The sequence below is a fragment of the Streptomyces sp. NPDC053079 genome (genome assembly GCF_044546695.1).
Classification (GTDB): domain Bacteria; phylum Actinomycetota; class Actinomycetes; order Streptomycetales; family Streptomycetaceae; genus Streptomyces.
Window position 1 is genome coordinate 1 of sequence record NZ_JBITZJ010000008.1, and the last position, 225702, is coordinate 225702.

Annotated in this window: 205 protein-coding genes, 8 tRNA genes, 4 pseudogenes and 1 riboswitch (1 of these 218 only partly in view); of the genes and pseudogenes, 82 read left to right on the top strand and 135 right to left on the bottom strand. The window is 72.5% G+C overall.

Annotated features, from left to right (window positions below; all coding sequences use genetic code 11):
• The first annotated feature begins 446 nt into the window (after positions 1-446).
• Both ACIGXW_RS27675 and ptsP read left to right on the top strand, forming a co-directional pair.
• A complete protein-coding gene (locus tag ACIGXW_RS27675; protein ID WP_071964746.1) occupies positions 447-896 on the top strand; it encodes a PTS glucose transporter subunit IIA in 450 nt (149 codons plus the stop codon).
• A 98-nt stretch (positions 897-994) separates the two neighbouring features.
• Positions 995-2665 carry a phosphoenolpyruvate--protein phosphotransferase gene (ptsP, locus tag ACIGXW_RS27680; RefSeq protein WP_071964745.1) on the top strand — a complete coding sequence of 557 codons (1671 nt, stop codon included), beginning with the start codon at positions 995-997 and terminating at the stop codon, positions 2663-2665.
• Positions 2666-2743: 78 nt separating this feature from the next.
• On the opposite strand, the gene ACIGXW_RS27685 is transcribed toward ptsP, so the two are convergent.
• Positions 2744-3634, bottom strand: coding sequence for a hypothetical protein (locus ACIGXW_RS27685; RefSeq protein ID WP_399575441.1), 891 nt, complete (start codon positions 3632-3634; stop codon positions 2744-2746).
• An 88-nt stretch (positions 3635-3722) separates the two neighbouring features.
• The gene (locus ACIGXW_RS27690; RefSeq protein ID WP_399575442.1) at positions 3723-5729 is read right to left on the bottom strand and encodes an acetoacetate--CoA ligase; all 2007 of its coding nucleotides are present in this window, start codon (positions 5727-5729) and stop codon (positions 3723-3725) included.
• 206 nt (positions 5730-5935) lie between these two features.
• On the opposite strand from ACIGXW_RS27690, the gene ACIGXW_RS27695 reads away from it, so the two are divergent.
• From ACIGXW_RS27695 to glpK, 3 genes are all read left to right on the top strand, one after another.
• Positions 5936-8296 carry a glycoside hydrolase family 31 protein gene (locus tag ACIGXW_RS27695; protein ID WP_399575912.1) on the top strand — a complete coding sequence of 787 codons (2361 nt, stop codon included), beginning with the start codon at positions 5936-5938 and terminating at the stop codon, positions 8294-8296.
• Between the two features lie 51 nt (positions 8297-8347).
• On the top strand, positions 8348-9145 hold the full coding sequence (locus tag ACIGXW_RS27700) for a M15 family metallopeptidase (protein ID WP_399575443.1): 798 nt from the start codon (positions 8348-8350) through the stop codon (positions 9143-9145).
• A 102-nt stretch (positions 9146-9247) separates the two neighbouring features.
• Positions 9248-10756 carry a glycerol kinase GlpK gene (glpK, locus tag ACIGXW_RS27705; protein ID WP_399575444.1) on the top strand — a complete coding sequence of 503 codons (1509 nt, stop codon included), beginning with the start codon at positions 9248-9250 and terminating at the stop codon, positions 10754-10756.
• A 33-nt stretch (positions 10757-10789) separates the two neighbouring features.
• Here the strand turns inward: glpK and ACIGXW_RS27710 are convergent, their stop codons facing one another.
• The 4 genes from ACIGXW_RS27710 to ACIGXW_RS27725 form a co-directional block, all read right to left on the bottom strand.
• The gene (locus ACIGXW_RS27710) at positions 10790-11398 is read right to left on the bottom strand and encodes a GTP-binding protein (RefSeq protein WP_399575445.1); all 609 of its coding nucleotides are present in this window, start codon (positions 11396-11398) and stop codon (positions 10790-10792) included.
• Positions 11399-11549: 151 nt separating this feature from the next.
• Positions 11550-11963, bottom strand: a complete 414-nt coding sequence (locus ACIGXW_RS27715; RefSeq protein WP_399575446.1) for a DUF742 domain-containing protein — start codon at positions 11961-11963, stop codon at positions 11550-11552.
• An 8-nt stretch (positions 11964-11971) separates the two neighbouring features.
• Positions 11972-12433, bottom strand: a complete 462-nt coding sequence (locus ACIGXW_RS27720) for a roadblock/LC7 domain-containing protein (protein ID WP_399575447.1) — start codon at positions 12431-12433, stop codon at positions 11972-11974.
• Positions 12430-14754: a nitrate- and nitrite sensing domain-containing protein gene (locus ACIGXW_RS27725; RefSeq protein WP_399575448.1), complete on the bottom strand. Its 2325-nt coding sequence runs from the start codon at positions 14752-14754 to the stop codon at positions 12430-12432. The genes ACIGXW_RS27720 and ACIGXW_RS27725 overlap by 4 nt, the downstream gene beginning before the upstream one ends.
• A gap of 217 nt (positions 14755-14971) precedes the next feature.
• Between ACIGXW_RS27725 and ACIGXW_RS27730 the strand changes: the two are divergent.
• Positions 14972-15307, top strand: a pseudogene (locus tag ACIGXW_RS27730) (hypothetical protein); the annotation flags it as partial.
• 49 nt (positions 15308-15356) lie between these two features.
• Here the strand turns inward: ACIGXW_RS27730 and ACIGXW_RS27735 are convergent.
• The 5 genes from ACIGXW_RS27735 to ACIGXW_RS27755 form a co-directional block, all read right to left on the bottom strand.
• The gene (locus ACIGXW_RS27735; protein ID WP_399575449.1) at positions 15357-20105 is read right to left on the bottom strand and encodes a hypothetical protein; all 4749 of its coding nucleotides are present in this window, start codon (positions 20103-20105) and stop codon (positions 15357-15359) included.
• 33 nt (positions 20106-20138) lie between these two features.
• Complete coding sequence (locus tag ACIGXW_RS27740) at positions 20139-21047, bottom strand: hypothetical protein (protein WP_399575450.1); 909 nt, start codon at positions 21045-21047, stop codon at positions 20139-20141.
• A gap of 103 nt (positions 21048-21150) precedes the next feature.
• Complete coding sequence (locus ACIGXW_RS27745; protein WP_399575451.1) at positions 21151-22713, bottom strand: hypothetical protein; 1563 nt, start codon at positions 22711-22713, stop codon at positions 21151-21153.
• 115 nt (positions 22714-22828) lie between these two features.
• The gene (locus tag ACIGXW_RS27750) at positions 22829-23797 is read right to left on the bottom strand and encodes a DUF979 domain-containing protein (RefSeq protein ID WP_399575452.1); all 969 of its coding nucleotides are present in this window, start codon (positions 23795-23797) and stop codon (positions 22829-22831) included.
• The gene (locus ACIGXW_RS27755; protein WP_399575454.1) at positions 23794-24483 is read right to left on the bottom strand and encodes a DUF969 domain-containing protein; all 690 of its coding nucleotides are present in this window, start codon (positions 24481-24483) and stop codon (positions 23794-23796) included. Before ACIGXW_RS27755 ends, ACIGXW_RS27750 begins: the two co-directional genes overlap by 4 nt.
• 147 nt (positions 24484-24630) lie before the next feature.
• Here ACIGXW_RS27755 and ACIGXW_RS27760 point away from each other — a divergent pair, with 147 nt between their 5' ends.
• The 4 genes from ACIGXW_RS27760 to ACIGXW_RS27775 are packed head-to-tail and all read left to right on the top strand — an operon-like array spanning position 24631 to position 27558.
• Positions 24631-25275: a GntR family transcriptional regulator gene (locus ACIGXW_RS27760; protein ID WP_399575455.1), complete on the top strand. Its 645-nt coding sequence runs from the start codon at positions 24631-24633 to the stop codon at positions 25273-25275.
• Complete coding sequence (locus ACIGXW_RS27765; RefSeq protein WP_399575456.1) at positions 25272-26051, top strand: LamB/YcsF family protein; 780 nt, start codon at positions 25272-25274, stop codon at positions 26049-26051. The genes ACIGXW_RS27760 and ACIGXW_RS27765 overlap by 4 nt, the downstream gene beginning before the upstream one ends.
• Positions 26048-26698 (top strand): 5-oxoprolinase subunit PxpB, encoded by a 651-nt coding sequence (gene pxpB, locus ACIGXW_RS27770; RefSeq protein ID WP_399575458.1) that lies wholly within the window; start codon positions 26048-26050, stop codon positions 26696-26698. Before ACIGXW_RS27765 ends, pxpB begins: the two co-directional genes overlap by 4 nt.
• Entirely contained in the window at positions 26695-27558 is an 864-nt protein-coding gene (locus tag ACIGXW_RS27775) for a biotin-dependent carboxyltransferase family protein (RefSeq protein WP_399575459.1), read from the top strand. The genes pxpB and ACIGXW_RS27775 overlap by 4 nt, the downstream gene beginning before the upstream one ends.
• 28 nt (positions 27559-27586) lie before the next feature.
• Here ACIGXW_RS27775 and ACIGXW_RS27780 read toward each other — a convergent pair whose 3' ends face one another.
• Positions 27587-28723, bottom strand: a complete 1137-nt coding sequence (locus ACIGXW_RS27780; RefSeq protein WP_399575460.1) for a glycosyltransferase family 4 protein — start codon at positions 28721-28723, stop codon at positions 27587-27589.
• Between the two features lie 73 nt (positions 28724-28796).
• Positions 28797-28958: a hypothetical protein gene (locus tag ACIGXW_RS27785; RefSeq protein WP_399575461.1), complete on the bottom strand. Its 162-nt coding sequence runs from the start codon at positions 28956-28958 to the stop codon at positions 28797-28799.
• A gap of 176 nt (positions 28959-29134) precedes the next feature.
• Here ACIGXW_RS27785 and ACIGXW_RS27790 point away from each other — a divergent pair, with 176 nt between their 5' ends.
• Positions 29135-29572: an SPW repeat protein gene (locus tag ACIGXW_RS27790; RefSeq protein ID WP_399575462.1), complete on the top strand. Its 438-nt coding sequence runs from the start codon at positions 29135-29137 to the stop codon at positions 29570-29572.
• A gap of 69 nt (positions 29573-29641) precedes the next feature.
• Here ACIGXW_RS27790 and ACIGXW_RS27795 read toward each other — a convergent pair whose 3' ends face one another.
• Entirely contained in the window at positions 29642-29839 is a 198-nt protein-coding gene (locus ACIGXW_RS27795) for a hypothetical protein (protein WP_399575463.1), read from the bottom strand.
• 167 nt (positions 29840-30006) lie between these two features.
• Between ACIGXW_RS27795 and mdlC the strand changes: the two genes are divergently transcribed.
• The 6 genes from mdlC to ACIGXW_RS27825 all read left to right on the top strand — a co-directional run bounded on the left by mdlC (position 30007) and on the right by ACIGXW_RS27825 (position 38009).
• The gene (mdlC, locus tag ACIGXW_RS27800; RefSeq protein ID WP_399575465.1) at positions 30007-31620 is read left to right on the top strand and encodes a benzoylformate decarboxylase; all 1614 of its coding nucleotides are present in this window, start codon (positions 30007-30009) and stop codon (positions 31618-31620) included.
• A 92-nt stretch (positions 31621-31712) separates the two neighbouring features.
• Positions 31713-33125 carry an FAD-binding oxidoreductase gene (locus ACIGXW_RS27805; protein WP_399575466.1) on the top strand — a complete coding sequence of 471 codons (1413 nt, stop codon included), beginning with the start codon at positions 31713-31715 and terminating at the stop codon, positions 33123-33125.
• Entirely contained in the window at positions 33122-34552 is a 1431-nt protein-coding gene (locus tag ACIGXW_RS27810; protein ID WP_399575467.1) for a cytochrome P450, read from the top strand. Before ACIGXW_RS27805 ends, ACIGXW_RS27810 begins: the two co-directional genes overlap by 4 nt.
• Positions 34549-35922, top strand: coding sequence for a hypothetical protein (locus tag ACIGXW_RS27815; RefSeq protein WP_399575468.1), 1374 nt, complete (start codon positions 34549-34551; stop codon positions 35920-35922). The genes ACIGXW_RS27810 and ACIGXW_RS27815 overlap by 4 nt, the downstream gene beginning before the upstream one ends.
• 33 nt (positions 35923-35955) lie before the next feature.
• Positions 35956-37719, top strand: coding sequence for a peroxidase family protein (locus ACIGXW_RS27820; RefSeq protein WP_399575470.1), 1764 nt, complete (start codon positions 35956-35958; stop codon positions 37717-37719).
• Positions 37716-38009, top strand: coding sequence for a hypothetical protein (locus ACIGXW_RS27825; protein WP_177338459.1), 294 nt, complete (start codon positions 37716-37718; stop codon positions 38007-38009). Before ACIGXW_RS27820 ends, ACIGXW_RS27825 begins: the two co-directional genes overlap by 4 nt.
• A gap of 50 nt (positions 38010-38059) precedes the next feature.
• Here ACIGXW_RS27825 and ACIGXW_RS27830 read toward each other — a convergent pair whose 3' ends face one another.
• Positions 38060-38395 (bottom strand): helix-turn-helix transcriptional regulator, encoded by a 336-nt coding sequence (locus ACIGXW_RS27830; RefSeq protein ID WP_071965864.1) that lies wholly within the window; start codon positions 38393-38395, stop codon positions 38060-38062.
• 242 nt (positions 38396-38637) lie between these two features.
• Between ACIGXW_RS27830 and ACIGXW_RS27835 the strand changes: the two genes are divergently transcribed.
• Together ACIGXW_RS27835 and ACIGXW_RS27840 are read left to right on the top strand one after the other, a co-directional pair.
• Positions 38638-40254 carry a carboxylesterase/lipase family protein gene (locus tag ACIGXW_RS27835; protein WP_399575471.1) on the top strand — a complete coding sequence of 539 codons (1617 nt, stop codon included), beginning with the start codon at positions 38638-38640 and terminating at the stop codon, positions 40252-40254.
• Positions 40255-40295: 41 nt separating this feature from the next.
• Positions 40296-41855: an ATP-dependent DNA ligase gene (locus ACIGXW_RS27840; RefSeq protein ID WP_399575472.1), complete on the top strand. Its 1560-nt coding sequence runs from the start codon at positions 40296-40298 to the stop codon at positions 41853-41855.
• A gap of 2 nt (positions 41856-41857) precedes the next feature.
• On the opposite strand, the gene ACIGXW_RS27845 is transcribed toward ACIGXW_RS27840, so the two are convergent.
• Together ACIGXW_RS27845 and ACIGXW_RS27850 are read right to left on the bottom strand one after the other, a co-directional pair.
• Positions 41858-43852 (bottom strand): glycoside hydrolase, encoded by a 1995-nt coding sequence (locus ACIGXW_RS27845; protein ID WP_399575474.1) that lies wholly within the window; start codon positions 43850-43852, stop codon positions 41858-41860.
• A gap of 118 nt (positions 43853-43970) precedes the next feature.
• Complete coding sequence (locus ACIGXW_RS27850) at positions 43971-44387, bottom strand: ankyrin repeat domain-containing protein (protein WP_071965314.1); 417 nt, start codon at positions 44385-44387, stop codon at positions 43971-43973.
• 104 nt (positions 44388-44491) lie between these two features.
• Between ACIGXW_RS27850 and ACIGXW_RS27855 the strand changes: the two genes are divergently transcribed.
• Together ACIGXW_RS27855 and ACIGXW_RS27860 are read left to right on the top strand one after the other, a co-directional pair.
• Positions 44492-44686: a hypothetical protein gene (locus tag ACIGXW_RS27855; protein ID WP_071965316.1), complete on the top strand. Its 195-nt coding sequence runs from the start codon at positions 44492-44494 to the stop codon at positions 44684-44686.
• 57 nt (positions 44687-44743) lie between these two features.
• Positions 44744-46300 (top strand): hypothetical protein, encoded by a 1557-nt coding sequence (locus ACIGXW_RS27860; RefSeq protein ID WP_399575476.1) that lies wholly within the window; start codon positions 44744-44746, stop codon positions 46298-46300.
• Here the strand turns inward: ACIGXW_RS27860 and ACIGXW_RS27865 are convergent.
• Positions 46288-47793, bottom strand: a complete 1506-nt coding sequence (locus tag ACIGXW_RS27865) for a PLP-dependent aminotransferase family protein (protein ID WP_360912679.1) — start codon at positions 47791-47793, stop codon at positions 46288-46290. The two genes, ACIGXW_RS27860 and ACIGXW_RS27865, sit on opposite strands and share 13 nt — an antisense overlap.
• 71 nt (positions 47794-47864) lie before the next feature.
• Here ACIGXW_RS27865 and ACIGXW_RS27870 point away from each other — a divergent pair, with 71 nt between their 5' ends.
• Complete coding sequence (locus ACIGXW_RS27870; protein WP_399575477.1) at positions 47865-48599, top strand: YitT family protein; 735 nt, start codon at positions 47865-47867, stop codon at positions 48597-48599.
• 256 nt (positions 48600-48855) lie between these two features.
• Entirely contained in the window at positions 48856-49230 is a 375-nt protein-coding gene (locus ACIGXW_RS27875) for an RNA polymerase-binding protein RbpA (protein ID WP_004948858.1), read from the top strand.
• A gap of 91 nt (positions 49231-49321) precedes the next feature.
• On the opposite strand, the gene fxsA is transcribed toward ACIGXW_RS27875, so the two are convergent.
• The 5 genes from fxsA to ACIGXW_RS27900 all read right to left on the bottom strand — a co-directional run bounded on the left by fxsA (position 49322) and on the right by ACIGXW_RS27900 (position 55044).
• The gene (gene fxsA / locus ACIGXW_RS27880; RefSeq protein WP_399575478.1) at positions 49322-49885 is read right to left on the bottom strand and encodes an FxsA family membrane protein; all 564 of its coding nucleotides are present in this window, start codon (positions 49883-49885) and stop codon (positions 49322-49324) included.
• Between the two features lie 54 nt (positions 49886-49939).
• Positions 49940-50707, bottom strand: coding sequence for a polyprenol monophosphomannose synthase (locus tag ACIGXW_RS27885; RefSeq protein ID WP_071962839.1), 768 nt, complete (start codon positions 50705-50707; stop codon positions 49940-49942).
• On the bottom strand, positions 50704-52329 hold the full coding sequence (lnt, locus tag ACIGXW_RS27890; RefSeq protein ID WP_399575479.1) for an apolipoprotein N-acyltransferase: 1626 nt from the start codon (positions 52327-52329) through the stop codon (positions 50704-50706). Before lnt ends, ACIGXW_RS27885 begins: the two co-directional genes overlap by 4 nt.
• Positions 52330-52868: 539 nt before the next feature.
• Complete coding sequence (locus ACIGXW_RS27895; protein ID WP_399575480.1) at positions 52869-54515, bottom strand: amidohydrolase; 1647 nt, start codon at positions 54513-54515, stop codon at positions 52869-52871.
• Between the two features lie 85 nt (positions 54516-54600).
• Complete coding sequence (locus ACIGXW_RS27900) at positions 54601-55044, bottom strand: Lrp/AsnC family transcriptional regulator (protein WP_030365423.1); 444 nt, start codon at positions 55042-55044, stop codon at positions 54601-54603.
• Between the two features lie 195 nt (positions 55045-55239).
• On the opposite strand from ACIGXW_RS27900, the gene ACIGXW_RS27905 reads away from it, so the two are divergent.
• Complete coding sequence (locus ACIGXW_RS27905) at positions 55240-55611, top strand: hypothetical protein (RefSeq protein WP_071962833.1); 372 nt, start codon at positions 55240-55242, stop codon at positions 55609-55611.
• Between the two features lie 57 nt (positions 55612-55668).
• Here ACIGXW_RS27905 and ACIGXW_RS27910 read toward each other — a convergent pair whose 3' ends face one another.
• Positions 55669-56847 carry an acyl-CoA dehydrogenase family protein gene (locus ACIGXW_RS27910; RefSeq protein WP_399575482.1) on the bottom strand — a complete coding sequence of 393 codons (1179 nt, stop codon included), beginning with the start codon at positions 56845-56847 and terminating at the stop codon, positions 55669-55671.
• 322 nt (positions 56848-57169) lie between these two features.
• Between ACIGXW_RS27910 and ACIGXW_RS27915 the strand changes: the two genes are divergently transcribed.
• The 4 genes and pseudogenes from ACIGXW_RS27915 (at position 57170) to ACIGXW_RS27930 (ending at position 60942) form a co-directional block, all read left to right on the top strand.
• The gene (locus ACIGXW_RS27915) at positions 57170-58405 is read left to right on the top strand and encodes a glycoside hydrolase family 18 protein (RefSeq protein WP_399575484.1); all 1236 of its coding nucleotides are present in this window, start codon (positions 57170-57172) and stop codon (positions 58403-58405) included.
• An 85-nt stretch (positions 58406-58490) separates the two neighbouring features.
• Positions 58491-59126, top strand: a pseudogene (gene dhaL / locus ACIGXW_RS27920) (dihydroxyacetone kinase subunit DhaL); the annotation flags it as partial.
• A gap of 78 nt (positions 59127-59204) precedes the next feature.
• Positions 59205-59582, top strand: a complete 378-nt coding sequence (locus ACIGXW_RS27925; RefSeq protein WP_399575914.1) for a PTS-dependent dihydroxyacetone kinase phosphotransferase subunit DhaM — start codon at positions 59205-59207, stop codon at positions 59580-59582.
• 184 nt (positions 59583-59766) lie between these two features.
• The gene (locus tag ACIGXW_RS27930) at positions 59767-60942 is read left to right on the top strand and encodes a PP2C family protein-serine/threonine phosphatase (RefSeq protein WP_399575485.1); all 1176 of its coding nucleotides are present in this window, start codon (positions 59767-59769) and stop codon (positions 60940-60942) included.
• A gap of 12 nt (positions 60943-60954) precedes the next feature.
• Here ACIGXW_RS27930 and ACIGXW_RS27935 read toward each other — a convergent pair whose 3' ends face one another.
• Positions 60955-61695, bottom strand: a complete 741-nt coding sequence (locus ACIGXW_RS27935) for a PIG-L deacetylase family protein (RefSeq protein ID WP_399575487.1) — start codon at positions 61693-61695, stop codon at positions 60955-60957.
• A 182-nt stretch (positions 61696-61877) separates the two neighbouring features.
• Here ACIGXW_RS27935 and ACIGXW_RS27940 point away from each other — a divergent pair, with 182 nt between their 5' ends.
• Genes ACIGXW_RS27940 through ACIGXW_RS27950 form a run of 3 tightly spaced genes read left to right on the top strand, consistent with a single transcriptional unit; the run spans position 61878 to position 64816 of the window.
• Positions 61878-62939 (top strand): ABC transporter substrate-binding protein, encoded by a 1062-nt coding sequence (locus ACIGXW_RS27940; RefSeq protein ID WP_360912656.1) that lies wholly within the window; start codon positions 61878-61880, stop codon positions 62937-62939.
• Positions 62940-64016: a FecCD family ABC transporter permease gene (locus ACIGXW_RS27945; RefSeq protein ID WP_399575488.1), complete on the top strand. Its 1077-nt coding sequence runs from the start codon at positions 62940-62942 to the stop codon at positions 64014-64016. It abuts the gene before it with no gap.
• Positions 64013-64816 carry an ABC transporter ATP-binding protein gene (locus ACIGXW_RS27950; protein WP_399575490.1) on the top strand — a complete coding sequence of 268 codons (804 nt, stop codon included), beginning with the start codon at positions 64013-64015 and terminating at the stop codon, positions 64814-64816. The genes ACIGXW_RS27945 and ACIGXW_RS27950 overlap by 4 nt, the downstream gene beginning before the upstream one ends.
• 73 nt (positions 64817-64889) lie before the next feature.
• On the opposite strand, the gene ACIGXW_RS27955 is transcribed toward ACIGXW_RS27950, so the two are convergent.
• Positions 64890-65852 (bottom strand): L-tyrosine/L-tryptophan isonitrile synthase family protein, encoded by a 963-nt coding sequence (locus tag ACIGXW_RS27955; protein WP_399575491.1) that lies wholly within the window; start codon positions 65850-65852, stop codon positions 64890-64892.
• The gene (locus ACIGXW_RS27960) at positions 65849-67192 is read right to left on the bottom strand and encodes a cytochrome P450 (RefSeq protein WP_399575493.1); all 1344 of its coding nucleotides are present in this window, start codon (positions 67190-67192) and stop codon (positions 65849-65851) included. The genes ACIGXW_RS27955 and ACIGXW_RS27960 overlap by 4 nt, the downstream gene beginning before the upstream one ends.
• A 228-nt stretch (positions 67193-67420) precedes the next feature.
• On the opposite strand from ACIGXW_RS27960, the gene ACIGXW_RS27965 reads away from it, so the two are divergent.
• Genes ACIGXW_RS27965 through ACIGXW_RS27975 form a run of 3 tightly spaced genes read left to right on the top strand, consistent with a single transcriptional unit; the run spans position 67421 to position 70445 of the window.
• Positions 67421-67654 carry a hypothetical protein gene (locus tag ACIGXW_RS27965; protein ID WP_399575495.1) on the top strand — a complete coding sequence of 78 codons (234 nt, stop codon included), beginning with the start codon at positions 67421-67423 and terminating at the stop codon, positions 67652-67654.
• Positions 67654-69972 (top strand): heavy metal translocating P-type ATPase, encoded by a 2319-nt coding sequence (locus tag ACIGXW_RS27970; RefSeq protein WP_399575496.1) that lies wholly within the window; start codon positions 67654-67656, stop codon positions 69970-69972. Before ACIGXW_RS27965 ends, ACIGXW_RS27970 begins: the two co-directional genes overlap by 1 nt.
• Positions 69969-70445, top strand: a complete 477-nt coding sequence (locus tag ACIGXW_RS27975; RefSeq protein ID WP_071962820.1) for a copper chaperone PCu(A)C — start codon at positions 69969-69971, stop codon at positions 70443-70445. Before ACIGXW_RS27970 ends, ACIGXW_RS27975 begins: the two co-directional genes overlap by 4 nt.
• A gap of 65 nt (positions 70446-70510) precedes the next feature.
• Here ACIGXW_RS27975 and ACIGXW_RS27980 read toward each other — a convergent pair whose 3' ends face one another.
• The 3 genes from ACIGXW_RS27980 to ACIGXW_RS27990 all read right to left on the bottom strand — a co-directional run bounded on the left by ACIGXW_RS27980 (position 70511) and on the right by ACIGXW_RS27990 (position 72625).
• Positions 70511-71257, bottom strand: a complete 747-nt coding sequence (locus ACIGXW_RS27980; protein ID WP_399575498.1) for a 3-oxoacyl-ACP reductase family protein — start codon at positions 71255-71257, stop codon at positions 70511-70513.
• A 43-nt stretch (positions 71258-71300) separates the two neighbouring features.
• Positions 71301-71747, bottom strand: a complete 447-nt coding sequence (locus ACIGXW_RS27985; RefSeq protein ID WP_399575500.1) for a MarR family winged helix-turn-helix transcriptional regulator — start codon at positions 71745-71747, stop codon at positions 71301-71303.
• 269 nt (positions 71748-72016) lie between these two features.
• Positions 72017-72625, bottom strand: a complete 609-nt coding sequence (locus ACIGXW_RS27990; RefSeq protein WP_399575501.1) for a sigma-70 family RNA polymerase sigma factor — start codon at positions 72623-72625, stop codon at positions 72017-72019.
• Positions 72626-72674: 49 nt separating this feature from the next.
• On the opposite strand from ACIGXW_RS27990, the gene ACIGXW_RS27995 reads away from it, so the two are divergent.
• The gene (locus tag ACIGXW_RS27995) at positions 72675-72851 is read left to right on the top strand and encodes a zf-HC2 domain-containing protein (RefSeq protein ID WP_107423015.1); all 177 of its coding nucleotides are present in this window, start codon (positions 72675-72677) and stop codon (positions 72849-72851) included.
• Positions 72852-72995: 144 nt separating this feature from the next.
• On the opposite strand, the gene ACIGXW_RS28000 is transcribed toward ACIGXW_RS27995, so the two are convergent.
• The 3 genes from ACIGXW_RS28000 to ACIGXW_RS28010 all read right to left on the bottom strand — a co-directional run bounded on the left by ACIGXW_RS28000 (position 72996) and on the right by ACIGXW_RS28010 (position 74910).
• Entirely contained in the window at positions 72996-73742 is a 747-nt protein-coding gene (locus tag ACIGXW_RS28000; protein WP_399575502.1) for a hypothetical protein, read from the bottom strand.
• Positions 73743-74077: 335 nt separating this feature from the next.
• On the bottom strand, positions 74078-74659 hold the full coding sequence (locus ACIGXW_RS28005; RefSeq protein ID WP_399575504.1) for a hypothetical protein: 582 nt from the start codon (positions 74657-74659) through the stop codon (positions 74078-74080).
• 14 nt (positions 74660-74673) lie between these two features.
• On the bottom strand, positions 74674-74910 hold the full coding sequence (locus ACIGXW_RS28010; RefSeq protein ID WP_071962813.1) for a holin: 237 nt from the start codon (positions 74908-74910) through the stop codon (positions 74674-74676).
• 267 nt (positions 74911-75177) lie between these two features.
• Here ACIGXW_RS28010 and ACIGXW_RS28015 point away from each other — a divergent pair, with 267 nt between their 5' ends.
• The 3 genes from ACIGXW_RS28015 to ACIGXW_RS28025 all read left to right on the top strand — a co-directional run bounded on the left by ACIGXW_RS28015 (position 75178) and on the right by ACIGXW_RS28025 (position 78588).
• Positions 75178-76446, top strand: a complete 1269-nt coding sequence (locus ACIGXW_RS28015) for a GAF domain-containing protein (protein WP_399575506.1) — start codon at positions 75178-75180, stop codon at positions 76444-76446.
• A 61-nt stretch (positions 76447-76507) separates the two neighbouring features.
• Entirely contained in the window at positions 76508-78031 is a 1524-nt protein-coding gene (locus ACIGXW_RS28020; RefSeq protein ID WP_399575507.1) for an aldehyde dehydrogenase family protein, read from the top strand.
• A gap of 152 nt (positions 78032-78183) precedes the next feature.
• On the top strand, positions 78184-78588 hold the full coding sequence (locus ACIGXW_RS28025) for an FKBP-type peptidyl-prolyl cis-trans isomerase (protein WP_399575508.1): 405 nt from the start codon (positions 78184-78186) through the stop codon (positions 78586-78588).
• On the opposite strand, the gene ACIGXW_RS28030 is transcribed toward ACIGXW_RS28025, so the two are convergent.
• Entirely contained in the window at positions 78585-78929 is a 345-nt protein-coding gene (locus ACIGXW_RS28030; protein ID WP_399575510.1) for an STAS domain-containing protein, read from the bottom strand. The two genes, ACIGXW_RS28025 and ACIGXW_RS28030, sit on opposite strands and share 4 nt — an antisense overlap.
• Positions 78930-79110: 181 nt before the next feature.
• Here ACIGXW_RS28030 and ACIGXW_RS28035 point away from each other — a divergent pair.
• A pseudogene (locus ACIGXW_RS28035) lies at positions 79111-79236 on the top strand (YjbQ family protein); the annotation flags it as partial.
• An 8-nt stretch (positions 79237-79244) separates the two neighbouring features.
• Here ACIGXW_RS28035 and ACIGXW_RS28040 read toward each other — a convergent pair.
• Complete coding sequence (locus tag ACIGXW_RS28040; RefSeq protein ID WP_360912622.1) at positions 79245-79721, bottom strand: DUF5994 family protein; 477 nt, start codon at positions 79719-79721, stop codon at positions 79245-79247.
• A 325-nt stretch (positions 79722-80046) separates the two neighbouring features.
• On the opposite strand from ACIGXW_RS28040, the gene ACIGXW_RS28045 reads away from it, so the two are divergent.
• The 3 genes from ACIGXW_RS28045 to ACIGXW_RS28055 all read left to right on the top strand — a co-directional run bounded on the left by ACIGXW_RS28045 (position 80047) and on the right by ACIGXW_RS28055 (position 81330).
• The gene (locus tag ACIGXW_RS28045; protein WP_399575512.1) at positions 80047-80661 is read left to right on the top strand and encodes a DUF5994 family protein; all 615 of its coding nucleotides are present in this window, start codon (positions 80047-80049) and stop codon (positions 80659-80661) included.
• Between the two features lie 2 nt (positions 80662-80663).
• Positions 80664-80954, top strand: coding sequence for a hypothetical protein (locus ACIGXW_RS28050; protein ID WP_071962806.1), 291 nt, complete (start codon positions 80664-80666; stop codon positions 80952-80954).
• Between the two features lie 94 nt (positions 80955-81048).
• Positions 81049-81330 (top strand): hypothetical protein, encoded by a 282-nt coding sequence (locus ACIGXW_RS28055; RefSeq protein ID WP_399575513.1) that lies wholly within the window; start codon positions 81049-81051, stop codon positions 81328-81330.
• Positions 81331-81363: 33 nt separating this feature from the next.
• On the opposite strand, the gene ACIGXW_RS28060 is transcribed toward ACIGXW_RS28055, so the two are convergent.
• From ACIGXW_RS28060 to ACIGXW_RS28085, 6 genes are all read right to left on the bottom strand, one after another.
• Positions 81364-81981, bottom strand: coding sequence for a pyridoxamine 5'-phosphate oxidase family protein (locus ACIGXW_RS28060; protein WP_399575515.1), 618 nt, complete (start codon positions 81979-81981; stop codon positions 81364-81366).
• 41 nt (positions 81982-82022) lie between these two features.
• Positions 82023-83303, bottom strand: coding sequence for a globin domain-containing protein (locus ACIGXW_RS28065; RefSeq protein WP_399575516.1), 1281 nt, complete (start codon positions 83301-83303; stop codon positions 82023-82025).
• A 266-nt stretch (positions 83304-83569) separates the two neighbouring features.
• Positions 83570-85489: an SNF2-related protein gene (locus tag ACIGXW_RS28070; protein WP_399575517.1), complete on the bottom strand. Its 1920-nt coding sequence runs from the start codon at positions 85487-85489 to the stop codon at positions 83570-83572.
• Positions 85486-87888 (bottom strand): hypothetical protein, encoded by a 2403-nt coding sequence (locus ACIGXW_RS28075; RefSeq protein WP_399575519.1) that lies wholly within the window; start codon positions 87886-87888, stop codon positions 85486-85488. The genes ACIGXW_RS28070 and ACIGXW_RS28075 overlap by 4 nt, the downstream gene beginning before the upstream one ends.
• Positions 87889-88302: 414 nt before the next feature.
• A complete protein-coding gene (locus ACIGXW_RS28080; RefSeq protein ID WP_399575520.1) occupies positions 88303-89199 on the bottom strand; it encodes a helix-turn-helix domain-containing protein in 897 nt (298 codons plus the stop codon).
• A gap of 171 nt (positions 89200-89370) precedes the next feature.
• Positions 89371-90132, bottom strand: coding sequence for an SDR family oxidoreductase (locus tag ACIGXW_RS28085; RefSeq protein WP_399575521.1), 762 nt, complete (start codon positions 90130-90132; stop codon positions 89371-89373).
• 736 nt (positions 90133-90868) lie between these two features.
• On the opposite strand from ACIGXW_RS28085, the gene ACIGXW_RS28090 reads away from it, so the two are divergent.
• On the top strand, positions 90869-91579 hold the full coding sequence (locus ACIGXW_RS28090; protein ID WP_399575523.1) for a hypothetical protein: 711 nt from the start codon (positions 90869-90871) through the stop codon (positions 91577-91579).
• Positions 91580-91763: 184 nt separating this feature from the next.
• Here the strand turns inward: ACIGXW_RS28090 and ACIGXW_RS28095 are convergent, their stop codons facing one another.
• The gene (locus tag ACIGXW_RS28095) at positions 91764-92768 is read right to left on the bottom strand and encodes a helix-turn-helix domain-containing protein (protein WP_399575524.1); all 1005 of its coding nucleotides are present in this window, start codon (positions 92766-92768) and stop codon (positions 91764-91766) included.
• Between the two features lie 262 nt (positions 92769-93030).
• Here ACIGXW_RS28095 and ACIGXW_RS28100 point away from each other — a divergent pair, with 262 nt between their 5' ends.
• The 3 genes from ACIGXW_RS28100 to ACIGXW_RS28110 all read left to right on the top strand — a co-directional run bounded on the left by ACIGXW_RS28100 (position 93031) and on the right by ACIGXW_RS28110 (position 95035).
• Positions 93031-93474: a hypothetical protein gene (locus ACIGXW_RS28100; protein WP_399575525.1), complete on the top strand. Its 444-nt coding sequence runs from the start codon at positions 93031-93033 to the stop codon at positions 93472-93474.
• Positions 93475-93605: 131 nt separating this feature from the next.
• Positions 93606-94199, top strand: a complete 594-nt coding sequence (locus ACIGXW_RS28105; RefSeq protein ID WP_399575526.1) for a TetR/AcrR family transcriptional regulator — start codon at positions 93606-93608, stop codon at positions 94197-94199.
• The gene (locus tag ACIGXW_RS28110; protein ID WP_399575528.1) at positions 94196-95035 is read left to right on the top strand and encodes an alpha/beta fold hydrolase; all 840 of its coding nucleotides are present in this window, start codon (positions 94196-94198) and stop codon (positions 95033-95035) included. Before ACIGXW_RS28105 ends, ACIGXW_RS28110 begins: the two co-directional genes overlap by 4 nt.
• Before the next feature lie 22 nt (positions 95036-95057).
• On the opposite strand, the gene ACIGXW_RS28115 is transcribed toward ACIGXW_RS28110, so the two are convergent.
• Positions 95058-95630, bottom strand: coding sequence for an FABP family protein (locus tag ACIGXW_RS28115; RefSeq protein ID WP_399575529.1), 573 nt, complete (start codon positions 95628-95630; stop codon positions 95058-95060).
• Positions 95631-95912: 282 nt separating this feature from the next.
• On the opposite strand from ACIGXW_RS28115, the gene ACIGXW_RS28120 reads away from it, so the two are divergent.
• The 7 genes from ACIGXW_RS28120 to ACIGXW_RS28150 all read left to right on the top strand — a co-directional run bounded on the left by ACIGXW_RS28120 (position 95913) and on the right by ACIGXW_RS28150 (position 103739).
• On the top strand, positions 95913-96308 hold the full coding sequence (locus ACIGXW_RS28120) for a hypothetical protein (protein WP_399575530.1): 396 nt from the start codon (positions 95913-95915) through the stop codon (positions 96306-96308).
• 136 nt (positions 96309-96444) lie between these two features.
• Complete coding sequence (locus ACIGXW_RS28125) at positions 96445-98760, top strand: hypothetical protein (RefSeq protein WP_399575532.1); 2316 nt, start codon at positions 96445-96447, stop codon at positions 98758-98760.
• Positions 98761-98784: 24 nt separating this feature from the next.
• The gene (locus ACIGXW_RS28130; protein ID WP_399575534.1) at positions 98785-100152 is read left to right on the top strand and encodes a hypothetical protein; all 1368 of its coding nucleotides are present in this window, start codon (positions 98785-98787) and stop codon (positions 100150-100152) included.
• Between the two features lie 290 nt (positions 100153-100442).
• On the top strand, positions 100443-101408 hold the full coding sequence (locus ACIGXW_RS28135; RefSeq protein WP_399575536.1) for a serine/threonine protein phosphatase: 966 nt from the start codon (positions 100443-100445) through the stop codon (positions 101406-101408).
• A gap of 11 nt (positions 101409-101419) precedes the next feature.
• Entirely contained in the window at positions 101420-102577 is a 1158-nt protein-coding gene (locus tag ACIGXW_RS28140; RefSeq protein ID WP_399575537.1) for a lipopolysaccharide kinase InaA family protein, read from the top strand.
• 20 nt (positions 102578-102597) lie between these two features.
• Entirely contained in the window at positions 102598-103308 is a 711-nt protein-coding gene (locus ACIGXW_RS28145; protein ID WP_360912584.1) for a vWA domain-containing protein, read from the top strand.
• A 2-nt stretch (positions 103309-103310) separates the two neighbouring features.
• Positions 103311-103739 (top strand): hypothetical protein, encoded by a 429-nt coding sequence (locus ACIGXW_RS28150; protein ID WP_399575539.1) that lies wholly within the window; start codon positions 103311-103313, stop codon positions 103737-103739.
• A gap of 1 nt (position 103740) precedes the next feature.
• Here ACIGXW_RS28150 and ACIGXW_RS28155 read toward each other — a convergent pair whose 3' ends face one another.
• Positions 103741-104283 carry a hypothetical protein gene (locus ACIGXW_RS28155; protein WP_399575541.1) on the bottom strand — a complete coding sequence of 181 codons (543 nt, stop codon included), beginning with the start codon at positions 104281-104283 and terminating at the stop codon, positions 103741-103743.
• A gap of 259 nt (positions 104284-104542) precedes the next feature.
• Here ACIGXW_RS28155 and ACIGXW_RS28160 point away from each other — a divergent pair, with 259 nt between their 5' ends.
• Positions 104543-104947 (top strand): hypothetical protein, encoded by a 405-nt coding sequence (locus tag ACIGXW_RS28160; protein ID WP_399575542.1) that lies wholly within the window; start codon positions 104543-104545, stop codon positions 104945-104947.
• Positions 104948-104972: 25 nt separating this feature from the next.
• Here ACIGXW_RS28160 and ACIGXW_RS28165 read toward each other — a convergent pair whose 3' ends face one another.
• Positions 104973-105467 (bottom strand): hypothetical protein, encoded by a 495-nt coding sequence (locus ACIGXW_RS28165; protein ID WP_399575543.1) that lies wholly within the window; start codon positions 105465-105467, stop codon positions 104973-104975.
• A gap of 458 nt (positions 105468-105925) precedes the next feature.
• On the opposite strand from ACIGXW_RS28165, the gene ACIGXW_RS28170 reads away from it, so the two are divergent.
• From ACIGXW_RS28170 to ACIGXW_RS28180, 3 genes are all read left to right on the top strand, one after another.
• Complete coding sequence (locus ACIGXW_RS28170) at positions 105926-106927, top strand: alpha/beta hydrolase (RefSeq protein WP_399575545.1); 1002 nt, start codon at positions 105926-105928, stop codon at positions 106925-106927.
• 221 nt (positions 106928-107148) lie between these two features.
• Complete coding sequence (locus ACIGXW_RS28175; RefSeq protein WP_399575546.1) at positions 107149-107856, top strand: hypothetical protein; 708 nt, start codon at positions 107149-107151, stop codon at positions 107854-107856.
• A gap of 19 nt (positions 107857-107875) precedes the next feature.
• Complete coding sequence (locus tag ACIGXW_RS28180; protein ID WP_399575548.1) at positions 107876-108676, top strand: class F sortase; 801 nt, start codon at positions 107876-107878, stop codon at positions 108674-108676.
• Positions 108677-108695: 19 nt separating this feature from the next.
• Here ACIGXW_RS28180 and ACIGXW_RS28185 read toward each other — a convergent pair whose 3' ends face one another.
• Positions 108696-109346 carry a DUF4291 domain-containing protein gene (locus tag ACIGXW_RS28185; RefSeq protein WP_399575549.1) on the bottom strand — a complete coding sequence of 217 codons (651 nt, stop codon included), beginning with the start codon at positions 109344-109346 and terminating at the stop codon, positions 108696-108698.
• Positions 109347-109513: 167 nt separating this feature from the next.
• Here ACIGXW_RS28185 and ACIGXW_RS28190 point away from each other — a divergent pair, with 167 nt between their 5' ends.
• Positions 109514-109963 (top strand): DUF779 domain-containing protein, encoded by a 450-nt coding sequence (locus ACIGXW_RS28190; RefSeq protein ID WP_071962783.1) that lies wholly within the window; start codon positions 109514-109516, stop codon positions 109961-109963.
• Between the two features lie 33 nt (positions 109964-109996).
• On the opposite strand, the gene ACIGXW_RS28195 is transcribed toward ACIGXW_RS28190, so the two are convergent.
• Entirely contained in the window at positions 109997-112186 is a 2190-nt protein-coding gene (locus ACIGXW_RS28195) for a putative bifunctional diguanylate cyclase/phosphodiesterase (protein ID WP_399575916.1), read from the bottom strand.
• 472 nt (positions 112187-112658) lie between these two features.
• A complete protein-coding gene (locus tag ACIGXW_RS28200) occupies positions 112659-114032 on the bottom strand; it encodes a C39 family peptidase (RefSeq protein ID WP_399575551.1) in 1374 nt (457 codons plus the stop codon).
• Between the two features lie 160 nt (positions 114033-114192).
• On the opposite strand from ACIGXW_RS28200, the gene ACIGXW_RS28205 reads away from it, so the two are divergent.
• Positions 114193-114819 (top strand): uridine kinase, encoded by a 627-nt coding sequence (locus ACIGXW_RS28205; RefSeq protein ID WP_399575553.1) that lies wholly within the window; start codon positions 114193-114195, stop codon positions 114817-114819.
• Between the two features lie 533 nt (positions 114820-115352).
• Positions 115353-117287, top strand: a complete 1935-nt coding sequence (locus ACIGXW_RS28210) for an AAA family ATPase (protein WP_399575555.1) — start codon at positions 115353-115355, stop codon at positions 117285-117287.
• A 115-nt stretch (positions 117288-117402) separates the two neighbouring features.
• Here the strand turns inward: ACIGXW_RS28210 and ACIGXW_RS28215 are convergent, their stop codons facing one another.
• The 10 genes from ACIGXW_RS28215 to ribD all read right to left on the bottom strand — a co-directional run bounded on the left by ACIGXW_RS28215 (position 117403) and on the right by ribD (position 125998).
• Positions 117403-118512, bottom strand: coding sequence for a hemolysin family protein (locus ACIGXW_RS28215; RefSeq protein WP_399575557.1), 1110 nt, complete (start codon positions 118510-118512; stop codon positions 117403-117405).
• A complete protein-coding gene (locus tag ACIGXW_RS28220) occupies positions 118509-119876 on the bottom strand; it encodes a hemolysin family protein (protein ID WP_071963656.1) in 1368 nt (455 codons plus the stop codon). The genes ACIGXW_RS28215 and ACIGXW_RS28220 overlap by 4 nt, the downstream gene beginning before the upstream one ends.
• Positions 119877-120039: 163 nt before the next feature.
• Positions 120040-120483, bottom strand: a complete 444-nt coding sequence (locus ACIGXW_RS28225) for a PH domain-containing protein (RefSeq protein WP_399575559.1) — start codon at positions 120481-120483, stop codon at positions 120040-120042.
• A gap of 50 nt (positions 120484-120533) precedes the next feature.
• Entirely contained in the window at positions 120534-121382 is an 849-nt protein-coding gene (hisG, locus tag ACIGXW_RS28230; protein WP_071963643.1) for an ATP phosphoribosyltransferase, read from the bottom strand.
• A gap of 62 nt (positions 121383-121444) precedes the next feature.
• Positions 121445-121714 (bottom strand): phosphoribosyl-ATP diphosphatase, encoded by a 270-nt coding sequence (locus ACIGXW_RS28235; protein WP_071963644.1) that lies wholly within the window; start codon positions 121712-121714, stop codon positions 121445-121447.
• Between the two features lie 33 nt (positions 121715-121747).
• On the bottom strand, positions 121748-122233 hold the full coding sequence (gene ribH, locus ACIGXW_RS28240) for a 6,7-dimethyl-8-ribityllumazine synthase (RefSeq protein WP_071963645.1): 486 nt from the start codon (positions 122231-122233) through the stop codon (positions 121748-121750).
• Between the two features lie 70 nt (positions 122234-122303).
• The gene (locus ACIGXW_RS28245; protein ID WP_071963646.1) at positions 122304-123599 is read right to left on the bottom strand and encodes a bifunctional 3,4-dihydroxy-2-butanone-4-phosphate synthase/GTP cyclohydrolase II; all 1296 of its coding nucleotides are present in this window, start codon (positions 123597-123599) and stop codon (positions 122304-122306) included.
• Entirely contained in the window at positions 123596-124255 is a 660-nt protein-coding gene (locus ACIGXW_RS28250; protein ID WP_399575560.1) for a nicotinamide riboside transporter PnuC, read from the bottom strand. Before ACIGXW_RS28250 ends, ACIGXW_RS28245 begins: the two co-directional genes overlap by 4 nt.
• Positions 124252-124863: a riboflavin synthase gene (locus ACIGXW_RS28255; RefSeq protein ID WP_071963648.1), complete on the bottom strand. Its 612-nt coding sequence runs from the start codon at positions 124861-124863 to the stop codon at positions 124252-124254. The genes ACIGXW_RS28250 and ACIGXW_RS28255 overlap by 4 nt, the downstream gene beginning before the upstream one ends.
• Position 124864: 1 nt before the next feature.
• A complete protein-coding gene (gene ribD / locus ACIGXW_RS28260; protein ID WP_399575561.1) occupies positions 124865-125998 on the bottom strand; it encodes a bifunctional diaminohydroxyphosphoribosylaminopyrimidine deaminase/5-amino-6-(5-phosphoribosylamino)uracil reductase RibD in 1134 nt (377 codons plus the stop codon).
• A gap of 205 nt (positions 125999-126203) precedes the next feature.
• A riboswitch (FMN riboswitch) is annotated at positions 126204-126334 on the bottom strand.
• Positions 126335-126677: 343 nt separating this feature from the next.
• Here ribD and ACIGXW_RS28265 point away from each other — a divergent pair.
• Positions 126678-129038 (top strand): chitinase C-terminal domain-containing protein, encoded by a 2361-nt coding sequence (locus ACIGXW_RS28265; protein ID WP_399575917.1) that lies wholly within the window; start codon positions 126678-126680, stop codon positions 129036-129038.
• Positions 129039-129083: 45 nt separating this feature from the next.
• Positions 129084-130304, top strand: a complete 1221-nt coding sequence (locus ACIGXW_RS28270; RefSeq protein WP_399575563.1) for an MFS transporter — start codon at positions 129084-129086, stop codon at positions 130302-130304.
• An 87-nt stretch (positions 130305-130391) separates the two neighbouring features.
• Here the strand turns inward: ACIGXW_RS28270 and ACIGXW_RS28275 are convergent, their stop codons facing one another.
• Positions 130392-131174, bottom strand: a complete 783-nt coding sequence (locus ACIGXW_RS28275) for a hypothetical protein (RefSeq protein ID WP_399575564.1) — start codon at positions 131172-131174, stop codon at positions 130392-130394.
• Positions 131175-131353: 179 nt separating this feature from the next.
• The gene (locus tag ACIGXW_RS28280; protein WP_399575565.1) at positions 131354-132739 is read right to left on the bottom strand and encodes a uracil-xanthine permease family protein; all 1386 of its coding nucleotides are present in this window, start codon (positions 132737-132739) and stop codon (positions 131354-131356) included.
• Positions 132740-132949: 210 nt separating this feature from the next.
• On the opposite strand from ACIGXW_RS28280, the gene ACIGXW_RS28285 reads away from it, so the two are divergent.
• On the top strand, positions 132950-133642 hold the full coding sequence (locus ACIGXW_RS28285) for a DUF5995 family protein (RefSeq protein WP_399575567.1): 693 nt from the start codon (positions 132950-132952) through the stop codon (positions 133640-133642).
• A gap of 31 nt (positions 133643-133673) precedes the next feature.
• Here ACIGXW_RS28285 and ACIGXW_RS28290 read toward each other — a convergent pair whose 3' ends face one another.
• The 10 genes and pseudogenes from ACIGXW_RS28290 to fmt all read right to left on the bottom strand — a co-directional run bounded on the left by ACIGXW_RS28290 (position 133674) and on the right by fmt (position 146002).
• Positions 133674-135395, bottom strand: coding sequence for a flavin monoamine oxidase family protein (locus tag ACIGXW_RS28290; protein WP_399575569.1), 1722 nt, complete (start codon positions 135393-135395; stop codon positions 133674-133676).
• Between the two features lie 56 nt (positions 135396-135451).
• On the bottom strand, positions 135452-136252 hold the full coding sequence (locus ACIGXW_RS28295; protein WP_399575919.1) for a carbon-nitrogen hydrolase family protein: 801 nt from the start codon (positions 136250-136252) through the stop codon (positions 135452-135454).
• 244 nt (positions 136253-136496) lie between these two features.
• Positions 136497-136952, bottom strand: coding sequence for an Lrp/AsnC family transcriptional regulator (locus ACIGXW_RS28300; protein WP_086572781.1), 456 nt, complete (start codon positions 136950-136952; stop codon positions 136497-136499).
• A 99-nt stretch (positions 136953-137051) separates the two neighbouring features.
• Positions 137052-137618, bottom strand: a complete 567-nt coding sequence (locus ACIGXW_RS28305; RefSeq protein WP_399575571.1) for a GNAT family N-acetyltransferase — start codon at positions 137616-137618, stop codon at positions 137052-137054.
• A 497-nt stretch (positions 137619-138115) separates the two neighbouring features.
• Positions 138116-139618: pseudogene (locus ACIGXW_RS28310) on the bottom strand (amino acid permease); the annotation flags it as partial.
• A 319-nt stretch (positions 139619-139937) separates the two neighbouring features.
• Positions 139938-141380, bottom strand: a complete 1443-nt coding sequence (locus ACIGXW_RS28315) for a GuaB1 family IMP dehydrogenase-related protein (protein WP_399575572.1) — start codon at positions 141378-141380, stop codon at positions 139938-139940.
• Between the two features lie 270 nt (positions 141381-141650).
• Positions 141651-142640: a sugar-binding domain-containing protein gene (locus ACIGXW_RS28320; protein WP_360912525.1), complete on the bottom strand. Its 990-nt coding sequence runs from the start codon at positions 142638-142640 to the stop codon at positions 141651-141653.
• Between the two features lie 167 nt (positions 142641-142807).
• The gene (gene rpe / locus ACIGXW_RS28325; RefSeq protein ID WP_071966175.1) at positions 142808-143494 is read right to left on the bottom strand and encodes a ribulose-phosphate 3-epimerase; all 687 of its coding nucleotides are present in this window, start codon (positions 143492-143494) and stop codon (positions 142808-142810) included.
• A 69-nt stretch (positions 143495-143563) separates the two neighbouring features.
• Complete coding sequence (locus tag ACIGXW_RS28330; protein ID WP_399575574.1) at positions 143564-145018, bottom strand: RsmB/NOP family class I SAM-dependent RNA methyltransferase; 1455 nt, start codon at positions 145016-145018, stop codon at positions 143564-143566.
• 48 nt (positions 145019-145066) lie between these two features.
• Positions 145067-146002 carry a methionyl-tRNA formyltransferase gene (gene fmt, locus ACIGXW_RS28335; protein WP_399575576.1) on the bottom strand — a complete coding sequence of 312 codons (936 nt, stop codon included), beginning with the start codon at positions 146000-146002 and terminating at the stop codon, positions 145067-145069.
• Positions 146003-146296: 294 nt separating this feature from the next.
• Here fmt and ACIGXW_RS28340 point away from each other — a divergent pair, with 294 nt between their 5' ends.
• Positions 146297-146800 carry a hypothetical protein gene (locus ACIGXW_RS28340; RefSeq protein WP_071966178.1) on the top strand — a complete coding sequence of 168 codons (504 nt, stop codon included), beginning with the start codon at positions 146297-146299 and terminating at the stop codon, positions 146798-146800.
• 203 nt (positions 146801-147003) lie between these two features.
• Here ACIGXW_RS28340 and ACIGXW_RS28345 read toward each other — a convergent pair whose 3' ends face one another.
• The 14 genes from ACIGXW_RS28345 to pyrR all read right to left on the bottom strand — a co-directional run bounded on the left by ACIGXW_RS28345 (position 147004) and on the right by pyrR (position 163617).
• Complete coding sequence (locus tag ACIGXW_RS28345) at positions 147004-149154, bottom strand: primosomal protein N' (RefSeq protein WP_399575578.1); 2151 nt, start codon at positions 149152-149154, stop codon at positions 147004-147006.
• Positions 149155-149254: 100 nt separating this feature from the next.
• Entirely contained in the window at positions 149255-150463 is a 1209-nt protein-coding gene (gene metK / locus ACIGXW_RS28350; RefSeq protein WP_071966180.1) for a methionine adenosyltransferase, read from the bottom strand.
• Positions 150464-150651: 188 nt separating this feature from the next.
• Complete coding sequence (coaBC, locus tag ACIGXW_RS28355) at positions 150652-151860, bottom strand: bifunctional phosphopantothenoylcysteine decarboxylase/phosphopantothenate--cysteine ligase CoaBC (RefSeq protein WP_399575580.1); 1209 nt, start codon at positions 151858-151860, stop codon at positions 150652-150654.
• Positions 151861-152006: 146 nt separating this feature from the next.
• Positions 152007-152279: a DNA-directed RNA polymerase subunit omega gene (gene rpoZ, locus ACIGXW_RS28360; RefSeq protein WP_030360466.1), complete on the bottom strand. Its 273-nt coding sequence runs from the start codon at positions 152277-152279 to the stop codon at positions 152007-152009.
• 34 nt (positions 152280-152313) lie between these two features.
• Positions 152314-152904 (bottom strand): guanylate kinase, encoded by a 591-nt coding sequence (gene gmk / locus ACIGXW_RS28365; RefSeq protein WP_360912509.1) that lies wholly within the window; start codon positions 152902-152904, stop codon positions 152314-152316.
• Positions 152905-152965: 61 nt separating this feature from the next.
• Positions 152966-153289, bottom strand: a complete 324-nt coding sequence (locus ACIGXW_RS28370) for an integration host factor (RefSeq protein ID WP_071966183.1) — start codon at positions 153287-153289, stop codon at positions 152966-152968.
• A 276-nt stretch (positions 153290-153565) separates the two neighbouring features.
• Positions 153566-154432 carry an orotidine-5'-phosphate decarboxylase gene (gene pyrF / locus ACIGXW_RS28375; RefSeq protein WP_399575581.1) on the bottom strand — a complete coding sequence of 289 codons (867 nt, stop codon included), beginning with the start codon at positions 154430-154432 and terminating at the stop codon, positions 153566-153568.
• Positions 154429-155556 (bottom strand): quinone-dependent dihydroorotate dehydrogenase, encoded by a 1128-nt coding sequence (locus ACIGXW_RS28380; protein WP_399575583.1) that lies wholly within the window; start codon positions 155554-155556, stop codon positions 154429-154431. The genes pyrF and ACIGXW_RS28380 overlap by 4 nt, the downstream gene beginning before the upstream one ends.
• A gap of 80 nt (positions 155557-155636) precedes the next feature.
• A complete protein-coding gene (gene carB / locus ACIGXW_RS28385) occupies positions 155637-158948 on the bottom strand; it encodes a carbamoyl-phosphate synthase large subunit (RefSeq protein WP_399575585.1) in 3312 nt (1103 codons plus the stop codon).
• Positions 158941-160083 (bottom strand): glutamine-hydrolyzing carbamoyl-phosphate synthase small subunit, encoded by a 1143-nt coding sequence (gene carA, locus ACIGXW_RS28390; protein WP_399575586.1) that lies wholly within the window; start codon positions 160081-160083, stop codon positions 158941-158943. Before carA ends, carB begins: the two co-directional genes overlap by 8 nt.
• Positions 160080-160652: a hypothetical protein gene (locus tag ACIGXW_RS28395; protein ID WP_071966187.1), complete on the bottom strand. Its 573-nt coding sequence runs from the start codon at positions 160650-160652 to the stop codon at positions 160080-160082. Before ACIGXW_RS28395 ends, carA begins: the two co-directional genes overlap by 4 nt.
• Positions 160649-161962, bottom strand: a complete 1314-nt coding sequence (locus tag ACIGXW_RS28400; protein WP_399575588.1) for a dihydroorotase — start codon at positions 161960-161962, stop codon at positions 160649-160651. Before ACIGXW_RS28400 ends, ACIGXW_RS28395 begins: the two co-directional genes overlap by 4 nt.
• Before the next feature lie 2 nt (positions 161963-161964).
• Positions 161965-162948 carry an aspartate carbamoyltransferase catalytic subunit gene (locus ACIGXW_RS28405; RefSeq protein WP_399575589.1) on the bottom strand — a complete coding sequence of 328 codons (984 nt, stop codon included), beginning with the start codon at positions 162946-162948 and terminating at the stop codon, positions 161965-161967.
• A 99-nt stretch (positions 162949-163047) separates the two neighbouring features.
• Positions 163048-163617, bottom strand: a complete 570-nt coding sequence (pyrR, locus tag ACIGXW_RS28410; protein ID WP_071966190.1) for a bifunctional pyr operon transcriptional regulator/uracil phosphoribosyltransferase PyrR — start codon at positions 163615-163617, stop codon at positions 163048-163050.
• 197 nt (positions 163618-163814) lie between these two features.
• On the opposite strand from pyrR, the gene bldD reads away from it, so the two are divergent.
• On the top strand, positions 163815-164315 hold the full coding sequence (bldD, locus tag ACIGXW_RS28415) for a transcriptional regulator BldD (RefSeq protein WP_004948690.1): 501 nt from the start codon (positions 163815-163817) through the stop codon (positions 164313-164315).
• An 82-nt stretch (positions 164316-164397) separates the two neighbouring features.
• On the opposite strand, the gene nusB is transcribed toward bldD, so the two are convergent.
• The 15 genes from nusB to rpsD all read right to left on the bottom strand — a co-directional run bounded on the left by nusB (position 164398) and on the right by rpsD (position 178418).
• Positions 164398-164832, bottom strand: a complete 435-nt coding sequence (gene nusB, locus ACIGXW_RS28420) for a transcription antitermination factor NusB (RefSeq protein WP_071966191.1) — start codon at positions 164830-164832, stop codon at positions 164398-164400.
• A gap of 2 nt (positions 164833-164834) precedes the next feature.
• Positions 164835-165401 (bottom strand): elongation factor P, encoded by a 567-nt coding sequence (gene efp / locus ACIGXW_RS28425; protein ID WP_399575591.1) that lies wholly within the window; start codon positions 165399-165401, stop codon positions 164835-164837.
• A gap of 56 nt (positions 165402-165457) precedes the next feature.
• Positions 165458-166567: an aminopeptidase P family protein gene (locus ACIGXW_RS28430; protein ID WP_399575592.1), complete on the bottom strand. Its 1110-nt coding sequence runs from the start codon at positions 166565-166567 to the stop codon at positions 165458-165460.
• A 69-nt stretch (positions 166568-166636) separates the two neighbouring features.
• Positions 166637-167302: an AAA family ATPase gene (locus ACIGXW_RS28435; protein WP_360911868.1), complete on the bottom strand. Its 666-nt coding sequence runs from the start codon at positions 167300-167302 to the stop codon at positions 166637-166639.
• Between the two features lie 181 nt (positions 167303-167483).
• Positions 167484-167936 (bottom strand): type II 3-dehydroquinate dehydratase, encoded by a 453-nt coding sequence (aroQ, locus tag ACIGXW_RS28440; RefSeq protein WP_071966195.1) that lies wholly within the window; start codon positions 167934-167936, stop codon positions 167484-167486.
• Positions 167933-169024, bottom strand: coding sequence for a 3-dehydroquinate synthase (aroB, locus tag ACIGXW_RS28445; RefSeq protein WP_071966196.1), 1092 nt, complete (start codon positions 169022-169024; stop codon positions 167933-167935). Before aroB ends, aroQ begins: the two co-directional genes overlap by 4 nt.
• A gap of 7 nt (positions 169025-169031) precedes the next feature.
• A complete protein-coding gene (locus ACIGXW_RS28450) occupies positions 169032-169568 on the bottom strand; it encodes a shikimate kinase (RefSeq protein WP_399575594.1) in 537 nt (178 codons plus the stop codon).
• Complete coding sequence (gene aroC / locus ACIGXW_RS28455; protein ID WP_399575596.1) at positions 169565-170749, bottom strand: chorismate synthase; 1185 nt, start codon at positions 170747-170749, stop codon at positions 169565-169567. Before aroC ends, ACIGXW_RS28450 begins: the two co-directional genes overlap by 4 nt.
• 257 nt (positions 170750-171006) lie before the next feature.
• Positions 171007-171852: a shikimate dehydrogenase gene (locus tag ACIGXW_RS28460; RefSeq protein ID WP_399575598.1), complete on the bottom strand. Its 846-nt coding sequence runs from the start codon at positions 171850-171852 to the stop codon at positions 171007-171009.
• Positions 171849-173534: an endolytic transglycosylase MltG gene (gene mltG, locus ACIGXW_RS28465; RefSeq protein ID WP_399575600.1), complete on the bottom strand. Its 1686-nt coding sequence runs from the start codon at positions 173532-173534 to the stop codon at positions 171849-171851. Before mltG ends, ACIGXW_RS28460 begins: the two co-directional genes overlap by 4 nt.
• A 124-nt stretch (positions 173535-173658) precedes the next feature.
• Positions 173659-174129 carry a Holliday junction resolvase RuvX gene (ruvX, locus tag ACIGXW_RS28470; protein WP_071966250.1) on the bottom strand — a complete coding sequence of 157 codons (471 nt, stop codon included), beginning with the start codon at positions 174127-174129 and terminating at the stop codon, positions 173659-173661.
• On the bottom strand, positions 174126-176795 hold the full coding sequence (gene alaS, locus ACIGXW_RS28475; RefSeq protein ID WP_071966201.1) for an alanine--tRNA ligase: 2670 nt from the start codon (positions 176793-176795) through the stop codon (positions 174126-174128). The genes ruvX and alaS overlap by 4 nt, the downstream gene beginning before the upstream one ends.
• Positions 176795-177124 carry a DUF6167 family protein gene (locus tag ACIGXW_RS28480; RefSeq protein WP_071966202.1) on the bottom strand — a complete coding sequence of 110 codons (330 nt, stop codon included), beginning with the start codon at positions 177122-177124 and terminating at the stop codon, positions 176795-176797. The genes alaS and ACIGXW_RS28480 overlap by 1 nt, the downstream gene beginning before the upstream one ends.
• An 8-nt stretch (positions 177125-177132) precedes the next feature.
• Positions 177133-177582, bottom strand: a complete 450-nt coding sequence (locus tag ACIGXW_RS28485; protein ID WP_071966203.1) for a DUF948 domain-containing protein — start codon at positions 177580-177582, stop codon at positions 177133-177135.
• Between the two features lie 221 nt (positions 177583-177803).
• Positions 177804-178418 carry a 30S ribosomal protein S4 gene (gene rpsD / locus ACIGXW_RS28490; protein WP_071966204.1) on the bottom strand — a complete coding sequence of 205 codons (615 nt, stop codon included), beginning with the start codon at positions 178416-178418 and terminating at the stop codon, positions 177804-177806.
• A 200-nt stretch (positions 178419-178618) separates the two neighbouring features.
• On the opposite strand from rpsD, the gene ACIGXW_RS28495 reads away from it, so the two are divergent.
• Entirely contained in the window at positions 178619-179335 is a 717-nt protein-coding gene (locus ACIGXW_RS28495; protein WP_071966207.1) for a DUF2470 domain-containing protein, read from the top strand.
• Positions 179336-179387: 52 nt separating this feature from the next.
• On the opposite strand, the gene ACIGXW_RS28500 is transcribed toward ACIGXW_RS28495, so the two are convergent.
• From ACIGXW_RS28500 to ACIGXW_RS28515, 4 genes are all read right to left on the bottom strand, one after another.
• Entirely contained in the window at positions 179388-180749 is a 1362-nt protein-coding gene (locus ACIGXW_RS28500) for a replication-associated recombination protein A (RefSeq protein ID WP_399575602.1), read from the bottom strand.
• A gap of 82 nt (positions 180750-180831) precedes the next feature.
• Complete coding sequence (locus ACIGXW_RS28505) at positions 180832-181482, bottom strand: vitamin K epoxide reductase family protein (RefSeq protein ID WP_399575603.1); 651 nt, start codon at positions 181480-181482, stop codon at positions 180832-180834.
• Between the two features lie 59 nt (positions 181483-181541).
• A complete protein-coding gene (gene hisS / locus ACIGXW_RS28510) occupies positions 181542-182804 on the bottom strand; it encodes a histidine--tRNA ligase (RefSeq protein WP_071966251.1) in 1263 nt (420 codons plus the stop codon).
• A gap of 8 nt (positions 182805-182812) precedes the next feature.
• On the bottom strand, positions 182813-183523 hold the full coding sequence (locus ACIGXW_RS28515) for an MBL fold metallo-hydrolase (protein WP_071966205.1): 711 nt from the start codon (positions 183521-183523) through the stop codon (positions 182813-182815).
• A gap of 186 nt (positions 183524-183709) precedes the next feature.
• Here ACIGXW_RS28515 and ACIGXW_RS28520 point away from each other — a divergent pair, with 186 nt between their 5' ends.
• Complete coding sequence (locus ACIGXW_RS28520; RefSeq protein ID WP_071966206.1) at positions 183710-184522, top strand: peptidylprolyl isomerase; 813 nt, start codon at positions 183710-183712, stop codon at positions 184520-184522.
• A 207-nt stretch (positions 184523-184729) separates the two neighbouring features.
• The gene (locus ACIGXW_RS28525; RefSeq protein ID WP_399575604.1) at positions 184730-185959 is read left to right on the top strand and encodes a DUF349 domain-containing protein; all 1230 of its coding nucleotides are present in this window, start codon (positions 184730-184732) and stop codon (positions 185957-185959) included.
• Between the two features lie 63 nt (positions 185960-186022).
• Here ACIGXW_RS28525 and ACIGXW_RS28530 read toward each other — a convergent pair whose 3' ends face one another.
• The 12 genes from ACIGXW_RS28530 to ACIGXW_RS28585 all read right to left on the bottom strand — a co-directional run bounded on the left by ACIGXW_RS28530 (position 186023) and on the right by ACIGXW_RS28585 (position 198630).
• A complete protein-coding gene (locus tag ACIGXW_RS28530; RefSeq protein WP_399575606.1) occupies positions 186023-188557 on the bottom strand; it encodes a RelA/SpoT family protein in 2535 nt (844 codons plus the stop codon).
• Between the two features lie 169 nt (positions 188558-188726).
• The gene (locus ACIGXW_RS28535) at positions 188727-189293 is read right to left on the bottom strand and encodes an adenine phosphoribosyltransferase (RefSeq protein WP_399575607.1); all 567 of its coding nucleotides are present in this window, start codon (positions 189291-189293) and stop codon (positions 188727-188729) included.
• On the bottom strand, positions 189290-190414 hold the full coding sequence (secF, locus tag ACIGXW_RS28540) for a protein translocase subunit SecF (RefSeq protein ID WP_399575608.1): 1125 nt from the start codon (positions 190412-190414) through the stop codon (positions 189290-189292). Before secF ends, ACIGXW_RS28535 begins: the two co-directional genes overlap by 4 nt.
• A 1-nt stretch (position 190415) precedes the next feature.
• The gene (gene secD, locus ACIGXW_RS28545; protein ID WP_399575610.1) at positions 190416-192194 is read right to left on the bottom strand and encodes a protein translocase subunit SecD; all 1779 of its coding nucleotides are present in this window, start codon (positions 192192-192194) and stop codon (positions 190416-190418) included.
• A 150-nt stretch (positions 192195-192344) separates the two neighbouring features.
• On the bottom strand, positions 192345-192827 hold the full coding sequence (gene yajC, locus ACIGXW_RS28550) for a preprotein translocase subunit YajC (protein ID WP_071966216.1): 483 nt from the start codon (positions 192825-192827) through the stop codon (positions 192345-192347).
• Positions 192828-192991: 164 nt separating this feature from the next.
• Positions 192992-194053, bottom strand: a complete 1062-nt coding sequence (ruvB, locus tag ACIGXW_RS28555; RefSeq protein WP_399575921.1) for a Holliday junction branch migration DNA helicase RuvB — start codon at positions 194051-194053, stop codon at positions 192992-192994.
• A 191-nt stretch (positions 194054-194244) separates the two neighbouring features.
• Entirely contained in the window at positions 194245-194865 is a 621-nt protein-coding gene (ruvA, locus tag ACIGXW_RS28560; protein WP_071966219.1) for a Holliday junction branch migration protein RuvA, read from the bottom strand.
• On the bottom strand, positions 194862-195413 hold the full coding sequence (ruvC, locus tag ACIGXW_RS28565) for a crossover junction endodeoxyribonuclease RuvC (RefSeq protein ID WP_360911896.1): 552 nt from the start codon (positions 195411-195413) through the stop codon (positions 194862-194864). The genes ruvA and ruvC overlap by 4 nt, the downstream gene beginning before the upstream one ends.
• 124 nt (positions 195414-195537) lie before the next feature.
• Positions 195538-196290, bottom strand: coding sequence for a YebC/PmpR family DNA-binding transcriptional regulator (locus ACIGXW_RS28570; protein ID WP_071966221.1), 753 nt, complete (start codon positions 196288-196290; stop codon positions 195538-195540).
• A gap of 62 nt (positions 196291-196352) precedes the next feature.
• Complete coding sequence (gene pdxT, locus ACIGXW_RS28575) at positions 196353-196958, bottom strand: pyridoxal 5'-phosphate synthase glutaminase subunit PdxT (RefSeq protein ID WP_399575612.1); 606 nt, start codon at positions 196956-196958, stop codon at positions 196353-196355.
• An 81-nt stretch (positions 196959-197039) separates the two neighbouring features.
• Positions 197040-197948, bottom strand: a complete 909-nt coding sequence (gene pdxS, locus ACIGXW_RS28580; protein ID WP_177338532.1) for a pyridoxal 5'-phosphate synthase lyase subunit PdxS — start codon at positions 197946-197948, stop codon at positions 197040-197042.
• A gap of 139 nt (positions 197949-198087) precedes the next feature.
• Positions 198088-198630, bottom strand: coding sequence for a hypothetical protein (locus tag ACIGXW_RS28585; RefSeq protein ID WP_071966224.1), 543 nt, complete (start codon positions 198628-198630; stop codon positions 198088-198090).
• A 185-nt stretch (positions 198631-198815) separates the two neighbouring features.
• On the opposite strand from ACIGXW_RS28585, the gene ACIGXW_RS28590 reads away from it, so the two are divergent.
• A complete protein-coding gene (locus tag ACIGXW_RS28590) occupies positions 198816-199517 on the top strand; it encodes a VC0807 family protein (RefSeq protein WP_399575614.1) in 702 nt (233 codons plus the stop codon).
• A gap of 56 nt (positions 199518-199573) precedes the next feature.
• Here ACIGXW_RS28590 and ACIGXW_RS28595 read toward each other — a convergent pair whose 3' ends face one another.
• Genes ACIGXW_RS28595 through pgsA form a run of 3 tightly spaced genes read right to left on the bottom strand, consistent with a single transcriptional unit; the run spans position 199574 to position 202325 of the window.
• Positions 199574-200734, bottom strand: coding sequence for a glycosyltransferase family 4 protein (locus ACIGXW_RS28595; protein WP_399575616.1), 1161 nt, complete (start codon positions 200732-200734; stop codon positions 199574-199576).
• On the bottom strand, positions 200731-201666 hold the full coding sequence (locus tag ACIGXW_RS28600) for a phosphatidylinositol mannoside acyltransferase (RefSeq protein WP_399575618.1): 936 nt from the start codon (positions 201664-201666) through the stop codon (positions 200731-200733). The genes ACIGXW_RS28595 and ACIGXW_RS28600 overlap by 4 nt, the downstream gene beginning before the upstream one ends.
• Positions 201663-202325, bottom strand: coding sequence for a phosphatidylinositol phosphate synthase (gene pgsA / locus ACIGXW_RS28605; RefSeq protein WP_071966253.1), 663 nt, complete (start codon positions 202323-202325; stop codon positions 201663-201665). The genes ACIGXW_RS28600 and pgsA overlap by 4 nt, the downstream gene beginning before the upstream one ends.
• 255 nt (positions 202326-202580) lie before the next feature.
• Between pgsA and ACIGXW_RS28610 the strand changes: the two genes are divergently transcribed.
• Together ACIGXW_RS28610 and ACIGXW_RS28615 are read left to right on the top strand one after the other, a co-directional pair.
• Positions 202581-204788, top strand: a complete 2208-nt coding sequence (locus tag ACIGXW_RS28610) for an elongation factor G-like protein EF-G2 (protein WP_399575619.1) — start codon at positions 202581-202583, stop codon at positions 204786-204788.
• A 165-nt stretch (positions 204789-204953) separates the two neighbouring features.
• Complete coding sequence (locus tag ACIGXW_RS28615) at positions 204954-206612, top strand: hypothetical protein (protein WP_399575621.1); 1659 nt, start codon at positions 204954-204956, stop codon at positions 206610-206612.
• A 21-nt stretch (positions 206613-206633) separates the two neighbouring features.
• Here the strand turns inward: ACIGXW_RS28615 and ACIGXW_RS28620 are convergent, their stop codons facing one another.
• The 6 genes from ACIGXW_RS28620 to ACIGXW_RS28645 all read right to left on the bottom strand — a co-directional run bounded on the left by ACIGXW_RS28620 (position 206634) and on the right by ACIGXW_RS28645 (position 213352).
• Positions 206634-207857, bottom strand: a complete 1224-nt coding sequence (locus ACIGXW_RS28620) for a hypothetical protein (RefSeq protein WP_399575623.1) — start codon at positions 207855-207857, stop codon at positions 206634-206636.
• Positions 207854-208672 carry a polysaccharide deacetylase family protein gene (locus ACIGXW_RS28625; RefSeq protein ID WP_399575626.1) on the bottom strand — a complete coding sequence of 273 codons (819 nt, stop codon included), beginning with the start codon at positions 208670-208672 and terminating at the stop codon, positions 207854-207856. Before ACIGXW_RS28625 ends, ACIGXW_RS28620 begins: the two co-directional genes overlap by 4 nt.
• Before the next feature lie 110 nt (positions 208673-208782).
• Entirely contained in the window at positions 208783-209343 is a 561-nt protein-coding gene (locus ACIGXW_RS28630) for an HIT domain-containing protein (RefSeq protein WP_071966232.1), read from the bottom strand.
• A 73-nt stretch (positions 209344-209416) separates the two neighbouring features.
• Entirely contained in the window at positions 209417-211393 is a 1977-nt protein-coding gene (thrS, locus tag ACIGXW_RS28635) for a threonine--tRNA ligase (protein ID WP_399575628.1), read from the bottom strand.
• A gap of 97 nt (positions 211394-211490) precedes the next feature.
• On the bottom strand, positions 211491-212669 hold the full coding sequence (locus ACIGXW_RS28640; protein ID WP_399575630.1) for a hypothetical protein: 1179 nt from the start codon (positions 212667-212669) through the stop codon (positions 211491-211493).
• Positions 212669-213352 carry a DUF4365 domain-containing protein gene (locus tag ACIGXW_RS28645; RefSeq protein ID WP_399575631.1) on the bottom strand — a complete coding sequence of 228 codons (684 nt, stop codon included), beginning with the start codon at positions 213350-213352 and terminating at the stop codon, positions 212669-212671. Before ACIGXW_RS28645 ends, ACIGXW_RS28640 begins: the two co-directional genes overlap by 1 nt.
• A 166-nt stretch (positions 213353-213518) precedes the next feature.
• Here ACIGXW_RS28645 and ACIGXW_RS28650 point away from each other — a divergent pair, with 166 nt between their 5' ends.
• The gene (locus ACIGXW_RS28650) at positions 213519-214244 is read left to right on the top strand and encodes a 3'-5' exonuclease (protein WP_071966236.1); all 726 of its coding nucleotides are present in this window, start codon (positions 213519-213521) and stop codon (positions 214242-214244) included.
• Positions 214245-214322: 78 nt separating this feature from the next.
• On the opposite strand, the gene ACIGXW_RS28655 is transcribed toward ACIGXW_RS28650, so the two are convergent.
• The 3 genes from ACIGXW_RS28655 to ACIGXW_RS28665 all read right to left on the bottom strand — a co-directional run bounded on the left by ACIGXW_RS28655 (position 214323) and on the right by ACIGXW_RS28665 (position 215166).
• Positions 214323-214394: transfer RNA gene (locus ACIGXW_RS28655), tRNA-Val, on the bottom strand.
• A 193-nt stretch (positions 214395-214587) separates the two neighbouring features.
• Positions 214588-214659 (bottom strand) — tRNA-Val (locus tag ACIGXW_RS28660).
• A gap of 75 nt (positions 214660-214734) precedes the next feature.
• On the bottom strand, positions 214735-215166 hold the full coding sequence (locus tag ACIGXW_RS28665; protein ID WP_399575633.1) for a TIGR02611 family protein: 432 nt from the start codon (positions 215164-215166) through the stop codon (positions 214735-214737).
• A gap of 191 nt (positions 215167-215357) precedes the next feature.
• Here ACIGXW_RS28665 and ACIGXW_RS28670 point away from each other — a divergent pair, with 191 nt between their 5' ends.
• Positions 215358-215771, top strand: a complete 414-nt coding sequence (locus ACIGXW_RS28670) for an SsgA family sporulation/cell division regulator (RefSeq protein ID WP_003959770.1) — start codon at positions 215358-215360, stop codon at positions 215769-215771.
• Positions 215772-215981: 210 nt separating this feature from the next.
• Positions 215982-216515 carry a CGNR zinc finger domain-containing protein gene (locus ACIGXW_RS28675; RefSeq protein WP_071966238.1) on the top strand — a complete coding sequence of 178 codons (534 nt, stop codon included), beginning with the start codon at positions 215982-215984 and terminating at the stop codon, positions 216513-216515.
• A 24-nt stretch (positions 216516-216539) separates the two neighbouring features.
• Here the strand turns inward: ACIGXW_RS28675 and ACIGXW_RS28680 are convergent, their stop codons facing one another.
• Both ACIGXW_RS28680 and ACIGXW_RS28685 read right to left on the bottom strand, forming a co-directional pair.
• Positions 216540-216680 (bottom strand): hypothetical protein, encoded by a 141-nt coding sequence (locus ACIGXW_RS28680; protein WP_177338528.1) that lies wholly within the window; start codon positions 216678-216680, stop codon positions 216540-216542.
• Between the two features lie 68 nt (positions 216681-216748).
• On the bottom strand, positions 216749-217198 hold the full coding sequence (locus ACIGXW_RS28685; protein ID WP_399575634.1) for a hypothetical protein: 450 nt from the start codon (positions 217196-217198) through the stop codon (positions 216749-216751).
• A gap of 164 nt (positions 217199-217362) precedes the next feature.
• Between ACIGXW_RS28685 and ACIGXW_RS28690 the strand changes: the two genes are divergently transcribed.
• Positions 217363-217899: a DsbA family protein gene (locus tag ACIGXW_RS28690; protein WP_071966240.1), complete on the top strand. Its 537-nt coding sequence runs from the start codon at positions 217363-217365 to the stop codon at positions 217897-217899.
• Between the two features lie 4 nt (positions 217900-217903).
• Here the strand turns inward: ACIGXW_RS28690 and ACIGXW_RS28695 are convergent, their stop codons facing one another.
• From ACIGXW_RS28695 to ACIGXW_RS28705, 3 genes are read right to left on the bottom strand one after another with little or no spacing between them, the layout of a single operon-like run.
• Complete coding sequence (locus tag ACIGXW_RS28695; RefSeq protein WP_399575636.1) at positions 217904-218728, bottom strand: GNAT family N-acetyltransferase; 825 nt, start codon at positions 218726-218728, stop codon at positions 217904-217906.
• 40 nt (positions 218729-218768) lie between these two features.
• The gene (locus ACIGXW_RS28700) at positions 218769-219590 is read right to left on the bottom strand and encodes an aminotransferase class IV (protein ID WP_399575637.1); all 822 of its coding nucleotides are present in this window, start codon (positions 219588-219590) and stop codon (positions 218769-218771) included.
• Positions 219587-220627: a chorismate-binding protein gene (locus ACIGXW_RS28705; RefSeq protein WP_399575923.1), complete on the bottom strand. Its 1041-nt coding sequence runs from the start codon at positions 220625-220627 to the stop codon at positions 219587-219589. The genes ACIGXW_RS28700 and ACIGXW_RS28705 overlap by 4 nt, the downstream gene beginning before the upstream one ends.
• Before the next feature lie 231 nt (positions 220628-220858).
• On the opposite strand from ACIGXW_RS28705, the gene ACIGXW_RS28710 reads away from it, so the two are divergent.
• From ACIGXW_RS28710 to ACIGXW_RS28735, 6 genes are all read left to right on the top strand, one after another.
• Positions 220859-220931 (top strand) — tRNA-Gly (locus ACIGXW_RS28710).
• 35 nt (positions 220932-220966) lie between these two features.
• A tRNA-Cys gene (locus ACIGXW_RS28715) sits at positions 220967-221040 on the top strand.
• A 1-nt stretch (position 221041) separates the two neighbouring features.
• Positions 221042-221116: transfer RNA gene (locus tag ACIGXW_RS28720), tRNA-Val, on the top strand.
• 20 nt (positions 221117-221136) lie between these two features.
• Positions 221137-221208, top strand: a tRNA-Val gene (locus ACIGXW_RS28725).
• An 11-nt stretch (positions 221209-221219) separates the two neighbouring features.
• Positions 221220-221291: transfer RNA gene (locus ACIGXW_RS28730), tRNA-Val, on the top strand.
• A 23-nt stretch (positions 221292-221314) separates the two neighbouring features.
• Positions 221315-221386 (top strand) — tRNA-Val (locus ACIGXW_RS28735).
• Between the two features lie 213 nt (positions 221387-221599).
• On the opposite strand, the gene ACIGXW_RS28740 is transcribed toward ACIGXW_RS28735, so the two are convergent.
• Positions 221600-221806, bottom strand: coding sequence for a hypothetical protein (locus tag ACIGXW_RS28740; RefSeq protein WP_071966244.1), 207 nt, complete (start codon positions 221804-221806; stop codon positions 221600-221602).
• 583 nt (positions 221807-222389) lie between these two features.
• On the opposite strand from ACIGXW_RS28740, the gene ACIGXW_RS28745 reads away from it, so the two are divergent.
• A complete protein-coding gene (locus ACIGXW_RS28745) occupies positions 222390-223745 on the top strand; it encodes a serine/threonine-protein kinase (protein WP_399575639.1) in 1356 nt (451 codons plus the stop codon).
• A gap of 11 nt (positions 223746-223756) precedes the next feature.
• Here ACIGXW_RS28745 and ACIGXW_RS28750 read toward each other — a convergent pair whose 3' ends face one another.
• Both ACIGXW_RS28750 and cobA read right to left on the bottom strand, forming a co-directional pair.
• On the bottom strand, positions 223757-224575 hold the full coding sequence (locus ACIGXW_RS28750; protein ID WP_071966246.1) for an RNA methyltransferase: 819 nt from the start codon (positions 224573-224575) through the stop codon (positions 223757-223759).
• Between the two features lie 67 nt (positions 224576-224642).
• Positions 224643-225702, bottom strand: partial view of a uroporphyrinogen-III C-methyltransferase gene (gene cobA / locus ACIGXW_RS28755; RefSeq protein ID WP_399575641.1) — the 3' portion only. The gene runs 173 nt beyond the window's last position; only the last 1060 of its 1233 coding nucleotides appear in the window; its start codon lies off the right edge, out of view — the gene reads right to left on this strand; its stop codon occupies positions 224643-224645.

The following is a 225702-nucleotide window of genomic DNA, read 5'->3' on the forward strand; positions in this document are numbered from 1 at the left end:
GTCAACATATCTGGCGTTGACTTTTGGCACGCTGTTGAGTTCTCAAGGAACGGACGCTTCCTTTGTACTCACCCTCTCGGGCTTTCCTCCGGGCGTTCCCTTCGGTGTTCCACCACTCTATCAGGAGTTTTCCGGCCCCCTTACCGCTCGTTTTCTGCATACGAATGCACGCAGACATACAGAAGCGGATCCGGGAATTGGATCTTATCCGATGGAGTGCCGCCCTCCGCCTTGCCAGCAGTTGACTGCGGGCCTCGGTCGTGGGCAGGAATCTGACAGTACATGCCTCGCCGATCCGAGGCAAATCGATTACGCAGCGCACACGCGGTCCCGCGCGCACGCTCGTGCGGAATCCTCAGTTCCTATGACTTAGGCTTCCGACCAGTGCGCCGTCCAGGACAGGTAGTGACGGCGCGTGATGAATCTCCACCTCTGGGAGGCTTCCCATGACCACCGTGACGTCCCCGATCGCCGGACGCGCCATCGGACTCGCGGCAGTGCCCGATCCGGTTTTCTCCGGCGCGATGGTGGGACCCGGTACCGCCATTGACCCCGTGCGTGAGCCCGCCGCCGCGGTCTCGCCCGTCGACGGTGTCATCGTCTCGCTGCACCCGCACGCGTTCGTCGTCGTCGACGGCGAGGGCCACGGTGTGCTGACGCACCTCGGCATCGACACCGTCCAGCTCAACGGCGAGGGCTTCGAGCTGCTCGTCAACAAGGGCGACACCGTGACGCGCGGGCAGGAAGTCGTGCGCTGGAACCCGGTCGCCGTCGAAGAGGCCGGCAAGTCGCCGATCTGCCCGATCGTCGCGCTCGAGGCCACGGCCGACGCGCTGGCCGACGTCCGCGAAGAGGGCGACCTCAAGGCGGGCGACACCCTCTTCACCTGGCAGTGACGTTTCACCTGCGGTGACCTTGAGCCGTCCGTGGGACGGCGCGTACGACATCCACTGCGGCGGACACGACCCGCCGCATCCAACCGGAGACGGGTGAAATGGAGACAACGCTGCGAGGCGTCGGCGTGAGCCACGGTGTGGCGATCGGCGAGGTGCGGCACATGGGCACGGCGGTTCTCGAACCGCCGGCCAAGCAGATCCCGGCGGACGAGGCGCCGCGCGAGCAGGGGCGTGCGCGCCAGGCCGTCGAGGCCGTCGCCGCCGACCTCATCGCGCGCGGCAACCTGGCCGGTGGCGAGGCCCAGCACGTGCTCGAGGCCCAGGCCATGATGGCGCAGGACCCGGAGCTGATGGCCGACGTCGAACGGCGCATCACCGTCGGCAGCACCGCCGAGCGTGCGGTGTACGACGCCTTCGCCGCCTACCGCGCGCTGCTCGCCAACGCGGGCGAGTACCTGGCCGGCCGCGTGGCCGACCTGGACGACGTGCGCAACCGCATCGTCGCGCGCCTGCTGGGCGTGCCGATGCCGGGTGTGCCGGACAGCGACGAGCCGTACGTGCTCATCGCGCGGGACCTGGCGCCGGCCGACACCGCGCTGCTGGACCCGACGCTGGTGCTGGGCTTCGTGACCGAGGAGGGCGGGCCGACCAGCCACAGCGCCATCCTGGCGCGGGCGCTGGGGGTTCCGGCCGTGGTGGCGCTGCCGGGTGCCGGGGAGCTTGCCGAGGGCACGGTGGTGGCCGTGGACGGCAGCACGGGCGACATCTTCGTCGACCCGAGCCCGGAGAAGCGTGCGGAGCTGACGAAGGCCGCGGAGGAGCGCAAGGCCGCGCTGTCCGCGTCGTCGGGTCCGGGTGCGACGTCGGACGGGCACAAGGTGCCGCTGCTGGCGAACGTCGGCGGTCCGGCGGACGTGCCGGCCGCGGTCGAGGCGGGTGCGGAGGGCGTGGGCCTGTTCCGTACCGAGTTCCTCTTCCTTGACGACAGTGCGAAGGCGCCGTCGGAGGCCAAGCAGGTCGAGGCGTACCGCAAGGTGCTGGAGGCGTTCCCCGAGGGCCGTGTGGTCGTGCGGGTGCTGGACGCGGGCGCGGACAAGCCGCTGGACTTCCTGACCCCGGCCGACGAGCCCAACCCGGCGCTGGGCGTGCGGGGTCTGCGCACGCTGCTGGACCACCCGGAGGTGCTGCGCACGCAGCTGACCGCGCTGGCCAAGGCCGCGCAGGGGCTGCCGGTCTACCTCGAGGTCATGGCTCCGATGGTGGCGGACCGGACCGACGCCAAGGCGTTCGCCGACGCGTGCCGTGAGGCCGGGCTGCAGGCGAAGTTCGGTGCGATGGTGGAGATTCCCTCCGCCGCGCTGCGGGCGCGTTCGATCCTGCAGGAGGTCGAGTTCCTGTCGCTGGGGACGAACGACCTGGCGCAGTACACGTTCGCGGCCGACCGTCAGGTCGGTGCGGTCTCGCGTCTGCAGGACCCCTGGCAGCCCGCGCTGCTCGACCTGATCGCCCTGTCGGCCGAGGCCGCCAAGGCGGAGGGCAAGAGCTGCGGCGTGTGCGGCGAGGCCGCCTCGGACCCGCTGCTGGCCTGTGTGCTGACGGGTCTGGGTGTGACGAGCCTGTCCATGGGCGCTGCCTCGATTCCTTACGTGCGTGCCACGCTGGCCAAGCACACGCTCGCGCAGTGCGAGCGTGCGGCGGCCGCCGCCCGTGCCACGGACTCGGCGGAGGAGGCCCGTCGGGCCGCGCAGGCGGTGCTGTCCGGCGAGTGAGCCGGGGCGGCACGCGTGATGTGCGTGTGAAGTGAGAAGAGAAGGGGTGTCCCGCCGGCCGGCGGGACACCCCTTCTTTCAGTCGGCCTCCTCCATGCCGAGGTCGATGCCGGCGCTGTATTCGACGCCGGGCTCGGGTGGTACGGGTTCGCCGGTGCGTGCGTCGGTGCAGTAGGCGGCGAAGACCTCGGCCTCACTCAGGGGGCGCAGCCCGCCGTCCTTCAGTCCCCATCCCCGTACGGTGTCCGGCCGGCCGGGCAATGTGGTGCGCAGGACGACGCCGCCGGGGCGGTCGGTGGCGAGGCCGGCCGCCAGGACGGTGCAGAAGACGAGGGCCGCCGCCTCGCCCAGCTGCAGTCGGCCGTCGTCGCACTCGGTGGGGAGCACGGCGACGAGTGGGGTGTCCCCTTCGGCCTGGACGCTGCAGACGAGGTGGTGTCTGCCCTCCCCCACGGCCTCGACGATCCGGCGCAGTGCCTGGGAGGCGCGGGCGAAGGCGGCCCGGCCGATGTCCTCTCCGCAGGCGGCGCAGTCGCCGCCGGTGGCCAGCAGGGCTGAGGCGTACTCCCAGGTGGCCTGCTGCTCGGCCTCGTGGACGAGGTGGGGCAGCAGGCGGGTGAGGGGCCGGCCGTCGTAGGTGACCTTGGTGCCGGCCGCGGCGACCTCGGCCGTGTAGCGGGTGCGGCTGAGGGCGGTGTCGGGATCGAGGTGCAGGTCGGTGCAGTACTCCTCGTAGTCCACGGGGTCGAACAGGGCGATGCTGGTGTAGGTGCCCTGGGCGGCGAGTGCGCGCAGGTGCCCTTCCATCTGCCGCAGGTATGCGGTGTGGTCGTCGAAGTGGAAGCTGTCGTACCGCCGCATGGCGGCGAAGTCCCTCTCGTCGGCCAGGACGGCCACGGTGCTCGGCGTCTCGTCGCGCAGCCTGCGTCGCGCGGTCGGCCGCCGCCGGTCGTTGTCGGTGTGCGCCATGTGCTTCTCCCCCTCAGCGCGAGTGATCGATGCTCACTCACAGTAACCGGGGGGTCTGACAACGGGCCGGCCGGCGGCGGTCGGCCGGTCAGCGGCGTTCGCGTCCCAGGCGTTCGTAGAAGGCGAGGAGTCCGGGGGCGTCGACGGATCCGAGGTTGACCGCCTTCTCCAGCGGGGTGCCCTGGAGCAGGCGTTTGACGGGGACCTCGATGCGCTTGCCGGTGAGGGTGTGCGGGATGCCCGGGACCTCGATGACCTCGTCGGGGACGTGGCGCGGGGAGAGTTGTTCGCGGATGGTGCGCTTGATGCGGTCGAGAAGGTCGTCGTCGAGCGTGGCGCCGGGGGCGAGATGGACGAAGAGGGGCATCCAGTAGCCGCCGTCGGGCTGTTCGACGCCGATGACGAGGGATTCGCGGATCTCGGGGAGGCGTTCGACGGCCTCGTAGATGTCGGCGGAGCCCATGCGGACGCCCTGCCGGTTGAGGGTGGAGTCGGAGCGTCCGTGGATGACGACGGTGCCGCGGGAGGTGAGGGTGATCCAGTCGCCGTGCCGCCAGACGCCCGGGAACATCTCGAAGTAGCTGTCGCGGTAGCGGCTGCCGTCCGGGTCGTTCCAGAAGTGGATCGGCATCGAGGGCAGGGGGGCTGCGACGACGAGCTCGCCGACCTCGTCGACGACGGGCTTGCCGTGGGCGTCCCAGGCCTGGAGGTCCGTGGCGAGGCACGGGGCCTGCAGCTCGCCGATGTAGACCGGGAGGGTGGGCACCGCGCCCGCGAAGCAGCTGCAGACGTCCGTGCCGCCGCTCACCGAGGCGATCCACATGTCCTCGGCCACCTCGTCGTGGATCCACCGGAAGCCGTCCGGCGGCAGCGGCGAGCCCGTGGTGGCGACGCACTGGACGCGGGAGAGGTCGAAGTCGCGGCCCGGGTGGACACCGGCCTTGCGGCAGGCCATGACGTACGCGGCGGAGGTGCCGAAGAGCGTGGCGCCGGTGCGCTCGGCGATGCGCCACTGGGCGGCGGTGTCGGGGTGGCCGGGGCTGCCGTCGTACAGGACGACGGTGGAGCCCACCAGGAGGCCGGAGACGAGGAAGTTCCACATCATCCAGCCGGTGGAGGTGTACCAGAAGAAGCGGTCGCCGGGGCCGAGGTCGCAGTGGAGGGCGAGCTGCTTGAGGTGTTCGACGAGGATGCCGCCCTGGGACTGGACGATGGCCTTGGGCAGGCCGGTGGTGCCCGAGGAGTAGAGCACCCACAGGGGGTGGTCGAAGGGGACCTGTTCGAAGACCGGTTCGGTGTCGGCCGACACCAGCGCGTCCCACTCCAGGGCGCCTTCCGGGGCCGGTGTGCCCAGTAGGGGGATGTGGACGACGGCGCGCAGGGTGGGCAGTTCGGCGCGCAGCTCGGCGACGACGTCGGTGCGCTCGTGGCGCTTGCCGCCGTAGTGGTAGCCGTCGACGGTGAACAGGACGACGGGTTCGACCTGCTGGAAGCGGTCCAGGACGCTGCGGGCGCCGAAGTCGGGGGCGCAGGAGGTCCACACGCCGCCGACGGCGGCGGTGGCCAGGAGGGCGACGACGGCCTGCGGGACGTTGGGCAGGTAGCCGCTGACGCGGTCGCCGGGGCGTACGCCGATGCGGCGCAGCTCGGCGGCCAGGGAGCCGACCTGGCGGCGGAGCTCGGCCCAGGTGACGGGGCACGGTTCGTGGGTCTCGTCGACGTGCAGGAGGGCGGGTTCGCCGGCTCTGGCTGGGTCCTGGGCGGCGCGCAGGGCGTGCTCGGCGTAGTTGAGGGTGGCGCCGGGGAACCAGCGGGCGCCGGGCATGGCGCGGTCGGCGAGGACGCGCTCGTAGGGGGTGGAGAAGCGGACGTCGCACCACTCGGTGAGGGCCTGCCAGAACGGCTCGGGTTCCTCCACCGACCAGCGGTGCAGGGCCGCGTAGCTCGCGACGGGGTCGCCGGCGACGGGTGCGGGGGCGCCGTGCCGCTCGGCCGCCCGGCGGTGGAAGCGGGTGACCTGGGCGCGGGCGATGCGGTCCTCGCCCGGGCTCCACAGGGGCTGCGGCGAGTCGGCGGGCTGCGGTGCGGTGGTCATCTGGCTGCTCCCGGGCGGTACGCGTCGTGGGCGGCGCCGTGGCACGGCGGGATCGGCGCGTGACACGGCTGACCAGGACGATGCCATGTGATCGACTCCCGCACCAGGGGTGGTGTCACACCGCCATGTGGGGGGCACGCCCTGCTGGGGTGAACGCCGGTTGAACGCTGCGCGAGGCGGATGGGGACGGTGGCAGGGTGAGCGACATGGACGCGGGTGACCTTGTGCGAACGGTGAAGTGGATGGCCTCGTTGCGGACGGTGGGGAGCGCACAGGGCCTGCGGTCCGTGCGCTCGGCGTGGCGGCGGCGCCGGGTGGACGCGGCCGGGCTGCCGCGGCCGGGGGCGCAGCGGGCGCGGGTGCCGGGGCCGGCGGAGGGTGCGGATCCGGAGCCGGGGGGCGGGGTGGTCCGGTTCGCCCGGTCGTCGCTGCGGGTGCGGGTGGCGGCGGGCGGTGCGGTGTTCTGCGGGTGGGACGGGGCGGCTCCGGAGCCGTCGTACGCGCTGGCGGGGCCGGTGCCGGAGGTGGACGAGCGGGCGGTGCTGGAGCCGGACACGGACGGTGGCTGGCGGGTGGTGTCGGAGCGGGTGCTGGTGGTGGTGTCCCGGCACGGGGCGGTGGAGGTGCGCACGCCGGGTGGGGTGATGCTGCGCCGTGATCTGCCGCCGCGCTGGTGGGAGCCGGTGGCGGGGGCGCCGGGCGGTGCGCGCTGGGTGCAGCGTTCGGAGGTGGCGGCGGACGCGCGGTTCTTCGGGCTGGGCGGGCGGGCGGCGGGGCCGCGGCTGCGGGACGGGGTGTACCGGCTGTGGAACACCGATCCGGGGGGTGCGTTCGAGCCGGGGGACGATCCGCTGTACATCACGATGCCGGTGCAGCTGGTGGTGGCGGACGCGGGCACGCATCTGGCGTTCTGCGACAACACCTGGGACGGCCGGGTGACGTTGTGGGAGGGCGAGGAGGGGGCGGGGTCGGGGCACGACCGGCCGGGGCGCTGCGATATGCGGATGGAGGGCGGTCCGCTGCGCTCGTGGGTGATGGTGGGCACGCCGGCGCGGGTGCTGCACGGCTGGGCGGCGTTGACGGGCAGGGCCGCGCTGCCGCCGGCGTGGGCGCTGGGGTATCAGCACGCGCGTTGGGGGTTCGGCAGTGAGGGCGAGGTGCGGCGGGTGGTGGCCGGTTACCGGGAGCGGGGGCTTCCGCTGTCGGCGGTGCATCTGGACATCGACCACTACCGGGGGCACCGGGTGTTCACCGTGGACCGGGAGAGGTTCCCGGATCTGCCGGGGCTGGCGGCCGATCTGCGCGGTGAGGGCGTGCGGCTGGTGTCGATCGTGGATCCGGCGGTGAAGGTGGAGCCGGGGCTGGAGGTGTACGACAGCGGGCGGGAGGCGGGGGCGTTCGTGCGGGACGCCCGGGGCGAGGACGTGCGGGGCGAGGTGTGGCCGGGTGAGTCGGTCTTTCCCGATTTCACCGATCCCGGGGTGCGCCGGTGGTGGGGCGAGCTGTACGCGGAGCGGCTGGTGCAGGGCTTCTCCGGGGTGTGGCACGACATGAACGAGCCGGTGTCGTTCGCGGCGTTCGGTGATCCTTCGCTGCCGCTCTCGGCCCGGCACGCGCTGGAGGGGCGCGGTGGCGACCATCGCGAGGCGCACAACGTGTACGGGCTGTCGATGGCGCGGGCGGGCTACGAGGGCCTGTGCGCGCTGCGGCCGCAGGAGCGGCCGTTCCTCTTCTCGCGGTCGGGCTGGGCGGGCATGCAGCGCTACGGCGGGACGTGGTCGGGGGACGTGGCGACGGGCTGGCCGGGGCTGCGGGCGTCGTTGGCGCTGGTGCTGGGGCTGGGGCTGTGCGGGGTGCCGTACTCGGGGCCGGACGTCGGGGGGTTCACCGGCTTTCCGTCGCCCGAGCTGTTCGTGCGGTGGTTCCAGCTGGGTGCGTACATGCCGCTGTTCCGTACGCATGCGGCGATCACGGCGGGGCGGCGGGAGCCGTGGGAGTTCGGGGCGGAGGCGCTGGAGCACACGGGGGCGGCGCTGCGGGAGCGGATGCGGCTGTTGCCGTACTACGTGACGCTGGCGCACCTGGCGCAGCGGACGGGGGCCCCGTACGTGCGGCCGGTGTGGTGGCGCTCGCCGGAGGACCGGGCGCTGCGGGACTGCGAGGACGCGTTCCTGCTGGGTGATTCGCTGCTGGTGGCGCCGGTGCTGGAGGCGGGGGCGGACCGGCGGGCGGTGCGGTTGCCGCGCGGGCGGTGGTACGACACGGCGACGGGGCGGGCGCACGAGGGGCCGGGGCAGGTGCTGCTGGACGCTCCGCTGTCGCGTGTTCCGGTGCTGGCGCGGGCGGGTTCGGTGGTGCCGGTGGCGGGTGCGGACGGGGCGGTGGAGCTGGAGGTGTGGCCGCCGGCGGCGGGGCGCACGGGGGGCGGGGTGCTGATCACGGACGCGGGTGAGGGGTGGGAGCGGCCGGAGGTGGTGCGGTTCACGACCCGGTCGCGGAACGGGCTGGTGGCGGTCGAGCAGGAGGGGGCGTCGGAGGTGGCGTACCCGGTGCGGTTGCGCGGCTGAGGCGCCGTACCCCCTTCCCCGGGGCCGCGGCGCCTGGTAGTTGAGGGGGTCATGTCGAGACTCTCCGTTGTGCTGCGCGCCGTGGTGGCGGCGCTCGTCCTTCCCGTCGCCGCCGTGTCCGCTCCCGCGGTGGCCGCTCCGGCCGTGCCGGGAGGTCCGCAGCGGCAGGCGCCGCCGGGCTTCGTCGCCCTCGCCGAGGTGGATCCCACGATCGTGCAGGAGATGCGGTACGCCGGGGTGCACAACTTCACCGGCCACCGTGTCGAGGGCTACGAGCGTCCGCGCTGTCTGCTCACGCGCCCGGCCGCCGAGGCGCTGCGCCGGGCGCAGCGCGGGCTGCTGCGGCAGGGGTACACCCTCAAGGTCTACGACTGCTACCGGCCGCAGCGTGCGGTGAACGACTTCGTGGCGTGGGCGAAGGATCTCGGGGACGTGCGGATGAAGGGGGAGTTCTATCCGCGGGTGGAGAAGTCGCGCTTGTTCGAGGACGGCTACATCGCGGCGAAGTCGGGTCACAGCAGGGGCAGCACGCTGGATCTGACGGTGGTGCGGTTGCCGGCGTGGCCGACGCGGCCGTATGTGCCCGGTGAGCCGCTCGTGCCGTGCTTCGCGCCGAGGGCGGAGCGGTTTCCCGACAACTCCGTCGACATGGGCACCGGCTTCGACTGTTTCGACACGCTCTCCCACACCCTCGATCCGCGGGTGCAGGGCAGGCAGCGGGCCAACCGGCTGCTGCTGAAGTCGGCCATGGAGCGGGCGGGTTTCGGCAATCTCCCGGAGGAGTGGTGGCACTACACGCTGAAGGACGAGCCCTATCCGTCGACGTATTTCGACTTCCCCGTGCGCTGACGCGACGGCCCTTGACGCTCCTGCGGGGCCGCAGAACACTGCCCGTTGCCGCGCGGCCTTCCGCGCGGTCCTCGCCGACCGGCTTCCGACTGGGGAGACGCCATGACGGGCTCGTACGTAGCCGCGATCGATCAGGGCACCACCTCGAGCCGCTGCATGATCTTCGACCGGGACGGGGCGGTCGTCGCCGTCGACCAGCGGGAGCACCGGCAGATCTTCCCCCGGCCCGGCTGGGTGGAGCACGACGCGAGCGAGATCTGGGCGAAGGTGCAGGCGGTGGTGGCCGGTGCGCTGTCCCGGGCGGGGCTGCGGGCGGACGAGCTGAGCGCGCTGGGCATCACCAATCAGCGCGAGACGACGGTGCTGTGGGACCGCGCCACGGGCCGGCCCGTGCACAACGCCGTCGTCTGGCAGGACACCCGCACCGCGGCGCTCTGCCGGGAGCTGGGCGGCGCGGAGGGGCAGGACCGGTTCCGGCGGGCGACGGGTCTGCCGCTGGCCAGTTACTTCTCCGGTCCCAAGTGCGCCTGGCTGCTGGATGAGGTGCCGGGGCTGCGCCGGCGGGCGGAGAACGGGGAGATCGCGTTCGGGACCGTCGACTCCTGGCTGATCTGGAATCTGACGGGCGGTACGGACGGGGGCGTGCACGTCACGGACGTCACCAACGCCTCCCGCACCCTGCTGATGGACCTGCAGAGGCTGGAGTGGGACCCGCGGATCCTGGCGGCGATGCGGATCCCCGAGGCGGTGCTGCCGGAGATCCGCTCGTCGGCGGAGGTGTACGGGCGGGCCACCGGCCGGCTGGCCGGGGTGCCGGTGGCGGCCGCGCTCGGCGATCAGCAGGCGGCGGTCTTCGGGCAGACCTGCTACGGGGTGGGCGAGGCCAAGAACACCTATGGCACCGGAAGCTTCCTGCTGCTGAACACCGGGACCAGGCCCGTGCCGTCCAAGAGCGGTCTGCTGACGACGGTGGGGTACCGGCTCGGTGGTGAGGACCCGGTGTACTGCCTGGAGGGCTCGATCGCGGTGACGGGCTCGCTGGTGCAGTGGGTCCGCGACCAGCTGGGTCTGATCCGTTCGGCCGACGAGATCGAGGCGCTGGCGGCGAGCGTCCCCGACAACGGGGGCGCGTATGTGGTGCCCGCGTTCTCCGGGCTGTACGCCCCGTACTGGCGCTCCGACGCCCGTGGCGTGATCACGGGGCTGACGCGCTACGTCACCAGGGCGCACCTGGCGCGGGCGGTGCTGGAGGCGACCGCCTGGCAGACGCGCGAGGTGGTGGACGCGATGGCCGGGGACTCGGGCGTGCGGATCACCGAGCTGAAGGTGGACGGCGGGATGACCGTCAACGGCCTGCTGATGCAGCACCAGGCCGATGTGCTGGGGGTGCCGGTGATCCGTCCGGTGGTCGCCGAGACGACCTCGCTGGGGGCGGCCTACGCCGCCGGGCTCGCCACGGGGGTGTGGCGGGATCTGGACGAGCTGCGGTCGCACTGGCGGCGGGACGCGCGGTGGGAGCCGCGGATGGACGGGGCGGAGCGGGAGCGCGAGTACCGCCAGTGGCGCAAGGCGGTGGAGCGTACGCTCGGCTGGCTCGACGAGGACGTTTAGGCGCGCCGCGTCGTCAGACGGCTGGAGGGTTCGTCAGACGGCGGCGGCCCGGCGGTCGGTGATGCCTGCGGCGAGCGCGTGTTCGACGACGGAGACCAGGACGTGCTTGACGGACTCGCGCTCGCGGGCGTCGCACATGATGACGGGCACCTCGGGGTCGAGGTCGAGGGCGTCGCGGACGGCTTCCTCGGGGTAGCGGACCGCGCCGTCGAAGCAGTTGACGGCGAGGGTGAAGGCGATGCCGCGCCGCTCGAAGTAGTCGACGGCGGCGAAGCAGTCCTCCAGGCGCCGGGTGTCGGCCAGGACGACCGCGCCGAGCGCGCCCTGCGCCAGTTCGTCCCACAGGAACCAGAAGCGGTCCTGGCCGGGGGTGCCGAAGAGGTAGAGGACGAGGTCCTCGCGCAGGGTGATGCGGCCGAAGTCCATGGCGACGGTGGTGGTGGTCTTGGCCTCGACGCCGGAGGTGTCGTCCACCGGACGGCCAGCCTCGGTCAGCAGTTCCTCGGTGCGCAGCGGCTTGATCTCGCTGATGGCACCGACGAGGGTGGTCTTGCCCACGCCGAAGCCGCCGGCGACCAGGACCTTGAGGGCCACCGGGGTGACCGAGGGTCGTATCCGGCGGTCAGAGCGCCCGAACACCATGGGTTTTTCCTCCGATTCAGGGTCAGTGCGGCATCGCGCTCCCCCGTGGTAGTGATCGTTCCGTAAGGACCACCGCCTCGACAACCCCCGTCCGGTCCGCTCCGGGCCGGCACCGGACCGCCCGGGTCCGGTGCCGGCCCGGGGCGGCCGGTCACAGCGCCCGCAGGCCCGCGATCACCTCGCGCAGGATGCCCGCGTCGGGCAGCTCCGCCGGCGGGACCGGGCGCGAGGCCCGGACGTAGCCGGCGTCGATCAGGTCGGCGACGAGGACGCGGACCACGCCGACCGGGAGGTCGAGCCCGGCGGCGAGTTCCGCGATGGACCGGGGTTCCTCCAGGGCGAGCTCGGCGATGTCGAGGTGCTCCGGGGAGAGGGTCCGGTCGGCGATGGCGTGTGCCCCGCCGGGGTGGGCCACCAGGAAGTCCTCGGCGACGACGAGCGCGATCAGGTCGAGCCGCTCCTCGGCCGGGCCCCGTGTGCGGCCGCGGGTCATGGCGTACGGACGGACCACGGGGCCCGCCGCGTCGTCGTACCAGCGGGCCTCGTGCGCGGGGTCTCCGGTCATGCCGCCGGTCACTCGTCGGCGACGCCGGCGCGCGGAGCGGTGGCCAGGTGCGTGCCCACCCGCTTGACGAGCAGCGTCATCTCGTAGGCGACCTGGCCGATGTCGGAGTCGGCGTCGGCCAGGACGGCCAGACAGCTGCCGTCGCCGGCGGCGGTGACGAACAGGAACGCCTCGTCCAGTTCGACCATGGTCTGGCGGACCTGGCCGGCCGCGAAGTGGCGGCCCACGCCCTTGGCGAGGCTGTGGAAGCCGGACGCGACGGCTGCCAGGTGCTCCGCGTCCTCGCGGCTGAGCCCCTTGGAGCTGCCGGTGGCCAGCCCGTCGCTGGAGAGCACGAGTGCCTTGCTGATGCTGCTGACGCGCTCGACGAGTTCGTCGAGGAGCCAGCTGAGCTCACCGGTGCCGGTGGTCTGCCGGGCCGGGTCCGTCTGCGACGGAGCGTTGCGTATGGCGGCCTTCGGTGCGGTCATCGACCGTCCCCCTCAATTGTCGTTCCTGGTGCTGTGGTGCTCGGTGGGTTCGTCGTCCCCCGGTGCCCCGGCCCGTCATTGTGCTCCCGCCCGCGTTCCCAGCCGCGCTGCAGGGCCGCCATGCGGGCCCGTACCTCCTCGGCGTCGCGGTCGGCGCCGGCGTCGGCGGGGTCCGGTTCGGGACGGGTGCGGGCGGCCGGGGCCTCCTTCAGCTGCGGCACGAGGCTGGCCTGGCGCACGCGCCGGGGGAGGCCGCCGGTCGGGGTCCGTTCGGCGTCGGGGCCGTCGGGGGCCTGGTGGTGCTGCTCTCCCGGCCCGCCGTCGAGCGGGCGGAGCGCGGGCTCCGCCCCGGCCGGGCCGGGGGCGGGCCGCTTGCGCGGGAGCGGGCGGCCGCCGGTGTCCTCGGTGCGCCGGGCGCCGCCGAGGGGCAGTGTGTCGGTGAGCAGCGTGGAGGGGATGAGCACGACGGCCGTGGTGCCGCCGTACGGGGAAGTCTGCAGGCTGACGCGGATGCCCTGGCGCTGGGCGAGCCGGCTGACCACGAAGAGGCCGAGGCGGTCGGTGTCGGAGAGCTCGAACTCGGGGGTCTCGGCGAGGCGCAGGTTGGCCTCGAGCATCGCGTCGGGGGTCAGGCCCAGGCCGCGGTCGTGGATCTCCAGGGTGAAGCCGTTGGAGACGCGTTCGCCGAGGACCTGGACGGTGGTGTGCGGCGGCGAGAAGACGGTGGCGTTCTCGAGCAGTTCGGCGAGGAGGTGGGTGAGGTCGGCGACGGCGGGGCCGTTGAGGGCCAGGCGCGGCAGCCGGCGCACCTCGATGCGTTCGTACGCCTCGACCTCGCCGACGGCCGCCCGGACGACGTCCATCAGCTGGATGGGCTTGCGCCACTGCCGGGAGGGGGCGGCGCCGGAGAGGATGACCAGGCCCTCCGCGTGGCGGCGCATGCGGGTGGTGAGGTGGTCGAGGCGGAAGAGGTCGGCGAGTTCGTCGGTGTCCTCGGTGCGCCGCTCCATGGTGTCCAGGAGGGTCAGCTGACGGTGCAGCAGCACCTGGCTGCGGCGGGCGAGGTTGACGAAGACGTCGGAGACCCCGCGGCGCATGTCGGCCTGCTTGACGGCGGCCTCGACGGCGGCGCGCTGGAGAGTGTCGAGGGCCTGGCCGACCTGGCCGAACTCGTCGGAGCCGTGGGCACGGCGGGGGGCCTCCGCGTCGACGTCGACCCGTTCGCCGGCCGCGAGGCGGCGCATCACGGCGGGCAGCCGGACGCCCGAGATCTCGTGGGCCTCCTTGCGCAGCCGGCGCAGGTCCCTGACCAGGCCGCGGCCGACGCGCAGGGAGATGACGAGCGAGGTGACGAGGGCGGCGAGGCCGAGGACGGCGGCGATGGCGGCCTTGATCAGGACGCCGATGGCGACGGGCCGTACGCGGGCGCCGAAGCGCTCGGCGGATTCGACGCCCATCCGGCCGAGGTCGTCCAGGACGGGGCCGGAGGCGGCCTGCCAGCGCTGGGCGTCGGTGACGTGGGCGGCCCGGGCGGCGCCGGCGAGGATCACGGTGTCCTCGGCGGAGCGCAGCGCCTGGGCGTGGGCTCCGCGCCAGTAGTCGTCGAAGATCTTCTGCTCGGAGTCGGGCAGGGCGGCCAGGTGGGTGCTGTAGAGCACGCGGCGCTCGGCGACGCGGTCGGAGAAGGACCGCAGGTCCTGTCTGCTCATGCTGCCGGCGGCGAGGGCGGCGGCGAGCAGCGCGTCCTGACGGGAAAGGGCCTCGCGGGCGCGGGCGATGCCGACCAGGGCGCGGCCCTGGCGGTCCATGCCGGCGTCCTGGAGGGCGCTGAGGCTGCCGAGGAAGTCGTAGTAGGGCTCGACGAGTTCGTTGTAGGCCTGGAGCGCGGTGTAGCGGGTGAGGGTGTTGTCCTCGACCTTGCGGCGCAGGCCCTCGATGCCGTCGAGGCTCTTCTCGATGATGTGGAAACGATTCGCCGCCTCGGCGGCGATCTCGTCGCGCACACCGTCGTGGAACCGGGCGCGGAAGTCTGCGACCGTCCTGTCGGTCAGGCGCTGCCGTTCGCGCAGCTCTGCCAGGGCGTCGCCGCGCCGGGGGTCGGCGAGGTAGACCAGCGTCTGGCGGCGTTCCTTCTGCAGCGACCGGACCATGTCGTCGGCGGGGTAGCCGACCTTGCGCATGATGTCGGCGACGGACAGCAGGCGAACGGCCTCGTTGCCGGTGATGACGGTGGCGAACGCCCATAGGCCGGTCAGGGACACCAACGGCACCATCAGCAGCGCCACGATCTTCCGGCGGATCGACTTCCCGCGCAGGCGCATGGCCTCCCCTCCGTCAACCCCGGCGCACGGGGATGGTGTTCCGACAGTAATGCGGCGTGAGCCTACTACTGCGGGGTACGCGCCTCGAAGACCAGTACGGCCGACGGATGGGGGTCTGGCCGGAATCCCCCTCCCCGGGGGAACCTTTGGGGGTCATTGTGCGCTCTTCTCCTAGGGAGACGGAGCCCGGGGCAGCCACTGGGGGAGGTGAGCCGCCATGGACCACGACCACGACATCCCGTCGTACGCCCGCAGGCCGTTGTGGGTCGAGGAGCCGGCCCAAAGGCCGCGCATGCCCGATCCCGTCCGCACGTCCGCGGTGCGGGCGTTCCTCATCGTCGCGGTGACGCTGGTTCAGACCGTCGTGACGATACTGCTGGCGCTGTCCGGCTCCTGGTTCGCCTTTCCGGCGGTGCTGTGCGCGGTGGCCTGCACGGTTGCGGCGACGTGGGGGGTGCTCGACGTGTACGTGACCCGGCAGGTGTGGCTGCAGCGGCACGGCGTGGTGTCCGTGCCGAGCAGCACGGCGCGCCCGGTACGCCGGGTGCGGCGCCCGCACCTCCCCTGACCGGCGGTGGGCCGGGGGCGTGCGGGCGCGGGCGTCAGCGTCCGGCCGGCACCGGCTCGGCGCTCTCCTCCTCCACGGGGCGGCGGAACATCCGCGTGGCCGTGATCTCGCCGTGCACCTTCTCGGCCGCCGCGTCCTCACCGGACCGCGTCTGCGGAAGTCCGGGCCGCAGGTGCTCCTCGACGCTGATGTACTTCAGCCCCGCCCGCAGGTCCGCGTCGTTGCGCAACCGGATGACCAGCGGGAACTCCGCCAGCGCCGTGGTGTCGAACAGGCCGGTCGTATAGAGCAGCTGCACGCCCAGGGCGTCGGCGACGGCCCGCTGGAGCTCCAGCAGGTACGTGGCGTTGGCGCGGCCGATGGGGTTGTCCAGGAACAGCGTGCCGGCGTGCCGCTGCTTGTCGCGGCCCCGGTCGTTGCTGCGCAGCGCCGCCATGGTGCAGTACAGCGCGATGGCGGCGGTCAGCAGCTGGCCGCCGGAGAAGACGTCGCCCATCTGCCGGACCGGGACCCGCTCGGCGCGCAGCACCGCGTCGGGCTTGAGGATCTCCACGGCCACGCCGCGCGGCAGCAGCGCCGCGTGGACGCCGCGCAGCAGCAGGGACATGCCGTCGCGGCGCAGGTCGGAGTTCTTCTTGACGGCGGAGCGGGTCGCCTCGTCGATGACCTCGCCCAGGCGCTCGGTGAGCGTGGACTGGTCGGGGTCCTCGAAGCGGATGCGCAGGAACTCCTGGCCGGACCACTCCCCCAGGCCCTCGGGCAGCCGGGACAGGCGCTGGGCGGAGCGCAGGGTGGTCAGCGAGGACTCCACCAGGCCGCGCAGCCGGTCGACGATGCTGTCGCGGTTGCGCTCCAGCTGCTCCAGCTCGTCGGTCAGCACCCGCAGCCGGGGCGCGAAGGCCTCGGCCCAGGCGGCGGCGTGCTCCGGCAGGGCGGCGGCGGGCAGTTCGCGGATCTGCTGGCGGGCGGGGGTGCGCACCTGCTCGTAGCGGGTGGAGTTGGCGTGGCGTACGAGGACGTCGCTCGCCTCACGGACGGAGGCCTCGGCGGCCGACAGGTCACCCGCGCAGCCGCGCAGGGAGCGCCGGGCCTCGGCGGCCGTCTGCCGGGCCTCCTCGAGTGTGCCGGCGTACGGCTCGGGCTGCTCGGCGTCCTCCTCGGGGGAGTTGTCGCGCATCAGGTCGCGCAGGAGCGCGCAGGTGTCGTCGAAGCCGGTGGCGGCGTCCTCGGCGGCGCGGTGGGCGCGCACCAGGTCGGCGTGGGCGCGGCGGGCGCCGTCGAGGGCGTCCGTGCGGGCGGCGAGCTCGGAGGTGGCGGTGCGCAGCAGCTCCTTGGCCCGTTCGGCGTCCGCGGGCACGAGCTCCTCGGGGAGCTCGGTGTGGGCGTCGCCGTCGGCGGGGGCGAGGCGCTCGGCCTCGCCACGCAGGCGGCCCAGCTGCTCGCTGGCGGTGGACGCGCGGGTCTCCAGCATCGCCACGAGGGCCTCGGCGCGGGCGACCGCGGCCTGGCGGGAGGGTCCGTCGGCGCCGTCGGTGCCCTCGAGGAGCTGGGCGGCGCGGGTGCGGACCTTGTTGGTGAGGCGGTCGAGCTCGGCGCGGGCGGCGCTCTCGTCGCTCTCGGCGCGGGCCTGCTCGGCGCGCAGGTCGGCGCCGACGCCGACCTTCTCGTAGAGCTGGGAGGCGGCGCGGTAGGCCTCGCGCAGGGCGGGCAGGGACGCGACGGGCGGCTCGGTGCCCTCCGGCGCCGCTTCTTGGGTGTCCGGGGCTCCGGCGATCTCGGCGCGCTCGGCGCGCAGGGCGCGGGCGGTGCGGCGGGCGTCGTCGGCGGCGCGCTGGGCGGCGCGGCGGTCCTCGTCGGCGGCGCGGGCGCGGTCCACGCAGACCGCCGCCTGCTCCTCGGCCTCGGCGGCCTCCTCGGCGAGTTCGCGCTGCCGGCTCTGCCAGTTGGCGCGCTCGCGCAGCCGGTAGGCGAGGCCGGCGAGCGCGTCGGCGACCCGGCGGGCGCGCTGGGCGGCCTCCTGCCGTTCGTCGCGGACGCGGGCCGTCTCGGCGGCGACCTCGTCGGCCTCGGCGCGGGCGGTGCGCAGCTCGGCCAGTTCGCGCTGGGCGGTGTCGGCGGCGGTGCGGGCGTGCTCGGCCTCGGCGGCCAGCTCGGCGAGGCGGCCGGCGGGGCAGCCGGCGCGCCAGGAGGCCAGGCGGGCGGCGAGCGTGCGGTCGCCGGCGAGGCGGGCCGCCACGGTGCGGATCTCCTCGTCGCGGGCCATGGCGCGCTCGCGCAGGGCGTGCCGCTCCTCGTCGGCGGCGCGCTCGTCGTGCATGGCTGGGTTCGGGGGTACCAAAAAGACGCCCGAGTCCGCCGCGCCGGAATCCGGGGCGGGGGCGAGGAGGGCCTCGGCGGTGCCGACGGCCACGGCGGAGCGCGGCAGCAGCGAGGCGGCGCCGAGCACCTCGCGGGCGCGGGTGTGGGAGTCGGCGTCGGTGATGACGACGCCGTCGACGAGCTCGGGGCGGGCGGCGAGGACCGCGGCGTGCCGGGCGGGGTCGACGGCCTGGGCGAGGTAGCGCCAGCCGGGCAGGGCGGGGATGCCGTGCTCGCCGAGGAACTCGACGGCGGCGAGGACGTCGGGGCTGGGGGGCAGCAGCCCGCCGTCGCCGAGGGCGCCCAGGATGCGGGAGTCGTCGGCGGCCGCGGTGCGCAGGTCGAACAGCTTGCGCTCGGCGCCGGCGACGCTCTCGTCGAGCATCTCGCGCAGCGCGTCGGCGTTGCGGTCGAGTTCCTCGGCGGTCAGCGGACCGTTGTCCGCACGCTCGCTGCGGGCGGCGGACGCGGCCGCCCAGACGGCGCCGGGGTAGCCGCTGCCTACGGGCTCGTCCTGGCCGGTGCGCTGGCCGGGCAGCCGGCCCGCGGCGGGCGACTCGGGCAGTCCGAGCAGGTCGAGCAGGCGCTGGTCGGCGCCGATCGACTCGGCCGCGCGGCGCTCGGAGGCGTACGCCGACTCGGCGGCCGTGGCGGCGTCGGCGGCGCGGGCCGCGGCCAGCTCGGCACGGCTCTCGGCGGCGGCCGTCTCCTTGGCCTGCTCGGCGGCCTGGCGGGCGGCCTCGCGGGCGCTGTCGTAGGCGGCGACGGCCGGCTTCTCGGCGTCGCTGGCGGCGAGCGCTGCGCGGGCGGGGTCGGCGTCGGGTGCGCTGTCGTCGAGCCAGCCGGCGCGCACCGCTTCGGCGGTCTCCTGCTCGACCTCGGCCAGGCGCTGGCGCAGGTGGCCGGACTCGCTGCGGGCGCGCTGCGCCTCGGTGGCGGCGGCGGTGGCGTCGCGGTGGGCGGCCTCGCCGGTCTCCTGCAGGACGGCGGAGCGCTCCTCGTGCTCGTTGGCCAGGCGCTCGCCCTCCTCCGCGGCGGCGTTCAGGGCGCGTACGAGCTCGGTGGCCGCCTGGGAGCGGGCGGCCAGCGCCGGGGCGGCGTCCCGCTCGGCCTCGTGGATGGCGGCGGCCACGCGGGCGGAGCGGTCGGCGGCGGCGCGGTGGCGCAGCACGGTCTCGGCGGCCTGCCAGGCGGAGTGCAGGGTGCGGGCGTCGTTGAGCTCGCGGCGCTGGGCGGCGGCGGCCTTCTCGGCGGCGGCCAGGGCCAGCGAGGCGTGCCGGTAGGCGAGTTCGGCGGCGATCAGCGAGCGGCGGCCGCGCTCGGTCTCGGCCGCGGTGACGGCGTCCGCGGCGGCGTCGACCTGGCCGGCCAGCTCGGCGGCGCGGCCGCGCTCCTGGTCGCCGCGTGCGGACAGGCGGTGGGCCAGGACGCGGGTGCGGCGCTCGGCCGCGGCGTGCACGCCGCGGGCCGCGTCGCGCTGCACGGCGGCCTCGGCGATGCGGGAGAGCAGGTCGAGGGAGCCGGCGGTGAAGTCCCGCTCGGCGGTGAGCTCGGCGCGGCGGCCCAGCTTGTGGGCGAAGCCGTGCACGAGGTCGGCGAGGCCGTCGGTGTCACGGGTGTCGGTGACCGCGCGCAGCAGCAGGTCGGTGAAGTCGGAGTCGTTCTTGACGGCGAAGAGGCCGGCCGCCTCGCCCTCGTCGGCGTTCATCTCGCGCTGGTAGCGGAAGAGTTCGGGGTCCAGGCCCAGCTCGCCCAGGTGTTCGTTCCAGCGCTCGTGGATCTCCTCCCACACCACGTCCAGGTTGGGGTAGGCCTTGCCGGCCTCGGTGAGGACGTCCCGGAAGCCCTTCATGGTGCGGCGGCGTCCCCGGGCGCCGGAGGCGCCGGAGAGCACAGCGCCGGAGGCGCCGTCGGCGGCCGGGCGCATCGCGGTGGACTCGGCGACAGGCAGCGAGTCCAGGCTCATGCCGGGGCCGGGGCGGAAGGAGTACCAGGCCTCGGCGAACTTGCGGGGGTCGTTGGAGACCTGCCGGCCGCGCCACTCGCTGACCTTGCCGACGACGATGGACTCGCCGGTCAGGACGTGCTGCCACTCCAGGGCGACGTGGCCGCAGTCGTCGGCGAGGAGGAACTTGCGCAGCACGCCGGAGCTGGCGCCGCCCAGGGTGTTGCGGTGGCCCGGCAGCATCACCGAGAAGATCAGCTTGAGGAGTACGGACTTGCCGCCGCCGTTCTCCAGGAAGAGCACGCCGGCCGGTGCGGGGCGGCGCGGCGGGCCCGTGGGCTCGTCCTCGAAGAACTCCGCCTGCGCGGGCGCGGGAGAGGGCACCGGGGCGCCCACCCCGCGCAGGTCCAGCACGGTGTCGGCGTAGCGCGCACCGGCGGGCCCGATGGAGTAGAGGCGGACCCGGGACAGCTCGTACATGGCGGACTCTCGTTGTCGTTTACGGGCGGTGGATCAGGACGAGTGGAAGGGCAGGCCGGCGTCGGCCACCAGGTCGAGGTCGTCGGCGTGGTCCGGCGGCAGGAGGCTGGCGCCGCCGTCGGCGACGGGCACGACGCCGAGCTCCAGGAGCTCGCTCATGGCGGCGTTGCCGGCCATGTCGCGGACCTGCAGCTGGTAGCGGGCGGTGGTGCGGAAGGCGCCGCCCGCGTCGTCGCCGGTGCGCTGCAGGAAGCCGGAGTCGACGAGGAAGGCGACGGCCTTGGCGATGATGCCGGTGGTGGAGCCGGCCAGGCGGCGGGCGTCCTTGGTGGCGCCGGTGGCGCTGCGGCGCGCGTAGACCCGCCAGGCGGCCTCGAGGCCGGGGGCGTCGGTGGTGGGGTCGGTGTTCTCGCCCTGTTCGGCGGCCTTCTCCTCCAGGCGGCGGCAGGCCTGGCGGACGAAGGCGTCGACGCCGTTGACGGTGATGCGGCCGATGTAGCCGTCGTCGGCGAGGTCCTCGGGGCGCGGGAAGGCCAGGGCGGCGACGGCGAGGTGGGCGAGGCCGTGCAGGAAGCGGTCGGCGGAGTCGGCGGTGGCGCGGCGGGCGTAGTCGCCCATGCGGACGGCGAAGACGGAGTCCTCGGCGGCGGTGACGGCCATGCCGGCCCGGGTGGAGACCTCCAGGACGATCAGCCCGAGCCCCGCGGCGACGGCGTCGGCCAGGCGCGCGAAGGCGGGCTCGTCGCGGTGGCGGCGCAGCAGCTCGGTGTACTCGGCGTCCCGGGCGGGCTGCAGCTTGGGCTGGAGGCCGAACGCGATGAGGCGCGCGGCGTCGGCGGCGTCGGCGGGCGTGACCTGTGCGGTCCCGCTCGCGGCGGGGGCCTCCTCGCCGCCGGCCGCGGCGTCCGGCTCCGCCGGTTCGTAGGCGTCGTACTCAGTCACGGTCGGTGCTCCTGCTGGGGGTGTGCGTGGTGTTGCGGTCGGTTCGGCAGCGCCGGGGACGTGGCCGGGGGCTGATCGCCGTCGTGGCGGAGGGGGAACCCGCTCACACCGCCTCCTGGCGGTCCGCGGCCATGCCGGCCGCGTCCAGCAGGGCCGTGCCGACGATGAGGTCGGCGCCGCCGAACTCGGGGTCGTCGAGGACGGTGCCGTCGTCGACGGCGAAGAGCAGGGACTGCTCGCCCTGGCGGTAGGCGGTGCCGACCGAGGGGCTGGCGGCGTGGACGGCCAGCAGGGCGAGGAGGTAGGGCAGTTCGGGGTCGCGGCGGCGGGCCTCGGCGAGGAGGCCGGACAGGCGGCGGGGCGCGTCCGGCGGCAGGGCCAGCAGCTCCATGGCGCTCGCGAGCTGTTCCTCGCTGAAGCGGCTGTCGTCGGGGGTGGCGATCAGGTCCGGCTCGGGCATCTCCGCGCCCAGGTGCTCGCGCTCGGTGGGCGGCGTCAGCAGCATCTCGACGAGGTCGCCGACGCGCACCGAGGACGGTGTGCGCAGGCCCGTTCCCCGGGCGAAGAACGCGTCGGTGACGCGTCCGGCCTGTTCCAGGGGCAGCGGCAGCAGGGGGGCCAGGAGCTGCCCGTACAGGTCGAGGCCGGACTGGGCGGCCGGGGTCGCGAAGGCCTGGCGGTCCTGCTCGGCGCGGAAGAGGGGGCCGGCCTCCAGCAGCCGGGACTGCAGCTGGGTGTGGCGGCGGATGCAGTCCTTGACGATGTCGACGAGCTCGGCGGCGCGCCGCTTGTGCTCGGGCTCCTCGGCCTCGTCGCGGGCCTTGCGGATGTTGGTGAGGATCGCGTTCTCGTGGCGGTAGCGGTCGGCCACGTGGTCGAGGGCCTCGGCGATCATGTCGGGGACGGCGCGCAGCCAGTCGACGGCGCGGACGTTGCGGCGCGTGGCGTCGAGGGTCTTGCGGAGGGTCTCGGCGTACTGCACCGTGCGGTAGCGGGCCTGCTCTGCGGCGAGCTGGGCGTCGGCGAGGCGGCCGCGGCTGATGAGGACCTCGAGCTTGACCTCGGCGGCGATCTGGGCGCTGGTGACGTCCGTGTCGAGGGCGCCGACCAGGACGTTGACGGCCTCGTCGGTGGTGCGCAGGAAGACCGTGCCGCCGGGACCCGGGACCTCCTCGACGAGCTTGAAGTCGTAGTCGCGCCGGACGTAGACGCCGTCCGCCCCGAACGTGCCGTAGACGGCGCGGAAGCCCCGGTCGACGCTGCCGACGTTGATGAGGTTCTCCAGCACCCAGCGGGCGACGCGCTCGTGCTCGGAGTGGGGCCGCTCGGGCGCCTGGGCGGCGACGCGGGGCTGGAGGCGGGCGACTATCTGCTCGTGGTCGGCCCCGGTGTCGAAGTCCATGTTGAGCGTGACCAGGTCGATGGCGGCGAGCGCCACCTCCGCCATCGCGTAGACGCCGTACTCGCCCGCGAGGTTGGCCTTGCGGGCGTCGAGGTCGTGCAGGGGCGCGGTGCAGGCCAGCGCGCGCAGCCTACGGGCCAGGCCCTCGTCGGCGGCCGGGCCCGGGGCGATGGGGGTACCCCCTGCTCGGGCGGAGCCGGGAGCTCGGGGGAGCGAGGGCCCGTTGAGCTGGGGCGGAACGGCCGCCGGGGCTGCAGAAGTCACGTCGCACAGAGTAGGCGGTCGCACCGACAACGGACGAAACGGCGCGGGCTCGCCGCGGCGGGGCGGCCCACCAGTCTAGAGCGGGGGCCGCCGCGGTCCGGTGGTGGGCGGCCCCTCAGACCGCAAATGCGTACATGATGGCGATATTGCACCCAAGAAGGATGAACGCGGTCGGAAGTTGCGCCTTGATGGGCCCGTACTGGTCCTTGAGCTCCAGGAGCGCGGCGGGCACGACGTTGTAGTTGGCCGCCATGGGCGTCACCAGCGTGCCGCAGAAGCCGGCGAGCATGCCGACGGCGAGGACGGCGGCGGGGTTGCCGTGCGCCTGCTCCACCAGCACCGGCCAGCCGACGGCGGCGGTCATCACGGGGAAGGCGGCGAAGCCGTTGCCCATGACGACGGTGAAGAGGAACATTCCGACGCAATAGGCGACGACCGCGAGGAAGACGGACCCCTCCGGCAGCACGGAGGTGGTGATCCGGCGGACCTGCTCGCCGACCCCGGCCGCCGAGAAGATCGCGCCGAGCGTCGCGAGCAGCTGTGGCAGCAGCATGGCCCAGCCCATCGACTCCAGGATCGACCGCCCGGCGTGCACGGGCGTCGACAGGCGCCGCTCCCGCAGCATCACCATGCCGACGGCGAGCGCGACCACGGAGCCGATGCCCAGGCCCAGCACCGTCTCGCTGCCCTTCTGCAGGATCGGTTCGCCGCCGATGGAGAGCCGCTTGACGCCGACCGCGCAGACCAGCGCGACGAAGGGGATGGTCAGGGCGGGCACGAAGAGCCGGAACCCGAACCGCCGGGCGCCCGCCCCCCGCTCCCGGAGCGTGGCGGTACGGGCCGTGCCGCGCCCGGTGAAGCCGAAGCCCGCGAGGCAGATCATGGCGAGGACGGCGGCGCCCAGCGGTTCGGGGGGCGCGCTCTTGTCCACCACCCAGGTGCTGTAGACGAAGCCCACGCCGAGCAGGCCCCAGAACGCCGCCGTGCCCAGGCGCTTGGGGTTGGTGCGGTCGGCGGCCATCTGGGCGGCCATGACCACGAAGATGCCGCCGACGAGCCAGAAGAACCACTCCGCCTTGATCACTTGACGGCCCCCGCGGTGTCGGCCGCCGCGTGCTCCAGCGTGCGGTCCAGGCGCAGCAGCCGCCACCCGTGGACGGCCAGCGCGCACAGGGCGGTGGGTATCGCCCAGAGCGCGAGCTCCAGCGGTTCCAGGTGAGTGTGGTACGTCGTGTTGACGAAACCGGTGATCAGGAGGATCGATCCGACGGCCAGGAAGACGTCCTCCCCGAAGAACAGTCCGACGTTGTCGGCGCTGGCGGCGAAGGAGCGCAGCTTCTCCCGCGCCGTCTCACCCAGCGGGCCGTGGCGGCGTTCGGCCGCGCCCTCGGCCATGGGGGCGGCGAGCGGGCGTACGGTCTGGGCGTGCCCGAACACGCTCATGAGCCCGAGGGCCGCCGTGGCCTGGCGCAGCAGGAGGTACAGGGCGAGGAAGCGGCCGGGGGTGAGCCTGCCGAAGCGGGCGACGACGGCGCGGGCCTGTTCCTGGAGGCCGTAGCGCTCCAGGAGGCCGATGACCGGGAGGGTGATGGCGAAGATGGTCACCGCGCGGCTGGAGGCGAAGCCGGTGCCGAAGGCCGCCAGCACCTCCCGGGGCGACAGGCCGCCCAGCAGGCCGGTGACGATGCCCGCCGCGCCCACCACCAGCAGGGGGTTGCGCCTGGTGGCGAAGCCGGCCACCACGACGAGGACGCCCAGCAGTACGAGCATGCGTCCGCCTTCCGCATTCCCGGACCCCACTCGACGAGGTGAGGCGACTGGCGAGGAGGCTAAGATATTGTTCAACAATCCTCAATAGCCCATGCTGAAACAGTGATTTCCGGCAGCAGTGCCGCCACCGCCCGCAAGGGAGACGCCATGGCCCGATCCACCGCGCAGCGCGTCGCCGCCACCCTGCGCGACCGCATCGAGGACGGCGGTCTGCCGCCCGGCACACAGCTGTCGGAGGAGGCCCTGGGCCGGGAGCTCGGGGTGTCCCGCAACACGCTCCGCGAAGCCTTCCGGCTGCTGGTGCACGAGAGCCTGGTGGTGCACCTGCTGAACCGCGGGGTGTTCGTACGGGTCCTGGAGCCCGCCGACGTCATCGACATCTACCGGGTCCGCGAGGCGCTGGAGACCGCGGGCGTACGGGCCGCGGCCACCGCCGCGGCCGCGCTGCGCGAGGCCGTGGAGGCAGCGGTGACCCAGGCCGAGCGCGCCGCGGCCGCCGGCGACTGGCGGGAGGTGGGCTCCGCCGACCTGCGCTTCCACCGGGCGCTGGCCGCACTGGCGGGCAGCGAGCGCATCGACGCGGCCATGGACCGGCTGATGGCCGAACTGCGCCTCGCCTTCCACGAGATGCCCTCGCCGCGCCGCTTCCACGAGCCGTTCGTGGCCCGCAACCGGGCCCTCGCCCAGCTCCTGGCGAGGGGCGAGCACGGGCGCGCCGAGGCGGAGTTGAGCGGATATCTGGATGACGCCCGCCGGCTCATCCTCGACACGATGCGGGAGGCCGACCGATGACGGACGACGCTGTGACCACGGGCGCGCTCGACCTCAACGCCGACCTCGGCGAGGGCTTCGGCCGCTGGCACCTGACGGACGACGACGCGCTGCTGTCGGTCGTCACCAGCGCGAACGTCGCCTGCGGCTTCCACGCGGGCGACCCCTCCACCATGCGGTGGGTGTGCGAGCGCGCCGCCGAGCGCGGTGTACGCATCGGCGCGCAGGTCTCCTACCGGGACCTCGCCGGCTTCGGCCGGCGCGCCATGGACGTGCCGCCCGACGAGCTCGCCGACGAGATCACCTACCAGATCGGCGCGTTGCGCGCCTTCGCGCGGGCCGCCGGCTCGGACGTGACGTACGTGAAGCCGCACGGCGCGCTGTACAACCGCGTGGTCGCCGACGCCGAACAGGCCGCGGCCGTGGTCTCCGGCATCCTGCGCGCCGGCGGGCCGCTGCCCGTCCTGGGCCTGCCCGGCTCGCGGCTGCACGAGGCGGCCGGGCGGGCCGGACTGCCGGTCGTGACCGAGGCGTTCGCGGACCGCGCGTACACCGCGCTCGGCACGCTGGTGCCGCGCCGGCAGCCGGGCGCCGTGGTCCTCGACCCGGACGCCGTCATCGCCCGGTCCGTACGGCTGGCCCGCGAGGGCGCCGTCACCGCGCTCACCGGCGAGGAGGTCGCCGTCCGCGCCCGGTCGCTGTGCGTGCACGGCGACACCCCCGGGGCCGCGCTGCTCGCCCGGCGCGTGCGCGAGGGGCTGGAGGCGGCGGGCGTCCGCCTCGAGGCGTTCGCATGACCGCCCCCGGCCCGACGCCGCCCGCCGCCCCGCCGAAGGCGCTCGTCGTGGGCCGGCACGCCCTGCTCGTGGAGGTCGCCACGGCGCACGAGGCCCAGGCCCTGCACGCCGAGCTGCTGCGGCGGCGCGCCGCGGACGCCCTGCCGACGGTCGGCGAGATCGTGCCGGCCGCCCGGACCGTGCTCCTGGACGGCCTGGCCGACCCGCGCGCGCTGGCCGCCGAGCTCGTCCACTGGACGGTTCCGCCGCTGCCGGCCGCCGAGGCCGAGCCCGTCGTGCTGCCCGTGCGCTACGACGGCGCCGACCTCGCGGAGGTCGCGGCGCTGTGGGGCGTGGCCGAGGGCGAGGTCGCCCGCATCCACTCCGGCATCGAATTCCGCGTGGCCTTCTGCGGTTTCGCGCCCGGCTTCGGCTATCTCACCGGCCTGCCGGAACGGCTGCACGTACCGCGCCGGGCCACGCCGCGCACCTCGGTCCCCGCCGGTTCGGTCGGCCTGGCCGGCCCGTACACCGGCGTCTATCCGCGCTCCTCCCCCGGCGGCTGGCAGCTCATCGGCCGTACCGAGGCGGTGCTGTGGGACGTGGAGCGCGACCCGGCGGCCCTGCTCGCGCCCGGTACGCGCGTGCGCTTCGAGGAGTGCGCATGAGCACCGTCACGGTCGTGCGGGCCGGGGCGCTGACGACCGTTCAGGATCTGGGCCGGCCCGGCCACGCTCATCTGGGGGTGCCGCGTTCGGGCGCCCTGGACCAGCCGGCGCACCGGCTCGCCAACCGCCTGGCCGGCAATCCCGAGGACTGCGCCACGCTGGAGACCACGCTCAACGGCTGCGCCGTGCGCACCGGCGCGGCCGTGACCGTCGCCGTGACGGGCGCGCCCTGCCCGGTGCGGGTCGACGGCCGCCCCGTGGCGTGGGGCGCGGCGGTGCGGGTCCCGGCGGGGGCGGTGCTGGACGTGGGCCCGCCGAGTGCGGGGGTGCGCAGCTACGTCGCGTTCGCGGGCGGCGTCGCGGTGCCGCCGGTGCTGGGCAGCCGCTCCCGGGACCTGCTGTCCGGCCTCGGCCCGGAGCCGCTGGCCGACGGCGTGCCGCTGCCGCTGGGCACCCCGTACGGGCCGTCCACGGGTGCCGACGCCGTGCCGTGGCCGGCGCCGCCGGCCGGTGAGCTGGTCCTGCCGCTGGTGCCCGGGCCGCGCGACGACTGGTTCGCACAGGAGGCGCCGGCCGTCCTGGCGGGCGGCGGCTTCCGCGTCTCCCCGGCGAGCAACCGCATCGGCCTGCGCACCGAGGGCCCCGCGCTGGTCCGCTCCCGTGCCGGGGAACTGCCCAGCGAGGGCATGGTCCTGGGCGCCGTCCAGGTGCCCCCGGACGGCCACCCGGTCGTCTTCCTCGCCGACCACCCCACGACCGGCGGCTACCCCGTCATCGGCGTCGTCCCCGAACCCGCCCTGGCCGCCGCGGCCCAGGCCCTGCCGGGCACGCCGGTGCGGTTCGTTCCGGTACGGGCGTAAGCGGTACGGGCGCGGGCCGGGGTCCGGCTCAGGCGGCTGTCGCGTGCCGTGCCCTGTCCTGGAGCACTTCGCGGTAGTGGCCCAGGAGGCTGTCGCCGACCGCCGCCCAGGTGCGGGCCAGGACGGAGGCGCGGCCCGCCCGGCCGTACTCGGTGCGGGTGCGGCGGGCGTCCTCCAGGGTGAGGACCGCGTCGCGCAGCGCCTGCGCGTCGTGGGGGCGCACCAGGAGGCCGGTGCGGGCGTGGTCGACGAGGTCGAGGGGGCCGCCGACGGCGGGGGCGATGACGGGCACGCCGCTGGCCTGGGCCTCCTGGAGGGTCTGGCAGAAGGTCTCCTGGGTGCCGGGGTGGACGAAGACGTCCAGCGAGGCGAAGATCCGGGCGAGTTCGTCGCCCGTGCGGGTGCCGAGGAAGCGGGCGCCGGGCAGGGCGGTGCGCAGGCGTGCCGCGTGCGGGCCGTCGCCGGCGATGACGACGCGCACGCCGGGCAGGGCGCACAGGGGCGCCAGTAATTCGACGCGTTTCTCGGGGGCGAGGCGGCCGACGTAGCCGACGATCAGCTCGCCGCCGGGTGCGAGCGCACGGCGCAGCTCCAGGTCGCGCCGGGCCGGGTGGAAGCGTTCGGAGTCCACGCCGCGCGGCCACAGCCGTACCCGGGGCACCCCGTGGAGGGCCAGGTCGCGGACGGCCGCGGCGGAGGGGGCGAGCGTGCGGTCGGCGGCGCGGTGGACGGTGCGGATGCGGCGCCAGGCGACGTTCTCGCCCATGCCGAGGTAGGTGCGGGCGTAGCCGCCGAGGTCGGTCTGGTAGACGGCGACGGCGGGCACGCCGAGGCGGGCGGCGGCCGTCATGCCGCGGGCCCCGAGGACGAAGGGGCTCGCGAGGTGGACGACGTCGGGGCGGTGGCCGGTGAGCGCGGCGGTCAGCCGGCGGCTGGGCAGCGCCAGGCGGATCTGGGGATAGCCGGGCAGCGGTACCGACGGCACGCGCACGATGGGGAACGGGGCCGTCCCGTGCTCCCCGTCGTCCGGGCGCGGGCGGCCGGCCGGCGCCACGACGACGGTGTCGTGGCCGCTCAGCGCGAGGTGCCGGGCGGTCTGCCAGGCGCAGTGCGCGACGCCGTTGACGTCGGGCGGAAACGATTCGGTGACGATGACGACACGCATACGCCTGTTGTCGGCGACCGGCGCGTTGCGCGGGCCACGTGGATCTTTCCGCCCGGGGAACGTCCCGTGAGCGTCAGTCCACGCCGCGGACGATGTGGGACTCCGACTCGTCCTCCTCACCGGTGTGATGACGGCCGGGCCGGTCGTCCGGCGGCACGTGGCGCGCCTGCACGGCGCCCTCGGGCGGTCCGGCGGGGCCGCGCTCGGGGCTCTGGTGTCTCCTGGGTTCTTCCATCGCGCGTTCCTCCCCCAGAGGAGCGGTTGGCTGACGGAAGAGTCTTCCCCGTTCGACGGGTCGATATGCCACGAGTTCGGACCAGGTGTCACTTCCTACCGCCAACAGGGTGAATTAACGGGCAATTGGGATAAACTACAACCAGGTCCGAACCCCACGGAAAGAAGGTGGCTGACGTGACCGTCCCTACGTCGCCCCGGATCGACACACACCCGGACATCGTGGCGCTCCGCGCCCACTCCGAGGAGACGACAGCGACCCCCGTCGCCCAGGCCGTCGAGGCCCTCGCCATCCTCTGCGGCGTCTATCTGGCCGCCTCGCCATGGATAGCGGGCTTCAGTGGCTCCACCACCCTGGCAATCAACAATCTGATCTGCGGTGTCGCCTTTGCTTGCCTGGTCGGCGGCTTTGGGCCCGCATACGAGCGGACACACTCCATGAGCTGGGCCGCACTGGCCCTGGCCGCATGGACGATCATGGCCCCCTGGATCGTCGCGGGCCACGTATGGGTCACGCGGGCCGGCGTGAGCAACGTCGTCGTCGGCATCCTGGCGTGCCTGACCGCCCTGTCCCTCGCGGGGCTGGGCGTCAGCAGGGAACGACGGCGCGTCTGACGCGATGCGCCCGCCCCGGCCCCGTCGCCCGCTGCTCCGGGCGGCGGGGTCACCCGCGCACGGCGGCGGCTATTCGGGCGTCGGCAACGGGGCCCCCGCGGCGGGATCGCGGGCGGTGCCGGGTGGCTGGGCGGGGACCCGGGCGGGGACGGGGGCCTCCTGCCGGGCCCCGGTGCCGGTCGTGGTGAGCGCCCGTCGCGCCCGCTTGCGCAGCTCCGTGTCCATGTCCCGGCGGATTCGTCGGATCATCTCATCCATGTCAGGCATGCGGGCGACGGTAGGACCCGGCCGACGGCAACACGGCGCAGGCCAGGGGGTATTCACCCGCTCGGATGAATACTCAGGTGATCTTCCGGTGTCATGGCTTCGCCGGACGGGAAGTGGCAATGCTCCCCTCCCCCATCCGGCCCACATGACCCCAAGAGGTGCCAGGCATGACGACCGTACGCACAGCCGCGCGTGAGCTGTTGCGGTCCCGCGGAGTGACGACGGTGTTCGGCAACCCCGGCTCCACCGAACTCCCCTTCCTCCAGGACTTCCCCGCCGACTTCCGGTACGTGCTCGGCCTGCAGGAGGCCGTCGTCGTGGGGATGGCCGACGGATACGCCCAGGCCACCGGCACCACGGCCCTGGTCAATCTGCACACCGCGCCCGGCGTGGGCAACGCCATGGGAGCCCTGGTCACGGCAGCGGCCAACCACACCCCGATGGTGGTGACGGCGGGGCAGCAGGTGCGGGCCATGATGACCATGGAGGCGATGCTGACGAACGCGGACGCCACCCTCCTGCCGCGGCCGGCGGTGAAGTGGGCGTACGAGCCGCCCCGCCCCCAGGACGTGCCGGCCGCCCTCGCCCGCGCCTTCCACATCGCCGAGTCCGCGCCGCGCGGGCCGGTGTTCCTCTCGCTGCCGATGGACGACTTCGACGTGGAGCTCGACGAGGCCGGGCAGCGGGCCGCCCGGCACGCCGCGGACCGCCGGGTCGCCGATCTGACGGCCGCCGACGCGCCCGCCGTCGAGGCGCTCGCCCGGCGGCTGGAGGCGGCCCGCGATCCGGTGCTGATCACCGGCGGTTCGGTGGACGCGGAGGGCGCCTGGGACGCGGCCGTGGCGCTCGCCGAGCGGCGGGGGCTGCCGGTGTGGGCGTCCCCCATCGAGGGGCGGGTGGGCTTCCCCGAGAACCACCCCCTCTACCAGGGCGTGCTCCCCCCGGCCATCGCACCGCTGGCCCAGACCCTGGCCGGGCACGACCTGGTGCTGGTGGTGGGCGCCCCCGTCTTCCGCTACTACCCCTACGTCCCGGGCCCCTTGCTGCCCGAGGGCACCGAACTGGTGCTGCTCACCAGCGACCCCGGCGAGGCCGCCCGCGCGCCCATCGGGGACGCCCTGGTGGCGGGGTTGCGACCCACGCTGGAGCTGCTCACCGAGCTCGTGGACAAGCGCGGCGACCAGCCGGCGGCCACCCCGCGCGAGAGCACGGCCGAAGTGCCGGAGGCCGACGGCGAGCCGATGTCGGCGGCCATCGCGCTGGCCGCCGTCGCCGGCGGGGCCCCCGCCGACACCGTGTGGGTCAACGAATCGCCCTCCAACATCCAGGCGTTCCGCGACCACGTGCGCGTCGACCGGCCCGGCTCCTTCCTGATGACCACCGGCGGCGGTCTGGGCTTCGGCCTCGCGGCGGCCGTCGGGGCCCAGCTGGGCCGCCCCGAACGGCCGGTGGTGGCGGTGGTGGGCGACGGCTCGGCCCAGTACGCGATCACCGCGCTGTGGACGGCCGCCGCCTACCGGGTGCCGGTGACCTTCGTCGTCCCGGCCAACCGCGAGTACGCCATCCTCAAGTGGTTCGGCCGCTTCGAGAACACCCCCGGCGTGCCCGGCCTGGACCTGCCCGGCCTCGACCTGTGCGCGCTCGCCCGGGGCTACGGCGTGCCCGCGCACCGCGCCACGGACCCGGCGCACCTGGCCGAGCTGGTGGCCGCCGCCACGACCAGCCCGGACGGTCCGGTGCTGATCGAGGCCCCGGTCACGACCGTGCCGCCCACGCTCTGACCCCCTTGACGCTCCTTCGGCGCACGACGGCCCCCGCCGTGCGCCCGCTCCCCCACGCCCTCTTTCCGGACCCCCACCGCATGGAGCTGCCCATGACCGACTCCCCCCGGAGCCCGCTGCTCGCGGCGCTGGCCGCAGGCCTGCCCGACGACGCGCTCCTGACCGGCGAGGACGACCTCGCCCTGCACCGCCACGACTCCGCCCCCTTCAGCGAGGCCGGCCTGCCCGCCGTGGTCGTCCGGCCCGAGAGCGTGGAGCAGGTGCAGCACGTGCTGCGCACCGCCCGCGCGCACGGCGTGCCCGTGGTGCCGCAGGGCGCCCGCACGGGCCTGGCCGGCGCCGCGAACGCGGTGGACGGCTGCGTGGTGCTGTCCATGGTGCGGATGAACCGCATCCTGGAGATCGACGCCGCGAACCGCCTGGTGCGCTGCGAGCCCGGCGTGATCACCGCCGACCTGGCGGCGGCCGTCGCCGGGGAGGGGCTGTGCTACCCGCCCGACCCGGCCTCCTGGGAGAGCTGCACGATCGGCGGGAACATCGCCACCGGCGCGGGCGGGCTGTGCTGTGTGAAGTACGGGGTCACCGCCGACTACGTCCTCGGGCTGACGGTCGTCCTGGCCGACGGCGAGGTGCTGCGCACCGGGCGGGACACGGTCAAGGGCGTGGCGGGCTACGACCTGACCCGCCTGTTCGTCGGGTCCGAGGGGACCTTGGGCGTCGTGGTCGAGGCGACGCTGGCGCTGCGGCCGCCGCGGGCGCCGGAGCTGGCGCTGCTGGCCCGGTTCGCGTCCACCGCGGACGCCGGCGCGGCCGTCGGGGCGATCATCCGGGCGGGCCATGTGCCGTCCGCGCTGGAGCTGATGGACCGCACGACGACCGAGGCCGTCGCGGCCCTGGGACACCCGCTGCTGGCCCGGGACCCGGACGCCACCGCGGCCACCCTGATCGTGGCGAGCGACGCCCCCGACGCGGCCGAGCGGGTGCGGGCCGTGGCGGAGCTGTGCCGGGAGGCGAAGGCGCTGTCCGTGACGGCGGCCGCGGATGCCGGGCAGAGCCGGCAGGTGCTGGACGCGCGCCGGATGGTGATGCCGGCGCTGAGCGCCCGGGCCGGGCGGATGCCGGGCGAGGTGACGGCGTTCATCGAGGACGTGGCGGTGCCCCGCGACCGGCTGGCCCTCCTGGTCGACCGGATCGAGGAGATCGCCGAGGAGTACGGGCTGTTCATCGCCACCGTCGGGCACGCGGGCGACGGCAACCTCCACCCGACGGTGGTCTTCGACCGCTCCGACGCCGAGGCGGTGCGGCGGGCGAAGGAGGCCTACGACGCCATCATGGCGGCCGGCCTGGAACTGGGCGGCACCATCACCGGCGAGCACGGCGTGGGCACCCTCAAGCGCGACTGGCTGGTGCGGGAGCTGCCGCCGCGCAACCTGCGGCTGCAACGGGAGATCAAACGGCTGCTGGACCCGGAGGGGCTGCTCAACCCGGGGAAGGTGCTGGCATGACCTCGACCAGCGAGACGTTCGGCGGCGGCACGGGGACGATCACCGGTCCCGAGGACGGTACCGCCCTGCCCACCGCGTCCAGGAGCGAGAACCTGCGGCTGACGCTGGGCTACTTCCTGCCCAACTACCTCCGGGGCGTCTTCCGTTCCCGCCCCGGCATGGCCCGGCTGGTGGCGGCGGTGGACCCCAACCGGCGCGGCATGGAGCTGATGCGCGAGCTGCGCCGGCGGCACGGCCGGGGGCCGGTCGTGGTGCGCGGAACGTCCGGGCCCACGCTGCTCGTCCTCGACGCCGAGGACGCCCGGCAGGTGCTGGCCGGCCCGGTCGAGACGTACGCCGTCGACACCTGGGAGAAGGTGAGCGGCTTCGCGGCCGTGCAGCCCGAGGCGCTGGTCGCCTCGCACGGCCGGCAGCGCACCGCGCGCCGGGCGTTCAACGACGCGGTGCTCGACGCGGGCTGTCCCGCGCACCGGCTCGCGGGCCACTTCCTGCGGGTCGTGGGCGAGGAGTCACGGGCGCTGCTGGGCCTGCGGGCGGAGGCCGGCCTGTCGGCGCAGGAGCTCCGCGGGCGCCTCGAACGCGTCGGGCGGCGCTGCTTCCTGGGCGAGGCGGCGGCCGGCGACGAGGAGTTCTCGCGGCTGCTGGGCGAGCTGCTGGCCGAGGCCAACTGGATGGGAGCACGGCGCTGGCGCAAGGCCCGCACCCGCCGGGTCCGGCGCAAGATGATGCAGCGTCAGGCGCGCTATCTGTGCGACGCCGATCCGCGCAGCCTCACCGGGCTGTTCCGCACGGCGCCCCGGGGCCCGGAGACCGCTCCCGAGGGGCAGGTCGCCCACTGGTTCATGGCGCTGGGGGTGGTGCACGCCGCCGTGGTGCAGACGCTGGCGCTGCTGGCCACCCATCCGCTGCCCTACCGGCAGGCCGTCGAGGAGGTGCGGGCGGCGGACAAGCGGCACGGCGCCCATACGGTGGCGGGGTTCGGGGACATGCCGTACCTGCGCGCCTGCGTCCAGGACGCCGCGCGGCTGTGGCCGCCGGTGCCGAGCCTGATGCGGCGCACCACGGCGGAGACCCGCTGGCGCTCGGCGGTGGCGCCGGGCGGGATGAACGTGCTGGTGCCGGCCGGCTTCCACGCCCGCGACGAGGAGCGCATCGACTACGCCCACCGCTTCGCGCCCGAGAGGTGGCTGGACGGCACGGCGGACGCGGACTGGGCCGTCAGCCCGTTCAGCCGGGGCGAGGCGCAGTGCAGCGGCATGGAGCTGGGGCTGCTGCTGGCCACCTCTTTCGTCGCGGAGTTCCTGCGCGGTGGGGAGCTGGCGGTGGCCGGTGTGCGGCTGAGCCCCCAGCGGCCGCTGCCGCACACCTTCGACGTGACGCGGCTGCGCATCGGCTACCGCCCCCACCGCATCCCGGAGGGCACGTGAGCACCGGCAGCGTCACCCGCGTCGAGGCGGGCCCGGACGTGGCCGCCCTCGCGGCGGTGGCCCGCACGCTGGGCGAGGTGGCGGGGGAGATCCGCGAGGCGGGCCGGGCACTGACCGCCGTGGCCACCGACCCGGCGCTGACCGCCTCGCTGGGCCGCTCCCCGCGCAGCGGGCTGCGGGCCGTCAGGGCCCTGGCGCGGGCCCTGACGTCCCCCGCGGGGCTGGGCTACGCGCCGGACGGCGGGACGCTGGGCCGGGCCGCGTGGCTGGGCGGGGTCCTCGCCGGCCGGGAGTCCCTGGCCGTCGCGGTGGCGGTGACCTCGCTGAAGCTGCGGATCCGGCTGTGCTCGGTGCGGCATCCGGAGTTCGCCGGGGAGGGGCCCGTACGGCGGCTGCTGGACGCCATCGAGGCGGACCGGCAGGTGCGGGCGCTGCGGATCCTGCGGGAGAGCATGCGCGCCGAGGGCGCGGAACGGGCCCTGGCCCGCCTCGCGCCCTCGCTGACCGAGGTGCTGGCGTGGAACGCGCTGGTGGACGAGAACCCGTTCAACGACGCGGCGGCCTGGCACATCGTCACGGGCACCCGGCCCGACGGCGATCCGCTGCTGGGCACGGCCATCGGCGCCTGGGCCCGCTGGGACCGGGGTCCGGGCCGGGCGGAGGCGGAGCCTGCGGACGCGGGGCTGCTGGCCCGTCTGGACCCCGGCGGTGGCATCGCCGCGCACCTGCGGAACGTGGCGGCCCTGGGCAACGACGGGCGGATGCTCATCCAGCGCGTGACGGGCCCGGACGGCGTCACCCGGCATGTGGTGCTGCTGCCCGGCATGGCCTTCGGGCGGCCCCGCAACGCCACTCCGCAGGACCTCGTCGGCGCGGTCACCGCCGTGGGCCGCAACGACACGCCCTACACCCGGGCCGTCCGCAAGGGCCTGGCCCGGGCCGTGCCCGAGGGGGCGCAGATCGCGCTGGTCGGGCACAGCCTGGGCGGGCTGACGGCCATGAACCTCGCCGAGCTGCCCGAGGTCAACCGGCGGTGGCGGCTCACCCACGTGGTGGCCGTGGGCTCGCCGATCGACTTCAAGCGCCCCCTCGACCCGGCCACCCGCGTCGTCAGCCTCGTCAACGAGCACGACGTGGTGCCCAATCTGGAGGGGCGCAGCCCGGTCTCGGTCTTCCCGGTGCCCGCGGACTGGCTGGAGATCACCTGGGTGGACCCCACGCACGACTTCCCGCAGTGCCACTCCGCGGGCGTGTACGCCCAGAGTCTCGACGAGGTGGCACCCACGGCCCGCGACCGGGTCGACGCCCTGCTGGAGCCGTACCGGGGCCGGGTGGAGGAGACCGTCGTCCTCCGGCTCCACGACCGCTGAACCTCCCCTTCCCCGCCCCCTGGAGAGCGATAGATGACGCCGGTACCACGGCCCCGACGCGAGTGGCACTCGCTGCCCTTCCCCCTGGCGCTGTGGGAGCTCAGACGGCAGCGGGAGCTGCTGCGCGCCCACAACCTGCACGACACCTACGGCGCGGGCGGCGAGCGGCCCCGCAGGCCGAGCCCCGGCCTGTTGCCCCACCGCAGCTACGACGGCTCGGGCTACGACCCGCGCGATGTGGACATGGGCCGGGCGGGCACCCGCTTCGACCGCAACTGCGCGCTGCCGCAGACCTTCCCCGAGGCCGAGGAGCAGGGCCTGTTCGCGCCAAGCCCGCGCGAGGTCTCCCGGCGGCTGCTGGCCCGCACCTCGGGCTTCCGCCCGGCGCCGACCCTCAACATGCTGGCGGCGGCCTGGATCCAGTTCCAGAACCACGGCTGGTTCAGCCACGGCGACAACACCACCGACCGGCCGCTGGACGTGCCGCTCGCCGCGGACGACGACTGGCCGCAGTGCCCCATGCTCGTACGCCGCTCCCGCCCCGACCCCGTCGCCCACACCGGCCCCGGCCGGCCGCCGACGTACGAGAACACCGTCACCCACTGGTGGGACGGCTCGCAGATCTACGGCTCGAGCGAGGAGCGGTGCCGGGCGCTGCGCACGGGCGAGGGCGGCAAGCTGGCGCTGACGGACGGCCGGCTGCCGGACGAGCCGCGGGCGGGGCTGTCGGGCATCGACGCCACCGGCTTCAACGACAACTACTGGGTGGGGCTGTCGCTGCTGCACACGCTCTTCGCCAAGGAGCACAACGCGATCTGCGACCGCATCGCCTCCGTCCACCCCACCTGGGGCGACGAGCGGCTCTTCCAGACGGCGCGGCTGGTCAACGCCGCCGTCATGGCGAAGATCCATACGGTGGAGTGGACACCGGCCGTCATCGACCAGCCCGTGACGCGGGCGGCGATGCACCTCAACTGGTACGGCGTGCTGCCCGCGCGGCTGCGCCGGCGGGTGGGGCGCTTCGGCAAGGGCGAGGCCCTGTTCGGCATCCTGGGCTCCCCCACCGGGCACCATGCGGCGCCGTACTCGATGACGGAGGAGTTCGTCACCTCCTACCGGCTGCATCCGCTGATCCGCGACGAGTACGAGATCCGCTCGCACCGCACGGGCGAGCTGATCGAGGTCACGGGCTTCGAGCCGTTGCAGGCGCTGGCCACCCGCAAGGCGGTGGACCACTGGGGCCTGGCCGACCTGCTGTACTCCTTCGGCACCATGCATCCCGGCGCCATCACCCTGCACAACCATCCCGACTGCCTGCGCGACCTGGCCCGGGTGTCCGGGGAGCGCGTCGACGTGGGCACGGTGGACGTCCTGCGCGACCGGGAGCGCGGGGTGCCCCGCTACACCGCGTTCCGGGCGGCGCTGCACCGGCCGCCGGTGAGCGGCTTCGAGGAGCTGACCGGCGGCGACGCCAAGCTGGCCGCGGAGCTGAAGGAGGTCTACGACGGGCGCCTGGAGCGCGTGGACACCATGGTCGGCATGTACGCCGAACCCAGGCCGCGGGGCTTCGCGTTCAGCGACACGGCGTTCCGGGTGTTCGTGCTGATGGCATCCCGGCGGCTGAAGAGCGACCGCTTCTTCACCACCGACTACCGGCCGGAGGTCTATACGGCGGAGGGCCTGGAGTGGGTCGACCGCACGAGCATGCGGGACGTGCTGCTGCGCCACCACCCGGAACTCGCCCCTGCCCTGGAGGGCGTGCGCAACGCGTTCGCGCCCTGGCGGGGGCCGCGGTGAGGGGCCGGGCCGGGGCCGCCGGCGAAGCGCCCTGGTCGGGGCCGGTGCGGGAGAGGGCGGGCCGGCTGCGCGAGCAGGCCGGGCGGCTGCGGGCGGGGGCCGAGGCGGTGACGCTGCCGGGCCCGGAGGGGGCGGCCCTGCGGGAGCGGATCCTCACGCACGCCGAGCGGGCGGAGAACGCCGCCCGCTCGCTGGAACGAGCGGCCGACGCCCTCTTCGGCCACGAGGCCGTGCTCGGGGTCCTCGCGCGCAGGCGGCGCGAGCACGGGGGCGCGACGCACATCGGCTGACGGCCACAGGGCCGGGGGCGTATGCGCCCCCGGCCCTGTGCGCCGGTGCGTCAGCGGCTCGCGGGCTGGCCCTCGGTGGCGTACCAGCGCTCGCCGCGCAGCTCGGCCAGGCCGTGCTCGGCGAGGCCGTTGACGTGCTTGAGAATCGTGCGCGCCTGGTAGCCCACCGCCGCGCACAGCTCGTCGACGGAGGCTCCCCCGGCGCCGAGGGCCCGCAGCCCGTCGAAGGTGCGGGCCTCGTGGCGGCCGAGGCCGGTCAGCGGCCTCGGCTCGGGCCGGGAATCCGGGCGCGGCTCGTGCCGCACCGCGGACGGGCGGGTCGAACCCACCGGGCGTGGGGTGCGGTTGACCCTGCGGTGTCGGCGGCCCTTCTGGCGCTTGCTCATGGCTGAACCACTGCTCCGTCCTGCGTCGTCGATCCTGCGGTGCCGGTGCGTCAACCCGCCGCGACACCGGCCGGTTACGACACTTCCACTAAGTGTGCGCGACATCACCCACCGTGACTCCGGATGGCCGCGTCGGAGGAGGAAGCGACCGGATATGCAAGCTCCCGGCCGCCCACGCCCTCCCCGCGGCGGGCGGCGGGCGGCCGGCGGATGCGGGCGGAGCCCCTGGGTAGCCATCGGCCATGGTGCTCACCCGTCTCCTGCGCCGCGGTGGTGTGCTCGGCACGCTCCTGCTGGCCCTGGGCCCGCTCGTCACCTGCCCCGCCGCCTCCGCCGCGGACGTGGCGCCCGTCGTCACCACCGACCGCGGCCCCGTCCGCGGCACGGCCCACGGTTCCTACGCCACCTACGAGGGCATCCCCTACGCCCAGCCGCCGACCGGGCCCCTGCGCTGGCGGGCGCCCGTGCCGGCCCGCCGCTGGACGGAGGTCCGGGACGCCACCCGCCCCGGCCCCCGCTGCGTCCAGCTGCCCTTCCTCGGCGCGGGCGGCGCCGGTTCCGAGGACTGCCTCTACCTCAACGTCACCGCACCCACCGGCCCCGCGCCCGCCCGGGGCCGCCCCGTCATGGTCTGGCTGCACGGCGGCGCCTTCATCGCCGGCGCGGGCGACCCCTATGACGCACGGCGGCTGGTGGCGCGCGGCGACGTCGTGGTCGTGACCCTCAACTACCGGCTGGGCGTCTTCGGTCTGTTCGGCCACCCGGAGCTGGGCGGGGCGCCCGACTTCACGCTCGCCGACCAGCGGGCGGCGCTGCGCTGGGTACGGGCCAACGCGGCCCGGTTCGGCGGCGACCCGCGCGACGTGACCGTCTTCGGGGAGTCGGCGGGCGCCCTGAGCATCTGCGCCCTGCTCACCTCGCCGAGCGCTGCGGGCCTCTTCCACAAGGCGGCCCTGCAGAGCGGTTCGTGCATGACCTCCTTCCCGCGGGGCAGCACCGCCCCCGGCTCGCCGCAGCAGGCGTCCTGGCCCTCGCAGCAGGAGACGAGCGCGGCGGGCGCGGCCGCGGCCCGGCGGCTGGGGTGCACGGACGCGGGGTCGGCGCTGCGCTGTCTGCGCGCGCTGCCGGCGGAGAGGCTGGCGACGACCGAGCTGATGCCGGCCTTCTCCCACCTCTCCTACGGCGGCGAGCTGCTGCCCCGTAGGCCCGACCGGGCCCTGGAGGAGGGGCGTTTCCACCGGATGCCGGTGCTGCAGGGCACGAACCACGACGAGATGCGGTTCTTCGTGGGCCTGTCCCTCGCGGCGCACCCCGTCCGCGACGAGCGGGACTACCGGGCCCGGCTCGCCGATTCCTTCGGCGACGCGGCGGGCGCGGTGGAGGCGCGCTATCCGGCGGCGGCGTTCCCGACGCCGGCGCTCGCCTGGGCGACCGTCCTCACCGACCGTACGTTCACGTGCACCACCTTCCGGGCCGGCCGCGCGCTGGCCGCGCACGTGCCGGTGTACGGCTTCGAGTTCAGCGACCCGGACGCCCCTCGCTACCCCGGCCTGCCCCCCGTGGAGGGCTTCCCCTACGGCGCGGCGCACGGCTCCGAACTCCCCTACCTCTTCCCCTCCGACGCCTGGCCGCCCCTCTCCGCGGCGCAGCTCGAACTGGCGGCGACGATGGCCGGCTACTGGACGGGCTTCGCCCGCACCGGCGTCCCGGCCACGGGCGACGGGCCGCCCTGGCCGCTCGTCAGCGCCGGGGACACGGCGCCGGTGGCCCTGGACCTGCGCCCCGGCCCGGGCGGGATCCGGCCGGTGGACACCGGCGCCGTGCACCACTGCGGCTTCTGGGCGGCCCATGGCGCCTGACCCGCGCTGCGGGGCGCCCCGTCCCGTTGCACGATGGGGGCATGCTGCTCGCCGAGGTCGCGCAGGTGTCCGCGGAGGTCGCGGCCACGAGCGCGCGGTCGGGGAAGATCGCGCTGCTGGCCGGGCTGTTCCGCGACGCCGAGCCGGACGACGCGCCGGTCGTCATCCCCTACCTGGCGGGCCGGCTGCCGCAGCGCAGGATCGGCGTCGGCTGGAGCACGCTGCGGGACGCGCCCGCCCCGGCCGCCGAGCCGTCCCTGACCGTACGGGAGGTGGACCGGGCCCTCGATGAGATCGCCGCCGTGTCGGGCAAGGGCGCGCAGGGCGAACGCAGACGGCTGGTCGGTGCGTTGCTGGCGGCGGCCACGGCCGGTGAGCAGCACTTCCTGCTCCGGCTGATCGGGGGCGAGCTACGGCAGGGCGCCCTGGACGCGCTGGCCGTCGAGGGGCTGGCGGCGGCCGCGGGGGCGGCGCCGGAGGAGGTGCGGCGGGCGGTGATGCTGGGCGGTTCGCTGGGGGCGGTGGCGCGGACGCTGCTGGCCGAGGGGCCGGGGGCACTGGCGCGGTACCGGCTCGAGGTGGGGCGGCCGGTGCTGCCGATGCTGGCGCAGAGCGCCAAGGACGTCGACGAGGCGCTGGACCGGCTGGGCCCGTGCGCGGTGGAGGAGAAGCTGGACGGCATCCGTGTGCAGGTGCACCGGGACGGCCCCGACGTGCGGGTCTACACCCGGACGCTGGACGAGATCACCGGCCGGCTGCCGGAACTGGCCTCGGCGGCGCTGGCGTTGCCGGTGACCTCGGCCGTGTTGGACGGCGAGGTCATCGCCCTGGACGCGGCGGGCCGGCCGCACCCCTTCCAGGACGTCGCGGGCCGGGTCGGCTCCCGGCTCGACGTACCGGCCGCCGGAGCGGCGCTCCCCCTGTCGCCGGTCTTCTTCGACGTGCTGGCCGTGGACGGCCGCGAGCTGCTGGCGCTGTCCACGGCCGAGCGCCACGCGGTGCTGGACGAGGTGGTGCCCGGGCCGCTGCGGGTGCGGCGGCGGGTGGTGGCGGACCCGGGGGACGACCGGGCCCGGGCGGCGGCGCGGGAGTTCGCGGCCGAGGTGCTGCGGCGGGGCCACGAGGGGGTGATGGTCAAGGCGCTGGACGCGGGATACAGCGCGGGCAGGCGGGGCGCGTCGTGGCTGAAGGTGAAGCCGGTGCACACCCTGGACCTGGTGGTGCTGGCCGTCGAGTGGGGGCACGGGCGCCGGCGGGGGAAGCTGTCGAACCTGCACCTGGGGGCGCGGCGGGCGGACGGCTCGTTCGCGATGCTCGGCAAGACGTTCAAGGGCATGACGGACGTGATGCTGGCGTGGCAGACCGAGCGGCTGCGGTCGCTGGCGGTGAGCGACGACGGCTTCGTGGTGACGGTACGGCCGGAGCTGGTGGTGGAGATCGCCTTCGACGGTCTCCAGCGGTCCACCCGGTACCCGGCGGGGGTGACGCTGCGGTTCGCGCGCGTGGTGCGGTACCGGGAGGACAAGCGGGCCGATGAGGCGGACACGGTGGAGACGGTGCTGGCGCTGGGCCGGGGCTCCGCCCCGGACCCCGGCGAGTGAACCTACCGGTTGACGTCCGAGGGGCAGAGTCGGCGCGGCTCCTTGTCGCCCTTCAGCCTCGCGTCGACGCAGCCGCCCGGCAGCCCGTCGTACGCCTTCGTGCCGAAGTTCGCCGTCACGGTCAGCGTCCCGTCGCCGAAGACGGTGCGCTGGACCGTGCGGTCACCGGTGAGCGTGCGGAAGTCCGTCATCGCCTCGGTGCCCGCCGCCTTGTGCAGCGGGGAGAAGTACTTCTGCAGGGCGGCCAGTTCGCTGCCCTGCTTCTCCAGGGAGTCGCCTCCGATGACGAAGTTGAGCGGGGTGTTGTAGAGCATCGCCAGCAGGGCGCGGTCCGTCTTCTGCCGCGGCAGCTTGTCGTAGGAGAGCTCCCAGCGCTCGGCGTTGACGAGGGAGTCGTGCAGGGCCGTCTCGTACAGCGGAACGCGGTACGTGGGGTCGTACATGGCCTTCGCGACGGGGGCCGGCAGCTCGGCGGGCTTGAAGAAGACGCCGGGCGCCTTGGCGGGGGTGTAGCCGCCCCACTTCTCCTTGTCCCGCTGGGCCTTCCACAGGCCGTCGTGGACGGGGGTGCCGGATCCGTGGTCGTAGGCGAGGACCTGGTTGGACCAGGCGCCCGCGGACTCGGAGCCGAGCACGAGCTTGTCGCCGTCGGCCAGGCGCTTCATGCGGGCGAGGCGGTTGGCGCGGTCCTGGGCCTTGGTCATGGGGTGGGCGGCGCTGTGGTCGCGGAAGAGCTCGCCGGCCGCGTCGACGTCGAGGAAGTAGCTGTCGGCGCCGTTGGCGGTCATCTTGCGTGTGCGGTCGGCGAGGTAGTGGCGGGTGGGCTCGGCCTTCTCGAACGCCTGGGTGCTGAGGTAGCAGCCGCGGTCGTGGAAGCCGGGCTCGGGCGAGCCGTCGGCCCGCCCGACGCAGAAGTCGGGGTAGACCTTGTCCGGCCAGACGGAGGTGGGCGCGTCGGACTTCTGCGGGTCCTGGCCGTTGGCGAAGGAGTCGTAGGGGCCGACGAGGTAGCCGGCCTCCTTGGCGGCCTTGACGGCGGCCGCGGTCATGGGCTGGTCGTCGGCGTCGTAGCCGAGCCACATGCGGTCCACGCCGAGCGCGCGCAGCTTGCGGACGCCCTCGGCCGTGCGGGCCTCGCCCCAGGTGTAGGCGTGGAAGGCGCCGAGCAGCTTCTCGTTGGCCGGAACGGCCTGGATCTTGCGCTTGAGGCTGCCGAGCTGCCCGTGCTCGCGGAGCCAGGCGCGGTAGTCGGCCGCGGGTGCGACGGGCGAGCCGTCGGTGAGGGAGAGGGCGACGGTGTACTCGGTGGTGTCCTCGGCGCGGGAGAAGGCGTGCACGGCGGTGGTGCGCAGCCGGCCCTGTTCGGAGGTGACCTTCAGGGTGGTCCCGATGTCGGTGGGGACGAGGTAGCTGACGCCCACGCCGCCGGCGCTGTAGCCCCACAGCGGCAGGGACAGCTGGGAGTCCATGGCGATGTCGCTGCCGGCGAGCCCGGCGTCGGGCCCGTTCCAGAAGGCGTCGGCCACCGGTAGGGACAGGCCCTCGCCGCGCGGCAGCTGGAGGGCGGAGGCGGTGGAGCCGGTTCCGGTGACGGGCCACTTCAGGGTGCGGTCGGCGGTGCCGGTGGAGCGTACGGAGACCAGGAGGCGGCCCCGGTCGGCGCGGGCCGTGACGGTCAGGCCGGTGTCGCCGTACGTCCAGCGGGCGCCGTCCGCGGTGGTGGTGACCGCGCCGGGGGTGCCGGGGGCGTTCGCGGCGGGGGCGGAGAGCTCGACGGTTCCGCGGGCCGTACGGGCGCTCACGCGCAGGGTGGCGGTGTCGACGGTGGCGGTGCCGCCCTTGAGCGGGATGTCGACGAGCCGGTCGTGCACGCGGACGGCCTGGGCGGGCTTCCGGTCGGCGGCGTGGACGGGTGTGGCGAGCGTGACGCACGGGATGGTCACCGCGAGCGCCACGGCGGCGGCGCGGGCGGTGCGGCTGGGGTTGTTGAAGTGCATGAGGAGTTGATAACGGTCCGCCTTAAGAGAGTTCTAAGGAGGACCGGCGAAATCCGGCCGGGGCCAAGGGCGCTGAGGAAACGTCACCGCAGAGGTCAGCGCCCCCGGCCGGCTCGCGTCAGCGGCCCTGGAGGATCTCGAGCAGGTCCTGGCGGGCGAACATGGCCGCGGTGTCGACCGCGGACGGCTCCCCGGCGGCCGGGTCGGCACCGTGGGCGACGAGGATGCGCACGACCTCGGCCTCGCCCTTGAAGACGGCGCCCGCCAGCGGCGTCTGGCCGCGGTCGTTGGGCCGGTTCGGGTCGGCGCCGCGCTCCAGCAGGGAGGTGACGGTCGCCGGATGGCCGTGGTAGGCGGCCAGCATGACGAGGGAGTCTCCCCGGTCGTTGGTGAGGTTCACCGGAACCCCTGCGTCCACATAGGCGGCGAGGGTATCGGTGTCGCCGTGTCGCGCCAGGTCGAAGACCTTGGCCGCGAGCTGGAGCATCTCGGGGTCGTGGGCGGGCTCTTCGAACTCGGGCGTCGGTCCGGTCATGGTCTGCCATCCTCCGTACGGGGGTATCCCCAGTTGCCGGAAAAGTACTTTCTGTGAAGCTGGAGGGGCTCATGGTGACCGCCCCCCAGTTCCAGGAGATTCCCATGATCCTCTCCATCTCGGGCGTCGTGCTCCTCGGTGTCGTCGTCTTTCTCTTCTTCCGCAAGGACAACCTGAAGGCCTCGCACGGGCTCGTGTGCGCCCTGTTCGGCTTCTACCTGGCGGGAACGGGCATCGCCCCCAGCATCAAGGCGGGCGGTGCGAGCCTCGCCAGCCTGCTGGGCGGCATCAAGTTCTAGCCCGTTCGCACTCGTCGCACCTGTCGCACCTGTCGCACCGACACCAGGGAGGCCCGCATGGGCCGGCGATCGCTCCCCCGCACCCTGCCCGCCCGCACCTCGCTCGCCCAGGGCCGGGAGCTCGCGCACAGCGTCGCCGACAACACCCGGGACATGCTCCATCCGCTGCTGGTCGTGGCGCGCGGGCTGCGCGCCCTGGCGGCCGGGGCGTGGCACCGATGGCAGGCGATGCCCGGCGACCGGCGCGGCCCCACGCTGCTCCTGCTGGCCTCGTGCACGGTCATCGTGGCCCTGCTCCCGTACGGGCCGACCCTCGCCGCGGCGGCCCTGATGGCGGCGGGCGCCTGGGCGGGGCGCGAGCGCGAACCCGAGGAGGCCGAGGCGGGCGAGGCACAGGAGGCGCGGTTGCAGGCGGTCTACGAGGCCCTGGTGCCGTACTTCTCCGACCCGCAGGACCCGGCGCCGCTCTATGAGCACGGCGGCGACCGGGAGACGGCCTTCGAGGGGCACGCCTTCGACGAGCACGGCCGGCTGGCCGCCCTGACCTTGCGCTATCCGGGCTACTTCACCGACGGCGAGCCGGAGGCCCGGGCCAGGATCGAGCAGTTGCTGTACCTGAAGGCGGGGCGGGGCCGGGAGTACCGGTTCGACTGGGACGAGGCCACCAACCGGCTGTACCTGAGCGCGCTGCCGCCGCTGCCCACCGACATCGGGGCGCAGCGCTTCGTGACCGCGCCCGGCGAGACGGTCCTGGGCTTCACCGATCCGTCCACCGTGCAGCGGACGCTGCCGGTCACCGTCGGCGGCGGTACCCGCGACGCGCCCCCGGTCGTCTGGCGCACGGGCCGGCGCTCGACCGAGCCGCACCTGCTCGTCCTCGGCCGGCCCGGCGGCGGCACCACGACCCTGCTGCGCTCGGTCGCCGTCCAGGCCCTGCACCACGGCGACGTCCTGGTCGTGGACGGCGGCGGCACGGGCGAGTACGCCTGTCTGGCGGGGCGCGAGGGCGTGCTGGCCGTCGAGTCGGCGCCTTGCGGCGTGCTGGCCGCCCTGGAGTGGGCGTCGTACGAGACGGAGCGGCGGCTGGCGGCCGCGCACCACGCGCGCCGGCTGGGGCGTCCGCCGGCCGACGACGTCCGCCGGCCGCTGTGGATCGTCGTGGACCGGCCCGTGGCGCTGAGCCGGCTCGCGGCCGAGCAGGGCCGCCGGGACCCGCAGGCGCTGCTCGGGACGGCGCTGCGGCACGGGCACATGGCCCATGTGACCGTGGTGGCGGGCGAGCAGCTCGACGGCGCGGGGCTGCTCGGCGAGCAGCTGCTCGCCCGGACGGCCGCCCGGGTGGTGCTGGGCGCGCTCGCGCCCGAGGACGTGGCGGCCGTGCTGGGCGTGCCCCCGCGCACCACGCCGGCCGAGGACGTGCCGCCCGGCCGGGGGTACGCGCGGCTGGGCGCGGGGCCGGTGCACCGGCTGCAGGTGCCGGCCACCCCGGACCCGTACGACCAGGACGCCTGTGAGGCGCAGCGGCAGGCGGTGCTGGACCTGCTGCCGGAGCGCATCCTTGCGGTGACGGGCCGGGCGGTGGGCGAGGGGGTGCTGCCGGTTCAGGCCACGTAGGTGCGCGGCATCTCCACGGCGGCGGTCGCGCCGCTCGCCACGAGGCGGGCCGCCTCGGCCAGCCGCGTCGCGGCCTCCTCCGCGACCGCCTCGCCGACGGTGAACGGCAGCCGGACGTAGCCCTCGAAGGCGCCGTCGACGCCGAAGCGCGGGCCGGAGGGCACCCGCACCCCCAGCCGCTCCCCCGCCTCGGCGATCCGCGAGCCGGACAGCCCGCCGGTGCGCGCCCACAGGGTGAGGCCGCCGCGGGGGACGGTGAACTCCCAGTCGGGTACGTGGCGGCGGAGCGCGGCGACGACGGCGTCGCGGTTCTCGCGGGTCTGGGCGCGCCGCAGGGCCAGGGCGGAGTCCCAGCCTCCGGTGTTCAGCAGCCAGGAGACGGCGAGCTGGTCGACGACGGGGGTGCCGAGGTCGGCGTAGGCGCGGGCGGCGACGAGGTTGCGGATGACGTCCGGGGCGGCGCGCACCCAGCCGATGCGCAGCCCGGCCCAGAAGGACTTGCTGGCCGAGCCGACGGTGATGACGGCGTTGCCGGCGGGGTCGAAGGCGCAGACGGGCCGGGGCAGTTCGAGGCCGTCCTCCAGCACGAGCTCGGACATGGTCTCGTCGGCGACCAGCAGGGTGCCGGCCGCCCGGGCCGCCTCGACGAGCTCCCGGCGCTGTTCCTCGGGGGCGAGGGCGCCGGTGGGGTTGTGGAAGTCGGCGATGACGTAGGCCATGCGGGGTGCGGCGTCGCGCAGCACCTGGCGCCAGGCGGGCAGATCCCAGCCGGCGAGCCGGTCGGCCATCGCGACGGGCACGAGCCGGGCGCCGGCCTCGCGCATGAGCTGCAGGACGTTGGCGTAGGAGGGCGACTCGACGGCGACGCGCTCACCGCGGCCGGCCATGAGCCGGCAGATGGCGGCGACGGCGCCCATGGCGCCGGTGGTGACCATGATCTGTTCGGGCATGGTGGGGATGCCGCGGGCGGTGTAGCGGTCGGCGAGGGCCTCGCGCAGGGCGGGCAGGCCGGCGGGGTAGTCGCCGTGGGTGTGGGCGTAGGGCGGCAGCTCCTCCAGGGCGCCCTGGAAGGCGCGGGTCAGCCAGGGTTCGGGGGCCGTCAGGGCGGCGCAGCCGAGGTCGATGACCGAGCCGGCGGCCTCCGGGGGCAGCGGGTCGAGCGCGCGGGTGGGCAGCGGGCTGCCGGCGGGCATGGCGGTCCAGCTGCCCGCGCCGCGGCGGGACTCCAGGAAGCCTTCGCCGCGCAGCGCCTCGTAGGCGGCGGCGACGGTGGTGCGGCTGACGGAGAGGGCGGCGGCCAGCTCCCGTTCGGCGGGCAGCCGGGCGGCCACGGGGACGCGGCCCTCCAGGACGAGCAGCCGGACGCCGTCCGCGAGGGAGCGGTAGGCGGGCGTCCGGCGGGAGCCGAGCGACGTCACCAGGGCGCGCTCGTGCTGCGAACCGAGGAGGCGCGCCAGCTGGGGCGCCCCCACCGAAGAGGTCCACTGAGTCATCGCTTGCAGTCCACCTTCCCGGGATTGGCCATGGATCTTCGCCAGGCCCAGTCCACAGACTGTCACGCGACATGCCACTCGCACCACCACTGCACCATCGCAAGGGGAGGATTTCTTTGTCCGCGTCCCGGGAATCAGGTCTCACCCGCCGTCTCGTCCAGCTGTACGGCGGGGTCGTGCTGTACGGGGTGAGTTCCGCCCTGCAGCTGCGGGCGGGCCTCGGCCTGGCGCCGTGGGACGTGCTCAATCAGGGCATCTCCCGCCACACCGGCATGTCGATCGGCACCGCCACGATCGTGGTGGGCGCGGCGGTGCTGCTGCTGTGGATCCCGCTGCGACAGCGCCCCGGGCTCGGCACGCTCTCGAACGTGCTGCTGATCGGGCTGGTGATCGACGCGACACTGGGCCTGACGCCCGCCCCCACCTCACTGTGGGCGCGGATCCCGCTGCTGCTGTTCTCCATAGTGCTCTGCGGGGTGGCGACCGGCCTCTACATCTCGCCCCGCTTCGGGCCGGGGCCGCGCGACGGCCTGATGACCGGGCTGCACCGCCGTACGGGGCGCTCGGTGCGGCTGGTGCGGACCTGCATCGAGGTCGTGGTGCTGGCGACCGGCTTCGCGCTGGGCGGCTCGGTGGGCGTCGGCACGGTGCTCTACGCGGTGGGCATAGGCCCGCTGGCGCAGTTCTTCCTGCGGGTCTTCGCCCTGCCCGGGAAGGAGCTCCCGCAGGCGCCGGAGGAGCGCCCGAAGGTACCGGAAGTGGCGCTTCCGACCACGCCTGTCCGCGAATGCCCGGACCCGGTTTAGGCGTGAACCAAGCGGGCCGGTAGTGTACGCCTCTGACCCACCGGACGGACCGTTACTGCGCGCTCAAGCAGCAGAAACACAGGGTGACATCTGTTGTCAGATGTGACAAAACGGGCGCTGGTGGGTACAACAAGGGGCGGCACGACGGGCGACGCATGTCCCTCAACGGGGAATCTTCACCGCCGACCGGACGTTGACCGGATGACGACGACAGCGACACCTGTCCTGTGGGCGACAAGCCCGGGAGGCACGATTCATGAGTGAGCGAGCTCTCCGCGGCACGCGACTTGTGGTTACCAGCTACGAGACCGACCGCGGCATCGATCTGGCACCGCGCCAGGCGGTGGAGTACGCATGCCCGAACGGCCATCGATTCGAGATGCCGTTCTCGGTAGAGGCGGAGATTCCGCCGGAGTGGGAGTGCAAGGCGTGCGGCGCCGTGGCACTCCTTGTGGACGGCGATGGGCCGGAGGAGAAGAAGGGCAAGCCCGCGCGTACGCACTGGGACATGCTCATGGAGCGGCGTACCCGCGAGGAGCTCGAGGAGGTGCTGGCCGAGAGGCTGGCGGTCCTGCGCTCCGGTGCCATGAACATTGCCGTGCACCCGCGGGACACGCGCAAGTCCGCCTGACGGCGGAAGCACCACCAGCACGACAAAGGGCCCGGGCCACTGCTCACGCAGTGGCCCGGGCCCTTTGTCGCATCCGTGCGGGGACCGCCGGCTACCTCGGCAGCTGGGGTCCGCCGGGGCGCGGCGCGGGCGGCTCGTCGTCGCGGACGACCTCGCCCTGGACCACCTTGCCGCCGCCCTGAGCGGCACGCGCCTGGCGGAACGCCTCGCCCAGGCTCCCCGGGCCGGCGCCGCCCGCGCGCTCCAGCCGGCGCCCCACCGTCCTGCGCAGCAGCGCCCGGGTCGGCGGGAAGAGGCACAGCAGCCCGGCCACGTCGGAGAGCAGGCCCGGCACCATCAGCAGCAGGCCGCCCAGCATCGTCAGGGCGTTGCCGCCGCCCGTCTCCGGCGCGGGGGCCGCTCCGGGCGTCTGCAGGGACTGGGTCAGGCGCTGCCAGGCCCGCCGGCCCGCCCGCTTGATCACATACGATCCGGCGACCACGCCGCCGGCCAGCAGGGAGAAGACCGTCCAGCCGCCCGCCGCACCGGCCACCAGGGTCAGGAGCCAGATCTCCAGGACCGCCCAGGCGGCCACGGCCAGGGGGATGAGCCGGCGGGCACGGCCGCGCTTCGGCGGCCGGCTGTTCAACGTCTGCTGCTGCGCTCCGAACGTCATGCCTCAAGTGTGCCCGGAGGGTGGCGGAACGGCCGGAGCGGGCTTATGGGGACCTTACTGGTCCCGGCCCAGCGCCTTGGAGGCCCGGGAGCCCAGCCCCCAGGACGTGACCCGCCACAGAGCCTCGGCGACGATGTCACGGCTCATCTTGCTGTCGCCCAGCTCGCGCTCGACGAAGGTGATGGGGACCTCCACGACGTGGAAGCCCGCCTTGACCGCCCGCCAGGCCAGGTCGACCTGGAAGCAGTAGCCCTGGGAGGCCACCTCCTCCATGCCCAGCCCCTCCAGCGTCTCGCGCCGGAAGGCGCGGTAGCCGCCGGTCACGTCACGGATCGGCACGTCGAGCATCAGACGCGAGTAGGTGGAGCCGCCGCGGGAGAGGAACTCGCGGTAGCGCGGCCAGTTCACCACCCGGCCGCCCGGCACCCAGCGGGAGCCGAGCACCAGATCGGCGCTCTTGAGCGCGGTGAGCAGCCGGGGCAGCTCCTCGGGCTGGTGGGATCCGTCGGCGTCCATCTCCACCAGCACGCCGTAGCCGTGGTCCAGGCCCCAGCGGAAGCCCGCCAGATAGGCGGCGCCGAGCCCTTCCTTGCCCTTGCGGTGCAGCACCTTGACGTGCTCGTCCTCGGCCGCCATCTCGTCGGCGAGCTTTCCGGTGCCGTCGGGGCTGTTGTCGTCGGCGACGAGGACGTGCGCCTCCGGTACCGCCTCGCGCACCCGGGCGACGATGGACTTGATGTTCTCCGCCTCGTTGTAGGTCGGGATGATCACCAAGGTCGTGCCGAGCGGACCGTATCTCCGCTGACCATCGTCGTCGTTCACTTCTGCCCCTCCTTGTCAGGACGTCCCCGGCGGCCGATCAGGACTGCGGCCGCGCAGGACAGAAGGCCCACCATAGCGAGCACCCATTCGGGAGCCGCACCGGCGCGGTCCGCGACGGTCGTCCCGTCCCGCAGCGGGATGCTCGCGGTGATCACGTCCCGGGTGAACTCCTCGCTGCGCTGCAGCACCCTGCCGTCGGGGGAGACCACCGCGCTGATGCCGCTCGTCGCCGCGGTCACCACGGCCCGGCCGTGCTCCACGGCCCTCAGCCGGGACATCGCCAGCTGCTGCTCGGGCTGGCCGGTGCGGCCGTAGGTGGCGTTGTTGGTCTGGACGACCAGGGCCCGGGCGCCGGCCTTGACGGTGTCGCGGACGATCTCGTCGTAGGCGACCTCGAAGCAGATGACGTCACCGAGGCGGGCCGGGCCGAGCTGCAGCACACCGGTGTGGTCGCCGGGGTAGAAGTCGCGGGGGACGCGCTGGAGCCGGGTGATGACCTTGCTCAGCTGGTCCCGGAAGGGCACGTACTCGCCGAAGGGCACCGGGTGCTGCTTGGCGTACGAGGCGCCCGGACCGGTCTTCGGGTCCCAGACGATGCCCTTGTTGTCGATGTAGCCCTGCTTGCCCGGATGGTCTATGAGGGCGCCGACCAGGACCGGCACGCCGACGGCCCGTACCGCCTCCTCGATCCGGTCGCGGGCCTGGGGGTACTGGAACGGGTCGAGGTCGGAGGAGTTCTCCGGCCAGATGACCAGGTCGGGCCGCTTCTTCTTGCCCGCCTGGATGTCCCGGGCCAGCTGGAGGGTGGCGTCCACGTGGTTGTTGAGGACCATCAGCGGACGGCCGAGGAAGTCCATGCCGGGCTTCTCGACGTTGCCCTGCACGATGGCGATGTCCACCGTGTCGTCGCCCTTGGTGGGCACCGGGACGGCGTACCCGGCCACGAGCACGGCCGCGGCCAGTCCCAGGGCCCCCACGCCCGGCAGCGCCGCCCGCGGGCTCCACGGGCCCGTCCGCAGCCGGTACGCGGCGACCGTCCCGTAGGCCAGCAGGGAGCCGGCCAGGGCCACCCCGAAGGTCACCAGCGGCGCCCCGCCGAGGGCGGCGAGGGGGGTGAAGGGGGAGCCGGTGTTGGCGAAGGCGAGGCGTCCCCAGGGGAAGCCGCCGAACGGCACCCGGTCGCGCGCCCACTCCTGCGCGATCCACAGGCAGGCGCCCCACAGCGGCCACCCGGGCAGCCGCGAGCTCACCGCCAGGCACGCGCCGAGCGCGGCCACGAACAGCGCCTCGACGACGGACAGGCCCAGCACCGCGTCGTATCCGACCACGTGCAGCCAGCGCAGCAGGACGAAGAAGAACGGCAGCGCGAAGGCGAAGCCGCTCCAGGCGCCCTGTCGCGCGGTGCGCCCGCGGGTCAGCAGGGCGAGCACGGCCACGGCGACGACCGACAGCGGCCACAGGCCGTACGGCGGGAAGGCCGCGGCCAGGGCGAGGCCGCCGGCGGCGGCCAGGGCGGTGCGGGGCGCCTCGCGGCGGGCCAGCCGGGCCAGGCGCACGGCCCGTCCGGGGCGCGCCGCACCGGCCGGTCGGGAGGGCACGCTGTCGGCCGCCGACGGGCTCACTGCGGCTTCTGGGGTGGTTTCGGGACCCGGGGGCACGGTCGCGCCTTCCTGGAGCTTTCGGGGTATCAGCTGACCGTACCTCGCTCCGGGCGCGCCGCGGCCCGGCGGGTGGCCGGGCGGTCTCGCGAGGGGGCGGAAAGGGCGGAATGGGGGCCCGGTGTCCTTCGTACCGACCTGGGATCCGCTGGCTGCGGGTCGACCGAGAGCCGTTGTCTACTGAACGTCCGGGCCCCACCCGGGTCGCACCTGCCGGCCCGGCGGAACCTTCCCTCGCCCCCGTGCGCTGGACCTGGCTCCCAGTGGCGGCGCGCCTGCTCGGCACCCCGCCCCATGGCCCAGCGGCGCTCGACGACTGCGTGGAGATTCACCGGTCGGACGTCCTGTGGTGGACAGCGGAGAACCTACCCGCCGCCGCCCGGACCGTGTCAACACCCTCGCGACCTGCGTGCCTCTTTCAAATCAGCAGGTCAGTACGGCAGATGACGCAGGGCGGCGACAGGCCGCGGCACGTCGTTCGGCGGTACGCCGATCTTGACGCGTCACTCGTTCGGGCCCGCATGCACCGTGCGGCCGCCCACGACGGTCCGCAGACAGACCGGCAGCGGGCCACCCGGAGTGAGCTCGGGCAGGCCCGGCGTGCCCGAGCGGGGGTCGGTGGACCAGTTGGCGACCCGGGTGTCGGGGACCTGGACGACGAGGTCACCGGTGCGCCACAGGGCGTAGTCGGCGGGCGCGCCCGGCACCAGGATGCCCGCATCGTCCCGGCCGATGGCCCGCCAGCCGCCGCGGGTGTGCGCGGTGAACGCGGCCCGGACCGAGATGCGGTGCTCGGGCGTGCGGTGGAAGGCGGCGGCGCGGACCGTGCCCCAGGGGTCCAGGGGCGTGACGGGGCTGTCGGAGCCGAGGGCGAGCGGGACGCCGGCGCGCAGCAGCGCCGCGTACGGGTTGAGCGTGCGGGCGCGCTCTGGGCCCAGGCGCCGGGCGTACATGGCCTCCTCGCCGCCCCAGGCCGCGTCGAAGGCGGGCTGGACGGAGGCGGTCAGGGCGAGTTCGGCGAAGGCGGCGATGAGCTCGGGGCTGAGCATCTCGGCGTGCTCGACGCGGTGCCGCGCGGCGCGGACGCGGGCGAGGCCGAGCTTGTCGGCGGCGGTACGCACGCCCTCGACGACGGCCGAGAGCGCGGCGTCGCCGATGGCGTGGAAGCCGGCCTGGATGCCGGCCTCGGTGCAGGCGATGACGTGGGCGCCGATGGCCCCGGCGTCGAGGTGGGCGACACCGTGCTGCCCGGCGGCATCCGCGTACGGCTCGTGGAGGCAGGCCGTGTGGGAGCCGAGCGAGCCGTCGACGAACAGGTCGCCGGCCGCGCCGATCGCGCCGAGTTCGCGGACCCGTCCGGCGCCCTCGACGGAGGTGAGCGCCTCGGCCCAGTAGCCGGTCACGCGGGGGCCGGCCTCCGCGGCGGCCAGGCTCAGCAGCCCGGTGAGGTCGTCGGCGCTGGAGATCTCGGGCCCGGCGCACTCGTGGACGGAGCCGATGCCGAGCGAGGCCGCACGGGCGAGCGCGGCGCGCTGCGCCTCGGTGCGCTGCGCGGGGGTGACGCTGTCGTACGCGGCGGCGCGCACGGCGTGGTGGGCCGGGCCGGTCAGGGGCGCGTCGGCGGCGTATCCGCTGATCTCGCGGGCGCGGGGCACGAGGTCGAGCAGGGCGGTGGTGACGACGGCGGAGTGGACGTCGGCGCGGGTGAGGTAGAGCGCCCGGCCGCCGGTGGCCTCGTCGAGCTCCCGGCGGGAGGGGGGCCGCCGCTCGGGCCAGGCGCTGGCGTCCCAGCCATGCCCGAGGAGGACCCGGTCGGCGGGGCGGGAGGCGGCGTGGGCGCGGATGCGCTCGAGGGCGTCGGCGAGCGTGGCGACGCCGGTGAGGTCGAGGCCGGTCAGCGCGAGGCCGGTGGCGGTGGTGTGCACGTGCGCGTCGGTGAACGCGGGGGTGACGAGCGCCCCTTCGAGGTTGACGACGTCGTCGACGCCGTCGGCGAAGGAGTCCGCGGCGCCCTCGGAACCGACCCAGGCGATGTGGCCGTTCTCGACCACCATGGCGGTGGCGAAGGGGTCCGCGGGGCTGTGCACGGTGCCGTTCCGCAGCAGAACGGTGCGGTGCGGCTGGTCCTGGAAGGCGGTGCGCTCGCTCATGGGGATCAGTGTGGCCCCCGTGCCGCCACTTCCCGAAACCGGGCCCGCTCCCCCGCGCGGGGCAGGAGCCGGCGAACGGCCCGTGTCAGCCGACTCTCGGCGGCCGCGCCTCGTAGGGGGTGGACAGCACGATCGTGGTGCGGGTCGAGACGCCCGCCAGCGAGCGGATGCGGGCCAGCAGGTGTTCCAGCTCCAGGGGCGTGGCGACGCGGACCTTGAGGATGTAGTTCTCGTCGCCGGCGACGCTGTGGCAGGCCTCGATCTCCGGGATCTCGGCGAGCCGGTCGGCGATGTCGTCGGGGGCGCTGGGGTCGAAGGGCTTGACCGAGATGAACGCGGTCAGGGGCAGCCCGACGGCCTCGGGGTCGACGACCGCCGCGTACCCGCGGATGACGCCCCGCTGTTCGAGCCGGCGCACGCGCTGGTGCACCGCCGAGGTGGACAGGCCCGTGGCCTTGCCCAGGTCGGTGTAGCTCATCCGCCCGTCCTTGACGAGCAGTTCCACGATTTCTCTGTCCAACTCCTCCACACGGGTCAACCTACTGCGTCCCGGCGTGTCCAGGACAGCCGACGGCGCCGCAGGCGCACTGCGTATGTGACAAACACCACAGGTATGCACCCGTGTCCTCCCGTACGCGGCGATTACCCGACTCTCCACGAGGGAAGTGCTTGCTGTGGCCGAGGCCGAGGTGCCTGGCCGGCCCATCCGAGGGGGAAAAACACTATGCCCAGCCTGGAACGCCTGGAGAACGACGGCGACGGCAGCCCGTACGACTTCGAGACCTACGAGATGTTCCGGGTGACGTGCCCGGACTGCGCACGGCCCATCGCGTTGCTCGCCGACGAGGACGTACTGCCGGAGCACGCGCTCTGCCCGTCGCCGTGGAACCCCTTCGGGCTCACGGTGTGCCCGGGCTCGGGGCGCGGCATGGAGGACGCCTCCGCGGCCGACGAGTCGCTGAGCGCGCAGGGTCTGGACGCGGCGATGCTGCTCACCCTGCCCGAGAGCCTGGACTGGCGCACGCAGCCGTTCTCGCACATCGGCGGGCCCGGCTCGCGCCCGCTGCGCGTGCCGGAGATGCGCCGCCGGCCCTGAGCGCGCACCGCCTGGGGCGGCCGCGCCCCGGGCGGAGTCGTCGCCGGCGGTCCCGGGTCAGCCGCCGTGGGTCTCGGGGCCCGCGAGGTGGCGGGCGATGACCATCCGCTGGATCTGGTTGGTGCCCTCGACGATCTGCAGGACCTTCGCCTCGCGCATGTAGCGCTCGGCGGGGAAGTCGGCGGTGTAGCCGTAGCCGCCCATGAGCTGGACGGCGTCGGTGGTCACCCGCATCGCGGCGTCGGTGCAGAAGAGCTTGGCCATGGCGGCCTGGCGGGAGAAGGGCCTGCCCCCGTCACGCAGGCGGGCGGCGGCGAGGTAGAGCGAGCGGCCGGCCTCTATCTGGGTGGCCATGTCCGCGAGCATGAAGCGCAGCCCCTGGAAGTCGGACAGCGGGCGCCCGAACTGCCGGCGCTCGGTGACGAAGGCCAGGGCTTGGTCGAGCGCGGCCTGGGCGACGCCGACGGCGCAGGCGGCGATGCCGAGGCGGCCGGAGTCGAGGGCGTCCAGGGCGATGGCGAAGCCCTGGCCCTCGGCGCCGAGGCGGCGGGAGTCGCCGATCTCGACGCCGTCGAAGTGCAGTTGCGCGGTGGGCGAGCCCTTCATGCCCATCTTGCGCTCGGGCGGCGCGGCCGACAGGCCCGGGGCGTCGCCGGGCACGAGGAAGGCCGTGATCCCGTGGGGCCCTTGGCCGCCCGTGCGGGCCAGGACGGTGTAGAAGTCGGCGACCCCGCCGTGGGTGATCCACGCCTTGGTGCCCTCGAGGGTCCAGGTGTCGCCGGTGCGGGTGGCGCGGGTGCGCAGGGAGGCGGCGTCGGAGCCGGAGGACGGCTCGGAGAGGCAGTAGGCGCCGAGCAGGCCGCCGCCGAGCATGGCGGGCAGGTGCTCCTGGCGCTGCTCCTTGGTGCCGTATCCGGCGAGCGCGTGGCAGGCGAGGGTGTGCACGCTGACGCCCAGGCCCACCGTGAGCCGGGCCGCGGCGAGCTCCTCCAGCACCTGCAGGTAGACCTCGTAGGGCTGGTCGCCGCCGCCGAACTCCTCGGAGTAGGGCAGGGCGAGCAGGCCGGACGCGGAGAGCAGGCCGAAGACCTCGCGCGGGAAGTGCCCGGCGTCCTCCTCCTCGGCCGCGTGGGGCTCGATCTCCCGCCGGATCAGATCGCGGACGAGCGAGATCAGGTCGTGGGCCTCCTCGGTGGGCAGCTGACGCTCCACCGGCTGCGGGCCGTGCTCGGTCATGACGGCGGCTCTCCTCCCTGTCGGGCGCGGCGGCGGCGGGCGCGCAAAGGGTGTCGGCGGCGCCACCGTGGTCGCCCAGCCGATGGTCCCGTGCCGGGTTGCGGACCGTGGGTGACCTGCGGCTGTGGCGCTTGGAGTATGCCCGATCGGGGGCCTGACGTCACGGGTCTGCGGATCTTGAACAGTTCTCCGCGAGGTTTGGTCCGAACCATTGACCCATTGGTCTAGTCCTTCTACGGTTTCCCCACCGTTCAACGCGTCCATGCCAACACCCGGGACGCCGGTCACCCCCCGCCGCTCTCCCCACCCACCGAGGAGAACCATGCCCCGACCGCACGGAACCCGCCGCCCCCACGCCCTGCTCGCCTCGGCGGCGGCCGCCGCCACGCTCCTGACCACCGCCCTCGCCGCGGCCCCGGCCACCGCCGACACCCCGGACGACGACACCGCCGCCGGCAAGCGGGTGGTCGGCTACTTCACCAACTGGGGCGTGTACGAGCGCAATTACCACGTCAAGAACATCGAGACCTCCGGCTCGGCCGCCAAGCTCACCCACATCAACTACGCCTTCGGCAACGTCACCGGCGGCAAGTGCGCCATCGGGGACGCCTACGCCGACTACGACAAGGCCTACGACGCGGCCGGCAGCGTCGACGGCAAGGCCGACACCTGGGACAACGGCGCCCTGCGCGGCAACTTCAACCAGCTGCGCAAGCTCAAGAAGCTGCACCCGGGCCTCAAGGTCGTCTGGTCCTTCGGCGGCTGGACCTGGTCCGGCGGCTTCGGCGAGGCCGCGAAGAACCCCGCCGCCTTCGCCGAGTCCTGTTACGGCCTGGTCAAGGACCCCCGCTGGGCCGACGTCTTCGACGGCATCGACCTCGACTGGGAGTACCCCAACGCCTGCGGCCTGACCTGCGACACCAGCGGCCGCACCGCCTTCCGCGACGTGATGGCGGCCCTGCGGGCGAAGTTCGGGGGCAAGAACCTGGTCACGGCCGCCATCACCGCCGACGCCTCCGCCGGCGGCAAGATCGACGCCGTCGACTACGCGGGCGCTGCACGCTACGTCGACTGGTACAACCCCATGACGTACGACTACTTCGGCGCCTGGGAGGCCAAGGGCCCCACCGCCCCGCACTCCCCCCTGAGCCCCTACAACGGCATCCCGAAGGCCGGCTTCAACACCGACGCCACCATCACCAAGCTCAGGTCCCTGGGCATCCCCTCCTCCAAGCTCCTGCTGGGCCTGGGCTTCTACGGCCGCGGCTGGACGGGCGTCACCCAGTCCGCCCCCGGCGGCACGGCCACCGGTCCCGCGAAGGGCACCTACGAGGCGGGCTTCGAGGACTACAAGGTCCTCAGGTCGAAGTGCCCCGCGAACGGCACGGTCGGTGGCACGGCCTACGCCAAGTGCGGCAACGACTGGTGGAGTTACGACACCCCGTCGACCATCGCGGGCAAGATGGCGTACAAGAACCGGCAGAACCTGGGCGGAACGTTCTTCTGGGAGCTCAGCGGTGATACCGCGAACGGCGAGCTGATCAAGGCGATCAACTGATCCACGGTCGTGGGCGGCTGATCCACGGTCATGGGCGGCCGAACTACCCTGAGCGGAACCGAGTCCGCACAAGGAGCCGCCGCCCATGACCGTCACGCTCGACCTGGACTTCTTCCGCCGCTTCCTGGACCGCGCCACGCGCGTCCTCGTCGCCGAGGCCGCACACCTGACCGAGCTCGACGCGGCCATCGGCGACGCCGACCACGGCGCCAACCTCAAGCGCGGCTTCACCTCCGCCGCCGAGGCGGTCGCCACCGAGCCGCCCGCCACCCCGGGGGCGCTGCTGACCGCCGTCGGGGTGCACCTGACCAACACGGTCGGCGGCGCCTCCGGCCCGCTGTACGGGACCGTGCTGCGCCGCATGGGCAAGATCCTGGGCGAGGACCCCGTCGTCGAACCGGCCACGCTGGGCAGGGCGCTGGCCGCGGCCGTGGCGAGCGTACGGCGGCTCGGGGACTCCGCCCCCGGCGACAAGACCATGGTCGACGCCCTGCAGCCGGCCGCCGACGCCTACGCCGAGGCCCTGGAGCAGGGCGAAGTGACGGCCGCTCTCGACGCGGCGGCCCGCGCGGCCCGCGCGGGCGCGAAGGCCACGATTCCGCTGCAGGCGCGGCGCGGGCGCGCCAGCTATCTGGGCGAGCGCAGCATCGGCCACCAGGACCCGGGCGCCACCTCCTCGGCGCTGCTGCTGACCGCGCTGTGGGAGGCCACGGACCCGGCGCTGTGCGCCCGGGCACCCCAGGCGGAGGAGCGGGAGGCGGCGCCCCTGCCGGAGCGGAAGCCCGGGCGGGTCGGCGTCGTGCTGGTCTCGCACAGCCGCGAGGTCGCCGGCTCGGCCGCGGCGCTGGCCCGGGCCCTGGTCGGCACGGGTGACGCGGCGCCGGTCGCACCGGCGGGCGGCCTGCCCGACGGTGCGATCGGCACCAGCGCCGAGCTGGTGCGCCGGGCGGTCCAGGACGCCGACGAGGGCGCCGGCGTGGTCGTCCTGTGCGACATGGGCAGCGCGGTCCTGACCGTCAAGACGCTGCTGACGGAGAAGGGGTTCGAGGAGGTGCGCATCGCGGACGCGCCCTTCGTGGAGGGTGCGGTGGCGGCCGTGGTGACAGCGTCGGCGGGCGGCGACCGGGCGGCGGTCCTCACGGCGACGGACGACGCGCGGACGTACCGCAAGCTCTGACGGCCCCGGCCTTCGAGGGTCGTGCCACGGGCTCCGACGGCCTGCGGCAACCGAACAGATGTGGCCGACACGAGGGCGACCGCGGGACATTCGACGGGAAAGTCTGGAACTGTCTACGTGTTCCCTTTTCCCTTCCCTTGTCGTCCCGGTGTTCCGGCGTCCCCGGCTCGGAGGTCCTGCCACGGTGTCGCGCACCCTGTCGATGTCGCGGTCGAGGCCGGGCGGCCTGCCCTTCGCTCTGGCCCTGACCTACCTCATGGCCGTGGTGATCATCGATCTGGTGACCCCCGCCGACCTCCGCCTGGACATGTACGCCGCACTGGCGCCCATGACCGCGGCCGCCCTGTGCACCTACCGCCAGACGGTGTTCGTCGGCGTCCTGGACTTCGGGCTGATGGTGGCGCACCACGGGGTGCTGCCCGCGGGGATGCCGGCCGTCAACCGCGTCGGCTCCGTGCTGGGCAACGCCCTCATGGCCGGCGCGAGCATCGCCGTGGCCCGGCTGCGGCGCGACGAGGTCGACCTGCTGGAGCGGGTGCGCGCCACCGGCGAGGCCGCCCAGCGGGCGCTGCTGAGGCCGCTGCCGCTGCGCACCCGCCGCGTGGTCGTGGACGGCTTCTACGTGTCCTCGCAGCGGGAGGCGCTGATCGGCGGCGACATCTACGAGGTCGTCGACACCCCGTACGGGACACGGGTGCTGATCGGTGACGTGCGGGGCAAGGGGCTCGGCACGCTCGGTGCGGGGGCGGCGGTGCTGACGGCGTTCCGGGAGGCCGCGTACCACCGGCAGGACCTGGAGAGCGGGGTGGTGGCGATGGAGCAGGGGCTGTACCGCTACCACCGCTCGGTGGAGTACGAGGCGAGCTCGGGGGGTGCGCAGGCGGCGGAGGAGTTCGTCACCGCGCTGGTCTTCGGCACGGAGGAGGATCCGGAGGACGCCTCGGAGCGGCCGGATCCCGCCGGCCGGGTGCGGGTGGTCTTCCTCGACTGCGGGCACGTGGCCCCGTTCCTGATCGGTTCGGACGGCGGCGTCCACGAGCTGGAGCAGGACCCGGGGCTGCCCCTGGGGCTCGGCAGTCTGGTGCCGCAGCCGCGCTCGCCCCGGCGGATCGCGCTGCCGGCGGACTGCCGGGTGCTGGCCTGCACCGACGGGGTCACGGAGGCGCGCGGCCCGGACGGCGGTTTCTATCCGCTGGCCGAGCGGCTGAACGACTGGGCGGGCCTGCCGACGCCCGAGCTGCTGGCCCGGCTGCGCGCCGACCTCGACGCGCACACCGGCGGCCGGCTGCAGGACGACGTGGCGGTCCTGGTGATGGAGCGCGCGGCCGACGCGCCCGCCGGGCCGCGGGGGGCCGGCTGACATGCGGGCCCGTCAGCGCGTGAACAGCTCGAAGGCCACGCCGGGCCGGCCGCCGAAGCGGTCGGCGACGGCGGCCATGCCGCCCTCGAGGAACCGGCGGCAGTACGTCCGCGGGTCCTCGTCCGTGAGCGCCTCGATGTACGTGCGATGACAGAGCAGCGACTGAACGGCACGCTCGAAGCCGGCGCGCGCGTCCACGGCGTGGGTGGGCTGCGGGGAGCCGGCGACGGCCACGTACCGCACGCCGTTCCAGGGCATCAGGCCGTCCTCGACGAGCTCGGGGAAGATCCAGCGGTTGCCGGCGTCGGCGGCGGCGTCCAGGACGGCCCGGCCCACGGCCCGGTGGTCGGGGGTGTTCCAGAAGCCACCGCTGCCCGGGTTCCAGGTGTCGCGGTGGTTGAGGGTCAGCACCAGCTCGGGGCGGTGGCGGCGGATGGCGGCGGCGAACTCGCGGCGCAGGGCGGTGCCGTACTCGAGGGTGCCGTCGGTGTGGCCGAGGAACTCCACGCTCCCCACCCCCACGGCGGCGGCGCTGGCCCGCTGCTCGCTCTCGCGCAGGGGCGCGGCCTCGGCGGGGGTGACGGTGTCGATGCCCGCCTCGCCGAAGGTGGCCAGCAGGTAGGCGCACTCACGGCCGTCGTCGGTCCAGGCGGCGACGGCCGCGGAGGCGCCGTACTCGAGGTCGTCGGGGTGGGCGACGACGGCGAGGGCGCGCCGCCAGTCGGTGGGCATCTCGGCGAGCTGGTCGGACATGGCGTCTCCTTCGCGTCCGGTCTTCCACGGTCGATGCGCCCCGGGGCAGCGTATGCGGGGCGTCGCCGCCGCTTTTCGCTCTTCTTCGCGACACGCGGGAACTGGGGGGACGCGCGGTCCGACTATCTGATCCGGGCCCGTATCGGCGGGCCCGGGAACGTCGAGCTTCTGGAGAGTTACTGATGCGCCCTCGTGCGTGGTGCGGTGTGCTGGCCGCTGTGGCCCTGTCGGCGACGGCTTGTGGCGGCGGTGGCGGTGAGGCGAAGAAGGCCGACGACGCGGCCGCCGGCGCGAAGGCCGGGTTCCCGGTGAGCGTCAGCGACTGCATGGGCGCGAAGACGGCGTTCGACGCGCCGCCGCAGCGGATCGTCACCAGCAACTCCGCGGGCCTGGAGCTGCTGATGTGGCTGGGCGCGGGCGACAAGGTCGTCGGTACGGGCTTCCCGCCCGGCAAGGGCGTCCTGCCCGAGCAGTACGGCGAGCAGGCGGCGAAGGTGCCGGTGCTGGGCAGGACGGTGATCCCGAAGGAGAAGCTGCTGGGCTCGGGCGCACAGCTGTACGTCGACTCGTTCTCCTCGATGAAGAACATGGGCAAGATGGGCGACGCCCCCACGCCCAAGGAGTTCGAGGCGGCGGGCATCAAGCACGTCTTCTTGAAGTCGACGGCCTGTGCGGCGATGAACAAGTCCGCCCGCACGGACCTGTCGGGCGTCGAGGCCGACATCGAGGAGCTCGGCAAGGTCACCGGCACCTCGAAGCGTGCCGCCGAGCTCGTCGAGGGCATGCGCAAGAAGACGGGCGAGGTGCGGGGCGCCCTCAAGGACGTGCCCGAGGACAAGCGGCCGACCTACTTCCTGTTCGACTTCGACGCCGGCACCAAGCAGCCGATGGCGGTCTGCAACCGCCAGGTCGCCAACGCCGTGATCACCATGGCGGGCGGCCGGAACGTCTTCGCGGGCTGCGACGGCGACTTCAAGCCCGTGGGCTGGGAGGACGTCGTCGCCAAGAACCCGGACTACATCCAGCTGGCCGTGCGCAACCGCGGCAGTCAGGAGGCGAACGACAAGGCCTTCGACGAGGCCGCGGCGTTCCTGAAGTCCTTCCCCGCCACCGCCGAGCTCGAGGCCGTCAAGGCGGGCCGCTTCCTGCGCATCGGCTCCGAGCGCACCACGATCGGCGGGGTGCGCAGCGCCGACACGGTGCGCGAGATCGCGCACGTACTCCACCCGGACCGGGTCAAGTAGATGACGACGCTCGCCGACGCCGGCAAGGCGCGGGAGGATCGTGAAGGGGCCGCCCGCACGGTGGGCGCCGGCTGGGCGTGCGCCGCGCTGGGGGCCGGCCTGCTGGCGGCGCTGGTCGCCTCCGTCTGTCTGGGCTCGGCCTCGGTGCCGCCGGCGGACGTGTGGTCGGCGGTGGTGCGCGGCATCGGCGGGCAGGGGCCGGTGCCCGGCACCCAGGACCTGATCGTGTGGCAGCTGCGGGTGCCGCGCGCCCTGCTGGCGGCCGTGGTGGGCGCGGGCCTGGGCCTGGTCGGCACGGCCGTCCAGGCCCTGGTGCGCAACCCGCTGGCCGACCCCTATCTGCTGGGCATCTCCAGCGGGGCGTCGCTGGGCGCGGTCTCGGCGATCGTGCTGGGGGCGAGCACGGGCGGGGCGCTGGGGCTGGGACTGTCCTCGGCGGCGTTCGCCGGGGCGCTCGCCTCCTTCGCGCTGGTGTGGACCTTCGCCCGGCGCGGGGGCGGCTTCCGGCCGCTGCGCCTGGTGCTGGCGGGGGTGGGCATCGGGCAGTTCCTGTCGGGCTTCACGCATTACCTGGTGCTGCAGGCCGGGGACGAACAGCAGACGCACGGCGCGCTGTTCTGGCTGATGGGTTCCCTGGGCGGGGCCCAGTGGGCCACGCTCGCCCTGCCCACGGCCGCCGTGGTGCTCGCCACGGCGGCGCTGCTGGCCCGGGCCCGGGGGCTCAACGCCATGCTGATGGGCGACGAGACCGCCGCCAGCCTGGGCGTGGACGTGACGCGGCTGCGGCGCGAGCTGTTCGTGGTGACGAGCCTGCTGACCGGCGTGCTGGTGTCGGTGTCGGGGGCGATCGGCTTCGTGGGGCTGATGGTGCCGCACGCGTGCCGGATGCTGGTGGGCGGCGATCACCGCAGGCTGCTGCCGGTGGCCGGGCTGTTCGGCGCCCTGCTGCTGGTCGTCGTCGACCTGCTGGCCCGTACCGTTCTTCCCGACCAGGAGCTGCCGGTGGGCGTGGTGACCGCGCTGATCGGCGCGCCGACGCTGCTGTACCTGCTGGACCGACGGATGGAGCGGCTGTGAGGATCGCCATCGAGGGCCTGGAGGTGGCACTGTCGGGGCGGACGGTGGTCTCCGGGGTCGACCTGCTCGCCGACGACGGTGAGATCGCCGGGCTCGTGGGTCCCAACGGAAGTGGCAAGTCCACGGTGCTGCGGACCGTCTACCGGCATCTGGCGCCGCAGGCCGGCCGGGTGCTCGTCGGCGGCACCGACATCCGGCAGCTGACGCCCCTGCAGTCCGCCCGGCAGGTCGCGGCGCTGCCGCAGGAGCGGGGCACCGACTTCGAGCTGTCGGTCCGTGAGGTCGTCGCCATGGGCCGTACGCCCTACAAGCGGGCGTTCGCGGGCGAGGACGCGGCCGACCGGGACGCGGTGACCGAGGCGCTGGCCCAGGCGGGCATGGCGGGCGCGGCCAGGCGCCGGTTCTCGGCGCTGTCGGGCGGCGAGCGGCAGCGGGTGCTGCTCGCCCGGGCGCTGGCCCAGGACCCGAAGGTGCTGGTGCTGGACGAGCCGACCAACCATCTGGACGTGCGCCACCAGGTGGAGTTGCTGGCCCTGCTGCGGGCCCAGCGCCGTACGACGCTGCTGGCGCTGCACGACCTGAACGCGGCCGCGTCCGTGTGCGACCGGCTGCACGTCCTGCATGAGGGGGCGGTGGTGGCATCGGGTGCGCCGCGCGAGGTGCTGACCCCCGGGCTGCTGGCGGAGGTGTTCGGGGTGCGGGCCGCGGTGGTCGAGCACCCGCTGACCGGGGATCCGCTGATCGCCTTCGACCACCGGTCGCCGGCGGAGGCGGAGGCCGTGGTCGTACCGGTCAGCTGACCTGCCGTCCGGCGCGTGAGACGAGGGGAGGGGCTGATGCGGACGCATCAGCCCCTCCCCTCGTCTGCGCGTGTCAGCGCGGGGCTTCGAAGTGGCTCGGCCGCCCGTCGCGCAGGACGAGGCGCCCCAGCTTCTCGGCGTCCGCGCGGTGCACCAGCCGCGCCGCTCCCCCGGCCTCGCGCAGCACGGCCGTGTGCCAGGGCGTGGCCCAGGCGTCGGCGGACTCCAGGAGCCGGATGCCGAACTTGGCGGCGCCCGGGCGCTGCGGGTGGATCGACAGCCGTACGGAGTGGGGGTGGCAGTCGGCGATGAGGTCGCCCCAGGCGCGGCTGCGGGCGATGACGCCGTACGCCCGGCTGCGGCACTCGCGCTGCAGGGCGGAGCGGGTGCCGGTGAAGCCCGCGGTGTCCTCGACGAGGAAGCGCGTGATGCCGCGGTAGAGCCGGGCGGTCTCCTCGTCGCCGCGGACGAGGGCGCGCAGGGAGTCGAGGGAGGGGGCGTAGGCCTCGGTGACCAGGGCGCGCTTGGTGTCGTAGTCGGCGTCGCCGTGCACGTGGCGCATGTCGAAGGTCTCGAGGTGGCGCAGGCCCTCGTCGCGGATCAGGGCGCGCAGGCCGTCGCCGTAGGCGTCGATGTGCGCGTCGGGGACGTCGATGAGGTCGCCGAAGATGTGGCCGTCGGAGCAGATGAGCATGCGGGCGCCCGGCGCGTATATCTCGCCGATGCGCGCGCACAGCCGGTCGAGGAAGGCGAGCGAGAGGCGTTCGCCCTCGTCGGGGAGGTGGCCGAGGACCTTGGCGGGGTTGGGGGACTTGCAGGGGAAGCCGGGGAGGGTGAAGAGCACCGGCAGGCCCGCGTCCGTGAACCGCCGTATCTGACGCAGCTGTTCCGGGTGGGCGCCGGGTTCGCACGGCCCCGGCTCGGTGGTGCGGTGGTAGGGCAGCAGGAGCCCCAGGATGCGGGGCGCGACGTCCGCGGCGTCTGCGGCGGTGGTGCCGGGCGCGGGCGCGGTGAGGGTGTCGCTGCAGGTCGTCATGCGGTCGTTCCACGGGAGTACGGGCACGCGGGCCGGTCGAAGGCGACGGGCAGCTCGGCCGTGCCGCGGCCGAGGACGGCCGGGATCCAGGAGAGCTCCTCGTCGGGGACGGCCAGGCGCAGGCCCGGCAGCCGGGTGATCAGGGTGGCGAGGGCGACCTGGAGTTCGATGCGGGCGAGGGCCGCACCGGGGCAGAAGTGGATGCCGTGCCCGAAGGCCAGGTGCGGGCCCTGTGCCCGGTCGAGGTCGAGGGTGTCGGGGTCGGGGAAGCGCCCGGGGTCCCGGTTGGCGGCGCACAGGGAGACGATCACGGAGTCGCCGGCGGGCACGCGGGTGCCGTGCAGCTCGGCGTCCTCGGCGAGGAAGCGCCAGGTGGTCAGCTCGAAGGCGCCGTCGAGGCGCATCAGCTCCTCGACGGCCGCGGGCATGAGCTCCGGTTCGTCCCGCAGCCGGGCCAGCGCGTCGGGGTGGCGCAGCAGGGCCACCAGGGCGGTGGTGATCTGGTTGGTGACCGGCTCCTGGCCGGCGACGAGCAGCTGGAAGATCATGGAGTCCAGCTCCTCCGCCGTCAGTTCGCCCGTGTCGCGGGCGGTGACCAGGCGGCTGAGGAGCCCGTCGCCGGGGTGCTCGCGGCGGTCGGCGACGACCTCGGCGATGTAGCCCTGCAGTTCGCGCAGCAGCGCCTCGTACGCGGGCCGGCCGGGGTCGGTGGGGCCCACGGGCGCCACGACCTTGCCCCACTCGCGACGGAAGCGGGCGGCCAGGTGCGGGGGCAGGCCGATGACTTCGGCGAGGACCTGGAAGGGGAAGCGGGCGGCGAAGCAGCGGACCAGATCGACCGTGCCGCCGCCGGTGGTCCCGGTTCCGGCGGGCGCGGCGTCTACGGGCGCCTCCACCGTCCCGACGACCCCGGCGTACGCCGTCGTCCGGGCCGGCGCGTCCGTCATCGCGTCCACGAGCGCCTCGGCCATCTCCTGGAACCGCGGCCGCAACTCCTCCACGCGGCGCGGGGCGAAGGCGTCGGTGACGAGCCGGCGCATGGCGGTGTGCTTCGGCGGGTCCTGGTGCAGGAGGTGGACCTGGAGCTGGGAGTGCTGCGGCTCGGGCATGATCGAGGCGCGTTCGCGCCAGCGGTCGTTGCCGCGCGCGTGGTTCTTGCCGAGCCGGGGGTCGGCGAGGGTCTGCTGGGCGGCGGCGTGGCCGGTGACCAGCCAGGCGGTGACCCCGCTGGGGAAGAGGACCCGGTGGATCGGCCCCGCCTCGCGCATCCGCGCGTACAGCGGATAGGGATCGCGCTTGTACTCGGGGCCGTAGAGGGGTACGGGGTCGGGCAGCGACACGGTGGGCTCTCCTCGCGAAGTCGTGGACCCCTGAGAAGTCGGATGGAACGCCCCGTGGGTTCCCGGCCGTTCACTCGCGTTCGCACGGGTCTTCGACGAGGTCCCGCGATCTAGGGGTAGTCGGCTGCGCGGCCCCTCTGGTTCCCGGGCGCGAAAGGGATAATCCTCACGCGCCGAGGAAGCGGCAGGCGCGACTCCGGGCGGCTCGGACCGTGTCACGATGCGGCGATGACCGCACGTCGAGCACGCCCCCCACTCCGCCCGTACGCCACCCTCACCGGTTTCGTCCTGCTGCTGGCCGCCGTCTTCGGCGTCGCCTACGCGGCCGGGTCGGCGGCCGGCCCGGTGGCACCCGGAATGCACCGCACCGGCGGTGGCGAGGTCTCCGGCGGTGAGCCGGCGGGCGGCTCCGGCGGAGGCATGGACGGCATGGGCGGCGGCATGCACGGGATGGGCCACTGATGAGCACGACGACGAGTACCGATACGCATGCCGCTGCCGGGGCCACGGTCGAGACCGAGCTGATCGTCGGCGGGATGACCTGCGCGGCGTGCGTGGCCCGCATCGAGAAGAAGGTCGGCCGGCTGGAGGGGGTCAGCGCGAGCGTCAACCTCGCCACCGGCCGGGCGCGCGTCAGCCACCCCGCCGAGGTGGCCGTCGCCGAGGTGGTGGCGGTCATCGAGGGCCTGGGCTTCACCGCCCAGCTCCCCGAACCGCCGGCGCCCGACGAGAGCGCGTCCGCGGACGACGCGGGCAAGCCGGAGGCCGCGGCCCTGAACCGGCTGCTGATCACCGCCGTCCTGTCGGTACCGGTGCTGGTGCTGTCCATGGTGCCGGCGTGGCAGTTCCGCAACTGGCAGTGGCTGTGCTTCGTCCTGGCCACGCCCGTCGCCGTGTGGGGCTCGTGGCCGTTCCACCAGCGCGCGCTGCGCGGGCTGCGGCACTCGGACGCGACCATGGACACCCTCGTCTCCCTCGGCGTGCTGGCCTCCTACCTCTGGTCGGCGTACGCGCTGTTCTTCGGCGGCGCCGGTGAGCCGGGGATGACGATGCCGTTCACGCTCGTGCCGCAGGCCATGGGCGACACGGCCGACGTGTACCTGGAAGCGGTGGTCGGCGTCCCGCTGTTCGTCCTGACGGGTCGGCTGCTGGAGGCGCGCGCCCGGCGCGGCACGGGCTCCGCGCTGCGGGCGCTCGCCTCGCTCGCGGCCAAGGACGTGGTCGTCCGGACCGCGGACGGCACGGAACGCACGGTCCCCATCGCGCGGTTGCGCGTCGGCGACCACTTCGTCGTACGGCCCGGCGAGCGCGTGGCCACCGACGGCGTCGTCGTCTCGGGCGGCTCGGCGCTCGACCTGTCGCTGGTCACGGGCGAGAGCGCGCCGGTCGAGGCGGGCCCCGGCTCGGCCGTGGTCGGTGGCGCGGTCAACTCCGGCGGCGTGCTGGAGGTACGCGCCGAAGCGGTCGGCGCCGACACGCAGCTGGCCCGCATCGCCCGCCTGGTGGAGGACGCGCAGGCGGGCAAGGCACGCGTGCAGCGCGTCGCCGACGCGGTCGCGGGCGTCTTCGTCCCGGCGGTCCTGACCGTCGCCGTCACCGTCCTCGGCTTCTGGCTGGGCGCGGGCGCCTCCCCGCAGGCCGCGATCACCGCGGCGGTCGCGGTGCTCGTGGTCGCCTGCCCCTGCGCCCTGGGCCTGGCCACCCCCACGGCCCTGCTGGCGGCCACGGGCCGGGGCGCGGGACTGGGCATCCTGGTCAGCGGCCCGCAGGCGCTCGAGGGACTGCGCCGGGTCGACACGGTGGTGCTGGACAAGACCGGCACGCTGACGACCGGTTCCATGACGGTGACCGAGGTGACCGTCCGTACCGGCGGCCCGGGCCGCGAGAAGGCCCTGCGGCTGGCCGGGGCGGCGGAGGCCGGCTCGGAGCACCCGGTGGGCCGGGCGATCCACGCGTACGTCCTGGAGTCGGTGGACGGCCCGCTGCCGACGGCGGAGGACTTCGCCGCAACGGCGGGCGTGGGCGTATGCGCGAAGGTGGACGGGCACGTGGTGGAGGTGGTCCGGGCGGAGACCGCGGACCTCTCCCCCGCCTCCCGCGGCAAGGACAAGGCGCTGCCCGAGGCGGTCCGGCGGGCCGGGCAGCACGGCCACACGGCCGTCCTCGTCCGCGTGGACGGCACGGCCGAGGCCGTCGTCGCCCTCGGCGACACCGTACGGGCCGGCAGCTACCGCGCCGTCGACCACCTCAAGCGACTCGGCCTGCGGCCCGTACTGGCCACGGGCGACAGCGAGGCCGCCGCCAAGGCCGTGGCCGGCGAACTCGGCATCACCGAGGTCCACGCCCGGGCCACCCCCGAGGACAAGGCGGAACTCGTCCGCACGCTGCGCGAACGCGGCCACCGCGTCGCCGTCATCGGCGACGGCGTCAACGACACCGCCGCCCTCGCGGGCGCCGACCTCGGCATCGCCATGGGCAGCGGCACGGACGCGGCCATCGGCGCGGCGGACGTCACCCTCGTGCGCGAGGACATGAGCGCCCTGGCCGACGCGGTCCGCCTGGCCCGCCGCACCTCGGTGACCGTCCGCTCCAACCTGGCCTGGGCCTTCGGCTACAACCTCATCACCGTGCCGCTCGCCGCGGTCGGCCTGCTGAGCCCGATGGTCGCCGCCGCGGCGATGTCCGCCAGCTCACTGCTGGTCGTCGGCAACAGCCTGCGCCTGCGCGGCTGGCAGCCGCGCCCCACCGGAACCCGGCCCACACGAGGTGCGAACCGATGAAGGACTCCCTGCTCCCCACCGCCCGTGCGGCCCTCGTCCCCGTCGTGGCCTGCGCGGTGGCCCTGGGCGGCCTCACCGCCTGGACCGCCTCCGGCGCCGCGGGCCGCCCGGCGTCGGTGACCGCCGAGGACGGCCGCATCCTGCTGCCGTTCGGCATCGACGACACGGCCGCGATGTTCACCCTCCGCAACACCGGCGACGCCGACGACGAACTCCTCTCCGTCGACGTCCCCTCCGCGGGCGGCGCCATGCTGAGCCGCACGGTCGTCAAGAACGGCGCGGGCTCCATGCGCATGATCCCGACAGCGACCGTCCCCGCCCGCAGCACGGTGAGGATGACCCCCCACACCCTGGACATCATGGTCTACCGCCCACCCCAGGTCCGCGTGGGCGACACCGTCCCGGTCGTCCTCCGCTTCCGCGAGAGCGGCACGATGAGGGTGGAGGCGAGGGTGGTACGGCCGGGGAACTGAACGGCGGGACCTGTCGGGGGCCGCGAGGAAGCCGCGGCGAGGCTGCGAGGACGCGGGATCCGGCCTCAGGTCGTGTAACCGCCGTCGGCGTTGATCGTGGCGCCGGTGATGTAGGCGGCCTCTTCGCCGGCAAGGTAGGCGACGAGTCCGGCGATCTCTTCCGGGGTGCCGAAACGCCGCAGGGCTGTGGCCGCGGTCATGACGTCGTGCGTGTGGGTGTCGGAGGACGAGGTCAGGTCGGTGCTGATGGGGCCGGGCTGAATGTTGTTGACGGTGATGCCGCGGGCGCCGAGGTCACGGGCCAGGGCGCGGGTCAGGCCGGCGAGGGCGGCCTTGCTGGTGACGTACGCCGACATGCCGCCGAACGGGGTCCGGTCGGCGAACACGCTGCCGATGTTGATGATCCGCCCGTTCTCGGGCATGTGCGGGAGCACGGCCTGGGCGGCGACGAACGGGCCGCGCACGTTGACCGCCATGGTGCGGTCGAAGTGTTCGAGTGACATCTCGTCGAACGGTGCGGCCTCGCCGATGCCGGCGTTGTTGACCAGGATGTGGATCTTGCCGTAGGCCCTGCTCGTCTCCTCGGCGGCGGCGCGGAGCTGGTCCGGGTCGGCGCTGTCGGCACAAAGCGCCAGTGCGTGGCCGCCGGCCGCGGTGATGCTCTTGACGACGTCGTCGGCCGCGGCGGAAGACGAGTTGTAGGTGATCGCGACGCGCACGCCGTCCGCGGCCAGTCGCGTGGCGATCGCGGCACCGATGCCGCGTGAACCTCCCGTGATCAACGCGGCCCTGCGCCCGGAGGGTGATGACATGGCGGTATGCCTTCCAGTCGGTTCGGAGGTGGGTGGTGCGGTGTCAGCCGTCGATGTTGGCCTCGATGGCGCGGGCAGTCGCCACGAACCGCGCCCGCTCCCGTTCACCGAGTCCCGCGGTGGTGCGCTCTTCGAGCCGCGCCCACGCCTGTGCGACAAGGGGCTCGAGCGCCCGCCCCTCCGGTGTCAGTGACACGACGGTCACACGGCGGTCGGTGTCACTGCGCTGACGTGTGACCAGTCCGGCGTCGGCGAGCCGGCGAACGGATTTCGCGACCGTGGAGTGGTCGAGCCCCAGCGTCTTCCCCAGGGCTTGCTGGGACTGGCCGTCACGGTCCCACAGTTGCAGAAGCATGATCTCCTGCCCCGGGTAGAGCCCGAGTTCCCGCAACAGCGATGCCGCCATGGCTCGATGGGTGCGGGCGACCGCGAAGACGGCGAAGCTGACCGGAAATCGGTCGGAGGCGCTGAGTTCGGATGTGTCGGTCATGCCTGGGACCGCCTCCCCAATAGGTTGCCGACCACGCTAATCCCTTGATGCGTGGTCGGCAACCTAATTGAGCGAGCCGTCGTTTCAGCACGTCCGACGCTTGAGGACCAGCCACATCCAGCCCGTCCGGCGCTTGAGGACCGGGGGTCCGGGGGCGGAGCCCCCGGTTTCGGGAAGGGGCGGGATCGGGGAAAGAAACGCCCCCCAACGGCACCGGGGGCCAAGGCGCACGAACACGCCCCGCCCCCGGCGACCATCACACGCGCGCCCTACCCGGCAAGCGCAGCAACCCGCACAGACGGCACCCGAACAGACGGCATCCGCACCGCCCCCCTCTCCGCCGCATCCAGCTGCACGATCAACGCCTCCCGCGCCCGCGCGACCCGCGACCGCACCGTCCCCACCGGACACCCGGCGACAACGGCAGCCTCCGCATACGGCAACCCCAGCAGCTGCGTCAGCACGAACGCCTCCCGCCGCTCGTACGGCAGCCGGTCCAAGAGCTGCGAGAGGGCAACCCCCTCGTCGAACCCGGGCAGCTCCGCCGACTGCGCCCGCTCGGCAGCCGACTGCCAGTCATCCGTGTCGGACAGCCGCGGCCGCGCCGCCTGGAACCGCAGCCGGTCCACGACCGTGCGCCGCGCGATGGACAGCAGCCATGTACGGGCGGACGAGCGCCCCTCGAACCGCGGCAGCGACCGCAAAGCCCGCAGAAACGTCTCCTGCACCAGATCATCGGCACCCTGCGGGTCATTGCTCAGGCGCGCCACGTACCGCCGTACGTCGCCTTGCGTGGCGCGGATGAACCGTTCCACCGCGTCGCCGTCGCCACCGCGCGCCGCCAGGGCCCAGGCGGTCACCGTCTCGTCGTCACGCACGACGGCCCCCGGTGGGGACGGCCGTTCCCGCGCCGGGGACGATGGCGGGGTGCATTGCAGTGAGGTTCGTACCGCTATATCCGCGCGCGTCGACGGCGAGGAGCTGCCGCCGGGCATCTCCCCGGCGGCGCTCGACGCGCATCTGTACGGCTGCACCGAGTGCAGCGAATGGGGCACGCGGGCCCGCAGGCTGAAGGTGCTCGCGTCGGGCCTGGGCCTCGTGTGAGAGGCCGAAGAGTGTGAGGGCAGGGGTCATCGCCCTGGGTCCTTCCTGGAATCCGGGCGCCCGGCACTGATCGAAGGTGCGGCGGGCCGGCCCGGTGACGTGATCAGACCTGGTCGGTCGCACGCCGGCCGGACCCCGAAGGGGTCAGCAGGCGGCGACGCCGACCGGCGGACCACGCGTGGCGAGGACATGGGCGTACAGCAGCTGGCGCAGCCGCTGGGCGGGGCGCCCGAGCCCGGCGCGGACGCGGGGCGGACCCGTGCGTACGGGTACGTCGTGGAAGAGGAGGAGCAGCGGCGCGCAGAGGCGGGCGCCGATGGTCCGGCCGAGCCGGAAGGCGGCCTGTTCGCCGCCGGAGAGCCAGGCACCGCAGATCACGGCGACGAGCACGTGGGCGGACCACATGCCGAGGGCGCCATGGCCGGCGTGCATGCCGCCCATGCCACCCATGCCCATGCCACCCATGGCGTGATCCATGGGCATGGAACCGGGCGTGGAAGGCCCCGAAGAGCCACCGCCCATGACATGCCCCGCGCCCCCGCACATGGCGGACGAACCCATGGCGCCGAGGTCCACGACGACACTGCCGGCCGCCTGGGCGGCCTCCCGCGCCGTGTTCTGGACGACGTTCTGGGCGAGCGTGAAGAAGGAGTGGAGCCCGGTCTGCGCGCCCACGGTGGCGAGCGTGATCAGCAGCGGACCGCGTTCGCGGCCGGCCAGGAACCAGGCGCAGGCGCCGGTCGTCGACAGCGCGACGGCTATGGCCCACCACGGGACGGTGGTCCCGGACATGACGGCGTGGCCCAGGGCCGCGAGCAGCACACAGACCGCTGCGAACACACCGGCTCGCAGCGCGCGCGGTCCCTGCCCGGTCTCCGGCCCTGCTCTCATGACGGAGACATCGTTGCACCCGCCCCGCGCGGCTCGACGGCGGGGGGCGCGCTGACGCCCGTACGACCCCCCGCTCGGGCGCATGGCTCCGCCCCGTACCGTCCGCCCGGCGGTACGGGGCGGTGGGCCGCCGGCTCGGGGGGAATGACCGGCAACCCGGTCCCGTCGCGCCAGTGGGACTCGCGCTGTCGAGTGAACCGCGCGCGGGGCCCGGGCGGCAGCGTGTGTACGGGGGTGGCCGCGGGTGCGCCGCGCACACCCCGTGTGGACTGCGGGCTTCCGTGTGGGCGGCCGGGCCACCGCCGCGCGACGAGCGCGACCGCGGCCGACCGCCCTCACACCCGCCGCCTCCAGACCAGCCTCCAGCGCTCCGCGCGGGCGGCCCCGACCGCGGGCGCGGGCTCGGTGGGCCGCCTGGCGAGGCTCGCCCCGCATCCCGCGCAGAGCCGGTGTTCGGCGAACCCGTCGTGCCAGGCATGCGTACGGGGGCCCGCCCCGCACACCGGGCATTCCTCCAGATCCCCTACCGGAGCGCGCAGAATGAGCGGCATCACCGTCGCGAGCGGTTCGCCCGGGTGGAACTCCGGGTCGGGGTACCAGAGCGCGCGCCGCGGCTCGGGCGGGTCGGGTACGCGTACGCCGGCGGCCTTCTGCGCACGGCGGCGGACCTGCCACACCCGGAACTCCGCCAGCCAGATCTCCCGCGCGGCGTGCAATTCCTCGACCGCCCGCGACACCGCCTCCGGGTCCATCCCGGGCTCGGCCGGAACCCCGGCGCTGCGGCACAGGTGGTGGTAGGTCGCGTGGAAGCCGTACGGGGCGAACTCCGCGAGGCACGTGCGCAGCGCGCCGAAGCGCTGCAACGGAGAGCGCGTACGGTCGTGCGCCCGCCGGCGGTGTGTGGTGAAGCTGCCCATCCGCCCGAGCGTAGCTACGCCCGGTCGCCGCCCCGCCGGGCGGGCAGCCAGGCGGCGGTGCCCTTGTCGCCGAAGCGGCTGCCGATCGCTCCCTTGATGACGGAGAGAGCGGCGGGCAGCGAGGCGATGGCGGCGGCCTTTATCGCCGAGACGCTGGTGAGATCGAATCCGTCGGCTATGAGCAGACCGAGGAAGGTGGTCACGTAGGCGGCGAGGGTACGTTCGGCGATGTCGACAAGCACCTTGCGCATAAATGTGTTTCCGTTTCGGGGAGTTCGCGAGTGAGTTGCTCAGGAGGCGCGACGAGGAGCGGAAGTTGGCCCACTCCAGGTCGGTTCCAGATGGCAGAGTCCCTGCTGTGACGTGTGCACCGCAAGCCTCTGCCGCGCCAGGATGTAGCACCGGAGCGCCCAGCAGTATCGTCACGGCGACGGCAGCCGGACGGCAGCCGGATGGCAGGCGGCAGTCCGCGAGGGCCGTCGCTCCATCCGAGCCCGGCCCGCAGGGAAGGGGCCCCTATGGTCGACACGGTCAACCCCTGGCTGGCGATGGCCTGCGGCATCGACCCCGTCGAGCGGTGCCGTGCGGTCCGCGGCGCGCACGCCGCGTTCGTCACCGGGGGCGAGCTGAACCCCCACGTACGCACGGTGGTCGCGGACTCCTGGCGGCGCTCCGCGGCGGCCCTGGCCGCGCCGGAGTTCACGGTTCCCATCGATCTGGCCGACGGCGAGCTGGAGATCCACCGCCGGGCGCATCCGCTCGCGCGGGCCATGCCGCTCTTCCGTGAACTGCTCGGTTCCATCGCCGACGACGGGGCCCACCTGCTCGCGGTCTGCGACGCCGCGGGCCGCATGCTGTGGGTGGAGGGGCACCGGGGCGTACGGAAGCGCGCGGAGGGCATGAACTTCGTCCCGGGCGCCCGCTGGGACGAGCGGCACGCCGGCACCAACGCGCCCGGCACGGCACTCGCCCTGGATCACGCCGTGCAGATCTTCGCCACCGAGCACTACAACCGCCGGGTCCAGCCCTGGACTTGTGCCGCCGCCCCCGTCCACGACCCGCGCACCGGCCGGCTGCTGGGCGCGGTGGACATCACCGGCGGCGACCATCTGGCGGGCCCGCACAGCCTGGCCCTGGTCCAGGCGACCGCACGGGCGGCGGAGGCGCAGCTGGCGAGCGCCACGGCCGGGCCGCGCCACGCCCTGTCTGTACTGGGCCGGGACGAGGCGCTCCTGGTGACGGACGGCCGGCGATTACGGCTGGGCAGACGGCACAGCGAGATCCTCGCCCTGCTGGCGGCCCACCCCGACGGCCTGTCCGGCGACCGCCTGGCCATGGCGCTGTACGGCGAACGGCCGGTTCCGGCGGTGACGCTGCGGGCGGAGCTGTCGCGTCTGCGCCGCCTGGTGGGCGAACTGGTGGCATCGCGCCCGTACCGCCTGAACGTTCCACTGGAGACGGACGTGGCGACGGTGGAACGGGAGTTGGAGGCGGGCGACCTCCGATCGGCCCTCCACGCGTACAACGGCCCGCTCCTCCCCCTCTCGGAGGCGCCGGGGGTGTGCAGGATGCGCCGGCTGCTGGAGGACCGGCTGCGACGGACGGTGCTGGGCAGCGCGGACGCGGGGGCGCTGCAGCTGTGGGCGGACAGCCCGTGGGGCGAGGACGACTTGGAGGTGTGGGAGCGGCTGCTGGCCGCGCTCCCGGAGAGCGCGGCGCACCGCGGCTCGGTGGCGGCGCGGGCGAGGCGCCTGCGGGCAACGTTCACGCAACCTGCGCGCGACTAGCGTCCGGGCGGCACAACCCCACCCCGCAGGCCTCCCGCCTCCGTCAACGAAAGGGCGTCCCATGACCCGCTACGCCAGCCCGGGCTCCCCCGACGCCGTCGTCACGTTCCGGCCGCGCTACGACCACTGGATCGGCGGCGAGTACGTACCGCCCAAGCAGGGCGGCTACTTCGAGAACCCGAGCCCGGTGAACGGCCTGCCCTTCACCGAGGTCGCGCGCGGCACGGCCGAGGACGTCGAACGCGCCCTGGACGCCGCGCACGCCGCGGCCCCGGCGTGGGGCCGCACGTCCCCGGCGGAGCGCGCCGCGGTCCTGAACCGCATCGCGGACCGCATGGAGCACATCCTCGAGGCGCTCGCGGTCGCCGAGTCCTGGGAGAACGGCAAGCCGGTCCGCGAGACCCTCGCGGCCGACATCCCGCTCGCCGTCGACCACTTCCGCTACTTCGCGGGCGCGATCCGCGCCCAGGAGGGCAGCCTCTCCGAGCTCGACGAGGACACGGTCGCGTACCACTTCCACGAGCCGCTGGGCGTGGTGGCCCAGATCATCCCGTGGAACTTCCCCATCCTGATGGCCGCCTGGAAGCTCGCCCCGGCCCTGGCGGCGGGCAACGCGGTGGTGTTGAAGCCCGCCGAGCAGACCCCGGCCTCGATCCACGTCTGGCTGGACCTGGTGGCGGACCTGATACCGCCGGGCGTGGTGAACGTCGTCAACGGCTTCGGCGCGGAGGCGGGCAAGCCACTGGCGTCGAGCCCCCGCGTCGCCAAGATCGCCTTCACCGGCGAGACGACGACGGGCCGCCTGATCATGCAGTACGCCTCCGAGAACCTGAAGCCGGTGACGCTCGAACTCGGCGGCAAGAGCCCGAACATCTTCTTCGACGACGTCTCGGCCGCCGACGACGACTTCCTCGACAAGGCCCTGGAGGGCTTCACGATGTTCGCCCTGAACCAGGGCGAAGTCTGCACCTGCCCGTCCCGCGCCCTGATCCAACGCGGCCACTACGCGCCGTTCCTGGAAGCAGCGATATCCCGCACCGAAGCGATCGCACCCGGCCACCCCCTGGACACGACCACGATGATCGGCGCCCAGGCCTCCAACGACCAGCTGGAGAAAATCCTCTCCTACCTCGACATAGGCCGCCAGGAAGGCGCCCGCACCCTCACGGGCGGCGCCCGAGCCGAACTGGGCGGCGAACTCGAGGGCGGCTACTACGTCCAGCCCACCATCCTCGAGGGCCGCAACGACATGCGCGTCTTCCAGGAAGAAATCTTCGGCCCGGTGGTGGCGGTGGCCCCCTTCAAGGACTTCGACGAAGCGATCTCCCTGGCCAACGACACCCTCTACGGCCTGGGCGCCGGCATCTGGACCCGCAACGGCACCACGGCCTACCGCGCAGGCCGAGCCATCCAGGCGGGCCGGGTCTGGACGAACTGCTACCACGCCTACCCGGCCCATGCCGCCTTCGGCGGCTACAAGCAGTCGGGGATAGGGCGGGAGGGCCACAAGATGATGCTGGACCACTACCAGCAGACGAAGAACCTGCTGGTGAGCTACTCGCCGAAGAAGCTGGGCCTCTTCTGAGCGAGCAACAAAGCGTGCCAGTGTGCCGGCAGCCGTCTGCGCCTCGTCTCGTTCGGGCGATTGCTGCGGGTAGCGTGACCACCTGCTGCATGGGTGTCCACGTGTCCGGCCGGTCCGTGCGGGGGCTTTCGACGGAGAGTGATGAGGCTGCAATGGGTGAACTGACGAAGCCCGAGGTCGAGGTTCCGGAGGGTGATGCTCCTACCGAGCTGACCATCCGGGACCTGGTCGTCGGGGACGGGGCTGAGGTGGAGCCGGGCATGATGGTCAGGGTCCACTATGTCGGGGTGACCTTCGAGTCCGGGAAGGAGTTCGATGCCTCCTGGGACCGGGGCCAGCCGTTCAAGTTCGCCGTGGGCAGTGGCAGGGTCATCAAGGGCTGGGACCGGGGGGTGAGGGGGATGAAGGTGGGCGGCCGGCGCGAGATCATCGTTCCCCCGCGTCTCGGCTACGGCAAACAGTCGCCCTCGCCGTTGATCCCGCCGGGCTCGACCCTGGTCTTCGTGGTGGACCTGCTCGACTCGTATTCCAGCACAGCCGGGTGGAGCAACGCCTAGTGACCCTGGCCGTCAAAGCCGGGAAGGACCGGGAGGATCCTGCTCAGCCCGCTGGTCTTCAGCGCCTGGGCGACAGCGGGACGCGGTGCGACAAGGCAGAGGTCGCCGCCGGAGTGGCGGGCGCAGCGGGCGGCGGCGACGAGCAGGCCGAGGCCCAGAGCGTCACAGGAAGGGACGCCGGACAGGTCGAGGAGCAGGCGGCTTCCGGGGCTGTGGGATACGTGCAGAAGGCACTCGCGCAGCTTCGGAACGCCGGAGAGGTCCAGCCTTCCGCGCACCATGAGCACGCGCTCCCGTGGGCCGCCACCGGAGAGTGAGAAGTGGTAGTGCGATGCGGACACCCGCCCGCCTGCCCCTCGCGGAGCTTCGGCGGGAGCGGGGACAGGGACGGTTGTGCGCTCTACGGGCACCACGTGCCTCCTCGGAGCGGGTCACACCTCGACGCTGCCGAGGGCTGGGGCCCCACCGCGCAGCCTAGTCCTGCCCGTACGTCACGGACAGGGCTGAACAGAACGCCACCTGCCCCACGCCACGCTGCCCGTGGTCGGCGGTGAGCTGGAGCTGGGGGCCTCGCAGTCCGTCGTTCTGGTGACGGCCGGCCGGGACGTCCCCGACCGCCGGGTCCGGATGTCCTTCATTGGTGGCTGACCGGACGTTCAGGTCTGCGGGGTGCTGCCGGTGTCGATGAGGATCTGTCCGGCCTGGGTGACGTTGTCCGCCCGTACGGCTCTGGCCATCGCCGCCCGGGCCGCGTCGAGTGCCGCGTCGGGTGGGACCACCAGCAGGGTGAAGTGATCGTTGTCGCCCCGGGTGATGAGGACCGTGTCGTCACCGACGGGGAAGGAATCGAGGTGGACGACCCTGTCGTCGACGGTCAGCCGTGTGGGGAGCGCCTCCCAGGCGCTCGCGTCCAGGCCGACGCGTGTGATGGGGCCGAGGTGCTCGGTCAGGGCGCTGATCAGGCCGGGAAGCTCGGCGCCGATGTCGCGGGAGCGCGGCCACCACGCGCCGTCCAGGATTCCTCCGCGCTCCTGCGTCGTCTCCAGCCGCAGGAGCGCCGTTCCGGGTTTCACGGCGTGGTGAATCGCGTCCGGCAGAAGCCTGGGGAGGTCCGGGGTGTCGGAATCGGCCATGGTGTGCTCGCCTGTCTCCGAGAATTCGGCGAATTCGGCGCGTTCATTCGTCGTCCGGGGTGCGTCGCAGTCACCGGGCGAAGCGCTCGCGGGTAATCCCACCGTACTCCGCGGGCCCGGCGGCAGGCTCGCCGGCAGCACCGGGCGCACGCCCGCGCTCACCGGAGAATCGCCTGGTCGCCGGCGATCTCGGAACGCCGACCGGAGTAGAGCCGGAGTAGGGTGAGAAGACCGGGAGCACTTCGTACACCGGCTTCCACGCGGGTGTCGTTTCCGGTGAGCCACGATGCCGGGCAGTCGACGAGCCCGGGGGCAGGTCCGCAGCATGACCGTGACCATCGACCGTACGACCGCTGACGAGCGCGCCCCTTCGCCGCCCGCCCGCCTGTCCCTGACCCCGGGAAGGACACCGGGCCTGCTGGACGGCGCCTGGTGGCCTCGCTCGCGCGACCTCTCCCGCGAACTCCCCGCACTGACGGACAGGCTGGACCGCTGCTGGGGGCGGATCACCCGCGTCACGGTGAACCCTGCCTCCTGGCCCGTGATCCCCCGCAAGGTGCCCGTCACCGGACACACGGTGCACGTGGGCTGGTTCGCCGGTGAACAGGACCCGCACAAGCTGCTGCTGTTCTCCTGCTCCGGGGGCCGCTGGGACCTGCTGGTCGTCCCGCCGGAGACCAGCCCGGCCGCGGCCGCCCGGCTGATGACCGCCGCGGCCGTCCCCGGAAGCCTTCTCACCGCGAGCATGCTGATGGACGACGAGCGAGCGGCGGGCGAAGTGGCCGAGTCACGGGACAGCGAGGAGGAGTGGGAGACCGAGGGCGGGACCGCGCCGACACCGGCCGGGAAGCCGGTCGGGGCTTCCCTCGCCCGAAGCCGCCGCGAGCAACCACATGTGGACAGCAGGCAACTACGGCTCTTCTCCGGCCTGAGGTGGTGAACATGACATCCGCACGCACAACACCCACCCGCACACCGGCAGAGCCGGTGCCGCCGGCGGGACACGCCGACATTCGCGTCGTCGCCGCGTCCCCCGAGACCGCCCGCCGCGTCGCGGAAGTCCTCCGGCGCTGCTTCGATTCCACCGAGCAACGCAGCTACCCGGCCGGCCGCGAAGGCGGTACCCGCCTCCACCTCACCGTGGACACCACGCATCCCCCCGAGCCCGCACGATCCTGGCTGGTGACCAGCCGGCCTGCGGCGGCCGACCATCCGCAGGATGACAAGGCCTGAACAGCCCGCGCACATGCCCCGTACAGACCCCCAGCTCAGCGGCCTCCCCTCATGCCGGAGGGCGAAGCTTGCGAAAGGCCCGTACCGTTGGCCCATGAGCGTCTTCATCAAGCTGGTGGAGAATCGCCCGCCGAAGGAATACGCGAACGACCGTACGGCGGATGTCTCCTACGAAGACACCGTCGAGGGTGATTCCGAGATCACTTACCAGTACGACGTACTTCCCGGCGGCGTCTTGAGAATCCTGCGGGTCACAAGGGGCGAGGGGGCCGTCATCCATGCGGTCTACGCCCCGGGCCTGTGGTTCCGCGTCGAGGGCCTCTGCCGCGGCACTACGACCCTTGGCGCCGCCCCGTCCGGGTGGGAGCTGGGGTAATCGGCCGCGAGGCCGCTCCCCACTACCCGCTGTTCACGAATGGCTCGGCCAGTGTGTCGTACGGGGCGTGGTGAAGTACTCCGAGTCCTTGGGCCGGCCCGCGTCGCGGCCGGCCGGGCGGGGGGCCGGTTCCAGGTGGGGGATGTACTTGGAGCAGTGGATGTAGGCCTCCTCGATCGTGACGTGGACCCACATTTCGGGGCTGCGGCCGGGGGCTACGTCAGTCGGTAGGCCGGGGTGGATGCTGCGGAGGTCGTAGTCGCCGTAGAGGTGGGCCACGCCGTTGACGTGGAGGCCCACGTGGTGGTGGGTGAAGTCCACGAAGAGCATGCCGAGGTGGGGGTTCTCGAGCATGTTGCCGGCGCTGGCCATTACGCCGTTTCCGCGGAATTCGGGGTAGGCGAGGGTGTGGGAGTCGATGACGTGGACGAAACCCGGTGGGCCGGCGCGGAAGCTGGAATCGCATTCCCCGTGGGAGTCGGCGGTGGCCAGGAAGACCATGGACTGGCGGCCGATGAAATCCCGCATCTCGGGGGTGAGATGGCGCCGCACCTGTTGGTCGTAGAACCGGGCAGCACGGTCGGAGGTGCCGAGGTGCTGCTGCAGCTGGTGCTCACCTGCTGATCCGAAAGGCGGCGGGGGCACGGTCACGAAGAGGTCTCCTGGCAGGGCGGATACGAGGGTGGTGCGGCTCAGGGAGTGGACAGGACGGGGGTCTCGAACGGGTCGTGGTGGATACGGTCGAGCGGAGTGCCGTTGAGGGTGAGCGATTCCCTGGCGGAGGCGACCATCTGAGCCGGGCCGCTGAGAAAGACGTCGTGCTCGTACCACGGCCCGTACTCGGTCAGTACGTCCGGCAGGGATCCGCGGATTCCGGGGATGTACTCGTCGGAGACCGCGGCCTTGATGGTCAGCCAGTGGTTCCGTTGGGCCATCCGGAGCATGTCGTCGACGCCGTACAGTTCGGCCCCGGTTCGGGCGCCGAGGAACAGCTGCACTTGGTGACGTCCCCCTCGGCGGGCGACCTCTTCGATGAGTGCGCGGATCGGCGCGAGACCGGTGCCGCCGGCTACGAAGAGGAGGTCTCTATGGTCGGCCGCGTCCAGGACCATGTCGCCCATCGGGGCCCCTAGATGGATGACGTCTCCCACCACCGCTCGGTGCACCAGCGCATTGCTGACCGAGCCGCCGGGCACCGCGCGCACGTGAAAAGTGAGCGTGCCGTCCTGACGCGGCGCGTTGGCGGCGGAGTAATAGCGCCAGTGCTTCGGCCACCATGGGGTCTCGACGCTCACGTACTGGCCTGCGGCGTATGCGTAGTCCATATGGGGACGCACGGTGATTTCGGCGATGCCATGGCCGCGCGAGACACGGTGCACGACCGTGGCGGGCCATACGGCGGGCCGTACCGCCTCGTCCTCCTCGGCCGCATTGATCATGACTTGGGCGACCGTGCCGTACGCCTTCGTCCAGGCGGCCGCGATTTCCGGCGTCCACGCGGAGCCGGCATACCGGGCCAGAGTGGCGAGGAGGCATTCGCCCACCGCCGGGAAGTGCGCGGGGAGTGCGCCGAACTTGCGGTGATCCCGGCCGAGGCTTCCGCAGAAACGGACGAGATTTTCGGGGTCGTCGACCAGATCCACGATGCGCAACAACGCGCGCAGGAGGCGATCGCGCTGGGGGTCCATCCCGTGCGGGAACATCGAACGGACCTCGGGGTACCGAGCGAAAAGGATTGCGTAGAAGTAGACCGTTATTTCCCCTGCCTGCGGCTCGACTACCGACAGGGAAGCCCTGATGAGGCCTATCTCGTGGTCCGACAAGGGCGGTTCCGCGGTCTCCGGCTCTCCGGTATGTGCGACCTGGGCAGGGGCGGGTACCGAGTCTTCCGGAGCCGGGCGTACGGATGTGCTGCTGGGGCGACCGATCCGGAATCTCAACGGGCCAGCGCTCCCCCATTCGCTGTGCGGCATGACTTATTCCGGGCATATCGGAGCACAGAGCCTTCGACGAATCTCCATCTAGAGGGCACGGCATGGGGGTCGAATGGAGCCAACATGAGTCCTCATAGGAGTACAGAGTCGACGAAGCGGACGGAGTGCTTCCGGATGTCACACGATCCTCGACGAGGAGCACGAAGCGGGGAAGGTCCGCATCCACTAGAACTCAGGGCAAGAACTTGTTGAATTTCCCCGGACGGAATTGCCCGGTGTGATGATTTGGGGTACATATCGAGCGGCTACTGCAGCCCCAGCAGCTCACGCAGCGCGTCGATGTCACCCAGCAGCCCGTCCGTGTCCTCGTCCGTCGAAGACGGATCCGCGACGGGCCGGAGCGCCGGGTCGCGCAGCGCGGCGGCCAGGGCGGCGACCTTGTGGTTGAGCACCTCGTTGACCCGTTCGTCGACGGTGTCGGCGGCGAGCAGCACCGTACAGGTGGGGCGGGCATCCGCGGGCAGGCCCAGGCGGTGCGTGCGGTCGATGGCCTGGAGCCAGGTGCCGGCGGCGTACCCGCGGTCCAGGTGCACCTGGTCGGTCGCCGCCAGATGCAGGGAGACCCCCTCCCCCAGGGTCTGCGGGGTCGCGACCAGCACCCAGCAGTCCTCGTCGTGACGGAAGCGGTCGAGCTCGGTCCGGCGGTCGGTCCGGCCCGCAGGGCCGTCGAGCGGGGTGGCGCCCGTGACGACGGCGGGGCGGTGCCGGGCCAGCGCCGTGGTCAGGGCCTCGACGTTGCCGAGGAAGCCGGACCAGACGACGGTCTTACGGCCCTGGGCACGGTTCTCGGCGACGAGCTGGGCGGCGCGGACGACCTTGGCCGGGCGGATGTGCCCGGCCGGGTCGGCGATGAGCGATGCCAGGTCCGCGTGGGCGGCCGCCTCCAGCGGCAGGGACCACGGGCGGCCCGGGGCGAAGACGGCGGCCGGGTTGGCCGCGGCGGCGATCAAATGCAACAGGGCACGGCCCGCCTGGGCCGCCACCGCCCCCGACGCGGCCCCCTCGCGCCCCTCGGGCCCCTCCGCCTCCCGCGCCCACTCCCGTACCCGGCTCGTCATGGCGTCGTACAGGGCACGGTGGGTGGAGTCGAGGGCGATGCGCTCCACCCGCAGGTGCAGCGGCGGCAGCTCCAGGTCGTCCTTGGTGGCCCGCACGTAGGCCCGTTCCCGGAGGCGGGCGAGGTCGCCGTTGACAAGGCGGTGCCCCTGCCCCGGCCACACCAGGTCGAACACGGCCTCCAGGTCGCGCGGCCGGTTGGGCATCGGGGTGCCGGTCAGGACCATCGCGGCATCGGCGCGGCGGGCGAGTTCCGCCGCCTCCGCGCCACGGCGGGACGCCGCGCCGGCCTTGGCGCGGTGGGCCTCGTCGAACACGGTGAGGACCTTCCGGCCGCGGGACCAGCCGGCGAGCCCGGCGCGCACCACCGGGTCGCCGAGCCGCTCGTAATTGAGCACCACGACGGTGTCGACGCGCGCGAGGACCCGGGGGCGTACGGCGACGGAGGGCACCCGGTCCGGCGCGAAGCAGGCGCGGGCCTCCTCCACCCATGCCTCGAACGCGGACGGCGGTGCGACCACGAGCATGGCGTGTGCCGCTCCCCGGGCACGTAGCGCGGTGAACACGGCGTACGCCACCGTGGTCTTCCCCGAGCCCGGCACGGAGAAGTTCGCCCCGCCGCCCGCGGCGAGCAGCCGCGCCACGGCCGTGCGCTGGAAGGGGCGCAGCGGCCGGACGAATCCCAGGGCCGCGAGGTCGAGTCCGGCCGGCCAGACGGACTGTTCGGCGACGTCGGCTGCGAGAAGCCGGACCAGTCCGTCCGCCGCGGCGACCCCGCCCGCGCGCAGCCGCTCGGCGGCCGGGGTCCAGGTCCATCGGGCGGCGGCCGCGGGGTAGCGGGCGAGCAGCCGGGGCAGGGCACGGATCCGGTCCCGGCGCACGGTGACCGAGGTCGCGGTCACCGCCGTGGCGGATGGGGTGGATGTGGCCGGCATGGCGGGTGTGGAGTGCAGGGTCGGGCCGAGGAGGGCGATCACGTCCTGCCACCATCGGTCGGTGACGTGCGGGGGTCGGCGGACGACGGGGCGGCCGTCCTCGTCGACGGTGACTGTGCCTGTGGCGCGGTCGTTCTCGGTCTCGAGGGCGGTCATCGCCGGGTCTACGGTCACCGGCGGGCCTGCTGCTTGAGGTAGGCCATCACGCCCTGCCGGAGGAAGCGGCGCAGGCTTTCGAGGGACTCGTCGGTGCCGCCCTCCACCTCCGGGTCGATGCCCACCGCGTCGATCATGCGGGGCAGGCTCTCGTCGTCGGGGTCGTAGTCCTTCTCGTCGATGCCGGCGCGTACTGCGTCCACCCGGACGTCGGCGAGCGCGCTCGCCCGGGCGGCCAGGTGGTCGATGTCCTCGACCAGATCGGCCGTGGCCTGCCCCCATTCGCCGGTGTCGGCGAGCGGGTGGGCACCACCGGCCCGGCCCTCTTCCTCCTCCGGTGCGTCCGGCGTGTCCGACCAGAGGGTGAGGACCGCCCCGGACCGGTCGGCCGGGCCCAGGTCGGCGCCATCGGTACGTGCCCCGGGTACGAGGGCAGAGGCCCCGGTTGCAGAGCGGCCCGCGAAGCCGTCCGTACCGCGGTCGGGACGGTCGGCGGGCCGACTGTCGGGACCGGGGCCGGGGCCGTTCGCCCACCGCCGCCGCAGCCACTCCTCCAGCAATTCGTCACCGCTGGCCGGGTCGACCGGGACGAAGGGCTTCTCGGTGGTGGCCGCGGCGATGATCGCCTCGAGCTGGTCGATTCCCTCGGGCGAGCGGGCCGCGTGGAAGAAGATGACATCCGCCTCGACCTTGATCACGCCACCGCGACCGCCACGGCCGGTCAGGGTCATCGACGACGGGTAGCGGATCGTGCGGGGGGTGCCGTCGGGGTTCGTACCGCCGTCCGGGCGGCGGTAGTCGCGCAGCGCGGGGTTCGCCGCGTGCGCGACGAGGGCGAGGACGGCGAGGGCTCGCTGGTGCGGGCTCAGCCGGGTCCGCTTGGCGTGCAGGGCGTTCTCGAGCTCCTGGCGGGCGCCCTCGGCGATCTCTTCGACGTCCCGCTCGATCAACTCGGTCCAGTTGCCGCCGTGCTGACCGATGTCGCGCAACTCCGCCTTGCGGAACGAACGCGCGATCACCGCCGTGAACTGGCCCATCTCGCCGTCCCCTTCGAGGCCCGCGACCAGGCCGGCAAGCGAGGCGGTGGTGGTCGCCGCCTGCAGGGGCGAGTTGGGCACCCGCAGTCGCTTGAGCGTCTCGCGCACCACGCGGTAGCGGGTGGAGACGGCCGGGTCGTCCACCACCGTGGAGACCATGACGTGGGTGGTGGCCACCACCCGGTTGCGGTAAGGAGTGCACGCCGGGTCGTCCGCCCAGGGCACCACCGTGTCACCGAAGAACACGTCCCGCTGTTCCTCGGTGACGTAGTCGCGGCGCACGAGGTCGTTGACGACCGTCCGGGCCTTGAAGGCCTCGTCGTCCGCCTTCCCCCACAAGGTCGGGTTCTGGCCCTTGACGTGGAAGCGGGCCATGTCGGCGTAGACCACGTCGTGGTCGCTGTTCTCGCGGTACGGCCGGACGGCGATACCGATGTCCATCCGGGCCGTCATCATGCGCAGGGTCGCCTGGGCCTCCGGCGAGGCGCCGTCGAGCCATGCCTCTACGGCGTTCCTCGTCCGGCCGGCAGGCCACACGGCGAAGGACGCGTCCTCGAAGCGCAGCTCCCGGTGTGCCGCCTCGATGCTGTCGGGGGTGTGCGGGCGGACGGTGAGGGTGCCGTCGGCCGGGTTCTCCCAGTGCAGCGTGGACAGGTCGGCGTCCAGGCCGATCAGCTGGGCCATGAACGACTGGGCGACGCTCACCCGCGTCCAGCCGTCGTCCGTCTCGACGAGGTGGCCGCGCTCGCCGTCGGACACGTACATGTCGTAGGCGAATCCGCGGATCTCCTCGCGGATCCCTTCGAGGGCCAGCGAGTCGGCGAACTCCTTCTCGGCCTCGCCCGCGTACGCATGCGGGATGCGCACCTTCTTCTGCGCGTCGGTGATGTCGCGCAGGTGCTGGGCGGAGCCGGCCTGGATGCGCAGGCCGTTACCGACCTCGTGGATCAATGACTGCTTGTACTCCTCGCGCATGATCCGCTGGGCGGAGGCGGCCATGCGCGGCTGCACGGTGGCCGGTCGCACCATCGGGACGCACACGACGAGCTGGGCCACCGACAGCAACCCCGCGTGGTTGCGCCGCCAGTGCGCCCGGCGCACGGCCGCGACGTTCTCCCGCCCGACCGAGACCGCCTCGATGGCCCGGACGAGCCCGGCCGGGGTCTCCTCGGGCGGGCAGCCCCGGGCCTGGCCGTACCACTCCATGACGGCCTTGCCGAGCTCGGTGGGCGGCTCCCCGTCGGAGAGGGCGCGCTCGCCGCTCAGGGGCTCGAAGACCGGCGGCAGCAGAGGGAACACGCCGTCGAGCGGGACGGCGTCGGAGATCACGTCCAGGCTGTTGGGGGCGAGGAACTGGAAGGTGCTCTTACGGGCAGCCATGGGTGGCAACCTCCTCATGGGGTCGACACCCGTCGCAGCGCGATGCCCGTACGCACGAGGCGCCGGCCGACGGCGGAAGGCGGAAGTACGCCGAGTGCACGGCCGTGGAGTGCGGTACGGGGACACGGTGAGGACGGGTGCGTCATCGGTGTGCTGCGCAGGAGCGCGGAACGCCACTGCATGACGACGCAAGCGCCGCCTCCACGGACCCGTCACCAGAGCCGTCCAGGCGCGTCGCTTCGATGCGGCGTGCGAGGGCGGATGGACTCCCGATGCCATGGAGCGACCACCCGTCGGAGGTGGTTGCGGAGGAGACGGTAGCGAATGGTGGCACAACCGGTGTGCAAATCCTGAGAGTTCAGAAGGTCGTAGCAATTCTTTCCGGCCATAGGCCGGACCGTGACCCGTGGCCTCTCAGCCCTCGTGCCCCCGTCGTCCGCCGACCGTGGTGTGCGGGGCAGTCGTGGCCGTCGGGGCGGCCCAGGCCAGCAGCATGCGGAGGGCGTCGTGGGAGGAGGTGCCGGGGGCGGCGGCGTAGGTGATCAGGGCCTGGCTGGGGTCGTCCGCGGCCCGCAGGGTCTCGTAGGTGAGGGCCAGGTCGCCCACGACCGGGTGGTGGAACCGCTTGGTGCCGGACGTCTTGTCCTGGACGGGGTGCTCGGCCCACCACCGGCGGAAGTCCTCGCTCTTCAGCGACAACTCCCCGATCAGGCTCGTCAGCTGCGGGTCGTCGGGGTACCGGCCGGCCTCCAGGCGCAGGTAGGCGACGTTCTCGCGGGCGCAGGCGGTCCAGTCCGCGTAGAGGTGCCGGGAGGCGGGGTCGAGGAAGGTGATGCGGGGGATGTTGCGTTCGGCGGGTTTCAGGGACGCGTAGTCGCCCAAGAGGGCGCAGGCGGCGGTGTTCCAGGCGAGGATGTCCATGCGCCGGCCCATCACCATGGCCGGGACGTCCCGCAATTCCTCCAGCAGAAGCCGGAGCATGGGGCGCACCTGCTGCTGTTCGGGGCGGGGCCGGGGAGCATGCCGGGCCGTGGGGCGGGGCTGGGCGAGGCGGTGCAAGTGGCGGGTCTCGTCCTCGTCCAGGCGCAGGGCGCGGGCGAGGGCGTCGAGGACGGCCGGTGAGGGGCGCACGCGGCCCTGTTCCATGCGGATGTAGTAGTCGACGCTGACGCCGGCGAGCTGGGCGATCTCCTCGCGGCGCAGCCCTGCGACCCGGCGCCGGCCGCCGTAGTCCGGCAGGGCGACGTCTTCGGGGCGTAGACGGGCGCGGCGGGTCCGCAGGAACGCACCCAGGTCGATCGCTGTGCTCATGCGGTGATTGTGCCTGGTGGTGTGGGTGGTGAGCCTGGCCCTGTCAGGGCCAGGCTCACCGGGCGCACGGGACACCGGGCGCACGGGACACCGGGCGCGCGGGACACCGGGCGCGCGGGCCGCCAGGCGCAGCGGCCGCCCGGGTCCCGGCGCGGTGCCTGGCGAAATGCGTCAGGCCTGGCGGGTCGGCAGGACGATCGACTGGCGGAGGTTGACGTGCCGGGGGCGGCTGACGGTGTACGCGATGACGTCGGCGATGTCCTCGGCGGCGAGGGCGGGCATCGCATCGAACATGCCGCCGAGCTGTTCGCGCAGTTCGGGGTTGTCGATGTGCCCGCCGAGTTCGGTGTCGGTCAGGCCCGGCTCGATGGTGCTGACCCGGACGTCGAGCGGGCCCAGCTCGGTGCGCAGCGCTGCGGACAGCTGGGTGAGGGCGGCCTTGGTGGCTCCGTACACGGCGTAGTCGGGGAAGAGGACGTGGGAGGCGATGGAGGAGACGTTGACCAGGTCGGCGGTGCGGCCGTCGGCGGCGGCCGCGGTGAGGTCGGCGGTGAAGGCGCGGATGACGCGCAGGGCGCCGGTGAGGTTGGTGTCGATCATGCGGGTCCACTCGTCGAGCCGGCCGTCGGCGAGGGGATTGGGCAGCATCACACCGGCGTTGTTGACCACCAGGTCGACCCGGCCGTAGGCATCGTGGACGGCCTTGGCGGCCGCGTCGACGGATGCCTGGTCGGTGACGTCGGCGGTGACGGTGAGGGCCTGGCCTCCGGCCGCGGTGATTTCGGCCGTCAGCGCCTCCAGCCGGTCGGTGCGCCGGGCGAGCAGCGCGACGCGGGCGCCACCGGCGGCGAGCTGGCGGGCGACGGCCGCGCCGATGCCGCTGGCGGCTCCGGTGACGACCGCGGTGCGGGTGGCGAGGGCGGGGTAGCTCATGGGTACGTGCTCCTGGGTCTGCTGCGCAGGCCGGTACCGGGTGGACCGGTTGGGCCGGTTGGACCGAGTGGACCGGGTGGCCGAGGGGCCGGTGTTGGCCCCGACGGCCGATGGTCCTGGTGAGCCGATGGGGCCGGGCGAGCCGGTGGGCACCCATCGGCCCGCCGGGCCCCGGCGGGCCGGCGCGGTGGGCTGATGCGGACCACTCTGCGCCCGGCCGAAACGGCGACCCAGAGCTCTGCCGTTCCTGGGAAAGCCAGTACCACCCTAGGCCTGGCCCAGGCAGTTTCGCTTGGATCAGGGGGACGTTGCTCCGGGTGTGTCGTTGGCTGACGCGCAGTGGGCACGGATCGGTACGCCCATTGTCAGAGGCTGCTGGCAACATCGCCGCTATGACCGCCATCCGTACCACCCCGCCACGGCCGCTCGACGTCGCCACGCTCTTTCCCCAACTGGCTCCGCTGGCACGCAAGGCAACCCGGTTGCACCCCCACCCCGGCGACCCGTCGCTGCACGACAGTTCGATCGGCGGGCCGTTGCTGTGGCCCGCCGACGAGCCGTGGCCGCACTGCGACGAGCCGCACGCGGGCGCATCCCACTCGCTGGAGGTGCTGCGGCTGGAGCGGCGAGTCCGGGCGCGGGAGGCGATGCACCCCGACGATCCCGGCGCCGGCTCGTACACGCCGGAGGAGAGGGCGGTCCTTGAGCGGGTGCTGCAGACCGACTTCGACGACGAGTGGCCGACGGCCCGGTCGCCATGCTGCCCGTGGCCCAGTTGTACGCGCGTGACGTCCCCCTGCTGCGCCCGCCCGGGGGGTCGGAGGCCGATCTGCTCCAGGTGCTGTGGTGCCCCCTCGACCACCCTGAGGAGATCTACATGCCCAGGACCGCGGTGTTCTGGCGGTCCGCGGCCGCCGTCACCGACATCCTGACCTCGCCTCCGGAGCCGCCCTTGGTGGAGTGCGAGGAGTATGTGCCCGTGCCGTGCGTGCTCGCGCCGGAGGAGGTCACCGAATACCCCAGCTCCAGCGAGTTGAGCAAGGAGCTGCAAGAGCAGCTGGGGGACTGGAGCAGGTGGCAGGGAGTCGACGGTGTGGACAGCTCCTACGCTCCCTACCCCGAGTCCTTCTACCACAACGCGCTGTCCGTCGCCCCCGGCTGGAAGGCCGGCGGCTGGGCCCAGTGGGGCTACACCGACCCCTCCCCCCGGATCTGCCGGGCCTGCGGCACCGAGATGGATCCGCTGCTGACCATCGCCACGTTCGAATGGAACGCGGCCGACGACAGCTGGATCCCGTACGAAGTCCGGGACGCCGCCGCCTCCACCGGCGATCGTCACCGCGACGCGGTGCGGCCGACCAGGGTCCAGATCGGCAGCGGCTACAAACAGCAGCTCTACATATGCCCGGCGTCGCCGGAGCATCCCCACATGGAGCTGATGCAGTAGCCGGGGTCTGCGCTGCAGACACGGGATGGGGGGGCCGGTACCTGCAAGGAAAACCCCCGTATGTCCTTGCAGGTACGCGCTGGAAGCCGATCCGGCTTGCCGACACCTCCGCCTCCCGGCTGCAGCTGTCAGCCAGCTTGCCGGAGATACGGCCGGAAGTCGTTCGCGCAGCGTCCACAGGTTCCTAGCAATGAGTCCACGCAGTCGGTTCAGCAGGGCTGTGGAGGCATTGCTGGCGGTAGTGCTTGGGCGGCATGCCGTAGGCAGTGCGGAAGGCGCGTGTGAAGTCAGCGGCGCGGGTGAAGCCCCAGCGGGCGGCGATGGCCTGGATGGTGGTGGAGGACATCGCGGGGTCGGCGAGGTCGCGGCGGGCGCATTCCAGGCGCTGTTGGCGGATCCAGGCCGCGACGGTCTCGTGCTCGTCCTGGAAGAGGCGGTGCAGATAGCTGGTGGAGATGTTGTGCGCGGCGGCGATCGCGCGCGGGGTCAGCCTCGGGTCGTGCAGGTTCTGCTGGACGTAGGAGCGAATGCGCAGCACCAGAGTCCGGCTGCGGGTTTCCGGCGGAAGGGAGCGGTCGGCGTCCAGAGTGTGAGCGAACAGTGCGGACAGCAGGTCGACCACGACCGTTCCCAGACGGGGGCCGTCGGACGGCAGATAGGGGCTGGTGTCCGCCGTCAGCTGGGTGAGGAACTGGACGAGTAGGGCGCCCATCCCCTCCCGTCCGGACATTCCACGGGCGAACAGCCGGTCCATTGCGCTCTGCGGCAGGTGCAGTAACGACTTGGGGATTTCGATCCCGATCCCGTAGAAGGGATCGGTTCCGTTGACGCAGGTGACTTCGCAAGCCCGTGAGCTGTCGAAGGGCACTATCTCGTAAGGCCCGTGTACGGCATTCCGGTCGTCCCAGGCGACTCGGTGGGTGCCGTGCAGAGGGATCCCGAAGTGGTACCGCTCGGGATCGGACTGGCGGATGAGCTTCGGGGTCCGGCGAAAGCGAAGGGCCTGGTGGGTCGTGGGCCAGATGTGAACCGCGCCGAGCTCCACGACGCGCAGATGCGCCCGGTAATCCGCCGCGTATTCGCTGTGCAGGTCCAGCGGCGCGTGGGTGCGGCCGATGCGTTCGCGCCAGAAGTCGAACCGGTCCGTACCGGGTAGGTCTTCGGTCCGGAACTCGGTCTCGGTCAGCATCCTGTCTCCTCCGCCTCGTGGCCCCGTCACTGCCTCGCCGCCCTGGATCAGGCGCCGATGGGTGGCCATCGATTCTCACGCATCCGTTTCCTCATGGCTTCCGCACGGCAACCCGAGCAGCCCGTCCGCCGCCCCGATACGACATTTGTCATGGAGGAGGGAGGACACCCAACTCTGCCGACGACGTCCACCGGCCGGAATGATCGTGGCTGTCGGAAAGCCGGCACACGCACACGTCACATCACCTTCAGGAGCGGGTCACATGAACGGCATCACCGAGCGGCAGACCGAGAACACGCAGGCCGCCGCCCTCTCCGGGGTGAAGCCGCTGCCGGTGTGGTTCTTCACCTTCGAAGGCGCCCTGGCCGCGGCGTTCGACCTCTGCAAGGCGTGGGACGGCGCCTGGATGGTCCTCGCCGTCCTCTGCGCCGTGAACATCCTGGTCGGCCTGACGGTGCTGCGCCGCCGGGCGAAGCTGGTGAAGGCCATGCTCAAGAACTCCCGCACCCGCAAGATCGTGTTCGCCCTGGTCGCCCTGCGCCTCGGCGTCCACGGTCTGCTGGCCGCCGTCGGCGCTCCGGTCGCCTCGACGGCCGGCCACCTCGCATTCGGACTCGTCATGGCCGCGCTGACGGTGACCCTGCTGTGGTTCGACCAGCGCGTCACCTTCCGCTCCCTGGGCCTGGCTCCCGCCCACTCCGGCTGAGCCGTTGGGCCGCTGGACCGCCCGGCCCGGACAGTGCCCAGGTCCGGCCGACGGGCTTCGCGCTGTCTCCCGCTTGCTTACCTAGGACCCCTAGGTTAAAACTAGAGCCACTAGGAACGACTGGAGGGCGCATGGCGCGTGCAGGGCTGACGGCGGAGCGGGTGACGGTCGCGGGTGCCGAGCTGGCGGACGAGGTCGGACTCGACCGGGTGACCATGTCGCAGGTGGCACGGCGGCTCGGCGTGAAGGACGCGAGCCTCTACAGCCACGTGCGCAACCTTGAGGATCTGCGCGGACGGATCGCGCTGCTGGCGGCGGACGAGAAGACCCTCCGTATCGCGGAGGCGACCGCCGGGCGGGCGGGCAAGGACGCGCTGGTCGCGTTCGCCAACGCCTGGCGGGAGTACGCCCACGAGCGTCCGGGCCGCTACATGGCGACGCAGACCCCGATCCAGATCGACCCCGAGCTGGCCGCACAGGCGCCCGGACCGCGCCGCGCCGTCGAGCTGACCTACGGCATGCTGCGCGGCTACGGACTGGCCGAGCCCGACCTGACCGACGCGGTCCGGTTGTTGCGCAGCACGTTCCACGGATTCGTCGCCCTGGAGGCCGCCGGCGGGTTCGCGCACCAGCGTTCGCCGCAGCAGTCCTGGCTCCGCGCCCTCGACGCCCTGCACGCCCTCCTGGAGCACTGGCCCCCGTCCCGAGAAGGAGACTCCTCATGACCGACCCGACCACCGGCAGCCTGCGCGTGAACGGCGCGACCCTGCACTACGAAGTACGCGGTCAGGGCCCGCTCCTGCTGCTGATCCCCGGAGGGTCGGGCGGCGCGGCCGCCTTCGACGGCATCGCCGACGACCTGGCCGCCGAGTACACCGTCGCGACCTACGACCCGCGCGGCATGTCCCGCAGCACGCTGGACGACCCCGAGGCCGAGCAGCGTGTGGCCGAGCACGCCGACGACGCGCTGCGGATACTGGACCTGCTGTCGCCCGGAGAGCCCGCCCGGGTGTTCGGCTCCAGCTCGGGCGCGATCGCCGCCGTGCACCTGCTCACCGCCCACCCCGAACGCGTCGAACGCCTCGTGGCGCACGAACCGCCGCTGGTGGAGGTCCTTCCGGACGCCCCCGAACACCGTGCTCTCGTCGCACGCGTGCAGGAGACGTTCCGCGCCGAGGGGCTCATGCCGGCGATGGCCGTGTTCGCCGCCGGTATGAAGAAGAAGGGCGACGACACCGCCGAGCCGAAGGCCGAGCTCAAGCTTCCGCCCCAGGCGGCGGCCCGGGCCGAGCGGACGATGGCCAACCTGCCGTACTTCGTCGGGCGCATCGTGCCCAGCTTCATGTCCTACGCCCCGGACCTCCACCGCCTGGAGGCGCTGTCGGACCGGCTCGTGCTCGCCTGCGGCCAGGACTCGCGCGGCGAACTGCCCTACCGTCCGGCCGCACTCCTGGCCGAGCGTCTCGGCACGGAGCTCCTGCACTTCCCCGGCGGGCACACCGGCCTGACCACCCACCCCGCCGAGTTCGGCGAACTCCTCCGGAAGGCCTTCCGCGCGTAGGACCGAATCCGCGTCTCCGTGGTCAACCCAACCGAAGACGGTCGCTGAAGCTTCTGCCCCCGCGTCGAAGCTGTGCCGAAAGGTGGTGTTGCAACGGCTGACCAACCGCCGCGAGGTCGTGGACGAAAACGAGCGTGTCCTCGTCGGTCAGAGTGTAGCGGCGGCGGGTGGCGTTGACTTCCTTGGCTGTGGGAGTGAGGGCCACCTCATGGGTGGCGAGATCGACCGTGCCGTCACCGGCGCGGCCGACCGAGATCTCCGCGACGCCGGTGGGCTGGGTGATCAACGCCTCCACGCGCCCGTCGGGCTGCAGCCGCCACCAGCCGCTCTCCCGAGCCGACGGCCGCAGCGGGGCGTCGTCCGCGTCGAGGAGCCAGGCGCGCACCTCGTAGCGGAGGAAGGGACGCCCGTCGTGGCTGAAGGTGACCTCCTGCGCGTACGCGAACTCCTCATTGAGCGTCGGGTACCCACCAATTCCCCGACCGGTCCAGGTGCCCAGGAACCCGATCAGCGGCGCGAGCAGTTCGTGCGGTGCAGGTGCTTCGTCCGGTCGAAAGGCGTCGGGGTACGGGGGTTCGTGGGCCGCGTCGAACATGATGAGTGCTCCTGGGTCGAGGCCAGTGCCGGGTAACAGCCCAGGGTGTCCGTCCGCGGGCGCCGGGCAGCGGAGGGCACGCCGTGGAACCTTCGCACCGTTTACTTCAAGTGGACGGTAAACATCCACGCTTGCTCCACATTTCCACCCATCGGACATCCCGCCTCCGACGGGCGCGGCTGTCAGGCGAGTTTCGGCCAACCGCGCGAAAGAGCATTCAAAAGTTATGGAGGTCCCCTAGATTAACTGCCTTGTCTGTGCGGGAAACGGGGAGAGCAAGAGATGGATCCGGTAACAGCCGTCGCGGCGGCAGGTGTCGCGCTCATGGCCAAGGGGGCCCTGGAGTCGGTCGGCCAGGAGGCCGGACGGTCCGGTTGGGGCGGCGGAGCGCGTCTGGTCGAGCGGATCCGTGCGAGGTTCCGCGGCGACACCGACGCGCAGAACGCACTGGACCGGCTGACCCGGACACCGAGCGACGAGGCCGCCCAGCAGGAGCTCGAGCGGGTGATCGCCGCCCATATGCTGCGTGACCGGTCCTTCGAGGACGAGATGCGGCGCCTGGTGGACCAGGCAGTCAGTGCCCAGGGGCGCGGTGCCCAGGTCAACGCGGCGATGATCAAGAACGCGCAGGTCTTCAATGAGAAGGTCGAAGTGCAGGGGGACTGGAACATCTCGTAACGGCAGGTGGATTTGCCGTTCACCCACCGGAGCACGCGTCTGTGACCTCAGGCGGCCCGCGCCGCCGTGCGATGCGTCCGCGCTGCGCGCCTACCGCACCGGATGACCCGATCCAGCCTCCAGAAGACCGAGAGTCATGAGCAAGGAACCCACGGCCGAACCCGGTGCGGAAGCCGAGGCCCCCGTACCGGAACCGACTGCCACCGACCCAGCGTCGGCCACGAAGGACACCGCTCCCGAGCCGCTCTCCGGCGAGGAACGCGATGGCCCCGTCAGCGAGACCGATGCCCTGCGCTCCCTCGCCGACGGCGTCGGGCACGAAGCGGCCGAGCGATCCGAGGCGCTTCGTGCAGGCGCCATCGCGGATCTCATCGCCCAGCGCCTGAACGCCGACGCGTCCGGCACCCGCATCGGCACCCTCGCGCTGTTCAACGACACGGTCAGTTTCGGCGGTGGGTTCCACACAGCAGGCGGTCGGCCGTACGGCACCCCCGCGGGCCTGCGGAATACAGAGGCTGCTCTGCCGTTCACCTCGCAGGAACTCGCCGAGTTCACCGACCTGTTCGTGCAACCCGAGGGATACGACGAGGCCTTGGGCGGCCTGTGCGAGCATCGACTGCTCGTCCTGACAGGGCCCGCCGGCAGCGGCCGCGAGGCCACCGCCGTCAACCTCCTGGCCGAAGCCTCCGCCCTGGACGGTGGGGGCGACGGCGGCTGCCACCGGCTCCTCGAGCCTGCCGCGATGCTCGAACCGGGCTGGGAGCCGCCCGTCAAAAACTGCGGATATTTGGCCGAACTGACGGACGGGCCTTCTGGGGTTGGGGAATTCGCTGCGGCCTTCGGTGCGAGCCGGGCCGTCGGTGCCGGACGGGGGAGCGCTGGAGTACGGCAGCTGGCCTCTGTAGTCGCCGCCTTACGCGCATCCGGCTGCCATCTCGTGCTCACAGGCGGTCATGACCTCGCCGTGGCCGCCGCCGGACCGGGCGGCGAAACGGTCGCCCGGCACGCTCTGACGCCGGTCGACCCGCTGGCCGTCCTCGAACGTCGCGTACTGGGACACAGCGAGGATCCCGACGCCCGCGCGGAGCTGCACGCGCTGATCGAATCCAGCGGCACCGCCGGGGCGCTGCGCGAGCAGCCCGCCGCACGGCACGCCGTTCGCCTCGCCTCGGTGATCAGCGCGGGCGGGGATGTGGCAGCTGCGGTGGCCGCCCTGCGCGATCCCAGCGGCCAGGTGCGCGCATGGTTCGACCAGCACCGTGAACCGGAAGCGCTCGCATTCACCCTCGCCTCCGCCGTCCTGGAGGACAGCGGCTACCTCACTGTCGCGGAGGCCGCGGTCAAGCTCTGCGCGGCTCTCACTCCCCCCGACCTCGCCCCGCCCGACCTGAGGTTCCGGGACCGGTTGGGCTATGAGCAGCATTGGATACAGCTCCAGGCAGCCGACTCCGGGCCCGCAGTCGCTACCGGCCCGATGCGGGTACGGTTCCGCAACGCCCTGCTCGGCCAGGTGATCCTCGTCTACGCCTGGAGCACTCTCGACGGCCGCCGCGACGCCGTGCTCGAGTGGTTGCGGAGGCTGCTGAGCCACAGCGATCTCGAGGTGCGGGCGCGGGCCGCGGTCGCCGCCGGCGTCCTCACCTGGGCGGATCACCATTACGCCACGCACCGGTTCCTCACGACATGGGCCGGAAGCACCTCGTGGCCCTTGCGGCAGGCCGCCGCCACTGCGCTCGGCGTGGCAGGAAGCCGCCCCGAATCAGCGGATGCCGTCTGGGGATTGCTGCACGACTGGGCCTGCCGGGGCAGCTCGGCCTACGAGCGGCGCCTCGCGGGAACAGCGGCGAACGCCGCAGGCGGGATCCTCGGCCGGCACTCTCCCGACCAGGCCGTCGCGGTGCTGCGCAGCGCCCTGGATCGCGGGGACGACTGGGGCACCCTGCCCTCGGTTGCCTGGGGCGGCGTCCATCTGATCCATCAAGGGCAGGCCGGCCCTCTGCTCGACGCGTACCTCGACTGGTCGGCGCCACAAGACCTCTCCCCGATAGTCGTCAAGACTCTCTCCGCCTTCGTCTTCGCGGCGTCCCGTCCGTACGAGAAGCCCTCAGACGGCCCCGATGCGACCGGGCGCGCCGTCGTCCCGGGAGTTCCACTGTTGCTGAGTGACCTCGCCCGGCACAGCGACCGGCTTGCCGAGCTGTGGGCGCGGGCCCTGGCCCGGCGTCCCGTACAGGACACCGCGCTGGTAGCACTGCGCGAGTGGGTGACCTCGTACGCAGACCGGTGCCCCGGCTCGCTCGACGCGATCGGGACGCTCCTTGCCGATGTGGCCGGCCGACCGGGCCGGCACCGCGAGCGGCTCCTGTGGTGGCTGGCCAAGTGGGCGAACGACCGTGAGCATCCGTCCGCGAACGCGGCAGCGCTGTATCGCCGGCTCGAGCGAGATTCTTGACGCCCATCAGTAGGCGTCCGCGACATGCGACCCCGCACGCCTGTCCTGCGCACGCCGCGAGAACCCAGCGAAGGGGTGGAAGAAACCGTGGAGGAACACACCTACGATCCGGTCTTGGCGATCGAGGAGCTACCCAAGTGGCGGCTGACCAATCCGCTCCGGCCTCCGGATCCGGGGCGCGCCCTGGTCCTGGTGCGGGACAGCGGGCCCTCGCTGACGATCCGCAGCGGCGAGGAGATCCCGTCCTCGCGCTTCGGCGTATATCGCAGTGTGTTCACCGTCGACCTGGCCGAGCACCGGCTCGTCCTCGACATCCCGTTGCTCAGCCGTGACCCCACATTCTCGTTCCGCAGCCGGGTGGAGCTGGTGTGCCGAGTGGCCGACCCCGCGAAGGTGGTGTCGCGCGGCATCCGGGACATGAGCGGAGCACTGTACGGCTTCTTACGCAAAACACTGCGCGCAGTTGCCCGGGACTACGACATCGCCCAGTTCCACGAGGCGGAGCAGGCGCTCGGTGCCGCTCTTTCCGGCTTCACCGGCGACGACGCGATACGCCTCCGCGGCATACAGGTGGAACTACTCGTCGATGAGGACGAAATCGCCGCCAGCGGCAGAGAGTTCAGAGACGTCGTACGGGAGACGCGGCTCGCGGGCATGCGTCGTGGAAGGCACCTCGACATGATCCGCGAAGACGGCATCGACGGCCTCATCGCCGAGATCATGGAAAGAGAGGGTCCCCGTGCGGCGCTGGCCTGGATCGAGAAGGGGGAGGCGGAGAAGCGCGAGGTCCGGCGTGAAGTGATGCGCATGGTCCTGGAACGCGGGGACGCCGACCGCGAACCGTTCGAGCAGACCGAGCTGGAGCGCGCGGTCTTGGAGGAGGTGCTGCGCGACGGAGACGGGGTGTTCGATACTGCGGCGCGGCGCGGCCGGCTGAGCGGTTCCCTGTCCCGTGCGCTGGATCCTGCCTCCCGGGACGACGCCCCGGTCTCCGGGGCGGACTCTTCACGTCGCGCGCCGCTTCGGGGCGAGGTGGTCCATCACGAGCCCCGCACCACCGACGACGGCCGGGGCCCCACGTCCCACGACCGCGCCAGCCGTCACGACCCACGGCGAGGTACGTCCCGGATAGCCGGCGCAGGCTCGACCCCGCCCGGCGACGAACCGCTGCCGACACCCGGCAGCAGCCACTCCTCGTCGACCGACGAGAGCGACACCGTGGAACGAGCGCCCCACCGTCCACCTGTCGGAGACGGGAACACCGAGCGGCACAGTCCGTACCCCGGTTCCGGGGACACCCCCGATCGCCCCAAGGCTCCCGCACCCCGTGTGAGCCGCGTTCGAGGAACCGCCAAGCGTACGCATGGCGGCACCGAGGGAGAGCGACGATGACCGAACATGCTCCCCGGCCACGGCACGCCGCCCCGGCACCTCAGCCGCGCTCCTGGATTGCACCGACACGTCAGCAGACCGGCCCGCTCACGTTCCCGCTCGACGCGCAAGTCGAAGGATCTCCTGCTTCCGTATCTGACGAGCCGCAGGTCACGGCCGCGCGCGCGGAGGCGGAAGCGGACCGCCTGGAACCTCCGCAGCAGATCTGGGCGTGGCGCGAGTCCGGGGTGCGGGCACTCACCGTTTGGACGGAACGGGTCCACGGCCGCGGCGAAGACGCGGAACCGTTTGTGGCACACCACTGGGAAAGCCACCAAGGGCTGCTGGCTGTGTTCGACGGCTCGGGTGGCTCGGGCGCGGCTCCCGTGTGGCAGGCCCCGGACGGCACCACGCGCACCGGTGCCTGGGTAGGCGCGCGGGTGGCACGCCTGGCGACGGACTGCTGGTTCCGCGAAGTGGCGCGGGGTGGCGAGCCCGGCGGGCCGGAGGACCTGCAGGAGTACCTCCAGTGGTTCCTGTCCAAGGCACCCCAGCGCCGTAGCAAGATCAGCGGCACGATGCGGCGCCAGCTGCCCACCACGTTGGCGGCTGTGCACTATCGCGTACTGGGCGGCGGCGCCCATGCAGAGCTGCGGCCCCTGTGGGCCGGCGATTCCCGGGCGTACGTACTGCTGCCCGCGACGGGCCTGCACGTGCTCACCCGCGACCACACCCGCGAGAGCGACGCCCTCGAGCTGTTGCGCACCGACCCGCCCATGACCAACCTGATCTGCGCGGACCGCGGCTTCGAGGTCGACACGCAATTCCTCGCAGACTTTCCGCTGCCCTGCGTGCTCGTCGTCGCCACCGACGGGTTCTTCGGCTATGTCCACACCCCTGCGGACTTCGAGTACGTTCTGCTCCGTACGCTGCAAGAGGCCAACACCGAGGACGAGTGGGCCGATCTGCTGCGTCGCGAGGTGCAGAGCTACACGGCGGACGACGCCTCTCTCGCCCTTCTGGCCCTGGGCCACGAACACTTCGCCTCCCTGCGGGACCTGTTCGCCGATCGGTTGCGCCATGTGACCGACCGCCATGTTCGGACACGGCCTCACGCCCTCGACCGCCGGACGGCGGCGTCCCCGGGCCGGCCTCCGGAGCAGGAGGACCCGGGCGAGATATCCGCCGCCATCCGTGCTTGGCAGGACGACACCTGGCACGCCTACCGCGCCAGCTACGAAACATACCTGCCGCCCGCACCCGAGGAGCGAGCATGAAGAACGGCGATGTGATCGCGGGCTACCGCATCACCACAGAGCCCACCAACGCCAACGGAGGGAAATGCATATGGGCGTTCGCCGAAAAGGGCGGGTCTCACTACTTCGTCAAGCAGTTCCTGGAGCCCAAGCGTCCGCGTGACGACGACAGCCGCGACACCCCCAGCCTGCGAATCCGCCGCCAGCTGGCACGGGAATTCGAGGAGCGCCACCGTACGATCATGACGCGTCTGCGGCCCGACGCCCGAGGCGGTGGCAACATCGTTCTGGCCACGGACTTCTTCCATGAGGGAAGCACGTACTACAAGGTCACGGAGCGGATCGACACTTCCAGCCTGGAGAAGCCGCAGGTCTTGGAGCCGCGCCACAAGATGGTGTTGCTCAAGACCCTCGGCACGAGCCTCAAGCAGCTGCACGACATCGACGTGGTGCACGGTGACCTGAAGCCGCTGAATGTTCTGGTGCAAAAGCGCGACGACGCCGCGTTCCACACCGCGAAACTCATCGACTTCGACGATTCGTACATCTCCGGGAGCCCGCCGGAGCCCGACGACATCTCTGGCGACTCGGTGTACGGGGCGCCGGAGTGGCGCCGCTACATGCAGCGCGATGACGGGGTCGGCCCGGAGCACCTCACCTGCGCCGTGGACGTGTTCGCACTCGGACTGATGACGCACCTCTACATCACGGGTGAGCTTCCGCACTACGCGGAGCGGTTCGGCTCCCCGGCCGACGCGGTGAACGCCGGCGAGGAACTCTCGTTCAGCACACGGTTGTCCGATGACATGCTCGGGCTTCTGCGCGCCATGACCGCCCGCGCTCCCGGCAGGCGCCCACGCATGGCGGCGTTCTTGAAGGCGCTGTCGGATCCCAAGGTGTGCGCACTCCAGCACCGCAGGCCGGGGACCAGCAAGCCGGCGGTTGCACCCGCCACGGCCAGCGGACCGAAGGCACCCGCGCCTCGCACGAGCCGCATCCGGACCAACCTCAAGCAGGGGCCGGCGGGACGGGCCGGCACCGGGACGACCGCGCCCGCTCCACCACCGCCGGCCGCCGCGGAGCCCGCGGCCGCCCACCCGGCGCCTGCGGCCACCGAGCCGCCCGGCCCTCGGCCGTCCCGGGTCCGGATCAACCTGGGTGACCGCGGCCGGGAACGTCGCACACCCTGACCCCACACAAGGAGACGTGAGTGAACGCCAACATTGACCAGTACCAGGGCAACCTGCAGTACGCGGTGGACATCGTCCTGTGCATCGACGCCACCGGCAGCATGTTTCCCGTCCTCGACAACGTGAAGTCGAGCGCGCTGCAGTTCCATGACCGGCTCAACGACGTGATGGCAAAGAAGGGAAAGGCAATCAGCCAGCTACGTCTCAAGACCATCGCCTTCCGGGATTTCGGCGACGACCCGGGGTCCGCAATCGAACAGACCGACTTCCTGCACCTGCCCTCCCAGGCGAAGGGCTTCGAGCAGTTCGTACGGGGCATCGAGGCGTCCGGCGGCGGCGACATCCCGGAATCCGGCCTGGAGGCACTCGCTCTGGCCATCAACGCGCCGTGGGAGACCGGCCTCGACCGTCGACGCCATGTGATCGTGATGTTCACCGACGCCCCGGCCCACCCCCTTGGCACGGTCGGCACCACGGCACATACCTACCCGTCCGACATCCCGCGCAGCATCGACGACCTCTTCGAACAGTGGGGTTACGCGCGCAGCCAGACCGCCGTCATGGAGCAGTCGGCGAAGCGGCTCGTCCTGTTCGCCCCGGAGGGAGCTCCCTGGTCCGATCCCATCGCCGAGGAGTGGGACCTGACCCTCCACTTCGCGTCCAAGGCCGGAGCGGGCCTGGAGGAATTCGAGATGGACGAGATCATCGAGACGATCGCGAACAGCCTGTGAAGTTGCACTGGCCGGGGTTCTCCCTGTCGTGCGGCAGCGAGGGCCGCCTGGAGTTCGTCTGGGAGAGCTTCGGCGTGCTCGACGCCAAATTGGAGCGGTGCGTCGCCGCGACATTCCACTCTCCCGGCCCGGACAGCGGATGTCAGCTGATCTTCCGTTTTCGCTTCTCCGCAGGGGGCGATGCGCAGGAGAGGCAGGACCTGGTGGTAGTGCGTGTCGACGCTCCGGCCCGGCAGGCCCGGGAGGCACAGATGTTCATGAACACTCTGTGGCTGCAGTTCGGGGTGCCGGACCAACCGGAGGAGAGAGGTGACGACACCGAGCTGGAGAGGGTCCCCGACGGGCCGGGCTGGATCGTGGCTCCTGCGGGACCGGCGTCCGAAGAGCTGTTCGAGCACGTCATGGCCCGAATCTCACGCGACACCGACTGAACTACTCGACAAGGAGAGGTAGAACACGAGTGGGGGCAACGGCCAACTGGCGCTGCGCGGACTGCGACACGTACAACTCTCCTGCGGAAAGGTCCTGCACGATCTGCGGGGGGATGCGTCGCACGGCCGCCGCCACGGGCCCAACGGCCTCGAAACCGGCGGCATCGAAGCCGGGCTCTCCGAAATCCACCGGCGCCGAGCCGACTCCGTCGAGGCCGAGTGCCGCCAAATCCGCCCCTCGCAAGCCTCCCTCAGCGGCAAAGCGACCGGCGGCGGGGCGGCCCGCCGCCGGTTGGCGATGCAACCTGTGCGATACGAACAACGCCCGCAGCGACCTCGCCTGCATCGTCTGTGGCACGGACTGGAAGGCGGCCACGAAGAAGTCGGCTGCCAGGAAGCCCGCCGCAGGGCCATCAGGCGGGGAACCGTCCGGCACCGGGAAGGCCGCGCCGAAGAAGTCGACCGCCAGGACGACAGCACCCAAGAGGCCGACACCGAAACGGGCGCCCTCCGGATCCTCCGCGGCTAGGGCTTCCGCGTCCACGCCGAAGCCTCCCAGCCCCGGCGCCGCCAGCCGACCGTCGACTGGCTCCGGGCGCGGCGCATCTGGCGGCCCGCGCCCCGAGGGAATCTTCTACCCCTCATCAGGAACGGCCGGCTATACCCCCACGGCGCCACGCCCGCCGGCCCCGCACTCCCCTCCACGGCCCGCGCCCGCTCCGTCCCCGGCGCCGCGGCCCTGGCCGTCGGCCGCCCCCAAAAAGAACTCCGAAGGGCGCTTGTCAGGCTGCATAGGGGCGGCTGTGATCTTCGTTCTTCTCGCCCTGTTGGTCGACAAGTGCCAGGGCATGTTCGACTCCGACGGCCCGGACAGTGACCCACGCCCGAGCCGTACCGCGGCATCCTGCCCGGGCCGGATCGCGGCCGAGCTGCCCCGCGGAGAAAACGCCGAGCTGGTCGACGCGTTCCGCACGGACAACAAGCAGATCACGCTGTGTCGTACGACCGGCGGCTCGCTCTACTACTTCGGAGAGTTCAGTGACCACCGCGAGCCTGGCATCGCCATGCGCGCCGAGAAGACGACCGACGGGTACGAGGCGAACAACGACTCGTACCGCTACGTCATTCACGACGGAGTCGTCACGATCTACGATTCCGGCGATCAAATCGGCCAGGAGGAGATCACTCCGGAGCCGTCGCCCAAGTGACTCCTCTCTTCGAGCGCCATGAATGTCAGGCAAGCGTTGGTCGATCCGGCAAAGGCAGCGGCTCATGGTGGTGCCAGAGCAAACACCGGTCCGGGAGCACCTCCGCGATGCCCCATTCGAGGCGCATCACCCCGCGGTCCATGGAGCAGGCGTACGCCACCAGGACCAGGCTCACGTCCGGGGCGAGGCGGCTCAGGTCGCCGTGGATCTCCTGGGCGTGCGTGTCCTGCAGGCCGAGGTCCAGCTCCTCCTGCAGAGGTTCCGGCCCGTGGCGACGGATCAGGTCGAACCGCAGGCCGGCCGCGCGCCGTAGCCGGGCAACCGTCACCGGCACGTCCGCCTTCGCATAGCGGATCGGGTACAGGACGTGTCCGGCGATCACCATGACCGCGCGGCCCTGCAGGCGCACGGGAGTCGCCCCCAGCGGCTCCAGGCCCGTCGCCAGTTCTTCGTACTGGGCCGCGTGCAGCCCGTGACCGTAGGCCTCGAGGGTCTGTGTGTCGACACCCTGGTGTCCCACCCTCGCCCGTTCGTGGGCGCGCACTATGCACGCCGGCACCACCTTCGATAGAGGACCACCCAAGTCCCCGAAGGTCTTCTCGACCCAACCGGATGACGCGCTCGTTCCCCCCACGCCCGTTCCCCCCTCCGCACATGCGCTGCTGCCAGGCCCCTCCCCGACCGTGACGCCCGCCACCGCGTCTCCACAAGTGCGCACTGCCGCGCACCAGCGCTTTCCGCCCCTGTGGCGGTTTTCACGCCACGCATCGGGAACGCCCAGGCCCCGCTCCCCCCTCCACAAGGGCACACCACCTGCCATGTGCCCTCCGGGGCCGCGGACCCTTGCGGAGCGAGCCGATGACGCGTTCACCTTCCGGTACTCACCCGCCCCGGGGGCCTCGCCGGCCCTCGCGGGCGAGGCGATGGGGCATCGTCACGGCGTGCATAGTCGTGTTCGGGCTGATCGCCTGGCCCGTCATGAGGCATTTCGAGATTCCCCCGTTCACGGACAAGGGCGACCCCGTCAGCTACGGCAAGGTCGGCCCCGGCCAGTCCAAGGGTGGCGGCGGCAAAGGCGGGGGCAACGGCGCCAAGGCCGCCGACCCCAAGGTCCTCATGCCGACCGGTCCCGCCGCGGACTTCAAGAACGCGAGGACTCTGGAGGACGGCACCCACGTCAGCGTCGTCACCCTCGACGGCAAGAAGTCGGGCTTCAAGGGGAAGGTGTGGGTCTGGGCTCCCAAGGAGTACACGGACGACCCGAAGTACGCCAAGAGCGGGTTCCCCGTCATGATCGCTCTGCCCGGCGGGCCGGGCTACGGCACGAACTACTGGTGGGCCGGCTTCAGGTTCCAGGAGAACATGGCCAAGTGGTACAAGGAGGGCAAGAGCAAGCCGTTCCTGCTGGCCATGCCGGTGCTGAATCCGGGGCCGGACGACAAGGGAATCTACTGGGACGGCAGTGACATCCCCGGCCAGCCGAAGATGGGCACCTGGCTGACCGAGGACGTCCCCGATCTGATGAAGGCCAATTTCCGCACCCTCACGTCGCGCGACGGCTGGGCTTTCATGGGCTCTTCCACCGGTGGGTTCGCCGGCCTCAAGGCCGTGCTGAAGCACCCGGACAAGTTCAAGGCCGTCATCGCCAACGGGCCCGACGTGGTCCCCGACTCTCCCCTCTGGAACGGCCACGAGAAGGAGAAGGCGGAGAACAACCCCGAGGTGCTGGCCAAGCGGCTGATCGACACCAAGGGCCCGGACGTCTATCTCGCCTTCCAGGTCGGTACCAGGGAAAGCAACAAGCACACCCTGCCCGACGTCAAGAAATTCATGGCGACATACACCCAGGGCCCGGTCCACACCTACCTGAACACCATCGAAGGCGGCAGGCACGACGGCGCCACCTACGCCCCGAATCTCGGCAAGGGCCCCATCGAGTGGATAAGCGAGCACATCGAGGGGCCGACTCCCTCTTCCTGACGACGCATCCCCTCAGGACGTTCGCGTAAGGCCTCCCACCTGCGGCGCAGGGGCTTGGGACCGCCTCCTCGACCAAGCCCCCGCCGCCCCGGATTCAGTCGGAATCCCGGGCCGCGCCACCCATCCGGCCGGAATCCCTTACCGAATGGAGCAATACGACTACCCTGCGGATGCTCCGCCCGGGTTGCCGGGTGAACCTCGGAAGCAAGGAGGTACACCCCGTGAAATCAATCCGTACCGCACTCTGCGGCACTCTTACGGCAGTTGCCGTCTGCGCGGCCCCCGCCGCCTACGCCCTCAACGACCCGGCCGCCAAGGCCGGGACGGTTGAGCTGTCCAAGGTCGACACTCGTCTCGCCACCGGGCATCACGACGACGATGACGACTGCGACGACGACGACCACGGTCGCAAGCACCACGGCCGCGACCATCACGACGGTCGCGACGACGACTGCGACGACGACCACGACAGCGGCAAGCACGACAAGGGCCGTCACGACAAGGACGACGACGACTGCGACGACGACCACGGCCGGGACGACGACCACGGTCGCAAGCACCACGACCGGGACGACCACGACAAGGGCCGCGACCACGACAAGGACAAGGACGACCACGAAGACCACGACAAGGGCCGCGACCACGACAAGGGCCGCGACCATGACCACGGCCGCGACCACCACAACGGTGGACACGGCCACGACGGCGGACGCGACCACGACAGCGGGCGCGACCACCACGACGGCGGCAAGGAGCACCACGGCCGGCCGAGTCACCACGCCCACGCGGGTGGTGGCGCCACCGCCAACGTGGCCGCTTCGGAGTCCTCGGCTCTCGACACCCCGGCACTCGCCTTCGCAGGTGCCACGGTGGGTATCGCAGGTGGGCTGATCTGGTACCGCCGTCGCGCCAACGCGGCCAAGCAGTGACAGAAAGCGAATCCGCGATATGTCAGAGGTGCGCACAGGCGGCTACAGCCGCCTGCTGACAAGGGTGGCCTGGGCGGCATTGCTCACGGCACTGTGGCTACTGGGCAACGGCAACACCGAGGAGCCGATAACCACGGCTCCGAAGACCGGTGACGTCGCCACCGCAGGCCGCCCTCCCGCGCACTCCCTGCCCCCGGCACACGAACCGTTGCCGGGGGCAGGCCCCCAGGCGCTCGTCATCAAGGCCCTCGGGCTGCGGGCCCCCATCGAGGCGCACGGGCTCGACGCGTTGGGCGGCGTCGAAGCACCGCCGTACGAGCGGCCCAACGCGGTCGCCTGGTACCAGGACGGGCCGCAACCCGGCAGCAGTGGCGCCGCCGTCCTCGTGGGCCACGTCGACACCAAGAAGTCCCCCGCCGTCTTCTACGAGCTCAGCAACGTCAAGCGCGGCCAGAAGATCAACGTCACGCGCACGGACGGAACCGTCGCCGAGTTCACCGTCGAGAGCGTCACGACCGTCGAGAACGACAAGTTCGACGCCGACAAGGTCTACGGCGCGCCCGACCTCAAGCGCGCCGAGCTGCGCCTGATCACGTGCGGCGGGGACTACAACCGCGCCCAGCACGAGTACACCGCCAACGTGGTCGTCTCCGCATACCTGACCGGAGCCGGCCAACTGCCCCCCAGCACCCGCATGCCGCGCGCCCCGGGGACCGGCCCGGGATCCGGCCTCGGCTCCGACCCGGGGACGGGTACGGGGTCGGGGTCCGGGTCGGCAGGCACGGCAGACCCGTCCGACGAACCGCGCGCGGCGACCTGACCACCCCACCGGCCCGGCCTCAAGGCCGTATGCGCGCCAGCACCCCGTCCTCGTCGGCCACCCGGTACGGCCGCTCCTCCGGCAGCAGCCGGGCCGCCTCGTCCACGGCGCCCTCCCCCACGAGCCGGCGGACGCGCGTCGCGAGCGGGGTGACGTCCCTGATGGCGACCGTCCACTCGTCGGCGTAGCGGCGGGCCGCCTCGCCCGACAGGCCCAGCTGCAGCGAGCGGTACGGCAACGCCCGCAGGTACAGGTCCCGTTCGGGGTCCCACTGGACCCTCGTCGGCGCGGCCTTCAGCTGCTTCTTCCATGCGGCCTGGTCGGCGTGGAGGCCGCGTTCGTAGTGGGACAGGCAGGCGTTGCGCAGGGCCCACTCGAATCCTTCGCGGCTGATCTCCACGGCCAGGACGGTCTCCTGGCCCTCCTTGGTGCCCCAGCCGCAGCGGTACATCATCCACAGGAACGAGGGCTTGATCCATGTCATCCGGTCCCGCTTCCAGGCGGCCGGGAAGCGGCCGTCGCGCGCCGCCGGCAGGCCGATCGCGGGGGTGTAGGCCTGGTAGACGGTCACCGTGTCCGCCGTGTGGACGGCCCGTATCCGGTACCTCGGCTCCGCCTCCCGCGGGGCCTCTCCGACGATCCGTTCCGCTGTGACCTGTGGTTCTTTCACCCCGACAGAATGGGGTAACCGGCCCGCGTGTGCCACCGCATTACCGCGCGGGGCCGCGTCGTACCCCTGGCGATCAGCTCGCGGCAGGGGCAGGCTGTCGTCCCCCAGCACATCGAGGAGGGATATTCCATGACTTCGCACTTATCCCAGACGCCCGGGCACCTCTCATGAACGAGGGCAACGAGGGCGTCTCCCGCATCGCGCTGACTCCCGCCGCCGCCCGGCTCATCCGTGCGTTGCGGGCGAAGCACGGGCCGCTGATGTTCCATCAGTCGGGCGGTTGTTGTGACGGCAGCTCGCCCATGTGCTATCCGCGCGGTGAGTTCCGCACGGGCGGTTCCGACGTGCTGCTGGCGGAGCTGGCCGTGGAGGACGTGGACGAGCCGGTCGGGTTCTGGATGTCGGCCGAGCAGTTCGAGCGCTGGCGCCACACCCATCTGACGGTGGACGTGGTGCCGGGGCGCGGCAGCGGCTTCTCGCTCGAGGCGCCCGAGGGAGTGCGGTTCCTCATCCGCTCGCGGCTGCTGACCGACGAGGAGGCCCGTCTGCTCGACGGACGCGAGGCACGCGTGCCCGGTGAACGGGAAGCACGCGTGCCCGACGGCCGGCGGGCCTGACCTCTTCGGCCGGCCCTCCCGCGCCCGTAGCCCCTACGACGCCGCGTCCACCAGCGACAGCGTGTGCAGGCGCTCCGGCGGCCCCGGACGGGCGTAGTACCAGCCCTGAGCCGTGTCGCAGCCCAGTAACCGCAGGTGGTCGGCCTGGGTGCCCGTCTCCACGCCCTCGACCGTGACCGACAGGTCGAGGGTGTGGGCCAGGGAGACGATCCCCTCGACGATCTTGACGTCGACGGGGTCGGCCGGCGCGCACTGCATGCCGCGGGTGAAGGAACGGTCGAGCTTGAGCGTGCTGACCGGCAGCCGGCGCAGGTACGACAGGTTCGAGTAGCCCGTGCCGAAGTCGTCGAGGGCGATGTCGACGCCGAGGTCGGCGAGTTGGCGCAGGGGGCGCAGCTCCTCCTCGTCGGCGCCGATGAGGGCGTTCTCGGTGACCTCCAGGCACAGGGCGGAGGGGTCGAGGCCCACGTCGGCGAGGACGGCGACGGTGTCGGCGACCAGGGAGGGGTAGCGCAGCTGGGAGGGCGAGAGGTTGACGTTGACGCGCATGGGGGCGCGGCTGTCGTCCTGGGTGCGCCAGGAGCGGGCCTGGCGGGCGGCCTCCTGCAGGACCCAGCGGCCCAGCGGCACGATCAGCCCGGTGCTCTCGGCGAGCGGGATGAACTGGTCCGGGCCGAGGACGCCGTGCACGGGGTGCAGCCAGCGCACGAGGGCCTCCGCGCCCCGTACGGTGCCGTCGTCGAGGCGTACGAGTGGCTGGTACTCGATGAAGAACTCGCCGTTGTCGAGGGCGGCGGGCAGGCAGTTGGTGAGGCTGTGCCGGGCGATGACGCGGGCGTCGCAGTCGGCGTCGGCGAGTTCGTAGCGGTTCCCGCCGGCGGCCTTGGCCCGGTACATGGTGATGTCGGCGCTGCGCAGGACCTCTGCCGCGCCGAGCTGTCCGCCGCGGCCGTCGACGACGCCGATGCTGGCGCGTACGGACAGGTCCCGGCCGTCGAGGCGGACGGGCTCGGCGAGGGCGGCGAGCATGCGGCCGGCGAGGGCGGTCACGTCGTCCGCGGCGCCGGGGCCGGTGGTCAGGGCCACGAACTCGTCGCCGCCGAGGCGGGCCACGAGTTCGTGCGGGGCGGTGGCGCAGGCGCGCAGCCGGTCGGCGACGGCGACGAGCAGCCGGTCGCCGACGGTGTGGCCGAGGCTGTCGTTGACGGATTTGAAGCCGTCGAGGTCGAGGTAGCACAGACCGAAGCGGCCGGTTCCGCTCTTGCCGCTCCCCCCGTCCTCGTCCCCGTCCCCCAGCGCGTCGTCGAGGCGCTCGAAGAACAGGGTGCGGTTGGGCAGGCCGGTGAGGGCGTCGTGGGTGGCCTCGTAGCGCAGGCGCTCGTGGAGCTGCCGGCGCTCGGTGATGTCCTCCAGGAGGGCGATCTGGTACTGGGGTTCGCCGGCGGCGTCGCGTAGGAGGGAGACGGACAGATCGGTCCACAGGACGCTGCCGTCGCTGCGGTAGAACGGCTTCTCCACGCGGTAGTGGTCGCGGTCGCCGCGGGCGAGCTCGCGGTAGAGGCCCCAGATCTCGGGGGAGTCGTCGGGGTGGACGAACTCGCCGACGTTGCGGCCGTTGGCCTTGCGGCCGGGGCTGCGGAACATGCGCATCAGTGCTTCGTTGACGTCCATGATGCGGCCGTCGACGTCTGCTATGCCGACGCCGACGGCGCTGCCCTCGAAGATCGCGCGGAAGCGTGCCTCGCTGGCGTGCAGGGCCCGTTCGGTCTCGCCCTGCGCGGCGCGGGCGGTGCGGGAGACGGCCGCCTGCTCGGCGCGGGCGCGTTCGGCCAGGGCCCGGGCGAAGCCGGTGGCGACGGCGTGCTGCACGCGTGAGCAGCGGGCGCGGGTCTCCTCGGCGGGCATGGGCTGGTCGGGCGGGAGGTAGAGGACGAGGTAGGCGTCGATGACGCCGAGTATCAGGGGCAGGGCCTCGGGGTCGGTGCAGTGCGCACGGACCAGCGCCGCGCCGACCTCGGTGGCGGGCCGGGGGTCGAAGGGGCGGGCGTACAGCGTCTCGCGCAGCACGGCGGCCAGGGGCATGAGGTAACGCTCGAACTGGGCCCGGGTCATGGGGCGCACCATGACGCCCGCGGTGGCCGGATAGACCGCGCGGCTCCAGATGGCGGCGAACCGCCGCAGCCGGTCGTCCCGGAAGCCGGGGCCGGCCTTGCCCACGGCCATGGCGGTGCCCACGGCCGAGTCCACGGCGCCATACGAAACCGGGGTGACGGTTTGATCCACGGACAGCATTCTGCCACTGGACATTCCGGTCATGGCCGCCACCCCACCCCCGTGAGCCCGGCTTTCGCCGGATTTCCGTGCGCTGCGCCTGGTCGCACGGCGTTCTCACGAGGGCTCGTCAGCCACGGAGAACCGACCGCGCGGTAGCCGCGCACGGACAGGTCGACGCCCCGGGGGGCCGGGGTGGGACGCTCCATCAGAGTGTGTCTCCAGCTCAATCGCAGGAATGTCGTGGGGTGTTGAGCGAAGGCTACTGATCGTCCGTTCGAATGGAAGCAACAAGCGGAAATGGGTCATCCGCATTCAGCCAACACCCGTGTTCACCCTCGTGGGGTGCCCCTCACGACTGTCCGAAACCCTCCCCTCACGTGAGATGCGTCTCCTCCGGCCCGCGCGAATGCCGCAACTCGTGTCAGCGCACCCCCACCGAGGCCAGCGCCCGTGCCTGACGGGTGGTCGGGCGCACGGGGAAGTAGAGGTAGCAGATGCCTCCCGTGCCGCTTCTGACCTCTCCCTGGGCGTTGTGGCGCTTGGTGCGCAGCCAGATGTTCTCGAATTGTCCGCGCTTGTAGACCCTTTCGACCGCCGCGTTCGACGGACTGGCCGGATCGTTGGCGATCACGTCGCCGTCCTCGGTGAAACCGACCACGCACATCAGGTGGCCGGCCGTGCCGTAGCCGGCCCCGTCGAGCTCGGAGGCGAGGAAGGACTGGGAGGTGATCAGCGGGATCCCGGCCTTCACGAGCCGCTCGGCCTCGCCCAGGGAACGCAGTCGCGTCACCACCCCCTGGAGGTCGTGGTACGTGGCGGCGTACGCGGCGTTGAAGGGCCAGTTGCCGCAGCCCTTGTACTGGTAGTCGTAGGTGTGGCGGGCGGCGTGGCAGACCTGGGGGTCGGCGTAGGAGGGGTCGACCCAGGCGAGGTCCTCGGCGGTGGGCCCACGTCCCCAGTACTCCAGGACCATCTGGGAGGAGGTGGGGCTGCACCACGCCTCCCCGCCGTTGTCGTACTCCGGGTACTGGCCCTTGTGGATCTCCTGGGAGTAGCGGGGCACCCTCAGCTTGTGGCCGGCCCCCTCCCCCGGCCGCGAGGCGGGCACGGTGAAGCGGTCGGGGATGTCGGAGCCCATGGCGCCCAGCCGCCAGACGGTGGGCGTCAGGCGGGTGCCCGGCCTGCGGTGAAGGGTGAGCCGCAGCTCGTAGGAGACCAGGCGCAGCCCGCTCGCCGGGTCGTCGACGGCGAGCGTGTCGGTGGAGACGTTGCTCTTCTTGTCGCCCTGCCCGTCGACGCTGGTGCGGCGGATGTCCCCGGCCGCGTCCCCGGACGTCCAGCGGCCCATCACGTACCAGGGCGAGCGGGTGCCGTCGGAGTACGCGGTGCGCAGCTCGGTCTGGAGCCAGGTGCCGGCGGGGGTGCGGGCGTTCCAGGACACGACGATCTCGGTCGCGGGGTCGGGCAGGGTGCGGACGGGCGACAGCCAGGTGGCGTACTCCCAGCGCGCCGTGGTGCCCGTGTGCGGGTCCGTGTATTCGAGGGTGCCGATCGGCCGGTCGAGGACCAGGCCGGGGCGGTCGCCGCCCAGGACGCGGGTGCCGGCGCCCCGGCCGCCCGCCCACTGGGGAAAGGTGGTCCAGGCCCGGTAGTCGACGGTGCCGTCCGGCCGCTCCCGGCCGCCGCCGCGCGCCGCCGCGAAGGCGGAGGGGGCCGAGGACAGGGGCGATGCTGCGGCCGTGACGGCGAGGGCTGCGGCGAGCACGGTGCGGCGGGGTGTGGGTCTGCTGGACATGACGGTGGTCCCCCAGTCGTGGGTGGATGGGGCTGCGGGCGCGCTCCGGCCGGTCGGGGCCGGACCACTATCGCGCCGCGCGGACGGTCCAGGCCAGTGATTCCCCGTGCGGCGCGCCCTCAATGCCCGGGCTGCCGGGGACCGGTCCTAGGGTGGTGCGGTGAACGATCCCCACGACCCGGGTCCGGCCCCCGCACACCCCTTCCCCGACCCGCTCGACGACCTCGCCCGCCGGCTGCGGGCGCTGCCGCCCTCCGTCGGCCCGGTGCGGCTGGTCGCCGTGGACGGCCACGCGGGGTCGGGCAAGACCACCTTCGCCGGGCGACTGGCGGCGACGCTGGGCGGCGCACCCGTGCTGCACCTGGACGACCTGGCGACGCACCAGGAGCTGTTCGAGTGGATCGGGCGGCTGCGGGAGTGGATCCTGGCGCCGTTCGCGCGCGGGGAGGACGCCCGGTACCGCACCTACGACTGGGTGGCGCGGGCCTTCACCGAGGAGCGCGTCCTTGAGGCCGCGCCGGTCGTGCTGGTGGAGGGCGTGGGCGCGGGACGGCGTGCGCTCCGCCCTTATCTGGCATGCCTGTTGTGGATGGAGTTGACGGATGAAGGCTCCTGGGAAAGGGGTCAACTCCGCGACGGTCCCGAACTGACCGAATTCTGGGACGGCTGGAAGCGAGCGGAGCGCGCGCATTTCACAACCGACCCCACCCGCCCGTACGCCGAACTCCTGGTGCTGCAGGGACAGGAGGGATACATGTTGCTGCCGGGGCCTCAGAAAACCGACTGATCCACGACGTCCCTCACCCTCAGTGAACGCCCGCCGTCGGTCCGCTCCCCACCTGCGAGCATTCCCCGCCGAGTGCCCCAACTCGGCTTGACCCGGGGGGCGTACAGGACTTACGTTCTCAATGTGCGGCGGACGAAAGCCGCTTGCAGCAGCGAAGCCCCCGGTTGTTCCCCCGTGATCGGGGGCTTCGTACTGCGCCCCACGCAGCGATTTGAGCCCTTTGTTCCGCGAACCCCTCCCAGCGCGTCACCCTCGGTGACCACTCTCCGGGTCGCATTCGCGACCGCCCCCGGCTCACGCTCGCGCGGTGATCTGCGCCCCCGCACCCTTCGGCCGACCCCGACCGCGCAGGTACGATGCGAGGCGGCGCACCCATCGGCGGGCAGCTCCCGGGCATCCCCCGGACACCCCCGACGGGACCGCGCCGGTACGGCCGGCAACTCCCGTCCACAGCACAGCAGTTCGGAAAGGCGCGGCCAAGGCACTCGCCCGGCGGCACGGCACGCTACGGGGGCAGGTTTGTGGGGGACGTGATGGATCTCGGCATGCAGGGCCCGCCCGCCCCGGCCGATCTCGCCTGGCTGCGCGCCGTCGACGCCTACACCATGGGCGCGTACACCGAGGCCGAGAAGGAGTTCAGGGTCGCCGTCCGCGTCGACCCCGGAATGGCCGACGCCTGGCTCGGCCTGCACGCGCTGCGCGCGGAGACCACCACCGCGCTGCTGCGCATGTACCGCCACCGCGACCGGTTCGGCGAACAGCGCTCCCGCCACCGCCGCCCGCTCAACTCCTGGTACTGGCTCGGCTGGTGGGTCCAGCCGGTCCTGGAGACCCACCGCGACCTGCTGCTCGCCCACGCCTCGCACTGGCTCGACGGCCGCCACGTCCCCGAGCTCGACCAGGCCCTCGCCGGCTGCCCGCCCGTCGAGACCGACCCCCAGGTGCGCTTCCTGCACGCCTGCCGCGCCTATCTCGTCAAGGACTGGGAACAGCTCGTACGCCACACCGAACCCCTCCTCGACGACCCGCTGCTCGGCATCGAGGCGGGGCTCTTCGGCGGCATGGCCCGGGTGCGGCTGGAGATGTACGGGCACGCCGAACCGCTGCTGGCCGCCGCCCTGATGCGCTGCCGCAGCGAACAGCCGCAGCGCAAGGAGCTGCGCTACTGGCTCGCCCGCGCCCACGAGGGCACCGGGCGCAGCGCCGCCGCCCTGCCCCTCTACCGCGCCGTGCACCGCGTCGACCCCTCGTTCATGGACACCTCGGCCCGGCTCACCGCCATCGCCGACGGCGACGGGCTCGACGACGAGCACGTGGACCTGCCGCCCGTGCCGCTCGGCGCCTCCTTCCCCGACCCGGTCGACGCCGGCCTCGAGCCGGAGGGCCAGACCGCCCCCGACCCGCTCGAGGGCCGCGACGTCCTCACCGGCACCGGACCCGGCACCGCGCCCGGACCCGCCCCCACCGCGGGCGCCCCCGTCGAGGCCGACGGCGTCCGCGAGAAGCTGCGCGTGCCCGCCCAGCCCGGACCCCCGCCGCTGCCCGGCCGCTCCGACCCCGTCCTGCTCGCCAAGGCCCTGGCCGAGCTGGAGCGGATGGTGGGCCTCGAACCGGTCAAGCGGCAGGTGCGGGCGCTCTCCGCCCAGCTGCACATGGCCCGCCTGCGGGCCGGCCAGGGGCTGCCCGTCCAACCCCCCAAGCGGCACTTCGTCTTCTCCGGCCCCTCCGGCACCGGCAAGACCACGGTCGCCCGCATCCTCGGCCGCGTCTTCTACGCCCTCGGGCTGCTCGGCGGCGACCACCTCGTCGAGGCCCAGCGGGCCGACCTGGTCGGGGAGTTCCTCGGCCAGACCGCCGTCAAGGCCAACGAGCTGATCGACTCCGCCCTCGGCGGCGTCCTCTTCGTCGACGAGGCCTACAGCCTCTCCAACACCGGCTACAGCAAGGGCGACGCCTACGGCGACGAGGCCCTGCAGGTCCTCCTCAAGCGCGCCGAGGACAACCGCGACCGCCTCGTCGTCATCCTCGCCGGCTACCCCGAGGGCATGGACCGCCTCCTCGCCGCCAACCCCGGCCTCCACTCCCGCTTCACCACCCGCGTCGACTTCCCCAGTTACCGCCCCGCCGAACTCACCAGCATCGGCGAGGTACTGGCCGCGGAGAACGGCGACGCCTGGGACGAGGAGGCGCTGGAGGAGCTGCGCAGCATCAGCGGCCATGTCGTCGAGCAGGGCTGGATCGACGAGCTCGGCAACGGCCGCTTCCTGCGCACCCTGTACGAGAAGAGCTGCGCGTACCGCGACCTGCGCCTGTCGGCCTATCCGGGCACGCCCACGCGCGACGACCTGGCCACGCTGCGCCTGCCGGACCTGATGCAGGCCTACGGCGAGGTCCTCTCGGGCCCCGGCTGGGGCTCCCCCCGCCGCCGCCAGGGCGACGCCCGGGACCCCCAGGATCCGGCGCCCTGACGGGCGGTGTCCTCAAGGCGCCGGACGGGCTGAATTTCAGCCCGTCTGGGGGCACCTCCCAGCGGTAGCTGGGGAGCTTGAGGACCGGGGTCCGGGGCGGAGCCCCGGTGCGGGCTCAGCCCGCCATCGCCTCCTCGGCCCGCGGTACGCGCGGATCCGTGACGCGGACGGCCGGCGCGGGCGCAGCCTCCCGGTGTGCCGGGTCGCGGACCTCGCCCACGAGCTTCTCCAGCACGTCCTCCAGCGCCACCAGCCCCAGCACGCGCCCCGACGCGTCCGTGACCGCCGCCAGATGGGCGGCGGCCCGGCGCATCACCGTCAGGGCGTCGTCGAGCGGCAGCTCCGCCCGGAGCGTCTCGACGCGGCGCCAGATGTGCTGCGGCACCGCCCGGTCCCGGTCCTCCAGGTCCAGCACGTCCTTGACGTGCAGGTAGCCCATCACGGCGCTGCCGGGACGGCCGGAGGCGCATATCGGGAAGCGGGAGTAGCCGGTCCGTACCGTCAGCTCCTCGACCTGGCGGGGCGTGACCGACGGGTCGACCGTCACCAGCGTGGCCGGGTCCAGCAGGACGTCCGTGACCGGGCGGCTGCCCAGCCCCAGCGCGTCCTCCAGCCGCTCCTGCTGCTCCGGCTCCAGCAGCCCGGCCTGGCGGGAGTCCTCCACGAGGTGGGTCAGCTGCTCACTCGTGAAGACCGCCTCCACCTCGTCCTTGGGCTCGACGCGGAAGAGCCGCAGCACGCCGTGGGCGCACGCGCCCAGCAGCCGGGTGACCGGCCGGCACAGCCGGGCGAAGGTCACCAGCCCCGGGCCCAGCCACAGCGCCGCCCGGTCGGGCGCCGACATGGCCAGGTTCTTCGGCACCATCTCGCCGATGACCAGGTGCAGGAAGACCACCAGGGCCAGCGCGATCACATAGCCCAGCGGATGGATGAGCCCCTCCGGCAGCCCCACCGTGTGAAAGAGCGGTTCGAGCAGCTTGGCCACGGTCGGCTCGGCCACCGCGCCCAGCGTCAGCGAGCAGACGGTGATGCCGAACTGGGCCGCCGCCATCATCTGCGGCAGGCTCTCCAGCCCCGTCAGGACCTTGCGGGCCCGGCCCGAGCCCTCGGCGGCCTTCGGCTCGATCTGGCTGCGGCGCACGGACACGAGCGCGAACTCGGCGCCGACGAAGAAGCCGTTGGCGAGGACCAGGACCAGCGCGAAGAGGAGTTGCAGCACGCTCATCGCCGCGCCCCCGTCAGGCCGTCGGTACGGACATCGGTACGGGCGTCGGCACGGGCATCGGTACGGGCGAACCGCACGCGCTCGGCACGGTGGTGTCCGACCCGGCGCACCGAGAGCCGCCAGCCGGGCAGCTCGGCGCCGTCCCCGGGGGCGGGGATGCGGCCCAGCAGGCCGGCGACGAGCCCGGCGACCGTCTCGTACGGTCCGTCGGGCGCCTCGAGGCCGATGCGGCGCAGCGCGTCGACACGGCAGCCGCCGTCGGCCTCCCATACCTGGCGGCCGTCCTCGCAGGCCACCGGGGCCAGCTGCGGCCGGCCCGCGTCCGCGGCGTCGTGCTCGTCGCGGACCTCGCCGACGAGCTCCTCGACGATGTCCTCCAGCGTCACCACTCCGGCCGTGCCGCCGTACTCGTCGACGACGACGGCTATCGGCTGCTCGCTGCGCAGCCGCTCCAGCAGCGGCTGCACGGGCAGGGTCCCGGGGATCAGCATGGGGGCGACGGCGATCCGGCCGACGGGGGTGCGCAGCCGTTCGTGGCCGGGTACGGCGAGCGCGTCCTTGAGGTGGACCATGCCCACGACCTCGTCGAGCCGCTCCCGGTAGACGGGAAAGCGCGAGAGGCCCGTGGCACGGGTGAGGTTGAGGACGTCCTCCGCGGTCGCGGTGGACTGCAGGGCGCTGACCTTCACCCGGGGCGTCATCACGTGCTGGGCGGTCAGCCCGCCCAGCGACAGGGTGCGGACGAAGAGGTCGGCGGTGTCCTGCTCCAGCGCGCCGGCCCGGGCCGAGTGCCGGGCGAGCGAGACGAGTTCGCCGGGGGTGCGGGCGGATGCCAGCTCCTCGGCGGGCTCGACGCCCATGGCCCGTACGAGCCGGTTGGCGACGGCGTTGAGCAGGGTGATCACGGGCCGGAAGACGTGGGCGAACAGGCTCTGCGGGCCGGCGACGAACCGCGCGACCTGCAGCGGCCGGGAGACGGCCCAGTTCTTGGGCACCAGCTCGCCGACGACCATCTGGACGGCGGAGGCGACCAGCATGCCGGTCACGACGGCGACGCCCGGGGCGGCGCCGTCCGGGAGCCCGGCGGCGGTGAGGGGGCCGGTGAGCAGCCGGCCGAGCGCGGGCTCGGCGAGCATGCCGACCACCAAGGAGGTGATGGTGATGCCCAGTTGGGTGCCGGAGAGCTGAAAGGAGAGCTCGCGCAGCGACGCGACGACGGTGCGGGCCCGGGGGTCGCCGTCGGCAGCGGCCCGCTCGGCCTCCGGCCGCTCCACGGTCACCAGGCCGAATTCGGCGGCGACGAAGAAGCCGTTCGCGAGGATGAGGAGCAGCGCTGCCGCGAGCAGCAGAAGAGACACGGTGATACTCATGACGCCGCCTCGCTGTGGGGGGCGGCGCAGGTACTACAGGACGGTCCGTCCATTGCCGGAGTAAGTCACTCCTCGGTTCGCAGGTACCCCGGTGCGGGGGCGGGCACGTGTGTGCCCGTGACACCAGAGTAATCATGGAACCGGGAGGTGCACCGATTCAGGTCGTGGACCGGCCCGTGCCGTGCTCCTCGGCGAGCGCCCGCAGGGCGCGGGCGTCGGCGATGGCCTGCTGTTTGGCGATGCCGGTCTGGATGCCCATGGCGGGCAGGCTGGTGCCGTCGGAGAGGTCGAGGTAGACCCACGGGTCGCCGGCGCGCAGATTGACCCGCACGATCTGCGGCCAGGCCAGCCGCCGGGTCGTCGTGAGGTTGGTGACGGTGACACCGTCCTCGGTGGCGACGACCTTGGGGCGGCTGAGCAGCCCGAGCACGCCCAGGCCGAGCAGCCCGGTGCCGATGAAGGTGATCCGGTCCCCCGTGGTGAACGACTCCAGCATCAGCGAGAGCGCCGTGAGCACGGCGAGCAGGGCGCCGCCGATGCTCAGCAGCACGACCCGGGTACGGGTCGGGCGGAAGGTGACGGGCAGCTCGGGGGTGGACACGTCGTGGGTCGCCTTCGTGCGGATACGGGTCGGGCGGTGGAAGGGGGCGCTCAGAGGCGGCAGGCGTGGATGCCCGTGGTGAGGATGGCGCGGGCGCCCAGCTCGTAGAGCTCGTCCATGATGCGCTGGGCGTCCTGGGAGGGGACCATCGAGCGGACCGCGACCCAGCCCTCGTGGTGCAGCGGGGAGACGGTCGGCGACTCCAGGCCGGGGGTCAGGGCGACGGCGCGCTCGACCTGCTCGACACGGATGTCGTAGTCCATCATCACGTAGCGCCGGGCGACGAGGACGCCCTGCATGCGGCGGAGGAACTGCTGCACCTTGGGGTCGTCGGCGGGGGCGCCGTGGCGGCGGATGACGACGGCCTCGGACTTCAGGATCGGCTCGCCGATGATCTCCAGGCCGGCGTTGCGCAGGGTGGTGCCGGTCTCGACGACGTCCGCGATGACCTCGGCGACGCCGAGCTGGATGGCGGTCTCGACGGCACCGTCGAGGTGGACGACGGAGGCGTCCACGCCGTTGTCGGCGAGGTGCTTGGTGACCAGGCCGGAGAAGGACGTGGCGATCGTCATGCCGCCGAACTCGGTGACGTCCTTGGCCGTGCCGGGGCGGGTGGCGTAGCGGAAGGTCGAGCCGGCGAAGCCGAGCTGCATGATCTCCTCGGCGCGGGAGCCGGAGTCGAGCAGCAGGTCGCGGCCGGTGATGCCGATGTCGAGCTTGCCGGAGCCGACGTAGACCGCGATGTCGCGGGGGCGCAGGAAGAAGAACTCGACCTCGTTGCCGGCGTCGACGAGGACGAGTTCCCTGCGGTCCTTGCGCTGGCGGTAGCCGGCCTCATGGAGCATCGCCGACGCAGGCTCGGAGAGAGAACCCTTGTTGGGGACGGCGATGCGCAGCATGAGGTCGTTTTCCTTTGTGCGTGGAGTGCGGTGCTGAAAGGGAATGGTGCGGTGGTGCGGGGTCAGAGGTGAGCGTATACGTCGTCGAGGGAGATCCCCCGGGCCACCATCATCACCTGAAGGTGGTACAGGAGCTGGGAGATCTCCTCGGCGGTGGCCTCGGCGCCTTCGTACTCGGCGGCCATCCACACCTCGGCGGCCTCCTCGACGACCTTCTTGCCGATGGCATGGACGCCCTTGCCCACCAGCTCGGCAGTACGGGAGGTGGCGGGGTCGCCGGAGGCCTTCTGCTGGAGCTCGGCGAAGAGCTCCTCGAACGTCTTCTTGGACATGGTGGTCCTACCCTACGGGGTCCACCCGGTGGGTCAGTGCCAGGGCTCGGACACCGAGCGCAGGATCATCGCCGTGGAGACGGCCGCGGTGACCGCCTCGTGGCCCTTGTCCTCGGCCGAGCCCTCGAGCCCGGCGCGGTCCAGGGCCTGCTCCTCGGTGTCACAGGTCAGTACGCCGAAGCCGACGGGGACGCCGGTGTCGACGGAGACCTTGGTGAGCCCCTGGGTCACGCCCTCGCAGACGTAGTCGAAGTGCGGGGTGCCGCCGCGGATGACGACGCCCAGGGCGACGACCGCGTCGTAGCCGCGGCCGGCGAGGACCTTGGCGACCACCGGGAGCTCCCAGCTGCCGGGCACGCGCAGCAGGGTGGGCTCGTCGATGCCCAGGTCGTGCAGGGCGCGCAGGGCGCCGTCGACGAGGCCGTCCATGACCTTCTCGTGCCACTGCGCGGCGATCACGGCCACCCGCAGGTCCTGGCAGTTCTTCACACTCAGCTCGGGTGCGCCCTTGCCGCTCACGTGTCGCTCTCCTCGTTCGGTACGTCGTTCGGGGTACGTCGGTCTCTGGATCGGTGGTGCTCGGTGTCGGTCACTGGTTGCCGCAGGCCGAGATGTGCTCGGCGTCCAGCCAGGGAAGATCGTGTCCCATGCGGTCCCGCTTGGTGCGCAGGTAGCGCAGATTGTGCTCGCCGGCCTGGACGGGCATGGGCTCGCGGCCGGTGACCTTGAGGCCGTGCCGGACCAGGGCCGCGGTCTTGTCGGGGTTGTTGGTCAGCAGGCGCATCGAGCGCACGCCGAGGTCGGTGAGGATCTGGGCGCCGGCGGCGTAGTCGCGGGCGTCGGCCGGCAGGCCGAGCTCGAGGTTGGCGTCGAGCGTGTCGCGGCCGTCCTCCTGCAGCTCGTAGGCGCGCAGCTTGGGCAGCAGGCCGATGCCGCGGCCCTCGTGGCCGCGCAGGTACAGCACGACGCCGCGGCCCTCGGCGGTGATGCGCTCCAGGGAGGCGTGCAGCTGGGGGCCGCAGTCGCAGCGCAGCGAGCCGAAGATGTCGCCGGTCAGGCACTCGGAGTGGACGCGCACCAGCACGTCCTCGCCGTCGCCGAGGTCGCCGGCGACGAGGGCGATGTGCTCGACGCCGTCGACGGTGGAGCGGTAGCCGTGGGCCCGGAAGTCGCCGAAGGCGGTGGGCAGCCGGGTGGTGGCCTCGCGGCGGACGGTGGGCTCGCTGGACTTGCGGTAGGCGACCAGGTCCTCGATGGAGATGATCGACAGGCCGTGCTTGCGGGCGAAGGGCACCAGCTCGGGCAGGCGCAGCATGGCGCCGTCCTCGCCGGCGATCTCCACGATGGCGGCGGCCGGGCGGAGCCCGGCGAGGCGGGCGAGGTCGATGCCTGCCTCGGTGTGGCCGTTGCGGACCAGGACGCCGCCGGGCTTGGCGCGCAGCGGGAAGACGTGCCCGGGGCGGACGAAGTCGCCGGGGACGGCGGCGGGGTCGGCCAGCAGGCGGATGGTGACGGCGCGGTCGGCGGCGGAGATGCCGGTGTCGGTGCCGTGGTCGCGGCCGGCGTCGACGGAGACGGTGAACGCGGTGCGCATCGACTCGGTGTTGTGGTCGACCATCTGGGGCAGGTCGAGCCGGTCGATGTCGCGCTCTTCCATGGGCACGCAGATCAGGCCGCGGCACTCGCTCATCATGAAGGCCACGATCTCGGTGGTGACCTTCTCCGCGGCGACGATCAGGTCGCCCTCGTTCTCGCGGTCGGCGTCGTCCACGACGACGACGGGCCGGCCCGCCGCGATGTCGGCGATCGCCCGCTCGACGGGGTCGAGGGTCAGCACGTCGGCGTCACCGTTGTCGGTGTCGTACCAGCTCTGAACGGCGGTCATGCCGTTACTCCTTCCGGAACGGCTGCGGTCCGGGCGCTCGCCCGCGAACGCAGCCACCAGTCGCGCAGGCCCCACAGGACCAGGACGAGGTAGACGATGTAGACGAGGCCGGAGAAGGCGAGCCCGCTGTCGAAGGCGAGCGGGACGCCGACCACGTCGACCAGCAGCCAGGCGAACCAGAACTCCACGAGCCCGCGGGCCTGGGCGACCATCGCGGCGAGGGTGCCGACGAAGATGTACGCGTCCGGCCAGGGGTTCCAGGACAGTTCGGGTACGGCGGTGAACAGGGAGCCGACGGCGAGGGTACCGACGGCGGTGCCGGCGAGCAGCAGGGCGCGCTCGCGCCAGGAGGCGAAGCGGACGGCGATGGAGCCGTCCTGGGCGCTGCGCCGCCCGCCCGCCCACTGCCGCCAGCCCCACAGGGCGACGGTGATGACCAGGAGCTGCTTGCCGATGCCGCCGCTGAGGTGGGCGGAGGCGTAGGCGGCGACGAGGATGACGCCGGAGGCGAACTGGGCCGGCCAGGTCCATATGGAGCGGCGCCAGCCGAGGGCGAGGGCCACGAGGCCGACGGTGTTGCCGATCATGTCGGACCAGATGACGTGCTGGCCGAAGGCGGCGAAGGCCTCGCCGTTGAGCCAGTCGAGGGCGCTCATGCGACGGGCTCCTTCGTGCCGCGCTGCCCCAGGAGGCGCTCGACGTACTTGGCGAGGACGTCCACCTCGAGGTTGACCGGGTCGCCGGCCTGCTTGATGCCGAGGGTGGTGAGGTCGAGGGTGGTGGGGATGAGGCTGACGGTGAAGTGGTCGTCGCCGGCCTCGACGACGGTCAGGCTCACTCCGTCGACGGTGATGGAGCCCTTGTCCACGACGTAGCGGGCGAGCCCGTCCGGCAGGGCGATCTTGACGATCTCCCAGTGTTCGCCGGGCACGCGCTCGACGATGGTGCCGGTGCCGTCCACGTGGCCCTGGACGAGGTGGCCGCCGAGGCGCCCGCCGAGCGCCATGGGGCGCTCGAGGTTGACGCGCGAGCCGGGGGCGAGGGCGCCCAGGCTGGAGCGGCTCAGGGTCTCGGCCATGACGTCGGCCGTGAACTCGCCGTCCGCGGTCTCGACGACGGTCAGGCAGACGCCGTTGACGGCGATCGAGTCGCCGTGCTTGGCGCCCTCGGTGACGAGGGGGCCGCGCAGCCGCAGCAGCGAGGAGTCGCCGAGATTCTCGACGGCGACGACCTCACCCAGCTCTTCGACGATTCCGGTGAACACTTCAGCTCTCCTCGGTGGCGGAGACGGGAACGGGTACGGGGGCGATGGGGGTGGCGGTGAGCCGCAGGTCGGGGCCGACGCGGGCGACGTCGGTGACGTCCAGGCGCAACGCCTGCGCGATCGTGCCGATTCCGGCGTCGCCGAGGGCGGAGGGCCCGGCGCCCAGCAGGGCGGGGGCGAGGTAGCCGACGACGCGGTCCACGGCCCCGGCGGCCAGGAAGGCGCCGGCGAGAGTGGAGCCGCCCTCCAGCAGGACGGAGTGGACGCCGCGTGCGTAGAGCTCGGCGAGCAGGGCGTGGACGTCGATGCCGGTCGCGTCGGCGGGCAGGCGGGCGATCTCGACGCCGGGCAGGTGGGTGGTGTCGGCGTCCTCGCCCACGACGATCAGGGTCGGTGCCGCGTCGTCCAGGACCCGGGCGCCGGGCTTGACGGTGGCGCGGGTGTCGACGACGACGCGCAGCGGCTGGGTGACGGGGTCCCGGTCGGGTACGGGGCCGCGGACGGCCAGGTGGGGGTCGTCCGCGCGCAGCGTGCCGGAGCCGACGACGACGGCGTCGGCCTCGGCGCGCAGCCGGTGCACGTCGGCGCGGGAGGCGGCGGAGGAGATCCAGCGGCTGGTGCCGTCGGCGGCGGCGCTGCGGCCGTCGAGGGTGGCGGCGTACTTCCACAGGACGAAGGGGCGCCGGTGCAGCACGGAGGTCAGCCAGGCGGCGTTGCCGGCCGCGGCCTCGTCCGCGAGCAGTCCGCCCTCGGTGTCGACGCCGGCCGCCTCGAGGGTGGCGGCGCCGCCGGTGGCGGCCGGGTTGGGGTCGGCGACGGCGTAGACGACGCGGGCGATGCCGGCGTCCAGGAGGGCCTGGGCACAGGGGCCGGTGCGGCCGGTGTGGTTGCAGGGCTCCAGGGTGACGACGGCGGTGCCGCCCCGGACGTCGTGACCGGCGTCGGCGGCGGCGCGCAGGGCCTCGACCTCGGCGTGCGGGCCACCGGCGCGGCGGTGCCATCCCTCGCCGAGCGTGCGGCCGGCGTCGTCCAGGAGGACGCAGCCGACGACGGGGTTGGGGCTGGTCGAACCGAGGGCGCGGGCGGCGAGCGCGATGGCGCGTCGCATCGCGTCGGCTTCGGTCGCGGTGGCCACCGGGGTCCTCCTGCCTCTTCGGGCACGGACTCCGGGGCTGTCGTACGGGACGACGAATGAGCGGGTACGCCGCAGCGGTGACCACGGGGCCGGGGACGCGAAGAGGGGGTGGCCCGATCCCGGAGGGTCCCGGGAAGGGTCCCGGAAGACCGGGACGTCTGCCACCCATCCGCGTCACCGGTGACGGTGTGCCGATGCGTGCCCGCCGCGCACTGCCTCCCATCCGGACTTTAACCGTCGGTCCAGGAATTTCACCTGGTCAACCGGCCGCTGGCTGCGGACGGGTCGCGGACTGTAACCGCCGGTTCGGACTTTCACCGACCCCGGAGTGCGCTGCGTATCAAATGAATCATCAATGGTACAGGTGCCTGACCTGCGGCTTCTCATCCTCCGCAGCTCCGACGAGTCCGAGCGTACGCCGGGCGGCGCCGCGGTGTCCACGGGGACTTGACAGAGTGCGCGGCCTCACACACCTGCTGCTACCCGCCGCGCGCCGGGCCGGAGCGGCTCCGCCCACGGGTTTGGTCCATACCTATTGACGCACTGGTCTAGTCCTCTTAACCTCTGCCACACCTCCGAGGAGTACGGCCCGCCGGTACGCGCGCACCACGGGCCACAGCACGTCGCACACCCCCCACGCAACGCTCTTTTGAGCCCCCCACTGGAGGACCCGATCGTGTTGTTCCGCAAGAGACCCCTCAGACCCCGTGTCCGCAGGAGCGTCGCCCTCGCATCGGCGGGCACCGCCCTGGCCTCTCTGCTCGTGGGCACCCTGTCCGCGACCGCCTCGCACGCCGAGGACCAGTCGGCCTGCCGCCCCGACGGCCTCTACGCCACCCCCGGCGTCGACGTCCCCTACTGTTCGGTCTACGACGCGGCGGGCCGCGAGAAGATGGGCGCCGACCACCAGCGCCGCGTCATCGGCTACTTCACCGGCTGGCGCACCGGCAAGGACGGCACCCCCGCCTATCTCGCCCCCGACATCCCCTGGGACAAGGTCACCCACCTCAACTACGCCTTCGCCCACGTCGGCCCGGACGACAGGATCTCCGTCGGCGCGGACGGCGCCGCCAATCCCGCCACCGGAATGACCTGGCCGTCCGTCCCCGGCGCCGAAATGGACCCCGCACTCCCCTACCAGGGCCATTTCAACCTCCTGAACAAGTTCAAGAAGCAGCACCCTCAGGTGAAGACGCTCATTTCCGTGGGCGGCTGGGCGGAGACCGGCGGCTATATCGACGAGAACGGCAAACGCGTCGACTCCGGCGGCTTCTACAAAACGGCGACGAACGCCGACGGATCGGTCAACCAGGCCGGGATCGACACCTTCGCCGATTCAGCCGTCGCCTTCGTCAAGAAATACGGCTTCAACGGCGTCGACATCGACTACGAGTACCCGACCTCGATGAAGGACGCGGGCCACCCCAAGGACTGGACGCTGGCCAACGCCCGGCGCGGCGGGCTCAACAAGGGCTACGCGGCCCTGATGAAGACGCTGCGCGAAAAGCTCGACCGGGCCGGCGCGGCGGACGGAAAGCACTATCTGCTGTCCGTCGCCGCCCCCTCCTCCGGCTATCTGCTGCGCGGCATGGAGACGTACCAGAGCACGAAATACCTGGACTACGTCAACGTGATGTCGTACGACCTGCACGGGGCCTGGAACGAATTCGTGGGCCCGAACGCCGCGCTGTACGACGACGGAAAGGACGCCGAACTCGCCAAGTGGGGCGTCTACGGCGCCGCCCAGTACGGCGGCATCGGCTACCTCAACGGCGACTGGGCCTACCACTACTTCCGCGGCGCGCTGCCCGCCGGGCGGATCAACCTCGGTCTGCCGTACTACACGCGCGGCTGGAAGAACGTCACCGGCGGCACCGACGGGCTGTGGGGAACGGCCAAGGCCGCCTCCTGTCCCGCCGGCTCGGGCCTGACGACCTGCGGCGACGGCGCGGTCGGCATCGACAACCTCTGGCACGACAAGGACGACGCCGGCAAGGAGTCCCCCGCCGGCTCCAACCCGATGTGGCACGCGAAGAACCTGGAGAAGGGCGTCGCCGGCGACTACCTCGGCGCGTACGGTTTCCCCGCCGGCACCAGGCCCACCGGCACCTACGCCCGCCGCTACGACGCCACGCTGACCGCCCCCTGGCTGTGGAACGCGGACAAGAAGGTCTTCCTCTCCACGGAGGACGAGCAGTCCGTGAAGGCCAAGGCCCAGTACGTGGTGGACAAGGGACTCGGCGGCACGATGGTCTGGGAGCTCGCCGGGGACTACGGCTGGAACGCGGGCAAGGGACAGTACGAGCCCGGCTCCACGCTCACCACCACGATGTACGACGCGTTCAGGTCCGCCCCCGCCTACGGGGCGAAGCGGGCGACGACCGACGTCCCCGGCCAGGCCGTCGACATCCAGGTGAGCTTCACCCAGTTCCCCCTCGGCGACTCCAACTACCCCATCAACCCCAAGATTCACCTCACCAACAACACCAAGACCACCGTCCCCGGCGGCGCGGAGTTCCAGTTCGACTACGCCACCTCCGCGCCCGGCAATGCCAAGGACCAGTCGGGCTGGGGGCTCAAGGTCGTACGCAGCGACCACTCGGCCCCCAACAACATCGGCGGCCTCAAGGGCGACTATCACCGGGTCTCGGTGAAGCTGCCGGCCTCGCAGCCGCTCGCGCCGGGCGCCTCGGCGGACATCGACTTCGTCTACTACCTGCCGACGTCGACGCCCTCCAACTGGACCGTCACCTTCGGCGGCCGCACCTACGCCCTGGCCGGCGACCTGGCCCGCGGCACGGCCGTCGTGGACCCGGGCGGCCCCACGCCCACCCCGACCGGCACCCCGACCGGCACCCCGACGGGCACCCCCACCGGCGGCGCCTGCGCCGCGCCGTCCTGGGACGGGGCGACCGCCTACAACGGCGGCGCCACCGTCTCGTGGAAGTCCCGCTCGTGGAAGGCCAAGTGGTGGACCCGGGGCGAGGAACCCGGCACCACCGGCGAGTGGGGGGTCTGGCAGGACCTGGGCTCCTGCTGATGCACTGAGCACCGGCACACTGGCCGGAAGCCGGTAGGGAGCGGAATGGGCGACAGCACGGGCGGCGCGGGCACCGCGGACCGTACGGATCCCCGGGTGCGCCGGGCGCGGATCGCGATGGCGGCGGTGTTCGCCGTGCACGGCGCGGTCACGGGCACGTTCGCCACCCGCGTCCCCTGGATCCAGGAACACGTGGACATCAGCACGGGACGCCTCGGCCTCGCGCTGGTCTTCCCCGCGATCGGCGCGTCGCTCGCGATGCCGCTCGCGGGGAGGGTCGTCCACCGCTTCGGCTCGCGCACGGCGCTGCGCGGCCTGCTCGCCCTGTGGTGCGCGTCCCTGGCGCTGCCCGCCCTCTCCCCCGGCATGCTCGCGCTCTGCGCGACGCTGGCGGTCTACGGGGCGACGTCCGGAATGGCGGACGTGGCCATGAACGCGCTGGGCGTGGAGACCGAGGACCGGCTGGGCCGTTCGATCATGTCGGGGCTGCACGGCATGTGGAGCGCCGGTGCGCTCGCCGGCTCCGCGGCGGGCACGGTCGCCGCGCACGCCGGCACGGATGCCCGCCTCCACCTCGGGGTGGCGGCCGGCCTGCTCGTCGTGCTCGGCTCGGTCGCCTGCCGCTGGGTGCTGGACGTGCGCACCGGCGTCGCGGAGCATCCGCCGCCGCGGTTCGCCCTGCCGCCGCGCTCGGCGCTGGTCATCGGCGCGGTCGGTTTCTGCGCGGTCTTCGCCGAGGGGGCGAGCCTGGACTGGTCGGCGGTCTACCTGCGCGACGTCATCGGCTCCGGCCCTGGCGTGGCCGCCGCCTGCACCACGGCCTTCGCCTGCACGATGACGGTGGCCCGGCTGGCGGGCGACGCGGCGGTGCGGCGGTTCGGCCCGGTGCGGACCGTACGGGCGGGGGGTGTGCTGGCGACCGCGGGCGGGGCGCTCGTGGTCCTGGCGGACGATCCCCTGCCGGCCGTCGCGGGGTTCGGCCTGCTGGGGCTGGGCATCGCCGTCGTCGTACCGCTGGCCTTCGCGGCGGCGGGGCGCAGCGGGAAGAATCCCAGCCAGGCGATCGCGGGCGTCGCGACGATCACCTACACCTCGGCGCTGATCGCGCCGGCCGCCATCGGGCAGATCGCGAACGCCACGTCGCTGGAGGTGTCCTTCGCACTGGTGACCGTGCTGGCGGCGGGGCTGGTGACCGGCGCGGGTGTGCTGCGGGCCCCGGCCCGGGACGCCGCCCTCTCCCGTGGGGCCCCGGCGGCCAGGCGCTGAGCGCACACGCCGCCGCGGGCCGTGTTCCGAACCCCGAGGGGGTCGGCCACGGCCCGCGGTGGAGGGGAACCGTCAGGCGCTTCTGGATCAGATCACGATGGCCCAGCCGTGCCCGCCGCCGTGGTGCTTGTTGTGGTGGTCGCAGTCACGGTCGTGACCGCCGCCCCACTTGTCGTGGCCACCGCCCCACTTGTCGTGGCCGCCGCCCCAGCGGTCGCAGTCGTCGTGGCCGCCGCCCCACTTGTCGTGGCCGCCGCCCCAACCACCGTGGCCGCCGCCCCACTTGTCGTGGCCGCCGTTCCACTTGTCGTTGTGGCCGCCCCAGCCGCCCCAACCACCGTGGCCGCCCCAGCCGTTGTTCTTCCACTTGCCGATCCAGATGCCACCCCAGTTGTTGCCCCAGTTACCCCAGCTGGTCCAGTCGTGGTAGCTGTGGCGGCTGTAGCTGCGGTGGTGGTCGTCGTGGTTGCAGTCGCGGTCGTGGTCCTTGCGGCCGTGGTCGCAGTCGCGGTCACGGTCGCGGCCGCGGTCGCGGTCGCAGTCCTTGTCGCGGTCGCGGTCACGGTCCTTGCGGCCGTGGTCGCAGTCCTTGTCGCGGTCACGGTCGCGGTCGCGGTCGCGGCCCTTGTCCCGGTCGCAGTCGCGGCCGTTGTCCTTCTTCTTGTCGCGGCCGTTGTCCTTCTTCTTGTCCTTGTCCCGGTCCCGGTCGCGGTCGCGGCCCTTGTCCCGGTCACCGTGGTCGTCGTCCCAGGTCAGCGCCTGGTTGCCGGACGCGACCTGCGGCGCGGCCTGGGCCACTCCGGCCACCGGAACAATGGTGGCGCCGGCGAGGATCGCGGCGGCCGCGGTGCGGCCGACGAGCTTGCGCATGTGTGTCTCCTGAATTGCAGGAAATCGGACACCCGACGCATACCTCGCATGAACCGATAAACATCCGGCGGTCGTGGCCATACAGCCCTACGAGGTGTTAATTGCGCCGATCGCAGCAACGCGAAAGAGGGACCCGCCCAAGCCCCCGGGGGACCGGATCGCCCGGCCCCGCACCCACCTCAGGACGCGTCGCCCGTGCCGCGGTCGTAGTCGCTGGTGCCACCGTCCAGGAGGGCGGGCTCCCGGCGGTCGGCGGCCCGGGAGAGCCAGCGCAGGGCGTGATAGCCGGTGAGCACGATGAGGGTGCCCAGCGCGATGCCGCTGAGCTCGAAGTTGTCGGTGAACTTCAGCGAGACGCCGCCGATGCCGATGATGACGCCCGCGGCCGTCGGCACGAGGTTGAGCGGCTGGGCGAAGTCGACCTTGTTCCGCACCCAGATCTGGGCGCCGAGCAGGCCGATCATTCCGTAGAGGATGACGGTGATCCCGCCGAGCACGCCGCCGGGAATGGCGGCGACGACCGCGCCGAACTTGGGGCACAGGCCGAAGAGCAGCGCGAAGCCGGCGGCGGCCCAGTACGCGGCGGTGGAGTAGACGCGCGTCGCCGCCATCACGCCGATGTTCTCCGCGTACGTGGTGGTGGCCGGGCCGCCCACCGCGGTGGAGAGCACGGTCGCGCTGCCGTCCGCGATGATCGCCATGCCCATCTTGTCGTCGAGCGGGTCACCGGTCATCTCGCCCACGGCCTTGACGTGGCCCGCGTTCTCGGCGACCAGCGCCACCAGCACCGGCAGTGCGACCAGGACCGCCGAGGCCGAGAAGTTCGGGGCGTGGAAGGTCGGCACGCCGATCCAGTCCGCCTTGGCGACGCCGGAGAAGTCGATGCGCCAGTGGTCCGTCACCTTGCCGGAGCCGTCCGCCGAGTGGATCCTGCCCGCGGTCCGGTCGAGGACCCAGGACAGCGCATAGCCGAAGACCAGGCCCAGGAAGATCGCGATGCGCGACCAGAACCCCCGCAGCACCACCAGCGCGAGGCCCGTGAACAGCATCGTGGCGAGCGCGGCCCACTGGTCCTGGGGCCAGTACGTCCCCGCCGCCACCGGGGCGAGGTTGAAGCCGATGAGCATGACGACCGCACCGGTCACCGCCGGCGGCAGGACGGCGTGGATGACCCGCGGGCCGAGGACCTGGATGACCACGCCGCAGCCGACGAGGGCGGCGCCCACCACGAGCATCGCGCCGGTCAGCGTGCCGGCGTCCCCGCCCTGGCCCGCGATGACCGCGGACACTCCGACGAAGGAGAGCGAGGACCCCAGGTAGCTGGGCACGCGCCCGCGCGTCATCAGCAGGAACAGCACCGTCGCCACGCCCGACGCCATCAGCGCCAGATTGGGGTCCAGCCCCATGAGGATCGGCGCGACGAAGCACGCCCCGATCATCGAGACCACGTGCTGCGCACCGAGCCCGACGGTGCGGCCCCACGACAGCCGCTCCCCCGGCTTGACCACCTCCCCGGGCTTCAGGTGCTTGCCATCGCCGTGCAGCTTCCACCCGACGCCCGCCATGACCACTCTCCATTTCGCAAGGCCCTGCGCGTCGCAGAGACCAAGCGATTAATAGTCGATCGTCATGGCAGGGACAAACCAAGCGTGAGTACGCGAGCCGCCGAATACGGAGCGTGACAATCCGGCGAGAACACGGCCCTCGTTCACCCGTTCTGGTTAACTCTCCCGGGGATTCGCCTACGCTCCGTATTCGGATGTCACTCTGTGCGTATGACGATGACGCGGGCGCAGCCGGCGGTGCCCGCCGGCATCGACTGGGTAGTGGCGCGGATGCGGGGGCTCGACGCCGCACTGCCGCCGAGGGACGGGGTGGCGGTCTTCAACCGGGTCTATCTGACGGTCACGGAGGAGATCGGCCGCCGGGTGGCGGCGGGGGGCTTCCGGGACCGGCACGCCGCGGCCGACCTCGACGTGCGCTTCGCCAAGCGCTATCTGCACGCCGTCGACCAGGCGTCCATGGGCCGTCTGCTGCCCGCCTGCTGGCGGCCGCTGTTCCAGCTGCGGGGGCATCCGGCGGTGCAGCCCCTGCAGTTCGCCCTGGCCGGGATCAACGCCCACATCGGCCATGACCTGGCCCTGGCCCTGACCGAGACCTGCCGGGCGCTGGACGTCGAGCCGCGCGCCCTCGAGGGCGACTTCCACCGCATCGGGTCGATGCTCGTCGCCATGGAGGAGCGGATCCGCGAGGAGCTGATGCCGGGGCCGGATCTGCTGGACGTCGCCGATCCGCTGACCCACCTGGTCGGCTCGTGGACGCTGGAGGCCGCGCGGAACGCGGCGTGGGCCTCGTTCCGCGCGCTGTGGGCCATGCGGGAGCTGCCCGATCTGGTGGAGGAGCTCACCGACCGCGTCGACGCGAGCGTCGGCATGGTCGGCCGCTGTCTCCTCACGCCCCTGGGCTGACGCACGGACGCCCGTGCGTCAGCCCCCGGGCTCAGTCCTCCGGCAGCTCGACGGGCGCGATCTCGTCGTAGACGTCGCCCGGACCGGGGTTGGTGGCGTCCGTGGAGCCACCGAACTGGTGCATCACGCCCCACACCGCGTTGAGCGCGGTCTGGACGGCGCCCTCGGCCCAGCCGGCGGTCCAGGAGATGTCGTCGCCGGCGAGGAAGATGCCGCGCTTGTCCTCGGGCAGACGGTCCTGCATGAAGTGGGTGAACAGACGCCGCTGGTAGCGGTAGTGACCCGGCAGGTTGGCCTTGAACGCGCCCATGAAGTAGGGCTCGTTCTCCCAGGAGACCGTCACCGGGTTGCCGATGATGTGCTTGCGGATGTCGACCTTGGGGTAGATCTCGCCGAGCGACTTGAGCATGACCTCCAGGCGCTCGTTCGCCGACAGCGGCAGCCACTTGAGGCTGTCGTCGCACCAGGTGTAGGACAGGCAGATCACGGCGGGCTTGTCCGGACCGTTGTCCAGCAGGTAAGTGCCGCGCGTCATCCGGTCGGTGAGCGTCATCGACATGACGTCACGGCCCGTCGGGTTTCCCTCGTCGTCGACGGCCTTGTCCAGCCAGAACGGCCGGTCCACAGGCACGAAGAGCTTGGACGACTCCATGTAGTGGGTGCGCTCCATCGCCGTCCAGTGGTCGATGGGGAAGAGCGTGTCGTCGCACGCGATCTTCGACAGCAGCATCCACGACTGGGCGGTGAAGATGGCCGCCTGGTACGTACGGATGTCACCGGTCGCGTCCGTGACCGTGATGCGGTTGCCGGCCGTGCGGTGCAGCCGGGTCACGGCCGGGCGGGGGGCGCCGCCGTGCAGCGAGGACAGCGAGGTGCCCTGCGCCCAGTGAATGATCTTCTCCGGCTCGCGGTCCCACAGCCGCAGGGGCAGCTGCTGGCTGCCGCCGACGATGCCGCGGTGGTGGTCGTCCGCCTCGGTGTAGACGACGCGCAGGATCTCCAGGATGGAGTTGGGGAAGTCGGTGTCCCAGCCCCCTGTGCCGAAGCCGACCTGGCCGAAGATCTCGCGGTGCTTGAAGGACTTGAAGGCCTCGGACTCGCAGAGGAAGCCGTAGAAGGTCTGGTTGTCGAGCTTCTCGACGAGCTTCGCCCAGATCTCACGGATGCGCGGCACGTCGCGCTCGCGCATGGCCCGGTTCATGTCGGAGAAGTCCGCGCCCTCCTCCAGGCAGGCGTTCCACGCGTTCATCACGTCGCGGTAGACCTGCGGAAGGTCGTCGACGGTGACGGCGTAGTGCGACTCGCCCTTGAGGTCGACGACCGTGGAGGGGGTGTCGGGCGCCAGCGGGTTGGGGAACGGCTTGGTCTCCAGGCCCACCAGGTCGATGTAGTGCTGGAAGGCGGTGGAGGACGGCGGGAAGCGCATCGCGCCCATCTCGGCCGTCAGCTCTTCGTCGCAACCCTCGAAGCCCACGGTCCGCAGCCGGCCGCCGATCTGGTCGGCCTCGTAGACGACGGGCTTGAGGCCCATCTTCATCAGCTCGTACGCCGCGATGATGCCGGACAGACCACCGCCGATGACGGCGACCTCGGTGCCGTGCTCGGTGGCCGGTATCTGGCCGAGGCCCGCCGGGTGGGCGAGGAAGTCGTCGTAGGCGAAGGGGAAGTCCGGGCCGAACATGGTGATCGGCGGCTCGACGGGCTGGGCCTGCTCGTGCTCGTCGTGGACGGCGGTGGGCACCGTGGACGTCATCGGCTGGACTCTCCTACTGGCAGGGGGTGTGGGGCGGGGCGGGGGAAGCCCGGGGGTCAGATGAGCGAGGCGTAGAGCTCGGGGCGGCGATCGCTCAGGTAGGTGTTCTCGGCGCGGGAGGCCTTCAGCAGCGCCGGGTCGACGTCGGCGACGATCAGGTCCTCGCCGGCTCCGGCGCGCGCCCGTACGGTCCCGTCGGGCGCCGCCAGGCAGGACAGCCCGGCGAAGGCGAGGTCGCCCTCGGCTCCGCAGCGGTTGGCGTAGGCGATGTAGAGCTGGCTCTCCCACGCACGGGCCGGGATGATCGTCTGCGGGACGATCTCGTAGGGCCGCATCAGCGCGGTGGGCGCGAGCAGCAGGTCGGTCCCGGCCAGGGCGTGGGCCCGTACGGTCTCGGGGAACTCCACGTCGTAGCAGACCAGCAGCCCGAGCCGGACGCCGTCGAGGTCGGCCTGGACCACCGGCTCGTCGCCGGGCGTGAAGTAGGTGTTCTCGTACGCGCCGAAGAGGTGGGTCTTGCGGTAGTGGGCGAGGCGGGTCCCGTCCGGGCCGATGAGCTGCAGCGAGTTGTAGATCGTCTCGCCGTCGCGCTCGGGGTAGCCGTAGCCGACGGCCAGCCCGTGCTCGGCGGCGATGCGGGCGACGGCCTGCGCCCCGGGGCCGGTGGCGGGCTCGGCCAGGTCACGGACGGCCTCGCCGAGGGCGTACCCGGTCAGGTACAGCTCGTTCGTGAGCAGCAGCCGGGCACCGGCGGCCGCGGCCCGCCGGGCGGCGGCGGCCAGGGCGTCGAGGCTGTCGGCGGTGGAGGAGGGAACGCCGCTGGGGCCTTGGTACAGCGCGATGCGCAGCGGCGTCATTCGTCCCTCTTGCAGCTCGTCGGGCGGGCGGGTCACACACCTGTTCGTGTAAACGAGTCGACGGTACGGTCCGGGATCTCGGCGGGACAAGGCGCCGACGTTGCGCGCAGACGGCGGATTCATTGCGCCTTTGCGGGGGTCCGCGGCGATTCGTTGCGTAGGGGCCCGGCAGAGGGCCGCGGGTGGCCCGACCGGGGCATTTGCGGGGCTGTCCCGAGGGGCGCCGGACGTCGGCCCGGGCGGCTCAGGAGGGTGCGCCGGAGCTGAAGCGGCGCAGCAGGGGCGAGAGGACCAGCACGGACTTCGTGCGCTCCACGAAGGGCTCGCCCGCGATGCGCTCCAGGACGCGCTCGAAGTGGCGCATGTCCGAGGCGAAGATCTGGACGATGGCGTCGGCCTCCCCCGTGACGGTGGAGGCCGACGCCACCTCCGGGTACCGCGACAGGCCCCGGTGGATGGCCTCGGGCGAGGTGTTGCGGCGGCAGTAGAGCTCGATGAAGCCTTCCGTCTCCCAGCCGAGCGCCGCCGGGTCCACCCGTACGGTGAAGCCGGTGATGGCGCCCTCGGCGCGGAGTCTGTCCACGCGCCGCTTGACGGCGGGTGCGGACAGGCCGACCTCCGCGCCGATGTCGGCGTAGGAGCGCCTGGCGTCCTCGGCCAGGGCATGCACGATGCGTTCGTCGAGCTCGTTCAATCGCACGGCGGGTGGATCACATTTCTCCGGGTAACCAGCTACTGCTACCAGCAGTAGATCACGTACCCGGCCGTGCCCCCGACCCGATGGGCGTGGACCTGCCCCTCAGCTGCCGAGCGCGGTGCACATGGCGGGGGGCCCGGGGAATTCCTCCGGAAGAGCGTCCATCAGGAGCTCGTCGACGTACTGGCCCAGCCAGTGCCCGGACCTGCGAAAACGGCCGGTGGGCCGGAATCCGGCCTTCTCGAAGGCGGTGATGCCGGCCCGGTTGGGTTCCAGCACCCGCAGCCATACGGCCCGCATGGCGCCCAGGTGGAACGCCCAGTCGAGGGTCAGACGGGTGGCCTCCTCGGCGAAGCGCTTGCCGCGCTGGGCCGGGGCGACGACGATCGCGAACTCGGCCCTGCGCTCGCCGGGGTCGATGCGCAGCGTGGTCAGGGCGACCGACTGCTTGTCCTTCAGGCGTACGACCTCGAACCGCGCGTGGCCCGGGTCGTCGAGCTCCCGGTCCCACTCGTCGGCCCGGGCCTCCCACGACCGGGGGAAGCGGCTGCCGGCGCCGAGGATGGTCCCGGGGTCGCACTCCCATCTGTGGTACTCGGTCAGCATCTCGTCGCGGGGCATGCCCAGGGCGAGCCTGTCGCCGGTCAGCAGGAGGTGGGGACTGCTCATCCGATGTGATCCCTTCCCGTCTGCCGGGTCCCCGGACGGCGGACCCGGCAGGGAGGGATCATAGGGGCGGCGCGGAGAAGATCATTTCTTCTCGGTGGCCCGGCCGCCCCCGGATCGGGGCCTCAGCGGCCCTTGCGCCGGCCCTTGCCGCGGGCCTTCTTCGTGTTCCGCGAACCGGCCTTGGCACCGGTCCTGGCGCCCGACTTCGCACCGGGCTTGGGGCCGGCCTTGGCGGCCGGCTTCGCGCCGGGCTTCGTCGCCGGCTCGGCGTCGGCCTTGGCGTCGGCCTTGGCGCCGGCCTTCGTGTCCGCCTTCTCGTCGGCCTTGGCGCCGGACGTGGCCTCGCCCTTCGCCGCCATCGTGGCGGCGGCCTTCGCGGCCGTACCGGCGGCCGCCTTGGCGCCTGCCTTCGGAGCGGTCCGCTTCGCCTTCTGCGCCGGGACGGCGCCCTTGGCGGCACCCGCCGCGGCCGGCAGGGCCTCGCCCAGGGCCTCCTTCGCCAGGCGCGAGCTGCGCATGCCGTAGAAGAAGTAGATCAGCAGGCCCAGGACCATCCAGGCGCCGAAGACCTTCCAGGTGATGGCGTCCAGGCTGAGCATCATGTAGACGCACATTCCGAAGCCCAGGACGGGGAAGATCAGGCCGAGCGGGATCTGCACCGAGCGGACGGTGATACGCACACCCGAAAGCGGTACACGGAAGCTGCGGTGCATGTCGGGGCGGGTGAAGCGCAGCACGATGACGGCGATGTTCACCAGGGCGAAGGCGAAGAGCGTGCCGATGCTGGTGGCGTCGGCGAGCTGGCCGAGCGGGACCGCGGCGGCCAGGACCCCGCAGAACAGCGAGACGATCAGGGTGTTCGCCAGCGGCACGCCCTTGCGGTTGACCTTGGCGAAGGCCTTGGGGACCAGACCGTCGCGGGACATCGCGAAGAGGATGCGGGTCTGTCCGTAGAGGACGGTCAGCACGACGCTGGCGATGGCGATGACGGCGCCGGCGGCGAGCAGCACGGCCCAGAAGCTCTGGCCGGTGACGTCCTCCATGATGCCGGCGAGCGCGGCCTCGGAGCCCTCGAACTCGCCCCACGGCATGGCGCCGATGGCGATCGCCGCGACCAGCACGTAGAGCGCCGTGACGATCAGCAGCGACAGCATGATCGCCTTGGGCAGGTCCTTCTTCGGGTCCTTGGCCTCCTCACCCGCGGTGGAGGCGGCGTCGAAGCCGATGTAGGAGAAGAACAGCGTGGCGCCGGCGGCGCTCACGCCACCGAGGCCGAGCGGCATGAACGGCGCGTAGTTGCCGGCGCGGATGCCGGTGAAGGCCACGGCGCAGAAGAGCAGCAGGGCCGCGATCTTCACGACCACCATGATGGTGTTGGCGCGGGCGCTCTCCTTGGCGCCGCCGATCAGGAAGGCCATGCACAGCAGCACGACGAGCAGGGCGGGCAGGTTGAAGATGCCGCCGTCGACGCCCGGCGGGTTGGCCAGGGCGTCGGGGATGGTGACGCCGACGGTCCCGTCGAGGAGCTCGTTGAGGTACTGGCCCCAGCCGACGGCCACGGCCGCGACGGAGACGCCGTACTCGAGGATCAGGCACCAGCCGCAGACCCAGGCGACGATCTCGCCCAGAGTGGCGTAGGCGTACGAGTACGAGGAGCCGGAGACCGGGATGGTGCCGGCCAGCTCCGCGTAGGACAGCGCCGAGAACAGCGCCGTGATGCCCGCGAGGACGAACGAGATCACAACCGCCGGGCCCGCGTCGGGCACGGCCTCGCCGAGGACGACGAAGATGCCGGTGCCCAGCGTGGCACCGATGCTGATCATGGTCAGCTGCCACATGCCGAGCGAGCGGCGCAGGCTGCCGCCCTCGCCCTGGCCGCCCTCGGCGACCAGGCGCTCGACGGGCTTGCGGCGCATCAGGCGGGCGCCGAAGCCGGCGGCGGGCGGCGGGGAGAGCCGCTTGCGACCGGTGGAGGGTGGCGCAGTGCCTTGGTCCAACACGGGGTTGCTCCGTTCATGACTGCCGGTCGGAAGCAGCGGCCCACGGCGGCCACCCAGGGCGCGCCGGCATGGCAGAGCAAACCCATAGCGAGGGGGTACCGCCGAGCAAGCGGTACCCGCCACTCCACGTTCTGCGCAGACCCTACGAGGTCAGGGCCCACGCTCGTAATGCACCATTCTTGCGTATGCCCGTTCGATCATTGCGTCCGGGGGCTCAGAACGGGTGATCGTTGCACGTCGCGTTATGAATCGGTACAGGAGCAGTAAAAAAGGGGCGCGACCCGGCGAACCGGATCGCGCCCCTTCAGGGCTGGTGCGACTACTGCCAGCTGGCGTGCAGCGGCTTGCCCTCGGCGTAACCGGCGGCGCTCTGGACGCCGACGACGGCCCGCTCGGCAAACTCCTCGAGGGAGCCGGCACCCGCGTAGGTGCAGGACGAACGGACACCCGCGATGATCGAGTCGATCAGGTCCTCGACGCCCGGGCGGGCCGGGTCGAGGAACATGCGCGAGGTGGAGATGCCCTCCTCGAACAGGCCCTTGCGCGCCCGGTCGTACGCGGACTCCTCGGAGGTGCGGTTCTGCACCGCACGGGCCGAGGCCATGCCGAAGGACTCCTTGTAGAAGCGCCCGTCGGCGGTCTGCTGCAGGTCACCGGGGGACTCGTAGGTACCGGCGAACCAGGAGCCGATCATGACGTTGGACGCACCGGCCGCCAGGGCCATGGCCACGTCGCGGGGGTGACGAACGCCACCGTCGGCCCACACGTGCTTGCCGTACTTCTTCGCCTCCGCGGCGCACTCGAGGACCGCGGAGAACTGCGGGCGGCCCACGCCGGTCATCATGCGGGTGGTGCACATGGCGCCCGGGCCCACACCGACCTTGATGATGTCCGCGCCGGCCTCGATGAGGTCGCGCACACCCTCGGCGGCGACGATGTTGCCGGCGACGATCGGGACCTGCGGGTCGAGCGCCCGGACGGCCTTGATCGCGCTGATCATCGACTCCTGGTGACCGTGCGCGGTGTCGATGACGAGCGTGTCCACGCCCGCGTCGAGCAGCTGCTTGGCCTTGGCCACGAAGTCACCGTTGATGCCGACGGCGGCGGCGATGCGCAGCTTGCCGTCCGCGTCGGTGGCGGGGGTGTACAGGGTCGCGCGCAGCGCGCCCTTGCGGGTGAGGATGCCGACCAGCTTGCCGTCCTTGTCGACGGCGGGCGCCAGCTTGCGGTGGGCGGCGTCGAGCTGGTTGAAGGCCTCGCGCGGGTCGATGTCGGCGTCCAGGAGCAGCAGCTCGGTGGACATGACCTCGGACAGCTGGGTGAAGCGGTCCACGCCGGTCAGGTCGTGCTCGGTGACGACGCCGACAGGGCGGTGGTCCGCGTCGACGACGACGCCGGCGCCGTGGGCCCGCTTGGGCAGCAGGGACAGCGCGTCGGCGACGGTCTGGGTCGGGGCGAGCACGATGGGGGTGTCGAGCACGTGGTGACGGCCCTTGACCCAGGAGATGACCTCGGTGACGACCTCGATCGGGATGTCCTGGGGAATGACGACGAGGCCACCGCGGCGGGCGACCGTCTCGGCCATGCGGCGGCCGGCGATGGCGGTCATGTTGGCGACCACGAGCGGAATGGTGGTACCCGTGTTGTCGGGCGAAGAAAGGTCCACTCCCTGTCGGGAGCCGACCGCCGAGCGGCTCGGCACCATGAACACATCGTCGTACGTCAGGTCGTACGCCGGCTTCTGGTCGTTAAGGAATCGCATACTGGCTCTCTCACCTGCGGTTTTGCGTACAGAGCGGGTGGGGAGTCAGCACCGAGCCAGCACCGGATCGGGCTGAGGTTCCTGGACCCATCATCCACGATCGCAAGCGATCCTGGCGAACCTGGCGCACATTCTGTGACATCGGCCAGCGGGTGGCGAGAAGCGCTTGTGGCTTCACCCAAGTGGTCCGTCCGGGCCGCGGCCGGGCAAACGCGACGGCGCCGGCCGCCCCGGGAAAGGGGTGGCCGGCGCCGTCGGCATGCGGCGGGGCTACGAGCCGTCCGGGTCGGCCCGGTCCAGCGCCGGGCGGGGGCCCGGGCCCGTCTCCAGCAGGAGGTAGTCGGCCGCCGCGGTGTCCGTGACCAGGCTGGTGACCAGCCCGGAGCGCAGCACCGCGCCGATCGCCGCCGCCTTGCGCAGCCCGCCGGCGATCGCGACGACCTCCGGTATGCGGCGCAGCCGGTCGGCTTCCACCGTGATGCAGCGTTCGCCCAGGTCACGGCCGATCCGGCGGCCCTCGGCGTCGAAGAGGTGCGCGGACATCTCGGCGGCCGCGCCGAGGGAGGCGTAGTGCTCGCGCTCCTGCGGGGTCAGCATGTCGTAGACGGTCGAGATGCCCGGCGCCCAGGAGCCGATCGAGACGGCGGCGACGGTGACCTTGTCGAAGTAGTCGAAGGCCCGGGCGATGCCGGTCTGGCCGCGCAGCGCGGCGGCCGTGGCCGTGTCGGGCAGCAGCATCGGGGCGTAGATCGGGTGGGCCTCGCCGCCGGAGACCTGGGCGGCCCGGCGCACGGCCTCCACCGAGCCGCGCTCGGCGGTGCCCGCGTCGTACACGCCGGTGAGCTGGACGACCGTGCAGGGCGGCAGCCGGTGCAGGGCCGCGGCCATGTGGATGGTGGAGCGGCCCCAGGCGAGGCCGAGCACGTCGCCCTCGTGGACCAGCTCGCCGAGCAGGTCGGCTGCCACCTCGCCGAGGTTCTCGGGATCGGGCGCGTCGTCGGCCGCGTCGGCCGGGGACTCCACGACGACCGCGTGGCGCAGGCCGTAGCGGGCGCGCAGCGCGTCGGAGCGCTCCGCGTCCAGCTCCGCCGGCACCCGGATCTCGATCCGCACCAGGTCGCGCTCCAGTGCCGTCTCCAGCACCCGGGCCACCTTGAAGCGGCTCACGCCGAACTCCTCGGCGATCTGGATCTTCGACTTGCCCTCGAGGTAGAAGCGGCGGGCCATCGCCGCCGCCTGCACCAGCTCGGCGGGCCCCATAGGCGTGGCTGAACGGCCCGTCGACACCCTGGTCTCCTCACTACTGTGTTCACGCTTGTGTGCAAGCTGTGGAGCTAATGACTCGACGTCATCCTGTCAGATGCGCCGCGTCTTGATCAGGCCTTGACCTTCGCCCTCAGCAATTCGGGCGAGCAGCGCCGGGACGCTCAGTGCGCGCAGGCCCAGGGCGCACGGGCGGTGGCCTGCTCCGCCTGCGCGCGCAGCGAGCGTACGGCCGCCGCCGGGTCGTCCGTACCGTAGACGGCCGATCCGGCCACGAACACGTCCGCGCCGGCCTCGGCGCAGCGCTCGATGGTGGAGGCCGAGACGCCGCCGTCGACCTGCAGCCACAGCTGCAGGTCGTGCCGCGAGATCAGCTCACGGGTCCGGCGGATCTTCGGCAGCATGATGTCCAGGAAGGCCTGGCCGCCGAAGCCGGGCTCGACGGTCATGATCAGCAGCATGTCCAGCTCGGGGAGCAGGTCCTCGAACGGCTCGATGGGGGTGGCGGGCTTGAGCGCCATGGACGCCCGCGCCCCCTTGGCCCTGATCTCCCGCGCCAGCCGCACCGGCGCCGCGGCGGCCTCCGCGTGGAAGGTCACCGAGCCGGCGCCCGCCTCGGCGTACTGCGGCGCCCAGCGGTCCGGGTCCTCGATCATGAGGTGGCAGTCCAGCGGGGTGTCGGTGGCCTTCGCCAGCGCCTCGACGATGGGTACGCCGAGCGTCAGGTTGGGCACGAAGTGATTGTCCATCACGTCGACGTGGAGCCAGTCGGCGCCCTTCACCGCCTGCGCCTCGTCGGCGAGGCGGGCGAAGTCCGCGGACAGGATGCTGGGGTTGATCTGCACGGCCATACCCCAAGCCTGCCATGCCGCGCCGGCGGCCTTGACCCGGGGCTTGTCGCGGCCGTGGTTCCGGCTGCCTCAGCCCGTGCGCCGCAGCAGCGCCAGATACATGGCGTCCGTGCCGTGCAGATGGGGCCAGAGCTGGACGTCGGGGCCGTCGCCGAGGCCGGGGACGCCCTGCATGAGGGGCCGTGCGTCGATCCACTCGGCGGACACCGCGGGGCCGCCGCGGCCCCGCAGGACGTCGTCGACGACGGCCCGGGTCTCCGCCGGGTGCGGGGAGCACGTGGCGTAGCCGACGACTCCGCCCACGCGCACGGCGCGCAGCGCCTCGCGCAGCAGGTCGCGCTGGAGCGGCGCGAAGCCGGCCACGTCCTCGGGCCGACGGCGCCAGCGGGCCTCGGGGCGGCGGCGCAGGGCGCCCAGGCCCGTGCACGGCACGTCCATCAGGACCCGGTCGAAGGTGCCCTCGCGCCACGGCGGGCGGGTGCCGTCGGCGGCGATGACCTGGTACGGGCCGGGGTTGCCGGCCAGGGCGCGCTCGACGAGGCGGGCGCGGTGCGGCTGCTTCTCGGAGGCCAGCAGGGCGGCGCCGCGCTGCGCGGCGAGCGCGCCCAGCAGGGCGGCCTTGCCGCCGGGGCCCGCGCAGCCGTCCAGCCAGCGCCCGTCCGGCCCCTCCAGCGGGGCCTCGGCCAGCGCCAGGGCGACGAGCTGGCTGCCCTCGTCCTGGACGCCCGCCCGGCCCTCGCGCACGGCGTCCAGCGCGCCGGGCTCGCCGCCCTCGGCGAGCCGTACTGCGTGCGGCGACCAGCGGCCGGGCAGGGCTGTGCTCTCACCGTCCCCCCCGACCGCGGCCAGCAGCTCCTCGGCGGTCGCGCGCCCGGGGCGCGCGACCAGGGTGACCTCGGGACGGTCGTTGTCCGCCTCGAGGAGGTCCTCGATGCCCGCCCGGGGGCCGCCGAGCGCGTCCCACAGCGCGGAGACGATCCAGCGCGGGTGGGAGTGGACGACGGCGAGGTGCTCCTCGGGGTCGTCGTCGTAGGGCGGGGCGACCTTCTCCAGCCAGCCGTCGAGGTCATGGGCCGTGATCTTCCGCAGCACGGCGTTGACGAACTTCGCCCGTCCGTCGCCCAGGACGACCCGCGCCAGCTCGACGCTGGCGGAGACCGCGGCGTGCGGCGGGATGCGCGTGCCGAGCAGCTGGTGCGCGCCCAGGCTCAGCACGTCGAGCACCGGCGGGTCGACCTCGCGCAGCGGCCGGTCGACGCAGGAGGCGATGATCGCGTCGTAGGTGCCCTGGCGGCGCAGCGTGCCGTAGACGAGCTCCGTGGCGAGGGCGGCGTCACGCGTGTCGAAGTCGCCCTTCTCGCGGGCCTTGCGCAGCAGCGGCGGCAGCACGAGGTTCGCGTAGGCGTCCCGTTCGTCGACGGCCCGCAGTGCCTCGAAGGCCAGGATCCGTACCGGGTCCTTCTGGGGCCGGCGGTACGGCTTGGCGGGGCGGCCGTTCTTGCGGCGAGACGCCTGATCGTTCACGAAAGGTGCTCCGGAGCTGGGGTGATGAAGGATTCCAGCCTACGCCCGTTACTTCTCGCCCAGCCGCTCGCCTGCGGTGATGCGCACACCGCGGGCCCAGTCGGCGGCCTGCATCGGCTTCTTGCCCTGCGGCTGGACCCACTGCAGCTGCACGCCGTGCGAGCCGGTGCCGACGTGGACGGAGTTCTTGGCCGCCGCGATCTCACCGGGGGCGAGGTCGGTGCGGTCGGGCGTCACGGCGAGGGACATGACCTTCAGCCGCTCGCCGCGGAACGTCGTCCAGGCGCCGGGGGCGGGGGCGCAGCCGCGTACGACGCGGTCGACGCGCAGGGCGGGGGCGGCCCAGTCGACGCGGGCGTCCTCGACGCTGATCTTCGGGGCGAGCGAGACGCCGTCGGCGGGCTGCGGCACGGCCCGCAGGGTGCCGTCCTCGATGCCGTCCATGGTGGCGGCCAGCAGCCCGGAGCCGGCGAAGGCGAGGCGGGTCAGCAGGTCGCCGCTGGTGTCGGTGGGGCGGACCTGCTCGGTGAGCACGCCGTAGACGGGCCCGGAGTCCAGGCCCTCCTCGATCAGGAAGGTGGAGGCGCCGGTCACCTCGTCGCCGGCGAGGATCGCGTGCTGCACGGGGGCGGCGCCGCGCCAGGCGGGCAGCAGGGAGAAGTGCAGGTTCACCCACCCGTGGGTGGGGATCTCCAGGGCGGCCTTGGGCAGCAGGGCGCCGTAGGCGACGACCGGGCAGCAGTCGGGGGCGATCTCGCGCAGCCGCGCGAGGAAGTCCTCGTCGCGCGGGCGGGCGGGCTTGAGCACCTCGATGCCCGCCTCCTCGGCGCGCTCGGCGACCGGGCTGGCGACCAGCCGGCGGCCGCGTCCGGCGGGCGCGTCGGGCCGGGTGACGACGGCGACGACCTCGTGGCGGTCCGAGGCGATCAGGGCGTCGAGGGCGGGTACGGCGACCTCGGGGGTACCGGCGAAGACGAGCCTCATGGGTGGCGGACTACCTCTCTCGTAGCGCTCTCACAGCGCTGGCGGGGCGCCGGGCGGAACGGCGCTCCAGTCTAGAGGCGCCCTCGACACAGGGGGCGTGCGGGCTGACGCGCGCCCCATTCCAGCGGATGTACGCCCCCATACCGTGACCCAGCGGCCCGTGGCGCGTTGGGTCAAGAGAGATTGACCGAAACGGGCTGCAACCACGGTCCGCTTTCCTTGCGTTGTTTACCGACCACCCGTCAACTCTCGTCCTCCTACGTCCCTTTAACCGCCGGTCCGAGAGGCTTGTTCATGCCCGACCACGCAACCCACGACGCCCAGGCACGGGCCAGCCTGCATCTCCTGGTCCGGGACATCGAGAGGGTCCGCCGTCAGGTGGACGCGCTGCGCACCCTCACCGCCCAGCTGGGCAACGTCTACCGTCCGCGCCGCACGGGCCCCTCGGCGGGCTTCGTCGTCTACGGCCGCGCCCCCGCGCCGACCGTCCGGCTGGCGCAGGAGCTGCGGGACAGCGTCGAGACGCTGGTCACGGCGGCGGTGGACTTCGACCGCTCGCTGGGCTTCTCGTGGGACGCGGTGGGTTCGGCGCTCGGCGTCACCAAGCAGGCGGTGCACCGCCGCTACGGCGCCCGCAGGGCGGGCGGCCAGAGCACCACCGAGACCGCCGAGCCGGTCCGTACGGCCGAGCCCACCCCGGTCCCCGTCGTCCCGGCCGCCCGCTCGGTCCCCGGCCAGCCGGTCGCCCACCGCGAGGAGCCCCGCGCCTCGGCCTTCCCGGGCCCCCGCAACGGCTGACCCACGGGGCCTCGGGCCCCACTGCACCGGCCCTGTGGGCGCACCCACCGGGCCGGGCCCGGTCCGGCACCACCGGTCACCTCGCGATGGGCTGAGCGCCGTCGCGGCGGGAAGGGGCCCCGGTCCCGCCCTTTCTCCCCCAGCTACCGCTGGGAGGTGCCCCCAGTTTCCTGGGGCCGCGCCCCAGCCCCCGGGGCCACCGATCACCCGATGTCCGGCGGGTCCATCCGCAGTCGTACCGGCTCGCCATCACGGCGGGCGAGCCGCACCGCCTGGGCGGCCTTGAGCGCGGCGGCCAGCGCCGCGCCCCGGCCCGGGCGGACCCGGACCAGCGCCCGCTCCCACCGCTCCCCCGGCGGCGGATCGCCGGCCCGGCGCGGGCGCCCGGGCAGGGGCGCGGGCAGCGGGACAGGGCCCAGCACCTCCGCCCCCTCCGGCAGCTCGGTCGTCGCGAGGAGCTCCGCCACCGCGTCCGGCGGACCGGAGACCGCCGCCATCCGGGACACCGGCGGAAAGCCCAGCTCCGCCCGGTCCGCGAGCTCGCGCATCGCGTGTCCGGCCGGGTCCCAGCGCACCAGCGCCTGTACCGGTCGCAGCGTCGGCTCGGCCACGACCACCACCGTGCCGCCCGCTTCCTGGCCCCGCACCAGCGCCGCCGCCGCCAGCCAGCGGCGCAGCGCCTCCTCGCCGGCCCGCAGGTCGGGGCGGCCCAGCAGGGCCCAGCCGTCCAGGAGCAGGGCCGCCGCGTAGCCGCCCTCGGCGACCGGTTCGGCGCCGGGGGTGGAGACGATCAGGGCGGGCCGGTCCGGGACGGTGTCCAGGACGTGGTCGCGGCCCGAGGTCCGTACGGGCACGGCCGGGAAGGCCCGGCCCAGCTCCTCCGCCGTGCGCCGCGCGCCGACGATCTGGGCCCGCAGCCGGAAGCCACCGCACTCGCCGCAGTGCCAGTCGCGGGCCTCCTGTCCGCACCACCCGCAGTGCAGCAGCCCGGCCTCGCCCCGCGCCTCCAGCGGCCCCGCACAGTGCGCACAGCGGGCGGGCTCGCGGCACCGCTCGCAGGCCAGCCGCGGTACGTAGCCGCGGCGCGGCACCTGCACCAGCACGGGCCCGTGCCTGAGGCCCTCGCGGGCCACCTCCCAGGCGACGGTGGGCAGCCGGGCGGCGCGGGCGGCGGCGTCGCGCGCCTCGTCGGCCTCACCGACCGTGCGGACCCGCGGCGCCGCGGCCCGCAGCCGCTCCCGGCCGGCGGCCAGCGGCAGGGCCCAGCCGGTGTCCACCAGCTGCGCCGCCTCCACCGTGCAGCCGAAGCCGCCGAGCAGGAACGCCGCCTTCTCGTGCGCCGCCCGCAGCAGCAGCACCTCACGGGCGTGCGGCTGCGGAGCGTGCGGCTCGCTGTGGCTGGAGTCGCCGTCGTCCCAGATCGCGGCGAGGCCCAGGTCCCGTACGGGCGCGAACATCGCGGCCCGGGTGCCGACCACGGCCCGCACCGAGCCCCGGCTGACCGCCAGCCAGCGGCGGTAGCGCTCCTCCGGCCCGGTGTCGGCGGTCAGCAGCACATGCCGGCCCGGGCCGAGCAGCGCGCCGAGCGCGGCGTCGACGCGGGCGGCGGCCCGGCCGTCGGGCACCACGATCAGCGCGCCGCGCCCCGAGGCCAGGGCGGCCGCCGCGGCGCGGGCCAGCTCCGCCGGCCAGTGCGGGCCGGGCAGCGCGCTCCACACCGCGCGCGGGGAGTCGCCCCGGGCGACGGCGTCGAGATAGGCCGGCCCCGTCGGATACCGCGCCCAGCTGCCCGGCTCGGGCACCGGCGGCGCCGACAGGGGCGCGGGCGAGGGCTCGCCCTCGATACGGGCGTGCCTCGGCGGCACGGCCAGCTGCAGCACGTCGGCGAGCGAGCCGGCGTACCGGTCGGCCACGGCACGGCACAGCCCCAGCAGCGGCGGGCTCAGCACGGGCTCGGGCGACAGCACCTGGGCGATGGCGGCCAGCGGCCCCTGGTAGTCGGACTCGGCCACCCGCTCCACGATGAAGCCGTCGAGCAGGCCGCCGCCCTCCCGGCGTCCGCCCCGCACATTGCGGGTGCCCGCCCCGAAGCGCACCCGCACCCGCGTCCCGGGCCGGGCGTCGGCGTCGAGCTCGGCGGGCACGGCGTAGTCCCAGAGCCGGTCGAGGTGGACCGGGCCCTTGTCCACCAGCACGCGCGCGACGGGCAGCTCCTTGGCCAGCTCGGCGCCCCGCCACGTCCGCGGCTTGGCCCGCGGCACCTTGGCCTTGCGCACCGTCTCGCGAATGAACGCGAGCTGCTCCGCCTGCTCCCCCGCGGGCTCCGCCCCGGGTCCCCCGTTCTCGCTGCTCACGGCTCCAGTCCTACCAGAGGGCACTGACATGCCCGGGATCAGGAGCACGACGGCCCCGGACCGACGTGTCGGTCCGGGGCCGTGTTCCGTGCGGAGGGTCCTACAGACCCGCGGCCTTCTTCAGCGCGTCCACGCGGTCCGTGCGCTCCCACGTGAAGTCGGGGAGCTCACGGCCGAAGTGACCGTACGCGGCGGTCTGCGCGTAGATCGGGCGGAGCAGGTCGAGGTCGCGGATGATCGCGGCCGGGCGGAGGTCGAAGACCTCGGCGATGGCGTTCTCGATCTTCTCGGTGTCGACCGTGTTGGTACCGAAGGTCTCGACGAACAGACCCACCGGCTCGGCCTTGCCGATCGCGTAGGCGACCTGGACCTCGCAGCGGGCAGCCAGCCCCGCCGCGACGACGTTCTTGGCGACCCAGCGCATCGCGTACGCGGCCGAGCGGTCGACCTTGGACGGGTCCTTGCCCGAGAAGGCGCCGCCACCGTGGCGAGCCATGCCGCCGTAGGTGTCGATGATGATCTTGCGGCCGGTGAGGCCGGCGTCGCCCATGGGGCCGCCGATCTCGAAGCGGCCGGTGGGGTTCACCAGGAGGCGGTAGCCCTCGGTGTCCAGCTTGATGCCGTCCTCGACGAGCTCCTTGAGGACGTGCTCGACGACGAACTCGCGGATGTCGGGCGCCAGCAGCGAGTCCAGGTCGATGTCCGAGGCGTGCTGCGAGGAGACGACCACGGTGTCCAGGCGCACGGCCTTGTTGCCGTCGTACTCGATGGTGACCTGGGTCTTGCCGTCGGGGCGCAGGTAGGGGATGGTCCCGTTCTTGCGGACCTCCGACAGGCGGCGGGAGAGCCGGTGCGCCAGGTGGATCGGCAGCGGCATGAGCTCGGGCGTCTCGTCGCAGGCGTAGCCGAACATCAGGCCCTGGTCGCCGGCGCCCTGCTTGTCGAGCTCGTCCTCGTCACCCTCGACACGGTTCTCGTACGCGGTGTCGACACCCTGGGCGATGTCCGGGGACTGCGCGCCGATGGAGACCGAGACACCGCAGGAAGCGCCGTCGAAGCCCTTCTTGGACGAGTCGTAGCCGATCTCGAGGATCTTGTTGCGCACGAGCGAGGCGATCGGCGCGTAGGCCTTCGTGGTCACCTCGCCGGCGACGTGCACCAGGCCGGTGGTGATGAGGGTCTCGACGGCGACGCGGGAGGTCGGGTCCTCCTTGAGGAGGGCGTCGAGAATGGAGTCGCTGATCTGGTCAGCGATCTTGTCGGGGTGCCCCTCGGTCACGGACTCCGAGGTGAAAAGGCGACGGGACACAATGCTCCCTGGGGTTGCAGCGGCTGCTGGCTGATCATTTGAAGGACCCGGCCGAGAGCTGCGCTCGACGCGGATCCGGATGCCAGTTTATCCGGCCTTCCCCGGCTCCGGACATCCCGTCCCTCATCACCGAGCGGTTGAACTGTGACACCCGCCACTCCGACCGCTTTATTCCCGCCCGCGGCGCCTCAGGCGAAGCGCCTGGTCACCAGGGACCAGACGGTGTCCGCGAGGGCCTCCTTGGGGCCGTACGGGACCGGTACCTCGGTGCCGTCGGAGGCGAGGACCACCGCCTCGTTCTCCTCCGAACCGAAGGTCTTGCGCTCCCCCACCTCGTTGACGACCAGCAGGTCACAGCCCTTGCGGGCGAGCTTGGCGCGGCCGTTGGCGAGCACGTCGTCGGTCTCGGCGGCGAAGCCGACGACGACCTGGCCGGGGCGGGGGCGCCCGGCGGAGAGCTCGGCGAGGACGTCGGGGTTGCGGACCAGGGCGACGGGCTCGGGCTCCTCGCCGTCCCGCTTCTTGATCTTGCCCTCGGCGTAGTGCGCGGGGCGGAAATCCGCCACGGCGGCGGCCATCACCACGGCGTCGGCGTCCGTCGCGGCCTTGAGCACCGCTTCCCGCAGCTGTACCGCCGTCCCCACGTGCACGACGTCGACGCCGGCGGGGTCGGGAAGTTCGCTGTTGGCGGAGACGAGGGTGACGCGGGCCCCGCGCGCGACGGCGGTCCGGGCCAGGGCGTAGCCCTGCTTGCCGGAGGAGCGGTTGCCGAGGTAGCGGACCGGGTCCAGGGGCTCCCGCGTGCCGCCGGCGCTCACCACGACGTGCCGGCCGGCCAGGTCGGCGACCTGGGAGGCGGCGCCGCGCGCCAGCACCCGGCGGCAGACCTCGAAGACCTCGCCCGGCTCGGGGAAGCGGCCCTTGCCGGTGTCGACGCCGGTCAGCCGGCCGACGGCGGGCTCGATGACGATCGCACCGCGGCGGCGCAGCGTCGCCACGTTCTCCTGGGTGGCGGCGTTCTCCCACATCTCGGTGTGCATGGCCGGGGCGAAGACGACCGGGCAGCGGGCCGTGAGGAGCGTGTTGGTCAGCAGGTCGTCGGCGAGGCCGTGAGCGGCCTTGGCCAGCATGTCGGCGGTGGCGGGGGCCACGACGACGAGGTCGGCCTGCTGGCCGATCCGTACGTGCGGCACCTCGTGCACGCTCTCCCACACCTGGGTGACGGCGGGGTGGCCGGAAAGCGCGGACCAGGTCGCCTCACCGACGAAGTGCAGGGCCGAGGCGGTCGGCACCACCCGGACGTCGTGCCCCGACTCGGTGAGGCGGCGCAGCAGCTCGCACGCCTTGTAGGCGGCGATCCCGCCGCTGACCCCCAGGACGACCTTGGGCTTCTCCATCGCTCGCTTCTCCCCGCGCTCTCGTCCGTACGTGCGAACCGTACAGGCCCATGACACACCACGGGCCCGGCAGTCGCTCCCCCGGCCGGAACGCCGGGTGGAGCCCCTGCCGGGCCCGTGGTGTCACATACCGAAAAATTCAGCGCTTACTGCGCCGGGGCCTCGACGGCCTCGGAGGTCAGCAGGCCCGCGTTGATCTCGCGGAGCGCAATGGAGAGCGGCTTCTCGTGGACGTGGGTGTCCACCAGCGGACCGACGTACTCCAGCAGGCCCTCGCCGAGCTGCGAGTAGTACGCGTTGATCTGGCGAGCGCGCTTGGCGGCGTAGATCACCAGGCTGTACTTCGAGTCGGTCGCCTCGAGCAGCTCATCAATCGGCGGGTTGATGATGCCCTCGGGCGCGGTGATGGAAGAGGACACTCTCTGCCTTCCGAAGGGGGGTGAAGAAAGATGTTCAGCGAAGCAAGGCTAGCAGCTCGCGTGCGACGTCCTCGACGGAGGTGTTGACCAGCGTGGTGTCGAACTCGGCCTCTGCGGCGAGCTCGACCTTCGCGGCGGCCAGCCGGCGCTCGATGACCTCGGGCGACTCGGTCCCCCGGCCGGTGAGCCGGCGGACCAGCTCGTCCCAGCTGGGCGGCGCGAGGAAGACCAGCTGGGCCTCCGGCATGGTCTCGCGGACCTGCCGGGCGCCCTGGAGGTCGATCTCCAGCAGGACCGGCTCGCCCGCCTCCAGGCGGTCGAGCACGGCCTTGCGGGGCGTGCCGTAGCGGTTGCCCGCGAATTCGGCCCACTCCAGCAGTTCACCGTTGGCGATGAGCTTGTCGAACTGCTCGTCGTCGACGAAGAAGTACTGGACGCCCTCCTGCTCGCCGGGGCGCGGCTTGCGGGTGGTCGCGGAGACCGAGAGCCACACCTCGGGGTGGGCCTTGCGCATATGGGCGACGACCGTGCTCTTGCCGACCCCGGAGGGGCCGGAGAGCACGGTCAGCCGCGGTTGTCTGGCCGGGGGTACGGGGGACGTCCCCCGGGAGACTGCAGTACTCATGCAGCGATTATCCCGGTTCCGGGGAGTGCCTGGGAACGCGGGACCCGCCGCCGGGTGGCGGTCAGGCCGCCTTGTTGCCGAACTCTCGCTCGAGAGAGGCGATCTGGTTGGAGCCGAGACCGCGCACGCGGCGGCTCTCGGAGATGCCGAGCCGCTCCATGATCTGCTTGGCGCGGACCTTGCCCACACCGGGCAGGCTCTCCAGGAGGGCGCTGACCTTCATCTTGCCGATGACATCGTTCTTCTGGCCCTGCTGAATGACCTCGTGCAGCGAGGCGCCGGAGTGCTTGAGTCGATTCTTGACCTCGGCGCGCTCCCGGCGAGCCGCGGCGGCCTTTTCGAGCGCGGCTGCGCGCTGTTCAGGGGTAAGGGGCGGAAGAGCCACGCCTACGTCACCTCGGATGTCGAACTGTCGGATAAGGACCGGTGAGGAACCTAGTCGGCCCACACCTGGGGAGCAACGAGCAACGCGCTTGCTCGTTCGCTCTCGTCGGAGACTAGCGGCCGATCCCGCTCCAGTCAGCGAGAACAGACGAAAAGTCCTGGTCAGACTCGCTCGACCAGGACTTTTCCGGACATAATGACCGACAAATTTCTTGGTTTCCCGGCTTTTGGCGTTAAGCCGACCCCCGAAGTCCCCACGGCCTCCGCGCGGGAGGGGTCAGCCCGCCACCGCCTGCCGCACCTCGTCCGCGAAACGCTCGGCGCTGCGGCGCAGGGCCGCCACGTCCGGACCGTGCCGCAGCACGCCGCGGCTGACGTTCGGGACGACGTTGCCCACGGCGGAACCGAAGACCTTCGGCAGGTCGGCGGCCGTGGCGCCCTGGGCGCCGATGCCGGGGGCAAGCAGCGGGCCGCCGATGGCCAGATCCACACCCGCCGCACCGAGGCTCTCCCCCAGCGTCGCGCCGACGACCGCGCCGTACGAGCCCATCGGGGCCGCACCGGCGTTCTCGGCCTTCAGGTGGTTCAGCATCGTCGCCGCGACGCTCGCGCCGTCGGCCCGCACCGCGTGCTGCACCTCCGCGCCCTCGGGGTTCGAGGTGAGGGCGAGGACGAAGACGCCCGTGCCGCTCTCGCGCGCCAGGTCCAGCGCCGGGCGCAGCGAGCCGTAGCCGAGGTAGGGGCTGACGGTGACCGCGTCCGAGAACAGCGGCGAGGCAGGGTCCAGGTAGGTCGCGGCGTACGCGGCCATGGTGGAGCCGATGTCGCCGCGCTTGGCGTCCATCAGCACCAGCGCACCGGCGGCGCGCGAGTCGGCGACGGCCTGCTCCAGGACGGCGATGCCGCGCGAGCCGAACCGCTCGAAGAACGCGGACTGCGGCTTGAGCACGGCGACCCGGTCGGCCAGCGCCTCCACGACGGTGCGCGTGAAGCGCTCCAGGCCCGCGATGTCGTCGGACAGGCCCCAGTCGGCGAGCAGCGCGGCGTGCGGGTCGATGCCCACGCACAGCGGACCGCGCTCGTCCATGGCGCGGCGCAGGCGGGCGCCGAAGGGCTCCTGGGAGGACTGCTGCGTCTGGGTCACTTCGCTTCTCCGGAGATGCGGGCACGGGTGGCGGCGCCGACCGCCTCGGCGAGGGTGGTGTAGGGGCTGGCGGCCAGGCGCTCGGCGAGGCCCTTGTGGATCGCCCGGCACCAGAACGGGCCCTCGTAGATGAAGGCGCTGTAGCCCTGGACCAGCGTGGCGCCGGCCAGGATGCGCTCCCAGGCGTCGTCGGCGGTCTCGATGCCGCCGACCCCGACCAGGGTGATCCGGTCGCCCACACGGGCGTACAGGCGGGCGAGGACCTCCAGGGAGCGCTCCTTGAGGGGGGCGCCGGACAGGCCGCCCGCGCCGATGGCCTCCACGGTGCGCTTGGGGGTCTTCAGGCCCAGGCCGTCGCGGGCGATGGTGGTGTTGGTGGCGATGATGCCGTCCAGGCCCAGCTCGACGGCGAGGTCGGCGACGGCGTCGATGTCCTCGTCGGCCAGGTCGGGAGCGATCTTCACCAGCAGCGGCACGCGGCGCGAGGTGACGGTGCGGTCGGCGGCCTCGCGGACGGCGCTCAGCAGCGGGCGCAGCGCCTCGGTGGCCTGGAGGTTGCGCAGGCCGGGCGTGTTCGGGGAGGAGACGTTGACGACGAGGTAGTCGGCGTGGGCGGCCAGGCGCTCGGTGGAGGTGACGTAGTCGGCGACGGCCTCGGCCTCCGGTACGACCTTGGTCTTGCCGATGTTGACGCCCACGGTGGTCCGGAAGACCTCCTTGCGGGCCGCCAGGCGCTCCGCCACGGCCGCGGAGCCGTCGTTGTTGAAGCCCATGCGGTTGATGAGCGCGCGGTCGGCCACGAGGCGGAAGAGGCGCTTCTTGGGGTTGCCGGGCTGGGGCTGGGCGGTGACCGTGCCGATCTCGACGTGGTCGAAGCCGAGCATGGCCATGCCGTCGATGGCGACGGCGTTCTTGTCGAAGCCGGCGGCGAGGCCGAAGGGTCCGTGCATGCGCAGGCCGAGGGCCTCGGTGCGCAGCGCGGTGTGGCGCGGGGCGAGGACGGCCGCGACGAAGGTGCGCAGGACGGGGACGCGGGCGGCCAGGCGGATCCAGCGGAAGGCCACGTGATGGGCGTTCTCGGGGTCCATGCGCTTGAAGATCAGGTCGAAGAAGAGACGGTACATTTCCAGCCTTCTGAGCGAGGGAGCGGGGCGAGGGGGCTCAAGAAGAGGGGGACACCTCGTGGTGTCCCCCTCCGTGAGCCCTACGCCTCGCGCGCGGCGGTCAGATGTTCCGCGTGCTCCTGCAAGGAGCGCACGCCCACCTCACCCCGGGTCAGCGCGTCGATGCCCTGCACGGCGGCGGCGAGCGCCTGGACCGTGGTCAGGCACGGGACCGCCCGGGCGACGGCGGCGGTACGGATCTCGTAGCCGTCGAGGCGGCCGCCGGTGCCGTACGGGGTGTTGACGATCAGGTCGACCTGGCCGTCGTGGATGAGCTGGACGATGGTCTTCTCGCCGTTGGGGCCCTCGCCCTCGCTCTGCTTGCGCACGGCGGTGGCGTTGATGCCGTTGCGCCGCAGGACCTCGGCGGTGCCGGAGGTGGCGAGCAGCTCGAAGCCGTGGGCGACCAGCTCGCGGGCCGGGAAGATCATCGAGCGCTTGTCCCGGTTGGCGACGGAGACGAACGCCCGGCCCTTGGTGGGCAGTGCGCCGTACGCGCCGGCCTGCGACTTGGCGTAGGCCGTGCCGAAGACGGAGTCGATGCCCATGACCTCGCCCGTGGAGCGCATCTCCGGGCCGAGGACGGTGTCCACGCCGCGGCCGTGGATGTCGCGGAAGCGCGACCACGGCATCACGGCCTCCTTGACGGAGATCGGCGCGTCCAGCGGCAGGGTGCCGCCGTCGCCCTCCTTGGGCAGCATGCCCTCCGCGCGCAGCTCGGCGACGGTCGCGCCCAGCGAGATGCGGGCGGCGGCCTTGGCCAGCGGCACGGCGGTCGCCTTGGAGGTGAAGGGGACCGTGCGGGAGGCGCGCGGGTTGGCCTCCAGGACGTAGAGGATGTCCCCGGCCATGGCGAACTGGATGTTGATCAGGCCGCGCACGCCGACGCCCTTGGCGATGGCCTCGGTGGAGGCCCGCAGGCGCTTGATGTCGAAGCCGCCGAGGGTGATCGGGGGCAGCGCGCAGGCGGAGTCGCCGGAGTGGATGCCGGCCTCCTCGATGTGCTCCATGACGCCGCCGAGGTAGAGCTCGTGGCCGTCGTAGAGCGCGTCGACGTCGATCTCGATGGCGTCGTCGAGGAAGCGGTCGATGAGCACGGGGTGCTCGGAGATCAGGCCCGCGTGCCGCTCGAGGTAGCCGGCCAGGGAGGGCTCGTCGTAGACGATCTCCATGCCGCGGCCGCCCAGGACGTAGGAGGGGCGGACCATGACGGGGTAGCCGATGCCCGCCGCGATGCCCTTGGCCTCGTCGAAGGAGTAGGCGGTGCCGTACTTGGGCGCGGGCAGCCCGGCCTCGGTCAGGACGCGGCCGAAGGCGCCGCGCTCCTCGGCGAGGTCGATGGACTCGGGCGAGGTGCCGACGATCGGCACGCCGTTGTCCTTGAGCGCCTGGGCCAGGCCGAGGGGGGTCTGGCCGCCCAGCTGGACGATGACGCCCGCGACGGGACCGGCGAGGGTCTCCGCGTGGACGATCTCCAGGACGTCCTCCAGGGTGAGCGGCTCGAAGTAGAGCCGGTCGGAGGTGTCGTAGTCGGTGGAGACGGTCTCGGGGTTGCAGTTGACCATCACGGTCTCGTAGCCCGCGTCGCTGAGCGCGAAGGAGGCGTGGACGCAGGAGTAGTCGAACTCGATGCCCTGGCCGATGCGGTTCGGGCCGGAGCCCAGGATGATGACCGCGGGCTTCTCGCGCGGGGCGACCTCGGACTCCTCGTCGTAGGAGGAGTAGAAGTACGGCGTCTTCGCGGCGAACTCGGCTGCGCAGGTGTCGACCGTCTTGTAGACCGGGCGGACGCCGAGGGCGTGGCGGACCTCGCGGACGACGTCCTCGCGCAGGCCGCGGATCGCGGCGATCTGGGCGTCGGAGAAGCCGTGGCGCTTGGCCTCGGCCAGCAGCTCGGGGTCGAGCTTCTCGGCGGCGGCCAGCCCGTCCGCGATCTCCTTGATCAGGAACAGCTGGTCGACGAACCAGGGGTCGATCTTCGTGGCGTCGAAGACCTCCTGGGCGGTGGCGCCGGCGCGGATGGCCGCCATGACCGTGTTGATGCGGCCGTCGGTGGGCACGACGGCCTTCTCCAGCAGCTCGGCCTTGTCGCCGACCGGGCCGGTGAAGTCGAACTGCGAGCCCTTCTTCTCCAGCGAGCGCAGCGCCTTCTGCAGCGCCTCGGTGAAGTTGCGGCCGATCGCCATGGCCTCGCCCACCGACTTCATGGTGGTGGTGAGGGTGGCGTCGGCGGCCGGGAACTTTTCGAAGGCGAAGCGGGGCGCCTTGACCACGACGTAGTCGAGCGTGGGCTCGAAGGACGCCGGGGTCTTCTCGGTGATGTCGTTGGGGATCTCGTCGAGGGTGTAGCCGACGGCGAGACGCGCCGCGATCTTGGCGATCGGGAAGCCGGTCGCCTTGGACGCCAGCGCGGAGGAGCGCGAGACGCGGGGGTTCATCTCGATGACGATGACCCGGCCGTCGTCGGGGTTGACGGCGAACTGGATGTTGCAGCCGCCGGTGTCGACGCCGACCTCGCGGATGATCGCGATGCCGACGTCCCGCAGGATCTGGTACTCGCGGTCGGTCAGCGTCATCGCCGGGGCGACGGTGATGGAGTCGCCGGTGTGCACGCCCATCGGGTCGAAGTTCTCGATGGAGCAGACGACCACGACGTTGTCGTGCTTGTCGCGCATCAGCTCCAGCTCGTACTCCTTCCAGCCGAGGATGGACTCCTCCAGGAGCACCTCGGTGGTCGGGGAGAGCGTCAGGCCCTGGCCGGCGATGCGGCGCAGCTCGTCCTCGTCGTGGGCGAAGCCGGAGCCGGCGCCGCCCATGGTGAAGGAGGGGCGGACGACGACGGGGTAGCCGCCGAGCGTCTCGACGCCCGCGATGACCTCGTCCATGGTGTGGCAGATGACCGAGCGGGCGGACTCGCCGTGGCCGATCTTGGCGCGGACGGCCTCGACGACGCCCTTGAACAGGTCGCGGTCCTCGCCCTTGTGGATCGCCTCGACGTTGGCTCCGATGAGCTCCACGCCGTACTTCTCCAGCACGCCGTTCTCGTGCATGGAGATGGCGGTGTTGAGCGCGGTCTGGCCGCCGAGGGTGGGCAGGAGCGCGTCGGGGCGCTCCTTGGCGATGATCTTCTCGACGAACTCGGGGGTGATCGGCTCGACGTACGTGGCGTCGGCGATCTCCGGGTCGGTCATGATCGTGGCCGGGTTGGAGTTGACGAGGATGACCCGCAGGCCCTCGGACTTCAGCACCCGGCAGGCCTGGGTCCCGGAGTAGTCGAACTCTGCTGCCTGGCCGATGACGATCGGGCCGGAGCCGATGACCAGGACGGACTGGATATCGGTGCGCTTAGGCACGCTGGCCCTCCATGAGCGAGACGAAGCGGTCGAACAGGTACGCGGCGTCGTGCGGGCCCGCGGCCGCCTCGGGGTGGTACTGGACGCTGAACGCCGGCTGGTCGAGCAGCTGGAGGCCCTCGACCACGTCGTCGTTCAGACAGACGTGGGAGACCTCCACCCGGCCGTAGGGCGTGTCGGTCGCCGCGTCGAGCGGGGCGTCGACGGCGAAGCCGTGGTTGTGCGCGGTGACCTCGACCTTGCCGGTCGTGCGGTCCTGCACGGGCTGGTTGATGCCGCGGTGGCCGTACTTCAGCTTGTAGGTGCCGAAGCCGAGGGCGCGGCCGAGGATCTGGTTGCCGAAGCAGATGCCGAAGAGCGGCGTCTTGCGGGAGAGGACCTCGCGCATCACCGAGACGGGGTGGTCGGCGGTGGCCGGGTCGCCGGGGCCGTTGGAGAAGAACACTCCGTCGGGCTCGACCGCGTAGACGTCCTCGGCGGTGGCGGTGGCGGGCAGGACGTGCACCTCGATGCCGCGCTCGGCCATGCGGTGCGGGGTCATGCCCTTGATGCCCAGGTCGACCGCCGCGACGGTGAAGCGCTTCTCACCGATCGCGGGGACGACGTAGGCCTCCTTGGTGGCGACCTCGGCGGAGAGGTCGGCGCCCTTCATCTCGGGGGCCCGGCGGACCTCGGCGAGCATGGCGGCGTCGTCGCCCAGGGCGTCGCCCGAGAAGATGCCGACGCGCATGGCGCCGCGCTCGCGCAGGTGGCGGGTGAGCGCGCGGGTGTCGATGCCGCTGATGCCGACGACGCCCTGGCGGGCGAGCTCCTCGTCCAGGGACCGGCGCGAGCGCCAGTTGGACGGGATACGGGCGGGGTCGCGCACGACGTAGCCGGCGACCCAGATGCGGCCGGACTCGGGGTCCTCGTCGTTGACGCCGGTGTTGCCGACGTGCGGGGCCGTCATGACGACGACCTGGCGGTGGTACGAGGGGTCGGTCAGCGTCTCCTGGTAGCCGGTCATGCCGGTGGAGAACACGGCCTCGCCGAAGGTCGCCCCCACGGCCCCGTAGGCACGGCCGCGGAACGTACGGCCGTCCTCCAGGACGAGTACGGCGGGGACCTTGCCGGTCCCCTGGGTGGAGGTCGTCATCGTGCGCCTTCCGTGTCGTGGTTCAGGTGGTGCTGGGTGGTCAGTGCCTCGGTCCAGGCCGAGTGCTCCGCCGCCCGGTCGGAGCGGAAGCCGGAGTCGATCAGCTTCTCGCCGTGCTGCCAGGTGATCACGAGCAGGCCGCCCTCGGCGAGGACCTTGCCCGCGATGCCCTTGTCGAGGCGGGCGCCGCGCAGGGCGGCGGCGGGAATGAAGAAGTCCCGGGCGCCGGGCCGTACGACGGCCACGCCCTGCTCCGTCAGGGTGAGCTCGGCCCGGCTGCGGGTGCCGAGGCCGTGCGCGACGATGCGGTCGAGCCACTGCCCGGCGGTGGTCGAGCCGTGGTAGCGGCCGCTCATCGTCAGGGTGGGCTCGCCCGGCTCGGCGGGGGCGGCGGGCAGCTCGGGCAGGTCGCCCTGGAGCGTGCCGCGCCACTTCCAGCCCTCGCGCATCAGCCAGTACAGCAGGGCGACGAAGAGCAGCAGCCCGACGACCCAGCCGATGCGCGCGGCCCAGTCCGTGACGTCGGCAGACTTCTGCTCGGCCGCCAGATTGATCAGTGCAGATGTCACGCGAGTTTCCCGTCCACGACCGTTGCCCGGCCCCGCAGGAAGGTGTGGGTGACGCGACCCGGCAGCTCACGGCCCTCGTAGGGGGTGTTGCGGCTGCGGGAGGCGAAGCCCGCGGGGTCCACGACACCACGGTAAGCGGAGTCGAGCAGGGTGAGGTTGGCGGGCTCCCCGGCGGCGATGGGCCGTCCGTGGCCGGCGAGGCGGCCGATGGCGGCGGGGCGGAAGGACATGCGCTCCGCCACCTGGGCCCAGTCCAGCAGGCCGGTCTCCACCATCGTGTGCTGGACGACGGACAGGGCGGTCTCCAGGCCCACCATGCCCATGGCCGCCGCGCCCCACTCGCAGTCCTTGTCCTCGTGCGGGTGCGGGGCGTGGTCGGTGGCGACGATGTCGATCGTGCCGTCGGCGAGGGCCTCGCGCAGGGCCATGACGTCGCGCTCGGTGCGCAGCGGCGGGTTGACCTTGTAGACCGGGTTGTACGAGCGGACCAGCTCGTCGGTCAGGAGCAGGTGGTGCGGGGTGACCTCGGCGGTCACGTCGATGCCGCGGGACTTGGCCCAGCGGACGATCTCGACCGAGCCGGCCGTGGAGAGGTGGCAGATGTGCACGCGCGAGCCGACGTGCTCGGCGAGCAGCACATCGCGGGCGATGATCGACTCCTCGGCGACGGCGGGCCAGCCGCCCAGGCCGAGCTCGGCGGAGACGATGCCCTCGTTCATCTGGGCGCCCTCGGTCAGGCGCGGCTCCTGGGCGTGCTGGGCGACGACGCCGTCGAAGGCCTTCACGTACTCCAGGGCGCGGCGCATGATCACCGCGTCGTCGACGCACTTGCCGTCGTCGGAGAAGACCCGCACCCCGGCGGCCGACTCGTGCATCGCGCCGAGCTCGGCGAGCTTCTTGCCCTCCAGGCCGACGGTGACGGCGCCGATGGGCTGCACGTCGCAGTAGCCGGACTCCTTGCCCAGGCGCCAGACCTGCTCGACGACGCCGGCGGTGTCGGCGACGGGGAAGGTGTTGGCCATGGCGAAGACGGCCGTGAAGCCGCCGCTGGCCGCGGCGCGGGTGCCGGTGAGGACGGTCTCGGAGTCCTCGCGGCCGGGCTCGCGCAGGTGGGTGTGGAGGTCGACCAGGCCGGGCAGCAGGATCTTGCCGTCGGCCTCGACGACCTGGGCACCCTCGGCGCTCAGGCCCCCACCGCCCGGTAGGGCGATGTCAGACGGGGTCACCTCGGCGATGGTCTCGCCGTCGATCAGGACGTCCTGCGGCTCGCCGCCGAGGACCTTCGCACCACGGATCAGGATCTTGGTCATGGTTACTTGCTCTCCTCGGTACGGGCGGAGTTCGTGACGGCGGGCTCGGAGCCGCCGAGCAGCAGGTAGAGGACGGCCATGCGGATCGAGACGCCGTTGGCGACCTGCTCCACCGCGGTGCAGCGGTCGGAGTCGGCGACCTCGGCCGTGATCTCCATGCCCCGGTTCATCGGGCCGGGGTGCATGACGATGGCGTCCTGCGGCATCCGGGCCATGCGGTCGCCGTCGAGCCCGTAGCGGCGGGCGTACTCGCGCTCGGTGGGGAAGAAGGCGGCGTTCATGCGCTCGCGCTGGACGCGGAGCATCATCACCGCGTCGGACTTCGGCAGCACGCTGTCGAGGTCGTAGGAGACCTCACACGGCCAGGTCTCGACGCCGATCGGCACCAGCGTGGGCGGGGCGACCAGGGTGACCTCGGCGCCGAGCGTGTGCAGCAGGTGCACGTTGGAGCGGGCCACCCGGCTGTGCAGCACGTCGCCGACGATCGTGATCCGGCGGCCGGCCAGGTCCCGGCCGAGACCCGCGTCCCGGCCGACGAGCCGGCGGCGCATGGTGAAGGCGTCCAGCAGGGCCTGGGTGGGGTGCTCGTGGGTGCCGTCGCCGGCGTTGACGACGGCCCCGTCGATCCAGCCGGAGTTCGCCAGCCGGTAGGGGGCGCCGGAGGCGTGGTGGCGGATGACGACCGCGTCGGCGCCCATGGCCTCCAGGGTCAGGGCGGTGTCCTTGAGCGACTCGCCCTTGGAGACCGAGGAGCCCTTGGCGGAGAAGTTGATGACGTCGGCGGAGAGCCGCTTGGCGGCGGCCTCGAAGGAGATGCGGGTGCGCGTCGAGTCCTCGAAGAAGAGGTTGACGACGGTGCGGCCGCGCAGGGTGGGCAGCTTCTTGATCGGCCGGTCCGCGACCCGGGCCATCTCCTCGGCGGTGTCGAGGATCAGGACGGCGTCGTCGCGCGTGAGGTCGGCGGCCGAGATGAGGTGGCGCTTCATCCGGTTGCTCCGTGGTTGAGGAGGTATGCGGGGGCTGTGGCCGGGCATGCGGCGGCGCGGGAGCGGCCCTGGAGGGACGCCGGGCCCGCGGAGGGGGTGCTACTGCCCGTCGGCCGGGGCGGTCGTGCCCGCGCCGAGGAGCACGCTGTCGCGGCCGTCCTCCTCGGTGAGGTGGACCTTGACCGTCTCCCGCAGCGACGTGGGGAGGTTCTTGCCGACATAGTCGGCACGGATCGGCAGCTCGCGGTGGCCGCGGTCGACGAGGACCGCGAGCTGGACGGCGCGCGGGCGCCCGATGTCGTTCAGGGCGTCCAGGGCGGCCCGGATGGTGCGGCCGGAGAAGAGCACGTCGTCGACCAGGACCACGAGCCTGCCGTCGATGCCCTCGCCGGGGATCTCGGTACGGGCGAGCGCACGGGCCGGGCGCAGCCGGAGGTCGTCGCGGTACATGGTGATGTCGAGGGAGCCGACCGGGGTCTTGCCACCGGTGATGTCCTCGAGCTTGGCGGCCAGCCGGCGGGCGAGGAAGACGCCACGCGTCGGAATGCCGAGGAGTACGACGTCGTCGGCGCCCTTGGCGCGTTCGACGATCTCATGCGCGATACGGGTCAGAACCCGGGCGATGTCCGGTGCTTCGAGCACGGGACGCGCGCTGGGAATTGCGTCCATACGAAACGGACCCCCTTCTCCGCCTCACGGGACGGACTTTAAAGGACGTCGGATTTACATGTTTCACCGTACCAGGACCGCCGGTGAACTCTTGCCTCCACCCCTGACGGCCCAGGCCATGGACCATTCGGCTTGACGAACCGAGATTACGCTGCGTAACCTCACAGTGAGTTACCAGTCTTCGTCCGGGGAGCTTTATGTCCAGCGAATACGCCAAACAGCTCGGGGCCAAGCTCCGCGCCATCCGCACCCAGCAGGGCCTCTCCCTCCATGGTGTCGAGGAGAAGTCCCAGGGGCGCTGGAAGGCCGTCGTAGTGGGTTCGTACGAGCGCGGCGACCGTGCCGTGACCGTGCAGCGCCTGGCCGAGCTGGCCGACTTCTACGGTGTGCCCGTGCAGGAACTCCTGCCCGGCACCACGCCCGGCGGTGCCGCCGAGCCCCCGCCGAAGCTGGTCCTGGACCTGGAGCGTCTCGCCCATGTCCCGGCCGAGAAGGCGGGCCCGCTCCAGCGTTATGCCGCGACCATCCAGAGCCAGCGCGGCGACTACAACGGCAAGGTGCTCTCGATCCGCCAGGACGACCTGCGCACCCTCGCCGTGATTTACGACCAGTCGCCCTCGGTGCTCACCGAGCAGCTGATCAGCTGGGGTGTGCTCGACGCCGACGCGCGCCGTGCCGTCCAGCACGAGGACGCCTGACCGCCCGGTCCGGCCCTCATACAAACCGCCGGGGGCGGGGGAAACCCATTGGGTTTCCCCCGCCCCCGGCGGTTTTTCCGTCTTAGTGGCTCTCGCGCCGAAGGCTCGGCTTGAGCTCCTTGAAACGACCGAGGAGGCCGTTGACAAAGGCCGGCGAGTCGTCGGTGGAGAACTCCTTGGCGAGCTGCACCGCCTCGTCGATCGCCACGGCGTCCGGGGTCTCGTCCTCCCAGATCAGCTCGTAGGCGCCGAGCCGCACGATGCTCCGGTCCGCGGCCGGCATGCGGTCCAGGTCCCAGTCGATCGCATAGGTGGCGATGAGCTCGTCGATCCGGGCGGCGCGCGCGGCGAAGCCCTCGACCAGCTGCATCGTGTACGGGTTGACCGGCGGCTGGCGCTCGTCCGTCCGGGCGTGCCGGATCCAGTCCGCGAGGACGTCGCGCACCGAGCTCTCGCGCTGGTCGGCCTCGAAGAGGATCTGGAAGGCGCGCTTACGGGCCTTGCTACGGGCGGACACGGTTAGCTGTTCACCCGGCCGAGGTAATCACCGGTGCGAGTGTCGACCTTGATCTTCTCACCCGTGGTGATGAAGAGCGGGACCTGGATCTCGTAGCCGGTCTCCAGCTTCGCGGGCTTGGAGCCACCGGTGGAACGGTCGCCCTGGACACCCGGCTCGGTGTGCTCGATGGTCAGCTCGACCGCGGCGGACAGCTCGACGTAGAGCACGGAGCCCTCGTGCTGCGCGACGGTGGCCTCGAAGCCCTCGATCAGGAAGTTGGCGGCGTCGCCGACGGCCTTGCGGTCGACCATGAGCTGGTCGTACGTGTCCATGTCCATGAACACGAAGTACTCGCCGTCCATGTACGAGAACTGCATCGTCCGCTTGTCGACGGTGGCCGTCTCGACCTTCACGCCCGCGTTGAAGGTCTTGTCGACGACCTTGCCCGAGAGCACGTTCTTCAGCTTCGTACGGACGAAGGCGGGACCCTTGCCGGGCTTGACGTGCTGGAACTCGACGACGGACCAGAGCTGGCCGCCTTCGAGCTTGAGCACCATGCCGTTCTTGAGGTCGTTCGTGGATGCCACGGTTGCGGTATCTCCTGAGACTGCGACTGGTGGAACCAGAAAGTGCGGTGCGCCGGCTAGAGCGCGAGCAGCTCTTTGGTCGTAATGGTGAGTAGCTCGGGTCCGCCGTCCGCCTCGGGGCGGACGACGAGCGTGTCATCGATCCGGACGCCGCCCCGCCCCGGGAGGTGGACTCCCGGATCTACGGTGACCGGCACGCAAGCGTCCAGTTTACCCATTGCCGAGGGCGCCAGCCTCGGGTCCTCGTCGTTTTCGAGTCCGACGCCGTGTCCGATGCGCGGTCCCACCCGTTCGCCGTGGCCCGCGGCCTCCAGCACGACCCGTGCCGCACGGTCCACGTCACGGTAGGCCGCACCCGGCGCGAGGGCCTCACGACCCGCCCGCTGAGCGGCGAATACCTGCTCATAGAGCTCGATCTGCCACTCCGCGGGAGAGGTCCCGATCACGAACGTACGGGCGATCTCACTGCGGTACCCACGATAGTCCGCGCCCAGGCAGACACTGAGGAAATCTCCCTCCTCGACCCGGCGGTCGGTGGGCACGTGGCCCGCCAGGCCCGAGTTCGGCCCGGCGCCCACACAGGTGGGGAAGGCCGCGCCGTCCGCCCCGTGGTCGATCAGCCGGCGCTCCAGCTCCAGCGCCAGGTGCCGCTCGGTCCGCCCCACCAGGATCGACTCCAGCAGCTCGCCCAGGGCCTGGTCGGCGATCTCCGCGGCGATCCGCAGCGACGAGATCTCCTCGTCGTCCTTGACGATCCGCTGCTGCTCCACGGCCGTCCCCAGGTCGTTCAGCAGCAACCGGGGCGCCACCGAGCCCACGGCCCGGTGCCGGGCCACGGTCAGGTGGTGCTCCTCCAGCGCCAGCGAGCGCGCCCCGGCCTCGGCGGCCCGCTCGGCGCCCGCGACGGCCGGGTCGCCCTCGGGCGTGGGCAGCACCTCCACGCACAGGTCGTCGGCGGGCCGGCTGGCACCCGTGGTGTCCGCGAAGGGATCGGTGGTGCACACCAGCACGTCCCGGCCCGGCCCCAGGAGCAGCACCGCGCCCGCCGGGGCCCCGCCCGACAGATAGCGCACATTGGCTCCGCCGGAGACCAGGGCGGCGTCGCTGCCGCTCGCCTCGCACCGCTCGCGCAGCCGCGAGCGCCGTGCCGCGTACACCTCGGACATGCTTCCGAGCGTACGTTCGGCGACGGGTTCCGGCCTTTCCAGCGCCTCCGACCGGGCGGCCCGGGGCCGCTAACGGGCGGTGAGGGAGCGGGCGACGACCTCGTCCAGGAGCCGGGCCGTGGTGGCGACGTCCTGCTGGGTGTTGTCGATGATGGGCAGCCCCGAGCCGTACCAGCCCGCCATGCGGCCGTGGATGCGGGCGACCTCCTCGTCGCTGAGGCGGCGGTTGCCGGAGCGCTCGGCGTTGCGCTCCAGGACGACCTCCAGGCCCGGCAGCAGCACCACGGGCAGCAGCCCGGGGCCCACGTGCCGCTTCCAGCCGCCGAGGCCCACGACGGGCCGGTCGGGGAAGACGGCGTCGTCGAGGATGCAGGAGATGCCGTTGGCGAGGAAGTTGCGGGCGGCGAAGCCGCAGGTGCGGCGGGCCAGCCGGTACTGCGCCTCGGAGTGGTCGTTCCAGCCGGACTGCGGGTCGGCGAAGCCGGAGCGCACCCACTCGCGCACGTCGTCGAGGCTGACATGGGCGGTGGGCACCCGGCGGGTGTCCGCCCAGTACCGGGCGACCGTCGTCTTGCCGGCCCCGGCCGGGCCGATCAGGAGCACCGCGACGGCGGCCGTCTGGGCCGCTCCCGCCAGCGGGAAGTGGCCGGTGGGGCCGTCCTGACCGGGCGGGGGCGGCGGCACTGCCGGCATCGGGGGGTGCGTTGGCGTTGGCGGCCCCACGGGGTACTGCATCCGGTGGCACTCCGTCTCGTACGGGCGGCTGGTAGGGGCGGTGTCCTTCCCCCGACCCGCCCCTTCGCCGCGGTGTCCTCAATCGCCGGACGGGCCGAATTTCAGCCAAGCCCCGGTTGCGGGAAGGGGCGGGTCAGGGGAAAGAGTAAGCTCTCCGCCCCCCACCACGGGAACGGCCCCGTCAGCCCGTCAGTTCCTCTGCCAGCGCGCGCAGCGCGAGGCGATAGGACCCGATGCCGAACCCCGCCACGGTCCCGCTCGCGACGGCCGCGATCACGGACGTGTGCCGGAACTCCTCCCGCGCGTACGGATTGGAGATGTGCACCTCGATCAGCGGCGCGGTCCGCTGGGACGCAGCGTCCCGCATGGCGTACGAGTAGTGCGTGAACGCACCGGGGTTGATGACCACGGGCACCGAGCCGTCGGCGGCCTCGTGCAGCCACCGCACCAGCTCGCCCTCGTCGTTGGTCTCGCGGACCTCGACGGCGAAGCCGAGCTCCTCGCCGAGCACCGTGCACGCCTCGACCAGCCCCTTGTAGGAGGTCGAGCCGTAGACGTCGGGCTCGCGGGAGCCCAGCCGGCCCAGGTTGGGGCCGTTCAGCACCAGGACGCGCCGGGCGCCCGCGCCGCTCACGCCGCGATCTCCGCGTGTGCGGCGAGCAGCATCGCCGGGTCCGGGCCCTCGAGAACCGTCGGCTTGGCCAGGCCGTCCAGGACGATGAAGCGCAGCCGGTCACCGCGCGTCTTCTTGTCGACCTTCATGGTCTCCAGCAACTTGGGCCACTGGTCGCCCCGGTAGGTCACCGGCAGGCCCACGGCCTTGAGGACCTCGCGGTGCCGGTCGGCGGTGGCGTCGTCCAGCCGGCCGGCGATGCGGCCCAGCTCGGCGGCGAAGACCATGCCGACGGCCACGGCGGCGCCGTGCCGCCAGTTGTAGCGCTCGTTCTTCTCGATGGCGTGGGCGAGCGTGTGACCGTAGTTGAGGATCTCGCGCAGGCCCGACTCCTTGAGGTCGGAGGAGACCACGTCGGCCTTGACCCGGATCGAGCGCTCGATCAGCTCGGCGGTGTGCGGGCCGGACGGCGTGCGGGCGGCCTCGGGGTCGGCCTCGATGAGGTCGAGGATCACCGGGTCGGCGATGAAGCCGGCCTTGATGATCTCGGCGAGCCCGCTGACGTAGTCGTGGACCGGCAGCGACTCCAGCGCGGCCAGGTCGCACAGCACCCCGGCCGGCGGGTGGAAGGCGCCGACGAGGTTCTTGCCCTCGGCGGTGTTGATGCCGGTCTTGCCGCCGACGGCCGCGTCGACCATGCCGAGGACGGTGGTGGGCACGGCGATCCAGCGCACCCCGCGCAGCCACGTGGCCGCCACGAACCCGGCGACGTCCGTGGTGGCGCCGCCGCCGACGCCGACGATGACGTCGGTGCGGGTGAAGTTGGTCTGCCCGAGCGCCTTCCAGCAGTAGGCGGCGACCTCGACGGTCTTGGCCTCCTCGGCGTTCGGGAGCTGGATCGCGATGGCCTCGTAGCCCTGGGAGGCCAGGTCCTCGCGGATCGCCTCGCCGGTCTCGGCGAGGGCCTCGGGGTGCAGCACGGCCACGCGCTTGGCCTTGGTGCCGATCAGGCCGGGCAGCTCGCCCAGCAACTGGCGCCCGACCAGAACCTCGTACGGCGCGGTGCCCGCGCTGCCGGCGACCTGGATGCGGGTGGGGGCGTCGGTCATGCGTTCCTCACTGCGTGGTGTCCGGTGTATGGGCCCGGGGCAGCCGGAGCGCCTCCATCACGGCGTCGGCTACCTGGGCCGGGGTGCGGCCGCCGGTCGCGACGACGGCGCGGGCGACCTCGGTGTAGAGCGGGCGGCGCGCTTCCATCAGCTCGCGCCACCGCTTGCGGGGGTTGACGGCGAGCAGCGGGCGCGGGGCGTCCAGTCCCACGCGGTGTACGGCGTCGGCGAGCTCGACGTCGAGGAAGACCACGGGCAGGCCCGTGAGCAGGGCCCGGGTGGACGGGTCCATGACGGCGCCGCCGCCGAGGGAGAGCACCCCGGGGTGCTCGGCCACGGCGGCGGCCACGGCCTGCCGCTCCAGTTCACGGAAGTGCGGCTCGCCCTCGTCGATGAAGATCTCCGGGATGGGCTTGCCGGCCGTCCGCTCGATGTCGGCGTCGGTGTCCCGGTAGCCGGTGCCCAGCCGCTCCGCGAGCAGGGCACCGATGGTGGACTTGCCCGCTCCGGGCGGGCCCACCAGGACAGCTACAGGGGGTGTCACTTGATGGCCAGGTTCTCGAGGTAGCCGCGGACGTTGCGACGGGTCTCGGCGACGCTGTCGCCGCCGAACTTCTCCACGACCGCGTCCGCGAGGACGAGGGCCACCATGGCCTCGGCCACGATGCCCGCGGCCGGGACCGCGCACACGTCGGAGCGCTGGTGGTGCGCCTGCGCCGCCTCGCCGGTGGTGACGTCCACGGTGGCCAGCGCGCGGGGCACGGTGGCGATGGGCTTCATCGCGGCCCGCACGCGCAGCAGCTCACCGGTGGTCAGGCCGCCCTCGGTGCCACCGGAGCGGCCGGAGGTGCGGCGGATGCCGTCCTCGGTGGCCACGATCTCGTCGTGCGCCTTGGAGCCGGGCACCCGGGCGAGGTCGAAGCCGTCGCCGAGCTCGACGCCCTTGATGGCCTGAATGCCCATCAGGGCGGCGGCCAGGCGGGCGTCCAGACGGCGGTCCCAGTGGACGTGCGAGCCGAGGCCCACCGGCACGCCGTAGGCCAGGACCTCGACGACGCCGCCGAGGGTGTCGCCGTCCTTGTGGGCCTGGTCGATCTCCGCGACCATCGCCTTGCTCGCCTCGGCGTCCAGGCAGCGCACCGGGTCGGCGTCGAGCTTCTCGACGTCGGAGGGCTTGGGCAGGACGCCGTAGGGGGCCTTGGCCGAGGCCAGCTCCACCACGTGCGAGACGATCTCGATGCCGGCCGTCTCCTTGAGGAAGGAACGGGCGACGGCGCCGAGGGCGACCCGGGCGGCGGTCTCACGGGCGGAGGCGCGCTCGAGGATGGGCCGGGCATCGGCCACGCCGTACTTTTGCATTCCGGCGAGATCCGCGTGCCCCGGGCGCGGCCGGGTCAGCGGGGCGTTGCGAGCCAGTTCCGCCAGCTCGGCGGGATCCACGGGGTCGGCCGCCATGACCTTTTCCCACTTGGGCCACTCGGTGTTGCCCACCATGACCGCGACCGGGGAGCCCATGGTCAGGCCGTGGCGGACGCCACCGAGGAAGGTGATCTCGTCGCGCTCGAACTTCATGCGCGCGCCGCGCCCATAGCCGAGGCGTCGCCGGGCAAGGTGGTCCGCCACCATCTCAGTGGTGATCGGCACGCCGGCGGGAAGACCCTCCAGCGTCGCCACGAGTGCGGGGCCGTGCGACTCCCCTGCGGTCAGCCAGCGCAACCTGCTCAACGGTGCTCCTCATCAGCCTTGGCCATGCAAAATGCTCGTTCCGATCCTCCCACGAGCAGGCGCCCGGACAGGGCTCAGGTCCAAGGTACGGACGGATGAGGACAAAATGCGGGCGGCAGCGGAATCCGCTGCCGCCCCATCCCCGCAGGCGCGGGGAGCACCAAGCCGACCTGGCCGGCATGCAGAAATACGGTGGTTCACCCCCGCCAGCGCGGGGAATTCGGCTCTTCTCTACTAACGATGACGACTGCAGCCGGTCACGCGCCACGGGCCGCCAGCGCCGCCTCGCCCGCGGCGCGCATGGCGGCCAGCGGGGCGGGGGCGCGGCCGGTCATCTGCTCGACCTGGAGCACCGCTTGGTGCACCAGCAGGTCCAGGCCGCCCAGGACCGTGCCGCCGTGCCGCGTCCAGGCGGCGGCCAGCGGGGTCGGCCAGGGCTCGTAGAGGACGTCGAAGAGCGTGCCGGGCCGCTCGGGCACGGCGCCCGCCAGTTCGTCGGTGGCCCCCGCCGGGGTGGTGGCGACGACCAGCGGCGCGGAGAGGGCCTCGGCGGCCCGCGACCAGTCGGCGGTGCGCACGGCCACGCCCAGCCGTTCGCCCCACTCCCGCATCTCGGCCGCGCGCCCGGCGCTGCGCACGTACGCGGTGACCTCGCCGGTGCAGATCCTGGCGAGGGCGGCGAGCGCCGAGGAGGCGGTGGCTCCGGCGCCCAGGACGGCGGCGCTCTCCACCTTCTCGACGCCGCGCTCGCGCAGGGCGGCCGCGATGCCGGGGATGTCGGTGTTGTCGCCGAGGCGGCGGCCGTCCTCCGTCAGGACGACGGTGTTGACGGCCTCCACGGACCGGGCCGTGGCGCTGACGGAGTCCAGCAGCGGGATCACGGCCCGCTTGAGCGGCATGGTGAGGGAGAGCCCGGCCCAGCTGCCGTCGAGGCCGTCGAGGAAGCCGGGCAGGGCCGCCTCGTCGACCTCGAACCGGTCGTACGTCCACTCCCCCAGGCCCAGCTCCGCGTAGGCGGCCCGGTGCAGCACCGGGGAGAGCGAGTGGGCGATCGGCGATCCGAGCACGGCCGCGCGGTGACGGCCTTCCCTCACCTGGCTCATTGCGTCTTCCGGCTCTTGTTGAACTCGTCCACGAGCTTCTGGTGCTCCTGCAGGTTCTTGGTGAACGTCGTCTTCTCGTTGATGGAGACGAAGTAGTACCAGTCGCCCGGCTCCGGATCCATGGCCGCCTTGAGCGCCTGTTCGCCCGGGTTGCCGATGGGGCCGGGGGGCAGGCCCTTGTAGAAGTACGTGTTGTACGGGTCGTCGAAGGCCCGGATCTGCTTGGGGCTGAGATCCAGCTTGCTCTGGTTCTTCAGGTAGTTGTACGTCGAGTCGAACTCGAGCTTGCCGTTCGTCTCGGTGTTGGTGGGCTTGAGGCGGTTGTAGACGACCCGCGACATCTTGCGGAAGTCGTCGTGCGTCATGCCCTCGGCATTGACCAGGCTGGCCACGGTGATGAGCTGCAGCGGGGACTTCAGGCCCAGCTCCTTGGCCTTGCCCTCCAGGTCCTGCTTGGCGTAGTTCTCCTTGGCCCGCGCGACCATCTGCCTCAGGATCGCCTCGGGCTTGGTGCCCTTGCCCGCGCTGTACTGCGAGGGGTAGAGGAAGCCCTCCAGCGGGTCCTTGATCTTCGGGTCGGAGTTCGCCCACTCGGGCAGTCCGAGGCTCTTGGCCTGGTTCTTGGCGATGTCCTTGGTCGTGCCCGCCGGGAGCCCGAGCTTCTCGTCGATGGCGCCGTAGATCTGGACGGCGCGGCGGCCCTCGGCGATCGTCAGGAAGTTCGCGGCGTTGGTCATCATCTCGACAGCCGCCGCGCCCGACATCTCCTTGCGCAGGGTGTAGGTGCCGGCCTGGATGGACTTGCCCTTGGGGTTCTTGCCCGCGGCCTCGGTGAAGGCGCCGACGCTCTTGACCACGCCGGCCTTCTGCAGCGCCTGGCCCATGGTGGTGAGGCTGGAGTTCTTGGGGATCTCGACCTGTACCTCGCCGGAGCCCTCGCCCGAGAAGTCGGGCGCGGCGCCGAAATGGGTCTGCCAGTAGTCGTAGGCGAGGTAGCCGCCTCCGCCCACGACGCCGACGAGGACGACGGCGACCAGCAGACAGGCGGTGCCGCTGCGGCGCTTCTTCGTCTTCTCCCGGCCACCCTTGCCCTTGCCGCGCCGCTCACGGCCGCGGCCGCGCTCCTCGCGGGGCTCGGGCTCGTCGTCGACCGGGGCGGGCGGGGCGTCCTCCTGGTCGTCGAAGAGGGAGATCTTGTCCTCGACGGGATCCGGATGCCACTCCTCCGGCGGCTCCTGCCGGGCGGGGGCCTGCCGCTGGGCCTGGGCCTGCTGCTGCGCCTGGGCCTGCTGCTGCGCCTGGGCCTGGGCCTGCTGCTGCCGGATCTGCTCGTGCTGCCCCGTGTGCTGCTCGCCCACGTACGGGGCCTGCTGCTGCGGGTAGCCGGTGGTGCCCGTGTCGTACTCGTAGTACTCCGACGGACCGCCCGTGTACTGCCCTCCCTGCCCGCCGTACGTGCCGCCCTGGCCGGCCGGGGCGTACGGACCGGGACCCCCCGCGCCCTGCGAGGGATCCCAGCCGTACTGCTGCTGCTCGGGATAGTGCTGCTGCTGGCCGTAGGGGGGCTGCGACTGCTGCGGCTGCTGCTGCGCGTACTGCTGCCCGGTGTACCCCTGGTCCCCGTAGAGAGGGTCCTCGGGATGCCACGGTTGGGAGCCGGAACCCCGGCCGTACTCAGTCATCTATCCCCTAGAGCCGCACAGCGGCAGCCAGTGCGCCAGGTGCAGCGCGAACGTCCGACGTCTGGTCCTGCCCGGTAGACATTCGAACAGCTGCCATGTCGCGCGGAACGTTACCGTATTGCGATCAGATGACCACTTCGACGGCCTCGCCCGGCGGCCGGCCGGAGATCTTCTCGATCTCCAGGGCGTTCTGCAGGATCACCACGGCGGCCGCCTGGTCGACGACCGAGCGGCCCTTCTTGGAGCTGACGCCGGAGGCGCGCAGCCCCTGCGCGGCCGTGACGGTCGTCATCCGCTCGTCGACCAGCCGCACGGGCACCGGAGCGATCCGCCGGGCCATCTCCTTGGCGAAGGTGCGCACCTTGGCCGCGGCCGGCCCCTCTCCCCCCTTGAGGGAGCGGGGCAGACCGACGACGACCTCGACCGGCTCGTACTCCGCGACGATCGCCGCGAGCCGCTTGTGGGCCTGCGGGATGTCGCGTCCGGGGACGGTCTCGACCGGGGTGGCGAGGATCCCGTCGGGGTCGCACGACGCGACCCCGATCCGGGCGTCCCCGACGTCCACTGCAATACGCCTGCCTCGTCGCACGGTCAGGCCGCTTCCGCCACGAGGCGCTCGACGGCGGCCATGGCCTCGTCGACGGCCTCGGGGTTCTGACCGCCGCCCTGGGCGACGTCCGGCTTGCCGCCGCCACCGCCGCCGAGGGTCTTGGCGGCCGTGCGCACCAGGTCGCCGGCCTTCAGACCCCGCTCGCGGGCGGCCTCGTTGGTGGCGATGACGGTCAGCGGACGCCCGTTGACCACGGTGAACAGCGCCACGACGGCCGCACGGCCGCCCTGGATGCGGCCACGGACGTCCAGGACCAGCTTGCGCAGGTCGTCGGCGCCGGTGCCGTCCGGCACCCGGCCGATGGCCAGGGCGATGCCGTGGACGTCCTTGGCGCCCTCGGCGAGGCCGGCCGCGGCCTGCAGCACCTTCTCGGCGCGGTAGCGCTCGATCTCCTTCTCGGCGTCCTTGAGCTTGGCGAGCATGCCGGAGATCTTCTCCGGGAGCTCCTCCGGACGGCCCTTGACCAGCTCGGTGAGCTGGGCGACGACCGTGTGCTCCTTGGCCAGGAAGTTGTAGGCGTCGGCGCCGACCAGGGCCTCGACGCGGCGCACGCCGGAGCCGATCGAGGACTCGCCGAGCAGCTTCACCAGACCCAGCTGGGCGGTGTTGGCGACGTGCGTACCGCCGCACAGCTCCTTGGAGAAGTCGCCGATGGTCACGACGCGCACGCGCTCGCCGTACTTCTCGCCGAACTCGGCGATGGCGCCGGCCTTCTTGGCCTCGTCCAGGCTCATGACCTCGGCCTGGACCTCGAGTTCCCGGGAGAGGACCTCGTTGATCCGCTGCTCGACGTCCGTGAGGACCGAGCCCGGCACGGCGGCCGGCGAACCGAAGTCGAAGCGGAAGCGGCCGGGCGAGTTCTCCGAGCCGGCCTGGGCGGCCGTCGGGCCCAGCGCGTCACGCAGCGCCTGGTGGGTGAGGTGGGTGGCGCTGTGGGCGCGGGCGATGGCCCGGCGGCGCGTGACGTCGATGGAGGCGTGCGCGGAGGCGCCCACGGTGACCTCGCCGACCTGGACGACGCCCTTGTGGACGTTGACGCCCGGGACGGGCTTCTGCACGTCGCGGACCTCGATGACCGCGCCGTTGTCGAGCCGGATGCGGCCCTGGTCGGCGAGCTGGCCGCCGCCCTCGGCGTAGAAGGGGGTGCGGTCCAGGACGACCTCGACCTCGTCGCCCTCGGAGGCGGCCGGGGAGGACACGCCGTCGACGAGCAGGCCGACGATCGTGGCCTCGTTCTCGGTCAGCGCGTAGCCGGTGAAGTCGGTCTCGCCGGCGGTGTCGGCGACCTCGCGGTAGGCGGACAGGTCGGCGTGGCCGGTCTTCTTGGCCTTGGCGTCGGCCTTGGCGCGCTCCCGCTGCTCCTTCATCAGGCGGCGGAAGCCGTCCTCGTCCACGGACAGGCCCTGTTCGGCGGCCATCTCCAGGGTGAGGTCGATCGGGAAGCCCCAGGTGTCGTGGAGCAGGAACGCCTTGTCGCCGGCCAGGACGGTGCCGCCGGAGGCCTTGGTCTCGGCGACGGCGGTGTCGAGGATGTTGGTGCCGCCCTTGAGGGCCTTGAGGAAGGCGGCCTCCTCGGCGAGCGCGACGGTCTCGATGCGCCCCCGGTCGCTCAGCAGCTCGGGGTACTGCTGGCCCATCGTGCGGATGACGACGTCGAGCAGCTCGGCCACGACCGGGCCGGTGGCGCCGAGCAGGCGCATGTTGCGGATGGCGCGGCGCATGATGCGGCGCAGGACGTAGCCGCGGCCCTCGTTGCCGGGGGTGACGCCGTCGCCGATGAGCATCGTGGAGGTGCGCATGTGGTCGGCGACCACGCGCAGCGCGACGTCGGTGTTCTTGGCGGCGCCGTAGCGGACGCCGGTCAGCTCGGTGGCCTTGTCGATGACGACGCGCAGAGTGTCGGTCTCGTACATGTTCTGCACGCCCTGCAGGATCATCGCCAGGCGCTCGAGACCGAGGCCGGTGTCGATGTTCTGGCTGGGCAGGTCGCCGAGGATCGGGAAGTCTTCCTTCCCGTCGCCCGCGCCGCGCTCGTACTGCATGAAGACCAGGTTCCAGATCTCCACGTAGCGCTCGTCGTTGACGGCCGGGCCGCCCTCGATGCCGAACTCGGGGCCGCGGTCGTAGTTGATCTCGGAGCACGGTCCGCACGGGCCGGGGACGCCCATGGACCAGTAGTTCTCCTTCTTGCCCAGGCGCTGGATGCGCTGGGCGGGCACGCCGATCACGTCGCGCCAGATGCGCTCGGCCTCGTCGTCGTCGAGGTAGACGGTGATCCAGAGCTTCTCCGGCTCCAGGCCGTAGCCGCCGTCCGCCACGGGAGTCGTCAGCAGCTCCCAGGCGTACTTGATGGCGCCTTCCTTGAAGTAATCGCCGAAGGAGAAGTTGCCGCACATCTGGAAGAACGTGCCGTGGCGGGTGGTCTTGCCGACCTCTTCGATGTCCGGGGTGCGGACGCACTTCTGCACGCTGGTGGCGCGCGGGAAGGGCGGCTTGACCTCGCCGAGGAAGTAGGGCTTGAACGGGACCATGCCCGCGGGGACCAGCAGCAGCGTCGGGTCGTCCGCGATGAGCGACGCCGACGGCACGACGGTGTGCCCACGCTCCTCGAAGAAGCGCAGCCAGCGCCTGCGGATTTCAGCCGACTCCATCAGTGGTCCTCTTTCCGGGTGTACGAGTTGTAGGTGTGCTGCTGCTCGAGAGCGACGAGGCGGCGCTGCTCGGGGAGCGCACGGTGGTCGGGTGCGAGGGGTGCCGCGCTCAGGCCGAGCGCGTCCTTGAGCGCCGCCTCACGGTGCGCCATGCCCTCGCGCACGTCCAGGGCGAAGAGCTTGACCTTGCGGCCCGCGATGACGGCACGGTCGGCCGCCTGCAGGGCCAGGCTCTCGGGGGTGAGCTTGGCGAGCTTGCGGTTGACCTTGGTCGTGGCCCAGACACCGGCTGCGACACCGGTGGTGAACCAGAACGTGCGGCGGAACATTTCTGGGGTCAACCCTTCTTGCGGATGCGGCTGCCGGCGCGCCGGGCGGACGGGAGGTCCTTGCCGACGGCTCGGCCGACGAAAACGGTGCCGGTGCTCTGCCGCTCGGGCTCGGTCTTGCGGCCCATGGCGCGCCGCACGCCGTAGCCGAACGCGGCGACCTTGACCAGGGGCCCGCCGAAGGCGGTGGAGACGGTCGAGGACAGCGCGGAGGCGTTCGCGGTGACTTCCTGTACGTCCGCGGTGATCGAGTCGACGCGGGCGAGCTGGGTGTTCGCGGAGCGGACGGTCGCGGAGGCGTCGGCGAGGAGCGGTACGGCCTGCTCGGAGACGTCGGCGACCAGTTTGGTGGCCGCTTTCAGCGTCTGCGCCAGCCGCACCAGGACCAGGGCGATGAAGGACACGAGGATCGCCCAGAAGACGGCCACGAGGATCCCGGCCACCTCTCCACCGGACACGCTGCACCGCTCCCTAGCTGGTTCTCGTCGCTTGTCCGTACCTTCCCAGGTACAGGTACCGACCTTATCGCGCCGGGCCTGCGCGCCCGTACCGCATTACCGGTCCGTACGGCATGGATGTACGAGCGTACGGAGGGGGGAAACGCGCCAGCCCGCCGGCTCGCCGACCGCATGGGCCGGAGAGACGACGGGCTGGGCAGAAGGAGAGTTCCGCGTCCGGGTCAGCGGGCGTAGTACTCGACGACGAGCTGCTCGTCGCAGATCACGGGGATCTCCTTGCGGTTCGGGTCGCGGTCCAGGCGGAACGCCAGCGCCGGCAGGTTGACCTGCAGGTAGCGCGGGGTCTCGCCCTCACCGGCGTAGCCGCCGGCCATGGCGACCTGGAAGGGGTGCTTGGCACGGCTGCGCTCGCGGACCATCACGACGTCGTTCGGACGGACGCGGAAGGACGGCTTGTCGACCTTGCCACCGTTGACCTCGATGTGGCCGTGGACGACCATCTGGCGGGCCTGGTAGATGGTGCGGGCGATGCCCGAACGCAGGACCAGGGCGTCGAGGCGACGCTCGAGCTCGACGACCAGCGCCTCGCCCGTCTTGCCCTCGGCCTTCTTGGCGCGGTCGTAGGCACGCGCCATCTGGCGCTCGCTGATGTCGTACTGGGCGCGCAGACGCTGCTTCTCGAGCAGACGGACCTTGTAGTCCGAGTTCTGCTTGCGGCCACGGCCGTGCTCGCCCGGCGGGTAGGGGCGGGCCTCGAAGTACTTGACGGCCTTCGGCGTCAGCGCGATGCCGAGCGCACGAGACTTCTTGACCTTGGGACGCGACTGGTTAGGCACGTTCTCCAGACCTCCGTTGTAAGTTAGGTTAGGCTTACCTTACTCAAGGAGATCGCATGTCTCGCCCGGGGAACACCAGTCACATCACGGACAGCACGAAAGGATCCCCACAGGGATCCGACGCTCTCGAGGGCGTCGACGTGACGGAGGTCCGATCAGATCGTGGTCAGCCGCGTCCCAGCGGACTTGAAATCGCACGGATGCCGTCAGCAGCCGAGCGCACACGAACTCTCGTACAGAGTACATGCTCCGCGGTACTGCTGATTCCCGGGCTGAGCGGGACCTATCCCGACCAGCTGATGCCGGACGCCCGGACCGTGGGCCCCGACGGCGAGGTGTTCCTGGTGCTGCCCGCCGATTCCCCGGCCGTACGGGCCGCCACGCACGCCCAGGACGACGAGCTGTCGGCCGTGCTGGAGCTCACCGACGTGGCACCGGTCTCCGTGCCCAACCGTATCCGGGGCCGGGCCTGGCTGTCGGGCTGGCTCACCTGCGTCCCCGGGGTGGCCGAGCCGGGCCGGATGCTGCTGCGCCTGGAGCTGGGCGAGCTGAGCGTGGACGACCTGTGGGGCGCCGAGACCGTCGAGCCGGAACAGTTCACCAGCGCCCTCGCCGACCCCCTGGTGACGCACGAGGCGGAGCTGCTGCAGCACCTGGCCTCCGGCCACGGCGACCAGGTGCGCGGCCTGTGCACACTGCTCGGCGACCGCGAGAGCGCCGCGTGGGACGCCTACTCCTCGGCGGTGCCGGTGGCCCTGGACCGCTTCGGACTGCGGGTGCGCTTCACCCGCCGCCACGGCGGCGGCACGCCGGCGGACCGCTCCTTCGACGCGCGCTTCGAATTCCCCGAGCCGGTGCGGGACGTCATGGAGCTGCGCACCGAGATGCACCGCCTCTTCGAGGCGGCGGGCCACTGACCGGGGCCTGCGCCCCGCACCCCGGTCCCCGGACGCCGGACGGGCTGGATCCTCAGCCCTCCGGCTGCTCCCCCTTCAGACGCGACCGCACCCGCTCCACCACGTCCGCGTACCGCGCCTCCGCGCCGTAGCGCGTCGGCTCGTAGTACCGCTTGCCGTGGACGGAGTCCGGCGCGTACTGCTGCGCCGCGATGCCGCCCGGTACATCGTGCGGATAGACGTACCCCTGCCCGTGCCCCAGCTTCTGGGCGCCCTTGTAGTGGCTGTCCCGCAGATGCGCCGGCACCGGGCCGGCCAGGCCCGCGCGGACGTCCGCCAGGGCGGCGTCGATCGCCAGATACGCGGCGTTGGACTTCGGCGCCAGCGCCAGCGCCACCGCGACCTGGCTCAGCGTGATCCGCGCCTCGGGGAAGCCGATCATCGCCACGGCCTGCGCCCCGGCCACCGCCGTCTGCAGGGCCGTGGGATCGGCCAGGCCGACGTCCTCGCTCGCCGAGATCATCAGCCGGCGGGCGATGAAGCGCGGGTCCTCCCCCGCCTCGATCATCCGGGCCAGGTAGTGCAGCGTCGCGTCGACGTCGGAGCCGCGGATGGACTTGATGAGGGCGCTGGCGACGTCGTAGTGCTGGTCGCCGTCGCGGTCGTACTTCACCGCCGCCCGGTCGACGGCGCCCTCCAGCGTCTCCAGGGTGATCTCGTCCTCGCCCTTGGCGATGGCCGAGCCCGCCCCCGCCTCCAGCGCCGTCAGCGCGCGCCGGGCGTCGCCGCCCGCGATGCGCAGCAGATGCGCCTCCGCGTCCTCGGGCAGGGTCACCGCGCCGCCGAGCCCCCGCTCGTCGGTCAGCGCCCGGCGGATCAGGGCGCGCAGGTCGTCGTCGGTCAGCGCCTGCAGGGTCAGCAGCAGGGAACGGGACAGCAGCGGGGAGATGATCGAGAAGTAGGGGTTCTCCGTCGTGGCCGCGATGAGGGTGACCCAGCGGTTCTCGACGGCGGGCAGCAGGGAGTCCTGCTGGGCCTTGCTGAAGCGGTGGATCTCGTCCAGGAAGAGGACGGTCTCCTTGCCGTACCCGCCGGAGGCGCGGCGGGCGCCGTCGATGACGGCCCGTACCTCCTTGACGCCCGCGGTGATCGCCGACAGCTCGACGAAGCGCTTGTGGGTGGCCTGGCTGACCACATAGGCGAGCGTCGTCTTGCCGATGCCGGGCGGGCCCCAGAGGATCACCGAGGACGGTCCGGCGGGACCGCCGCTCCCCTCCCCCACCAGCCGGCGCAGGGGCGAGCCCGGCTTGAGCAGATGGCCCTGCCCGACGACCTCGTCGAGGGTGCGGGGGCGCATGCGGACGGCCAGCGGACTGCCTGCCGGGGCTTTCTCCTGGCGGTCCTCTGCGGCTGCGGTGAACAGGTCGGGCTCCACGCTCGAAACCCTATTCCACAGCACTGACAACGCCGCCGGACCGGAGGTCCGACGGCGTCGAAGGTGAGCGGAAGCGGAACGATCAGGCCGTGCCGCCGGTCCAGAACCACCACCACTTGGTGAGGATGAGCATCCCGATGATGCCGATCCACAGCACCGGCACCACCCAGTGGAACTCCAGCACCGCCTTCTTCAGCCCCTCCGGGGCCGGGATGAAGCCGTGGCGGAGGTTCTGCACGGTGACGTAGCAGAACATCACGATGGTGGCGACCCAGGCCAGGCAGCACCACAGGCACAGCGACCCGATCACGTACAGCGACTCGTACTGCAGCCACGTGACGAAGCCGACGCCGAAGAGGCAGCCGGCCTCCATGCCGAGCCAGTACCAGCGCGGGAGGCGGGACCCCGTGAGCAGGGCGAGCCCGATCGCGATGATCATGCCGTAGGCGACCAGGCCCAGCATCGGGTTGGGGAACCCGAAGGCCTTGGCCTGGTCGCTCGACATGATGTTGCCGCAGGAGACGATGGGGTTCAGGCTGCAGCCCGGCACGAAGTTCGGGTCCTCGAGCAGCTTGAACTTGTCGAGGGTGATGACCCAGGACGCCAGCAGCCCCATCGCTCCGGTGATCACCAGCAGCAGGGCGAACCCACGGCCGGCGCCCACCCCGCCGGTGGCCGGGCCGTCCCGCCCCGCGCCGTCGGTGGCGGAGCGGTCGAGTGCCGAAGTCGTCATAGCGCCGTCGATCCCATCAGTAGGTCGTTGTCGCCCATTCTGCACCAAGGGCCCGGCAATCAGCCTTGGGCCGAAAGGACTTCACTCACCACGGTGTCGAACGCGACGGCCTTCTGCTCACCGCTCTCCAGGTCCTTGAGCTGCACCACGCCCTCGGCCAGGTCCCGCTCGCCGGCGACGAGCGCGAAGCGCGCGCCGGAACGGTTGGCCGACTTCATGGCGTTCTTCAGGCCCTTGCCACCGAAGGCGAAGTCCGTCGCGACGCCGGCCCGGCGCAGCTCGGTCACCAGACCGAAGAGCACCCGGCGGGCCTCCTCGCCCAGCGGCACGGCGAAGACCTGGGTGGCAGCGGGCAGTTCGAGCTCGATGCCCTCGGCCTTCAGCGCCAGCACCGTGCGGTCGACGCCCAGCGCCCAGCCGACGGACGGCAGCGCGGGGCCGCCGATCATCTCGGACAGGCCGTCGTAGCGGCCGCCGCCGCCCACCGCGGACTGCGAGCCGAGGCCGTCGTGGACGAACTCGAAGGTGGTGCGGGTGTAGTAGTCCAGGCCGCGCACCAGCTTCTCGTCGTCCACGAAGGCGACGCCGGCCGCGGTCAGCAGCTCGCGCACCTGCTCGTGGTACTCCTTGCACGCCTCGCACAGGTGGTCGCGGAGCATGGGCGCGCCGACGAGCTGCTTCTGCACGGCCTCGCGCTTGTCGTCCAGGACGCGCAGCGGGTTGATCTCGATGCGGCGGCGGGTGTCCTCGTCGAGGTCCAGGCCGCGCAGGAAGCCCTGGAGGGCGTCCCGGTAGGCGGGGCGGCACTCCTTGTCGCCGAGCGAGTTCAGCAGCAGGCGGAAGTTCTTCAGGCCCAGCGACTTGTAGGCGTCGACGGCCAGGATGATCAGCTCGGCGTCCAGCGCCGGGTCCTCGGCGCCGATGGCCTCGGCGCCGACCTGCGAGAAGTGGCGGTAGCGGCCGGCCTGCGGGCGCTCGTAGCGGTAGTAGGAGCCGGAGTACCAGAGCTTGACGGGGAGGTTGCCGGCCTTGTGGAGGTTGGCCTCCAGCGCGGCGCGCAGCACGGAGGCGGTGCCCTCGGGGCGCAGGGCGAGCTGGTCGCCGCCGCGCGTGGTGAGGGTGTACATCTCCTTGGTCACGATGTCGGTGGACTCGCCGACGCCGCGGGAGAACAGCTCGACCTGCTCGAAGCCGGGGGTCTCGATGTAGCCGTAGCCGGCGCGCTTGAGGGGCGCGGAGATGGCCTCGCGCACTGCGAGGTAGACCGCCGAGTCGGGCGGGGTCAGGTCGTAGGTGCCCTTGGGGGCCTTGAAGGTGCTCACGAAACTCGTCACATTCCTCGTCGCGGAGCCGGGGTGTCGGCTCCAAGGCCGGCGGCCACTTCCCGCAGGTACGGGTTGGTGGCGCGCTCGTGGCCGATGGTCGTCTGGGGGCCGTGGCCGGACAGCACCACGGTCGAGTCGTCCAGGGGCAGGCACACTCGGGCCAGCGACTGGAGCATCTCGGCGTGGTCACCGCCGGGCAGGTCGGTGCGTCCGATGGAGCCGGCGAACAACAGGTCGCCCGAGAAGAACACCGACGGGACGTCGGAGCTCTCGGGCATCCGGAAGGTCACCGACCCCTTGGTATGGCCGGGCGCGTGCGCGACGGTGAACTGCATCCCCGCGAGGTCGAGGCGGCTGCCGTCGGACAGTTCCTTGACGTCGTCCGGCTCCCCCACCGTCAGCTGTCCCATGAGCTGCTGGCCGATGGAGCGGCCGAGCGCCTTCTCCGGGTCGCTCATCATGTAGCGGTCGGCGGGGTGGATCCAGGCCGGGACGTCATGGGCGCCGCACACCGGGACGACCGAGGCGACGTGGTCGATGTGGCCGTGGGTGAGGACGACGGCGACGGGCTTGAGCCGATGCTTCTTCAGTGCTTCCTCGACGCCCTGGGCCGCCTCGTGGCCCGGGTCGATGATCACGCACTCCTCGCCTGCGGCAGGGGCGACCAGGTAGCAGTTGGTCCCCCAGGCCCCGGCGGGGAACCCGGCAATCAGCACGTTCGTCCTTAAAGATCGATCGGCAATCGGTCGGCGGGAGTCCTGCGGAGAGCCCCCGGCGGAGGACACCCGACCGCCTCAGAGCCTACCGGCGGCACTCCTGCCGCCGCGAACCCGTATACGGTACGGGCACAATCGCGATATACCGCTCATGACATGCGACGAACGGCAGGAGAAGAGGACCCGGTGGTCAGTAACGAGCAGCGGCGGCGGCAGCTCGCCCGGGAGAAGTTCGAGCGGCAGCAGCAGCGCCGGGAGGCGGCGCGGCGCAAGGCCCGCCGCCGGAACGCGGTGATCGCCGCCGGTCTCGCCGTGGTGCTGGCCGCGGGCGCGACCGCGTACGCCACGGGCGTGCTCTCCGGCGACGACAAGGACAAGGTCGACACCGCGGCCGACAGCGCCCCGAGCCCCAAGAAGCCGGACCCCTGCGCCAAGCCGGCGCCGGGCTCCCCCTCGGCGAAGACATGGAAGTCGGAGCCGGAGATGAGCGTCGACAAGTCGGCGTCGTACACGATGGACCTCAAGACCACGTGCGGCTCGATCGACGTCAAGCTGGACGCGGCGAACGCTCCGCACACGGTCAACTCCTTCGAGTTCCTGGCGAAGGAAGGGTTCTTCGACCACAGCAAGTGCCACCGGCTGACCACCGCGGGGATCTACGTCCTGCAGTGCGGCGACCCCAAGGGCACCGGCCAGGGCGGCCCCGGTTACACGCTGCCGGACGAGAACCTCAAGGACTCCCGGCTCAAGGGGAACGTCTACCCGGCGGGCACGATCGCGATGGCCAACACCGGTCAGCCGCACACCGGGGGCAGCCAGTTCTTCCTCGTGTACCAGGACAGCCAGCTGCCGCCGCAGTACAGCCCCTTCGGCACCATCGGCGCCGAGGGCCTGAAGGTGCTGAAGAAGATCGCCGACACCGGCGAGCAGTCCGGCGCCGGCGACGGCGCCCCGAACGCGACCGTCGTGATCGACAAGGCGGCCGTGACCAAAAACTGACGCCCGGACGGCGAAATTTCGGTCGCGCGGGATACGGACAGCCGGGCCGCCGTTCGCCTATGTTGGCGTTGGTAGGGTGCCTGCTCCGACGGCTGTAAGCACCCGGATGATCAAGCCGTCGGACCGGCCAGGGCGCGGCCCTGCCCGGAACAACTGTGGACGATGCGCGGGCCGCACACCGGCCCGGCATCATGTGGAGGAGGCGCTGTGAGCAGCGACCCGTGGGGCCGCGTCGATGAGACGGGGACCGTGTACGTGCGTACCGCCGACGGAGAGCAGGTCGTCGGCTCGTGGCAGGCGGGGTCTCCCGAGGAGGCCCTGGCCTACTTCGAGCGCAAGTACGAGGGCCTGGTCGTGGAGATCGGCCTCCTCGAGCGGCGGGTCAGGACCACCGATCTGTCGGCCAAGGACGCGATGACCGCGATCGATCACCTGCGCACCCAGGTCGACGAGCACCACGCCGTGGGCGACCTGGCCGCGCTGCGGGAGCGGCTGGACAAGCTGGTCTCCACCGTCGAGTCGCGCCGCGAGGAGCGCAAGGCGGCCAAGGCCAAGCAGTCCGAGGAGGCCCGTACGGCCAAGGAGGCGCTGGTCGCCGAGGCCGAGGAGCTGGCGGTGAGCGAGCAGTGGCGGTCGGCCGGCGAGCGGCTGCGTTCCCTGGTCGACACCTGGAAGGGTCTGCCCCGGCTGGACCGCAAGACGGACGACGAGCTGTGGCACCGCTTCTCGCACGCCCGCTCGGCGTTCTCCAAGCGGCGCAAGGCGCACTTCGCCTCGCTGGACGCGCAGCGCGAGGACGCCCGTAAGGCCAAGGAGAAGCTGGTCGCCGAGGCCGAGGCGCTCTCCGGGTCCACGGACTGGGGCCCGACGGCCGCGCGCTACCGCGACCTGATGACCGAGTGGAAGGCCGCCGGGCGCGCGCAGCGCGAGGCGGAGGACGAGCTGTGGGCCCGCTTCCGGGGCGCCCAGGACGTGTTCTTCCAGGCGCGCAGCGAGGTGTTCGCCGAGCGCGACGCCGAGCAGCAGGGCAACCTCACGCTCAAGGAAGAGCTGGTCATCGAGGCCGAGAAGCTGCTTCCGATCACGGACCTGAAGGGCGCGCGGGCGGCGTTCCGGTCGGTGAACGAGCGCTGGGAGGCCATTGGCCACGTGCCGCGCGACGCCCGGCCGAAGATCGAGGGCCGGATGCACGCGGTCGAGCGCGCCATCCAGGAGGCCGAGGAGGCCGAGTGGCGGCGTACGAACCCCGAGGCGCGCGCCCGTGCGGCCGGTCTGACGGGTCAGCTGCAGTCGGCCGTCGACAAGCTGCAGGAGCAGGTCGACAAGGCCCGTGCGGCGGGCAATGACGCCAAGGCCGACAAGCTCGCCAAGGAGCTCGAGGGCCGCAAGGCGCTGCTGGACCAGGCCCTGAAGGGTCTTGAGGAGTTCGGCGGCTGACGCACGACGCGGATACGACGTAAGGGGCTCCGGCTACTGCCGGAGCCCCTTACTCGTGTCTGCTTACGGCCTGCGGGCCGAGGTCACGCGGTAGACGTCGTAGACGCCCTCGACGCCGCGCACCGCCTTCAGGACGTGCCCGAGGTGCTTGGGGTCGCCCATCTCGAAGGTGAAGCGCGAGGTGGCCACCCGGTCGCGGGAGGTCTGCACGGCGGCCGAGAGGATGTTGACGTGCTGGTCCGACAGGACCCGGGTGACGTCCGACAGCAGCCGGGACCGGTCGAGGGCCTCCACCTGGATGGCGACCAGGAAGACGGACGACTGGGTGGGCGCCCACTCGACCTCGAGGATCCGCTCGGGCTGCTGCGAGAGCGAGTCGACGTTGACGCAGTCGGCGCGGTGCACCGAGATGCCGTTGCCGCGGGTGACGAAGCCGATGATCGGGTCGCCCGGCACCGGGGTGCAGCAGCGGGCCAGCTTGACCCAGACGTCGTCGACGCCCTTGACGACCACGCCCGGGTCGGCGCTGGAGCGGCGCTTGGAGCGGCCGCGGATCGGGGTGGCCTCCTCGATGTCCTCGGTGGCCGCGTCCTCGCCGCCCAGGGCCTGGACGAGCTTTTGCACCACGCCCTGGGCCGCGACATGGCCCTCGCCGATGGCGGCGTAGAGGGAGGAGATGTCGGGGTAGCGCATCTCGTGCGCGAGGGTGACCAGCGAGTCGCCGGTGAGGATGCGCTGGATCGGCAGGTTCTGCTTGCGCATGGCGCGCGCGATGGCGTCCTTGCCCTGCTCGATGGCCTCGTCGCGGCGCTCCTTGGAGAACCAGGCGCGGATCTTGTTGCGGGCGCGGGGGGACTTGACGAAGCCCAGCCAGTCGCGGGAGGGGCCGGCGCCGGAGGCCTTGGAGGTGAAGACCTCGACCAGGTCGCCGTTGTCGAGGGTCGACTCCAGCGGCACGAGCCGTCCGTTGACCCGCGCGCCTATCGTGCGGTGGCCGACCTCGGTGTGCACCGCGTAGGCGAAGTCGACGGGGGTGGCGCCCGCGGGGAGCGCTATGACGTCGCCCTTGGGCGTGAAGACGAAGACCTCGTTGCGCGAGAGGTCGAAGCGCAGGGACTCCAGGAACTCGCCCGGGTCCTCGGTCTCCTTCTGCCAGTCCAGCAGCTGCCGGAGCCAGGCCATGTCGTTGACGGTGTCCTGGTTCTTGCCGGCGTTCTTGGGCACGTCGGTGCGGATCTTGGAGGCTCCGGCGACGGCCTCCTGCTTGTACTTCCAGTGCGCGGCGATGCCGTACTCGGCGCGGCGGTGCATGTCGAAGGTGCGGATCTGCAGCTCGACCGGCTTGCCGCTGGGCCCTATGACCGTCGTGTGCAGCGACTGGTACATGTTGAACTTGGGCATCGCGATGTAGTCCTTGAACCGCCCCGGGACCGGGTTCCACCGGGCGTGGACGGTGCCGAGCGCCGCGTAGCAGTCGCGGACGGTGTCGACGAGGACGCGGATGCCCACCAGGTCGTAGATCTCGGCGAAGTCGCGGCCCCGCACGATCATCTTCTGGTAGACGCTGTAGTAGTGCTTCGGGCGGCCGGTGACGGTGGCCTTGATGCGGGCGGCGCGCAGGTCGGCCTGGACCTCGTCGGTGACGATGGCCAGGTACTCGTCGCGCTTGGGGGCCCGCTCGGCGACGAGGCGGACGATCTCGTCGTACATCTTGGGGTAGAGGATCGCGAAGGCGAGGTCCTCCAGCTCCCACTTGATGGTGTTCATGCCCAGCCGGTGCGCCAGCGGGGCGTAGATCTCAAGGGTCTCGCGGGCCTTCTTCTCCTGCTTCTCCCGCTTGAGGTAGCGCATGGTGCGCATGTTGTGCAGGCGGTCGGCGAGCTTGATGACCAGGACGCGCGGGTCCTTGGCCATGGCCACGACCATCTTGCGCACCGTCTCGGCCTGCGCGGCCTCGCCGAACTGCACCCGGTCGAGCTTGGTGACGCCGTCGACGAGCAGGGCGACCTGGTCGCCGAAGTCACGGCGCAGGTCGTCCAGGCCGTACTCGGTGTCCTCGACGGTGTCGTGCAGCAGGCCCGCCATCAGGGTGGCCGGATCCATGCCCAGCTCGGCGAGGATCGTGGTGACGGCGAGCGGGTGGGTGATGTACGGGTCGCCGCTCTTGCGCTTCTGGCCGCGGTGCCAGCGCTCGGCGACCTGGTAGGCGCGCTCGATCTGGCGCAGCGTCGTGGTGTCGGCCTTGGGATCGTTTCCGCGCACGATGCGCAGCAGCGGCTCGAGCACGGGGTTGTACGGGCTGGAGCGCTGTACGCCCAGGCGGGCGAGGCGGGCCCGGACGCGGCTGGAGGAGCCGGGGCGGGAGGTGGTGCCCGGCGGGGGCGTGGGGCGGGCGGGGGGCTGCGGACGGGCCGGCTGGGGCTGCGCCGCGGCCTTGTGGGGCGGGGGTCCGTCCCCGCTCCTGTGCTCGCTCCGGCCGCCGGTGGCGGGCTCGGGGGCGTTGCCCGGGCGGCCCGTGGGCGTGCCCGTGGCCGCCGCGGCCTCGGGAGACGGCTTGTCCTGTTGAGCGGCGGTGAGCGGCTGGACCTCGTCTGGCAAGAGCACTCCTCATGCGTTCCGGCCCCCCGTTCAGGTCCGGACTGCCCATGGTATCGATCCCGGCAGCCGGACCGCCGCGCGCCCGGCGTACCACGGGCGCCACACCTCCCACAACGCGCGACGGGCACCGGGAGCTTCCCCGGTGCCCGTCTGCGGTCGTGTCCGTGTCTCAGACGATGATCAGCGCCTCCAGAGGCGCGCCGTCCAGGGCGCCCTCCAGACGCTCGCGGCCGGGCAGGAAGCCCAGCTCCATCAGGACGGCGACGCCCGCCACCTCGGCGCCGGCGCGCCGGATGAGCTGCAGCGATGCCTCGGCCGTGCCACCGGTGGCCAGGACGTCGTCGATGACGAGCACCCGGTCGCCGCTGTCCAGCGCGTCGGCGTGCATCTCGATCTCGGCGGTGCCGTACTCGAGCTCGTAGGACTGCGCCAGGGTGGCGCCGGGCAGCTTGCCCGCCTTGCGTACGGGCACGAAGCCGATCCCGGCGCGGACGGCGACCGGGGCGGCCAGGATGAAGCCCCGCGCCTCCAGGCCGACGACCTTGGTGGCGCCGTAGCGCTCGCACAGGCCCGCGAAGGCCTCGGTGAGCGCGCCGAAGGCCTCGGCGTCGGCGAGCAGCGGGGTGATGTCCTTGAACATCACGCCCGGCTTGGGGTAGTCCGGCACGTCGTGGATGCGGCTGAGCAGCAGCTCCCGCAGCTTCTGGCCGGCGCTCCCGGCGCGTGCGGCGGTCATCGGCGCTTGCCCGAGGGTCGGCCGCGGCCACCGCGGTTGCGGCCGTCGGTCTGGCCGCGCTGGCCGACCACGCCCGCCGCCGCGTCCTGGACGTCGACGTCCTCGTCCGAGGCGTTCTCGACGGTGGCGGCGTCGCCCGCCTCGCCCTTGGCGGCGTCGGCCGCGCGCCGCGCGCGCACCCGCTTGGCCAGGGCCTTCATCTGCGGGTCGCGCTCCTTGAGGTCGGCGACCAGCGGGGTGGCGATGAAGATCGAGGAGTAGGCGCCGGCCGCGAGACCGACGAAGAGGGCGAGGGAGATGTCGTTGAGCATGCCCGCGCCGAGGAAGCCGCCGCCGATGAACAGCAGGCCGGCGACCGGCAGCAGCGCGACGACCGTGGTGTTGATCGAGCGCACCAGGGTGCTGTTGAGGCTGCGGTTGGCGATCTCGCTGTAGGTGTAGCGGGTCTGCTTGGTGATGTCCTTCGCGCCCTCCTTCAGACCGTCGAAGACGACGACGGTGTCGTAGAGGGAGTAACCGAGGATGGTCAGCAGACCGATCACCGTGCCCGGCGTGACCTCGAAGCCGACCAGCGCGTACACGCCGACGGTGATGGTGAGGTCGTGGATCAGTGCGATCAGGGCGGCGAGGGCCATGCGCCACTCGAAGGCGATCGCCAGATAGATCACCACGAGGATCATGAAGATCCCCAGACCCGTCCAGGCCTTGTCGGCGATCTGGTCGCCCCAGCTGGGACCGACGATGTCGGTGTTGACCTTGTCCAGGGAGACGTCGAGCTTCTTGGCCAGCGCCTCCTGGGTCTTGCGCGACTGCTCGGGGGTCAGCTCGCTGACCTGGACGCGCAGCGTGCGGTCGCCGAGCTTCTGGACGACGGCGGTGTGGCCGGAGGCGTCCTCCGCCGTCTGCCGGGCCTGGGTGGCGGAGACGGAGGTCTTGGGCGTGGTGAAGACCGCGCCGCCGGAGAACTCGATGCCCATGTTCAGGCCACGCACCGCCAGGCCGACGATGGCGGTGACGGTGATGAGGATCGAGATGCCGTACCAGATCTTCCGCTTGCCGACGAAGTCGTAGCCGACCTCACCGCGGTAGAGCCGGGCGCCGAGGGTGCCGAGTCGCGACATCTCACGCCTCCTTCGGGTCGACGGGGGCGGAGGGGCGGCGGCGGGAGGCCCGCAGCGGCGGCTTGACGCCGAGCCGCGTGGGGTCCAGACCGGACCAGGGGTGGCCGTCGGCGAAGAACTTGCGACGGGCGAGAAGCGTCATGAGCGGCTTGGTGAAGAAGAAGACCACGACGACGTCGAGCAGCGTGGTCAGACCGAGGGTGAAGGCGAAGCCCTGCACCTTGCCGACGGTGACGGCGAAGAGCACCGCGGCGGCGAGGAAGGAGACGAAGTCGGAGACGAGGATAGTGCGACGGGCACGCGGCCAGCCGCGCTCGACCGACGGGCGCAGGCTGCGGCCCTCACGGATCTCGTCGCGGATGCGCTCGAAGTACACGATGAACGAGTCGGCGGTGATACCGATCGCCACGATGGCACCACAGACGGCCGGCAGGTTCAGCGCGAAGCTGATGGCCGGGCCGAGCAGGACCATGATCGTGTAGGTGAGGATCGCGGAGACCGCGAGGCTGGCGAGGGCGACGAGCGCGAGACCGCGGTAGTACGCCACCAGGTAGATGATGACGAGGCCGAGGCCGATGGCACCGGCGATCAGACCGGCCCGCAGCTGCTCACCGCCGAGCGCGGCGGTCACCGTGGTCTCGGTGACCACGTCGAAGGAGAGCGGCAGGGCACCGAAGGACAGCACGTTGGCCAGGTCCGTGGCGCTCTGCTGGGTGAAGCCGCCGGAGATCTCCGCCTGGCCGCCGCCGATCGAGGTGGAGACGGAGGGGTCGGAGACGACCTCGCCGTCCAGGACGATCGCGAACTGGTTCTGCGGGGCCGGCTTGGTGGCCAGCTGGCCGGTGACGTCGGCGAACTTCTTCGCGCCCGAGGAGTTGAACTTCAGCTGGACGATCCAGCCCTTGCCGCCCTGGGTGTCGAAGACGGCGTCGGCGTCCTTGACGCCGGTGCCCTCCACGGCCACCGGGCCGAGGATCTCCTTGACCTGGCCGTCCTTGCGGCACGCGACGACGGGGTCGCTGGGCTTGGCGGCGGCAGCGGCCTCGTTCGCGTTGGCGCGGCTCTCCTTGGTGGAGCAGTCCAGGGCGTCGAGCTTCTTCTGCAGGGCCGCCATGTCCCCGGTGGCCGGGGTCGGCGTGGGCGTGGGCGCCTTCTTGTCGTCCTTCTTGGCGGACGGCGCGGCGCTCGGCGTCGCGTCGGCCTTGTCCGCCTTCAGGGCGTCGGTCACGGGCCGGCCCTGGGTGCTGGCACTGGCCGACGGCGCGGGCGAGCCGGACGACTTGTTCTTGTCGTCCTGCTTGCTCTTGTCGTCCTGCTTGCTCTTGTCCTTGTCCGCGGAGGCGCTGGGCGCGGGCTCCGGGGTCTTCACACCGGGGGCCCCCGTCAGGACGGGCCGGAAGGCGAGCTGGGCGGTGGTACCGACCTGCTGGCGGGCCTGCTTCGCGTTCGTCCCCTTGGGGATGTTCACGATGATGTGCTTCTCGCCCTGCGTCTGCACCTCGGCCTCGGACACGCCGAGACCGTTGACACGACGGTCGATGATGCCGACGGCCGTGTTCATGTTGGTGGGGTTGATCGCGTTGGGCCTGCCGGGCTGGTTCTTGGCCTCCAGCGTGAAGCTGGTGCCACCCGCGAGGTCGATGCCCAGCCTGGGCGTGGTGTGCCCGGAGGCGAACATCCCCCCGGTGAGCGCCGCCATGGCGATCAGGATCAGGGCCAGGACTCGGCCCGGCCTGCCCTGGCCGCCCGGGGACCTGCGGCCCTTCTTCGGTGCTGCCACCTTGTCGTTTCTCCCTGTCCAACCGTCCGGCGTCGGGTGTTCGCCGGACGGCCACGAAGTGTTGTGGGGACCTGCCCCCCCGCCGGAGCCTAGACCGTAACGGAACCGCGGTGCACCGCTCGGTGGGTGCTCCGCGGTTCCGTAAAGGGGCTACTTCGCGTCGGTGTCGCCGTCCCGCTTGGCGTCCTTTGCCTGCGCGTCGGTCACATCGCCGGACTTGTCGGACTTCACGTCCTCGTCATCGGCGGCCGCGGCGGTGTCCTTGCCGAGGTCGATCTTCTTCTCGGCCGGAGCGTCGGCGTCGGTCAGCGACGAGGCGTCGTCGGGAACGACCGGGGTCTCCTCCGGCTCCAGACCGTGGACGATGCGGTTGTACTCGGCGTCCTCCAGGACGGCGCCGATGGCGTTCTTCGCGTAGATCGCGTGCACGCCCGGGGCGACCTCCAGGAGGACCGTGTCCTCGTTGATCTCCTTGACGGTGGCGTACATGCCGCCGATCGTCCGGACACCGGTACCCGGCTGCATCTGGTCGCGCATCTGCATGGCCTGGCGCTGCTTGTTCTTGGCCGACCGGGTCATCAGGAACATGGCCCCGATAAGCACGATGAACGGCAGGAGAGTCACGATATTCACGGGACGGGGTTTCCTTCACACGACCGCTGGGGCGCGGCCTGGTCTACGGGGGTGGTATGCCGCACAAATACGGACGGCATCGGCGGAGTCTAAGCGAGTCCGCACCTATGGAACAACGCCCAGCATGGCACCGTGGTTCCTGAGGCGACCAGCCCACACACCGGTCACTGCCCGAAGAGGCCCTGCTGCTGGGGCGGGGTGAGCCCGAGGTGCGCCCACGCCGCCGGGGTGGCGATCCGGCCCCTGGGCGTACGGGCCAGCAGGCCCTCCCGCACCAGGAACGGCTCGGCGACCTCCTCGACCGTCTCGCGCTCCTCGCCCACGGCGACGGCCAGCGTGGACAGCCCGACGGGGCCGCCGCCGAACAGCGTGAGCAGGGCCGTCAGCACCGCGCGGTCCAGCCGGTCCAGGCCCCGGGCGTCGACCTCGTACACCTCCAGGGCCTGCTCGGCGATCTCCCGGGTGATCACTCCGTCGGCCTTGACCTGGGCGTAGTCGCGCACCCGGCGCAGCAGACGGTTGGCGATGCGGGGGGTGCCGCGCGAGCGGCCGGCGATCTCGCCCGCGCCTTCCTCCTCTATCTCCACGTCCAGCAGCCGGGCCGAGCGGTGGACGACGCGCTGGAGCTCGGCGGGGGCGTAGAACTCCATGTGCCCGGTGAAGCCGAAGCGGTCGCGCAGCGGGGGCGGCAGCAGGCCGGCCCGGGTGGTGGCGCCGACGAGGGTGAAGGGCGGCAGCTCCAGCGGGATGGCGGTGGCGCCGGGGCCCTTGCCGACGATGACGTCGACGCGGAAGTCCTCCATGGCCATGTAGAGCATCTCCTCGGCGGGCCGGGACATGCGGTGGATCTCGTCGAGGAAGAGCACCTCGCCCTCGGTGAGGGAGGAGAGGATGGCGGCGAGGTCGCCGGCGTGCTGGATGGCGGGGCCGGAGGTGATGCGGATGGGGGCGCCCATCTCGGCCGCGATGATCATCGAGAGGGTGGTCTTGCCGAGGCCGGGGGCGCCGGACAGCAGGACGTGGTCGGCGGTGGCGCCGCGGGCGCGGGCGGCCTGCAGGACGAGGTCGAGCTGCTGGCGGACGCGCTCCTGGCCGACGAACTCGCCGAGGTCCTTGGGGCGCAGCGCGGCCTCGACGGCCCGGTCCTCGCCGTCGGCGTCGGTGGCGACGAGGCGGTCGCCTGCGGAGGGGGTGCTCGCGGGTACGGACTCGTCGTCCCAGTTCACGGGTTGCCTCACGGTTCGGTGGGTGGTGCGGTGCTGTTGCCCGGGGCTCCGCCCCGGACCCCGGTCCTCAATCGCCGGACGGGCTCGATTGTTGCCCGGAACCGGGCTTGATCTGCGCCGGGCCGGCGGAAAATCCAGCCCGTCCGGCGTTTGAGGACACCGCGCGCAGTGCGGTCCGGGGGCCGGGGAGGTCAGCGGGTTCGGTTCAGGGTCTGGAGGGCCGAGCGCAGCAACTGCCCCACCTGCGGGCTGCCGCCCTCGGCGGCCACGGCCTCCGCCTGGGGCGTCACCGCCGCCACCGCCTCGTCCGCCTCGCGGCCCGCGTAGCCCAGGCCCACGAGCGCGGCGTGCAGTTGGTCGCGCCAGCCGGCGGCGGCCGGGGTCGCAGCGGCGGCGGGGGCCGAGCCGACGGGCTCGCCCAGCCGGTCCCTCAGCTCCAGCAGCAGCTTCTGGGCGCCCTTCTTGCCGATGCCGGGCACGGCGGTGAGGGCCTTCTCGTCGCCGGAGGCGAAGGCGCGGCGCAGGGCGTCGGGCGTGTGGACGGCGAGCATGGCCTGGGCCAGGCGGGGGCCGACGCCGCTGGCGGTCTGCAGCAGTTCGAAGGTCTGGCGCTCGTCGTCGTCGGCGAAGCCGTAGAGGGTGAGTGAGTCCTCGCGGACCACAAGGGACGTGGCGAGTCTGGCCTGTTGGCCGACGCGGAGCCCGGAGAGGGTGTTCGGCGTGCACTGCACGGCCATGCCGATGCCGCCGACCTCGACGACGGCGGTGTCCGGGGCGAGGGCCGCGACCGGGCCGGAGACGAAGGCGATCATCGGGTGCCCTTCGGGAGTCGTACGGATGCGGGGGAACGGCGCTGGGCGTCGGCGAGCCGCTGCAGGCGGTTGGCCGCGGGGGCCCGCCAGATGTGGCAGATGGCCAGGGCGAGGGCGTCGGCGGCGTCGGCGGGCTTCGGCGGGGCGTCGAGCCGCAGCAGCCGGGTGACCATCGATCCGACCTGGGCCTTGTCGGCCCGGCCGGAGCCGGTGACGGCGGCCTTGACCTCGCTGGGGGTGTGCAGGGCCACGGGAAGTCCGCGGCGGGCGGCGCAGAGCATCGCGACGGCGCTGGCCTGGGCGGTGCCCATGACCGTGCTGACGTTGTGCTGGCTGAACACCCGCTCCACGGCGACGTATTCGGGCCGGTGGGCGTCGAGCCACTCCTCGATGCCGCGCTCTATGAGGACGAGGCGCTCGGCGACCTCCGCCTCCGCCGGGGTGCGGACGACGCCGACGCCGACCATGCGCAGCGGACGGCCCGCGACGCCTTCCACCACGCCGACGCCGCACCGCGTCAGTCCCGGGTCCACGCCCAGTACCCGCATCGCGCCCCTCCCTTCGATCATCTGCCCGGAAGGCTATCGGCTGCCACTGACAACGGCCGCTCACGCCGACGGGCCGGCGGGGTGTGTTCCCCGCCGGCCCGTCGGCCGACCGCAGTCGGAAGTCTTACGCGTCGACCTTGGCCATGACGTCGTCGGAGACGTCGAAGTTGGCGAAGACGTTCTGGACGTCGTCGCTGTCCTCGAGGGCGTCGATCAGCTTGAAGATCTTGCGCGCGGCCTCCTCGTCGAGCTCCACCTGCATGGTGGGGACGAAGTTGGCCTCGGCCGAGTCGTAGTCGATGCCTTCCTTCTGGAGCGCGGTGCGGACCGCGACCAGGTCGGTGGCCTCGGAGATGACCTCGAAGGACTCGCCGAGGTCGTTGACCTCCTCGGCACCGGCGTCCAGGACGGCGCCGAGCACGTCGTCCTCGGTGAGCTCGCCCTTGGGGACGATGATGACGCCCTTGCGGTTGAACAGGTAGGACACCGAGCCCGGGTCGGCCATGGAACCGCCGTTACGGGTCATGGCGACGCGCACGTCGGAGGCGGCGCGGTTGCGGTTGTCGGTGAGGCACTCGATGAGCACGGCCACGCCGTTCGGACCGTAGCCCTCGTACATGATCGTCTCGTAGTCGGCGCCGCCGGCCTCGAGACCGCCGCCGCGCTTGACCGCGGAGTCGATGTTCTTGTTCGGGACCGACTGCTTCTTGGCCTTCTGGATGGCGTCGTAGAGGGTCGGGTTGCCCTCGATGTCGACGCCGCCCATGCGGGCCGCGACCTCGATGTTCTTGATGAGCTTCGCGAAGAGCTTGCCGCGCTTGGCGTCGATCACGGCCTTCTTGTGCTTCGTCGTAGCCCATTTAGAGTGGCCGGACATCCGCCTGTCTCCTTCACGTAACCCAATTCGTAACGAACGACAGAGATCCTACCGGGATCCCGCTACTGCGCTGCGCGCACCATCTCCACGAACAGGGCGTGCACCCGGTGGTCGCCGGTGAGCTCCGGGTGGAAGGACGTGGCCAGCACGTTGCCCTGCCGCACGGCGACCGTGTGGCCGTCGTAGGTGGCGATCACGTCGGCGGCCGCGCCGACGGACTCGACCCAGGGGGCGCGGATGAAGACGCCCTCGACGGGTCCGCCCTCGATGCCGTCCACCTCGACGGCCGCCTCGAAGGACTCGTTCTGCCGCCCGAAGGCGTTGCGCCGCACGATCATGTCGATGCCGCCCAGCGTCTCCTGGTCCTCGCGGCCGTCCAGGAGCTTGTCGGCCAGCATGATCATGCCGGCGCAGGTGCCGTAGACGGGCATGCCGGCGCGTACGCGCTCGCGCAGCGGCTCCAGCATCCCGAAGACGACCGCGAGCTTGGACATGGTGGTCGACTCGCCGCCGGGTATGACCAGGCCGTCGACCTCGGCGAGCTCCTCGGGGCGGCGCACCGGGCGGGCCAGCGCGTCGGCCGCGGCGAGGGCCACGAGGTGCTCGCGGACGTCGCCCTGGAGGGCGAGGACGCCGATGGTGGGCGTGGGACGGGAAGCGGGGGCCACGGGGTGCTGCCTTTCGGATCTGTGACGACGGGTGGGCGGTCCGCGGGGAATCGCGGACCGCCCACCCGGGAGGAGCGTGTGTTACCAGCCGCGGTTGGCGTAGCGCTCGGCCTCGGGGAGGGTGTCGCAGTTGATGCCGACCATGGCCTCGCCGAGGTTGCGGGAGGCGTCCGCGATGATCTTCGGGTCGTCGTAGAAGGTGGTGGCCTTCACGATGGCCGCGGCGCGCTTGGCCGGGTCACCGGACTTGAAGATGCCGGAGCCGACGAAGACGCCCTCGGCACCGAGCTGGCGCATCAGCGCGGCGTCCGCGGGGGTGGCGACGCCACCGGCGGAGAAGAGGACGACGGGCAGCTTGCCGAGCTCGGCGACCTCCTTGACGAGCTCGTAGGGGGCGCGCAGCTCCTTGGCGGCGGCGAAGAGCTCGTTGTTGTCGAAGCCGCGCAGCTTGGCGATCTCGTTCTTGATCTGGCGCAGGTGGCGGACGGCCTCGACGACGTTGCCGGTGCCGGCCTCGCCCTTGGAGCGGATCATGGCCGCGCCCTCGGCGATGCGGCGCAGGGCCTCGCCCAGGTTGGTGGCACCGCAGACGAAGGGGGTGGTGAACGCCCACTTGTCGGAGTGGTTGATCTCGTCGGCCGGGGTGAGGACCTCGGACTCGTCGATGTAGTCGACGCCGAGGGACTGCAGGACCTGGGCCTCGACGAAGTGGCCGATGCGGGACTTGGCCATGACCGGGATGGAGACGGCGCCGATGATCTCTTCGATCATGTTCGGGTCGGACATCCGGGCCACGCCGCCGTCCTTGCGGATGTCGGCCGGGACCCGCTCCAGAGCCATGACCGCCACGGCGCCCGCGTCCTCGGCGATCTTCGCCTGCTCGGCGTTGACGACGTCCATGATCACGCCGCCCTTGAGCTGCTCGGCCATGCCGCGCTTGACGCGCGCCGTGCCGGTCTCGGGGTTCTGCGTGGTGGGGCTGGACACGATGTGACCTCACTATCAAGGGCGGTGATGCTGCAGCGTCATCAAACCCAGAGCCGGTGGACCCGAAAAAGGGCCAATTCGAGGTCAGTGGCTTGTCGGGGCCCCGGGAAGGCCGCACCGCCGCCCGGTACCGGCCCCGGGGTCAGTGGCCGCTGCGGTCGCCGAGCACCGCCGGCGGCTCGTCGTCCATCTCGAAGGCCATGGGGAAGGGCGCGTGACCGGCCAGCCGGAACCAGCGCACCTTACGGTGGCGGCGCAGCGCCCGGGCCGCCCGGACCGCGTCGTTGTGGAACCGCCGCGCCATCGGCACCCTGCGCACGGCCTGGGTCAGCTCCCCCAGTGACTCCTCGCCGCCGGGCGCCTGCCGTACGGCCTCGACCTGCGGCGACTCGCCGAAGACCGCCCGCAGGGCCTGGCTCAGCTCGCTCTCGGCGACCTCCCGGTGCTCCTCCTCCGCCTGGCGTGCGGCGTGCGCGGCCTGGTAGAGCACGATCGAGGCGGCCGGATCGAGGATCCCGGCGGTGGCGAGCTCCTGGGCCACCGAGGCCCGCCGCAGCAACTGGGCGTCCAGGGCGGCGCGGGCGGCGTCGATGCGGCTGTGCAGCCGGTCCAGACGGCCCGCGGTCCAGCTCAGGTAGACGCCGATGACGACCAGGGCGGCCGCGATCCAGATCAAAGTGGTCACGCCGGGTCACGTTACCGCTCGGCGGGGGCCCGCTCGGCGCCGCGGGCTCCACCCGGGGGTGGAGTGGAGGTGGAGCATGGCCGCCGGCAATTTCTACCCGGGCTCCGATCCGTCTCCACCCGCCCGGTTCCTAATGTCGATGCAGGATGTCGGACCGCCCGACCGGGCACTGCTGGAGGCACCTCATGGACACCTCGGCCCCGCACACGGATACGCCCCCGCCGCACACGCCCGCGGCGGCGCACGGATCGCGCCCCGCGCGGGCGCTCCTGATCCCCCTGACCGTCACCATCGTCCTGCCGATGGTGCTCTACTACGCGCTGCGGGCGCAGGGCGTCGCCCAATGGCAGGCGCTGTTGCTCAGCGGCGCGATACCGGCGGCGCATGCGCTGGCCGCCGCGGTCGTGCGGCGACGGGCCGAGTTCTTCGACCTGTTCGTGGTGGCGCTGCTCGCCGTCTCGGCGGTGACGTCGCTGATCAGCGGGAACCCCCGGGTGCTGCTGCTGAAGGACGCCGGGCTCCCGGCGCTGCTGGGGGCGTGGATATTGGCCACGCTGTTCTTCTCGCGGCCGTTCACGTTCCACTTCGGCGGCCGGCTGCGCGGGCCGGCCGCGGCGGAGGAGGCCGAGCGCGCCTGGCGCGACCGGCCGGAGTTCCGCGAAGCGCTGCGCGGGCTGACGGTGCTGTGGGGCTGCTTCCAGCTGCTCGACGCCTTCCTGAGCACGGTGGCGGCGCTGGTGCTGCCCATCGACGTGGTGCCCGTGACGGGCAGGTTCCTGTCGTACGGCCTGCTGGCCGCGGTCGCCGTGATCACGGTGCGGCGCAGCCGCCGGTTCCGGGCCCGGTACGGCATAGCCCTGTTCGGGGCCCGGACCGCCGCCGGCTGACCCCGGCACGGGTGCGGCCGGGGTCGGTCGTGGGCGGGGTCGGTCGTGGGCGGGGCTCAGTCCCGGGCGAGGCCGAAGCGGGCGCGCAGGCTGGTGCGTTCGTCGGCAGCGACCGAGGCCGCGCCGGCCGTGACCGTCTCGTAGACGGCCAGGATGTCGGCGCCGACCACGGACCAGTCGAAGCGGCGTACGTGCCTGCTGCCGCGCTCGCTCAGCTCCGACCGGCGCCCGGGGTCGCCCAGCAGCCGGACGGCCGCGGCGGCGAGGGCGTCGGCGTCTTCGTTGGCGAACAGCTCGCCGGCCGCGCCCTGGTCCAGGACCTGCGTGAAGGCGTCCAGGTCGCTGGCGAGGACGGGGGCACCCGCCGACAGGGCCTCGACGAGGATGATGCCGAAGGACTCGCCGCCGGTATTGGGCGCGACGTAGAGGTCGACGCTGCGCAGCAGGCGGGCCTTGTCCTCGTCGCTGATCATGCCGAGGAACTCGACGTTGGCGCGCATCTCGGGGGGCAGTGCGGCGACGGCCTCCTCCTCGTCGCCCCGCCCGGCGACCAGGAGCCTGGTCTCCGGGCGCTCGGCAAGGATCTTCGGCAGGGCGCGCATGAGGACGGGCAGGCCCTTGCGGGGCTCGTCGATGCGGCCGATGAAGCCGATGGTCCCGCCCTGCCACTCGGGCCTGGGCTCGGCATCGGCGAAGAAGCCGACGTCGACGCCGTTGGGGATGACGACCGCGTCGCCCCCCAGGTGCTCGACCAGGGTGCGGCGGGCGTACTCGCTCACCGCGATGCGGGCGCTGATCTTCTCCAGCGCGGGCTGGAGGATCGGATAGGCCGCGATCATCGCGCGGGAGCGCGGGTTGGAGGTGTGGAAGGTGGCCACGATGGGGCCCTGGGCGGCCCAGCAGGACAGCAGGCCCAGCGAGGGAGAGGTGGGCTCGTGGATGTGGATGACGTCGAAGTCGCCCTCGTGCAGCCAGCGGCGCACCCGGGCGGCGGAGAGGAAACCGAAGTTCAGGCGGGCCACCGAGCCGTTGTACGGCACGGGAACCGCCCGGCCGGCGGAGACGACGAAGGGCGGCAGAGGCGTCTCGTCGTCGGCCGGCGCCAGCACCGACACCTCGTGCCCCAGCCGGATCAGATGCTCGGCCAGGTCACGGATGTGGAACTGGACGCCTCCAGGGACGTCCCACGAATACGGGCAGACGATCCCGATCCTCAAGGCTTCTCCGTTCCGGAGCTCTCGTCGGGGCGGGGCCGGGGCGGGCGCCGGTCGAGGTCGGCGAGCCACAGCCGCTGCAGCATGTGCCAGTCCTGCGGGTGTGCGGCGATGCCCGAGGCGAAGGCGTCGGCCAGCTGCTGGGTCATCGCCGCGGCCTTCTGCGCCCGGGTCCCGCTCTCCGGCACCTCGATGGGGGCGTGAATACGCCCGCGCAGCACCGGGGAGCGGTCGTACCAGAGGGTGACGGGCAGCAGCAGGGCGCCGGTCTGCGCGGCCAGCATGGCGGGGCCGGCGGGCATCTTGGCCGCCTCGCCGAAGAAGGAGACCTCGACGCCGGAGGAGGACAGGTCGCGGTCGGCCACCAGGCAGACCACGCCGCCGGAGCGCAGCCGCCGGGCGAGGGTGCCGAAGGCGCTGCCGCCGGCGTGCGGCAGGACCTCCATGCCCAGGCCCTCGCGGTAGGCGACGAAGCGGTCGTAGAGCGTCTCGGGCTTGAGCCGCTCGGCGACGGTGGTGAAGGGCGTCTCGAGCTCGGTGGTGAGCCAGGCGCCGGCCAGGTCGTAGTTGCCCATGTGGGGCAGGGCCAGGACGACGCCGCGGCCGCTCGCCAGCGCCTCCTTCAGGCGGTGCAGCTCCTCGGCCTTGAAGCCGCCGCGGATGCGCTCCTCGCTCCAGGTCGGCAGCCGGAAGGACTCCATCCAGTAGCGCATGTAGGAGCGCATGCCCGCCCGGGACAGCTCGGCGAGGCGAGCCGGGCCGGCGTCGGGGACGACCCGGGCCAGGTTGGCCTCCAGGCGCAGCACGCCCTGGCCGCGCCGCTTCCAGGCCGCGTCGGCGATGCGCCGGCCCAGGGCGGTGGCCACGGGCTCGGGAAGCTTCTTGACCGTGCTCCAGCCCAGCCCGTACAGCGCGTCGGTCAGCCGGTCCTTCACCCGGCCTCGCCCCCGGCGGCCGCCGCGGCGGCGTCCGCCTCGGCGGACTCGCGGCGCACGGTGACCATCCGCTGGATCAGCGTGACCAGGCTCCCCACGGCCACGATCCACAGGGCGATCGGCAGGAGGATCTGGATGTGCGGCACGCCGAACGCGTGCAGACCGGAGAAGCCGCAGGCCACCAGCGAGATCACCAGGCGCTCGGCGCGCTCGACCAGGCCGTTGACGTTCACCGGCAGGCCGATGCTCTCGCCGCGGGCCTTGGTGTACGAGACGACCTGGCCGCTGGCGAGGCAGAAGATCGCCACCGCGCACAGGACCAGGCTGTCGCCGCCCCCGGCGTACCACAGGGCCAGGCCACCGAAGATCGCCGAGTCGGCGACCCGGTCCAGCGTCGAGTCGAGGAAGGCCCCCCAGCGGCTCGAGCGGCCGAGCTGGCGCGCCATGTTGCCGTCGACCAGGTCCGAGAAGACGAACAGGGTGATGACGATCGTGCCCCAGAAGAACTCGCCCTGGGGGTAGAAGACCAGCGCACCCGCCACCACGCCACCGGTACCGATGAGAGTCACCGCGTCGGGGCTGACGCCCAGGCGAATGAGCAAAGCGGCGAACGGCGTGAGAACACGCGTGAAGAAAGCACGCGCGTACTTGTTCAGCATGGCCTTCCCGGAGGGTCGTATCGGGCCGGGTGGTCGGAAGGCCACCGGCTGGCCCATCGTAGCCAGGCCGCGGGGGCCGACCGCGCCGACGTCGCTCCCGCGGCCCATGGCGCAGGTCACGCCGGTCACGGCCGTCCGCCCCGGCGGGCTCACTCCGGGGGCGGGCGGTTGCGTGCGCGTGTGCGACGTATGGACGCAGCGTGACCACGGTGGAAAGCTCGAAGGACCGCAGGTGTCGACCGGGAGGCGAGACACATGGGCGAGAAGACGAGTACCCATCCAGGGGCCGCGGGCAGAGCAGTGACGGCCGACCGGCCGGGCGAAATCCGCAACGTGGTGCTGGTCGGCCACAGTGGCTCCGGAAAGACGACGCTGGTCGAGGCGCTGGCACTGGCCACCGGCTCGGTCAACCGGGCGGGCCGGGTCGAGGACGGCTCGGCCCTCTCCGACTACGACGAGATCGAACACCGCCAGCAGCGCTCGGTACAGCTGTCCCTCGTGCCCGTCGAATGGGCCGGAATCAAGATCAATCTATTGGACACACCCGGCTACGCCGACTTCGTCGGCGAGCTGAGGGCCGGTCTGCGCGCCGCGGACGCGGCCCTTTTCGTCGTCTCGGCAGCCGAGGGCGCCGAAGGCATCGCCGGGCCGACCCGCATGCTCTGGGAGGAGTGCGCGGCGGTCGGCATGCCCCGCGCCATCGTGGTGACGCACCTGGAGGCCGCCCGGGCGGACTTCGAGGAGATGACCGAGACCTGCCGGGACGCGTTCGGCGACGACGACCCCGACAGCGTGCTCCCGCTCTACCTACCCCTGCACGGGGAGGAGGGCCCCGACGGCCACCGTCCGGTGGCCGGCCTCGTCGGGCTGCTCACCCAGCGCGTGTTCGACTACTCCTCCGGCACCCGGACCGAGGCCGCCCCCGGCCCCGACCAGCTGCCGCTGATCGAGGAGGCCCGCAACCGGCTCATCGAGGGGATCATCGCCGAGAGCGAGGACGAGACCCTGATGGACCGCTACCTCGCCGGCGAGGAGATCGACGTCAAGACGCTGATCGGCGATCTGGAGACCGCGGTCGCCCGCGGCCGCTTCCACCCCGTGCTCGCCGCGGCGCCCGCCGCGGACGGCGCCAAGCAGGGCCTGGGCACGGTCGAGCTGCTGGAGCTGGTCACCGGCGGCTTCCCCACCCCGACCGAGCGCGCGGCCCCCGTCGTCACCACGCCCGACGGAGCCCCGCGCGCGGAGCTGGCCTGCGACCCGGCCGGGCCGCTGGCCGCCGAGGTGGTCAAGACCGCCTCGGACCCCTACGTCGGCCGCATCTCCCTGGTGCGGGTCTTCTCCGGCACCCTGCGTCCCGACGAGACCGTCCACGTCTCCGGGCACGGCCTGGAGGACCGGGGCCATGAGAGCCACGACGTCGACGAGCGCGTCGGCGCCCTCACCTCGCCCTTCGGCAAGCACCAGCGCCAGCTGAACCAGGCCGTCGCCGGCGACATCGCCTGCGTGGCCAAGCTCGTCCGCGCCGAGACCGGGGACACCCTCTCCAGCCGCACCGACCCGCTGCTGATGGAACCCTGGCTCATGCCCGACCCCCTGCTGCCCGTCGCCATCCAGGCGCACAGCAAGCCGGACGAGGACAAGCTCTCCCAGGGACTGGCCCGGCTGGTCGCCGAGGACCCCACGATGCGGCTGGAGCACAACCAGCACACCCACCAGGTGGTCCTGTGGTGCCTGGGCGAGGCGCACCGGGACGTGGCCCTGGAGCGGCTGCGCACCCGCTACGGCGTCCAGGTCGACGTGGTGCCGCACAAGGTGTCGCTGCGCGAGACCTTCGGCACCCGGGCGGCCGGCCGCGGCCGGCACGTCAAGCAGTCCGGCGGCCACGGCCAGTACGCCATCTGCGAGATCGAGGTGGAGCCGCTGCCCGGCGGCTCGGGCATCGAGTTCGTGGACAAGGTCGTGGGCGGCGCCGTCCCCCGCCAGTTCATCCCCTCGGTGGAGAAGGGCGTACGGGCCCAGGCCGCACGCGGCGTCGCGGCCGGCTATCCGCTGGTCGACGTGCGCGTGACCCTCCTCGACGGCAAGGCGCACTCGGTGGACTCCTCGGACGCGGCCTTCCAGACCGCCGGCGCCCTCGCCCTGCGCGAGGCCGCCGCCGAGACCCGCATCCACCTCCTCGAACCGGTCGCCGAGATCCAGGTCCTGGTCTCCGACGACTACGTCGGCCCGGTCATGAGCGACCTGTCCGGACGCCGCGGCCGCGTCGTCGGCACCGAGCAGTCCGGAGCCGGCCGCACCCTCGTGCGCGCCGAGGTCCCGGAGATCGAGATCGGCCGCTACGCGGTGGACCTGCGCTCCCTCTCGCACGGCACGGGGCGGTTCAGCCGCTCCTACGCCCGGCACGAGCCGATGCCCCCGCAGCTCGCGGACCGCATTCGCGAACAGGCAGAGAACGGCGCATAGTTCGCAAGCCGCCCGCATCAACTCGCTTGGTGCGGGCGGCTTTCCGATCTCCCACGACAGACGGCCCCCGCCCCATTACGCTGAGCACGCGGCCCATGACGCAGTCCATGGGCGGTAGTCGGGAGAAGGCCGGCGCACCGGACGCGTACGGCATTGGGGGCATCAGTGGCAACAGGCGACGCGTACGACTTCAGCCCGGGTGCGCAGATCCCGGTCGCCGGCGGCGCGGGACAGACCGCGGCGACCCAGGCCCTGGCCTCGGCGGCCTACCGGGACGGCCCGGTCGAGGAGCTGCTCAAGGCCAACTCCGACTGGGCCAAGTCCGAGGTGAAGAAGCCGCTCATCTCGCTCTTCGAGCCCAACCTCGGCGAGGCCTTCGCCCGCGCCGTGCAGACCCGCATGCTCGGCGGCGGACGCAAGCCCCTCATCCAGTCCTTCGGCCTCGAGCCCCAGGTCATCGTCGAGCACTGCCTGGCCGCGTCCCGCATCCGCAAGGAGCGCGACACCAGGCTCACCCTGATCATGGCGGTCTGCGGACTGCTCTTCCTGCCCGGCGTCCTGCTCTGGCTCGGCGCCTTCCAGCTGCGCCGCAGCCTGGCCGGCGCCCAGAACAAGCGCGCCGGGGCACTGGGTACCACCCTGCTTGTGGCCCTCGCCGCCGTCGTCGTGCTCTTCATGGTCAAGGCGCCGCTCAACGGCCTCCTGGGCATCTACCTCCGCGCCATGGTCATCGCCCCCCTCGTCGGCGGCTACTGGGCGAAGATCATCTGTGAGCGCACCGCCAAGGACCTGCGGGAGCGCTGGACCGGACTGCTCGACGGCGGCGGCGTCCCCGCCAAGATCCCCGAAGCCGTCCCCTCGACCCCCGGCCAGAGCGCCGCCGAGACGCTGCGGCAGAGCCTGGCGAAGCTGAGCGCCGAGCAGCAGAGCAACCTCGTCTTCTACGCCGGCCCCAAGGGCATACTCGGCATGGGCACCCGCTGGGGCAGCTGGCAGCTCGCCGAGGACCTCGTCCCCCTTGAGCCCGGCAAGGACATCAACCCCTTCCGCAGCTGGGACATCGCCCGGGCCGTGCACGACCAGCTCAAGCTGCTGGAGCGCACCCCCATCAACGCCGGCGGCCTCCCCCAGCCCCACGTCGAGCACTGGGTCGTCTCCCCCATCGGCGAGGGCGCCGGCGCCGTCTCCCGCCCCGGCGGCAGCGACGCGGCCTCGTACCAGATAAGGGGCGCCAAGCTCCAGGACATCTGCGACAAGCAGCACTTCGGCAGCGGCGACCGCCACTACCTCGGCGTCCAGTTCGTCCTCTGGGACGGCCAACTGGTCATCAACCTGCTCATCAACGTCACCGTCCTGCACAAGACCCTGCGCATCGAGGTCACCGGCCACGCCCTCGGCCCCACCCACGCCGTCTTCAACGGCAGGCCCAAGAGCCGCACCAAGACCTTCAAAAAGGGCCTGAAGTTCTGGGAGACCTACACCCGCACCCTGCCCGTCGTCGAACCCCGCGAGGTCGTCCGGCTCGCCGCCCGCGCCCCCCTCACCTGGTACCCGCCGCTCCTGGAGTACTGGGGCGGCAAGCTCGTGCTGCCCGAGCCCTTCGGCCTGCGCCACGCCTGGGCCGACAAGCCCTGGCGCCACCGCTTCATGGCCGACGACGCCCTGCGCGCCGCCACCCCCGTGCTCCGCGTCGTCCACGAGGCCACGCTCCGCGTCCTGGCCGAGCACGGCGTCGACACCACCCGCTTCGCCAGCCGCGCCGGCAACCTCAGCGGCACGGTGCAGGACCCCACACCGCGCCAGGCCGACGTCTACAACGCCTGAGGCCCCCCGCTGGGCCACGCCCTACCGGAAGATCCCGGTGTGGCCCAGCGAGTACCGGCCCGGCTGCGGGTAGACCGCCAGGCCGTGCGGGCCGTCGCCCACCTTGATCCGGGCGATCTGGTGCCCGTCCTGGGTGTCGATCGCATAGACCTCGCTGTCGTAGCGCCCCGACAGCCACAGCACCTTGCCGTCCGCCGACACCCCGCCCATGTCCGGGCTCCCGCCGTCCGGCAGCTCCCACTTCTTCACCAGCTTGCGGCTGGGCAGGTCCAGCACCGAGATCGAGCCCTCGCCCCGGTTGGAGATGTACATCGACTTCGAATCACGGCTCACATACAGCCCGTGGGCGCCCTTGCCCGTCGGCATCAGCCACGGCTCGCCGAACTTGTCGCCGTCCAGCACCCACACGCCGTCGGCCATCATGTCCGCTACGTACCAGGTCTTGCCGTCCGAGGAGATCTTCACGTCCTGCGGCATCGCCCCGTCGAAGGGCAGCTTCTGCTTGTCGATCACCTTCATGCGGGCCGTGTCGACCTTCAGCAGCTCCCCGGAGAACTCGCACGAGACGATGAAGTACCGCCCGTCCGGCGAGAAGTCGGCGTGGTTAACCCCCAGGCAGTTCACGTGCTCGGTCTTCATCCGCTTCATCGTGTGCGCCTCCCGGAAGACCAGCTCCCGATCCATCGACGCCATCACCACCGCGTATTTGCCGTCGGGGGTGAAGTAGAGGTTGTACGGGTCGTGCACGTCGACCGTCTTGCCCGGCTTGCCGGTGGCCGGGTCGATGGGCGTGAGCGTGTGCCCGCGGTCGTTGTTGACCCACAGCGTCTTCATGTCCCAGGAGGGGACGACGTGCTGGGGCTGGTTGCCCACCGGGATGGTCTCGATGACCTTGTACGTCCTGGGATCGATGACGCTGACCGTGTCCGACTCCGTGTTGGGCACGTACACCCGCGACGGGAAGTCCTTCACCACCGGCGACAGGGCGTTCGGCCGGTCCGCCGCGTACAGGTCGTTCGGATCCAGCAGCGGCGGCATCCCCGGCAGCCCCTGCGGGACCCCGCGCGCCGCGCCCTGACTGTGCGTGCCCTGTTGCGGCGGGCTCGCTGCCCCCTCGTCCCGGCCGCCACCGCAGCCGGACGCCGCCAGCAGGGCGCAGGCCGCCGTCACGAGCGCGGCCGTGCGCACTCCACGTGTGCGGAAGGGGGTACGGGGACGGGAACGGTGATGCGAGAACGGGATCATCGGGTCAGCAGCTCCGTAGTCGTCACCGCACGCAGACCGCGGCGGTGGAGGCCGTCGAGGATCGCGGGCAGCGCGGCGACCGTGCCGGCGTGCCCGAAGTGCAGACTCACGACCGAGCCGGGCCGGACCGCGCCGAGCACGGTACGCCGGACCACCTCGGCCCCAGGGTCGGTGAAGTCGAGGGAGTCCACGTCGTACGACAGGATGTGCGGGTACCCCGCCTTGCGTGCCAGACGCACCACCTCGTCGGTGGCCCGCTTCGCACGGGAGGGACGGAACCAGCGGCCGATGCCGCCCGTGAGCCTGCGCAGCCGGTCCGCGCACTCCGTGATCTCGGCGTAGGCGGCCTTGGCCGGCATCGAGCAGATGCTCAGGTGCCGCATCGTGTGATTGCCGAGCTCGTGCCCGCCGTCGAGCACCCGCCGCGCGAGCTGGGGCTCGGCGTCGAGCCACTGGCCGACGGCCAGCACGGTGATCCGGGCCCCGGCCCGTTCGGCCTCCGTCAGCAGCGCGGTGGTGGACTTCCGGTCCCCCTGGCCGTGGAAGGTCAGGGCCACCGCCCGGTTGTTGCGGGGACCGTGCTCGATCTGCACCGGCAGCCCCGACGGCAGCCTGGGCAGCAGCAGCGGCGGCCCGGGCGGCATCGACGGCCGGGCGGCCGCGGCGGCGGACGTCCCCGCGGCCGTCGGCGTACGCGCCCGCGAGCCGGTGGCCGTCCGGTCCCCGCCGCACCCCGAGGCGGCGGTCCCGGCGGCCCCGGCCATGGCGCTGCCCATGGCCGCGCGCAGCACGGTGCGACGGTGAAGGAAAGTCACCGTCCCATTAGAGCTTCTTTAGAAAGAATTGGTGTGATTTGCCCGATTTTGCTCGGGTGTGTCATGTCCGGTCGTCATACGACCACCATTCCGACAGCGTACGGCCACGACTAGACGGTCGGCCAGACGTCCGCGAGCATCTTCCGCGTGTCCGCAAGGAGTTGGGGCAGCACCTTGGTGTGGCCGACGACGGGCATGAAGTTGGTGTCGCCACCCCAGCGCGGCACGATGTGCTGGTGCAGATGGGCGGCGATGCCGGCACCGGCGGTCGTCCCCTGGTTCATCCCCACGTTGAAGCCGTGCGCCCCGGAGGCGGCGCGCAGCGCACGCATCGCACGCTTGGTGAAGTCGGCCAGCTCGGCCGTCTCCGCCTCGTCCAGGTCGGTGTAGTCGGCGACGTGCCGGAACGGCACGATCATGCAGTGGCCGCCGTTGTAGGGGTAAAGATTGAGGACGGCGTAGACGAGCTCGCCCCGGGCGATGATCAGCCCGTCCTCGTCGCTCTTCGCCGGGATCGAGCAGAACGGGCAGCCGTCGTCGGCGCCCGGACCGGTGGGCTTGTTCTCCCCCTGGATGTACGCCATCCGATGGGGCGTCCACAGGCGCTGGAAGGCGTCCGGCGCCCCCACTCCGAACTGCTGCTCCGGCTCACTCGTCATGCGGGCAAGCATATTCCCCGGGGCGGACACGACGAGGGGCGGCCCTGGCGGGCCGCCCCTGATGCATCCCGCGAGCGGGAACGCGTCACACCTGGACGCGACGCTCCACGACGTCGACGAGCTTCGCCAGCGCCTGCTCGCGCGGCACGCCGTTCTCCTGCGAGCCGTCGCGGTAGCGGAAGGAGACCGTGCCCGCGTTCATGTCGTCGTCACCGACGATGATCATGAACGGAACCTTCAGCTTCTGGTGGTTGCGGATCTTCTTCTGCATCCGATCCGAGGAGGCGTCCACCTCGACCCGCAGGCCCTTCTTCTTCGCCTCGGCGGCGAACTCCCGCAGGTAGTCGACGTGCGCGTCGCCGATCGGGATGCCGACCGCCTGGACCGGGGCCAGCCACGCCGGGAACGCACCCGCGTAGTGCTCCAGCAGGACCGCGAAGAAGCGCTCGATCGAACCGAACAGCGCACGGTGGATCATGACCGGACGCTGGCGCGAGCCGTCGGCGGCCGTGTACTCCAGGTCGAAGCGCTCCGGCAGGTTGAAGTCCAGCTGGATGGTCGACATCTGCCAGGTGCGGCCGATGGCGTCCTTCGCCTGCACCGAGATCTTCGGGCCGTAGAAGGCCGCGCCGCCCGGGTCGGCGACGAGCTCGAGGCCCTGCTTCTCCGCGACCTTGCGCAGGGTCTCGGTGGCCTCCTCCCACGCCTCGTCCGAGCCGACGAACTTCTCGGGGTCCTTGGTGGACAGCTCGAGGTAGAAGTCGTTCAGACCGTAGTCGCGCAGCAGGTCCAGGACGAACGTGAGCGTCCGGTCCAGCTCCTCGCCCATCTGCTCACGGGTGCAGTAGATGTGCGCGTCGTCCTGCGTGAAGCCGCGGGCACGGGTCAGGCCGTGCACGACGCCCGACTTCTCGTACCGGTACACGGTCCCGAATTCGAACATGCGCAGCGGCAGCTCACGGTAGGAGCGGCCCCGGGCGTCGAAGACGAGGTTGTGCATCGGGCAGTTCATGGGCTTGAGGTAGTAGTCCACGCCCTCGTCGAGCTGCATGGGCGGGTACATGCCGTCGGCGTACCAGTCCAGGTGGCCCGAGGTCTCGAAGAGCTTCCCCTTCGTGGCGTGGGGGGTGTAGATGAACTCGTACCCCTCCTCCTCGTGCCGCTTGCGGGAGTAGTCCTCCATGACCCGGCGGATGATGCCGCCGCGCGGGTGGAAGACCGCCAGGCCCGAGCCGATCTGCTCCGGGATGGAGAACAGGTCCAGCTCGGAGCCGAGCTTGCGGTGGTCGCGCTTCTCGGCCTCGGCCAGGAACTCCAGGTGCGCCTTCAGCTCGTCCTTCGACGGCCAGGCGGTCCCGTAGATGCGCTGCAGCATGGGGTTCTTCTCGCTGCCGCGCCAGTACGCGGCGGCGTTGCGCATCAGCTTGAACGCCGGGATCATCCGGGTCGTCGGCAGGTGCGGACCGCGGCAGAGGTCCTTCCAGCACAGGTCGCCGGTCTTCGGGTCGAGGTTGTCGTAGATGGTGAGCTCGCCCGCGCCCACCTCGACGTCCGCGCCGTCGTCGTGCGAGGCGGAGCCCTTGAGGCCGATCAGCTCGAGCTTGTACGGCTCGTCGGCCAGCTCCTCGCGGGCGGCGTCGTCGGTGACCACGCGGCGCGAGAAGCGCTGGCCGCGCTTCTGGATCTCCTGCATCTTCTTCTCGATGAGCTTGAGATCATCGGGAGTGAAGGGCTTCTCGACGTCGAAGTCGTAGTAGAAGCCGTCCTTGACCGGCGGGCCGATGCCCAGCTTGGCCTCGGGGAAGAGCTCCTGCACGGCCTGGGCCATGACGTGGGCCGTCGAGTGGCGCAGGATGTTGAGGCCGTCCTCGGAGGAGACCTCGACGGGCTCGATCTCCTCGCCGTCGGCGACGACGTACGCGAGGTCCTTCAGCTCGCCCGCGACGCGCGCGGCGACGATGGTGCGCTCACCGGCGAAGAGGTCGGCCGCCGTAGTGCCCGTCGTCACCACGCGCTCTTCCCGCTCGGAATCGCGTTGGATGATCACACGGACGTCTGACACCGGTCTCTCCTGACGTATGGGGCGCTGCAGTGGTCACTGCGCGCCTGAATCGTACCGAGCCCGGCGCACTGGTCGCTAAACGGTTATCCAGGGTCGGTCATCCGGCGTCGTGCTTCTCCGCGAACTGGTCGAGGTTTTCGTGCAGGGACTTCAGCAGCCGGTCCCGCTCCGCCTCGTCGACCCGGACGGGCAGCACGCCGCCGGCGTCGGCCAGCCGGCGGAAGCCGGCCCGGCTCTCCAGCCGTCCGCTGACGGTGACGGCGAGCCCGGCGAGGTGGGCGTGGCCGGCGATGCGGTAGTCGTCCTCGGCGAGGGTGGCCCGTACCTGGGTGACGTCCGCGCCGGTCAGGACGCGCAGCCGCACCGTGCCCGGCCCGCCGGGCGCCTCGCGGCGCATGCGAACCACGGTCGCGGTCAGCCGTACGGGCACCGAGGGCTCGTCCCGTACGTACCGGGCGCCGGCCTCGCGCAGCGCGGGCAGGTCGCCCGGGGAGAACTCGACGGGTTCCGGACGGGCGGCGAACCCCTCGGGCGGGCCCGCGGCCGGGGCCCACTCCACGCCGACGCGTATCCCCTGCGCGCCGCCGACCAGGGCGACGAGGGCCTCGGTGAGCTCCTGGCACACGCCGGCCTCGACCGCGGCGTCGAAGGCGTCGGGGCGGCCGGTGGCGCGCTGGTAGTCGGTGGCGTCCCGGGCCGCCTGCAGGGCGCGCAGCAGTGCGGTCACCAGGGGGCGGCCGCCCTCGGTGACGGCGCCGACCGGGGGCTCGACCGGGACGAAGACGGTGAGCCGGCGGCCTTCGGGGTCGGGCCCGACCAGCAGGGGGTCCAGGGCCGCCTCGGCCTGTCGGCGGCTGCGGGCTCCGTGGTAGCCGGCCCGGCCGCGGGCGGCCAGGGCTCCGGCGAGCAGGAGGGCGCGGGCGCCGGACCGCAGGCGTTCCTGGGCGCTCCACGCGGCGGCCGGGGCCCCGGGCTCGGGGATCTCCCGCCACCAGCGGATCTCGTCGCTGGGCCGGTGCAGGGCCAGGAGGATGTCGCGGGCGGAGGGCGCGGCGCTGCGCTCGAGGGCGGTGAGGGCCTCGGCGAGCAGGTCGGCGCTGTCGGGGAAGGCGCGGCCGACCGGCACGAGGAGGCTGGTGCCGGTGCCCTCGGGCGGGGTCCAGCGGCTGTAGCGCCCGGGCTCTCCCCCGCGCCGGCGCCAGCCGTGGCGCGCCAGGAGGGCGCCGAGGACGGCGGGGTCGGGGTGGTGCCGGGGGTCTTGGGTCGGCCGGTGCATCAGGGTCTCCCTCCCGCCCCGACCCGGGTCATGATCTCGCACAGTGCGCGGTCGTCGAAGACGCGAGAGGTCGGGATCCGCACGGTGGTCCTGCGCCGGCCGGTGACGGGGTGGCCGGCGAGGTTGGTCCAGTAGCAGCAGTGCCGCAGTGCGAGGTGGTCGTGGCCGGCCCGCAGCCAGTCGTCCCGGGCGCGCGGCACGATCATCACGACGAGGATCTTGTGGACCGACACGGGGGTGCGGGCGAGCTTGGCCAGGTGGTCGTTGTCGAGGGTGAAGGCGAAGGTCGGCCCCGGGGGCGGGAAGGGGGCCGGCGCCAGCGGAGGACGGGGCTCCGGCGGGTGTGCGGGGGCGTGGGCGGCCAGGTGGCGCGGCGGGCGGGGGGCGGGTGAGGGCGCGGGGGTGCGGGGGCCCAGCTGGTAGGTGCTCTTGAGCTGGACCTTGATGGTGACCTCGTCGTCGGCGGTGTGGCCGGGGGCGCTGTGGCTGACGTGCCAGTCGATGCCGTTGTCGGGGAAGGGCTGGGCGAGGGAGCAGCCGGCGGCGGCCGCGACGGCGTGCAGATAGCCGACCTGGAGGGTCTCCATGCACGCGGAGGTGGCGAGGGTGCCGCGCGGTGGTGCCATCGGCCCGGGCGGCCGGCTGCTCGTGGGCGTGGCCGGGTCGGGCTGAGCGAGCGCCATGTCCGAAATACCTTCCGGGCTCGCCGGTTTTTGGGTCGTACATCTGTGTTGTCTCCACGCGAACTACCCGGCAAACAGCGGCGGTTCGGGCGACGGGGTGGCCGGGTATCACCTGAGCGGGGAGGGGAAACACGCCATTTGCCGTACAAGCGCGAGGAGTTGTGTCATGCCGTGCTGGTTCGAGGGGCCGTTGGCCGCCTTCGACACCGAGACGACCGGGGTCGACGTGGAGCGCGACCGGATCGTCTCGGCGGCTTTCGTGACGCAGTCGCAGGCGGGGGCCTCGCCGATGGCCACCCGTTGGCTGGTGAATCCGGGGGTGCCCGTGCCCGCGGAGGCGACTGCCATACACGGGCTCGGGGATGAGCATCTGCAGCGGTACGGCCGGTGGCCGGCGCCGGTGATGGAGGAGGTGGCGCGCGCCCTGGCGGGGCACGCGGCACGGGGCATACCGCTGGTGGTGATGAACGCCCCGTTCGATCTGACGCTGCTGGACCGGGAGTTGCGCCGGCACCGGGCGTCGACGCTGGCGTCGTACCTGGGGGGCGGGGCGCTGTGCGTGATGGACCCGTGGGTGCTGGACAAGCATCTGGACCGCTACCGCAAGGGCCGTCGCACGCTGTCGGATCTGTGTGCGCAGTACGGGGTGGAGCTGGCGGAGGCGCATGACGCGGCGGCGGACGCGACGGCCGCGATGGAGGTCGTGCGGGCGGTGGGGCGCCGGTTCGCCTCGCGTCTGGAGCGGCTGAGCCCGGCGGAGCTGCACACGCGGCAGGCGGTGTGGCACGCGGCGCAGGCGCGGGGGCTGCAGGCGTGGTTCGCGCGCAACGGCTCGGACGAGGAGTGCGATCCGGCGTGGCCGCTGCGGCCGGGGCTGCCGGCCGCGGCGTAGGAGCGGCTCGGGGCGTACGGGAGGGACGGCAACGCGAAAGGCCGGCCCATCAGTTGATGGACCGGCCTTCCGGATGTGTGGGCGATACTGGGATCGAACCAGTGACCTCTTCGGTGTGAACGAAGCGCTCTCCCGCTGAGCTAATCGCCCGGGAGTGTCTCGGGGTTTCCCCCGGGAACGCACTGAACAATACAGGTCGCGGCGGGTCTCGTTCAAATCCCGTCCGGGGGCGCTTTCCGGCGGGCTCCCGAGGCCCTCTTCGGGCGCCTCTCCGGCCCCCTCTCCGGGGGCAAAAAAACCGAGGGTCCGCGAAGTGTGTACCTCGCGGACCCTCGGTGTGATGTGGGCGATACTGGGATCGAACCAGTGACCTCTTCGGTGTGAACGAAGCGCTCTCCCGCTGAGCTAATCGCCCGGGCGCACCGCAAACATTACCGCATGTCAGGCGGTGCCCAGAACCACCCGTGCCTGGTCAGGGGCCGGGCGGTGGTCAGCGGGACACCTTCCAGGGCATCTCGATGCCGTACTTGGCGACGTAGACGCCGACGAGCGCGGCGACGATGACGAGCCCGATCACGGTGAGCGTGATGTTGCGGCGCCGGACCTTGGGGTCGAGGGCGCGCTGGGCGGCCTCGGTGACCTTGCGCTTGGTCCAGCGGAGCACCAGCTGGGCCCAGACGAACTCGGTCGCCCAGATGGCCATGCCGCCGAAGATCACCAGCCAGCCGGGGCCGGGCAGGGGCAGCATGACGATCCCGGCGGCGACGACGGCCAGGCCTACGACGAAGACGCCCACCTGCCAGCTCAGGTGCAGGGTCCGGGACCGCCTGACGAAGTGGGGGGCCCGGGAGCCGAGGGGCTTTTCGGGCTCGTCGGTACCGTCCGCAGCGGCGGATCTCTTCTCGTCACTCTCCGCGTTCATACGGCCCAACGTACCCGACGGTCCCGAAGTCACCGGTTCGGCCGTACGTGCGCCGCGACGACTGGGCCGTACGAGGTATACGAACGACCTCAAAACGGTCAGAGGGGTTTACAACGGCACCGTAGGTGGCATGTCGATTTCGCCGACGTGCGAATCCCCGAGCGCACACTGAGCGAAAGGCCCTGGCGCTTATGAACACCACGGTCAGCTGCGAGCTGCACCTGCGCCTCGTTGTGTCGAGCGAATCCTCACTGCCTGTACCCGCAGGCCTGCGGTACGACACGGCCGATCCCTATGCCGTGCACGCCACCTTCCACACCGGAGCCGAAGAGACGGTCGAGTGGGTCTTCGCCCGGGACCTGCTCGCGGAGGGCCTGCACCGGCCCACCGGAACCGGCGACGTCCGCGTCTGGCCCTCCCGCAGCCACGGCCAGGGCGTCGTCTGCATCGCCCTGAGCTCGCCGGAGGGCGAAGCCCTGCTGGAGGCCCCGGCCCGGGCCCTGGAGTCGTTCCTGAAGCGGACCGACGCCGCGGTTCCACCGGGCACCGAACACCGTCACTTCGATCTGGACACCGAGCTCTCCCACATCCTGGCGGAGAGCTGATGCCGGGCCGGAGCTGATCCGGGCGCGCCGGCCCACTCGGGGAGGCCGCGCGCCACATCCGGACATCTCGCATACGGCACGACGACGGCGCCGTCGCCGCGGATCCACCGCGGGCGACGGCGCCGTCGCGCTGCGGAGCCGCTAGAGTCTGCTCCCCGCGGTCGAACACTTGCCGCCCTACCTCCATCCGGCCAGGGAGCGAAACGTTCCGTGCTGATCAATCACGACACCCGGTGCACGCTCGACGCCATCGTCGATCTGCTGAACATGGACCTCGACGCCCTGGACGCGCTGGAGGGCTTCGTCGAGCGCCACGACATCAGCGGCATCGACACCCTCGGCGAGCCGGACCTGGCCGCCGTGCGGTCCATACGCGACCGGATCGTCCAGGTGTTCGACGCCACGGAGACCCGGCAGGCCGCGGAGCTGCTCAACGCGCTGGTGGCCCAGGCGGGCACCACGCCCCGGCTCACCGACCACGACGGCTACGACTGGCATGTGCACTACTTCGCGCCCGGCGCCTCGCTGGCCGAGCACCTGGCGGCCGACGGCGGCATGGCGCTGGCGTTCCTGCTGGTGGAGGGCGAGCGCGAGCGGCTGCGGCGCTGCGAGGCACCGGATTGCGGGCGCGCCTTCGTCGATCTGTCCCGCAACCGGTCGCGCCGCTACTGCGACGGCCGCACCTGCGGGAACCGGCTCCACGTCGCCGCCTACCGGGCGCGCCGCCGGGAGGCCTCGGACTGACGGGCGGCGGGTGGTGGGCGCCCCTCACCACCGGTAGAGGTCGTGCACGGCGGTCACGAGGATCAGTGTCGCGATGAAGGCGAGAAAAAACATGAGCGGCGGCTGGGAGAGAGCGAACAGACAGCCGCGCGGCTCGTCGGTGATCTGGGCCGGTTCGTCGTTCATCTCCGACAGATCATGGCGCAGCCCCGCCGGGCGGACTCACCAACGTGTCACTCGTGAGGGGGAGTTGTTCAGATTCCGTGTTTTTTGAGGATCGCTTCGATATCGGAGAAGTCCTCTTCCCCTCCGCCCGAGCCCCGCGTCCCCCTGCTCTTGGGGCGGTCCGCCGTATGGGCCGGGCCGAGCGAGGGCGCGGAGGCGGCCGGCGCCACCGCGGCGCCCCGCTCGCCGGCCGCGGCCTCGCGGCGCTGCTTGCGGGTGCCGCCGGTGCGGCGGTCGGCGGCCCGGGTGATCATGAACAGAAGCGCGGAGAGCGCGAGCACGCCGAAGCCGGCCCAGACGGTGGGCTTGAACACCAGGTCCGTGACCCAGTCGACGATGCCCGTCATGACGAGGCCGACGGGGATCAGGGACCAGGCCGCTATCCGTGCGGCACTGCGGAAGCGCTTGCGGTAGGCCGTCAGCAGGGCGATGCCCAGGCCGGCCGCGGACACCGCGGCGCATACGGTCGAGGTCAGCATCCGGTCCTCCTGCCGATGGTGGCTCCTGCATCCATCCTGCACCGGCCGCGGCGGACGGTGCCACGGCCGGCCGGGAGATCGGGGAGAACTCCGGGTCACCTCAGGGTCGCCTCCACCCGCGGACCGAGCTCACCGCTGTGCGTACGGGCTGGAAGACTGGCCCCATGAGCAATAGCGACACCCCCCGCCCCGTCCGCCCCGTGCTGGACGTGTGGTGCGAGCTGCAGTGCCCCGACTGCCACCGGGCCCTGGACGACCTGCACGCGCTGCGCGCCCGCTACGGCGACCGGCTCGAGATCCGGCTGCGGCACTTCCCGCTGGAGAAGCACAAGCACGCCTACGCCGCCGCACAGGCCGCCGAGGAGGCCGCCGAGCAGGGGCAGGCGTGGCCGTACGCCGAGGCGGTGCTGGCCCGCACCGAGGAGCTCGGCGCCCGGGGCGAGCGGCTGCTGACGGAGATCGCCGGCGAGCTGGGCCTGGACGCCGGGGAGGTGGACACCGCGCTGATCGACGGGCGCCACATGCTGATCGTCGACGCCGACCAGGCCGAGGGCAAGGCGATCGGGGTGACCGGCACGCCCACGTACGTCATCGACGGCGAGCGGCTGGACGGCGGCAAGAGCCAGGAGGGGCTGCGGGAGCGCATCGAGGAGATCGTCGACCGGCTGCTGGCCGGCCAGGACGGCACCGACCCGGCCTGACCGGCTAGTGCAGCACCTTGTACAGGTGGATCTGCGTGGGCTCGTAGCCCAGTGACGCGTACAGCCGCAGGGCCGGGGTGTTGTCGGCGAAGACGTTGAGCCCGAGGCCCCGGGCCCCGGCCGCCAGGCTCTCGCGCTCGGCGAGCAACATCAGGGTGCGGCCGTGGCCCCGGCCGCGGTGGCGGGCGTCGACTTCGACGCCGAAGACGAAGCCGTCCTCGCCGCCGGGCAGCGACAGCCACAGGGTGCCCACGTCGACGCCGTCGTGCGCGAGGACGCGCAGCGCCGCGCCGGGGGTGGCCGCGCCGGCGGGCAGCGCCGCGGCGTGGTCGGTCTCCGCCTTGGCCTCGGCCCGGTCGCGGGGCACGCCGCGCTCCACCCAGCTCTCGGCGTACCTGGCCTTCGCCGTCCGCTGCCACGGCTCGAACTCCGCCTCGGTCATGGGGCGGGCGGCGCTGCCCGCCGGCAGCTCGGGCGCGGCGGCCAGCGTCTTGCTCATGTTGCGGTTGCGTTCGACGTAGCCGAGCGCGCCCGCCAGCGCCAGGGCGGTGGCCGCACCCGCCGGGACGCTCACCGTGATCTGCGCGCACCCCCAGCCGCGCAGCACCTCCTCGGCGGCGAGCGCGGCCACCGTGCCGCGGCCGCGGTGCCGGTCGCGCTCGTCGATGGCGAGGTGGGCTATCCGCCCGAAGCCGGGCCCGAAGCGCGGGTCCGTGGCGAGGTCGATCCTGCCGACGGGCCGGGCGTTGACGCAGACCTCGTACGAGCGGGACCGGCCGCCGTCGTCGGTGCGCTGTTCGGGTGCGGTGGGCCGCAGGGTGGTGGTCACGTTCGTGTTGTACCGGCCCCGCGGCGCCGCGTCACCCTGTTTACGGATCGAGGTCCGCGGTGGCGTGCTCGTCGAAGATCCGCATGGCCTTGGCGGTCACCGGGCCCGGGGCGCCGGGCAGTTGACGGCCGTCGAGGGTGTGGACGGCCTGCACGTCGCGCAGGCTGGAGGTCAGGAAGATCTCCTCGGCGCGGTCCAGGACATCGAAGGGCAGGTCGGTCTCCTTCGCGCCCGTCCACTCCACGACCAGGGCGCGGGTGATGCCGGGCAGACAGCCGGAGGAGAGCGGCGGGGTGTGCAGCTCGCCGTCGAGGACGACGAAGACGTTGGATCCGGTGCCCTCGCAGAGCGCGCCGACGGTGTTGGCGAACAGCGCCTCGGTGGCGCCCTGTTCCCTGGCCCGGGCGAGGGCGACGACGTTCTCGGCGTACGAGGTGGACTTCAGGCCGGCCAGCGCGCCGCGTTCGTTGCGGGTCCAGGGGACGGTGACGGCGGCGGTGGTGTCGGCGTGGCGGGCGGTCTCGGCGAGGGCGACGACGAGGGTCGGGGTCGCGGTGCCCCGGTCCGAGCCGAGCGGGGAGACGCCGCCGGTGTAGGTGATCCGCAGCCGGCCGAGCGGTATGGGGTTGGCGTCGAGAACCGCCGCGCAGGCCCGGCGGATCTCGTCCAGGTCCGGCTCGGGCAGGCCCAGGCCGCGGGCGCCGGAGGTGAGGCGGGCGAGGTGACGGGTCATGGCGAAGGGCCGGCCGTCGGTGGTCTTGAGCGTCTCGAAGAGACCGTCGCCGACCGTGAGCCCGTGATCGAAGACCGAGAGCTGGGCACTGTCGGCGTCACACAGTGCGCCGTTGAACCAGATTCTCACCGTTTCGTCCCTCCTAGCGGCTGGTGTGCCGCCGACGCTATCGCGAGGAGCCGGGACGCCTTCAGTTCGGTCTCGGCCCACTCCCGCTCCGGGTCGGAGCCCCAGGTGATGCCGGCGCCGGTGCCGAAGCGCAGCACCGGGCCGCCGGTGGCCGCCCGGTCGATCCAGAACGTGCGGATGCCGACGGCCAGCTCGCCGGTGCCCCGGTCCGCGTCGACCCAGCCGACGCCGCCGCAGTACGGTCCGCGCGGCACGGTCTCCAGGGCCTCGATGATCTCCAGGGCGCTGGCCTTGGGGGCTCCGGTCACCGAGCCGGGCGGGAAGGTGGCGGCGAACAGCTCGGCCCAGCCGGCCCGCTCGGCGAGCTCGCCGCGGACGGTGGAGACAAGGTGGACCAGGCCGGGGTGCTGTTCGAGCGCGCACAGGGCGGGGACGGTCACGGTGCCGGTGGCGCAGACGCGCCCGAGATCGTTGCGGACCAGGTCCACGATCATCACGTTCTCGGCGTGGTCCTTCTCCAGCAGGTCCTCGGCGGTCCGGCCGGTGCCCTTGATGGGGCCGGACTCCACGGTGCGCCCGTCGCGGCGCAGGTAGAGCTCGGGCGAGGCGGTGGCCACCTCCACGCCGTGGGCGGGCAGCCGGACCGTTCCCGCGTAGGGGGCGGGGTTGCCCCGGGCGAGGAGGGCGGTGAGGGCGTCCACGTCGGCGGCGGCCGGGTCGGGCAGGGGCGCGCTGAGCACGCGGCAGAGGTTGGCCTGGTAGACCTCGCCGGCCGCTATGTGCTCGCGTATGCGCCGTACGCCCGCGGTGTAGGCGGCCCGGTCCAGGGAGCTGGTCCACTCCTCCGGCGCGGGGCCGCGCCAGCCGCCCGGCACGGGCGCGGGGGCCGGGGCGGGGCGTACGTCGCCGAAGCGGGCACAGGTGAGGCGTCCCTCGAAGTCCGCGACCACGGCCCACCAGCCGGTGGAATCCAGGGCCGCCGGGTCGCTGGTCACATCGCGCAGATCGGTGGCGAGGAGGCCGCCGAAGCGGGCCATCGGGGAGATCGTCGGGGGGAGGCTGTGCACGTCATCGAGTCTATGGCGGCACCCGTGGAGATCGTCTGCGAGCCGTGCGGGAGGCGGGCGAGCGGTGCGCGGGAGTCCTCCGCGAGGCGTCCCCGTGAACGATCAGCGCAGCATGCTGGGCAAACGGAATTTGAGCTGGCGCCGGAATCCGCTAAAGTTCAACACGTCGCCGGGACGCGGAAGCGGGCCGGAAAGACAAATGCGGACGTAGCTCAGTTGGTAGAGCACCACCTTGCCAAGGTGGATGTCGCGAGTTCGAGTCTCGTCGTCCGCTCGAGTTGGGGGATCTTCCCGAACCCCCGCACTCCTGGTGGAGTGGCCGAGAGGCGAGGCAACGGCCTGCAAAGCCGTCTACACGGGTTCAAATCCCGTCTCCACCTCCAAGGACGATTAGCTCAGCGGGAGAGCGCTTCCCTGACACGGAAGAGGTCACTGGTTCAATCCCAGTATCGTCCACCAGGGTCCTCACGGACCTTCCCGCGCGATTAGCTCAGCGGGAGAGCGCTTCCCTGACACGGAAGAGGTCACTGGTTCAATCCCAGTATCGCGCACGCAGCGTCCCGGACGATTAGCTCAGCGGGAGAGCGCTTCCCTGACACGGAAGAGGTCACTGGTTCAATCCCAGTATCGTCCACCGAGGTCCTCACGGGCCTCCCCGCGCGATTAGCTCAGCGGGAGAGCGCTTCCCTGACACGGAAGAGGTCACTGGTTCAATCCCAGTATCGCGCACACTGTTCGGCCGGTGGCCGGGGCTTCGAGCTCCGGCCACCGGCCGTTTTTCGTCTGTCCGCGCCCGGTGTCCGGGCCTGCCCCGACAAACGCGACGGCCGGGTACCTCCCCAGGTACCCGGCTCGTCGTGCCGTCCGCCGCACCCCCGTCCCCACGGGGTTATGGCCGGTCTGCCACCCGGCCCGGGCCGCTCTCCCGGGCCGGGGAAGCGCTCAGCGCCCCAGCATTCCGGCCACGGACGACGCTTGGAGGACGACGGCGTCCCAGCCGCCGAAGACGACCGCCAGGAAGGCGGCCAGCGGCAGCACCATGGCGGCCGCGACCAGTGGATGGCGGGTGGGGCCCGGGCGCTCGCCGAAGACGTCCGTGGCCCGGTGGCCGTGCGCCCGGTGGCCCGTACGTCCCGCGATGTGCGCCATCGCCCCGCTCCCTCCATGTATGCGGAGCGGCGGGCACCTGGCCTCGGGGGACGAGTGTCGTGCCCGCCGCTTGTCTTCAACCCTAGGCGCGGGGCCCCTTGCGGGCGTCATGCCCTCGTACCGCTTGCCGGTTCTCCCGGAGGATGAGGGTGGCGCCCCGGGGGTACTCCCCTGGGTGGAGACCGGCCCCCCTGGCCTTGGGGTCTTCCCGGAGGGGGGACCGGTGACTTCGCTCACTTCCGGCCCACTCCGGCGGGCGACCGTCTCCACCCGCCGGGCGGCCCCGCCCACCACCGCTTCATACGTTCGAGTCGGGTCGCTCCGCTGCGCGTCCGCCGCCCTCCGGTCACCCGTCGCCCCGTCAATCCCCCTTCGGCGACGGCCCCTTGAGAGACGGCCCGCGCGCCCGTGACCTGCCGCCGACGCCCGCGGACCGGGCCGCGGGCGCCCCGCCGGGCACCGGCAATCCACTCGCCGACGCATGCGCGGCCTCTGAGCGCGACCGTCCGTCAATCCGTAAGCTGTGCCACGTCAGACGCCGGGAAGCTACGTGGGGCAGCCCCACCGGAGGTAGGGGACGAAGATGACGATGATGCGGCTCCGGCGCGAGGACCCGCGTGTCGTCGGCTCGTTCCGGCTGCACCGGCGGCTGGGCGCGGGCGGCATGGGCGTGGTCTACCTCGGCTCCGACCGGCGGGGCCAGCGCGTCGCGCTGAAGGTGATCCGGCCGGACCTGGCCGAGGACCAGGAGTTCCGCTCCCGCTTCGCGCGCGAGGTGTCCGCCGCCCGGCGGATCCGCGGCGGCTGTACGGCGCGGCTGGTGGCCGCGGACCTGGAGGCGGACCGTCCCTGGTTCGCCACGCAGTACGTCCCGGGGCCCTCGCTCCACGACAAGGTGAACGAGGAAGGGCCGCTGTCGGCGGCTCAGACGGCCTCCATCGGGGCCGCATTGGCCGAGGGCCTGCTGGCGGTGCACGACGCGGGGGTGGTCCACCGCGACCTCAAGCCGTCGAACATCCTGCTCTCCCCCAAGGGCCCCCGCATCATCGACTTCGGCATCGCCTGGGCCACCGGGGCGAGCACCCTCACGCACGTCGGCACGGCCGTCGGCTCCCCCGGCTTCCTCGCCCCCGAGCAGGTGCGGGGCGCCGCCGTCACCCCCGCCACGGACGTCTTCGCGCTCGGCGCGACCCTCGTCTACGCCTCGACCGCCGACTCTCCCTTCGGGCAGGGCAGTTCGGAGGTCATGCTCTACCGGGTCGTGCACGAAGAACCGCAGCTCATGGGCGTACCGGACGCGCTCGCCCCGCTGGTGCACGCGTGTCTGGCCAAGGACCCGGAGGAGCGGCCGAGTACGCTGCAGCTGTCGCTGCGGCTGAAGGAGATCGCCGCGCGCGAGGCCCATGGGATCGGCGAGGGCCGGCCCCCGTCCCCCCGCCGCGAGCCGGACCGTCCCTCGGCACGGCGGGCGGCGGAGTACGAGCGTCAGCGCACCGAGCGCCGCCCCGGCGGCGCGCCCACGCCGCGGCCGCACGCGCCGCACGGTCATCACGGCTCCCCCGGTGCGCATGCCCCGCAGGGGGCCGGCGCCCGGGCCGGCGGTGGCCGGGTGCCGGACGGGCGTCCCGTGCCGCAGCGCGGCGGCGGCCAGGCCACGGGCGGGCGGGGCCCCGCCCGCCCGGGCCGGCGACCGCGCCCGGCGGTACGGCGCCCGGGGCCGGACCGCAAGCTGCTGCGTCAGCGCCTGATCGTCTTCGTGGTGGTGACCCTGCTGGTCGCCCTCGGCATCGCGGCCGCCCAGGGCTGCCAGGGCCCCGCCCGCAGCATGGGCGAGCTGCCGGCCACCGTTTCCCGCGTCTCCGCCCCGGACGCCGGTCCTCCGTCCCCGGAGGGGCTCCGCGGGGCAGCCCGGCCGGCGATCGAGGGCACCGCGCGGTAGCGCGGGCCCCGTTACGCCGTCGGGCGGCCCGTCGTGACCGCGTAGAACGCCACTGCCGCCGCCGCGCCCACGTTGAGCGAGTCGACTCCGTGGGCCATCGGGATGCGGACCCACTCGTCGGCGGCCCGCAGCGCGCGGGGCGACAGGCCGTCGCCTTCCGCACCCAGCATGAGCGCCACCCGCTCCAGCCGGTGCGGCGCCGCCTCGTCCATGGAGGTGGCCTGCTCGGCGGGGGTGAGGGCGAGGACCCGGAAGCCCGCCTCGCGCACGGTCTCCAGGTCCTGGGGCCAGGTCTCCAGGCGCGCGTACGGCACGGAGAAGACGGCGCCCATGGAGACCTTCACCGAGCGCCGGTACAGCGGGTCCGCGCAGTCCGGGGAGAGCAGGACCGCGTCCATGCCGAGCGCCGCCGCGCTACGGAAGATCGCACCGATGTTGGTGTGGTCCACGAGGCTCTCGAGGACGGCGACGCGGCGGGCGTCCCGCAGCACCTCGCCCGCCTCGGGCAGCGGCTTGCGCTGCATGGACGCGAGCGCGCCGCGGTGGACGTGATAGCCGGTCACCCGTTCGGCCAGGTCGGGCGTCACGGTGTAGACGGGGGCGGGGCTCTCCTCGATGACGTCCCGCATCACCTCGATCCACTTGGCCGTCAGCAGCATCGACCGCATCGCGTAGCCGGCCTGGTGGGCCCGCCGGATCACCTTCTCGCCCTCGGCGATGAACAGGCCCTCCGCGGGCTCCCGGCGGCGTCGCAGCTCCACGTCCGTCAGGCCCGTGTAGTCGTGCAGGCGCGGGTCGTCGGGGTCGTCGATGGTGATGAGTTCGGCCATGGGAGCTGCTGCCTTGTCCTGGTGCGGGTGGTGCGTGCGGTGCGAAACGGTGGTGCGGGTGCGGGGACTATTCTCCGGTCGGCTCCGGGCCCGACGTCACCACGTCGCCGATCACGATGACGGCCGGCGGGCGTATGCCCTCCGCCTTCACCCGCTCCCCCGCCGTCGCGAGCGTGGCGTCCACGCGGCGCTGGGCCGCGGTGGTGCCCTCCTGCACCACGGCCACGGGGGTACCGGCCGCGCGTCCGTGCCGCATGAGGGCCGCGGCGATCGCGCCGATGTTCTCGACCGACATCAGCAGTACGAGCGTGCCGCGCAGGCGCGCGATCGCCTCCCAGTCCACGAGCGAGCGCGGGTCGTCCGGTGCGACATGGCCGCTGACCACGGTGAACTCATGGGCCACACCACGGTGGGTGACGGGGATTCCGGCCGCGCCCGGCACGCTGATCGAGCTGGAGATGCCGGGCACCACGGTGCACGGGATGCCGTGCTCCGCCAGGGCCTGGACCTCTTCCATGCCGCGTCCGAACACGAACGGGTCCCCGCCCTTGAGGCGGACGACGGCCTTGCCGGCCTTGGCGTGCTCGATGAGGGCGCTGTTGATGGCCTCCTGGGCCATGAACCGGCCGTACGGGATCTTCGCCGCGTCGATCACCTCGACGTGCGGCGGCAGCTCCTCCAGGAGGTCGCGGGGGCCGAGGCGGTCGGCGATGACCACGTCCGCCTCGGCCAGCAGCCTGCGGCCGCGAACGGTGATCAGGTCGGGGTCGCCGGGGCCGCCGCCGACCAGGGCCACGCCCTTGGCCCGGTCCCGGAAGTGCGGGGCCGTCAGCGAACCGTCGCGCAGCCCCTCGACGATGGCGTCGCGCACGGCGGCGGAGCGGCGCGGGTCCTGGCCGGTCAGGACGGCGACCGTCACCCCCGCGCCGCGGCCGGTGGCCGGCGTCCAGGCGGAGGCGGCAGCGGCGTCGTCGCTGCGCACGGCCCAGACACGGCGGGCCTCGGCCTCGGCGGACGCGGCGTCGTTGGCGGCGGGGTCGTCGGTGGAGATCAGGGCGTACCAGGCGCCGTCCAGGTCGCCGTCGCGGTAGCGGCGGCGCTCCCAGCGGACCTCGCCTGCCTCGGCC

Bases quoted from the DNA above. Each gene is read 5' to 3' on its own strand.
- ACIGXW_RS28075 (WP_399575519.1), bottom strand. From the start codon at position 87,888: ATGGCTGCCCGTAAGAGCACCTTCCAGTTCCTCGCCCCCAACAGCCTG.
- ACIGXW_RS27895 (WP_399575480.1), bottom strand. From the start codon at position 54,515: ATGAGCGAGCGCACCGCCTTCCAGGACCAGCCGCACCGCACCGTTCTG.
- ACIGXW_RS28685 (WP_399575634.1), bottom strand. From the start codon at position 217,198: ATGCTGACCTCGACCGTATGCGCCGCGGTGTCCGCGGCCGGCCTGGGC.
- ACIGXW_RS27720 (WP_399575447.1), bottom strand. From the start codon at position 12,433: ATGACCGCACCGAAGGCCGCCATACGCAACGCTCCGTCGCAGACGGAC.
- ACIGXW_RS27725 (WP_399575448.1), bottom strand. From the start codon at position 14,754: ATGCGCCTGCGCGGGAAGTCGATCCGCCGGAAGATCGTGGCGCTGCTG.
- ACIGXW_RS28110 (WP_399575528.1), top strand. From the start codon at position 94,196: ATGACCGACCCGACCACCGGCAGCCTGCGCGTGAACGGCGCGACCCTG.
- ACIGXW_RS28000 (WP_399575502.1), bottom strand. From the start codon at position 73,742: ATGAGAGCAGGGCCGGAGACCGGGCAGGGACCGCGCGCGCTGCGAGCC.
- ACIGXW_RS28015 (WP_399575506.1), top strand. From the start codon at position 75,178: ATGGTCGACACGGTCAACCCCTGGCTGGCGATGGCCTGCGGCATCGAC.
- ACIGXW_RS27695 (WP_399575912.1), top strand. From the start codon at position 5,936: ATGGACGCGGGTGACCTTGTGCGAACGGTGAAGTGGATGGCCTCGTTG.
- ACIGXW_RS28050 (WP_071962806.1), top strand. From the start codon at position 80,664: ATGACATCCGCACGCACAACACCCACCCGCACACCGGCAGAGCCGGTG.
- ACIGXW_RS27955 (WP_399575491.1), bottom strand. From the start codon at position 65,852: ATGACGACCTGCAGCGACACCCTCACCGCGCCCGCGCCCGGCACCACC.
- ACIGXW_RS28010 (WP_071962813.1), bottom strand. From the start codon at position 74,910: ATGCGCAAGGTGCTTGTCGACATCGCCGAACGTACCCTCGCCGCCTAC.
- mdlC (WP_399575465.1), top strand. From the start codon at position 30,007: ATGACGACCGTACGCACAGCCGCGCGTGAGCTGTTGCGGTCCCGCGGA.
- ACIGXW_RS28065 (WP_399575516.1), bottom strand. From the start codon at position 83,303: ATGCCGCACAGCGAATGGGGGAGCGCTGGCCCGTTGAGATTCCGGATC.
- ACIGXW_RS28100 (WP_399575525.1), top strand. From the start codon at position 93,031: ATGAACGGCATCACCGAGCGGCAGACCGAGAACACGCAGGCCGCCGCC.
- ACIGXW_RS28045 (WP_399575512.1), top strand. From the start codon at position 80,047: ATGACCGTGACCATCGACCGTACGACCGCTGACGAGCGCGCCCCTTCG.
- ACIGXW_RS28005 (WP_399575504.1), bottom strand. From the start codon at position 74,659: ATGGGCAGCTTCACCACACACCGCCGGCGGGCGCACGACCGTACGCGC.
- ACIGXW_RS28460 (WP_399575598.1), bottom strand. From the start codon at position 171,852: ATGAGCCAGGTGAGGGAAGGCCGTCACCGCGCGGCCGTGCTCGGATCG.
- ACIGXW_RS27715 (WP_399575446.1), bottom strand. From the start codon at position 11,963: ATGACCGGAGACCCCGCGCACGAGGCCCGCTGGTACGACGACGCGGCG.
- fxsA (WP_399575478.1), bottom strand. From the start codon at position 49,885: ATGACGTTCGGAGCGCAGCAGCAGACGTTGAACAGCCGGCCGCCGAAG.
- ACIGXW_RS28095 (WP_399575524.1), bottom strand. From the start codon at position 92,768: ATGCTGACCGAGACCGAGTTCCGGACCGAAGACCTACCCGGTACGGAC.
- ACIGXW_RS28130 (WP_399575534.1), top strand. From the start codon at position 98,785: ATGCGACCCCGCACGCCTGTCCTGCGCACGCCGCGAGAACCCAGCGAA.
- coaBC (WP_399575580.1), bottom strand. From the start codon at position 151,860: ATGGAGAAGCCCAAGGTCGTCCTGGGGGTCAGCGGCGGGATCGCCGCC.
- ACIGXW_RS28305 (WP_399575571.1), bottom strand. From the start codon at position 137,618: ATGAGCAGTCCCCACCTCCTGCTGACCGGCGACAGGCTCGCCCTGGGC.
- ACIGXW_RS28690 (WP_071966240.1), top strand. From the start codon at position 217,363: ATGAGCAATAGCGACACCCCCCGCCCCGTCCGCCCCGTGCTGGACGTG.
- ACIGXW_RS27835 (WP_399575471.1), top strand. From the start codon at position 38,638: ATGGTGCTCACCCGTCTCCTGCGCCGCGGTGGTGTGCTCGGCACGCTC.
- secF (WP_399575608.1), bottom strand. From the start codon at position 190,414: ATGTCGCGACTCGGCACCCTCGGCGCCCGGCTCTACCGCGGTGAGGTC.
- ACIGXW_RS28115 (WP_399575529.1), bottom strand. From the start codon at position 95,630: ATGTTCGACGCGGCCCACGAACCCCCGTACCCCGACGCCTTTCGACCG.
- ACIGXW_RS28380 (WP_399575583.1), bottom strand. From the start codon at position 155,556: ATGTACCGTCTCTTCTTCGACCTGATCTTCAAGCGCATGGACCCCGAG.
- ACIGXW_RS28215 (WP_399575557.1), bottom strand. From the start codon at position 118,512: ATGAGCGTGCTGCAACTCCTCTTCGCGCTGGTCCTGGTCCTCGCCAAC.
- hisG (WP_071963643.1), bottom strand. From the start codon at position 121,382: ATGCTGCGCATCGCCGTCCCCAACAAGGGTTCTCTCTCCGAGCCTGCG.
- ACIGXW_RS28195 (WP_399575916.1), bottom strand. From the start codon at position 112,186: ATGGCCGTGGGCAAGGCCGGCCCCGGCTTCCGGGACGACCGGCTGCGG.
- ACIGXW_RS28640 (WP_399575630.1), bottom strand. From the start codon at position 212,669: ATGCACCGGCCGACCCAAGACCCCCGGCACCACCCCGACCCCGCCGTC.
- ACIGXW_RS28590 (WP_399575614.1), top strand. From the start codon at position 198,816: ATGGACACCTCGGCCCCGCACACGGATACGCCCCCGCCGCACACGCCC.
- ACIGXW_RS28280 (WP_399575565.1), bottom strand. From the start codon at position 132,739: ATGGCGGGCGTCGGGTGGAAGCTGCACGGCGATGGCAAGCACCTGAAG.
- ACIGXW_RS28535 (WP_399575607.1), bottom strand. From the start codon at position 189,293: ATGACCGCCGCACGCGCCGGGAGCGCCGGCCAGAAGCTGCGGGAGCTG.
- ACIGXW_RS28285 (WP_399575567.1), top strand. From the start codon at position 132,950: ATGACGATGACGCGGGCGCAGCCGGCGGTGCCCGCCGGCATCGACTGG.
- ACIGXW_RS28120 (WP_399575530.1), top strand. From the start codon at position 95,913: ATGGATCCGGTAACAGCCGTCGCGGCGGCAGGTGTCGCGCTCATGGCC.
- ACIGXW_RS28480 (WP_071966202.1), bottom strand. From the start codon at position 177,124: ATGTTCCGCCGCACGTTCTGGTTCACCACCGGTGTCGCAGCCGGTGTC.
- glpK (WP_399575444.1), top strand. From the start codon at position 9,248: ATGACGGGCTCGTACGTAGCCGCGATCGATCAGGGCACCACCTCGAGC.
- ACIGXW_RS28400 (WP_399575588.1), bottom strand. From the start codon at position 161,962: ATGACCAAGATCCTGATCCGTGGTGCGAAGGTCCTCGGCGGCGAGCCG.
- ACIGXW_RS28315 (WP_399575572.1), bottom strand. From the start codon at position 141,380: ATGCGATTCCTTAACGACCAGAAGCCGGCGTACGACCTGACGTACGAC.
- pxpB (WP_399575458.1), top strand. From the start codon at position 26,048: ATGACCGCCCCCGGCCCGACGCCGCCCGCCGCCCCGCCGAAGGCGCTC.
- carA (WP_399575586.1), bottom strand. From the start codon at position 160,083: ATGACGACCTCCACCCAGGGGACCGGCAAGGTCCCCGCCGTACTCGTC.
- ACIGXW_RS27875 (WP_004948858.1), top strand. From the start codon at position 48,856: ATGAGTGAGCGAGCTCTCCGCGGCACGCGACTTGTGGTTACCAGCTAC.
- ACIGXW_RS28105 (WP_399575526.1), top strand. From the start codon at position 93,606: ATGGCGCGTGCAGGGCTGACGGCGGAGCGGGTGACGGTCGCGGGTGCC.
- ACIGXW_RS28505 (WP_399575603.1), bottom strand. From the start codon at position 181,482: ATGACGACTTCGGCACTCGACCGCTCCGCCACCGACGGCGCGGGGCGG.
- ACIGXW_RS28235 (WP_071963644.1), bottom strand. From the start codon at position 121,714: ATGTCCAAGAAGACGTTCGAGGAGCTCTTCGCCGAGCTCCAGCAGAAG.
- ACIGXW_RS28245 (WP_071963646.1), bottom strand. From the start codon at position 123,599: ATGACCGCCGTTCAGAGCTGGTACGACACCGACAACGGTGACGCCGAC.
- ACIGXW_RS27685 (WP_399575441.1), bottom strand. From the start codon at position 3,634: ATGGCGCACACCGACAACGACCGGCGGCGGCCGACCGCGCGACGCAGG.
- ACIGXW_RS28610 (WP_399575619.1), top strand. From the start codon at position 202,581: ATGGGCGAGAAGACGAGTACCCATCCAGGGGCCGCGGGCAGAGCAGTG.
- ACIGXW_RS28320 (WP_360912525.1), bottom strand. From the start codon at position 142,640: ATGGGGCCCGCCGAGCTGGTGCAGGCGGCGGCGATGGCCCGCCGCTTC.
- ACIGXW_RS27905 (WP_071962833.1), top strand. From the start codon at position 55,240: ATGCCCAGCCTGGAACGCCTGGAGAACGACGGCGACGGCAGCCCGTAC.
- ACIGXW_RS28340 (WP_071966178.1), top strand. From the start codon at position 146,297: ATGCCCGACCACGCAACCCACGACGCCCAGGCACGGGCCAGCCTGCAT.
- ACIGXW_RS27965 (WP_399575495.1), top strand. From the start codon at position 67,421: ATGACCGCACGTCGAGCACGCCCCCCACTCCGCCCGTACGCCACCCTC.
- ACIGXW_RS28630 (WP_071966232.1), bottom strand. From the start codon at position 209,343: ATGCTTGCCCGCATGACGAGTGAGCCGGAGCAGCAGTTCGGAGTGGGG.
- mltG (WP_399575600.1), bottom strand. From the start codon at position 173,534: ATGACTGAGTACGGCCGGGGTTCCGGCTCCCAACCGTGGCATCCCGAG.
- ACIGXW_RS28275 (WP_399575564.1), bottom strand. From the start codon at position 131,174: ATGCGCAAGCTCGTCGGCCGCACCGCGGCCGCCGCGATCCTCGCCGGC.
- ACIGXW_RS27870 (WP_399575477.1), top strand. From the start codon at position 47,865: ATGCCACTCGCACCACCACTGCACCATCGCAAGGGGAGGATTTCTTTG.
- ACIGXW_RS27775 (WP_399575459.1), top strand. From the start codon at position 26,695: ATGAGCACCGTCACGGTCGTGCGGGCCGGGGCGCTGACGACCGTTCAG.
- ACIGXW_RS27820 (WP_399575470.1), top strand. From the start codon at position 35,956: ATGACGCCGGTACCACGGCCCCGACGCGAGTGGCACTCGCTGCCCTTC.
- ACIGXW_RS27975 (WP_071962820.1), top strand. From the start codon at position 69,969: ATGAAGGACTCCCTGCTCCCCACCGCCCGTGCGGCCCTCGTCCCCGTC.
- ACIGXW_RS27840 (WP_399575472.1), top strand. From the start codon at position 40,296: ATGCTGCTCGCCGAGGTCGCGCAGGTGTCCGCGGAGGTCGCGGCCACG.
- ACIGXW_RS28200 (WP_399575551.1), bottom strand. From the start codon at position 114,032: ATGTCCAGCAGACCCACACCCCGCCGCACCGTGCTCGCCGCAGCCCTC.
- ACIGXW_RS27940 (WP_360912656.1), top strand. From the start codon at position 61,878: ATGCGCCCTCGTGCGTGGTGCGGTGTGCTGGCCGCTGTGGCCCTGTCG.
- ACIGXW_RS28405 (WP_399575589.1), bottom strand. From the start codon at position 162,948: ATGAAGCGCCACCTCATCTCGGCCGCCGACCTCACGCGCGACGACGCC.
- ACIGXW_RS27970 (WP_399575496.1), top strand. From the start codon at position 67,654: ATGAGCACGACGACGAGTACCGATACGCATGCCGCTGCCGGGGCCACG.
- pyrR (WP_071966190.1), bottom strand. From the start codon at position 163,617: ATGGACGCAATTCCCAGCGCGCGTCCCGTGCTCGAAGCACCGGACATC.
- ACIGXW_RS28290 (WP_399575569.1), bottom strand. From the start codon at position 135,395: ATGACGTCCACGGTGCCCACCGCCGTCCACGACGAGCACGAGCAGGCC.
- ptsP (WP_071964745.1), top strand. From the start codon at position 995: ATGGAGACAACGCTGCGAGGCGTCGGCGTGAGCCACGGTGTGGCGATC.
- ACIGXW_RS28670 (WP_003959770.1), top strand. From the start codon at position 215,358: ATGAACACCACGGTCAGCTGCGAGCTGCACCTGCGCCTCGTTGTGTCG.
- pgsA (WP_071966253.1), bottom strand. From the start codon at position 202,325: ATGCTGAACAAGTACGCGCGTGCTTTCTTCACGCGTGTTCTCACGCCG.
- ACIGXW_RS28270 (WP_399575563.1), top strand. From the start codon at position 129,084: ATGGGCGACAGCACGGGCGGCGCGGGCACCGCGGACCGTACGGATCCC.
- ACIGXW_RS28025 (WP_399575508.1), top strand. From the start codon at position 78,184: ATGGGTGAACTGACGAAGCCCGAGGTCGAGGTTCCGGAGGGTGATGCT.
- ACIGXW_RS27795 (WP_399575463.1), bottom strand. From the start codon at position 29,839: ATGCCTGACATGGATGAGATGATCCGACGAATCCGCCGGGACATGGAC.
- ACIGXW_RS28645 (WP_399575631.1), bottom strand. From the start codon at position 213,352: ATGGCGCTCGCTCAGCCCGACCCGGCCACGCCCACGAGCAGCCGGCCG.
- ACIGXW_RS27810 (WP_399575467.1), top strand. From the start codon at position 33,122: ATGACCTCGACCAGCGAGACGTTCGGCGGCGGCACGGGGACGATCACC.
- ACIGXW_RS27860 (WP_399575476.1), top strand. From the start codon at position 44,744: ATGGGCCGGCGATCGCTCCCCCGCACCCTGCCCGCCCGCACCTCGCTC.
- ACIGXW_RS28295 (WP_399575919.1), bottom strand. From the start codon at position 136,252: ATGACGCCGCTGCGCATCGCGCTGTACCAAGGCCCCAGCGGCGTTCCC.
- ACIGXW_RS28650 (WP_071966236.1), top strand. From the start codon at position 213,519: ATGCCGTGCTGGTTCGAGGGGCCGTTGGCCGCCTTCGACACCGAGACG.
- bldD (WP_004948690.1), top strand. From the start codon at position 163,815: ATGTCCAGCGAATACGCCAAACAGCTCGGGGCCAAGCTCCGCGCCATC.
- ACIGXW_RS28180 (WP_399575548.1), top strand. From the start codon at position 107,876: ATGTCAGAGGTGCGCACAGGCGGCTACAGCCGCCTGCTGACAAGGGTG.
- ACIGXW_RS28680 (WP_177338528.1), bottom strand. From the start codon at position 216,680: ATGAACGACGAACCGGCCCAGATCACCGACGAGCCGCGCGGCTGTCTG.
- ACIGXW_RS27915 (WP_399575484.1), top strand. From the start codon at position 57,170: ATGCCCCGACCGCACGGAACCCGCCGCCCCCACGCCCTGCTCGCCTCG.
- gmk (WP_360912509.1), bottom strand. From the start codon at position 152,904: ATGAGTACTGCAGTCTCCCGGGGGACGTCCCCCGTACCCCCGGCCAGA.
- ACIGXW_RS27755 (WP_399575454.1), bottom strand. From the start codon at position 24,483: ATGCTCGTACTGCTGGGCGTCCTCGTCGTGGTGGCCGGCTTCGCCACC.
- ACIGXW_RS27785 (WP_399575461.1), bottom strand. From the start codon at position 28,958: ATGGAAGAACCCAGGAGACACCAGAGCCCCGAGCGCGGCCCCGCCGGA.
- ACIGXW_RS27700 (WP_399575443.1), top strand. From the start codon at position 8,348: ATGTCGAGACTCTCCGTTGTGCTGCGCGCCGTGGTGGCGGCGCTCGTC.
- ACIGXW_RS28190 (WP_071962783.1), top strand. From the start codon at position 109,514: ATGAACGAGGGCAACGAGGGCGTCTCCCGCATCGCGCTGACTCCCGCC.
- ACIGXW_RS28085 (WP_399575521.1), bottom strand. From the start codon at position 90,132: ATGAGCTACCCCGCCCTCGCCACCCGCACCGCGGTCGTCACCGGAGCC.
- ACIGXW_RS28665 (WP_399575633.1), bottom strand. From the start codon at position 215,166: ATGAACGCGGAGAGTGACGAGAAGAGATCCGCCGCTGCGGACGGTACC.
- ACIGXW_RS27935 (WP_399575487.1), bottom strand. From the start codon at position 61,695: ATGTCCGACCAGCTCGCCGAGATGCCCACCGACTGGCGGCGCGCCCTC.
- ruvC (WP_360911896.1), bottom strand. From the start codon at position 195,413: ATGCGGGTACTGGGCGTGGACCCGGGACTGACGCGGTGCGGCGTCGGC.
- ACIGXW_RS28040 (WP_360912622.1), bottom strand. From the start codon at position 79,721: ATGGCCGATTCCGACACCCCGGACCTCCCCAGGCTTCTGCCGGACGCG.
- ACIGXW_RS27850 (WP_071965314.1), bottom strand. From the start codon at position 44,387: ATGACCGGACCGACGCCCGAGTTCGAAGAGCCCGCCCACGACCCCGAG.
- ACIGXW_RS28745 (WP_399575639.1), top strand. From the start codon at position 222,390: ATGACGATGATGCGGCTCCGGCGCGAGGACCCGCGTGTCGTCGGCTCG.
- ACIGXW_RS27945 (WP_399575488.1), top strand. From the start codon at position 62,940: ATGACGACGCTCGCCGACGCCGGCAAGGCGCGGGAGGATCGTGAAGGG.
- ACIGXW_RS28430 (WP_399575592.1), bottom strand. From the start codon at position 166,567: ATGTCCGAGGTGTACGCGGCACGGCGCTCGCGGCTGCGCGAGCGGTGC.
- ACIGXW_RS27675 (WP_071964746.1), top strand. From the start codon at position 447: ATGACCACCGTGACGTCCCCGATCGCCGGACGCGCCATCGGACTCGCG.
- ACIGXW_RS27985 (WP_399575500.1), bottom strand. From the start codon at position 71,747: ATGACCGACACATCCGAACTCAGCGCCTCCGACCGATTTCCGGTCAGC.
- alaS (WP_071966201.1), bottom strand. From the start codon at position 176,795: ATGGAGTCGGCTGAAATCCGCAGGCGCTGGCTGCGCTTCTTCGAGGAG.
- ACIGXW_RS28250 (WP_399575560.1), bottom strand. From the start codon at position 124,255: ATGAGCGCCCTCGACTGGCTCAACGGCGAGGCCTTCGCCGCCTTCGGC.
- ACIGXW_RS27780 (WP_399575460.1), bottom strand. From the start codon at position 28,723: ATGCGTGTCGTCATCGTCACCGAATCGTTTCCGCCCGACGTCAACGGC.
- ACIGXW_RS28705 (WP_399575923.1), bottom strand. From the start codon at position 220,627: ATGGCCCGCTTCGGCGGCCTCCTCGCCACCGATCTGCGCGATGTGACC.
- ruvA (WP_071966219.1), bottom strand. From the start codon at position 194,865: ATGATCGCCTTCGTCTCCGGCCCGGTCGCGGCCCTCGCCCCGGACACC.
- ACIGXW_RS27690 (WP_399575442.1), bottom strand. From the start codon at position 5,729: ATGACCACCGCACCGCAGCCCGCCGACTCGCCGCAGCCCCTGTGGAGC.
- ACIGXW_RS27765 (WP_399575456.1), top strand. From the start codon at position 25,272: ATGACGGACGACGCTGTGACCACGGGCGCGCTCGACCTCAACGCCGAC.
- ACIGXW_RS27855 (WP_071965316.1), top strand. From the start codon at position 44,492: ATGATCCTCTCCATCTCGGGCGTCGTGCTCCTCGGTGTCGTCGTCTTT.
- fmt (WP_399575576.1), bottom strand. From the start codon at position 146,002: ATGAGGCTCGTCTTCGCCGGTACCCCCGAGGTCGCCGTACCCGCCCTC.
- ACIGXW_RS28055 (WP_399575513.1), top strand. From the start codon at position 81,049: ATGAGCGTCTTCATCAAGCTGGTGGAGAATCGCCCGCCGAAGGAATAC.
- ACIGXW_RS27830 (WP_071965864.1), bottom strand. From the start codon at position 38,395: ATGAGCAAGCGCCAGAAGGGCCGCCGACACCGCAGGGTCAACCGCACC.
- ACIGXW_RS28740 (WP_071966244.1), bottom strand. From the start codon at position 221,806: ATGGCGCACATCGCGGGACGTACGGGCCACCGGGCGCACGGCCACCGG.
- ACIGXW_RS27710 (WP_399575445.1), bottom strand. From the start codon at position 11,398: ATGGTGTTCGGGCGCTCTGACCGCCGGATACGACCCTCGGTCACCCCG.
- ACIGXW_RS27735 (WP_399575449.1), bottom strand. From the start codon at position 20,105: ATGTACGAGCTGTCCCGGGTCCGCCTCTACTCCATCGGGCCCGCCGGT.
- ACIGXW_RS28750 (WP_071966246.1), bottom strand. From the start codon at position 224,575: ATGGCCGAACTCATCACCATCGACGACCCCGACGACCCGCGCCTGCAC.
- ACIGXW_RS27980 (WP_399575498.1), bottom strand. From the start codon at position 71,257: ATGTCATCACCCTCCGGGCGCAGGGCCGCGTTGATCACGGGAGGTTCA.
- ACIGXW_RS28125 (WP_399575532.1), top strand. From the start codon at position 96,445: ATGAGCAAGGAACCCACGGCCGAACCCGGTGCGGAAGCCGAGGCCCCC.
- ACIGXW_RS27910 (WP_399575482.1), bottom strand. From the start codon at position 56,847: ATGACCGAGCACGGCCCGCAGCCGGTGGAGCGTCAGCTGCCCACCGAG.
- ACIGXW_RS28080 (WP_399575520.1), bottom strand. From the start codon at position 89,199: ATGAGCACAGCGATCGACCTGGGTGCGTTCCTGCGGACCCGCCGCGCC.
- aroB (WP_071966196.1), bottom strand. From the start codon at position 169,024: ATGACCGACGCCCCCACCCGCATCCAGGTCGCCGGCAGCGCGGGCACC.
- ACIGXW_RS27845 (WP_399575474.1), bottom strand. From the start codon at position 43,852: ATGCACTTCAACAACCCCAGCCGCACCGCCCGCGCCGCCGCCGTGGCG.
- ACIGXW_RS28620 (WP_399575623.1), bottom strand. From the start codon at position 207,857: ATGATCCCGTTCTCGCATCACCGTTCCCGTCCCCGTACCCCCTTCCGC.
- ACIGXW_RS27865 (WP_360912679.1), bottom strand. From the start codon at position 47,793: ATGACTCAGTGGACCTCTTCGGTGGGGGCGCCCCAGCTGGCGCGCCTC.
- ACIGXW_RS28210 (WP_399575555.1), top strand. From the start codon at position 115,353: ATGGATCTCGGCATGCAGGGCCCGCCCGCCCCGGCCGATCTCGCCTGG.
- ACIGXW_RS28570 (WP_071966221.1), bottom strand. From the start codon at position 196,290: ATGTCCGGCCACTCTAAATGGGCTACGACGAAGCACAAGAAGGCCGTG.
- ACIGXW_RS27805 (WP_399575466.1), top strand. From the start codon at position 31,713: ATGACCGACTCCCCCCGGAGCCCGCTGCTCGCGGCGCTGGCCGCAGGC.
- ACIGXW_RS28170 (WP_399575545.1), top strand. From the start codon at position 105,926: ATGAGGCATTTCGAGATTCCCCCGTTCACGGACAAGGGCGACCCCGTC.
- ACIGXW_RS27760 (WP_399575455.1), top strand. From the start codon at position 24,631: ATGGCCCGATCCACCGCGCAGCGCGTCGCCGCCACCCTGCGCGACCGC.
- ACIGXW_RS28435 (WP_360911868.1), bottom strand. From the start codon at position 167,302: ATGCAGTACCCCGTGGGGCCGCCAACGCCAACGCACCCCCCGATGCCG.
- rpe (WP_071966175.1), bottom strand. From the start codon at position 143,494: ATGGCCGTGCAGATCAACCCCAGCATCCTGTCCGCGGACTTCGCCCGC.
- ACIGXW_RS28495 (WP_071966207.1), top strand. From the start codon at position 178,619: ATGCCGTCAGCAGCCGAGCGCACACGAACTCTCGTACAGAGTACATGC.
- ACIGXW_RS28020 (WP_399575507.1), top strand. From the start codon at position 76,508: ATGACCCGCTACGCCAGCCCGGGCTCCCCCGACGCCGTCGTCACGTTC.